Annotated in this window: 172 protein-coding genes, 3 tRNA genes, 1 pseudogene and 1 riboswitch (1 of these 177 cut by a window edge); of the genes and pseudogenes, 100 read left to right on the forward strand and 76 right to left on the reverse strand. The window is 64.8% G+C overall.

Annotation, left to right across the window (positions count from 1 at the left end; translation table 11 throughout):
• Positions 1–734, reverse strand: the beginning of a protein-coding gene (locus AB0P23_RS08590) for an acetyl-CoA acetyltransferase (RefSeq protein WP_363797269.1). 802 nt of this gene lie to the left of the window's left edge; only the first 734 of its 1536 coding nucleotides appear in the window; the start codon lies at positions 732–734; its stop codon lies off the left edge, out of view.
• A gap of 62 nt (positions 735–796) precedes the next feature.
• Here AB0P23_RS08590 and AB0P23_RS08595 point away from each other — a divergent pair, with 62 nt between their 5' ends.
• Positions 797–1396 carry a TetR/AcrR family transcriptional regulator gene (locus tag AB0P23_RS08595; protein ID WP_363797271.1) on the forward strand — a complete coding sequence of 200 codons (600 nt, stop codon included), beginning with the start codon at positions 797–799 and terminating at the stop codon, positions 1394–1396.
• Positions 1397–1456: 60 nt separating this feature from the next.
• On the opposite strand, the gene AB0P23_RS08600 is transcribed toward AB0P23_RS08595, so the two are convergent.
• Entirely contained in the window at positions 1457–2593 is a 1137-nt protein-coding gene (locus AB0P23_RS08600) for a PrpF domain-containing protein (RefSeq protein ID WP_032373649.1), read from the reverse strand.
• Positions 2594–2706: 113 nt separating this feature from the next.
• On the reverse strand, positions 2707–4098 hold the full coding sequence (locus AB0P23_RS08605; protein WP_032373557.1) for an SLC13 family permease: 1392 nt from the start codon (positions 4096–4098) through the stop codon (positions 2707–2709).
• A 137-nt stretch (positions 4099–4235) separates the two neighbouring features.
• On the opposite strand from AB0P23_RS08605, the gene AB0P23_RS08610 reads away from it, so the two are divergent.
• Complete coding sequence (locus tag AB0P23_RS08610; protein WP_032367892.1) at positions 4236–5171, forward strand: LysR family transcriptional regulator; 936 nt, start codon at positions 4236–4238, stop codon at positions 5169–5171.
• Here AB0P23_RS08610 and AB0P23_RS08615 read toward each other — a convergent pair.
• Entirely contained in the window at positions 5155–5826 is a 672-nt protein-coding gene (locus tag AB0P23_RS08615) for a GntR family transcriptional regulator (protein ID WP_027494729.1), read from the reverse strand. The genes AB0P23_RS08610 and AB0P23_RS08615 overlap by 17 nt on opposite strands.
• Before the next feature lie 166 nt (positions 5827–5992).
• On the opposite strand from AB0P23_RS08615, the gene glyA reads away from it, so the two are divergent.
• The 8 genes from glyA (at position 5993) to AB0P23_RS08655 (ending at position 14994) form a co-directional block, all read left to right on the forward strand.
• On the forward strand, positions 5993–7273 hold the full coding sequence (gene glyA, locus AB0P23_RS08620) for a serine hydroxymethyltransferase (RefSeq protein WP_032373558.1): 1281 nt from the start codon (positions 5993–5995) through the stop codon (positions 7271–7273).
• Complete coding sequence (locus tag AB0P23_RS08625) at positions 7270–8508, forward strand: sarcosine oxidase subunit beta family protein (RefSeq protein ID WP_032373559.1); 1239 nt, start codon at positions 7270–7272, stop codon at positions 8506–8508. The genes glyA and AB0P23_RS08625 overlap by 4 nt, the downstream gene beginning before the upstream one ends.
• Before the next feature lie 51 nt (positions 8509–8559).
• Positions 8560–8838 (forward strand): sarcosine oxidase subunit delta, encoded by a 279-nt coding sequence (locus AB0P23_RS08630; protein WP_027494732.1) that lies wholly within the window; start codon positions 8560–8562, stop codon positions 8836–8838.
• Positions 8835–11678, forward strand: coding sequence for a 2Fe-2S iron-sulfur cluster-binding protein (locus AB0P23_RS08635; RefSeq protein WP_283541757.1), 2844 nt, complete (start codon positions 8835–8837; stop codon positions 11676–11678). Before AB0P23_RS08630 ends, AB0P23_RS08635 begins: the two co-directional genes overlap by 4 nt.
• The gene (locus tag AB0P23_RS08640) at positions 11671–12249 is read left to right on the forward strand and encodes a sarcosine oxidase subunit gamma family protein (protein WP_283541756.1); all 579 of its coding nucleotides are present in this window, start codon (positions 11671–11673) and stop codon (positions 12247–12249) included. Before AB0P23_RS08635 ends, AB0P23_RS08640 begins: the two co-directional genes overlap by 8 nt.
• Positions 12250–12341: 92 nt before the next feature.
• Entirely contained in the window at positions 12342–13208 is an 867-nt protein-coding gene (folP, locus tag AB0P23_RS08645; protein WP_346772344.1) for a dihydropteroate synthase, read from the forward strand.
• Positions 13205–13615: a glycine cleavage system protein H gene (locus AB0P23_RS08650; RefSeq protein WP_045841503.1), complete on the forward strand. Its 411-nt coding sequence runs from the start codon at positions 13205–13207 to the stop codon at positions 13613–13615. The genes folP and AB0P23_RS08650 overlap by 4 nt, the downstream gene beginning before the upstream one ends.
• A complete protein-coding gene (locus tag AB0P23_RS08655; RefSeq protein WP_363797274.1) occupies positions 13612–14994 on the forward strand; it encodes an L-serine ammonia-lyase in 1383 nt (460 codons plus the stop codon). Before AB0P23_RS08650 ends, AB0P23_RS08655 begins: the two co-directional genes overlap by 4 nt.
• A 95-nt stretch (positions 14995–15089) precedes the next feature.
• On the opposite strand, the gene purU is transcribed toward AB0P23_RS08655, so the two are convergent.
• The 3 genes from purU to AB0P23_RS08670 all read right to left on the reverse strand — a co-directional run bounded on the left by purU (position 15090) and on the right by AB0P23_RS08670 (position 20120).
• Entirely contained in the window at positions 15090–15938 is an 849-nt protein-coding gene (purU, locus tag AB0P23_RS08660) for a formyltetrahydrofolate deformylase (RefSeq protein ID WP_032373562.1), read from the reverse strand.
• Positions 15939–15963: 25 nt separating this feature from the next.
• A complete protein-coding gene (locus AB0P23_RS08665) occupies positions 15964–18429 on the reverse strand; it encodes an FAD-dependent oxidoreductase (protein ID WP_363797276.1) in 2466 nt (821 codons plus the stop codon).
• 176 nt (positions 18430–18605) lie between these two features.
• A complete protein-coding gene (locus tag AB0P23_RS08670) occupies positions 18606–20120 on the reverse strand; it encodes a BCCT family transporter (RefSeq protein WP_045841673.1) in 1515 nt (504 codons plus the stop codon).
• A gap of 491 nt (positions 20121–20611) precedes the next feature.
• Here AB0P23_RS08670 and AB0P23_RS08675 point away from each other — a divergent pair, with 491 nt between their 5' ends.
• From AB0P23_RS08675 to AB0P23_RS08700, 6 genes are all read left to right on the forward strand, one after another.
• Entirely contained in the window at positions 20612–21697 is a 1086-nt protein-coding gene (locus AB0P23_RS08675) for an S-(hydroxymethyl)mycothiol dehydrogenase (RefSeq protein ID WP_363797278.1), read from the forward strand.
• 370 nt (positions 21698–22067) lie between these two features.
• The gene (locus tag AB0P23_RS08680; protein ID WP_027494739.1) at positions 22068–22430 is read left to right on the forward strand and encodes a bifunctional 3-phenylpropionate/cinnamic acid dioxygenase ferredoxin subunit; all 363 of its coding nucleotides are present in this window, start codon (positions 22068–22070) and stop codon (positions 22428–22430) included.
• Positions 22427–23590, forward strand: coding sequence for an FAD-dependent oxidoreductase (locus tag AB0P23_RS08685; RefSeq protein WP_196249356.1), 1164 nt, complete (start codon positions 22427–22429; stop codon positions 23588–23590). The genes AB0P23_RS08680 and AB0P23_RS08685 overlap by 4 nt, the downstream gene beginning before the upstream one ends.
• A 94-nt stretch (positions 23591–23684) precedes the next feature.
• Positions 23685–24836, forward strand: coding sequence for an aromatic ring-hydroxylating dioxygenase subunit alpha (locus AB0P23_RS08690; RefSeq protein WP_283316527.1), 1152 nt, complete (start codon positions 23685–23687; stop codon positions 24834–24836).
• A 42-nt stretch (positions 24837–24878) separates the two neighbouring features.
• Positions 24879–25571, forward strand: coding sequence for a GntR family transcriptional regulator (locus tag AB0P23_RS08695; protein ID WP_283316526.1), 693 nt, complete (start codon positions 24879–24881; stop codon positions 25569–25571).
• Positions 25572–25640: 69 nt separating this feature from the next.
• Positions 25641–26444, forward strand: coding sequence for an IclR family transcriptional regulator (locus AB0P23_RS08700; protein WP_283316523.1), 804 nt, complete (start codon positions 25641–25643; stop codon positions 26442–26444).
• Here AB0P23_RS08700 and AB0P23_RS08705 read toward each other — a convergent pair.
• Positions 26414–27289 (reverse strand): bifunctional methylenetetrahydrofolate dehydrogenase/methenyltetrahydrofolate cyclohydrolase, encoded by an 876-nt coding sequence (locus tag AB0P23_RS08705; protein ID WP_283316521.1) that lies wholly within the window; start codon positions 27287–27289, stop codon positions 26414–26416. The genes AB0P23_RS08700 and AB0P23_RS08705 overlap by 31 nt on opposite strands.
• Before the next feature lie 112 nt (positions 27290–27401).
• On the opposite strand from AB0P23_RS08705, the gene AB0P23_RS08710 reads away from it, so the two are divergent.
• Together AB0P23_RS08710 and AB0P23_RS08715 are read left to right on the forward strand one after the other, a co-directional pair.
• Positions 27402–27860 (forward strand): hypothetical protein, encoded by a 459-nt coding sequence (locus AB0P23_RS08710; RefSeq protein WP_283316519.1) that lies wholly within the window; start codon positions 27402–27404, stop codon positions 27858–27860.
• Between the two features lie 213 nt (positions 27861–28073).
• Positions 28074–28349, forward strand: a complete 276-nt coding sequence (locus AB0P23_RS08715) for a hypothetical protein (protein ID WP_283316517.1) — start codon at positions 28074–28076, stop codon at positions 28347–28349.
• Between the two features lie 45 nt (positions 28350–28394).
• Here the strand turns inward: AB0P23_RS08715 and AB0P23_RS08720 are convergent, their stop codons facing one another.
• Positions 28395–29885 carry an AMP-binding protein gene (locus AB0P23_RS08720; RefSeq protein ID WP_363797280.1) on the reverse strand — a complete coding sequence of 497 codons (1491 nt, stop codon included), beginning with the start codon at positions 29883–29885 and terminating at the stop codon, positions 28395–28397.
• A 94-nt stretch (positions 29886–29979) separates the two neighbouring features.
• Here AB0P23_RS08720 and AB0P23_RS08725 point away from each other — a divergent pair, with 94 nt between their 5' ends.
• The 4 genes from AB0P23_RS08725 to AB0P23_RS08740 all read left to right on the forward strand — a co-directional run bounded on the left by AB0P23_RS08725 (position 29980) and on the right by AB0P23_RS08740 (position 35585).
• Entirely contained in the window at positions 29980–31263 is a 1284-nt protein-coding gene (locus tag AB0P23_RS08725) for a helix-turn-helix domain-containing protein (protein WP_283316514.1), read from the forward strand.
• 197 nt (positions 31264–31460) lie between these two features.
• Positions 31461–33308, forward strand: a complete 1848-nt coding sequence (locus AB0P23_RS08730) for a DUF3556 domain-containing protein (protein WP_363797282.1) — start codon at positions 31461–31463, stop codon at positions 33306–33308.
• The gene (locus tag AB0P23_RS08735; protein WP_032374238.1) at positions 33305–34723 is read left to right on the forward strand and encodes an NAD(P)/FAD-dependent oxidoreductase; all 1419 of its coding nucleotides are present in this window, start codon (positions 33305–33307) and stop codon (positions 34721–34723) included. The genes AB0P23_RS08730 and AB0P23_RS08735 overlap by 4 nt, the downstream gene beginning before the upstream one ends.
• An 85-nt stretch (positions 34724–34808) precedes the next feature.
• Positions 34809–35585, forward strand: a complete 777-nt coding sequence (locus tag AB0P23_RS08740) for a glucose 1-dehydrogenase (RefSeq protein ID WP_094621255.1) — start codon at positions 34809–34811, stop codon at positions 35583–35585.
• A 63-nt stretch (positions 35586–35648) separates the two neighbouring features.
• On the opposite strand, the gene AB0P23_RS08745 is transcribed toward AB0P23_RS08740, so the two are convergent.
• Both AB0P23_RS08745 and AB0P23_RS08750 read right to left on the reverse strand, forming a co-directional pair.
• Positions 35649–36428, reverse strand: coding sequence for a hypothetical protein (locus tag AB0P23_RS08745; protein ID WP_052062988.1), 780 nt, complete (start codon positions 36426–36428; stop codon positions 35649–35651).
• 52 nt (positions 36429–36480) lie between these two features.
• Positions 36481–36735, reverse strand: a complete 255-nt coding sequence (locus AB0P23_RS08750; protein WP_027494751.1) for a hypothetical protein — start codon at positions 36733–36735, stop codon at positions 36481–36483.
• Between the two features lie 119 nt (positions 36736–36854).
• On the opposite strand from AB0P23_RS08750, the gene AB0P23_RS08755 reads away from it, so the two are divergent.
• The 3 genes from AB0P23_RS08755 to AB0P23_RS08765 all read left to right on the forward strand — a co-directional run bounded on the left by AB0P23_RS08755 (position 36855) and on the right by AB0P23_RS08765 (position 38110).
• A complete protein-coding gene (locus tag AB0P23_RS08755; protein ID WP_167325892.1) occupies positions 36855–36998 on the forward strand; it encodes a hypothetical protein in 144 nt (47 codons plus the stop codon).
• Between the two features lie 36 nt (positions 36999–37034).
• Entirely contained in the window at positions 37035–37328 is a 294-nt protein-coding gene (locus AB0P23_RS08760; protein WP_027494752.1) for a hypothetical protein, read from the forward strand.
• 224 nt (positions 37329–37552) lie between these two features.
• Positions 37553–38110, forward strand: a complete 558-nt coding sequence (locus tag AB0P23_RS08765) for a hypothetical protein (protein ID WP_032374064.1) — start codon at positions 37553–37555, stop codon at positions 38108–38110.
• A gap of 263 nt (positions 38111–38373) precedes the next feature.
• Here the strand turns inward: AB0P23_RS08765 and AB0P23_RS08770 are convergent, their stop codons facing one another.
• From AB0P23_RS08770 to AB0P23_RS08790, 5 genes are all read right to left on the reverse strand, one after another.
• Positions 38374–38679 carry a hypothetical protein gene (locus AB0P23_RS08770; RefSeq protein ID WP_032374066.1) on the reverse strand — a complete coding sequence of 102 codons (306 nt, stop codon included), beginning with the start codon at positions 38677–38679 and terminating at the stop codon, positions 38374–38376.
• A gap of 61 nt (positions 38680–38740) precedes the next feature.
• Positions 38741–39388: a hypothetical protein gene (locus AB0P23_RS08775; RefSeq protein ID WP_155288754.1), complete on the reverse strand. Its 648-nt coding sequence runs from the start codon at positions 39386–39388 to the stop codon at positions 38741–38743.
• Positions 39389–39625: 237 nt separating this feature from the next.
• Positions 39626–39698: transfer RNA gene (locus tag AB0P23_RS08780), tRNA-Arg, on the reverse strand.
• Positions 39699–39753: 55 nt separating this feature from the next.
• Positions 39754–39843 (reverse strand) — tRNA-Ser (locus AB0P23_RS08785).
• 123 nt (positions 39844–39966) lie between these two features.
• Positions 39967–40731 (reverse strand): dienelactone hydrolase family protein, encoded by a 765-nt coding sequence (locus AB0P23_RS08790; protein ID WP_032374149.1) that lies wholly within the window; start codon positions 40729–40731, stop codon positions 39967–39969.
• Positions 40732–40827: 96 nt separating this feature from the next.
• Here AB0P23_RS08790 and hisC point away from each other — a divergent pair, with 96 nt between their 5' ends.
• Positions 40828–41883, forward strand: coding sequence for a histidinol-phosphate transaminase (gene hisC / locus AB0P23_RS08795; RefSeq protein WP_032401170.1), 1056 nt, complete (start codon positions 40828–40830; stop codon positions 41881–41883).
• Here hisC and AB0P23_RS08800 read toward each other — a convergent pair.
• The gene (locus AB0P23_RS08800) at positions 41872–42918 is read right to left on the reverse strand and encodes an alpha/beta hydrolase family protein (protein ID WP_363797334.1); all 1047 of its coding nucleotides are present in this window, start codon (positions 42916–42918) and stop codon (positions 41872–41874) included. The two genes, hisC and AB0P23_RS08800, sit on opposite strands and share 12 nt — an antisense overlap.
• Positions 42919–43210: 292 nt before the next feature.
• The gene (locus AB0P23_RS08805; protein ID WP_027494766.1) at positions 43211–43414 is read right to left on the reverse strand and encodes a DUF3072 domain-containing protein; all 204 of its coding nucleotides are present in this window, start codon (positions 43412–43414) and stop codon (positions 43211–43213) included.
• Between the two features lie 160 nt (positions 43415–43574).
• Between AB0P23_RS08805 and AB0P23_RS08810 the strand changes: the two genes are divergently transcribed.
• Together AB0P23_RS08810 and AB0P23_RS08815 are read left to right on the forward strand one after the other, a co-directional pair.
• Complete coding sequence (locus tag AB0P23_RS08810) at positions 43575–43934, forward strand: excalibur calcium-binding domain-containing protein (protein ID WP_363797286.1); 360 nt, start codon at positions 43575–43577, stop codon at positions 43932–43934.
• 78 nt (positions 43935–44012) lie between these two features.
• Positions 44013–44933: a pseudouridine synthase gene (locus AB0P23_RS08815; RefSeq protein ID WP_363797287.1), complete on the forward strand. Its 921-nt coding sequence runs from the start codon at positions 44013–44015 to the stop codon at positions 44931–44933.
• Here the strand turns inward: AB0P23_RS08815 and AB0P23_RS08820 are convergent, their stop codons facing one another.
• The 4 genes from AB0P23_RS08820 to AB0P23_RS08835 form a co-directional block, all read right to left on the reverse strand.
• On the reverse strand, positions 44934–45326 hold the full coding sequence (locus AB0P23_RS08820) for a DUF4288 domain-containing protein (protein WP_363797289.1): 393 nt from the start codon (positions 45324–45326) through the stop codon (positions 44934–44936).
• A gap of 30 nt (positions 45327–45356) precedes the next feature.
• Complete coding sequence (locus AB0P23_RS08825) at positions 45357–46169, reverse strand: formate/nitrite transporter family protein (RefSeq protein ID WP_283541745.1); 813 nt, start codon at positions 46167–46169, stop codon at positions 45357–45359.
• Positions 46170–46283: 114 nt separating this feature from the next.
• A tRNA-Ser gene (locus tag AB0P23_RS08830) sits at positions 46284–46373 on the reverse strand.
• A gap of 58 nt (positions 46374–46431) precedes the next feature.
• Complete coding sequence (locus AB0P23_RS08835) at positions 46432–46875, reverse strand: MarR family transcriptional regulator (RefSeq protein ID WP_230593545.1); 444 nt, start codon at positions 46873–46875, stop codon at positions 46432–46434.
• A gap of 146 nt (positions 46876–47021) precedes the next feature.
• Between AB0P23_RS08835 and mgrA the strand changes: the two genes are divergently transcribed.
• Together mgrA and AB0P23_RS08845 are read left to right on the forward strand one after the other, a co-directional pair.
• Positions 47022–48056: an L-glyceraldehyde 3-phosphate reductase gene (gene mgrA / locus AB0P23_RS08840; protein ID WP_032366524.1), complete on the forward strand. Its 1035-nt coding sequence runs from the start codon at positions 47022–47024 to the stop codon at positions 48054–48056.
• Positions 48057–48090: 34 nt separating this feature from the next.
• A complete protein-coding gene (locus tag AB0P23_RS08845) occupies positions 48091–49080 on the forward strand; it encodes an NAD(P)H-quinone oxidoreductase (RefSeq protein ID WP_032366525.1) in 990 nt (329 codons plus the stop codon).
• A 73-nt stretch (positions 49081–49153) separates the two neighbouring features.
• Here the strand turns inward: AB0P23_RS08845 and AB0P23_RS08850 are convergent, their stop codons facing one another.
• Positions 49154–50359, reverse strand: coding sequence for a cysteine desulfurase-like protein (locus tag AB0P23_RS08850; protein WP_032366782.1), 1206 nt, complete (start codon positions 50357–50359; stop codon positions 49154–49156).
• 175 nt (positions 50360–50534) lie between these two features.
• On the opposite strand from AB0P23_RS08850, the gene AB0P23_RS08855 reads away from it, so the two are divergent.
• The 5 genes from AB0P23_RS08855 to AB0P23_RS08875 all read left to right on the forward strand — a co-directional run bounded on the left by AB0P23_RS08855 (position 50535) and on the right by AB0P23_RS08875 (position 54681).
• A complete protein-coding gene (locus tag AB0P23_RS08855; protein WP_027494774.1) occupies positions 50535–51113 on the forward strand; it encodes a bacterial proteasome activator family protein in 579 nt (192 codons plus the stop codon).
• A gap of 104 nt (positions 51114–51217) precedes the next feature.
• Positions 51218–52054 carry an ABC transporter permease gene (locus AB0P23_RS08860; RefSeq protein WP_167328462.1) on the forward strand — a complete coding sequence of 279 codons (837 nt, stop codon included), beginning with the start codon at positions 51218–51220 and terminating at the stop codon, positions 52052–52054.
• 16 nt (positions 52055–52070) lie between these two features.
• Positions 52071–52883: an ABC transporter ATP-binding protein gene (locus AB0P23_RS08865; protein WP_176458595.1), complete on the forward strand. Its 813-nt coding sequence runs from the start codon at positions 52071–52073 to the stop codon at positions 52881–52883.
• Entirely contained in the window at positions 52864–53778 is a 915-nt protein-coding gene (locus AB0P23_RS08870; protein ID WP_032401121.1) for a glycosyltransferase family 2 protein, read from the forward strand. The genes AB0P23_RS08865 and AB0P23_RS08870 overlap by 20 nt, the downstream gene beginning before the upstream one ends.
• A 39-nt stretch (positions 53779–53817) precedes the next feature.
• Positions 53818–54681, forward strand: coding sequence for a TylF/MycF/NovP-related O-methyltransferase (locus AB0P23_RS08875; RefSeq protein WP_032401120.1), 864 nt, complete (start codon positions 53818–53820; stop codon positions 54679–54681).
• Here AB0P23_RS08875 and AB0P23_RS08880 read toward each other — a convergent pair whose 3' ends face one another.
• The 4 genes from AB0P23_RS08880 to AB0P23_RS08895 form a co-directional block, all read right to left on the reverse strand.
• Positions 54682–56565 (reverse strand): glycosyltransferase, encoded by a 1884-nt coding sequence (locus AB0P23_RS08880; protein ID WP_052061665.1) that lies wholly within the window; start codon positions 56563–56565, stop codon positions 54682–54684.
• 74 nt (positions 56566–56639) lie between these two features.
• Entirely contained in the window at positions 56640–58907 is a 2268-nt protein-coding gene (locus AB0P23_RS08885) for a hypothetical protein (protein ID WP_052061664.1), read from the reverse strand.
• Complete coding sequence (locus AB0P23_RS08890; RefSeq protein ID WP_230593544.1) at positions 58904–59335, reverse strand: GtrA family protein; 432 nt, start codon at positions 59333–59335, stop codon at positions 58904–58906. The genes AB0P23_RS08885 and AB0P23_RS08890 overlap by 4 nt, the downstream gene beginning before the upstream one ends.
• On the reverse strand, positions 59332–60333 hold the full coding sequence (locus tag AB0P23_RS08895; protein ID WP_052061674.1) for a glycosyltransferase family 2 protein: 1002 nt from the start codon (positions 60331–60333) through the stop codon (positions 59332–59334). Before AB0P23_RS08895 ends, AB0P23_RS08890 begins: the two co-directional genes overlap by 4 nt.
• 196 nt (positions 60334–60529) lie before the next feature.
• On the opposite strand from AB0P23_RS08895, the gene AB0P23_RS08900 reads away from it, so the two are divergent.
• Positions 60530–60889: a hypothetical protein gene (locus tag AB0P23_RS08900; protein WP_363797294.1), complete on the forward strand. Its 360-nt coding sequence runs from the start codon at positions 60530–60532 to the stop codon at positions 60887–60889.
• Positions 60890–60990: 101 nt separating this feature from the next.
• Here AB0P23_RS08900 and rfbB read toward each other — a convergent pair whose 3' ends face one another.
• Entirely contained in the window at positions 60991–61998 is a 1008-nt protein-coding gene (gene rfbB / locus AB0P23_RS08905) for a dTDP-glucose 4,6-dehydratase (RefSeq protein WP_032401118.1), read from the reverse strand.
• Between the two features lie 219 nt (positions 61999–62217).
• On the opposite strand from rfbB, the gene AB0P23_RS08910 reads away from it, so the two are divergent.
• Genes AB0P23_RS08910 through AB0P23_RS08920 form a run of 3 tightly spaced genes read left to right on the forward strand, consistent with a single transcriptional unit; the run spans position 62218 to position 64423 of the window.
• The gene (locus AB0P23_RS08910) at positions 62218–62865 is read left to right on the forward strand and encodes a hypothetical protein (protein ID WP_155288752.1); all 648 of its coding nucleotides are present in this window, start codon (positions 62218–62220) and stop codon (positions 62863–62865) included.
• Positions 62862–64070 (forward strand): hypothetical protein, encoded by a 1209-nt coding sequence (locus AB0P23_RS08915; protein ID WP_363797296.1) that lies wholly within the window; start codon positions 62862–62864, stop codon positions 64068–64070. The genes AB0P23_RS08910 and AB0P23_RS08915 overlap by 4 nt, the downstream gene beginning before the upstream one ends.
• Complete coding sequence (locus AB0P23_RS08920; RefSeq protein WP_032401165.1) at positions 64067–64423, forward strand: hypothetical protein; 357 nt, start codon at positions 64067–64069, stop codon at positions 64421–64423. The genes AB0P23_RS08915 and AB0P23_RS08920 overlap by 4 nt, the downstream gene beginning before the upstream one ends.
• Positions 64424–64438: 15 nt before the next feature.
• Here AB0P23_RS08920 and AB0P23_RS08925 read toward each other — a convergent pair whose 3' ends face one another.
• Complete coding sequence (locus AB0P23_RS08925; RefSeq protein WP_052061661.1) at positions 64439–64957, reverse strand: maleylpyruvate isomerase family mycothiol-dependent enzyme; 519 nt, start codon at positions 64955–64957, stop codon at positions 64439–64441.
• A gap of 147 nt (positions 64958–65104) precedes the next feature.
• Between AB0P23_RS08925 and rfbA the strand changes: the two genes are divergently transcribed.
• Positions 65105–65977: a glucose-1-phosphate thymidylyltransferase RfbA gene (gene rfbA, locus AB0P23_RS08930; protein WP_032401116.1), complete on the forward strand. Its 873-nt coding sequence runs from the start codon at positions 65105–65107 to the stop codon at positions 65975–65977.
• Positions 65974–66555, forward strand: a complete 582-nt coding sequence (gene rfbC, locus AB0P23_RS08935) for a dTDP-4-dehydrorhamnose 3,5-epimerase (RefSeq protein ID WP_032401115.1) — start codon at positions 65974–65976, stop codon at positions 66553–66555. Before rfbA ends, rfbC begins: the two co-directional genes overlap by 4 nt.
• Positions 66556–66617: 62 nt before the next feature.
• Here rfbC and AB0P23_RS08940 read toward each other — a convergent pair whose 3' ends face one another.
• A complete protein-coding gene (locus tag AB0P23_RS08940; protein ID WP_032401114.1) occupies positions 66618–67646 on the reverse strand; it encodes a TerC family protein in 1029 nt (342 codons plus the stop codon).
• Between the two features lie 173 nt (positions 67647–67819).
• Entirely contained in the window at positions 67820–68317 is a 498-nt protein-coding gene (locus AB0P23_RS08945) for a GtrA family protein (RefSeq protein ID WP_230593552.1), read from the reverse strand.
• A gap of 68 nt (positions 68318–68385) precedes the next feature.
• Here AB0P23_RS08945 and AB0P23_RS08950 point away from each other — a divergent pair, with 68 nt between their 5' ends.
• From AB0P23_RS08950 to AB0P23_RS08960, 3 genes are read left to right on the forward strand one after another with little or no spacing between them, the layout of a single operon-like run.
• Entirely contained in the window at positions 68386–69837 is a 1452-nt protein-coding gene (locus AB0P23_RS08950) for an FAD-binding oxidoreductase (protein WP_027494795.1), read from the forward strand.
• Positions 69834–70598 carry a decaprenylphospho-beta-D-erythro-pentofuranosid-2-ulose 2-reductase gene (locus AB0P23_RS08955; RefSeq protein WP_027494796.1) on the forward strand — a complete coding sequence of 255 codons (765 nt, stop codon included), beginning with the start codon at positions 69834–69836 and terminating at the stop codon, positions 70596–70598. The genes AB0P23_RS08950 and AB0P23_RS08955 overlap by 4 nt, the downstream gene beginning before the upstream one ends.
• A 5-nt stretch (positions 70599–70603) precedes the next feature.
• Positions 70604–72562 (forward strand): galactan 5-O-arabinofuranosyltransferase, encoded by a 1959-nt coding sequence (locus tag AB0P23_RS08960; RefSeq protein WP_045841506.1) that lies wholly within the window; start codon positions 70604–70606, stop codon positions 72560–72562.
• Positions 72563–72607: 45 nt separating this feature from the next.
• Here the strand turns inward: AB0P23_RS08960 and AB0P23_RS08965 are convergent, their stop codons facing one another.
• Positions 72608–73060 (reverse strand): helix-turn-helix domain-containing protein, encoded by a 453-nt coding sequence (locus AB0P23_RS08965; RefSeq protein ID WP_032374170.1) that lies wholly within the window; start codon positions 73058–73060, stop codon positions 72608–72610.
• Between the two features lie 79 nt (positions 73061–73139).
• Between AB0P23_RS08965 and AB0P23_RS08970 the strand changes: the two genes are divergently transcribed.
• The 5 genes from AB0P23_RS08970 to AB0P23_RS08990 all read left to right on the forward strand — a co-directional run bounded on the left by AB0P23_RS08970 (position 73140) and on the right by AB0P23_RS08990 (position 83555).
• Positions 73140–73838 (forward strand): nitroreductase, encoded by a 699-nt coding sequence (locus AB0P23_RS08970; protein WP_045841680.1) that lies wholly within the window; start codon positions 73140–73142, stop codon positions 73836–73838.
• Between the two features lie 96 nt (positions 73839–73934).
• On the forward strand, positions 73935–75704 hold the full coding sequence (locus AB0P23_RS08975) for a hypothetical protein (RefSeq protein WP_032374171.1): 1770 nt from the start codon (positions 73935–73937) through the stop codon (positions 75702–75704).
• Positions 75705–75714: 10 nt separating this feature from the next.
• Entirely contained in the window at positions 75715–78885 is a 3171-nt protein-coding gene (locus AB0P23_RS08980; protein ID WP_230593543.1) for an arabinosyltransferase domain-containing protein, read from the forward strand.
• A 180-nt stretch (positions 78886–79065) separates the two neighbouring features.
• Positions 79066–82278, forward strand: coding sequence for an arabinosyltransferase domain-containing protein (locus tag AB0P23_RS08985; RefSeq protein WP_241258296.1), 3213 nt, complete (start codon positions 79066–79068; stop codon positions 82276–82278).
• 305 nt (positions 82279–82583) lie between these two features.
• Entirely contained in the window at positions 82584–83555 is a 972-nt protein-coding gene (locus AB0P23_RS08990; protein ID WP_032371690.1) for a hypothetical protein, read from the forward strand.
• Positions 83556–83718: 163 nt separating this feature from the next.
• On the opposite strand, the gene AB0P23_RS08995 is transcribed toward AB0P23_RS08990, so the two are convergent.
• The 16 genes from AB0P23_RS08995 to cobM all read right to left on the reverse strand — a co-directional run bounded on the left by AB0P23_RS08995 (position 83719) and on the right by cobM (position 107951).
• A complete protein-coding gene (locus tag AB0P23_RS08995; protein ID WP_027494804.1) occupies positions 83719–85263 on the reverse strand; it encodes an acyl-CoA carboxylase subunit beta in 1545 nt (514 codons plus the stop codon).
• 3 nt (positions 85264–85266) lie between these two features.
• Positions 85267–90306: a polyketide synthase Pks13 gene (gene pks13 / locus AB0P23_RS09000; RefSeq protein WP_363797301.1), complete on the reverse strand. Its 5040-nt coding sequence runs from the start codon at positions 90304–90306 to the stop codon at positions 85267–85269.
• 42 nt (positions 90307–90348) lie between these two features.
• Positions 90349–92247: a long-chain-fatty-acid--AMP ligase FadD32 gene (gene fadD32 / locus AB0P23_RS09005; RefSeq protein WP_032382997.1), complete on the reverse strand. Its 1899-nt coding sequence runs from the start codon at positions 92245–92247 to the stop codon at positions 90349–90351.
• Between the two features lie 179 nt (positions 92248–92426).
• Positions 92427–93425, reverse strand: a complete 999-nt coding sequence (locus AB0P23_RS09010) for an LLM class F420-dependent oxidoreductase (RefSeq protein ID WP_027494807.1) — start codon at positions 93423–93425, stop codon at positions 92427–92429.
• A 288-nt stretch (positions 93426–93713) separates the two neighbouring features.
• Complete coding sequence (locus AB0P23_RS09015) at positions 93714–94667, reverse strand: cutinase family protein (RefSeq protein WP_027494808.1); 954 nt, start codon at positions 94665–94667, stop codon at positions 93714–93716.
• A gap of 9 nt (positions 94668–94676) precedes the next feature.
• On the reverse strand, positions 94677–95228 hold the full coding sequence (locus tag AB0P23_RS09020) for a DUF732 domain-containing protein (RefSeq protein ID WP_032366756.1): 552 nt from the start codon (positions 95226–95228) through the stop codon (positions 94677–94679).
• 83 nt (positions 95229–95311) lie between these two features.
• A complete protein-coding gene (locus AB0P23_RS09025) occupies positions 95312–97120 on the reverse strand; it encodes an alpha/beta hydrolase-fold protein (protein ID WP_032401161.1) in 1809 nt (602 codons plus the stop codon).
• Between the two features lie 312 nt (positions 97121–97432).
• Entirely contained in the window at positions 97433–98446 is a 1014-nt protein-coding gene (locus AB0P23_RS09030; protein WP_027494811.1) for an alpha/beta hydrolase family protein, read from the reverse strand.
• A 331-nt stretch (positions 98447–98777) separates the two neighbouring features.
• Positions 98778–99788 carry an alpha/beta hydrolase family protein gene (locus AB0P23_RS09035; RefSeq protein WP_174557192.1) on the reverse strand — a complete coding sequence of 337 codons (1011 nt, stop codon included), beginning with the start codon at positions 99786–99788 and terminating at the stop codon, positions 98778–98780.
• A gap of 213 nt (positions 99789–100001) precedes the next feature.
• Positions 100002–101867: a flagellar motor control protein ZomB gene (gene zomB, locus AB0P23_RS09040; RefSeq protein WP_032374175.1), complete on the reverse strand. Its 1866-nt coding sequence runs from the start codon at positions 101865–101867 to the stop codon at positions 100002–100004.
• Complete coding sequence (locus AB0P23_RS09045; protein WP_027494814.1) at positions 101845–102750, reverse strand: decaprenyl-phosphate phosphoribosyltransferase; 906 nt, start codon at positions 102748–102750, stop codon at positions 101845–101847. The genes zomB and AB0P23_RS09045 overlap by 23 nt, the downstream gene beginning before the upstream one ends.
• Complete coding sequence (locus AB0P23_RS09050; protein WP_174557191.1) at positions 102747–103283, reverse strand: phosphatase PAP2 family protein; 537 nt, start codon at positions 103281–103283, stop codon at positions 102747–102749. Before AB0P23_RS09050 ends, AB0P23_RS09045 begins: the two co-directional genes overlap by 4 nt.
• Positions 103261–105168 carry a glycosyltransferase gene (locus AB0P23_RS09055; RefSeq protein WP_032374176.1) on the reverse strand — a complete coding sequence of 636 codons (1908 nt, stop codon included), beginning with the start codon at positions 105166–105168 and terminating at the stop codon, positions 103261–103263. Before AB0P23_RS09055 ends, AB0P23_RS09050 begins: the two co-directional genes overlap by 23 nt.
• The gene (glf, locus tag AB0P23_RS09060) at positions 105165–106394 is read right to left on the reverse strand and encodes a UDP-galactopyranose mutase (protein WP_032366753.1); all 1230 of its coding nucleotides are present in this window, start codon (positions 106392–106394) and stop codon (positions 105165–105167) included. The genes AB0P23_RS09055 and glf overlap by 4 nt, the downstream gene beginning before the upstream one ends.
• Before the next feature lie 67 nt (positions 106395–106461).
• Positions 106462–107211, reverse strand: a complete 750-nt coding sequence (gene cobF, locus AB0P23_RS09065) for a precorrin-6A synthase (deacetylating) (protein WP_032401110.1) — start codon at positions 107209–107211, stop codon at positions 106462–106464.
• A complete protein-coding gene (cobM, locus tag AB0P23_RS09070) occupies positions 107208–107951 on the reverse strand; it encodes a precorrin-4 C(11)-methyltransferase (RefSeq protein WP_032401109.1) in 744 nt (247 codons plus the stop codon). The genes cobF and cobM overlap by 4 nt, the downstream gene beginning before the upstream one ends.
• A gap of 249 nt (positions 107952–108200) precedes the next feature.
• Between cobM and AB0P23_RS09075 the strand changes: the two genes are divergently transcribed.
• A complete protein-coding gene (locus tag AB0P23_RS09075) occupies positions 108201–110381 on the forward strand; it encodes an N-acetylmuramoyl-L-alanine amidase (RefSeq protein WP_032374179.1) in 2181 nt (726 codons plus the stop codon).
• A gap of 78 nt (positions 110382–110459) precedes the next feature.
• Here the strand turns inward: AB0P23_RS09075 and AB0P23_RS09080 are convergent, their stop codons facing one another.
• Positions 110460–111296 carry a Cof-type HAD-IIB family hydrolase gene (locus AB0P23_RS09080; protein ID WP_027494821.1) on the reverse strand — a complete coding sequence of 279 codons (837 nt, stop codon included), beginning with the start codon at positions 111294–111296 and terminating at the stop codon, positions 110460–110462.
• Positions 111297–111371: 75 nt separating this feature from the next.
• Here AB0P23_RS09080 and AB0P23_RS09085 point away from each other — a divergent pair, with 75 nt between their 5' ends.
• The 7 genes from AB0P23_RS09085 to AB0P23_RS09115 all read left to right on the forward strand — a co-directional run bounded on the left by AB0P23_RS09085 (position 111372) and on the right by AB0P23_RS09115 (position 117526).
• Complete coding sequence (locus AB0P23_RS09085) at positions 111372–112403, forward strand: NADP-dependent oxidoreductase (protein ID WP_032374181.1); 1032 nt, start codon at positions 111372–111374, stop codon at positions 112401–112403.
• 55 nt (positions 112404–112458) lie between these two features.
• Positions 112459–112971 carry a peptide-methionine (S)-S-oxide reductase MsrA gene (gene msrA / locus AB0P23_RS09090; protein WP_032374182.1) on the forward strand — a complete coding sequence of 171 codons (513 nt, stop codon included), beginning with the start codon at positions 112459–112461 and terminating at the stop codon, positions 112969–112971.
• Positions 112972–113145: 174 nt separating this feature from the next.
• Positions 113146–114417, forward strand: a complete 1272-nt coding sequence (locus tag AB0P23_RS09095; RefSeq protein WP_363797336.1) for a DUF3533 domain-containing protein — start codon at positions 113146–113148, stop codon at positions 114415–114417.
• Positions 114418–114436: 19 nt separating this feature from the next.
• Entirely contained in the window at positions 114437–115180 is a 744-nt protein-coding gene (locus tag AB0P23_RS09100; RefSeq protein WP_027494825.1) for a CPBP family intramembrane glutamic endopeptidase, read from the forward strand.
• Between the two features lie 5 nt (positions 115181–115185).
• Positions 115186–115779: a DinB family protein gene (locus AB0P23_RS09105; RefSeq protein ID WP_045841681.1), complete on the forward strand. Its 594-nt coding sequence runs from the start codon at positions 115186–115188 to the stop codon at positions 115777–115779.
• Between the two features lie 393 nt (positions 115780–116172).
• A complete protein-coding gene (locus tag AB0P23_RS09110) occupies positions 116173–116631 on the forward strand; it encodes a nitroreductase family deazaflavin-dependent oxidoreductase (RefSeq protein WP_052061658.1) in 459 nt (152 codons plus the stop codon).
• A 61-nt stretch (positions 116632–116692) separates the two neighbouring features.
• Positions 116693–117526 (forward strand): LLM class F420-dependent oxidoreductase, encoded by an 834-nt coding sequence (locus AB0P23_RS09115; protein WP_032366743.1) that lies wholly within the window; start codon positions 116693–116695, stop codon positions 117524–117526.
• A gap of 83 nt (positions 117527–117609) precedes the next feature.
• Here AB0P23_RS09115 and AB0P23_RS09120 read toward each other — a convergent pair whose 3' ends face one another.
• Complete coding sequence (locus AB0P23_RS09120; RefSeq protein WP_363797303.1) at positions 117610–118212, reverse strand: hypothetical protein; 603 nt, start codon at positions 118210–118212, stop codon at positions 117610–117612.
• A gap of 127 nt (positions 118213–118339) precedes the next feature.
• Between AB0P23_RS09120 and AB0P23_RS09125 the strand changes: the two genes are divergently transcribed.
• Both AB0P23_RS09125 and AB0P23_RS09130 read left to right on the forward strand, forming a co-directional pair.
• Positions 118340–119023: a response regulator transcription factor gene (locus AB0P23_RS09125; RefSeq protein ID WP_080733310.1), complete on the forward strand. Its 684-nt coding sequence runs from the start codon at positions 118340–118342 to the stop codon at positions 119021–119023.
• Positions 119020–120435, forward strand: coding sequence for a HAMP domain-containing sensor histidine kinase (locus AB0P23_RS09130; RefSeq protein WP_155289566.1), 1416 nt, complete (start codon positions 119020–119022; stop codon positions 120433–120435). The genes AB0P23_RS09125 and AB0P23_RS09130 overlap by 4 nt, the downstream gene beginning before the upstream one ends.
• 33 nt (positions 120436–120468) lie before the next feature.
• Here the strand turns inward: AB0P23_RS09130 and AB0P23_RS09135 are convergent, their stop codons facing one another.
• Together AB0P23_RS09135 and AB0P23_RS09140 are read right to left on the reverse strand one after the other, a co-directional pair.
• On the reverse strand, positions 120469–120954 hold the full coding sequence (locus AB0P23_RS09135) for a GNAT family protein (RefSeq protein WP_363797305.1): 486 nt from the start codon (positions 120952–120954) through the stop codon (positions 120469–120471).
• 9 nt (positions 120955–120963) lie between these two features.
• Positions 120964–121704 (reverse strand): lysophospholipid acyltransferase family protein, encoded by a 741-nt coding sequence (locus tag AB0P23_RS09140; protein WP_032374189.1) that lies wholly within the window; start codon positions 121702–121704, stop codon positions 120964–120966.
• Positions 121705–121804: 100 nt separating this feature from the next.
• Here AB0P23_RS09140 and AB0P23_RS09145 point away from each other — a divergent pair, with 100 nt between their 5' ends.
• Entirely contained in the window at positions 121805–122689 is an 885-nt protein-coding gene (locus AB0P23_RS09145) for a hypothetical protein (RefSeq protein WP_032374190.1), read from the forward strand.
• A gap of 7 nt (positions 122690–122696) precedes the next feature.
• Here the strand turns inward: AB0P23_RS09145 and serS are convergent, their stop codons facing one another.
• Complete coding sequence (serS, locus tag AB0P23_RS09150) at positions 122697–123950, reverse strand: serine--tRNA ligase (RefSeq protein ID WP_032374191.1); 1254 nt, start codon at positions 123948–123950, stop codon at positions 122697–122699.
• Between the two features lie 11 nt (positions 123951–123961).
• The gene (locus AB0P23_RS09155) at positions 123962–124354 is read right to left on the reverse strand and encodes an ankyrin repeat domain-containing protein (protein WP_032366735.1); all 393 of its coding nucleotides are present in this window, start codon (positions 124352–124354) and stop codon (positions 123962–123964) included.
• A 34-nt stretch (positions 124355–124388) separates the two neighbouring features.
• Between AB0P23_RS09155 and AB0P23_RS09160 the strand changes: the two genes are divergently transcribed.
• Entirely contained in the window at positions 124389–125471 is a 1083-nt protein-coding gene (locus AB0P23_RS09160) for a septum formation family protein (RefSeq protein ID WP_027494837.1), read from the forward strand.
• A gap of 13 nt (positions 125472–125484) precedes the next feature.
• Entirely contained in the window at positions 125485–125817 is a 333-nt protein-coding gene (locus AB0P23_RS09165) for a metallopeptidase family protein (RefSeq protein ID WP_027494838.1), read from the forward strand.
• 130 nt (positions 125818–125947) lie between these two features.
• Here the strand turns inward: AB0P23_RS09165 and AB0P23_RS09170 are convergent, their stop codons facing one another.
• Both AB0P23_RS09170 and AB0P23_RS09175 read right to left on the reverse strand, forming a co-directional pair.
• Positions 125948–126718: a CbtA family protein gene (locus tag AB0P23_RS09170; RefSeq protein WP_032366733.1), complete on the reverse strand. Its 771-nt coding sequence runs from the start codon at positions 126716–126718 to the stop codon at positions 125948–125950.
• Positions 126709–126903, reverse strand: a complete 195-nt coding sequence (locus tag AB0P23_RS09175) for a CbtB domain-containing protein (protein WP_027494840.1) — start codon at positions 126901–126903, stop codon at positions 126709–126711. The genes AB0P23_RS09170 and AB0P23_RS09175 overlap by 10 nt, the downstream gene beginning before the upstream one ends.
• Before the next feature lie 50 nt (positions 126904–126953).
• Positions 126954–127088: riboswitch (cobalamin riboswitch) on the reverse strand.
• Positions 127089–127152: 64 nt separating this feature from the next.
• On the opposite strand from AB0P23_RS09175, the gene AB0P23_RS09180 reads away from it, so the two are divergent.
• The 4 genes from AB0P23_RS09180 to AB0P23_RS09195 all read left to right on the forward strand — a co-directional run bounded on the left by AB0P23_RS09180 (position 127153) and on the right by AB0P23_RS09195 (position 130221).
• The gene (locus tag AB0P23_RS09180) at positions 127153–127719 is read left to right on the forward strand and encodes a histidine phosphatase family protein (protein ID WP_363797309.1); all 567 of its coding nucleotides are present in this window, start codon (positions 127153–127155) and stop codon (positions 127717–127719) included.
• Positions 127720–127807: 88 nt separating this feature from the next.
• A complete protein-coding gene (locus AB0P23_RS09185; RefSeq protein ID WP_027494842.1) occupies positions 127808–128119 on the forward strand; it encodes a PE family protein in 312 nt (103 codons plus the stop codon).
• A 66-nt stretch (positions 128120–128185) separates the two neighbouring features.
• Positions 128186–129376, forward strand: coding sequence for a PPE domain-containing protein (locus tag AB0P23_RS09190; protein WP_045841513.1), 1191 nt, complete (start codon positions 128186–128188; stop codon positions 129374–129376).
• Positions 129373–130221: an ESX secretion-associated protein EspG gene (locus tag AB0P23_RS09195; RefSeq protein WP_052061654.1), complete on the forward strand. Its 849-nt coding sequence runs from the start codon at positions 129373–129375 to the stop codon at positions 130219–130221. Before AB0P23_RS09190 ends, AB0P23_RS09195 begins: the two co-directional genes overlap by 4 nt.
• On the opposite strand, the gene AB0P23_RS09200 is transcribed toward AB0P23_RS09195, so the two are convergent.
• The 3 genes from AB0P23_RS09200 to AB0P23_RS09210 are packed head-to-tail and all read right to left on the reverse strand — an operon-like array spanning position 130214 to position 132540.
• Positions 130214–130879 (reverse strand): histidine phosphatase family protein, encoded by a 666-nt coding sequence (locus tag AB0P23_RS09200; RefSeq protein WP_032374193.1) that lies wholly within the window; start codon positions 130877–130879, stop codon positions 130214–130216. The genes AB0P23_RS09195 and AB0P23_RS09200 overlap by 8 nt on opposite strands.
• The gene (gene pheA, locus AB0P23_RS09205; protein ID WP_032374194.1) at positions 130876–131808 is read right to left on the reverse strand and encodes a prephenate dehydratase; all 933 of its coding nucleotides are present in this window, start codon (positions 131806–131808) and stop codon (positions 130876–130878) included. The genes AB0P23_RS09200 and pheA overlap by 4 nt, the downstream gene beginning before the upstream one ends.
• A 9-nt stretch (positions 131809–131817) precedes the next feature.
• On the reverse strand, positions 131818–132540 hold the full coding sequence (locus tag AB0P23_RS09210; protein ID WP_032374195.1) for a hypothetical protein: 723 nt from the start codon (positions 132538–132540) through the stop codon (positions 131818–131820).
• A 124-nt stretch (positions 132541–132664) separates the two neighbouring features.
• Here AB0P23_RS09210 and AB0P23_RS09215 point away from each other — a divergent pair, with 124 nt between their 5' ends.
• The 5 genes from AB0P23_RS09215 to AB0P23_RS09235 all read left to right on the forward strand — a co-directional run bounded on the left by AB0P23_RS09215 (position 132665) and on the right by AB0P23_RS09235 (position 137064).
• A complete protein-coding gene (locus AB0P23_RS09215; RefSeq protein ID WP_032374196.1) occupies positions 132665–133435 on the forward strand; it encodes a DUF2470 domain-containing protein in 771 nt (256 codons plus the stop codon).
• 56 nt (positions 133436–133491) lie between these two features.
• Positions 133492–134280 carry a type II CAAX endopeptidase family protein gene (locus AB0P23_RS09220; protein WP_230595310.1) on the forward strand — a complete coding sequence of 263 codons (789 nt, stop codon included), beginning with the start codon at positions 133492–133494 and terminating at the stop codon, positions 134278–134280.
• 334 nt (positions 134281–134614) lie between these two features.
• Positions 134615–135820, forward strand: a complete 1206-nt coding sequence (locus tag AB0P23_RS09225; protein WP_230595293.1) for an LCP family protein — start codon at positions 134615–134617, stop codon at positions 135818–135820.
• A 31-nt stretch (positions 135821–135851) separates the two neighbouring features.
• Positions 135852–136397: a ferritin gene (locus AB0P23_RS09230; RefSeq protein ID WP_032371710.1), complete on the forward strand. Its 546-nt coding sequence runs from the start codon at positions 135852–135854 to the stop codon at positions 136395–136397.
• A gap of 112 nt (positions 136398–136509) precedes the next feature.
• Complete coding sequence (locus AB0P23_RS09235; protein ID WP_027494851.1) at positions 136510–137064, forward strand: ferritin; 555 nt, start codon at positions 136510–136512, stop codon at positions 137062–137064.
• A 157-nt stretch (positions 137065–137221) separates the two neighbouring features.
• Here AB0P23_RS09235 and AB0P23_RS09240 read toward each other — a convergent pair whose 3' ends face one another.
• From AB0P23_RS09240 to AB0P23_RS09255, 4 genes are read right to left on the reverse strand one after another with little or no spacing between them, the layout of a single operon-like run.
• Positions 137222–138133: a DUF5926 family protein gene (locus AB0P23_RS09240; RefSeq protein WP_032374198.1), complete on the reverse strand. Its 912-nt coding sequence runs from the start codon at positions 138131–138133 to the stop codon at positions 137222–137224.
• 10 nt (positions 138134–138143) lie between these two features.
• Positions 138144–138917, reverse strand: a complete 774-nt coding sequence (locus AB0P23_RS09245) for a glycerophosphodiester phosphodiesterase (protein ID WP_027494853.1) — start codon at positions 138915–138917, stop codon at positions 138144–138146.
• Positions 138914–140023 carry a DUF4328 domain-containing protein gene (locus AB0P23_RS09250; RefSeq protein ID WP_363797313.1) on the reverse strand — a complete coding sequence of 370 codons (1110 nt, stop codon included), beginning with the start codon at positions 140021–140023 and terminating at the stop codon, positions 138914–138916. The genes AB0P23_RS09245 and AB0P23_RS09250 overlap by 4 nt, the downstream gene beginning before the upstream one ends.
• Entirely contained in the window at positions 140024–140326 is a 303-nt protein-coding gene (locus AB0P23_RS09255; RefSeq protein WP_230074781.1) for a rhodanese-like domain-containing protein, read from the reverse strand.
• A 326-nt stretch (positions 140327–140652) separates the two neighbouring features.
• On the opposite strand from AB0P23_RS09255, the gene AB0P23_RS09260 reads away from it, so the two are divergent.
• Entirely contained in the window at positions 140653–141597 is a 945-nt protein-coding gene (locus AB0P23_RS09260; RefSeq protein ID WP_032374199.1) for an LLM class F420-dependent oxidoreductase, read from the forward strand.
• 268 nt (positions 141598–141865) lie between these two features.
• Here the strand turns inward: AB0P23_RS09260 and AB0P23_RS09265 are convergent, their stop codons facing one another.
• Positions 141866–142927, reverse strand: coding sequence for an acyltransferase (locus AB0P23_RS09265; protein WP_080736574.1), 1062 nt, complete (start codon positions 142925–142927; stop codon positions 141866–141868).
• 337 nt (positions 142928–143264) lie between these two features.
• Here AB0P23_RS09265 and AB0P23_RS09270 point away from each other — a divergent pair, with 337 nt between their 5' ends.
• On the forward strand, positions 143265–143888 hold the full coding sequence (locus AB0P23_RS09270; protein WP_019667073.1) for a superoxide dismutase: 624 nt from the start codon (positions 143265–143267) through the stop codon (positions 143886–143888).
• A gap of 79 nt (positions 143889–143967) precedes the next feature.
• Here AB0P23_RS09270 and AB0P23_RS09275 read toward each other — a convergent pair whose 3' ends face one another.
• Complete coding sequence (locus AB0P23_RS09275) at positions 143968–144903, reverse strand: sucrase ferredoxin (protein WP_363797315.1); 936 nt, start codon at positions 144901–144903, stop codon at positions 143968–143970.
• A gap of 1 nt (position 144904) precedes the next feature.
• Positions 144905–145852, reverse strand: coding sequence for an ABC transporter substrate-binding protein (locus tag AB0P23_RS09280; protein WP_283541716.1), 948 nt, complete (start codon positions 145850–145852; stop codon positions 144905–144907).
• Between the two features lie 157 nt (positions 145853–146009).
• Between AB0P23_RS09280 and AB0P23_RS09285 the strand changes: the two genes are divergently transcribed.
• From AB0P23_RS09285 to AB0P23_RS09305, 5 genes are all read left to right on the forward strand, one after another.
• Positions 146010–146537 (forward strand): hypothetical protein, encoded by a 528-nt coding sequence (locus AB0P23_RS09285; RefSeq protein ID WP_027494858.1) that lies wholly within the window; start codon positions 146010–146012, stop codon positions 146535–146537.
• A 206-nt stretch (positions 146538–146743) separates the two neighbouring features.
• Complete coding sequence (locus AB0P23_RS09290) at positions 146744–147451, forward strand: TMEM165/GDT1 family protein (protein WP_032388118.1); 708 nt, start codon at positions 146744–146746, stop codon at positions 147449–147451.
• A gap of 30 nt (positions 147452–147481) precedes the next feature.
• On the forward strand, positions 147482–148666 hold the full coding sequence (locus AB0P23_RS09295) for an ATP-binding protein (protein WP_230593540.1): 1185 nt from the start codon (positions 147482–147484) through the stop codon (positions 148664–148666).
• Positions 148663–149679 carry a hypothetical protein gene (locus AB0P23_RS09300; RefSeq protein WP_052061651.1) on the forward strand — a complete coding sequence of 339 codons (1017 nt, stop codon included), beginning with the start codon at positions 148663–148665 and terminating at the stop codon, positions 149677–149679. The genes AB0P23_RS09295 and AB0P23_RS09300 overlap by 4 nt, the downstream gene beginning before the upstream one ends.
• A 623-nt stretch (positions 149680–150302) precedes the next feature.
• Positions 150303–151070 carry an SDR family NAD(P)-dependent oxidoreductase gene (locus AB0P23_RS09305; protein ID WP_027494862.1) on the forward strand — a complete coding sequence of 256 codons (768 nt, stop codon included), beginning with the start codon at positions 150303–150305 and terminating at the stop codon, positions 151068–151070.
• Positions 151071–151110: 40 nt separating this feature from the next.
• Here AB0P23_RS09305 and AB0P23_RS09310 read toward each other — a convergent pair whose 3' ends face one another.
• Complete coding sequence (locus tag AB0P23_RS09310) at positions 151111–152679, reverse strand: TM0106 family RecB-like putative nuclease (protein ID WP_363797338.1); 1569 nt, start codon at positions 152677–152679, stop codon at positions 151111–151113.
• 183 nt (positions 152680–152862) lie between these two features.
• On the opposite strand from AB0P23_RS09310, the gene AB0P23_RS09315 reads away from it, so the two are divergent.
• The 9 genes from AB0P23_RS09315 (at position 152863) to AB0P23_RS09355 (ending at position 160553) form a co-directional block, all read left to right on the forward strand.
• A complete protein-coding gene (locus tag AB0P23_RS09315) occupies positions 152863–153513 on the forward strand; it encodes a DUF6474 family protein (protein WP_027494864.1) in 651 nt (216 codons plus the stop codon).
• A gap of 16 nt (positions 153514–153529) precedes the next feature.
• Positions 153530–154063, forward strand: coding sequence for a hypothetical protein (locus tag AB0P23_RS09320; protein WP_032401098.1), 534 nt, complete (start codon positions 153530–153532; stop codon positions 154061–154063).
• Positions 154064–154113: 50 nt separating this feature from the next.
• Positions 154114–154776 (forward strand): YcnI family protein, encoded by a 663-nt coding sequence (locus tag AB0P23_RS09325; RefSeq protein WP_032401097.1) that lies wholly within the window; start codon positions 154114–154116, stop codon positions 154774–154776.
• A gap of 74 nt (positions 154777–154850) precedes the next feature.
• Positions 154851–155372: a copper resistance CopC family protein gene (locus AB0P23_RS09330; protein WP_080736573.1), complete on the forward strand. Its 522-nt coding sequence runs from the start codon at positions 154851–154853 to the stop codon at positions 155370–155372.
• Positions 155373–155388: 16 nt separating this feature from the next.
• Entirely contained in the window at positions 155389–156333 is a 945-nt protein-coding gene (locus tag AB0P23_RS09335; protein WP_032381960.1) for a CopD family protein, read from the forward strand.
• A 68-nt stretch (positions 156334–156401) separates the two neighbouring features.
• Entirely contained in the window at positions 156402–157592 is a 1191-nt protein-coding gene (locus tag AB0P23_RS09340) for a DNA cytosine methyltransferase (RefSeq protein ID WP_230593539.1), read from the forward strand.
• Positions 157561–158436: a GIY-YIG nuclease family protein gene (locus tag AB0P23_RS09345; RefSeq protein WP_204879137.1), complete on the forward strand. Its 876-nt coding sequence runs from the start codon at positions 157561–157563 to the stop codon at positions 158434–158436. Before AB0P23_RS09340 ends, AB0P23_RS09345 begins: the two co-directional genes overlap by 32 nt.
• Before the next feature lie 24 nt (positions 158437–158460).
• Positions 158461–159369, forward strand: a complete 909-nt coding sequence (locus AB0P23_RS09350; protein ID WP_032401096.1) for a LysR family transcriptional regulator — start codon at positions 158461–158463, stop codon at positions 159367–159369.
• A gap of 68 nt (positions 159370–159437) precedes the next feature.
• Complete coding sequence (locus AB0P23_RS09355) at positions 159438–160553, forward strand: TDT family transporter (protein WP_052061669.1); 1116 nt, start codon at positions 159438–159440, stop codon at positions 160551–160553.
• Positions 160554–160555: 2 nt separating this feature from the next.
• Here the strand turns inward: AB0P23_RS09355 and AB0P23_RS09360 are convergent, their stop codons facing one another.
• The gene (locus tag AB0P23_RS09360) at positions 160556–160906 is read right to left on the reverse strand and encodes a VOC family protein (protein ID WP_032401148.1); all 351 of its coding nucleotides are present in this window, start codon (positions 160904–160906) and stop codon (positions 160556–160558) included.
• Between AB0P23_RS09360 and AB0P23_RS09365 the strand changes: the two genes are divergently transcribed.
• Positions 160869–162266, forward strand: coding sequence for a plasmid pRiA4b ORF-3 family protein (locus tag AB0P23_RS09365; protein ID WP_283348117.1), 1398 nt, complete (start codon positions 160869–160871; stop codon positions 162264–162266). The genes AB0P23_RS09360 and AB0P23_RS09365 overlap by 38 nt on opposite strands.
• Positions 162267–162296: 30 nt before the next feature.
• Here the strand turns inward: AB0P23_RS09365 and AB0P23_RS09370 are convergent, their stop codons facing one another.
• A complete protein-coding gene (locus AB0P23_RS09370; protein ID WP_155288750.1) occupies positions 162297–163193 on the reverse strand; it encodes a hypothetical protein in 897 nt (298 codons plus the stop codon).
• Between the two features lie 266 nt (positions 163194–163459).
• Here AB0P23_RS09370 and AB0P23_RS09375 point away from each other — a divergent pair, with 266 nt between their 5' ends.
• From AB0P23_RS09375 to AB0P23_RS09385, 3 genes are all read left to right on the forward strand, one after another.
• Positions 163460–163873, forward strand: a complete 414-nt coding sequence (locus AB0P23_RS09375) for a hypothetical protein (protein ID WP_027494874.1) — start codon at positions 163460–163462, stop codon at positions 163871–163873.
• Positions 163874–164010: 137 nt separating this feature from the next.
• A complete protein-coding gene (locus tag AB0P23_RS09380; protein ID WP_032366715.1) occupies positions 164011–164496 on the forward strand; it encodes a MarR family transcriptional regulator in 486 nt (161 codons plus the stop codon).
• Positions 164497–164499: 3 nt separating this feature from the next.
• The gene (locus AB0P23_RS09385) at positions 164500–166560 is read left to right on the forward strand and encodes an MDR family MFS transporter (RefSeq protein WP_032401093.1); all 2061 of its coding nucleotides are present in this window, start codon (positions 164500–164502) and stop codon (positions 166558–166560) included.
• Positions 166561–166635: 75 nt separating this feature from the next.
• On the opposite strand, the gene AB0P23_RS09390 is transcribed toward AB0P23_RS09385, so the two are convergent.
• Positions 166636–168189 (reverse strand): succinic semialdehyde dehydrogenase, encoded by a 1554-nt coding sequence (locus AB0P23_RS09390; protein WP_027494877.1) that lies wholly within the window; start codon positions 168187–168189, stop codon positions 166636–166638.
• A 156-nt stretch (positions 168190–168345) separates the two neighbouring features.
• On the opposite strand from AB0P23_RS09390, the gene AB0P23_RS09395 reads away from it, so the two are divergent.
• Together AB0P23_RS09395 and AB0P23_RS09400 are read left to right on the forward strand one after the other, a co-directional pair.
• Positions 168346–169551 carry a lipase family protein gene (locus tag AB0P23_RS09395; RefSeq protein ID WP_032374209.1) on the forward strand — a complete coding sequence of 402 codons (1206 nt, stop codon included), beginning with the start codon at positions 168346–168348 and terminating at the stop codon, positions 169549–169551.
• Positions 169552–169661: 110 nt separating this feature from the next.
• Positions 169662–170414 carry a MerR family transcriptional regulator gene (locus AB0P23_RS09400; RefSeq protein WP_032374299.1) on the forward strand — a complete coding sequence of 251 codons (753 nt, stop codon included), beginning with the start codon at positions 169662–169664 and terminating at the stop codon, positions 170412–170414.
• 192 nt (positions 170415–170606) lie between these two features.
• Here the strand turns inward: AB0P23_RS09400 and AB0P23_RS09405 are convergent, their stop codons facing one another.
• The gene (locus AB0P23_RS09405; protein ID WP_230593538.1) at positions 170607–171638 is read right to left on the reverse strand and encodes an amidohydrolase family protein; all 1032 of its coding nucleotides are present in this window, start codon (positions 171636–171638) and stop codon (positions 170607–170609) included.
• A 115-nt stretch (positions 171639–171753) separates the two neighbouring features.
• On the opposite strand from AB0P23_RS09405, the gene AB0P23_RS09410 reads away from it, so the two are divergent.
• Together AB0P23_RS09410 and rraA are read left to right on the forward strand one after the other, a co-directional pair.
• The gene (locus AB0P23_RS09410) at positions 171754–172137 is read left to right on the forward strand and encodes a DUF5313 family protein (protein ID WP_032366711.1); all 384 of its coding nucleotides are present in this window, start codon (positions 171754–171756) and stop codon (positions 172135–172137) included.
• A 24-nt stretch (positions 172138–172161) separates the two neighbouring features.
• Positions 172162–172641, forward strand: coding sequence for a ribonuclease E activity regulator RraA (gene rraA / locus AB0P23_RS09415; RefSeq protein WP_027494882.1), 480 nt, complete (start codon positions 172162–172164; stop codon positions 172639–172641).
• 63 nt (positions 172642–172704) lie between these two features.
• Here rraA and AB0P23_RS09420 read toward each other — a convergent pair whose 3' ends face one another.
• Positions 172705–173544 (reverse strand): alpha/beta hydrolase, encoded by an 840-nt coding sequence (locus AB0P23_RS09420; RefSeq protein ID WP_032374210.1) that lies wholly within the window; start codon positions 173542–173544, stop codon positions 172705–172707.
• Positions 173545–173647: 103 nt separating this feature from the next.
• Between AB0P23_RS09420 and AB0P23_RS09425 the strand changes: the two genes are divergently transcribed.
• Complete coding sequence (locus tag AB0P23_RS09425; protein ID WP_027494884.1) at positions 173648–174208, forward strand: TetR/AcrR family transcriptional regulator; 561 nt, start codon at positions 173648–173650, stop codon at positions 174206–174208.
• 66 nt (positions 174209–174274) lie between these two features.
• A complete protein-coding gene (locus AB0P23_RS09430) occupies positions 174275–175423 on the forward strand; it encodes a serine hydrolase domain-containing protein (protein ID WP_052061647.1) in 1149 nt (382 codons plus the stop codon).
• Here AB0P23_RS09430 and AB0P23_RS09435 read toward each other — a convergent pair whose 3' ends face one another.
• Positions 175424–176335 (reverse strand): aminotransferase class IV, encoded by a 912-nt coding sequence (locus AB0P23_RS09435; protein ID WP_032374211.1) that lies wholly within the window; start codon positions 176333–176335, stop codon positions 175424–175426.
• A gap of 64 nt (positions 176336–176399) precedes the next feature.
• Here AB0P23_RS09435 and AB0P23_RS09440 point away from each other — a divergent pair, with 64 nt between their 5' ends.
• Together AB0P23_RS09440 and AB0P23_RS09445 are read left to right on the forward strand one after the other, a co-directional pair.
• Complete coding sequence (locus AB0P23_RS09440) at positions 176400–177410, forward strand: aldo/keto reductase (RefSeq protein ID WP_045841688.1); 1011 nt, start codon at positions 176400–176402, stop codon at positions 177408–177410.
• The gene (locus AB0P23_RS09445; protein ID WP_032392420.1) at positions 177397–177849 is read left to right on the forward strand and encodes a GNAT family N-acetyltransferase; all 453 of its coding nucleotides are present in this window, start codon (positions 177397–177399) and stop codon (positions 177847–177849) included. Before AB0P23_RS09440 ends, AB0P23_RS09445 begins: the two co-directional genes overlap by 14 nt.
• On the opposite strand, the gene AB0P23_RS09450 is transcribed toward AB0P23_RS09445, so the two are convergent.
• Positions 177831–178073, reverse strand: coding sequence for a PLDc N-terminal domain-containing protein (locus tag AB0P23_RS09450; RefSeq protein WP_363797323.1), 243 nt, complete (start codon positions 178071–178073; stop codon positions 177831–177833). The genes AB0P23_RS09445 and AB0P23_RS09450 overlap by 19 nt on opposite strands.
• Positions 178074–178135: 62 nt before the next feature.
• On the opposite strand from AB0P23_RS09450, the gene AB0P23_RS09455 reads away from it, so the two are divergent.
• Positions 178136–178333, forward strand: a complete 198-nt coding sequence (locus AB0P23_RS09455; RefSeq protein ID WP_032366706.1) for a PLD nuclease N-terminal domain-containing protein — start codon at positions 178136–178138, stop codon at positions 178331–178333.
• 4 nt (positions 178334–178337) lie between these two features.
• On the opposite strand, the gene AB0P23_RS09460 is transcribed toward AB0P23_RS09455, so the two are convergent.
• Both AB0P23_RS09460 and AB0P23_RS09465 read right to left on the reverse strand, forming a co-directional pair.
• Positions 178338–178694, reverse strand: coding sequence for a hypothetical protein (locus tag AB0P23_RS09460; protein WP_052053584.1), 357 nt, complete (start codon positions 178692–178694; stop codon positions 178338–178340).
• A gap of 118 nt (positions 178695–178812) precedes the next feature.
• Positions 178813–179040 (reverse strand): annotated as a pseudogene (locus AB0P23_RS09465) (HNH endonuclease); the annotation flags it as partial.

The raw sequence follows: 179040 nt of genomic DNA on the forward strand, positions 1-179040 counted from the left end.
GGATACGGCTCGCACACGATGCGGTTCTTCGGCGACGGCGTGCCGATGTCGGCAGCCGTCCGCACTCGCCCGTTCCACGAGTACGGGTTCTTCTGGGCGACAACCGAAAACTCCGCATACAGGTCGCTGCACTCGGCCAGTCGAGACTCCGGATCCAGTCCGGCCTCGAATCTGAAGCGGCTCTCGAACAAGGGATAGATCCGAACCGGAGTGATCAGTCCGGCGTCTTGCATTGCGGCACTTCCGAGTTGATCGAGGTCGAAGGTGGGCGGACCTCCCGGGTCCACGCTCCATCCCCCATCCCGCACGGGCTCTCGCCCGGCCTTGACCAAGGCACCCATCGAGGCCTGCGCTTCACCGCCCGCGATCACCGCTACCGTCGACTCCCCGGACGCAATGCGCGAGGCTGCGCGATCGAGAAGGCGCGCGGGCCACTGACCACCGATCGGCGCGTCGAACACATCTGTGGGGGTGGCACCGAATCTACGGGCCAGCGCAGCGGCGGGACTGGCGTAAGCCCAGCTGGCGATGTGGCAGAACGTGATGCTGTCCGCTCTGCGAATCCACGGCTCCGACGTCGGCGAATCCCGGAGTGACTCGGTGGCAGCGCGCGTGATCAGTTCCATGGGTTCGACGCCCATGGGTTCTCCACGGCCGCTTGTCTCACCGATAGCCACGATCACCGGAACACGTCTCGGATCCACCGTCGACGCCTCGTGGCGTACAGAACTCATGAACGGGAACCTATTACAGACACAGATTGTCCGCAATGCCGGGTAGGTGCCACAATCCCTGGGTGACCGACAAAACCAGGAGCCGACGGGGCAGGCCGCGTGATCCCGATCTGGAGGACCGCGTCTACGACGCAGTGCTCGAGGTCTACTGGGAGAAAGGCTGGTCCGGTTTCACGCTCGACGCCGTCGCCCGCCGCGCGTCCGTCGGCAGGGCGGCGCTCTACCGACGCTGGGAATCGAAGGGGGCCTTGGTCGTCGATGCGCTGGAGGCGCGAAGTCCGCTCGCGACACCGATCGACCTCGGCAGCCTGCGGGCGGATCTCGTCGAATTGGCGGTGCAGCTTTTGCAGGGCTACCGAGGAACGGCCGGTCTCGTCAGCCTGCGCGTCGCCCTCGATGCGCGGGTGCACCCCGACCTACTCGGGCACATGATCGACACACTCAACCGAAGCCGGCTGGTTGCGGCCCGGCTGATCGTGCACCGAGCCCAGAAACGGGGCGAATTACCCGAGTCGGCCGATACCACCAGGATTCTCGAACTGGTAACCGGAGCGGTTCTCAGCCACGTCATCTTCTCGCATCACACCGATGCCGATCGAGGCGAAACCGAGGACCGCGTCTACGCAGAAAGTCTGGTCGATGCTGTGCTCGGTGGTGTGTAGCTCCGGTCGTGCGCGTTTTGCGCGCCTCCAGGTACGCAAAACGCGCACGAGGGAAGCTGCTCAGAACGCGTGGGCACCGACCAGAGCCGGCATCGGCACCACGAAGAGGTCTGCGGTGGCGATGCGTCGCACTGCGCGGTGCAGGGTGACCGACTGCAGTAACCCGTTGGCGTCCACCGTGTAGTCGACCTCGAGCACTCCCGCGGCGGTACCGATTCGGATGGTTCCCGGACGGCCGGACCCTGCGTTGGCAGTGACGACCCCACCGATGACCGTCGCCGCTGCGGCCACGGCCACCGCGGAGGTCAGTCCGATCGCCGGGTGCGGGGCCATCATCGAGAGCATGCGTACCGAGATGTCGTAGTCGGCGGAGGCAACGTGCTCACCCGTCGTCGTCACGTACTCCCGCGGCGGGCCGACGATCCCGACCTTCGGAATGGCATGCGAGACAGGTTCTTCGGGCTTGCTGAGCCCCATCCGCAGAGCGGCCTGTCGCCGTAGCGCGATGAGGGTGGGGACGTGAGCGGCGACGACGTCGTTCGTCTCCGACCCGGTCAGCCCGAAATCGGCGGCGTCGAACAATGCGGCGGGTGCGCCCGCTCGAACGAACGTTCCGCGGAACTCGTTGCCGCCGAATGCGACTCGATCGACCTCTGCGCCGGTGGGAAGCATCGTCACTCGATCCGAGGCCGGATCGGTGAAGGTCAACCCCACCGGGACGCCGAGTGCCGTGGTGCCGGGGACGGACGCGTCACCCTCGGCAGGAATGCGTCCGCCGGGGGTCGCGATCTCCGCCGCCAGAATCGCGCCGGTGTTCTCGTTGCGCATCCGGACCACGGTGACGTGGTCGTCCACGGCGACGAGACCGGTCTGCACGGCGTAGAGGCCGATCGCCGTCGCACAGTTTCCGCAGTTGCTGCCCCACTCCACGGTGCGGTTCTCGATGGCAACCTGAGCGAACAGGTAGTCGACGTCGATACCGGCTGCGCTGGAGCGTCGCACGATGGCGGCCTTGGAGGTGGTGGAGCTGCCGCCCCCGACCCCGTCGAGCTGACGCGGGTCACCCGAACCGAAGGCCGCGGTCAGGATGTTGTCGAGACCGCCGGCGTCGGCGATGTACGGGTCGATGTCGACCGCGTTGAACAGCCAGCACTTGCTGGTGCCTCCACGCATCCACGTTCCACGAAGAGTGAACATCTGGTGTGCCTTCCGATCAGGATCCGATGCTTCCACCCTGCGACAGAGGATGGTCAAGCACAATTACGAAATATGTTCAGTCCGTGCAGCAGCGCTTAACGTGCTCGCCTCGGTCAGAACAGCTCGGGCACGACCACCAGGATCAACCAGCACAGGGCCGGCGCGATGGCGACGACGATTCCTGCATTGAGCAGCAGCTGACGGTAGAAGCGCGGGCGCTCGATGTTCTGAGCGTTGGCCAGCACCAGCGCACCGTTGGTCGAGAAGGGCGAGACGTCGACGACGGTGGCCGAGATGGCCAGAGCAGCGACGACTCCGACGACCGGCAGTGCACCGGTTCCCAGCAGCGGCATGGCCAGCGGGATGACGGCGGCCAGAAGGGCGGTTGAGGACGCGAACGCCGAGGTGATGCCGATGACGTAGCAGAGCACGATGGCCACGATGATCGGAGCGCCGATGGTGATCGCCATTTCGGCCAGGTGATCGATGGTGCCCACTTCTTGCAGGATCGAGATGTAGGTGACCATGCCGGCGACCAACAGAACCGTCGACCAACTGATGTCTGCGATCGCCTCGTTCTGCTTCTTCAAATCCGTGAACGCCAGGACCGCTCCGGCTCCGATGGCGATGAAGCTGATCGGCAAGTGCAGTACGAGAACGAGTACCAGGAGTGCGCCGATGAGGAAGAGCGTGAGCTTCTGGACGAACGTGACCGGGGCCGGGGCGTCGACCAGGGTGGTAGTGGTCGGACGAGTGAGCACCTGGGTGCTGCCGCCTGCCGAGCTGCCGCCGCCGGTACCGCCGCCGGTGGGGACGGACGTCTTGACCGGCGTTCCGCCGACGGGGCCACTGCCGGGAGCGGGGTCGGTGGACCCCGTTGCGGTGTACTCGAAGCCCTTCATGCGGGCCAGGGCCGCGTAGCCGACAACCGTCAGCACCGAGAGCAGCAGGTTGATGCCGTAGCTGGCGAAGAACAGCGTCCACGGGTTCAGGGCGAGGCCGTTGTTCTCGACGATGTCGCGAACCAGGACACCGGAGACGGAGATCGGGGAGAACGCGCCTGCATGGGCACCGTTGATGACCATGATGCCCATGACCAGCGGGCTCATGCCGGTTCGAGCTGCGAATGCCATGGCTGCAGGCACGATGAGCGCCACCGCGGCGGGGCTGAAGGTACCGAGTGCAGTCAGGACCGAGGCGACGAAGAAGAACACCCACGGAACCACCGTCACTCGACCGTGCACCGCTCGGATGCAGCTGTTGACCAGAAGATCGATGGTGCCGTTGCGTTTGGCCATGCCGAAGAAGTAGGTGACTCCGACGATGGTCAACACGATCGAGCTGGGGAACTCGTTCAGAATTTCCTTGTCGTCGAATCCCAGCGCGAAGTATCCGACCACGAAGGCACCGATGAAGCCGAGGATGCCGATGTTGATCGGAAAGAAGGTTGCGATCACGAACATCGCAACCAATGCGATGAGCGGGAGGATCTCGATGGAGGTCATGGGCGTCTTTCAGGTGGCTGGTAGGTGCTCGGTTACATCCGCACTCGAACGTTGTCCCAGTCACATGATTGACGTCCGCCTTTTAGGACAATATCGTTTTGCTACCTGGCCGTTTAGCTCAGCTGAAAGATAGACGTATGAACCACACCTTCGACGTCGTGACGTTGTTTCTTCTTCTCGACATCGCCGAGGCCGGATCGCTGACGGCCGGTGCCGAGCGGGCGAACATGACCCCCTCCGCGGCGTCGCAGCGCATCAGCAAACTCGAACACGGCATCAAACAACCGGTGTTGACCCGCCTGCCACGCGGCGTACAACTCACCGAAGCCGGCGAAATCCTCACCAGCCGCGCCCGCTTGTTCAGACGGGAGATGCGCGCCGCGAGCGGCGACCTCGAAGCGATCCGAGGGCTCGAACGCGGTTCGGTCCGCCTCGGCTCGTTTCCCACGGTCAGCGCGTCGCTGCTCTCCGACGCGTTGAAGGACTACCACTCGCGGTGGCCCGGCGTCGACGTCCGCGTGCGATCGGCGGTCCGCCCACAGTTGCTCGACATGCTGCATTCGAGCGAAATCGACCTGGCGCTGCTGTGGAGCTACGCCTGGACGGAAGAGGCCGAACGATCGCTGTCCCTCGAGCCGCTGATGGAAGACCCGACCGTGCTGCTGCTGCCGATCGACGACGATCGGGTGCAGCACGATGTATCGCTGCACGATCTTCGTGACGCGCGATGGATCATCCGCAGCAACGACCACCCGGCTGCCGAAGTTCTCTATCGCAGTTGTCGCGTAGCAGGATTCGAGCCCGACGTCGTCTACGAGGCACACGACTACCAGGAGATCGAGGCCATGGTGGCTGCCGGTGTCGGAATCGCAATGGTGCCCGGGTTGTCGGTGATTCACCATCGACCCGACGTCACCACCATCGACTTCCCCGACACGGATCGGGTGCCGACGCGCGTCATTTACATCGCGTCACTCGCCAGGCGTCAGTACACCCCGGCGATGTATGCCATCTCGACCGCGCTGCGCGGTGCCGCCGAGCGCATCGCGGCGGCGACTACAACAGTTCCCTGATCGCGTTCTCGAAGCCGGTGACGTGTTCGAGGGTCAGTTCGGCAGCGGTATCGGCGTCGCCGTCGATGATCGCCTGAAGCAACACGACGTGCTCACGGACATGGCCGGCCACGTTCGGCAGTCGGTCGAGAAACAGGCACCAGATGCGCGTGGCGTGCGCGTCGAGGCTGACCAGAATGTCTTCGAGGTGAGGATTGCCCGACGCCCGATAGATCTCTCGATGCACCGCAACATCTTTGCGCAGCACCTCGCGTGAATCGTCGGTGTCGTCGATGCTCGCGATGGAGGCCGCGAGCTCGGCCAGCCGGTCTCGAGCCGCCCGTGTCGCGGTCCGCGCCGCACGAGCCGAGGCCGCCGGCTCGAGCTGCTTGCGGATCTCCGAGATGTTGGCCAGGTCGGTCATGTCGACGGCGGTCGCGAAGGTTCCGCGTCGGGGATACGCGACGACGAGGCGCTCACGTTCGAGTCGTTTCAGACCCTCACGAATCGGTGTGCGCCCCAGCCCCAATTGCTCGGCCAGGCGGTCGTCGTTGATCGGTTCACCGGGACGAATTTCAAGCATGATCAGCTGCTCACGCACTATTTCGTAGGCTCGATCGGCATTGGTTCCGACAAACTGCGTTGCATCCATCACCGGCTGAATTTCGATCGTCATCTTGTCTGCTCACTCCCGGTCGACGCCCCGCCCTTGACGGCTCTGCTTTGTGATCTTACTCTATTGGCATCTTGATATATCAGTTCCAGATCATTGATCTTCCAGAAGGGCGGCCATCTTGACGCAGGACTTCGCACCGACGGCGACGGCACCGCACCCGAGAGGCGTGACGAACCGAGTACTCGCCGATCTCGACCCCGAGGTGCACCGCGCGATCAGTGCCGAGCTCGGCCGCCAGCAGAACACCTTGGAAATGATCGCGAGCGAGAACTTCGCACCATTGGCCGTCATGCAGGCGCAGGGTTCGGTACTGACGAACAAGTACGCCGAGGGCTACCCCGGCCGGCGCTACTACGGCGGATGCGAGAACGTCGACGTCATCGAGCAACTCGCGATCGACCGGCTCAACGCCCTGTTCGGGTCGTCGTTCGCCAACGTGCAGCCGCACTCGGGTGCGCAGGCGAATGCCGCTGCCATGGCGGCACTGCTGCAGCCGGGCGATTCGATTCTCGGTCTCGCACTCGCCCACGGCGGACACCTCACGCACGGCATGAAGCTGAACTTCTCGGGCAAGTTGTACGACGTCTCGGCCTACCACGTCGGCGAGCACGACCACCGCGTCGACATGGAAGAGGTGGAGCGCCTCGCCCACGAGCACCGTCCCAAGCTGATCATGGCCGGTTGGTCCGCCTACCCGCGCCACCTCGACTTCGCCGAATTCCGCCGCATCGCAGACGAAGTCGGTGCCTACCTGATGGTGGACATGGCGCACTTCGCCGGCCTGGTCGCCGCCGGACTGCACCCGTCACCGGTACCGCACGCGCACGTGGTCACCTCGACGACGCACAAGACGCTCGGCGGACCGCGCGGCGGCGTCATCATCACCAACGACGCCGCGCTGGCGAAGAAGTTCAACTCCTCGGTCTTTCCCGGTCAGCAGGGCGGGCCCCTCGAACACGTCATCGCCGGCAAGGCCGTCGCCTTCAAACTTGCTGCCGAAGAGGACTTTCGGGAACGGCAGCAGCGCACCCTCGAAGGCGCGAAGATCCTGGCCGATCGACTGTTGACCGACGACGCAGCAGCCGCAGGCATCGACGTGGTCTCGGGCGGCACCGACGTCCACCTCGTTCTCGTGGACCTGCGCAAGTCCGAACTGGACGGCAAGCAGGCCGAGGACCGACTCCATCACGTCGGAATCACCGTGAACCGCAACGCAGTTCCGTTCGATCCACGGCCGCCCATGGTGAGCTCCGGAGTCCGCATCGGCACCCCGGCCCTCGCGACCCGCGGCCTGGACGCCACGGCGTTCGCCGAGGTCTCCGACGTCATCGCCCACGCGTTGCGTCCCGACACCGACGACCGCGGACTCGATGCACTGCGAATCCGGGTCGAAGCCGTCGCCGCGCAGTTCCCCCTCTACTCCGACCTGACGGAAGGCTACCGATGACCGCCCCCGCAACCCCTCCGGGCGCACATCTGCCCGACCACCCGGACTTCCTGTGGCGCAACCCCGAGCCGAAGAAGTCCTACGACGTCGTGATCATCGGCGGCGGCGGACACGGCCTGGCCACCGCGCACTACCTCGCCAAGAACCACGGCATCACCAATGTTGCTGTGCTGGAGAAGGGGTGGCTCGCCGGCGGAAACATGGCGCGCAACACCACCCTCATCCGGTCCAATTACCTGTGGGACGAGAGCGCGCGCATCTACGAGCACTCGCTGAAGCTGTGGGAAGGGCTCGCCGACGACCTCGACTACCCCATCCTGTTCAGCCAGCGCGGCGTCCTCAACCTCGCGCACAGCCTGCAGGACGTGCGCGACAGCGTGCGACGCGTCGAGGCCAACCGACTCAACGGCATCGACGCTCAGTGGGTCGACCCCGACGAGGTCAAGAAGCTGTGCCCGATCGTCAACATCTCCAGCGACATTCGCTACCCGGTGCTCGGTGCGACGTACCAGCCACGCGCCGGCATCGCCAAGCACGACTACGTCGCCTGGGGATTTGCCCGACGCGCCGACGCGGCCGGTATCGACATCATCCAGAACTGTGAGGTCACCGGCTTCACCACCGACGGCAACCGCGTCACCGGGGTCAAGACCACGCGTGGCGACATCGCCACCGGCCAGGTCGCGCTGTGCGCGGCCGGGCACACCTCGACGCTGACGGACATGCTCGGCATCAAGACTCCGCTGCAGAGCCATCCGCTGCAGGCCCTCGTCTCGGAGTTGCTCGAGCCCGTGCATCCCACGGTCGTCATGTCGAATGCCGTGCACGTGTACGTCTCTCAGGCCCACAAGGGCGAACTGGTGATGGGTGCAGGCGTCGACTCCTACAACGGCTACGGCCAGCGCGGTGCGTTCCACATCATCGAACGGCAGATGGCAGCTGCAGTCGAGTTGTTCCCCGTCCTCGCTCGCGCGCACCTGCTGCGCACCTGGGCCGGCATCGTGGACGTCTGCCCCGACGCCTCCCCCATCGTCGGACGCACCCCGTTCGACAACGTGTTCCTCAATTGTGGCTGGGGTACAGGCGGATTCAAGGCCACCCCCGGTGCCGGTTGGTGCCTGGCCGACACCATCGCCAACGACGAGGTGCACGAGTACATCGCACCGTTCAGTCTGGACCGATTCGTCACCGGCGCGCTGGTGGACGAGCACGGTGCCGCAGGCGTGGCGCACTAGTTTCTCCGCCCCGACACACGCAGCACCCGAACGAGAAATCTTGGAGTGGCAATGCAATTGATCGAATGCCCGTGGTGCGGGAGTCGAGAAGAGACCGAGTTTCACTACGGCGGCCAGGCGCACATCGCCTACCCCGAGGACCCCTCGGCCCTCACCGACGAACAGTGGGCGCATTTCGTGTTCTTCCGTGACAACCCCAAGGGGCTCTTCGCGGAACGGTGGAGCCACAGCGCGGGCTGTCGGCGATGGTTCAACGCCGTGCGGGACACCGCCACCTATCGAATCCACAGTGTCTATCGCCTCGACGACCCGAAGCCGGTGAACCCATGACCGCATTCCGCACCGCATCCGGCGGCCGCATCGACCGCACGAACACCTTCGAATTCACGTTCGGCGGCTCGGCCCTGCAGGGACATCCCGGCGACACGCTGGCGTCTGCGTTGCTCGCCAACGGTATTCATCAGGTCACCACCAGCATCAAGCTCGGTAGGCCGCGAGGATTCACCGCAGCGTGGGCCGAGGACACCGGCGGACTCGTACAGATCGAGGAGCCGTTCCCCGAGCCGATGCTGCTCGCCACGACGATCGAGCTGTACGACGGCCTGGTCGCTCGGGGCATCCCCGGACAGGGGCGTCTCGCCGAGATCTCCGACTCCGCCAAGTACGACGCCATGCACGCCCACGCCGACCTGTTGGTCGTCGGAGCCGGCCCGGCCGGTCTGACGGCCGCTATGGTCGCCGCCCGCAGTGGCGCTCGCGTGGTCGTCGTCGACGATCAGAGCGAGTTCGGCGGCTCCCTGCTCGGCTCCGACGACGTCATCGACGGACGGCCGGCCCTGGACTGGGTTGCCGACGCGGTGGCCGAGTTGTCGACGTTCCCCGACGTGACGTTGCTGCGCCGCACCACCGCGTTCGGTTCCTACGACGACGGCTTCGTGCTCGCCCTCGAGCGCCGCACCGATCACCTGGGCTTGGAAGCTCCTGCAGCGCTGAGCCGTCAGCGAGTCTGGCGTATTCGCTCGCGTCACATCCTGGTGGCCACCGGTGCCCACGAGCGGCCCGTCGTTTTCACCGACAACGACCGACCCGGAATCATGTTGGCGCACAGTGCACGTACGTTCCTGCATCGCTACGGCGTGACGGTAGGAACCGAGGCCGTGGTGTTCACCACCAACGACAGCGCGTACAAGGCAGCCGTCGATCTGCACGACGCTGGGGTCCGCATCGCGCGCATCGTCGATGCCCGCTCCGAGGCACCGGAACACTGGCTCGGCCTGTGCCGCGAGCGCGGTATCGAGGTGCGCACCGGCAGCGTCGTATCCGGCACCCGAGGCGACACCCGCGTCACCCACGCACTGGTCACCGGTGCCGACGGTGCCACCGACACCGTGGCGTGCGACGTGCTGCTCGTCAGCGGTGGCTGGAACCCCGCCGTCCACCTGTTCAGCCAGGCCCGCGGAAAGCTCCGCTACGACGGCGAACTCGGTGCGTTCGTCCCGGCGGACGACGTCGAGGGCATCAGTGTCGCCGGGTCGGCCTCGGGAGTGTTCGATCTGGCCGGATGCCTCCGCGACGGCAACTCGGCCGCGGCAGGTGTGCTGACCCGTCTCGGCTTCGACATCACCGAAACATCGCTGCCAGCAGTCGACTCCGTGCCGAACACCGAGTCACTGGTGCTGTGGCGGGTGCGCGACGACTTCGGAGCCGACAGCCAGTTCGTCGATGTGCAGCGTGACGCGACGGTGGCCGATCTGGTCCGCGCCGTCGGTGCGGGCATGTCGTCGATGGAACACATCAAGCGCTACACCACGATCGGTACCGCACACGATCAGGGCAAGACCTCCGGTGTGGTGTCCTCGGGCATCGTGGCGGAACTGCTCGACAAGCCGGTGGAGAACCTGGGCACCACCACCTTCCGCCCGCCGTACACTCCGGTGGCGTTCGCGGCGTTGGCCGGCCGCAACCGCGGCATGGCCTTCGACCCGGAACGGGTTACTGCAGTTCATGATTGGCACGTCGCACGCGGCGCGGTCTTCGAGGACGTCGGACAGTGGAAGCGGCCCCGCTACTATCCACTGCCCGGTGAGGAGATGCACGACGCCGTGCTCCGCGAGTGCGCGGCCGTGCGTGCGAGCGTCGGCATGCTCGACGGTTCGACACTGGGCAAGATCGACGTGCAGGGCCCCGATGCCGGTCTGGTGCTGGACATGTTCTACACGAACATGATGAGCAACTTGAAGGTCGGCATGGTTCGCTACGGCGTGATGTGCGGTGCGGACGGCATGGTGATCGACGACGGCACCGTGATGCGGTTGGCGGACGACCGATTCCAGGTGTTCACCACCACGGGCGGCGCAGCAGGAATGCTCGACTGGATGGAGGAGTGGCTGCAGACCGAATGGCCGCACCTGGCGGTTCGGCTGACGTCGGTGACCGAGCAGTGGGCCACGTTCCCCGTCGTCGGACCGCGCTCCCGCGACCTCGTCGGCGAGATCTTCCCCGAGCTCGACGTCTCCAACGAGGCGTTCCCGTTCATGGCCTGGCGTGACGCCTCGGTCGACGGTGTGCCGGTACGCGTGGCGCGCATCAGCTTCTCCGGTGAACTGGCCTTCGAAGTGAACATCGATTCTTGGCACGCCCACGCACTGTGGTCGCGGCTGATCGATGCGGGCGAGAAGTACGGCATCACCCCGTACGGCACCGAGACCATGCACGTGCTGCGGGCCGAGAAGGGCTACCCGATCGTCGGCCAGGACACCGACGGGACCGTCACCCCACAGGACCTCGGTATGAGCTGGGCGGTATCGAAGAAGAAGCTCGACTTCATCGGAAAGCGCTCGTTCGACCGTGCCGAGAACCGGAACCCGTTGCGCAAGCAGTTCGTCGGGCTCCTGCCCGTCGATCGGGAGACCGTCCTTCCCGAGGGCTCGCAGATCATCGAGCACTCCGAGAGCGGCGTCCTCCCCGAGCTTCCGGTTCCGATGCTCGGCCACGTCACGTCGAGTTACGCCAGCGCAGAATTGGGCAGGCCGTTCGGGCTGGCCCTGCTCGAGGCCGGGCGTGACCGACTCGGCGACATCCTGCACGTCCCGGTGGGCGACACCCTCGTCGCCGTGGAAGTCACCGGCTCCGTACTCGTCGACCCGGAAGGTAACCGCCGTGATGGCTGACCGACTCGCCGCCAGAAGCCCACTCGCAGAAACAGTTCTGCCGGACTCGTCTGCTGTACGCATCGTGGAGGAGCCGTTCCTGGCCGGGATCGACCTGTGGGTCGACCCGAGCGGGCCGGGCGGTGCCGCTGCCTCGACCGAGCTCGGCACCGAGTTGCCCGGCCCCGGACGCGTCGCCGAGGGCACGAACACCACCGCGATCTGGCTCGGCCCGGAGGAGTGGCTGGTGATCGGGGCGGGCCTCGATCCGGTCGAACTCGAACACCGTCTCGGCTCGGCCGTTCGTGAGCATCGCGGTGCGGCAACCGATGTGTCCGCACAGCGAACCAGTCTGCGCCTGAGCGGTTCCCGGGCCCGCGACGTGCTGGCGAAAGGGTGCTCGATCGATCTGCACCCCCGCGTCTTCCCGGCCGGGTCGACGGTACAGACGATGCTGGCGATGGCAGGCATGATCCTCATTGCCTGTGACGACACCGGAACGGACTATCGAATCCTGGTGCGCTCGTCGTTCGCACGCTATCTCGCAACCTGGCTGACCGACGCGGCCGAGGAATACACCGACGCCGGCTGAGTCGCACCACCGAACCCGACGCGAGAGAAAAGGTGACCGCAGTGCTCACGACCGTCTCCACGGCAACCCGGGCAGCCGATGCCCGCGACCGGTTGCTGACCCGGCTGACGACCTCGCATCCGGTCGTCTGCGGAATCGTCAACGTCACCCCGGATTCGTTCTCCGATGGCGGTCGCTTCCTGGACTCGGATCGTGCTGTGGCACACGCTCTGTCGATGGTCGACGAGGGTGCCGAACTGCTCGACATCGGCGGTGAGTCGACCCGGCCGGGGGCCACCCCACCCACCGTCGACGAGGAGATCGAACGAGTCGTACCGGTGATCGACGCCCTGTCCAGACTTACCTCGACACCGCTGTCGGTCGACACCTCACGGCCAGAGGTGATGCGAGAGGCTGTACGCGCCGGGGCGAGCGTCATCAATGACGTTCGTGCTCTTCGTCTTCCGGGCGCACTCGCCGCAGCTGCCGAACTGGACGTTGCGGTATGCCTGACGCACATGCAGGGCGAGCCGTCGACGATGCAGAATTCCCCTCGCTACGGCGACGTCACCGCAGAGGTGTGCGAGTTCCTCGACGACCGGGCTGCCGAATGCATCCGCGCCGGAATCCCGGCGTACCGCATCCTGGTCGATCCCGGATTCGGATTCGGAAAGACTCTCGAGCACAATCTGACACTGCTGCAGGGCCTTCGGGCGCTCACCGCTTCCGGGCGACCGATCATGGCGGGTCTGTCGCGGAAGGGAATGATCGGTGCCATCACCGGACGAGAGGTCGACGGCCGACTCGCCGGATCACTCGCCGCCGCGATCTTCGCGGCCCAGAACGGGGCGTCACTCCTGCGGGTTCACGACGTCGCCGCCACCATCGACGCACTGGCCGTGATGCGGGCAGTGCGGTCGCTCGACGTACTGCCCTCACACCCAGGTCAATCCACGACGAATGCCGAGGCCACCTCATGACCGCATCCCTCTCCTCCGCCCGTCGGCTCTTCAGCGCCGAGCACGGTTGGATGGCCGTCGACCCGTTCGGCTCACCGGCCCAGACTCCGAGCCGTGTGGGTGTGACGCCGGCAGCGTTGGCCGACGCGGCCGACATCGTCGGCGTCGATCTTCCGTCGGTACGTACCGTGCTCACCGCCGGTGATGCGTGCGGCACCATCCACACGTCCGCCGGCTCGGTCACGGTGTACGCCCCGGCCAGCGGCATGGTCACGATCGTCAACCCCGCTGTGCGCGAGGACCCGTCGCTCGTCGCTGCCGATCCACTCGGTGCCGGCTGGCTGTTCGCGGTCCTGACTCCTGCGGCCTCGTCGTTCGACGACCTGACCATGCGCGAGCCGACCGGCGCAGTTCGGACGACCTCATGACCATCAGTGTGTTCGACCTCTTCTCCGTCGGAGTCGGCCCCTCGAGTTCGCACACCGTCGGACCGATGCGCGCGGCCGCCCGATTCGTCGACGACCTGCGGACGATGTCTGCGTTCGACGACGTTCGAGAGTTGGTTGTCGACCTGTACGGCTCGCTGGCTGCGACCGGAGCCGGCCACGGCACCATGACCGCCGTACTGTTGGGCCTGGAAGGCCATGCGCCCGAGACCATCACGACCGAGGTCATGGAAGAACGGCAGGCATCGATGGCGGCCACCGGCCGAATCGTCTTCGGTGGTCACCGAGAGATCGACCTGGCGGTCGACGACATCGTGCTGCGTCCGTTGACGGTATTGCCGTTCCACCCGAACGGGATGAAACTGACTGCCCGCGCAGCGGATTCGACCGAACTGCACAGCGAGGTGTATTTCTCCGTCGGTGGCGGTTTCGTGGTGACCGAGGCCGAAAGCGTCGAGGCCGTCGCACCCCTCGCCTCCGCGAACGGATTCGCGTCGGCCAAGGAGTTACTCCAGCTCTGCGAGCGGCGACGCTGCAGCATCAGTGACGTCATGACCGAGGTCGAGCTCGAACGCCGCACGCACGATGAGATTCGGGACGCGTTGCTGCACATCCGTGACGTCATGGTCGAGTGCGAGGTTCGCGGCATCTCCCGCGACGGCTACCTTCCCGGCGCGCTGGGAGTGCGGCGTCGAGCACGGGACTGGTTCCTGCGGCTCGATGCCGAGGATCCGAACCGTTCGAGCGAATTCGCCGAGGACTGGGTCAATCTCGTCGCCCTCGCAGTCAACGAGGAGAACGCCTCCGGCGGACGAATCGTCACGGCACCCACCAACGGCGCGGCCGGCATCATCCCGGCCGTGCTGCACTACGCCACTCGCTACACCGCCGCTGGGGTCGCCGATCCCGACGGCAGCACGGTGCGTTTTCTGCTCACCGCCGGCGCGATCGGATCGCTATACAAGGAGATGGCGTCGATCTCCGGTGCCGAAGTGGGCTGCCAGGGCGAGGTGGGTTCGGCGGCGTCGATGGCCGCAGCCGGTCTGGCCGAGGTACTGGGCGGCACACCCGAACAGGTGGAGAACGCCGCCGAGATCGCGATGGAACACAGCCTCGGTCTCACGTGCGACCCCATCGGCGGACTGGTGCAGATTCCGTGCATCGAACGCAACGCGATCTCGGCCGGTAAGGCAATCAACGCCGCTCGGATGGCGTTGCGCGGCAATGGTACTCACCGCGTCAGCCTGGACCAGGTGATCGAGACGATGCGCTCCACCGGGGCCGACATGCACTCGAAGTACAAGGAGACCTCCAGCGGCGGCCTCGCGATCAACGTGCCGGTGAACTTCGTGGAATGTTAGAGCGTGGAGTGCTAGAGGCCGAGAACTTTCTCCACCGCCACACAACGACGAGGGGCCCGTACCGATTCGGTACGGGCCCCTCGTCGTGTGTCGGTTCAGCTGAAGATGACCGTCCGGTGTCCGTGCAGCAGGACGCGATTCTCGCAGTGCCAGCGGACCGCCCGCGAGAGTGCGAGCGCCTCGGCGTCCTGTCCGACGGTGGCCAGACGAGACGGGTCGTGAGTGTGGTCGATACGAATGACCTGCTGCTCGATGATCGGGCCCTCGTCGAGATCGGGAGTGACGTAGTGCGCTGTCGCTCCGACCTGCTTGACGCCCCGGTCGAATGCCTGGTGGTAGGGCTTCGCGCCCTTGAAGCCGGGCAGGAACGAGTGATGGATGTTGATCGCCTTGCCGTGCAGCGCTCGACACGTCTCGTCGGAAAGCACCTGCATGTACCGGGCCAGTACCACCAGGTCCACCTCGTACTCGGCGACGAGGTCGAGCAGGCGTTGCTCGGCCTCTGCCTTGGTACCCGGGGTGACGGGAACGTGGACGAACGGCAGCCCGGCAGCCTCGGCCATCGGCCTCAGCACCTCGTGATTGCTCACCACGGCCACCAGTTCGCCGCCGAGATTCTGTGAGCGCCAACGGAAGATGAGGTCGTTGAGGCAATGCCCCATCTTGGACACCATGACGAGCACGCGCGGCTGGCTGCAGCCATTGAAGGTGTACATCATCGAGAATCGCTCGGCCACCTCGCGGAAGCTCTCGGTCAGCTTCTCGATGTCGGTGGTGCCGCTGGCCACGAACGAGGTGCGAAGAAAGAACGAGCCGTCCGTGGAGTCGTCGAACTGTTGGTGTTCGGCGATGTCGCAGTCGTTGTCGAAGAGGAATGCACTGACGGCCCGGACGATGCCCGGCCGCTGTCCGCAGCTGAGCGTGAGGGTGAAGTTCTCGGTCATCGAATCTCCTGGTACTGGTGGGTCGTCAGCTGCGGATCTTGGCCATCTCGGGGTCGACGAGGGGCTCGGCCACGACGGTGGCGGACACGAGCCGATCGAAGTATCGAATCTGTACTGCTGCACCGGGTTCTGCGCTACCGGCAGGAACCCAGGCGTAGGCGATCGGCGCACCGACGGTGTGACCGAAGGAGGCGCTGGTGACGTAGCCGGCGGGTTCACCGTCCACCAGGACGGGCTCGTGGCCGAGTACCACCGACGTGCCGTCGTCGATCTTCAGGCAGACCAACTTCTTGGAGACGGTGTCGTCGGACATCTCGAGTACGGCGTCGCGGCCGCGGAATTCGCCCTTCTGGGGGCGCACTGCGAAGCCGAGACCTGCCTCGTAGGGATTGTGCTCGGTGGTCATGTCCGAACCCCACGACCGGTAGCCCTTCTCCATGCGCAGGCTGTTGAACGCAGCGCGCCCGCCGGCGATGATCCCGAACTCGGAACCGGCCTGCCACAACATGTCCCACAGCCGCTGGCCGTAATCGGCGGTGGTGTACAGCTCCCACCCGAGCTCGCCCACGTACGACAATCGCATCGCCGTGACGGGCACTCCCCCGATACGAACCTGCTTGCAGCGGAAGTATTTGAAGTTCTCGTTCGAGAAGTCGTCCTGGGTGAGCTTCTCGACGACCTCGCGGGCATGCGGACCCCACAGGCCGATGCAGCACGTGGATCCGGTGATGTCGTCGACGGTGACGCTGCCGTCACTCGGCGCTTCGCGGCGAAGGTAATCGAAGTCGAGGTTGCCGTTGGCTCCGACCTGGAACTCGTCGGCGGACAACCGGGCTACGGTGAGATCGCTTCGGACGCCGCCCTTCTCGTCGAGAGCCAGCGTGTACGTGACAGCTCCGACGGACTTGTCCATCTTGCCGGACGTCAATCCCTCCAACAGTGCCAGCGCACCGGGTCCGCGAACGCGCAGACGCTTGAGCGGGGTCATGTCGTACATGGCGACGGACGTACGGGTCTTCCACGCCTCGGCCGCGGCAATGGGCGAATGGAACATCGACGCCCACTCGTCGCGCTTGGGCGGCTGCCACTCGACGGGAAGCTGGTGCACCAGATCGGCATTGGCCTCGTACCAGTGCGAGCGTTCCCACCCGCCGCCTTCGAGGAACACGGCACCGAGTTGATGCTGCCGCGCGTTGAAGGGGCTGACCCGAACGTCACGCGGGGACAACCGCGGCTGCGAGGGATGCAGCACGTCGTAGATCTCGACGAAGTTCTGCTGCGAGGTTTCGCTGACGTACGAGGGATCGAGCTGGAAATCCTCGAAGCGGTTGACGTCGCATCCGTGCAGCTCGACCTCGGAGCGTCCGTCGACCAGCAACTGTGCGATGGCCCGGCCGACTCCGGCCGAATGCGTCACCCACACGGCCTCGGCGATCCAGAAGCCCTTGACGTCCGGGGATTCACCGAGCAGCGGTCCGCCGTCGGGGGTGAACGAGAAGACTCCGTTGAAGCCGTGGTCGATCTTGGCGGTCTCGAGGCAGGGCAAGAGGAGCTTGGACTGCTCCCACGACGGGGCGAAGTCCTCCTGCGTGAAGTCGAGCATGGACGGCATCGCCTCGTCGGACACACCGTCTCCGCCGGGCAGGGTCTTGGTGTCGACGGGCATCGGGCGGTGCGCGTAGGTTCCGATGCCGAGACGGTCGACGTGCTCGCGGAAGTACAGGTCCTGATCCTGATGACGAAGAATGGGCATGCCGGCCTCGGCCGCTTCGGTGTTGCGTCCCACCAGTTCCGGGATCTGATCGGTCTTGGCGTACTGGTGCGCCAAGGGCAGCAGCGGCACCTTCATGCCGACCAGTTCGCCCACATCGGGGCCCCAGAAGCCGGCGCAGGACACCACGATGTCGGCCTCGATGACGCCGTTGTCGGTTGCCACACCGGTGACGCGGCCACCCGTCTGTTCGATTCCGATGACCTTGGTGGAACCACGGAACACGGCTCCGCGCGATTCTGCGCGACGGGTGAGTGCCACGACGGCACGGGACGCTTTGGCAAGACCGTCGGTCTCGACGTACAGACCGCCGAGGACCTGCGAACGATCGATCAGCGGATGCAGTTTGGCGCATTCGGACGGGTCGATGACCGATCCTTCGATGCCCCAGGACGTGGCCCAGCCCTGCTTACGATGCAGGTCGGCCAGTCGCTCCTCGGTGGTGGCCACTTCGAGGCCGCCGAGCTGATTGAAGCACCACTGCCCGTCCACCTCGAGGCCCATGAACTTCTCGACCGTGTATCGGGCGAGTTCGGTCATGGTCTTGGATGCATTGGTCTGGAACACCAGACCCGGTGCGTGCGAGGTGGATCCACCCGTGAGAGGGAGCGGCCCCTGATCCAGCACGGTGATGCGATCCCAACCGCGTGCGGTGAGCTCGTCGGCCACGTTGGTACCGACTATGCCGGCGCCGATGATGACAACTCTCGGTGAACCCATGGTGGTCCTTCCGTATCGGGGTGGAGAGATGGAGCTCGGCCGAAGCGGTCCACGGCCTGCACGACAACTAACCAGAGATTGATATATCAAGAGTATGGGCAGGGATGGATGTGGTCAACCCCCGAAATACCGATGGTGCGGGACGCATAGTTTCGCGTCCCGCACCATCGCTCACTTCACTTGCCGGCCTTGACTTTCGGCGGGGCCTTGGGGTTCTTGACGATGAACGGATCGTTCGTGACGTCCTTGTACAGCGAGACGCACGTACCGATCATCACCAGTACGAACGGCGCCGCCACGATGATGGTCATCGTCTGCAACCCGTTGAGAGCGTCCGAACCTCCCGTCCACAGCATCAGTATCGCGATGCCGCCGGTGACCACACCCCAGAAGGCGACGACCCCACGGGACGGATCCAGGGTGCCGCGTTGCGACAAGGTGCCCATCACGATCGAGGCAGCGTCGGCACCACTGACGAAGAAGATGCCCACCAAGACCATCACCAACACCGACGAGATGCCGGCCAACGGGAAGTGGTCGAGAACCGCGAACAGCTGCGATTCCGGCTTACCGAGGGCCACCAGATCCTCGGTTCCCTTCTGCTGCTCGCCGATTGCCGCTCCACCGAAGATCGAGAACCAGACCAAGCTCACCGACGTAGGGATGAGAATGACGCCGATAACGAACTGGCGGATGGTACGGCCGCGACTGATGCGAGCGAGGAACATACCGACGAAGGGGGTCCACGAGATCCACCAGGCCCAGTAGAAGATCGTCCAGGACGAGAGCCAGGACTCGGTCTCGGGGCCACCGGATGCCGCCGACCGCGCCGACATGCCGGCGATGTGCGCGGCGTAGTCGCCGAGAGTGGTGGGCAGCAGATTCAGGATCAGGACCGTGGGGCCCGCGACGAACACGAAGATCGCAAGCACGAGAGCCAGCACCATGTTGATGTTCGACAGCCACTGAATTCCCTTGGAAACCCCGGACACTGCCGAGGCCACGAACGCAAGTGTCAGGATGGCGACGACAGCCACGAGCAGAAGCGTCCCCGCTTGGTTGACCCAGCCGAGAACCTCGATACCGGACCCGATCTGGAGTGCGCCGAGGCCGAGGGACGCCGCGGTGCCGAACATCGTGGCGAAGATCGCCAGAATGTCGATGACCTTGCCGATGGGGCCTTCGGCGCGGCGACCGATCAAGGGGATGAACGAGGAGCTGATGAGCTGCTTGCGGCCCATCCGGTAGGTGCCGTAGGCGATGGACAATCCGACCACCGCGTACATCGACCAGGGGTGCAGTCCCCAGTGGAAGATGGCCGTCGAGAGTGCCGTTCCCACAGTGGAATCGGTGATTCCGGGCGGCGGGGTGACGAAGTGAGTGAGGGGCTCGGCCACTCCCCAGAAGATCAAGCCGATTCCCATGCCGGCGCTGAACATCATCGCGATCCAGCTGACGGTGTTGAATTCGGGCTTCTCACCGTCTTTGCCGAGCGGAATCTTCCCGTATCGACTGAGTGCGAGCCACAGCGCGAAGATCACGAATCCGGTGGCCGAGAAGATGAACAGCCAGCCGACGTTGGTCACGACCCAGTCGAGTACCGACGCGTTGACGGACTTCATGTTCTCGGTGCCGAGGATGCCCCACGCCAGAATCGCGATCACGATGGCGGCGGTGATACCGAACACCACCTTGTCGGTGCGCGGCTTGCCCTCCTCTCCGAGGTGGTAGACCTCGAGGGGGCCGTAATGATGAGGGGCATGTTTCTCGGGTGCAGCGACGCGAGTTTTGTCGCCCCGGGGTTTGCTGTTCGTTGTCACATCGTTCTCCCTCCGGCTCTCGCCGAATAGGTGTGTCGCCCGTGCACGCAGCGTGGGTGGTCGGATAGGTGCGCGACTCGTTGCTCTCTGCGCAACTACGATTTGTTTGGACTCGAACAAGACTGAGCCGACCCAGGGGCTATGTCAATAGATGGCTGGTCATTTCGACGCGTTCATCACGGATTTTCGAAACGGACAACGCTTTTGAACAGCATCTATACAGGCACAAAGGCCAAAAGTTGTCCGAATTCGATACTCGCTTTTAACACTGGATACTGCCCGGTAACTGATATATTAAGCCGATTCCACCTCCGTCGGCGGCCTCGAACGCCGCTCCTTCACCTCACTCAGGAGTACCAGTCATGCCGCAGCAGGTCCGCGCCGTCGTCGCTATGAGCAAAGGCGAGCCCGTCTCGATCGAGACGATCACCATTCCCGATCCCGGCCCGAACGATGTCGTGGTCACCATCGCCGCGTGCGGGGTGTGTCATACCGATCTGCATTACCGCGAGGGCGGCATCAACGACGAGTTCCCGTTCCTGCTCGGCCACGAAGCCGCAGGCACCGTCGAAACCATCGGCGATGCCGTGACTCATGTCGAGGTCGGTGATTTCGTGGTGTTGAACTGGCGTGCGGTGTGCGGGGAATGCCGAGCCTGCAAGAAAGGCACCCCCTGGTACTGCTTCGACACCCACAATGCGTCGCAGAAGATGACTCTCGCCGACGGCACCGAACTGTCCCCGGCGTTGGGGATCGGGGCGTTCGCCGACAAGACCCTCGTCCACGAAGGCCAGTGCACCAAGGTCGACCCGGACTCCGATCCGGCGGTGGTGGGGTTGCTCGGGTGCGGGGTGATGGCCGGGTTGGGTGCGGCGATGAACACCGGGAACGTCTCGCGCGGGGATTCGGTGGCGGTGATCGGGTGCGGCGGTGTCGGGGATGCCGCGATCGCCGGGGCCCGCCTGGCGGGGGCGTCGACGATCATCGCCGTCGACCGCGACAAGAAAAAACTCGACTGGGCTCTCGATCTCGGTGCCACCCACACCGTCGATGCCTCGAAGGTCGATGCCGTCGAGGCCATCCAGGAGCTGACCGGTGGGTTCGGGGCGGATGTGGTCATCGATGCCGTCGGGCGTCCGGAGACGTGGAAGCAGGCGTTCTACGCCCGCGATCTCGCCGGGACGGTGGTGTTGGTGGGGGTGCCGACGCCGGAGATGACGGTGGAGATGCCGTTGATCGATTTCTTTTCCCGGGGTGGGTCGTTGAAGTCGTCGTGGTACGGCGATTGCCTGCCGGAGCGGGATTTTCCGATGTTGGTCGATCTGTACGAGCAGGGTCGGTTGCCGCTGGAGAAGTTCGTGACCGAACGGATCGGTCTCGGTGATATCGAGGCGGCGTTCGAGAAGATGCATCAGGGCACGGTGCTGCGTTCGGTGGTGGTCCTGTGAGCGGGCAGTTGCGGGTCGAGAAGGTGGCCGCTTCCGGTGACTCGAGCCCGTGCGCTGCGGCTCGACACCTCTGATATATCAAAGTGGGCCTCTTTACCCGTCGGTAGCGTTTTGTTTCATGGTGCCCTCGACGTATTCCGACGTCGGGGACATCATCGCGTCGGGCGGATGCGACACCGGCCACGCATGTCATTGCACGGGCTAACCACCTGCTCAGCTGGTACAACGCGTGGTTTGTCCGGTTCCGGTTACGTCGTGTTTCGCGTGCATGAAAAGTGCCGTCACCTATTGACACGCTCTTGTGGCGATGTTCACACTGTTGTTGCGGGAAGTAAGACGTGTTCCGCATAGCGATACAGAAAGGATCCGAATGCTCAAGGTGTGTTCCTTGGCCGATCTCCCCGGCGGCGAAGCTCTGCGCGTCGACACCACCCCTCCGGTGGCGGTGTTCCACACCGAGGACGGTGAGCTGTTCGCGATCGATGACACCTGTACGCATCAGGACGCGTCGCTCGCCGACGGCTGGCTCGAAGGGTGCGCGGTCGAATGCCCGCTCCACGCGTCCACCTTCGACCTGCGTACCGGTGCTGTCGACGCTCCGCCCGCCAAGTTGCCTGTCCGCACGCACACTGTCGTCGTCGAGGACGGCGTCGTCTACGTCGAGCTGAGCACCGCGGCCCCCAATCTTCCGCCCGACGTTCGCAGCCGATTGGCCGCCGAGGGACATTCATGAAGAGCGTCACCATCGTCGGAGCCTCCCTGGCAGGCCTGTGCTCCGCGCGTGCACTGCGGGCGGCCGGGTTCGACGGCTCCGTCACCATCGTCGGTGCCGAGAGCCATCGACCCTACGACCGCCCTCCCCTGTCGAAGGAATACCTCGCCGGCGACGTGGACGTGAGCACTCTCGCCCTCGAACCCGACGACGAAAACCTCGACGCCACCTGGATTCTGGGCCGCACGGCCACCGCCCTCGATCCATCGCGTCGCACCGTCACCCTCGACGACGGTGCCGAGCTGACCTCCGACGGCGTCGTCCTCGCCACCGGCTCACGCGCGCGATCGCTTCCCGGTACCGATCACCTCGCCGGTGTGCACGTATTGCGTACGATCGACGACGCCGACCGGCTGCGTGCAGATCTCACGCCCGGCGCACGTCTCGTCGTCATCGGCGCAGGCTTCATCGGAGCCGAAGTAGCTTCCACCGCAAGGAAGTTGGGCCTCGAGGTCACCGTCGTCGAAGCCGCCCCGTCACCGCTCGCCGGGCCACTCGGCGCACGATTGGGTAGCGCGGTGGGCAATCTGCACCGCGACAACGGCACCACGTTGATCTGCGGAATCGCCGTCGACGGCCTGACCGGCACCGACCGAGTGACGGGCGTTCGACTCGCGGACGGCCGACTCCTCGACGCCGACGTCGTAGTTGTCGGCATCGGCGGGATTCCGAACATCGACTGGCTCGGCACCAGCGGACTCGCGCTGGGCAACGGAATCCTGTGCGACGGCGGCGGCGCGACCGCCGTACCCGGAGTGGTCGCGGTCGGCGACTGCGCCGCATGGCTGGATTCGACCGGCGTCCACCGACGCGTCGAGCATTGGGCCGGGGCGTCCGAACGACCCACCGTTGCAGCGGCCACCCTGCTCTCGGGCAGTTACGGCGGCCAACACGTCAAACCTCCGTATTTCTGGTCCGACCAGTACGGGTCACGTATTCAGTTCGCCGGCACCGCCGGACCGGACAGTGAATGCACCATCGAAGAGGGTTCGCCCGAACTCGGGAGTTTCCTCGCCGTGTATCGATCCGACGGACTTCCGGTCGGTGTACTCGGTGTCAATCAAGTTCGATTGTTCACCCGCTGGCGCCGACAGCTCTCGGCTCCCGCTCGCGCGGTCTGAAATCACCCAGGCCGCTGCTCCACCCGTCGTATTCCATTACCCCAGTTGACGTCTCGTCACCGATCCACAAGATCGGCCACGTACGGAGGACCCCTTGACCACCATTCCCGACACCACGCCGCCCGCAACCTCCCTTCCCCTGCCCGAAAGCCTCATCTCCACCCTTCCCGGTCGCTACTACACCGATCCGGCCATCTTCGAGCTCGAGCAGGAGAAGATCTTCGAGGAACTGTGGATCTGCGCGGTCCGTGCCGCCGATCTGGACAAGCCCGGTGCCTTCCGCACCGTGCAGATCGGGCGCGAAAGCGTCATCGTGACGCGCACCCGAACCGGGGCGATCAAGGCCTACCTGAACGTGTGCGCGCACCGCGGTGCTCGAATCTGCATGGAGGACAAGGGCGAGGTCAAGCGATCGTTCCAGTGTCCGTACCACGCGTGGACCTACGACCTCGACGGAAAGCTCATCGCAGCACCGAATCTCACCAAGATGCCCGACATCGACCGGGTTCGTTACGGCCTGTCACCGGTGTCGGTCGAGGAATGGCTCGGGTACGTCTGGGTCAATCTCAGCGACAATCCGGCCTCCTTCGACACCACTGTCGTGCAGGACATCCGCGATCGACTCGGCGACGTGGAGTCGATCGATCGCTACAAGATCGAAGACCTGGGCCTCGGCCGACGCGTGAGCTACGACGTCAAGGCCAACTGGAAGCTCATCATCGAGAACTTCATGGAGTGCTACCACTGCGCCACCATCCACCCCGAGCTGACCGAGGTACTTCCCGAATTCGCCGACGGTTACGCCGCCCAGTACTACGTGGGCCACGGAGCCGAATTCGGGGAATCCGTCAAGGGATTCACGCTCGACGGTTCCGAGGGACACGACTCCATTCCCGGAATCGCACCCGAACAGGACCGACGCTACTACGCCATCACCGTCCGGCCACAGGTGTTCGTCAACCTCGTCCCGGATCACGTGATCATCCACCGAATGTATCCACTTGCCCCCGATCACACTCTGGTGGAATGCGATTGGCTGTACTTGCCCGGTGTCGTCGCCTCGGGTCGGGACCTGCAGCACTCGGTGGAGTTGTTCCACCGCGTCAATCTGCAGGATTTCGAGGCGTGCGAACGCTGCCAGCCCGCCATGAGCTCACGCAAGTACCGCGACGGCGGAGTACTGGTGGGCAGCGAACACCACATCGGCATCTTCCACGACTGGCTGAAGAACCGCATCGAGGCCTGAACGCACGCTGCTCCGCACTCGGTGCCGATAGGATCGGTAACCATGAGTGTCGAGGTCACGTCGCCGGGCACCCCGGGTTCGTCGGGGGTGCCCGGCGAACCAGGAGCGACGATGGCGGACGTCGCCTACTCGGCTATCCGCGACAAACTGATCATGCTGACCATCAAGCCGGGTGAGGCCGTCGTCGAATCGGCCTTGTCCGCCGAGCTGGGCGTCGGACGCACGCCGGTACGGGAAGCTCTCAAACGGCTCGAGTACGAGCGCCTCGTCATCTCGCACGCCCGCCGTGGCACTTTCGCCACGGCCATCGACGTCGCCGATCTGGGCGACATCTCCGAAATCCGCCAGCGGCTCGAGCCACTGGCGGCCGCCAAGGCCGCCACTGCGGCCACCGCAACCCAACGCCAAGTTCTGTTGGGCATGGCCGACCGGACCGAAAAGTTCGAGGCGACGCCGCCGAGCCAACACGACCTGATCAACTGGGACGCCGAAGTGCATCGCACCGTCTACCGGCTGGCGGCGAACCCGGTTCTCGAAGACGCGTTGATCCGCTACAACAATCTCGCGACGCGAATCTTCTGGTTGTTCATGGATCGACTGCCCCCTCTCGCCGACCACGTGGGAACGCACACCGAGCTGCTGCGCGCCATCGCGGCCGGGGACGCCGAGAAGGCCGCGGCCATCGCTCGAGCACACGTGACCGAGTTCGACGACGCAGTCCGCGCCGTAATTTAGATCGCCGGCCGGGGCCACGCCCCGAGGGGCAACACCACGGCCAAGTGCCTGTTACGTATAGTCGCGGGGGTGGCCAGCGACGATTCGACACGTGCCCCCGAGGGTGGCGTCCAGTCCGTCGACCGCGCGTTTCGGGTGCTCGAGGTCGTGGCACGACTCGGAGAGGCGGGCGTGAGCGCCATCGCCACCGAGATCGGTGTGCACAAGTCCACGGTGTCACGCCTGCTGGCGTCGCTGGAAGAACACGACATGGTGATGCAGACGCACAATCGCGGCAAGTACCGGCTCAGCCTCGGAGTCCTCCGGCTCGCTGCGGCCGTGCCCGAGCGTCTGGAGATCACCGAATACGGCCATGCGGTGTGTGAACGCCTCGCCGGCAAGCTCGGCGAAACAGTGAATATCGCTGTGCTGCGGTCCAATACAGCGGTCCATCTGGACCAGGCCCGCGGGCCGAGTTCGGTGGGAACCCACAACTGGATCGGGGAGCAGACGCCGCTGCACGCCACCGCGAGCGGCAAGGTGTTGCTGGCTGCACTCGACTCGGATACGCGTCAGGACGTCGTGGACGGACTCGACCTGCACCGATTCACCGAACACACGCTCACCACCAAAGCCGGTCTCACCGCCGAACTCGACGCTGCGGTATCCCTCGGATACGCCGTCGTCGTCGAAGAGTTCGAGACCGGACTCAACGCCATCGCCGCCCCGATTCTCGACTACACCGGCAAGACGACCGCCGCACTGAGCATCTCGGGACCGGTCTACCGCTTCGACGAAACGAGAATGCGGGCCATCGTCCCCGACGTGCTGGCCGCCGCCGCGGAGATCAGCGAGAAGATGGGCTACCGAGAGTCCTTCATCCCCTCGGCCTGAGCAGCCTCAGCACACTCCACCACGTTCGTCAGCAGCATCGCCCTGGTCATCGGCCCGACGCCGCCTGTCGCTCCACTGAGCCGCCCCGCAATGTGCTCGACGCCGGGGTGCACGTCGCCCAGTATTCCCTCGACGGTGCGGGTGATCCCCACCGACAACACCGTGGCTCCGGCACTGATCCAGTCAGGCTGAACCAGATGCGCAACGCCCGCCGCTGCGATGACCACGTCGGCGGCCCGAGTGTGCGCGGCGGTGTCCACCGTCGCCTCGTGGCACATGGTCACAGTTGCGTGTTCGCTGCGACGCGTCAGCATCAAGCCGAGCGGACGACCCACCGTGATTCCACATCCGATGATGCAGAAGCGAGCACCGGTGATCGGAACATCATGGTGGCGAAGCAGTTCCAATATCCCGCGTGGGGTGCAGGGCAGCGGCCCGTCCATGCCGAGTACGAGCCGCCCCAAATTGGTCGGGTGCAGCCCGTCGGCATCCTTGCGAGGATCGATCAGCTCGATCACCCGATGGGTGTCGATGTGCGAGGGCAGCGGCAACTGAACGATGAACCCGGTGCACTCGGGATCCTCGTTGAGAGCGTGCACGGCATCTTCGATCTCCTGCTGACTCGCGGACGCAGGCAGCCGAACCTGAATCGAATGCAGTCCCACCTCCGCGCAGTCGCGATGCTTCGCCGCGACATACGAACGGCTGCCCGGATCGTCGCCCACCAGAATCGTGCCCAGGCCGGGCCGAATCCCCTGCTGGCCGAGCCGTTCGACGCGGTATCGCAGATCGTCCTTGACGATTCCGCTGACCGCCGTTCCGTCGATCTTGAGCGCTGTGGTCATACTTTCGATTCCTCGGTTCGGCGTGCCGCCAGGTTCTGATATATCAACTGTCGGTCAGGATACGGCGAGTCGCAGCAACCGGTCAAGAGCCGCTGTATGGGAGGGTCGAGACATGGAGCCCCTGCAGCCGATGCGGCCGGTCGACGTGCGGTACGACGAGCGCGAGGCCGCACCTCGATGGAAGGTGTGGGGTGCGCGCATCGTCCTTGCAGCACTCGTTCTGACGGCGATTCTCGTCGAGGACGGACAGTCCTGGATGGTCGTCGCAGGGGTCTGTGCATCCGCCATCGGCGCGGCGCTCATCGTTGCGTCCACGCGACGAACAATGCGGGAGAACACGGGCCGACGGATTCCCTGGCTCGGTCGGCCGCCGGTCGAACCCCGTCGGGTAGACCTACTGGATACCTTTGGACTACCGATGGTCGTTTTCGGAATCGCAGTGGCCGCGAAGAGCGCATCCGTACCGTGGTTCTTTGCGTTGCCGGTCGTCTGTGTCGGCGCTGTCGGGGTGCCCCTGGCGGCGCAGGCATGGCACAACCACCGAGTCCGCAGAAGCACGCCCACCCCCTGACCACTCGGGTCAGGTGCGAGGCTCGACGGCGATTGCCCGACGGCACAGCGCATACAACTGGCCGCGACTCCCACCACGTGCCGGTGAAATCCGACCGACCGTCGCCGATGAAGAGGTGATCGAGTCTCTACTATGGAGGCGTCGTTGCCGGTCACCCGCAGAAGAACAGGTGGGGTGGTGCTGCCGCACTGCATGCGAGAAGGAGTGCCGGTGATGCGAAAGTCCCCTTCTCGATCGATGTTCCGCGACGGTGCCGGAAACCTGGCGTTGATTGCGGGCATCGTCGCAGTCGTCTGTGCGTTCGTGCCGTTCGTCGGAGACTTCGTGACCATCCCGGCCGGAGTGGTAGCGGTTGTCAGTGGCTGGATCGGTCTCGGCCGTGCAGTCGAGGGCGACGCGTCCAACGGTCGCGACGCGATGATCGGTGCGGCGCTCGGTGGCATCGGATTGTTTGTCGTGTTCCTGACCTACTTGGCGTCGTCCATGTGATCGCGGCCGTCCCGACCCGGTAGCGACGAAAAAGGCCGTATAGGACTACGCGCCGAGCTCCTTCTTAACGATCTTTCCGACGGAGTTCTTCGGTAGGGCGTCGTGGACGACTGTCCGAGTCGGTCGCTTGAACTTGGCCAGGCTCTGAGCGCAGTGCGCGTCCAGGTCGTCGACCGAGATCCTGCGACCGGCTCGTGCAACGACGTGCGCGACGGGCACCTCCCCGTAGACCGGATGCGCCTCGCCGACGACGGCCACTTCCAGCACGTCGGGATGGGATTGCAGGACGTGTTCGATTTCGCTCGGCGCGATGTTCTCGCCGCCGCGAATGATCATGTCCTTGAGTCGATCCACCAAGACGAGATAGCCGTCCTCGTCGAGGACTCCGATGTCGCCGGTGTGCAACCACCCCTCTCGAATGGTCTTCGCGGTCACGTCCGGCAGGCCCAGGTATCCCTGCATGATCGTCTCTCCACTGACCAACACTTCACCGGTCCGGCCGGGCACGGTGCTCGGACCATCGGGTGTATCGATCGCAATGTCGATACCGGGGAGCGCGATGCCGACGGTGCCCGGCTTTCGAATCCCGTTCGGCGGGTTGATCGTTGCCGCCACAGTGCATTCCGACAGGCCGTACCCTTCGACGACCGGCACGCCGAAGATCGATTCGAACGACGCGATCAGGCCGGCAGGCATGGGCGCTGCTCCACAGATGACGAATCGAAGCGACGAGATGTCGCGGTCGGTCGAGCCGCGGTCCGCCAACAGTGAGTACATGGTGGGCACTGCAGAGAAGTAGGTGGGCCGGACAGTCTCCACGTTGTCCCAGAACGTGTCCGGCGAAAAACGAGGCGCGACGTGCACACGACCGCCGGCTCGTAGCGGAGCAACTGTGCCGACGACGAGTCCGTTGCAGTGAAAGAGCGGAAGCACCAACAAACTGGTGTCGGCATCGGTCAGTTCGCACGCAGCGACGATCGCGGCACTCATCCGATCGACGTTGCGATGAGTCAGCACACAGCCTTTCGGCCGCCCCGTCGTTCCCGAGGTGTAGACGATCAAGGCCGGTGCCGAGCTGTCGACGGGCCCCGTTCCACGATGCGTGCCGTCGATCTGCGGCAACCGCGGACGACGGGCGCGGGAATCCACGTCTATGAACGAAATACCCTGTGCGCGGCCGAGAGTGCAGGCTCGCTCGCTACCGACGAGCACGCGGGCGGTCGAGTCCTCGAGTTGATAGCGCACCTCGTCGTCGGTGAGCGCGGGATTGACGGGAGTCAACGTTGCTCCCAGCACCCATGCCGCGAACATCGTGGTGATGATGTCGATGCGATTCGGAAGCAAGACTGCAACCACATCACCCGCTCCCACCCCCGCGTCGATGAGTTCGGCGGCAACCGAGTCGACGTCGAGCCCGAACTCGGCATTGCTCAACCGAGTGGAGTCGTCGGACAGACACGCGCCGTCCGGGTCGTTGTCGATGCGGCGGTACATGGCCTGCAGAACCGGCGAGGAGGCGTCGAGAATTGGCAGCATGTGACGTAGGTTACGGTCTGCCTGTTTGAAAGACTTCGGTCCAGCAGCACAAAAGCCGCGGATTATTTGTAGCCCGAAAAGTAAAGGAACACCCGTGCCGACACCTGCCGACATCTCGCCTACCTCCGCCGAGGCGGTGCGCACTCACGTGGCCGCGGTTGCCGCGCACCTCAATGCCCGGCTGGCAGATGTGGTGGCGCAGATGCGCACGACACTCGCGTCGCGCATCACGGAACTGAACAACGAACCGTCGTTGATCGAGCTGCTGGGATCGAGTATCGAGGGCAACGTCGACACGATTCTGCACGCCCTGCAGCACGACATCGGTGGTGCCGGATTCGAGCCGCCGGCGGCGGCCATCGAATACGCGCGCCGCCTGGCTCAGTGGGGCGTCCCGGTCAATGCCCTGGTTCGTGCCTATCGACTCGGCCAGCAATTTCTGCTCGATCGAGCGTTCGAGACCTCGATGTCGCTGCACGCGCCGGACCCGGTCCGGATGGAGGCGCACCGCGTGATCGTCGATTCGGTCTTCGACTACATCGACTGGATCTCGCAACGGGTGGTCGCGGTGTACGAGACCGAACGAGAGTCCTGGCTGGCGGATCGCGAGAATGCTCGACTCGATGCAGTACTCGATCTCCTGAACGGCAAGGGGTCGACGGACGTCGTCGAGCGAGTGACCGGGTACCGACTGCGCGGACGACACCTGGCCGTCGTGGCCTGGGTCGGCGAGTCCGCCGTTCGTGTCGACCGGATGCGCAGGTTCACCACCACCATTCGCGCTCTGGCGACGGACTTGGACAGTCCAGCCCCTCCCCTGGTGGTCGGACGCGACGGCGCAACCGCGTGGGGATGGATACAGATTCCATCGAACGACACAGATCTCGCCGTCGTTCTCGATCGCATCAACACTCGACCGCGGACCGAGGACGCACCCCTGTTGGCGGCCGGGGCCATCGGGCTCGACGCGGCCGGGTTCGTCACATCCCACCGGCAGGCTCAGCGCGCCCATCACGTGGCGGTTCTGGGTGGCCGAGGACGAACGATCGAACGCTACGACGACCCCGGGTTGGCCGTGGTGGACCTGTGCGCTCGCGACCCGTCGGCACTGCAGGCCTGGGTCCTGACCGTCCTGGGACCGCAGTTGGCCGCCGACACCACACATGCCGAACGATTGCGCACCACGTTGCGGGTCTACCTCGCATGCGAGCGGAGCCTCTCCGCCGCGGCTGCGGTGATGACGATGCACAAGAACTCGATTCGCTACCGCGTCGACAACGCCGAGAAGCTGCTCCCCCGGCCACTGTCCGACGACCGGCTCGCCGTCGAGGTTGCCCTCACCGCATGTCAGTGGCTCGGGGCTCGGATCCTCTCCTGAGAGTGCACTTTGTGTCGGCGTCACAAAGACGGAGGTGAGCCTCGGGTCGGCGAACCATTGGGACCGCCGATACCGACCCCGTAGCTTTCTGTGGTGCAGGACACAGTCCGATGGTTGCGTCACCGCGACCCGCGCCTCGCGCGACAGGGCCGACTCCTGCTCCTTCATCCTCAGCGCTCGCTACAGAAAGCTCACTCATGGGATTCAAGAACGGACAGTTTCCTCCTGTCGACCTCGAAACCTTCCTCGACCGGCCTCTGCTGGAACGAGTGAAAGCCCTTGCACTGCACTGGGTCGACTACGGCTTCGGCTCGCCGAAGGTCATCCCCACCACCTATGTCGTCAAGCTCCTGGTGCTCTACATCGGGATCGGTCTGACCCTGGCGACACTGACTTCCGGCGTCGGGATGCCGTGGGACGTCGGCACATGGTGGGACGACATGATCGTCTACCAGAAGTTGGTCTACTGGACGATGCTGCTCGAAACCGTCGGACTCGCGGGGTCATGGGGACCGATCGCCGGCAAGTTCAAGCCGATGACAGGCGGAATCCTGTTCTGGGCGAAACCGGGGACCGTTCGGATGCCTCCGTGGCCGGGTAAGGTGCCGTTCACCTCGGGTGACACCAGGACGCCGCTGGACGTCGTGCTGTATCTCGCGCTCCTGGTGAGTCTGTTCGTACCCGTCATCGTGCCCGGAACACCGCCCGGTGCATTTGCCTCGATCCTGCCCGAGGGCATCGGCAACCTCGTCGATCCACGCTGGGCGATCGCGCCGGTCTTGCTCACCATCGTTGTGGGCCTTCGCGACAAGACGATCTTCATCGCTGCCCGCGCCGAGCAGTACGGTCCTGCGATAGTGCTGTTCGGTCTCGTGGGAATTCTCGGTGACAACGCCATCGTCGACCTCGTGGTCGGACTGAAACTGCTCATTTTCTCGGTGTGGGTCGGGGCCGGCATCTCGAAATTCGGTGCACATTTCGCCAACGTCGTTCCGCCCATGGTCTCGAACAGCCCCTGCATTCCCACGCGCTGGGCCAGGCGCAAGCACTACCGGAATTTCCCGGACGACATTCGCCCCTCGGCAACGGCCAAATTGATCGCGCACGTATTGGGCACCACCGTCGAGATCGCGGTACCGGTCGTGTTGCTGCTCACCACCAACACGACCGTCGCACTCGTCGGAGCACTTCTCATGGTGGCATTCCACCTGTTCATCATCTCGACGTTCCCGCTGGCGGTGCCGCTGGAGTGGAATCTGTTGTTCGCCTACGCAGCAGTCTTTCTCTTCGTCGGACACCCTGCAGGACAGGGATTCTCGATCTTCGACGCCTCCCCGTGGTTCGTGGCGACAGCGCTGGTGTGCTTGTTCTTCTTCCCGGTTCTGGGCAATCTACGACCGGACCTCGTCGCCTTCACGCCCTCGATGCGCCAGTACGCGGGCAACTGGGCCTCCGGTCTGTGGGCGTTCGCACCGGGTGCCGAGGACAAGCTCGATCAGATCGTGCGCCCCACCCGCAATCAGGTACGACAGCTCGAAGCCATGGGTTACCCGCCTTCCGTCGCCGAGATCACGATGCAACAGACCATCGCATGGCGCTCGATGCACAGTCAGGGCCGCGGATTGTTCTCGCTTCTGATCCGCAACGTTCCCGACATCGATCGATGGACGGTGCGTGAAGGCGAATTCGCCTGCAACTCGATTCTCGGCTTCAACTTCGGCGACGGCCACCTGCACGACGCCTCCCTCATCGCAGCGATTCAGCGACGCTGCAACTTCGAGCCGGGAGAGTTCGTGGTGGCATGGGTCGAATCGCAGCCCATCCATCGAAAGACGCAGTCGTACAAACTCATCGATGCCGCCCTCGGCGTGATCGAAACCGGCACGTGGAACGTCGACGACGCGGTGTCCGCCCAGCCGTGGCTACCCGACGGCCCCATCCCCATGTCGGTGACGTGGCGGCGTCGCGCAGACTCGACAACCGCTCGACACTCGGCACCGGAGACGTCGTCGGCGACGGCCGGTGCTGGAGAATCGACATCATGACGCGATCCGCGACGATAGTGGGCAGCGGCCCGAACGGTCTTGCCGCTGCACTTGCTCTGGCACGCGACGGCATACACGTCACCGTGCTGGAGGCGGAGAGCGAGATCGGCGGCGGCACCCGTAGCCACCGGCCTTTCACCACCGTCGATCTGCTCGTCGATCACTGTGCCGGTTTTCATCCGATGGCGGTGGGTTCACCTGCCCTCGCCGGTCTCGAGCAACACGGACTGACGTGGCGGTGGCCCGAGATCGATTGTGCACATCCGCTTCTCGACGACGCGGCAGCGCTGCTCCATCGATCGGTAAACGAGACTGCTGTGGGCCTGGGTGCGGACGGCAAACGATGGAAGGCACTGTTCGGGCAACCGTCGTCGTCGTACGACAGACTGTCCGCAGACCTTCTCGGACCGGTCGTGCACCTGCCCCGACATCCACTGCTGCTGGCGAGATTCGGTGCGCCGACTGCTCTGCCCGCTGCGGTGTTGTCACGGGCGTTCGCCACACCGCAGGCGCGGGCACTGTTCGTCGGAGCAGCGGCACACGCGATGCGGCCGTTGACCGAAGTGTTCTCCTCCGCCATCGGGGTGGGAATCCTGACCGCGGGACACCACAACGGATGGCCGGTGGCGGAGGGCGGAACCGCGGCGATCTCACGGGCGATGCACTCCGCGCTCATCGAACTGGGAGCAACCGTGCAGACCTCGACGCGGGTTGCCTCGCGAGCCGATCTGCCGTCGTCGGACATCACGATCTTCGACACGACGCCGTCCGTGGTGGCCGACGTACTCGGCCAGGAACTCACGACGCGTACACGTCGCTCCTACAACAGGTTTCGGCATGGACCAGCTGCGTTCAAGGTCGACCTCGCGGTGCGCGGTGGAGTCCCGTGGACCGACCCCAGGGTCGCACAGGCCGGCACTGTGCACGTGGGAGGTAGCGCCGAGGACACCGTCGCAGCCGAGGCGGCCGTCGCTGCAGGACGAATGCCCGATCGGCCGTTCGTCCTCGTCGGGCAGCAGTTCGTCGCAGATCCTCAGCGCGCGGACGGAGACGTCGTACCGCTGTACGCATACGCCCATGTTCCCGCCGGCCTCGACCACGATGTCACCGACGTCGTGATCGACCGCATCGAACAGTTCGCACCGGGCCTGCGTTCGCGAATTGTGGAGACAGTCACCACGTCTCCGCAGAGCTTCGCCGGAGGAAACGCGAATTTCGTCGGCGGCGACATTCTGTGCGGTACGTCGTCGCCGACACAATTGCTCCTCGGACCACGGCCCGGCCGAGACCCGTACCGCACGGGTACGCCGGGGTTCTATCTCTGCTCGGCGGCAACTCCCCCCGGACCCGGTGCACACGGCATGGCGGGACTGAATGCAGCGCGACGAGCTCTGGATGACCTGCTGAAGCGCTGAAACAACGACACAGCAATACCTTTCGCCTTCTCTGTCGTCAGCGAGAAGGCACCACCTCTGCTTTCCCACGGAAGGACCGAACACAATGCCAATCGACGAATCTCTCCACGGCAAGGTCGCACTCGTCACCGGTGCCGGGGCAGGCCTCGGCGCCGCCATCGCGCGGCGACTGGCCTCCGACGGTGCACAGGTGGTCGTCTCCGACATCGATCTCGACGCCGCTCGCCAGGTGGCGTCTTCGATCGACGGTGCGATCGCTGTAGCGACAGACGTCACCGACGAGGATCAGGTTCGATCTCTCGTCGAGCAGACGGTCGAACACTTCGGCAACCTGCACATAGCAATTCCCAACGCCGGTGTCGGCGAAGTCAGAGCGATCGCACAGATGTCGTACGCCGATTGGCGGCGTACCACCGCAGTCAACCTGGACGGCGTGTTCCTGACCATCCGCTACGCCGCACCCGCGATCGCAGCATCCGGCGGCGGCTCCATCGTCACCATCAGCTCGATCACCGCGACGGCAGGTTCGGCGCTGCTCGCGCCCTACGCCGCCAGCAAGGCCGCGGTGAGAAATCTGACCGAAACCGCCGCAACGGAGTTCAGAGCGCAGGGTGTTCGAGTCAACGCTGTGCTGCCGGGGTTCATCGACACCGCCCTGGTCACCAAGGCAGCCCCCGAATTCGAGGCAGCTCTGGGGCTACCGGAAGGAGGGTTCGACACCCTCATCGCCGACAAACAAGGGCGCTACGGCACACCGGAGGAAGTAGCAGCAGCTGTCGCGTTCTTCGCATCGCAACAGTCGTCGTGGTGCACGGGGAGCAGCCTCGTTCTGGACGGCGGACTGGTCGGCTCACTGCTCTGAACGCCTGACGGGAGTTCGAGGACGAAACACATCGGCAGAGGCTTGCCGATGTGTTTCGTTCACTCAGGTGGGACGTCCTCTGTCGCCTCTGCGGACGTTGTCGATACCTCGCCCTGCGCGAGAATTGCGATACGCCGACAGTCTCAGGTTGCGGAGCCACTCCGGCTGGGGGCGCACCGACGCAGGACTGTTCAGCACCGGATCGAACGCGTCGATCTCTTCGGACGGTTGCAGAATTGTCGTCGAGTGAACGACGGCCAGTGGCTCGAACGCAGCTGTACCACAAGCATGTTCGAGAACCAGGCTCACACCGTGGTCGTCGATCGCTTGTCGAACGTCCGCGACGCTCATCCCGTTCATCTGCGGGCGGGTCAGCCGTGCACGCAACCACCACATCCTGCCCTGGTACTTCACCGGCATCAGAGACGACAGATGCGCGTCGTTCCACGACGTCGACGGCCACGGCACCATACGTCCTACCACTCCGGTCGCCGAGCCGGCGAGCAACAGATCCCACGGGGTGGCCCCGACCTCGAGCGGTGGGACCCGGATCGCTACCCCGGCGACATCGGGGAGGCCTGCGGGAATACCGATCCCCTTCGAGATTCGCACGGTCACCTCGCAGGAACGCAACGGGATTCCGTATCGGTCCGGCAACAGCCGTTCGAGGGAGCCGCTGAAACTCACCCCGTCCGGATGAAAAGCCCGGGCGTTCCGCACGGCCGAGAGGCCGCGAAAAGGCAGACCCAGCAAGTGCGTCGATACAGTGCGGAGTTCGGAGAATCTGCTGTCGTCAGCGCGCTGCGCATCTCGACTGCGTCGCGCGAGATCGAGGACGGACATGGAATTCACCCCCTGCTGTGTCGGTTCTCGCTACGGGGTGAATGCAGGTAACTCATGCGCCCAACTTTGCAGCGATGTCATCGACGACCGGGGCGAAGTCTTCCAACGCCGCGCGGGAGAAGCCGCCGGCGTCCTGCAGACGCTCCGTCAACGCTGCTCGGGTCACAACAACAACAGCGACGTCGTCCTGCGACTCGTCGCCGGACTTTTCCGGGACATCGAGCACGAGTTCGCCCTCCACCAGAACGAGTCGTGCATCGGGGGTGCTGTCGTACAGAGCTTGCAGTCGATCGGCGGTGTCGTTCACGGTCGGTCCTTTCGGGTGACGAAGTCGGTGGCTTTACCTCGACATCGAGATATCCGGTCCGGATCGAATCAAACGACCGAGTGCCGATTGAGCACGTTCCGCGCGGGTAGAGCTGCAGTATGACCAGTGAAAACAGTCCACAGAATTCGACGGACCCATACGACCCCGGCCAGGATCCGGATGCGGACCCGGCCAACCTCACGCAGAACGCCGGCACGCAACCGGATCAGGCGGAAGGCGAGGAAGAGGACGACGCGCAATGAACGCCGTCGGAGCCGAAGAGCAAGGAGGGCGCATCCGTGGTGAACAGTAACTACGAACGGTGGAGAACCGGCTCCACTCCACAGGCCTACACCGGTTCTCCGGTGGAGGCGGTCCGCGTCGATGGAACCAACGCCGACGACGTCGTGACCTGGCTCGAGACCAAGGGACTCGACGCGGCCAACTGCGGTGGCGCGGTCGGGATCGGGCACGTGATCGCCGACGTGGGTAGCTGGATGGTCGTCACTGCATCGAATCACGTGATGACATTGGACGACGCTACGTTCAGCGAGATGTACGAGCACACCCCGCCGCCTCTGATCGGCGGGTAACTTTTCGCGCCATCGAACCTGAACACGCCTCAGCCCCCCCCCCGGTACGACCGCAATAGGGCTGGAACGACCAGCATTCCAACGCGAATCGGCGCGGGGCCCAGGTGTGGAAACTGCTCACGCGGGTAACCGATGGACAAGGAGCCGTTCACGCGGCCGCCAAAACCTCTGTTATATCGCGCGTTTCGCGATCGGAGCAGCGCACACAACCGAAGGATCCTCAGATGTCCAACAGAAATACCCTCATCCGTTCGCTACACGATCTCGGTGCTGCTGCCTGGTTCGGCGGCTCGCTCATGGGTGCCGTGGGCGTGAACGGTGCTGCCACTGCGGTGCAGGATCCGCGAGACCGCGCACAGGTTGCCGCGGCAGGGTGGGCGAAATGGGCTCCGGTCAACGCCGCGGCCATCGGTGCACATCTCATCGGCGGCGCAGGCATACTCATGGCCAACCGCGGTCGTGCTCGTCATCAGCAGGGTGTTACCGCCAACACCAACTTCAAGATCGCCGTTACCGGGGCCGCCCTCGCCGCCACCGCGTACAGCGGTGTCCTCGGCGCGAAAACGACCAAGGCTCAGGGTCATTCGATCGATTCGGCAACCGAGCCGTCAGCAGCTACCCCACGCGAGGCCGCCGCAGCACAGAAGCAACTGAAGTACCTCCAGTGGGCATTGCCGGTCCTGACCGGAACCCTCGTGGTGCTGGGTGCTCAGCAGGGTGAGCAGCAGAGGCCGACCGAAATCTTGTCGGGAATCGCAGGAAAGCTGGTCGCCCGCGCGTAGATACACGCGCATGTGCCCTACCCCGTCGCAGACACTGCGGCGGGGTCGGACTTGTTGGGGCAGTGCCGACACCGGCGTGCAAGGTACGGCGGTCAAGGGGGCCTAGAAATTCCAGCGAAGACCGGGCGTCATCGCGATGTCGGTCACTTGCTGGACCGTCAACACGGGGTCGGCGGATACATCGACGATGCTGCCGTCGGTCCCGTATACCTCTACGCGACTGCCTCTTTCGGATGATCTCAGATCGACGACTGTGCCGTCACTCAGTGTCCGACGCTCATCGACGTAGCCGGCCAAACATGGACCGGCAGATCGGTGGGGAAGGCTCGCGCCAAAGCGGCCGACTTGGCCGAAGCGTCGAACCCAGCCGGGGCGGAATCCGGTCCGACAATGGCGTAGTTGATTCTCTGCATGTCCTCGGGCTGGACTACCTCCGCACAGCCGGGTATCGACACGGCGTCGGGTTGCGGATCGTGGAGAGGACCGGCGACTACGACGCCTGCTGCCACGGTGCCGACGATCACCGAGACTGTCGTCCACACCGACTTCGGGTCACCTGGGCTGGCCATCCTGCCAGTGTCCACCGCCGGCGACGACCCCCATCGCCCGGGTCACGCTGCGTTGCAGGCTTTACCGCCTGGACCGTTCGGCAAACCCCGACCCCACTGCTCCGACCGCGAACACCGCTGCGGTCAGCACGATGTTCGGCCACAGACCGAAGCGGGGGTCCAGTGCCCACTCCCGCGGCACGAGATTCTCGACGTTGTAGAGGTTGGACACCAGACTCGCAGCGACGGCGACAACACCGATTGCCACCAGCAACCGCGACCGCAGGCCGACACCCCACACCAGGACCGCGATCGATATCGCCAGTAAGGGCAACAATCCTCGAATCGTCATGTTACCCACGTAGAACATCATTCCGTTCTGCACGAAAACTGCTGTTGCACTCGACAATCCGAGACTCGCAACGAGCCACAGCCGAACATGCATGGCGACGCCCGATCGACGTTCGCTCCACACGCAGTAGACCGCGACGGCCCCGATGCACACCGGCAGAGCGCACAGCCAGTACACATCGGCTGCTGGTTCTCCGAGGTGCGCACCACCGAACCACGCCGGACCCGACACCGACTCACCGCCGACGACCGGTTGCCGAACGTAGAACGGCAACGCACCGACGAAGAGCAGCGAGATGAACAACAGCGGGATGAACAACGGCGAAGCCTGAGCATCCGACTCGCTCACAGTCGCGGTTCTGCCTGATCGATCGCTCACGTGCCCTCCTCGGCGAGACAAGCACACCTTACGTCCGGTTTGTTTCTAAAGGGTGTGCTTTGTACCGATCTGCACGCCGTCTACCAGGCCGCCCCTCGCCGGCGTCCCCGTTGTTCATCCCACATGCGGACCCGTCGTCGGAGATCTACACCGGGCAGGTGTCGAGCCGCCAACCACTGGCCTATACGACGAAAAAGCCCTGAACTGCATCGCTGCAGTTCGGGGCTTTTTCTTCTGTGCGCCCGAAGGGATTCGAACCCCTAACCTCTTGATCCGTAGTCAAGTGCTCTATCCGTTGAGCTACGGGCGCATGTTCAGTTGTGTCGGTTCCGAGGAACCGACGTGCCGATCCTTGCGGATCAGCGTGGCGGAGGCGAGAGGATTTGAACCTCCGGACCCGGTGAAGGGTCAAGTCATTAGCAGTGACTCCCATTCGGCCGCTCTGGCACGCCTCCTAGGCTGCCGGCCCTCTCGGACCGCCGAGGAAAGAGATTACACACGGCTGAGGCCAGAAGGCAAAACGGCTGGTCGACGCCCCAGGTTCGCGCGGCGTTCGCGTAAAAGATGCTTGTTGCTCGTCAACGCATGAAGCTGTCGAACCAGTCGAAGATGCGCGTCTGCGCATCGACGAGAGCGGCCTCGGCGGGGTCGGTGTCGTCGCTGCTGCCCGGCTGTTCCCGAGGATGATCGGCGCGATGCTCCACACCGGAGTAGCTGACGACGTTCGTGGCCACTGAGGCGCGCGTGGCGGCATCGCGAAGGGCTTCGATGTGTTCGGGTGGGGTGTGGGGGTCGTTCTCGCCGTAGAGGCCGAGCCACGGCGCCTGCAACTTCGGCACGGCGTCGACCAAAGCGATCGCGTCCGAATTGAGCGGCTCCACGATCCCTGCTGCGGCGACACTGACCGCCGCTCCGACCGGACGGCTGGTGGCCACGATCAACGCGGCCGTTCCGGCATCGTCGAATCCGATGACGCCGATGCAATCGGAGTACACCCCGCGCTGGACGAGCCAGTCGGAGGTGGCGTCGAAATCTGCGAAGAGGTCGTCGCCGAACACTTCCTTGTCGTCGCCGTGCCCCCGATGGAACAGGTCCGGCGCTACCGCCAGCCACCCTTCCAACGCGAGGGCGCGCAGGAGATCTTTCAGCGACTCGGGAATCTCCCTGGCCTCGTGCAACACGACGATCCCGCCGCGCGGTGACCCATCGGGCTCGACGGCCGTCAACGGCACTTTCTCCTGCGAGACGGGTTTCGATGCGGCCGTATCCACCTCGTCGTCCGCGCCGACTGTGGGCGCGGGGGCGGACCGAAGGACTGCGAAGTCGCTGAAAGTTCCCGACATACTGTACGAAGATAGGACGATCGCGGCCGTCCTGCACAGCTTTGACGCGGACAGGCAGAAGTCGCTTACCGACAGGGTCGGCGCATAATGACTGACGTGACCGTGCACATCCGCCCCGACCTCGACGCCATCCCCGCTTACGTACCCGGCCGCAGCTTTCCCGGTGCGATCAAGCTGGCGAGTAACGAAACGACACAGGGCCCTCTGCCGAGTGTCCGCGAGGCGATCGTGGAAGCCGCCGGCGGCGTCAATCGCTACCCCGACATCCGCGCGACAGCGCTCGTCGAGTCGTTGGCGGAGAAGCTCGGAGTGGCCCCGGAGAACGTGGCCGCCGGAAATGGCTCGGTCGCGTTGTGCCAGGAGGTCGTCCAGATTACCTGTGGCCCCGGTGACGAAGTGATCTTCGCGTGGCGCTCGTTCGAGGCCTATCCGATCATCGTCCGGGTGACGGGAGCGACGCCCGTTCAAGTGCCGCTGACCTCGGACCACGTGCACGATCTCGACGCAATGCTCGACGCCATCACCGAGCGCACCCGACTGATCTTCGTCTGCAACCCGAACAACCCGAGCGGAACCGTCGTTCAGCGCGACAAGCTCGTGGCCTTTCTCGACGCGGTGCCGCCCAACGTCCTCGTCGTCCTCGACGAGGCCTACTTCGAGTACACCCGGCCCGACGCGGCAGGCAATCACACCGATGGGGTGGAGATCGCACGCGGTCGGCGCAACGTGATCGTGCTGCGGACGTTCTCGAAGGCGTACGGCCTCGCGGGTCTCCGAGTGGGCTACGCGGTGGCCGATCCCGAGGTGATCACTGCGCTGTCCAAGGTTCGTATTGCGTTCGCAGTCAGCACCATTGCTCAGCAGGCGGCTCTGGCGTCGCTCGAAGCCTCGGCCGAGCTACTGGCTCGTACCGATGCGCTGATCGCCGAACGTGATCGAGTGCGCGACGCCCTGGTCTCGGGTGGCTACGACGTGGGCGTATCCCAGTCCAATTTCATCTGGCTGCCGCTAGGCGAACGTTCGGGTGAATTCGCCTCGGGCGCAGCCGAACAGGGCGTGTTGTTGCGTTCCTACGGAAACGACGGAATGCGGGTCACCATCGGCGACCCGCACGAGAACGACGCGTTTCTGAAGTTCGCTCTACAGTCCTAGCGCGCGCTCGAGCGTCGGCCAGGATTCCCGGAGATCGTCCTGCCAGTACGGCCACTGATGAATGCCGTACGGGCGGTAGGTGAAGGTGGCCGGTATGTCGATCGAGCGCAGGCGTGTGTCGAAGAGCGTGGTGCAGTACAGCGCTGCAGCTTCGAGCGGTCCGCCCATCGCAGCTTCCTGCACACCACCGCCGCCGGGGCCCAGTTCGTACGGGCCGGGTAGGCCGGTGCCGACGGACACGTAGACGTCCTTGCCGCGCAATGCTTCTGCGTTGCGTGACGGATCGTGTTCGATCCACTTCGCGTCGGCGTTCTCGCCCCACATGTTGGTGGCGTTGCCGCCGTTGGTGGCGACCGTGGCGCGCACAGCGTCCTTGAGGTTGTTCTGCGAGTTGTCGTAGCAACCGCTCAAACCGGCTACTCCGGTGTAGAGATCGGGGTGACGCGTGATGAGATCCATCGCGGCCTGGGCACCCATCGACACACCGCCGATGGCATTGGTGCCGTTACCGGAGAACCGCGCGTCGATCAGCGGCGGCAACTCCGCAGTCAGAAATGTCTCCCACTTGTTGATGCCCAGAACGGGGTCGGGCACATTCCAGTCGGTGTAGTAGCTACTCGATCCACCGACCGGCAACACCACATTGACCGGCTTGTCCGCGAAGAAGTCGACGATGTCGGTCTTCTGCGTCCAGGTGCTTTCCTTGTAATCGGATTCCTTGCCGGCACTGACGCCGTCGAGCATGTAGAGCGTCGGACGGGACACGGCCTGCGCGGCTGGAAGAAGAACCTGCACCTGGATCGCCCGACCCATCGCCGGCGAATCGACCCACACGGCCGCACGACGCGGAGTCAACATGTCGACTCGATCGATACGAGCCGCTGCCGTCGGCAACGACTGCGCCTGCATGCCAGGTGCCGCCCCGCCACCATCGGCACTGCCGGTACCCGGAAGCGGCTGCGCTCCGGCGATACCCGACGACAGCAAGGACACAGCCAGCGCAGCCCCCGCTGCTGCCAACACACGACGGTGCATCTGATCTGCCATCCTCCCCAGGCGCACCCTCGCGGGCGCAACACAAACAACATCCGTTCCACAACGTACTCACCGCGACGCAGACACGCCGAGGGCTGTGGGTCCGCTCACAGTAGCCGCGAAATCCCGCGTACAAAAGTCTGCGTAATCCTTTGTTACATGTACCGAAGAAATAACGGTCTACCTGGTCGGATGCCGCCGCCGGGAGGTGCTTCGGAAGGCACTCAACGTGACATTCGGTGGACTTTTCGGGGGTCAATGTCACATCGAGTGGACTTCTGGCGGAGCAGGCTCAACCGCGGCCGGTTTCGCCCTGCAACTTGTCGATCATTTCCGACGCCTGCGCCTTGTTCAGGTCGTCGGGAACTTCCTCCCCTGCTTCCTGCGCGAGGGTGCTCAGGTAGCTCTTCTGCGGACCGGTCATCGGCTCGTCGCCGGTGACCCAGTCGTCGGGATCCTTCTCGGGGTTCTGGTTGACCTGCTCGTTTTCGCTCATACGTTCGTAAATACGCCCTCGTGACGGTTTCCAAACGCGTCGACCCTGCGCATGTCGGTGCCGCCCTGCTCAGCACGGCTGTCGGTCGCGCGAATGACTTCGTTGACAGTTCAAGGATCCGTCGAGGAAGCTCCATCGCACCCCCTCGAATTGGAGCAACATGAAGACGAAGAGCCTGCTGGTCAGAATCGGCATCGGAAGCGCGATCGCTGCGGCAGCCATGGTCACCACCCCCGCCCTCGCTTCGGCGGATCCGATCACCGATTTCCTGTGCGGTGCCGGCTCGGCTCAGTTCTGCATCCTTCCGCCGCCGCCTGCTTTCGCTCCCCCGCCCGCACCTCAGGGTGCGCCCGCCCCACAGCCGCAGGGTGCGCCGGCTCCCGCACCTCGGCCCAACGGTGGGTTCCAGTACCAGAACTGCGACGCCGCCCGCGACGCCGGAGCTGCACCGGTCTATCGCGACGAGTACGGCTACGGCCCCCAACTCGACCGCGACAACGACGGCATCGGCTGCGAGTAGCGAGTTCGCACTTGTGTAGGTGAATCGCTGCCGATCGTCTGCACAAGTGCGATCTCGGCGGGCGGATACGCTCGCTCGATGAGACGACGCCAGCAACCGCCCCTGGCGAAGCGCTACGGCCTCGACCCCGCGCGCGTCCGAATGCCCGAGGACGGGACATGGCCCACCGTCCGCGAGTTCTTGACGGCGACCGAGCAACGGATCTCGCCGGGACGCATCGACGAGATGCTCGCTGCGGGTGAGGTCGTCGACATGGGCGGGCCTGTATCCGCTGATGCGCCGTACGTCCCCGGCGACGCTGTCTGGTTCCACCGCGACCTGCCGACGGAAACCGTTGTGCCCTTCGATATCTCGATCGTGCACCAGGACGACGTCATATTGGTGATCGACAAACCGCACTTTCTGCCGACGATCCCGCGCGGCGGCCACATTCTGCAGACCGCTTTGGTGCGCCTGCGCCTCGAACTCGATCTTCCGCAACTGGTGCCTGCTCATCGACTCGATCGCGTCACCGCCGGCCTGGTGCTGTTCGTCGTCGATCCGACACTTCGCGGGGCGTATCAGACGTTGTTTCAGGATCGGAAGGTACACAAGGAATACGAGGCCATCGCGGCCTACGAACCGTCGCTCACCCTGCCTACCGAGGTACGCAGTCGAATCGTCGCGGACAAGGGCCAGTTCACTGCACGCGAGGTGGACGGAGAACCCAACGCGCACACCGTCGTCGAACTCGTGGACCACCGCGAGAGCATCGGACGGTATCGACTGACACCGTCGACGGGACGAACCCATCAGCTACGTCTGCACATGAACTCGTTGGGCATCCCCATCCTGGGTGACGACCTCTACCCGACGGCTACCGGCCGAGCCGTCGACGATTTCACGGTACCCCTCCAATTACTCTCCAGTGCAATCGAATTCATCGACCCGATCTCGAAAGCTGTACGACGCTTCGAGACTCGGCGCAGCCTGGAGCGTTGGGAGACCGCGGAGGGCTGATCACTCGCGACCGGGGGCGAGAGGATCGCGTCCGCCCAGCTTCATCTCGAACTCTGAATACGTCTCCAGCGAGGCAAAGTGACGCGAATACAGATCGTCGGCGTCACCGGTGAGATCGCGAAGAGTGCGAGCCACATCGACCACACGCACCAATCGGACGTATGACCGGTCCTCGCCGGAGCCCACCTCGTACTCCTGCTCGCGCGCGAGCATTTCGACCTTGCCCTGCGCAGCGACATCGTTATTGGCGTGGATCAGATAGAAATCTTCCCGGTAATACTTGCCTGTGCCATCATTCGAGCCGAGCTCGAAAAGCGCAATTGCGAAGTAGGCCTGTTCGGCGGAATTCATACCGACGAAGGTAGCAACAGATCGGATCGCCGCGCTTTCCACCAGGGGCACAGAAGCTTCTCTCGTGGAGCCCTACTCAGAATTCTGGTCACGCTCGGACTTCACGAGTTCCTTCGTGCGCACCAAGCGCAGCGCCGTGACCAACACGACGCCGCCGATGATGTTGAACAGCACTGTGTAGCCGAACCATTCGATCCACTCGCGGTAGGTCACATCCGCTCCTGCGTGGATGGCCCCGAAGATCAGCAGGGAATCCAGGACCGAGTGGAACAACTGCAATCCGGCCAACAGAAAACCCGCCGCCATGGCGGCGATGATCCGCGCCACATCGGATTCGGTTCCCTGCTGCATGCGGGTCAGCAGTGTCATCGTGCTGCCGCCGAGAACAGCGAGGCAGATCGACTGAAGATCCAAGGGTGCGTAGACGAAATGATGCGCCGACTCGGACAACACTTCGAGCCATTGCGGAAACGCGTGCGCGATCAACCACATCACGAACCAACCGCCGAGCAGATTCGCGAGCAGCGTCCCGACCCACAACTTCGCGAGCTGTGCAGGCGTGCCGTTGCGGGCCACAATCGCGGCGATCGGCATCAGGAAATCCTCGGTGAACAGCTCACCGTGTGCGAGATAGATGGCCACCAGGCCGATTCCGAACGCCAGGCCCGCCAGCAGGTGACTGCCGGTCTCGTCCAGCACCGCTAGGTACGCCATCACCCCCAGAGCGACCTCGAGTCCGCCGAACAGTCCGGTGATCAGCACGGTGCGTACGGTGCGGTGCAATCGCTCCTCGCCTTCGGTGACGACAGCGTCGAAACTCTCCTCGAGCTCTTCTTCCAGAGGCCCCTCGTTGTCGCCGTCGTTGCGCCGCGCTTCTTCGCTCATTGGCAGGTAGTACCCACCTAACCGGTATTGATGCCACGCCGAGAATTCGCTGCTTCGCAAACGAACAAACCCGGTCCACCCTCGCGGGCGGACCGGGCTCGGTCAATCGACATATGGCGGAAGCGGAGGGATTTGAACCCCCGGACGCTTTTACACGTCTCTCGCTTTCAAGGCGAGTGCATTGGGCCGCTCTGCCACGCTTCCGTGTGCGATCTTAACGGCCGGGGCGGCACCGGCCCAATCGCCCCTCGTTGCCGGTCTGTCAGCGTCGGGGTCGGGTTGCCGATGCGTCCATTGCGGCGTCCACTTTCTGGAAGATGTCGCCCAGGACCTCCAGTTCGGCCGGGGTGAGGAGATCGACCAGATGTTGCCGGACGCTGCGGACGTGCGTGGGTGCTGCCTCCGTCAGTCGTCGTCGACCTTCCTCGGTGATGACGGCGAGGACGCCACGGCCGTCGTGCGCGCAGGTACTGCGGCGCACCATGTCCTGGACTTCCATCCGCCTGATCTGGTGGGTGAGGCGACTTCGGGAGGACAGAACCCCGTCGGCCAACTCGCTCATGCGGATGGAGCCGTCGTCCGCCTCGGACAGCATCACCAGGATGCGGTATTCGGCCATCGACAGGTCGTGTCTGTCCTGTAGATCCCTGTTCAATACCTCCATCAATCGTTGACCGCCGTCGACATAGGCACGCCAAGCTCTCATTTCCGCAGTGTCGAGCCACTGCGGGTCCCCCCCGGGACCAATGGCTAATTCGGCCGTCACGCGAGTCATCTTAGGCAGGAAATCTACTCACGAGTAGCTTGCCGTGGTTCGGGGCCCGATTCGCCGATGCGACCTAGGGTCGAGTTATGACAGATCCCTACATCGACCCTCCGTACGTTGCCGCCGCCGATCGCTACGAATCCATGTCGTATCGCCGAGTGGGATCGCGTGGGCCGGTACTGCCGGCTGTGTCGCTGGGCCTGTGGCACAACTTCGGCGACGACGTTCCACTGATGAAGCAGCGCGCGATTCTCCGTCGCGCCTTCGATCTGGGAATCAACCATTTCGACTTGGCGAACAACTACGGTCCGCCGTACGGAAGCGCCGAGAAGAACTTCGGCCGCATCTTCTCCGAGGACTTCGCCGGGTACCGCGACGAACTGATCATCTCCAGCAAAGCGGGATGGGACATGTGGCCCGGCCCATACGGCTTCGGTGGCTCCCGCAAGTACCTGCTGTCCTCACTCGACCAGTCGTTGACGCGTATGCGACTCGACCACGTCGACATCTTCTACAGCCACCGCCCCGACCACGACACCCCCATCGAAGAGACAGCCGGCGCGCTGATCAGCGCTGTCCAGCAGGGGAAGGCCCTGTACGCGGGCATCAGCTCGTACAAGCCCGAGGGCACGCAGAAGATGGCGGATCTGCTCGCCGACGCCGGTGTTCCGCTGCTGATCCATCAGCCCAGCTACTCGATGGTCAACCGGTGGATCGAACCCGAACTACTGGGCACACTCGACGCGATCGGCGCAGGCGTCATTGCATTCTCTCCCCTCGCCCAAGGCATGCTCACCGACAAGTACCTCGACGGCATTCCCGCGGATTCGCGAGCAGCACAAGGCAAGTCACTGAACCCGGACTGGCTCACCGACGACCACATCGGGCACCTTCGCGCACTGAACGACATCGCGTCGGCCCGCGGTCAGTCACTGGCTCAGCTCGCGCTGAGTTGGGCGCTGCGCGACCGGCGAGTGACGTCGGTACTGATCGGCGCATCGAGCGTCGAGCAGCTCGAGAACAACGTCGCGGCGCTGGACAATCTGGATTTCTCCGACGCCGAACTCGAACAGATCGACAGTCACGCCGGCGACTTCGGCATCAACCTCTGGGACCTGTAAAGCGCCTGCGACAGTGGTGGCGCATCATGGATGCATGCGTGCAATCACACTGAAAGAATTCGGCGATCCCGACGTCATGGAGTGGACCGAGGTTCCCGATCCACGACCGGCCCGCGGACAGGTGATCGTCGACGTCTCCGCCACCGCCGTCAACCGTGCCGATCTGATGCAGCGTCAGGGCAACTACCCGCCGCCCCCGGGTGCCAGCGAGATCCTCGGTCTCGAGTGCTCGGGAATCATTTCCGAGCTCGGTGACGGCGTCAGCGGTTGGAACGTCGGCGACAGGGTCTGCGCGCTTCTGGCAGGTGGCGGGTACGCCGAGCAGGTCGCCGTGCCTGCCACCCAGCTGTTCCCGATCCCTGCGGGCCTCGATCTCCATGTGGCAGCAGCACTTCCGGAGGTCGCGTCCACGGTGTGGTCCAACCTGGTGATGGATGCGCACATGCGTTCGGGCCAAGTACTGCTGATCCACGGCGGCGGCAGCGGAATCGGTACGCACGCAATCCAGGTCGCGAAACAGATGGGCGTCACCGTCGCCGTGACCGCCGGATCCAAGTACAAGCTGGACATGTGCGCGGACCTCGGCGCCGACATCCTCATCGACTACAAGAACCAAGACTTCGTCACCGAAATCCGTTCACAGACAAACGATCACGGAGCCGACCTGATCCTGGACAACATGGGCGCTAAATACCTCGACCGAAACCTCGACGCGCTCGCCATGGACGGCACCGTCGTCACCATCGGAATGCAGGGCGGCGTGAAGGGTGAGCTGAACTTCGGCAAGCTCATCGCCAAGCGCGGCTCGGTACACGCGGCCGGATTGCGTGGACGCCCCGAGACCGGACCGTCGAGCAAAGCCGACATCGTCGCCGACATGACCGCACACCTGTGGCCGATGATCTCCGAGGGCCGGGTCACCGCCGTCGTGCATGCCGAAATCCCGATAACCGAAGCAGCACAAGGGCATCGAATGCTCGATGACGCCGAGACGATCGGGAAGGTCATCCTGCGCGTGCAGTGATGTGCGTCCAAGGGTCGTGAGTGGAACTTCGTAGTGGGCTACGAAGTTCCGTGCACGTGCGGCGCAGCCGCTCTCACAGGGCGAGCGCAGCGAGAGCTTTCACGAGCTGATCGATCTCGTACCGGGTGGTGTAGGGAGCGAGTCCGATGGTGACGGCACCACCTTCGTCGTTGACGCCCAGGGCGTCGAGCAGACGACTGCCACCGTGGACCCCGCTGACGCTGCCGATTCGAGCCTGCGCGAGTTGCTCGGACACCTTCACCGCGGGCATACCGTCGACGGTGAAGCTGACGGTCGGGATACGCGTGGGCGCAGTGCCGAGCACCATGACGTGATCGAGGGTGGCGAGCGCAGCCATCAGATGCTCGAAGAGCCGATCCTGATAGTGCTGCAGCGACCCGATCGACAGTTCGAGCCGCTCACGGCGAGTGCCGGTGGCTGCGTCGTCGAGGTTGGCCAGGTAGTCGATGGACGACACGACACCGGCCAGCAGCGCGTACTGATGACCACTGACCTCGAGCCGCTCGGGCCCCTTCGCCGACGGGTTCAGCGACATCGACGGCAACTGGTCGAGCAGTGTCGGATCGCGGAAGATCAGCGCACCCACCGACGGCCCACCCCACGCGGCCGCGTCGATCGCGACGACGTCGGCTCCGAGTTCCTTGATGTCGACGTGTGCGTAGGGGGCTGCTCCAGCGGCATCGACGACGATGAGTCCACCGACCTCGTGGACCAGATCGGCCGCGACGCGAACGTCGGGAGCGCTACCCACGATCGGCGACGCCGCGGTGACCGCCACGAGCCGGGTGGTGGAGGTGATGAGTTCCTCGAACTGCCACGTGGGCAGCTCGCACGTATCGATCTCGACCTCGGCCCAGCGCACGTGTGCGCCGGTTCGGCTGGCGACCCGCAGCCACGGCGCAACGTTGGCTTCCTCGTCCAGACGCGAGAGCACCAAACCGGTTCCCAGCCCGAGCCGGGAGCTCAGAGAATCGGCGAGCCACGACAGCAGCGTCGCCCGATCCGGTCCGATGACCACCCCGGACGGATAGGCACCGACCAGATCTGCGATTGCGACGCGGGCGGATTCGAGCAGAGCAGCACTCCGCTTGGCGGCGATGTTGCCGGCCGAATGATTGGACGCACTGTGCCGGAACGCCGTGGAGACGGCCGTCGACACGCGATCCGGAATCAGCATTCCCAGCTGAGGGTCCAAATGAATCCACCCGTCGCCGAGGGAGGGAATGGACCCTCTGACCCGTGCGACGTCGTACCCCATGCCGGACACTCTAAGCGCCGACCCGCCGAGGGTGTGTTTCACGTCCTGTTTCCCCAGGGAAAGGCAGCCAACAACGCACGCTTCGATCCTCCTGACACCCCGGTTGCGAACGACCGAACCAGGATAATCGCCCCTGTCGATCGCGCAACGGCAGGCGACGCGTAAAGATGGATGCATGACGCAATCCGAGTCGAACAATGCACCCGGCGATCACGTCGTCGTGATCGGCCCCAACGGAGAGCCACTCGCACTGAGCCGCGAAGAAGCCACCGCTGCCGCGGCCCGCGCTTCCGGTTCGGCGGCCAACGAGGAGTCGTCCGACGGATCGGACCTCTCGGAGATGGTGGAACAGCCCGCCAAGGTGATGCGCATCGGCACGATGATCAAGCAACTGCTCGAAGAAGTGCGCGCAGCACCTCTCGACGACGCCAGCCGCAATCGGCTCAAGGAAATCCACAAATCGTCCATCCAGGAGCTCGAGCAGGGCTTGGCCCCGGAGCTGCGCGACGAGCTCGAGCGTCTGGTGCTGCCGTTCGGCGACGACGTCGTGCCCACCGACGCCGAACTGCGGATCGCGCAAGCTCAGCTCGTCGGCTGGCTCGAAGGACTGTTCCACGGCATCCAGACGGCACTGTTCGCTCAGCAGATGGCCGCACGGGCCCAGCTCGAGCAGATGCGTCAGGGCGCATTGCCTCCCGGTGTCATGCCCACACCGGGCGGCGGCCACGGCAGCGGTACCGGCCAGTACCTGTAACACCACACACACGCTCGCAAAATGAGCTGCATGGTCGATTGCAGGTAGTGTCGACCGTCGTGTCGGCACCAGCGAAGGATCCCGAGAGCGAGGCAGGAGAACAGATGCCTGCTCCGGTTTCGGACTCACAGACTTATCGGCGCGCGTTCGGCGATCTGCGGACCGGTTTCAACCAGCGTGAGCTGTGGCTGCATCTCGGCTGGCAGGACATCAAGCAGCGCTATCGACGGTCGGTGATCGGCCCGTTCTGGATCACCATCGCCACCGGCGTCCAGGCCATCGCCATGGGCCTGCTGTATTCGGTGCTCCTGAACATCGATCTGCGCGAGTTCCTGCCGCACGTGACCGTCGGGCTGATCGTGTGGGGCCTGATCAGCGCCGCGATCCTCGAAGGCGGAGACGTCTTCGTCGCCAACGAGGGCCTGATCAAGCAGCTGCCCAGTGCGCTCAGCGTGCACGTCTATCGGTTGGTGTGGCGTCAGCTCCTGCTGCTCGGCCACAACCTGCTGATCTACGTGATCATCATCGCGATTTTCTGGCCGCCCGGCGGACTGCACTGGACCGTGATCTTCGCGATCCCGGCGCTGGTCCTGATTCTGCTCAACGCCGTGTGGGTGTCGATCCTCTTCGGTATCATCGCCACCCGCTACCGCGACATCGCCCCGATCCTCGGCAGCTTCGTCACGCTGATGTTCTTCATGACGCCGATCGTGTGGACCACCTCGGGCCTACAGCAGATGGGCGGCGAGGCCGCGAATCGCGCGAAGCTCGTCGAGATCAACCCGCTGTTCCACTACCTGGACATCATCCGGGCCCCTCTGATCGGCGAGGACCAGCAGGCGTACCACTGGTACATCGTGCTCGGGTTCACCGTCGTCGGGTGGGCGCTGGCCATCGTCGCTCTCAAGAAGTACCGGGCCCGCGTGCCCTACTGGGTTTAGGGGTCAGCAGTTGTCCATCAGCATCAGTACTCATGACGCATGCGTCGACTTCCCGATCTTCGACGCCAAGACGCGGTCCTTGAAGAAGGCGTTCCTCGGCAAAGCCGGCGGTGCCATCGACCGGAACTCCTCCGACGTCGTCGTCGTCGAAGCTCTCAAGAACATCACGATGAACCTGAAGGACGGCGATCGCGTCGGCCTGGTGGGTCACAACGGCGCGGGCAAGTCGACGCTGCTGCGGCTGCTCTCGGGCATCTACGAGCCGACGCGTGGCAGCGCCACCATCCGCGGCCGCGTCGCGCCGGTGTTCGATCTGGGCGTCGGTATGGACCCGGAGATCTCCGGTTACGAGAACATCATCATCCGCGGCCTGTTCCTCGGTCAGACGCGCAAGCAGATGCTCGCGAAGATGGACGAGATAGCCGACTTCACCGAACTCGGCGACTACCTCGACATGCCGCTGCGCACCTACTCCACAGGTATGCGGGTGCGCGTCGCGATGGGCGTCGTCACCAGCATCGACCCGGAGATCCTGCTGCTCGACGAGGGCATCGGGGCTGTCGACGCGGAGTTCATGAAGAAGGCCCGGCACCGGCTGCAGGAGTTGGTGAAGCGCTCGGGAATCCTGGTGTTCGCCAGCCACTCCAACGAATTCCTGGCTCAGTTGTGCGATACCGCGATGTGGATCGATCACGGCCAGATTCGCCAGCAGGGCGGCATCGAGGACGTAGTGCGGGCATACGACGGCGACGACGCCGGAGACCACGTCGCGCAGATCCTGAAAGAGATCGAGCGGGAAGACGGACCTGATGGGCAAACCGGTGCCTGACAAGATTGTCGGGGTCATCGTCACGCACAAGCGGCGGGAGTTGTTGTCTCTGTCGTTGGACGTCATCGGTGCCCAGACGCGTCCGCTCGATCATCTGGTCGTCGTCGACAATGCGAACGAGCCTGCTGTGCGTGAGTTGGTGGAGTCGACGGCCCTACCGACGACGTACCTCGGCTCGCAGCACAACCTGGGCGGCGCAGGCGGATTCGCTCTCGGCATTCTGTACGCCCTCTCGCTCGGCGCGGATTGGGTGTTTCTCGCCGACGACGACGGCCGCCCCGAGGGCCCGAAGGTGCTCGAGACCCTCTACGACTGCGCGCTCGCGCACGGTCTGGACGAGGTCTCGCCGGTCGTCTGTGACATCGAGGATCCGGATCGTTTGGCGTTCCCGTTGCGACGCGGCGTCGAGTGGCGTCGTCTTCGCTCGGAGTTGATCGACCCGGAGAATCCGGACGACGATCTGCTCGAAGGCATCGCGTCGTTGTTCAACGGTGCCTTGTTCAAAGCGTCGACGATCGATGCGGTCGGCGTGCCGGATCTGCGACTGTTCGTGCGCGGCGACGAGGTGGAAGTACACCGCCGATTGCAGCGCTCGGGCCTGAAGTTCGGAACGTGTCTCACCGCCGCGTACGTCCACCCCAACGGGGCCGAGGAGTTCAAGCCGATCCTCGGTGGACGGATGCACACGCAGTACCCGGAGGATGCAACCAAGCGGTACTTCACCTACCGCAACCGCGGTTACCTGATGTCGCAGCCTGGTATGCGAAAGCTGTTGCCGCAGGAGTGGATTCGCTTCACCTGGTTCTTCTTGATCACCACCAGGAATCCTCGCGGTCTGGCGGAGTGGTTCCGGTTGCGCGGACTCGGCCGTCGAGAGCACTTTCGTAAGCCCTGACATGTTTGCGAACGCGCCCTCACCGGCTACCGTGTGCCCATGACGGAACCTCGGAAGCTCGCGGATCGCATCAAGTCGTCGGCTCGAGAAAAACTTCAACGAGCAATCGGTGAGGTTCTGGCGCAGCAGACCGCGCAGCTGGCCGAGCAGACCAGCGATCAGCAAGCGAAATTGCTCGACGTCCTCGAACGTCAACGACGTGAGATCGACGATTTGCACGCCTTCATTCGCGGTCTCGAGATGCGGATGCGTCGCGACATTCCGTACGCCTCCGACGTCGAAGCCGCCGCCCAGAGCGCAGAATTCGCCGAAGAGATGATGCCGGAGGCCCCGACCTTCCTGCGGCCGCACGCCACGCTGCGATTCGCCCTCGGTGAGATCTCCATCCGCGGCATGGCGCTCGAGTTCGGAGTGGCCAGCGGGACGACGCTCGAGATCATCGCCGAGGAATTGGCGTCGCGTAAGGACATCACCGTCGTCGCCGGATTCGACGTGTTCTCCGGCCTACCCGAGACCTGGCGTACGGGCTTTCCGAAGGGACTCTTCGAGCAGGACACGATCCCCGAAGTGCCCGGCGCACAGATCGTCCCGGGGCTGTTCGAGGATTCTCTGCCGGGCTTCCTGAAGGGCCACCACGAGAAGTTGGCTTTCCTGCACCTCGACGCCGACCTGTACTCGTCGACGGTCACCGTGCTGGACCTCGTGGCCGATCGACTCGCAGTGGGCACCGTCATCGTGTTCGACGAGTACTTCAACTTCCCCGGCTGGCGCAACCACGAGTACCGGGCGTGGACGGAATTCGTCGCACGCACCGGCACCGAATTCGACTACCTCGGGTACACCGCCGACAACGAACAGGTCGTCGTACGGATTCGCACGGCACCCAAGTTCCGCACGAACTAGCTACTGCCCGTAGAGACGAGCCCAGTTCTCGCGGCTCGTCAGCTGCGGGACGGCGGCGCGGAATCGAGCCTGGACGTCAGGTCCCTCCGCCCTGAGCCGACGCAGGACCGTCGCCGTGCGGTTGGCAACCTCTCGTGCGGCCAGTTTGTCACTGCGCCGAACCCGCACTCCGGACTGCGAGGCATCGGCCACTACGGCCCTGTCGAAAAGCGATACATGCCACCAATGCGCATCCGCTGCAGAGATGAACGCCAGTTCTCGTCGCAAACGGCCTTGAAACTGATTCTTGATTCGCTTCGCCAGAACCAGATCGATGAGCTTGTTTTTCGGTGCAAAGCCTGCAGGAATCGTCATTAGGTCGGATGACCGTACATCCGGGATCGCAGACGCAGGATGCTTGACCGTTTCCGGATGCCGACTCCGAAGTTCTCGGATCTCACCTAGCACTGTCCGCCCACCGTCCTCCAAGATCGACGGTCCCGACAGAAAGTCCTCGATGCCCTTGAGTGCCGTGTGCGCCAACCCGTACTGCATCGAAACAGCAAATTGCGTGATCTCGCGCCCGAGCATGATGCTGAGCGATTTCACATCGAAATCACTGTGGAGCGCGGCAGTAATCAGCGAGTTTCGTACGCTGAAGTATCGCGACCAGTCATCGCGATCCTTCCAGTGAAAATCGGCGTGCCAGACTCCGGCATTGGGAAGCGTGGCCGTTGCAAATCCGTTGGCCCGGGCGCGTATGCCGAACTCGATATCGTCCCATTGAAAGAACATGGGCAAAGGCAGACCGATCGCCGATATGACTTCGGCAGGTATGAGGCATGACCACCAAGCGTTGTAGCCCGCGTCCACTCGACGATTCTGGCGCTTCTTCGTCAGATCGGCGTCGTGGATCGAATTGGCAGACCAACGACCGGCTTTCAGCTTCGACAGGTCGGCTTCCTCGCCGCTCACGTGCAAGTTTTGCGGGTTCATCAGGTACAACATTTGTGCCCCGACCAAGATCGGTTCGGCCGTCACGTTGGCGAATGCGTTCATCCGCAGAATGCTTTCGGGCTCGCACAGTATGTCGTCGTCCATCAAGATGACGTTGGCGTGCTCGTTTATCGCGGTGACCTCGAACATGCCGCGCGTGAAGCCGCCTGCGCCGCCCAAATTGCTCTGCCGAATGTATACCAGTTTGTCGCCGAGGGCTTCACGCACGTCCGCGAAAAGGCGTCGACTCGACACCGGATCAGTACCCTGGTCCACCACGAAGATGGCGTCTAGCCCAGCAAGAAGTACCTCGTCCCCCGCAAGCGCACTGAGTGTCTCGGCGCAGTCGTCGGCCCGATTGAACGTGCAAATTGCAACTGCTGCCGGTCGAATCACAGCGGGGGCGGCGACAGTCCACTCGACATTCGAGACGGTGAGACTGTCGTCGACTGCTGCGATCTCGATCCACAGGAAACCACCGTCGAGAAAGGTGTCGACGGTCGATGTCAGTGACTGGCGGCCAGACCCGGACACTCGCACAGTCGACACAGTCCGTTCGTTACCACCCGAGTCCGACGCGCGAAGACGGACCTCGCCGCCGCCGTCGTGATCGAATGCCACCTCGACGGTCTCGACGGTCGTCCACCTTTGGAAGTAGCTGGCTGCAAATCGACCGAAGTAGGTGTCCGTGTTTACCGTCGCACCTTGCGCCAGGGTGACGTCGAAGCGCCGACGATGCACATCGCCAGTTTCGATCGACGCGTAAAGATCGTCGGACACGCGCGAAGACGGGCCCGCGAATGTCCCACGCTGAACTACGAAACGAGCTGGCGCAGTGTGCTCGACAAGCCTGTCGCGGATCGCGGCTAGGTCAGGTGCCTCGGTCTTGGCATCGACGAAATCGCTCATTAGTCTCCTACGAGTTCGCGATGTGGCGTCACACCGCGCTTGTCGGGCACGATTGCACGACGCGTGTCACGATATCAACCGAAGTCGACCACTCGGTCTAAGCGCGCTTTGGCGCGGCGACGACCCAGTATGGCGCTGACCATCGAGATCACAAGAATCACGGCAAACGCCCCAGCAGCGGCCGCGCGACCCACAGCCAGTCCCGGCGACGCGTAGCTCACTTCGAGGACTCCACCGCCGGCAGCGACCTCTACACCCAGAAGGCCAGCCGGGCCCTCTGTGACTGCCACAGGCGTCCCGTCGACCGTAGCCGTATATCCAGGCCACGCGAGACGTGCGAAGTAAATGCTGCCGGGCACGGAACCCTCGAAACGAACTCGCTCGACAGCCTCGCTGCTGCTGACTGTTTCGACCTCCATCGCAGGCGACCACCACGTCGCGTGGCCAGAACCTTCCATGAGCGGGTTTTCGCGCACCCATACAACCCGCGCCTCATCCGACGCTGCCATCCCCCAGCCGGCAGGTGGTTGGCCGGCTGTCGCCTCGGGCAACAGGGACCGCTGCAAGACGAGTGTGGAAACACCCATGACGTCGATCAACGGGGCGTCGATCGACGCTGATGCCGGTGCGAAGAGACGGTCGTAGGCATCCGAGCAGACGGCACCTCTGTAGTCCATACAGAGAGCGTCCGCGAAGGCGTCGAATCCCATCCCCGTATAGCTGGCCACCGTCTGAGCACCGGATGCGCGCGGAACATTACCGAACAGAAGCTTGCCGGTTCGGGTGTCCTCCGTAGTGACTGTGCTGCGCTCCGCCAGTTGCAGAACAGTGCCTTGATAGGCCTGCGAGCCCAGGCGAAGTTCAGAAAGCAGGAACGCCGGCGCTCCACCATTCGGCGGCGATGCAGATGCAGGTTCTGCCGACGGCAACGGGCTCGCGGCAGAAGGAAATACCGAAGTCTGAAGGAACAAGATCGACAGGGTTCCGATCAGACCGACGCCTGCCAAAGCCGTCAGTTCCCGACGGCGGCATGCAGTGACCGCCACTGCCATCAGCGCGAGGGTGACGATCACAGCGATCAGGTGCGTCGACGCCAGGTCCGGACGCACCGCCCACGCCAGATAACCACCGAACAGGACGACACCGACCGTCAAGAGGATCCGACGACGGATCTGGTCGCGTGCAATGCCGCGGGACAAGGCGACCGCGAACGCCATGGCCACCGCCAAATAAAGATACTCGACCAGTCGAAATGGCCACCGAAACAGCCACACATTCGAGGGAGCGAGGCAAGCAATCAAATAGAACGAACCCACGACGAACAAACTTGAAGCGCCGACAAATCGTCGTCGCAGCGCCCCCCACCTCAACCACGGCAGGAGCGGTAAAAAGAACCAAGCGAAGTATGTCGATGGAACACTTTCGAGCCGCTCTCCACCCCAGTTGCTCATCGAGGGAAGGTAGGTGGCTGAGCTGCCCGCGACGATGTCACCCAGGTCAGGCACCAGAAAGGTGTCATTGGCTATGGCAGCCAGGGTCTGTCGGTTGGTAACTGAGCTGGACCCCAGCAGCGGCAGGAAGACCATCAGTGCGACCGCACCGACGCACAGTCCCATCACGACGAGTAGCACGAGCCGTTCGTATCGACGCCGGACCAGCAGCTCGATGCCCAGTGCGCCGAGCACGACCACCATTCCCACCGGCGCGTAGGGGTTGCCTGCCGTCATGGCCAGGAAGCCGAATACGAACGGGAGTATCGCCGTAGATCGACCCCGGGCGAATCTGCGTGACGACCACCAGAAATGCGTCACCCACGTGAAAGCCGCGAGTCCAGCCGGCCAACCTGCCGCCTCGTACCACAACGTCAGTCCGGAAACCGGCAGCGCAACCGCCACCAGGAAGGCGGGGGCACGGCTGGCTCCATACGACCGCGCGAGAAGATAGACGCCGGTCCCCAGAATGGCGATCATTTCGGCGGCAACGACAAATGCTGCGAGCGAAAGGTTGTCGAAGAACGAGACGACGACGAAGTTCGCCAAATTGACCGGGTTCCAGATACCCAGTAGCGCTTCAGCCGCGTAGTTGCCGCCCATCCAACCTGCGGGGTCCATCGAAATCCAACTACCACCGCGCAATTGGGTTCCGAAGACGTGCCACAAGGGTGCGAACTGCTCGTACTGATCGCCGACGTAATAGAACAGCGTGCCCCGCCACTGCGGAACTACCGACAACGCGAGAACGGTGACGAACACAGTCGCCACCATCAGCGCGTCTGGAACTCGTCTACCCCTACGAACCGGACCGCTGCTGATCGCTCTCGTGGACAGGTCAGTGGTTGTCATCGGACTTTCACAGTGGCGGTCGGGCGCTCACGCGTGAGAATTTTTTTCGACAACACGAATGTGAAAGGAATTGCAGCAACCGCGGCTACGAGGGGTGCCACACGCTCGTCCATGTTCAACCCGCCCACGAGCAGAACGACTCCGACCGTGGTGATCACATAGTTGGTCAGATTACCGAGCGGGAACAAGATGAACTTTCGCCAGGTGGGAGGCGTCTTGAAGGTCCAGTAGCAGTTGAGAAAGAATGAACCGATCATGGCGATAACTATTGCGATCAAGTGCGCGGCAAGGTAGGGAACGGCCAGCCGGAGCATTAGATAACTGCCGTAATAGACAGAGGTATTCGCGACTCCCACAATCGCGAACCTTATCAAGTGGCGGAGCTGTGAAGACCTGTCGGGTTTTGGCTTGTTCATCGGTTCGGTCACGAAAAATCATCGCCACTCTGAGGGCGGGCTCGATGCTTCTGGTCACGTGTGCGGTTGACTGTGCGCGCTGGACCGCGATCGCTTTCCGTTTCAGCTACGAGGAAGTGGGGACGTTGCTTGGTCTCGTAGTAGATTCGGCCCACGTACTCACCGATCACCCCGAGGAACATCAACTGCAGCCCCCCGAGGCCAATGATCGCGGCAACCAGGGTGACGTAGCCGGGCACGACAACGCCCGCGACAATTGCAGCGATCACAAGGAAAAGTACGTAAGCCAGACCGAGAGTCATCACTGCGGCACCGATGTAAATCGCCAGTCGTACGGGCGCGTTGTTGAACGACATGATCCCGTCGATCCCGTAGTTCACCAATCTACGGAAAGACCACTTGCTGGCACCGCCGCCTTGACGTGAGACATTCTCGTAATCGACCGTCGCGCTCGGAAAGCCGATCCACGAAAACAGCCCCTTCGAGAATCGGTTGTATTCACCCAGCTGAAGCAGCGCGTCAACAGCACGACGACTCAACAAGCGGAAGTCTCCAGCGCCGTCCTGCATGTCCACATCGACCAAACGGTTGACGGCCCGGTAGTACATCTTTGCCGCGAAGGTGCGGCCCACCGAGTCACCTGTCCGAGTGCGTCGAGCTACCACCTGGTCATAGCCGTCCCCGTGCAGGCGCAACATATCCAGGATGAGTTCGGGCGGGTGTTGGAGATCCGCGTCCATGATCACGACTGCATCACCGGTCGCATATACGAGGCCCGCCAGCATCGCAGATTCTTTGCCGAAGTTGCGACTGAACGAGACATAACGGATGCGCTCGTTCTGTTCGCTTAAGCGCCGCATGATCGAGACCGTTGTGTCGCTGCTGCCGTCGTTGACGAGAACGATCTCGAGCTCGGGTCCCTCGTCGCCGAGCACCGTGAACAGCTTCTCGGCCAGATCGGACAGGACGTCTTCCTCGTTGTAACACGGGACCACGACGGACAACAGCACAGTCACTCCAAATCGACGCGGACTTCGGCGACCGCGTGCAGGTATAGGCCGCCGAGCGGCTGAACCCATCCAGTTTCGCACAGCGAGCTCAACCCGCCGCATCGTTCCGGTCGACATCGAAGTTCGAGACAGATCACGCTCTCACCGGCACCGAGTTGAGTGCGGCATCCGACGCCTTGGGTGTTTCGGTGCGGACGTGGCTGCGCAAGCCGGGAACGTCTACCGTTTCCATGTCGAAGAAGCCAACCGAGTCGGGATCGTCGCGACGTCGTGGAAAGAGAGTGTGGGGTTGTTCCGCTACAAGCGCACCCTGGTCGACCCCGGCGAACGCGCATCGGTGATCGACCGCCTCACCGAACCCGCCGCAGCGGACGAGCGCCCTGGCCGCGCTTGTCGAAAAAACTTATGTGACATCGATACTCGACCTCGACGAGGTTCAGGAGAAGCAACTTGCTGCCACGGCGCAGTCAGCATCGGACACCCGGTCGGCAAGTCCCTTGACTCGATGACCGTGGCACTGGTGACGATCGGGTACATCACGACGATCGGCAGCTGAGATGAGTCATGAGTAGGCGGAAACCCTGCTCCTGAGCAACGGCGTGACTTTGGTCCTCACACGAAGCCACATACACCTTCGACCACAGCTGCGTAACAGTTTCACAGGCTGATGATCGATTCTTTTGTTGCATAGACTTTTTCGGTGGCGTCCTTCTGCGGTCGCCACCACTGCTCGTTGTCGCGGTACCAGTCGACGGTCGCTTTCAATCCTGCTCGGAAGTCGACATAGGTTGGTGTCCAACCCAATTCGGTGCGGAGCTTGGTGGAGTCGATGGCGTAGCGCAGATCGTGGCCGGGGCGGTCGGTGACGAAGTCGAATGCGTCGGGTGCGTTGCCGGTTTCTTCGAGGATCGCTTCGAGGACGGTGCGGTTGTTCGCTTCGCCGTCGGCTCCGATGAGGTAGGTCTCGCCGATGCGGCCGCCGTCGATGATGGCCCAGACGGCGCTGTTGTGGTCGTCGACGTGGATCCAGTCGCGCACGTTCTGCCCTGCACCGTAGAGCTTGGGGCGTGAGCCGCTGAGGATGTTGGTGATCTGACGCGGGATGAACTTCTCCACGTGCTGATACGGGCCGTAGTTGTTGGAGCAGTTCGAGATGGTGGAACGGACCCCGAACGAGCGGGTCCACGCGCGGACCAGCAGATCACTCGACGCCTTGGTCGACGAGTACGGGCTCGACGGGTTGTACGGGGTCGATTCGGTGAATCTCGCCGGATCGTCGAGTTCGAGGTCGCCGTAGACCTCGTCGGTGGAGATGTGGTGGTAGCGGACGTCGTGTTCGCGGACCGCGTTGAGCAGGGTGGTGGTTCCGATGACGTTGGTGTGGACGAACGGCCACGGGTCGGTCAACGAGTTGTCGTTGTGGGATTCGGCGGCGAAGTGGACGACGAGATCGGTTTCGCGGACGAGGCGGTCGACGAGATCGGCGTCGGCGATGTCGCCGTGCACGAAGTCGATGCGATCGGCGACGGGGTCCAGAGAGGCCTTGTTGCCGGCGTAGGTGAGCTTGTCGAGCACGGTGACCTGGGAGTCGGGGCGCTGCGCGAGGGTCTGATGTACGAAGTTCGCGCCGATGAACCCGGCCCCACCCGTGACGAGAATTCTCATGAACAGGCACTTTACCGGGGGATGCTCGTGTGGGCCGTTCTTGTCGGGCGCGCGTGCTAGCTTCTGTTCGACTTCGGGGGGAGTACGTCAATGGGTCTGGGAAAAATTCTTGTCCGTCTCGCGGCACTGATAACGCTGCTGTTCGGGTTCATGTGGGCAATTCCGCAGCTGGCTCCGCAAATACCGGAACCGTACGAGGGTGTACGGACTCTACCACCGGTGTCACCCAGACCCACGGGCTCGACGACAGTGCCGCCGCCATTGCCGCCGGGTTTTCCGTCGATGGAACGCCCGCCACCGCAAATCGAGGTGCCCGACGGGCAGCCGCAGCCCATCGCCACCAAATTCGGCTGGACTTACGACATTCCGGCTGACTGGGAGAATTGGAACGACGGATTCTCGGAGTGGGTCGGCGAGGACGGATCGACCGCAACATACGGCGCAATGGGTCTCCACGGACGATTCGATTGCGAAGGCGGTGAGTTCGAGTCTTCGGCAATCAGCGGAATGACCGGTCGTCGTGCCGGTGACTTGACTGTCCTCGCCTATCGAGAGGTGCAGAAAGCGTCGATGATCTTCACCAACGAAGATGGTTCTCTCGAACCCACCGTTCGGATCGGGGACCCCAAGTATCTGCAGATCGACGGAGCTCCGGCTGTCCACTACACAGCCCTGGTGGAAGACATACCGGATTCGCCGTACTGCCCTCCTCCCCGCGCGACATTCGACGTCGTCACGACTACCGGTTTCGCCACCGCAGAGGTCGCGGTCTTCGTCGTGCTTGCCGACCGTGATGTCGAGAACGCACTGACCGACGAAGACGTCGAAGGCCTCATCTCCTCACTACGGAAGAGCTCGACGGAATGACCGAACAGCTCGCGGCAAAAACATCCGAAATCGCCGGCCTCGGTAATCTTCTCGATCGCATCGGTGCCGATACCCTGGCCAGTCACCACTACTTGCTCGACAACGCCGGCCTCGGCGAGAACGTGGTCGGAGAGATTCTGAAGAAGCTGCGTCCGTATATCGCGCGCTTCCAAGAGATGACCCGCACCCGACACGTTCACCTGTCGGCCAACTGCGGCGAGATGGGGGCCGAGCTGAACAAAGCTGCCTGGTTGTATGCCGATCAAGACCGAAAGAATTACGACCTGCTCAACGCCCACACATCTGTGCCACCGCTACCCGGCAGCGACCGCGGGAGTTCGGATCACGCCGCGGCCGGGCATGTAGACGAATTCGACGGTGCCGCTGACTACGGTCATCCTCACGGAATCGATTATCCTCCAACCAATCCCGCCATCGACGACATCCGCGACGTGCTCGCCGATGCCTCCGAGTGGCTCGGCGAGATCGACCGAACGATCTTCGAACTCTCCGGGTGGAGTCCGCTACGCGAAGCGACCATTCCTGTCACCGGCAACTGGAACGAAATCCGTCGAATCGGTCAGGCGTACCAGATTGCGGGCGACGCCATGGAAGCCGCAGCCGAGTCGTTGGCTGCAGGAGTACGCCGCGTCGACGGTCACTGGAACGGTGCAGCCGCACAGGCATTCACCGACTATGCCGACCGACAACTCGCCGCAATGCGATGGGAAGGGCATGCCGGCCGAACGATCGCCGCAATCTGTACAGCCATCGCCGAGCAACTTCGTGGCGCAGCGCTGGCAGTGGTCCGCAAGATCGTCGAATTGCTCGAGTCCGAAGTGGCCCTCGACAACGCCCGCGGTGCGCTGAAGGTCGTGCTCAAGAAAGTGCCGGTGGTCGGCACTGCATGGCAGGTGGAGAGCATCATCGAAATATGCTTGACGGCAATGGATCTGACCAAGGATCTCATTGTGAAGATCGAGCAGGTGGTCGACGACTTCGGCGGGTTCCTCGACGCGCTCGGCGACCCCGAAGGCCAGGTGGGCCAGAAGATCGACGACACACTGCGACCGCTGAACGACCTCCTCGACTACGGCAAGCAAGCCGTCGAAGCGGGCAAGACCGCGGATATCCGACCGGTACTCGACACACCGGACGAGGACTTCTCCGTCGGCACCGGCGACGAACCATGGAGGGACGCATGATCGAGTCCCTGCCTCCGCACGCCCGCGCTGCCTACGACCGACTGATGGCATCCTGCGGAGAGCTCGAAGCCATGCGTACATGCGCCTCGAACGCAGACCTGAAAACCCGGACCGTCACAACGGAACTACTGGCCCGCGTGGCGTCCTCACCGCGAGCGTCGGCCGACCTGATCCACTACGCACGCCGCGTCGCGTCGGGTGAATGCTGTTGGGAACGAATCCAGGTGGACGCGAATCCGCTGCCTCCGGAGGTGGACGAGCTCACAGCCGATCCGCTGATCGTGTGGCCGTCGGAATGGCCGACATCGACGACCGACGCCCTGTCTCAGCCCTATCGAATCCCGTGGGAGTGAGTGCCGCTGGACGTGTCAGGACCGTCGAACAGTGCGCCCGGCAAAAGCCGCGATGCGCTCGTACGCGTTTGCTCCGTCGGGTGCAGGCTGCTCGGGATCGAAGGCACCACCCCTGCGCTCATCGGTCATATTGGCCGACATGAACACCATCCCCTCCTCCGCCACGGTCTGGTCGAAGTCGTCGGTACCGCGCCCGAGCGCGGTCGCAAGGTCCCACGCGTGCACCGAAAGTTCAGCAGCGACCATGCCGGCCGGCAGCGGTGAACCTGCGTAGAGCTCGGTCAGCAGTTCGCGGGTCCGGGCGGTCCACAGCGGAACCGGATCCGAGGAGGGCTCGGGTGCGGCCGACCAGTCGATCTCCCCACCTCGCGCCATCGTCACCAGGTTGGCCGCGGTGTGCACCAGGTGGTCCGTCAGGTCAGCGACTGTCCACTCCGTGCAGGGCGTGGCCGACGCGCGTTCGGCGTCGGTCATTCCGGCCATCAATTCGGTGATCTGAGTGGCACCGGTGGCGATCTGGCTACTCGTCGTCACGTGGCTTGTCCCTTGTTCGGTCGACGGGCGGTTCCGTCGGAACGGGGCAGGGCTGGCCGGAGTCTATGGGCAGTTGCCACCTCGCGCGCCGGAAACGAAGGTGCACGACCGAGCGGGTGATCGGAGGGTCTGGAAGACTTCGGGCTCATGCGGGGAATCATTCTGGCGGGCGGCACGGGCTCACGGCTTCATCCGATCACGATGGGAGTGAGCAAACAGCTGGTCCCGGTCTACGACAAACCGATGATCTACTACCCCCTCTCGACCCTGATCCTCGCCGGCATCCGCGAGATCCTCATCATCACCACACCCCAGGACGCCGACCAATTCGCACGACTGCTCGGCGACGGCTCCCAATTCGGCATCTCCCTGACCTACAAGGTCCAACACGAACCCAACGGCCTCGCCCAAGCCTTCGTCCTGGGAGCCGAACACATCGGCACCGACTCCGCCGCCCTGGTGCTCGGCGACAACATCTTCTACGGCCCCGGCCTGGGCACCCAACTCTCACGCTTCGACACCATCGACGGCGGAGCCGTCTTCGCCTACGAGGTCTCCGACCCCACCGCCTACGGCGTCATCGAATTCGATGCGAACCGCAAAGCCGTGTCGTTGGAAGAAAAACCCACCGCCCCGAAATCGAACTACGCAGTCCCGGGCCTGTACTTCTACGACAACGACGTCATCGCCATCGCCCGCGACCTCGCCCCCTCCGCCCGCGGCGAATACGAGATCACCGACGTCAACCGCCACTACCTCGACGCCGGCCGCCTCCAGGTCGAAGTCCTCCCCCGCGGCACCGCCTGGCTCGACACCGGCACCTTCGACTCCCTCCTCGACGCCTCCAACTACGTGCGCACCATCGAACAACGCCAAGGACTCAAGATCGGGTCCCCCGAAGAAGTCGCCTGGCGACGCGGATTCATCACCGACGACGAACTGCGCGCCCGCGCCGAGAAACTCGTCAAATCCGGCTACGGCCGCTACCTGCTCGACCTGATCGACCGAGGAAACCGATGACCTTCCGTGAACTGAAAATATCCGGCGCCTACGAATACACCCCACGCCAGTTCGGTGACGACCGCGGCGTGTTCTTCGAATGGTTCAAAGCGAGCCTCTTCGCCGAAACGACCGGGCGAGCGTTGGACCTGAAGCAGGCGAACTGCTCGGTCTCCGCCGCCGGAGTGCTGCGCGGAATCCACTTCACCACCAACCCACCCGGGCAAGCGAAATACGTCACCTGCGCCCGCGGAGCGTTCCTCGACGTCATCGTCGACCTGCGCGTCGGCTCCCCGACGTTCGGGCAATGGGACAGCGTGCTGATCGACGACATCGACCGCAGAGCAGTGTTCCTCTCCGAAGGCCTCGGGCACGCCATCTTGTCGTTGGAAGACAACTCCACCGTCATGTACCTGTGCGGCCTCGAATACACCCCGGCACTGGACCGCGACATCAACCCCCTCGACCCCGCCCTGGGCATCGACTGGCCCACCACCGGCCGCGACGGATCGCCTCTCACCTACGAGCTCTCCGCCAAAGACAAAGCCGCCCCCACCCTCACCGAAGCCCTCGAAGCAGGAAACCTGCCCACCTTCTGAGTAAGTCGTTGCTGGGGCGACACCGCGGCCGTGCGGCGTCGCCCCAACATCCGATGCGAAGGCTACAGACGGTCTTTCCGTCGACCGCGCCTGCTCCATAAAGGCTGAGCCGCAACAAGTTCCGTTTCCGTCGCCGTCCGGAACGGAGACGCCGACAGGTCGACCTGCGGGTGCGCATCCTGCCCTCGGGTGGCTCGCAAACTGAGTATCACGGAGATCGCGAGAATCGACGAGATGACACCGAGCGAGACGGCGGTGGGGATGTAGAACACGTCGACCTTGAGTGCCATCTTGATGCCGACCCAGATGAGGACCAACGCCAGTCCCACCTTCAGATACACGAATCGGTGCATCAGGTCCGCGAGCAGAAAGTACATCGCCCGCAGTCCGAGAATGGCGAATGCGTTGGCGGTGAACACCAGGAAGGGGATGTCGGTGACGGCGAAGATCGCCGGGATGGAATCGACAGCGAAGACGATGTCGGTGACTTCGACGAGGACCAGCACCGCCAACAGCGGAGTGGCCAACGCAACGCCCCCGATGCGCACCACGAACTTCTGCCCGTAGAACGCGTCGGTCATGGGAACGTAGCGACGGAACAACCGCAGCGTACGAGACTGTTCGGGATCGAGATGCTCGTTGCGCTGACGCACCATGCGGTATCCGGTGAAGATCAAGAAGGCGGCGAAGAGGTAGAGCACCGCGCTGAAGCTGGCGATGAGGGCAGATCCCCCGGCGATGAAGATGCCACGAAAGACCAGCGCACCGAGTACGCCGAAGAACAGGACGCGGTGTTGCAACTCCCTGGGCACCGCGAAATACGTGAAGATGATGGCCCACACGAACACGTTGTCGACCGCCAGCGACTTCTCGATCAGGTAGCCGGCGAAGTACTGCTGGCCGAACTCGGCACCGGCGGTGGCCCAGATCAGTGCACCGAATCCAACGCCGAAAGCGACCCAGATACCGGACCAGACAGCCGCTTCGCGCACTCCGATGACGTGTGCTCGCCGATGGGCGAACAAATCGACCGCAAGCATAGCGACGATGAAGCCGAGTACTGCCACCCAAGCCCAAAATGGAACGGACATGACAACCTCCAGTTCGGTGAACTGGAGGTCTCTCCCGCCCGACGTGGGCCGCTCGCCGGGCCCGGATTGCCGGGCCGTGGTGACGACGAAGCTGCTGGGGGATACTCCCCTCCTGGGGCACATTGAACCAGGACTTCGGCCCGGGATCAAGGAAACTCAGCGCCCCACAACAGTTACCGAATTTTGAAGATCACGAACCGCTGCACCAGGAAGTTGATGACCGTCGCCGTTCCCTGCGCGACGACGAACGCCACGTTGGCGTACCAGAAGCCGTCGGGCAGAACCTGGTAGAGCCAGGTGTAGATCCCGACCTGGACGGCGAAGGTGACTCCGTACAACGCGACGACGGCGAAGAACCGAGCACGGGACGGTGCCGCGTTGAACGTCCACCGACGGTTGATCAGGTACGCCGTGGTGGTGCCGAGCACGAACCCGATCGCCTTGGCCAGAGTCACCCCGACGCCGAACACGAAATGCAGGATCAGATTGACGCCCTGATCGACGATCGCCGACAACACACCCGTCGCCAAGAACCGCACTACCTGCGTCTTGAGATCGAGGGCCGCGTCGGCGATGTTCTCGGTCAGTGGCAGCTCGACGGGCAGCGGGACGTGATGCTGCAGCTCGTCGTCCTCGGGCGACCAGTCGTCGTTCCCGGAGCCGTCTTCGATGGAGCGATCAGGGGTGGACACGAGGACTGACATTAGCTGCTATCGCAATGCGGGTACCCTCTTGAGCGATGTCCACGACAGCCGACGACGCACTCTTCCCCCTGGAACCACAGGCCGGGAACACTGCGCCGCTACCCACGCAGACCCGCACACTCACTGGTTGGGGCCGCACTGCGCCCTCCACCGGCGAGGTGCTCTCGACCTCCGACCCCGAGCTCATCGCGAACGCGGTCAAGCAGGTCGCCGAGCAGAACGACTCCAAGCCGGCTTACCTCCGACGCGGCGTCATCGCCCGCGGCCTCGGCCGCTCCTACGGCGACAACGCGCAGAACTCCGGCGGACTCGTCATCGACATGAATGCCCTCAACGGCATTCACAGCATCGACGCCTCGACGCGCATCGTCGACGTCGACGGTGGCGTCAACCTCGACCAACTGATGCGTGCTGCACTGCCGTTCGGTCTGTGGGTTCCGGTGCTTCCTGGTACCCGTCAGGTCACCATCGGCGGAGCAATCGGCACGGACATCCACGGCAAGAACCACCACAGCGCGGGCAGCTTCGGCAACCACGTCCGCTCGATGGAACTCCTCACCGCTGACGGTCAGATCCGCCACCTGACGCCGACCGGCAAGAACGCCAAGCTCTTCTGGGCGACGGTCGGCGGCAACGGCCTGACCGGCATCATCCTGCGCGCGACGATCGAGATGACGCCCACGGAAACGGCCTATTTCATCGCCGACGGCGACGTCACCAGCACCCTCGACGAGACCATTGCCCTGCACAGCGACGGCAGTGAGAACAACTACGACTACTCGAGCGCCTGGTTCGACGCCGTCGCTCCGCCCCCCAAGCTCGGCCGCGCAGCTCTCTCACGTGGATCGTTGGCGCGCCTCGACCAGCTTCCCGAGAAGCTGCAGAAAGATCCGCTGCGCTTCAACGCCAAGCCGCTCGTGAAGTTCCCCGATATCTTTCCGAACGGGCTCGCCAACAAGTACACGTTCTCCGCCGTCGGCGAGGCCTGGTACCGCAAGGCCGGCAACTATCGGAACAAGGTTCAGTCCCTGACAGCGTTCTACCACCCACTCGACATGTTCAGTGAGTGGAACCGCGCCTACGGCTCCAAGGGATTTCTGCAGTACCAGTTCGTGGTGCCGCCGGAGGCCGTCGACGAGTTCAAGAAGATCATCGTCGACATCCAGAAGTCCGGGCACTACTCGTTCCTCAACGTGTTCAAGCTGTTCGGGCCGGGAAACAAAGCGCCACTGAGCTTTCCGATTCCAGGCTGGAACATCTGCGTGGACTTCCCGATCAAGCCGGGCCTCAACGAGTTCGTCCGCGAACTCGACAAGCGTGTGCTCGAGTTCGGCGGTCGTCTGTACACCGCGAAGGATTCGCGCACCGACGCCGAGACGTTCCACTCGATGTACCCGCGGATCGACGAATGGATCAAGGTCCGTCGATCCGTTGACCCCACAGGCGTTTTCGCCTCCGATATGGCTAGAAGGCTGGAACTGCTGTGACGATAGACGCCGTAGGTAACCCACAGACGATTCTCGTTCTGGGTGGCACCAGCGAGATCGGTCTCGCGATCACCGAGGAGTACCTCTCGAAGTCTCCGGCACGCGTCGTTCTCGCTGCGCTGCCCAACGATCCGCTGCGTGAGAGTGCCGTTGCACAGCTCACCGCCAAGGGCGCGAAGTCCGTGGACGTCATCGACTTCGACGCACTCGACACCGCGTCGCATCCGAAGGTCATCGACGCGGCCTGGGCCAAGGGTGACGTCGACGTCGCGATCGTTGCCTTCGCCGTCGACTTCGATGCCGAGCAGCTCTGGCAGGACCAGCGCAAGGCCGTCCTGGCCGCGAACATCAACTACACCGCATCCGTGTCGGTCGGCGTTCTGCTGGGCGAGAAGATGAAGGCGCAGGCGTACGGCCGCATCATCGTCATGTCCTCGGTGGCAGGCGAGCGGGTCCGTCGCTCCAACTTCGTCTACGGCTCCACCAAGGCCGGTCTCGACGGTTTCTACCTCGGACTCGGAGAAGCGTTGCGCGAGTTCGGTCCTCGGGTCACGGTCGTTCGTCCGGGCATGGTGCGCACCAAGTTCAGCGCCCACGTCAAGGAAGCGCCGATGACCGTCGACAAGGAGGTCATCGCGAAGCTCGCGGTGAACGCTTCGCGCAAGGGCACCCCGCTCATCTGGACTCCCGCACCGTGGCGTCTGGTGATGATGGTGCTGCGACACGTGCCGCGGCCGATCTTCCGCAAGCTGCCCATCTGATCTCGATGACTGACGGGGTTGCACCGGCTCGCAGAACCGCCTCTGCCGTCGGGGAGATCGTTCTCGGTGCGCTCGTCGCAGTCGTGGTGGCGACGGTCGGGCTGTACGCCTTCTCACTGGTTCAGTGGCCGGCGTTCAACTCGTCCAACGTCACTCGCGCTCTGACAACTCTGGGCCAGGTGGTAGCCGCGGCTCTGTTCGCGTCGTCGATCTACCTGTACCGAATCCGTAAGTGGCCGTGGATCGCTCGAATCACAGCGTGGGTCGGGCTGTCCGGCTTCGTTACCGTGACCCTCGGAATGCCCTTGGCGGCAACCAAGCTGTACCTGTTCGGCATCTCCGTCGACCAGGAGTTTCGGACCGAATACCTGACGCGGCTGACGGATTCGGCGTCGTTGCGCGACATGACGTACGCCGACATCCCACCGTTCTACCCCGCCGGTTGGTTCTGGCTCGGTGGACGGGTCGGCAACCTGCTGGGTATGGACGGCTGGGAAGTGTTCAAGCCGTACGCAATCGGACTGCTTGCTGTCACGTCGGTGGTCGCTTTCGTACTGTGGAAGGCCCTGATCCGCAGTGACTGGGCTGTCGCCGTCAGCGCTGTCACGACTGCATTGGTTGTCGCCTACGCCTCGCCCGAGGCCTACAGCGCCGTCATCGTGCTGCTGTTCGCCCCGGCATTGCTCCTGGCCTGGGGCGCGTTGCATCGCCCCGTCGGGATGAATGCGGCATCCAGTCGGTCAGACGGCAAGAATGGGACATTCATCCCCACTGGGGGACGCGCAGCAGGCGGCTGGGGAGCGGTGATCGGTACCGGCCTGTTCCTCGGTCTGGCCGCGACGTTCTACACCCTGTACCTGGGTCTGGCCGCGTTCACCGTCGTGCTGATGGCCTTGTTCGCCGCCGTTCTCGCCTGTCGCGAGCGCAAGACCTGGCGGGCCCTGATTCCCATTGCACTCAAAGTGGCTGCGATCGCCGTCATCTCGGGCCTCATAGCGGCGACGGTATGGCTGCCGTATCTCGTCGACTTCCTCCGCGGCGCACCGTCCACATCGGGCACCGCACTGCACTACCTGCCCGAGGCCGGTGCAACGCTTCCGTTCCCGATGTTCGAGTTCTCGATGATGGGCATTCTGTGCCTCTTCGGAACGGTATGGGTCGCAGTACGTTTCTCGTCGTCGCGTCGAGCACAGGCACTCGGAGTCGGCGTCGTCGCGGTCTACCTGTGGACGTTGCTGTCCATGGCGGCCACGGCTGCGGGCACCACACTGCTCTCGTTCCGACTCGAAGCGGTTCTCATCGTATTGCTCGGCAGCGCAGGCGTTTTCGGATTCCTCGAAGGCAGCCACGCGATCTACCAGGCCATCAACGAGCCACCGAAGTTCCGCATCGCTGCCGTCGTCGTCGCGACCATCGGCGCAATGGCCTTCGCGCAGAACATCCCCCAGGTACTGCAGAGCGAGATCACCGTCGCGTACTCCGACACCGACGGTGATGGCAACCGTGCCGATATGCGTCCGCCGAGCGCCGTCTCGTACTACCGCGAGGTCGACGACGCCCTGACCGAACAGACCGGTCGACCGCGCGACGAAACCGTCTTGCTCACTGCGGACACCTCGTTCCTGAGCTACTACCCGTACTTCGGATTCCAAGGACTGACGTCGCACTACGCCAATCCACTGGCGCAGTTCGATCAGCGGGCCGACGCCATCGAGCGGTGGACCGAGCTCGAGACCCCCGACCAGATGATCGAGGCGCTCGACACCAGCCAGTGGCGCGCCCCCGACGCCTTCCTGTTCCGCCGCGGTGCCGACGGCTACACCTTGAGACTGGCGGAGGACGTCTACCCGAACGATCCGAACGTGCGGCGCTACACCGTCACCTTCCCCGAGTCACTGTTCGAGGATCCACGCTTCACCGTGACCGATATCGGCCCCTTCGCACTGGCGGTGCGCACTGCATAAACGCCATGCGCGCCGGATCGAGACCGCGGCCGCAGGCCGAGTACGTCACGGCACAAGCGGGTTACCCGCGGCAGGCGCCGGCAGCACCTGACGAGCCGTGATCTCATCGCCACACGAGTCACACTCGAGCCTCACGTGTGCGTTGCCCCCACAGTCGCGGTGCGTGTAGTGCACGGGGACACCGTCGGGTGCCATGTACGCGTCGCCCCAGTCTTTGAAGGCCATCAGAATCGGATAGATGTCGTGGCCCTTGCGGGTCAGCCGGTATTCCGCGTAGGTGGAATCGGTCTGCACCTTGGCGAGAATGTCGTGCTCGACGAGGCGGTCGAGTCGATCCTGCAGCCGACTTCGTGAGATCCCCATGGCGCTCTGGAAGTGGTTGAAACGGCGAACCCCTGCGAACGACCACTTCAGAATCACCAGCGTCCACCGGTCACCCAGAACGGACAGAGACCTCGAAATCGAGCAGGGCACATCGGCCAGCTCCGCATGACGCATACCGTCGACCTTACCCAGCAGTCTCGAAACGAGACTATTGCTGCTACTTTGTAGTCTCGAAATGAGACCAGGGGTGTACATGGACGCTGTGACAGACGATCGAGGGCAGCAATTCTCGGCACTCGCCGGAATTCTCGAAGAACGCTGGACGTGCAGACAGTTCCGGCCGGATGCAGTGCCACGCGGCGATATCGAGCGTGTGCTCGCCCTGAGCCAGCGCACACCGTCGTGGTGCAACACCCAGCCGTGGCAGGTCATCGTGACGGAAGGGGAAGGGACAGACCGCTTCCGCCGGACACTCCAGGACCACGTCCGCGGCGGCGGCCCCGTGCAGAGTGACATCCCCTTCCCCACCCAGTACGCCGGCGACTATCGCGACCGTCGCCGTGCGTGCGGACTGCAGCTCTACGACAGTGTCGGCATCGAGAAGGGGGATCCGCGCGCCCTTGCTCAGATGCTCCGTAACTTCGACTTCTTCGATGCGCCACACGTCGCCGTGATCACCACCGAGGCCGATCTCGGCGAGTACGGAGCGATCGACTGCGGTCTGTACGTCAACACCTTTTTGCTCAGCGCACACAGCCTCGGCATCGCAACCGCCCCACAGGCCGCCCTCGCGTCGTACTCCGATTTTCTGCACGATTACTTCGACATACCGGAGCACCGGCGCATCGTGCTCGGTATCTCGTTCGGATACGCGGACCTGGAGCACCCGATCAACTCGTTCCGAACCGAACGGGCAGACGTGACGAACGTGACCACCTGGATCGGTGACTGATCCGTACATAGGGGTGGGGCGGCGTCGCACTCCAGCCGGTGTGACCCAGCACGTTCGAGTTTTCGCCGACCGTGATCTTTCTGTAACCTCGACGCGATGACCACCCACGACCAGAGAGTTCTCGAGCGGCAGCCGACCACGGCACCGGCTCGACACTCCGGCGTCGGGCGAGGCGACCTCGTGGCGGCCGTCGGATTTCTGATCGCCGCCGTGTACGTCCTACAGGGTCAGTGGCGCAATCTGAACGGCGGCTACCTCTACAACAGCGGCCAGGACCAGACGATGTGGGAGTGGTTCTTTTCCGTCGCCGCCCATGCCGTCGCGCATCTGGACAATCCACTGTCCAGTGACCTGCAGAATTACCCGCTCGGGGTGAATCTGATGGCGAACACGGCGATGTTCGGCATCTCCATCCCGCTCGCTCCGATCACGCTGTTGTTCGGACCCACCGTCACCTGGGCAATCGCCCTCGCCGCCGGCCTCGCAGGCACCTCGTTCGCCTGGTACTGGCTGTTCTCGCGTCAGCTGAACGCGTCCAAGGGTGCCGCCGCAATGGGCGGCGCACTGTGCGGGTTCGCGCCCGGTGCCATCTCCCATGCCAACGGCCACCCCAACTTCGTGGTGCTGTTCCTGCTCCCGGTCATCGCGATGCTGGTCACCCGCATCGCACACGGCGGCGGAACCACCAAGAACACCGTCGGGCTCGGCCTGATCGTCGCGCTGCAGATCCTGCTCGGCGAAGAACCGCTGCTGATCTTCGCGATGTCGTTCGCCATCTTCGCCGTCGTCTACTACCTGTCCCGGCCGCGTTCCCTGTGGCGGGCCGTACGCAATGCCGTACCCCGGCTCGCGGTGTCGGCGACCATCGCGCTGGCCATCGTCGCCTTGCCGCTGTGGTGGCAGTTCTTCGGACCGCAGTCGTACTCCTTCCTCGAACACGGCCCGATGGGCAACGACGCCAAAGCCCTGTTCCAGTTCCCGACGCAATCCATCGGTGGCGTCGCCACCCCAGGTCAGAACGTACGGATCAACGCCACCGAGGAGAACGCCTACTTCGGCTGGCCGCTGCTCGTGCTGTGCCTCGTGGCGGCAGTGTGGATGTGGCGTGTTGCCTGCGCCAGAGCCGCGGCTGCCACGGCCATCGTCATGAGCGTGCTCTCGCTCGGCGCAACGCTGATGATCGGCAAGAACGACACCGGCATCACCCTGCCGTGGACGAAACTCGCCGAATACCCACTCGTCGAATCCGTCCTCGAGACCCGCTTCGCCCTCGGCGCGGTCCCCGCACTCGCTCTGTTGCTCGTCCTGGCCACCGATCGGACGTTCCGCAACGGACTACGGCCGTTGCCTGCATTCTGGATCGCCGGACTCGCCCTCGCCCTCGTTCCGCTGATCCCGACGCCGCTGGTCACCGTCGACAAATCCCCCACACCTCGGTTCTTCGCCGACGGCGATTGGCAGAACTACGTCGACGACGGTTCCGTCGTCACCGTCCCTCTCCCACGGCCCGAGGACGCCCGGCCGCTGCGTTGGCAGATGGACGCGGACATGGGCTTCACGCTTGCCGCCGGATACTTCGTCGGACCGAGCGATCAGGAAGAGAAGGTCGCCAAGTACGGTGCCGTCGATCGCCCGACGGCGCTGCTGCTCGGCTCGGTCTACGACTCCGGCACCGTTCCGGAAATCACCGCCGATCAGCGCAGCCAGGCGGCGCAGGACATGAGCTTCTGGGAAGCCGACGTCGTGGTACTTCCGCCGAGCAAGAACACCGTCGCCCTGCGCAGCACGGTCACCGAGCTGCTCGACGTCCAGCCGCAATACACCGGCGGCGTATGGGTGTGGGATGTGCGCTCGCTCGTCCAATAGCATCGCCGGTGTGCCTGCGACCGCTCCGAACATCACGACTGCCCGGCTGATAGCGATCGTCACCGGCATCATCGGTGCCGTCCTGGCCATCGCCACTCCGCTGCTGCCGGTGCAGCAGGACGTCTCCACGCTGTCGTGGCCGCAGAGCTCGTTCGGTAGTGTCAACGCTCCGCTGGTGAGCTACTCCCCGCTCGATCTGGACGCGACGATCCCGTGCAGTACTGCCACTCGGCTCGACGGCGGCGGCACGGTGATGTCCACCGCTCCGATCGCAGCGGCGAAAACCGAGCAGCGAGCACTGACCGTGCGGGTCGACGACGATCGACTGCAGGTGCTGCTTGGCGATCGCGTTCTCGCCGAGGCTCCCGTATCCGACCTGGCCTCCGATTGCGCGCTGACGATCTCCTCGAACGCCGCTCGCACGGTGGTCGACCTCGGCGGCGCGGCCACCACTGTCGACGGCGACGTCCGACCTCAGGTCGTCGGCATCTTCACCGACCTCACCGCGTCGGTCGACGGTCTGAACGTGCGCGTGGACATCGACTCCCGTTACTCCTCGACCCCGACGACGTTCAAGCTGCTGGCGATGATCGTCGGCGCGCTGGCCGTCGTCGCCTCCCTGTTCGCATTGCATCGCCTCGACAGCGTGGACGGTCGGCGTCACCGCCGCTTCCTGCCGTCACGCTGGAAGTCGGTGACCGGCGTCGACGCCGTCGTCGTCGGGGTGCTGGTGTTGTGGCACTTCATCGGTGCCAACACCTCCGACGACGGCTACCTGCTCAACATGGCACGCGTCTCCGAGCACGCCGGATACATGGCCAACTACTTCCGCTGGTTCGGCGTTCCCGAAGCACCGTTCGGCATGCCGTACTACGACATGCTGGCCGCCCTCGCCAAAGTCAGCACCGCCAGCATCTGGATGCGCCTGCCTGCCACCATCGCCGCACTGCTGTGCTGGCTCGTCATCAGCCGCGAGGTCATCCCCCGCCTCGGGCGCGCGGTACTGACCAACCGCGTCGCGCTGTGGACCGCAGGCCTGGTGTTCCTCGCCTTCTGGCTGCCCTACGACAACGGACTGCGCCCGGAACCCGTCATCGCCCTGGGCGCGCTGCTCACGTGGTGCTCGATCGAGCGTGCGATCGCCACCGGACGACTGTTGCCCGCCGCGGTCGGCACACTGATCGCCGCCTTCTCGCTCGCCGCCGGACCCACCGGACTGATCGCCGTCGCCGCGCTGCTCGCCGGACTCCGCCCGATCGTGATGATCATCGTCAAACGAGCCCGCCAAGTGGGGTTGCTCGCGGTCCTCGCGCCGCTGATCGCGTCGGGACTGGCCGTGGTGATCGCGATCTTCGCCGACCAAACTCTGAGCACCGTGCTCGAAGCGACCCGGGTGCGCTCGGCTCTCGGACCCAACGTGCCCTGGTTCGAGGAACGGGTGCGCTGGGACGCGTTGATGACCATCTCCCCCGACGGCTCGCTCGCCCGACGATTCGGCATGTTCGCGATGCTGCTCTGCATCGTCGTCTGCATCGCGGTGATGCTCCGCAAGAACGGACGCATCCCCGGTACCGCCACCGGGCCATCGCGTCGGATACTCGGAATCGTCTTGGGCGCACTGGCTTTGATGATGTTCACCCCCACCAAGTGGACCCACCACTTCGGTGTGTACGCCGGTCTCGCCGCGTCTCTCGGCGCACTGGCAGCGGTGGCCGTCACGGCGGCTACCGTCCGATCCCCGCGAAACAGAACGCTGTTCACCGCCGCAGTGCTGTTCCTGACGGCCGTGGCGTTCACCAGCTCGAACGGCTGGTGGTACGTCTCGAGCTACGGCATTCCGTGGTTCGACAAGCCGCCGTCCATTGCCGGCAAGGGCTTCTCGACCATCCTGCTCGGCCTGACCGTGCTGACCCTGCTGTATGCCGCGTACCAACATGTCCGATTGCCTTATCGCACAGCAGAAACCACCACGCGTCGACGCTTCGCACCCTCCGCGTTGACCATCGTCGCAGGCGGTGTCGTCGCATTCGAAGTGCTCTCGTTCGCCAAAGGTGCTGTGGCCCAATACCCTGCGTACTCCATCGCGCGATCCAACTTCTCCGCACTCGCCGGCAACTCGTGCGGACTCGCCGGTGACGTGCAGGTGGAGACCGACGTCAACGGGTCCGTCCTGCAGCCGATCGACCCCGCCCCGGACGCGCTGGGAGCAGGTGGCAGCACCGGATTCACCCCGGACGGCGTCGCCGAAGACCTCACGGCCGACTCCGAGGACACCGCCCAGGGCAGTGCCAACTCCATCCGCCCCGAGGACTCCGAAGAGAGCGCGTCGGCCACCTCGTCGAACTCCGCAGGCACCTCGGGCGGAACCAACGAGAACGTCGGAATCAACGGCAGCACAGTCGCTCTGCCGTTCGGACTGAACCCCGAAACGACCCCGGTCCTCGGCAGCTTCGGAGCGACCGAGCCCGCGTCACTGACCTCCGGTTGGTATTCGCTGCCTGGAGAGGGCGACCTGATCGCCATCGCCGCCGCAGGCCGAATTCGCTCGGTGGACAAGGACGGCATCGTCACCCCGGGCCAACGCGTCGAACTGGAATACGGACGCCGCGACGGCGGCGACGTCCAGGCACTCGGCCGTGTCACGCCTCTCGACATCGGCCCCGCACCGTCGTGGCGCAACCTGCGCGTACCGATGAACGACCTACCCGCCGACGCGAACGCCGTTCGCATCGTCGCCGAGGACAACGACCTGGCCGGAGATCAGTGGCTCGCCGTCACTCCCCCACGCGTCCCGAAAACTCAGACGCTGAATTCTCTGGTCGGGTCCACCGACCCCGTTCTGCTCGACTGGGCGGTCGGGCTGGCGTTCCCGTGCCAGCGTCCGTTCGATCATCGCTACGGCGTCGCCGAGGTGCCGCAGTACCGCATCCTGCCCGACCGAACCGGAGCCGAATCCACCAACGCCTGGCAGGATTCTTTCGGTGGCGGCCCGCTGGGGTGGACCGAACTGCTGCTCGGTGCCCAGACTCTGCCGTCGTATCTGGCCGACGACTACGCCCGCGATTGGGGGTCGATCGAGAGATACACGCCACTCGATCCGGCTGCCGCGACCGCCCGGATCACCGTCGAGCAACAGTCTCGGTCGGGACTGTCCAGCGACGGCCCGATGAAGACCGGCTGATTCCCTGTTTCTCCATCGGATCCGGGGACGGCGCCTGTGTGACCTCGAAGTCACGCTCGCATAACATCGACAATCGTGCCCGACGTCGTGACAGATTCATCAGCTGGTCCCCCCGTCCCCGCTCCGCTCGGAGCCTCGGACGAACTTCGTGCTCAGGTACGGATTCCCCGGCTGATCGCGATGGTGGCCGGCATACTCGGCGTGCTGTTCGCACTGATCACTCCGTTCGCACCCGTCACGCAGACCACCGCGAGTATCGAGTGGCCGCAGAACGGCCTCCTACAGGACGTGGACGCCCCGCTGGTGTCCCAGGCACCCCTGCGACTGTCCGCAACCCTCCCGTGCTCTGCTGTGGCCGCACTACCCGCGTCGGGCGGGCTGTTGCTGGCGACCGCACCCCCGCAAGGTGAGGGTGCAGCCCTCAACAGCCTGTTCGTTCGCGTCGGCGAGTCGAACGTCGATGTCCTCGACCGCAACGTCGTCGTCGCGACGGCACCGCGCGCCGACGTCCAGAGCACGCGCTGCGCCGCCATCGAGATCACCTCGAACGACCAGTACACCTCCGCAGCCTTCACCGGGCTGACCGACGAGAGCGGCCAACCCGTCCAGGGTCGGCTCGACGGCGACCTCCGTCCGCAGGTCGTCGGCATCTTCAGTGATCTCAGTGGCGCGGCCCCGGCCGACATGTCGGTCACCGTCGACGTCGACTCCCGCTTCTCGTCGACTCCGACCATCCTGAAGTCGTTGATCATGGTGCTGGCGATCGCCTGCACGTTGCTGGCCATGGGCGCGCTCGCACGGCTCGACGGCACCGATCGCCGCGCGCACCGCCGCTTCTTCCCGTCGCACTGGTGGAAGTTCACCGGCGTCGACGTCACGGTTCTCGGAGTCCTCGTCGGCTGGCACTTCGTCGGCGCCAACACCTCCGACGACGGCTACCTGCTCACCATGGCCCGCGCGGCCGAACATTCCGGCTACATGGCCAACTACTTCCGCTGGTTCGGCGTCCCCGAGGCACCGTTCGGCTGGTACTACGACGTCCTGGCCGTCTTCGCCAAGATCTCGACCGCAAGCCCGTGGATGCGCCTGCCCGCCCTGATCGCCGGAGTCCTGTGCTGGATGGTGATCAGCCGCGAGGTGGTGCCGCGACTCGGACGTGCGGTGCGCAAATCGAACGTGGCGTTGTGGACCGGCGGATTGGTGTTCCTCGCCTTCTGGCTCCCGTACAACAACGGACTGCGTCCCGAGCCGATCGTCGCCCTCGGCGCGTTGCTGACCTGGTGCTCGATCGAACGCTCCATCGCTACCGGCAGACTGCTTCCCGCAGCCGCCGCCTGCCTCATCGGTGCCTTCACCCTGGCCGCCGCACCCACCGGATTGATGTGTGTGGCAGCGCTTCTCGCCGGAGCCCGGCCCATCGCTCGCATCGTGGTCCGACGCCACCGTCAGGTCGGCACCCTCGCCATGCTGGCACCGTTGGTTGCTGCCGGAGTACTCGTCCTCGTCGTCGTGTTCGCCGACCAGACCTTCGCGACGGTCATCGAATCCACCCGAGTGCGCACCATCATCGGCCCCAACGAGGCGTGGTACCAAGACTTCCTGCGGTACTACTACCTCTTCGTCCAGACCGTCGACGGTTCCGTGGCCCGCCGCTTCGCGTTCCTCGCGATGCTCCTGTGCCTGTTCACCACGCTGTTCGTGCTCCTGCGACGCCGGCGCATTCCCGGCATCGCGAACGGGCCTGCCTGGCGACTGCTCGGCGTCGTCCTCGGAACCATCTTCTTCATGATGTTCAACCCCACCAAGTGGACTCACCACTTCGGTTCCTACGCCGGAATCGCCGGTGGGCTCGCCGCACTGACCGCAGTGGCCGTCTCGGCCAGTGCACTGCGCTCACGCCGAAACCGATCCCTGTTCACGGCCGGCCTGATGTTCGTTCTGGCACTGTCGTTCTCGGGCATCAACGGCTACTGGTACGTCTCGAGCTACGGCGTGCCGTGGTTCGACAAGACGGTCTCGCTCGGCGGCAACGAATCCGGCTCGCTGTTCCTCGTCCTCTTCGGACTGGTTCTCGCCGTCGCGGCATTCCAATACCTACGTGAGGGATACGCTCCGCCACAACCGAAACCGACGTCGGCCCGCGGTAGACGCATTCGCACGTTCGCTGCCGCACCACTGACCGTCATCGCCGGAATCATGGTGCTGTTCGAGGTCCTCTCCCTCGTCAAGGGTGCCGTCTCCCAATATCCCGCCTACTCGCTCGCGCGCTCCAATGTGCAATCGGTACTGGGTAATTCGTGCGGACTCGCCAACGACGTGCTCGTCGAAGCCGATCCCAACGCTGATGTGCTGAGCCCCCTGCCGGGTGAATTCGATCCCGTCGCAGGCCCCCTCGGCGGAGCCAGCGACACCCTGCGCAACTTCACCGCCAACGGGATCCCCAGCGACCTCAGCGCCGACGCCGTGGAAGTCAAACCAGGACAGGGCAATACCGACCAACAAGCCGTCGGACCCGCCTTCGAGGAAGGCCAGAGCTCGGGCACAGCAGGAGGCACCGGCGCACTGGGCGTCAACGGCTCCACCGCCGCCCTCCCCTTCGGACTCGACCCCGCCACCACACCCGTCCTCGGCTCCTACCAAGAAGGAATCCAGGAACCGGCCGAGGCCACCTCGAGCTGGTACCAGCTACCCGCCCGCAGCGACGACGCACCACTCGTCGTGTTCTCCGCGGCCGGACGTATCTGGTCCTACGACGACACCGGTGCCCTCACCTACGGCCAGTCGCTGCTGCTCGAATACGGCAAGCGCCAGCCCGACGGAAGCGTCCAGGCGCAGGGCACCTACCTACCTCGGGACATCGGACCCGCACCCTCGTGGCGCAACCTGCGAGTTCCGTTGGCAGACATCGCACCCGACGCCGACGCCGTCCGCATCGTCGCCAACGACCCCAACCTCACCGGCGACCAGTGGCTCGCATTCACCCCGCCGCGAGTACCGGTGATGGAGAATCTGAACACCATGATCGGCAGTGAGCAGCCCGTTCTGCTCGACTGGGCCGTCGGACTCCAGTTCCCGTGCCAACGGCCGTTCGACCACCGCTACGGCGTCGCCGAGGTACCGGGCTACCGCATCCTCCCCGACCGCCCACTGGCCGTCAGCTCCACCGACACCTGGCAATCCGGCGAGAACGGCGGACCGCTCGGATGGTCCGAACTACTCGCCAAGCCAGTTGCCGTCCCCACCTACCTCAAAAACGACTGGGCCAGGGACTGGGGCTCACTCGAGCGCTACGAGCAGTACTACCCCAGCGCCGTGCCCGCCGACCTGCAAACCGGAGAAACCACGCGATCGGGATTCTACGAGGACGGAAAGCTGCGAGTCTTCGAGAAATAGTCCACCCAGCCTCACCCGCCCCTCCGCGTGGTGTCGCCCGCTCCTTTTTGGGATCAATGTCCCTTTGTTGCACTCTGACTGACTGAATCCCGCATTCATGCGGACGGGGGTTGGCGTACGGCCGATGGAGCGGGGTTTGGCGCACGATCGATGGATCGGGGGCTTACCACCGACCCCCGACAGTCTTCGGTGCACAAGACACGCCCTCGAGGCACTTGTGCACAACCTCGTCGACCATCCACAGGGAACCCCTGAACGGCCGTTTTCGACGTCGAAGTGTCAGTGTCGCGTTCGACAGTCGAGGCATGAAACGGGGAGTTTGGGCCACAGACCTATCGATGCTCGAGGACGTCGCCGATCACGGCGTCGTGACAAGGGCACAGCTTCGCTCGGCCGGTGTCGCGGACGGGACGGTAGCCGGCCGATGCGCAGCCGGCGGACCTTGGCAGCACTTGCTCCCAGGGGTGGTGCTGCTGCACAACGGCTTCCCATCTCACCGACAGCGAATGGCTGCTGCCCTGGCGTACGGCGGTCCACACAGCATCCTCACTGGGAACGCGGCATTGAGTGTGCATGGCTTGGGGCCGAATCCACCGTCGAATGAAGTTCACATTCTCGTCCCGAACGAGATGCAGCGAGCATCCGTCAAATTCGTCCGATCCGAACGCACCTGGCGCATGCCCGAAACGGTGTTCGACCACGGTCCGCGCTGCGCTCCGGTATCCCGGAGTGTCGTCGACGCGACCCGCGCACTACGCGGACGATCTCAGTGCACGGCTTTGATTGCGGAGATCATCAGACGGGGTGCGGCATCACTCGAAGAGCTGGCAATCGAATTGGCGGAGGGGCCGAGACGCTACAGCGCATCGACACGGTTGGCGATCAGGGATCTGGAAGGAAACGCTCACTCCGTCGCCGAGGCGGACGCTCAACGGCTCTACCGATCGAGCGGACTCCCACCAATGATTCACAATGCCCGGCTGTTCACCTCGGACGGTACATTCCTCGGTAGCCCCGACGGCTTCCTCGACACAGTCTGCTTCGGGTGGGAGATCGACTCCCTCGCTCATCACCTCTCGCCGATCGATCATGCGAACACGATGGCTCGCCGAGCTCTCCTGCAACGCCACGGCGCGATCGTGGTGTCACATCTGCCGCAGGACATCCGGGACGACCCCCAGCGCGTACTCGCGGATCTTCGGGCCGGCTATCAACAGGCTCTGGCGCGGCCCCGTCCGAACCTCGTTCTTCGACGGAGCGCGACGTCGACCGGATGAATGTCTCTTGCAAGCACTCCAACTGCAACAAAGCCACATTCATTCGCTTCTGGCTCGGGGAGACAGACGAATGAATGTGGCTTTGTTGCAGTCAGAGCGACTGAAACCCACATTGATCCCAAAAGGGAGCGAAGCGACCCCGACGCAGGACCGGCGCGCTTGGCTAGATCGGCAGCAAAGAGTGCTTACGCGGACTCTTGTGTACTTCCTTGTCTTTCAAGATGTGCAAGGCCTTGCGAATTTCGAGGCGCGTCTGCGAGGGCTCGATGACGGCGTCGATGTAGCCACGTTCGGCAGCGATCCACGGCGTTGCGACATGCTCGTTGTAGAAGTTGATGAGCTGCTTCCGCAGCGCCGGAGCGTTCTCGCCTGCCTCGGCGAGTTGCTTGCGACTCATGATGTTGATGGCGCCCTCGGCACCCATGACGGCGATGCGGGCTGTCGGCCAGGCGAGGTTGATGTCGGATCCGAGCTGCTTCGAGCCCATCACCGCGTATCCGCCGCCGTACGACTTACGAATGACGACAGTCAGTTTCGGCACCGTCGCTTCGACGAACGAGAAGATGAAGCGGCCACCGCGATGGATGACGCCGAGGGTTTCCTGGTCGACGCCGGGCAGGAAGCCGGGTGTGTCGACGAGGAAGATGATCGGAATGTTGTAGGCGTCGCTGAGGCGAATGAACCGCGCACATTTGTCCGCTGCCTTGGCGTCGAGTGCCCCGGACAGGTGCATCGGCTGATTGGCGACGATTCCCACCGGCCGACCGTCGACGCGGGCGAAGCCGGTGATGACGTTCTGTGCAGTCTGGGCGGCGATCTCGTGGAACTCGCCGTCGTCGAAGATGCGCAGGATGATGTCGTGCATGTCGTAACCGGCGTTGTCGGCGTCGGGCATGAACGAGTCGAGCGTGCGATCGGATTCGGTGATCTCCGGCTCGAGCCCCGGGTTGATCACCGGCGCCTCTTCCTGGCAGCTCGACGGCAGGTAGCTCAGGTAGTTCCGAATCCAGTCGAATGCGGCCTTCTCGTCGGCAGCGACGTGGTGCACGTTGCCGTTGATGGCCTGGACACGGGCACTACCGAGTTCGTCGAGGCTGACGTCCTCGCCGGTGACGGACTTGATGACGTCCGGTCCGGTGACGAACATGTACGCCTCTTCGGTGGCGACGACGATGTCGGTGTTGATCGGTGCGTACACCGCGCCACCGGCGCATTTACCGAGGATCAGAGAGATCTGCGGGCACAGGCCGGAGAGCGCCTCATGGCGTCGACCCAGTTCGGCGTACCACGCGAGGGAGGTGACGGCGTCCTGCACGCGAGCTCCACCGGAGTCGTTGATGCCGACGACCGGGCAGCCCATCTTGATCGCGAAGTCCATGATGCCGGCGACCTTGCGGCCGAACATCTCGCCGACGGTTCCGCCGAACACGGTCTGATCGTGCGAGAACACTGCGATCGGACGGCCGTCGACGGTTCCGTGCCCGGTGACGACGCCGTCGCTGTAGAGGGCACCCGGATCGTTCGGGGCCTTTACCAGCGCGCCGATCTCGACGAAACTGCCGGGGTCGAGCAGCGAGTTCACGCGATCTCGGGCGCTGGGTATGCCCTTCTTGGCGCGCTTGGCGATGCCGATCTCGCCGGCCGGTTCCTTGGCCAGCTCCAGCCTCGCCCGTAGCTCGGCCAGCTTCTCCGCAGTGGTGCCACTCAAAATCTACGCTCCGGTTCTTGCAGACTCGATGTTCTCGAGCGTCTTCGACAGATGGGCCGCAATTTTTCCAATGTACGGCTCGTCGACGACCGCGAGGTGGTCGCCTCCGACGTAGACGATCTCGAGGTCCTTGACCACCGGTCCCCAACCACCGTGCTCTTCGCGGGTGGCGTATGCGGGCTCGAGGGCGATCGCGTCGTCGTGGTACTTATCGGCGAGGTACAGCGTGACGTGCCCGCCGTACTCCTTGAGCTCGGCTGTCTGGATAGCCCGATTGTCGAGCCACGACGTCCGCTGATGCTCGATGATGCCGCCGGGAATCTTTGCCCCGCTGAGCTTGACCAGATCAGTGATGATCCGAATCTGACCCTCGTCGTCGGAGTCGACCAACTTGTCGTACGGGATCGGGTAGTCGACGTTGTACGTCTTCTTGGCGAACGCCGCGTACCGCTCCCAACGCTTGCGGACTTCGTCCTTGGTGTCGGGAATCTTGGTGCCGGGCATGACGGTATCGAGCAGCCCCACGTAGGCGACCTCGATGCCTTCCTCTTCCATCTGACGCGCCACCTCGTAGGCGAGGATGCCGCCGAGCGACCATCCGACGAACACGTACGGTCCCTCGGGCTGGATCGCCTTGATCAACGGCACGTACTCCGCGGCGCGCTTGGCGATGGGCCCTTCGACGCGCTCGAGGCCGTACATGGGCGTGTCTGCCGGCAACTTCCGCAGCAACGGCTCGTAGGCGACGGTGGAGCTACCGGCCGAGTGGAACGCGAATACCGGTGTGGCCGTAGAGCCCTCGGGACGGGCCCGAAGATTGCGCACGACACCGTCGATCTCGCCGTCCTCGAGATGCGGGCGTACCTTGTCGGCGAGCTGCTCGATGGTCTCCGAGTCCAGTACGTCGTCGAAAGTGATCTCGCCGCCGGCCCGCTCGGTCAGGCGAGCGGCCAACTTCTCGGCCGTCTCGTCGTCGAGGATCGGCAGAGTGTTGAAGATGCCCTTGGCTGATTCCTTCGTCACCACTGCCCACGTTGCGAACGTCATCCGCTCGGCGTTGTCACGTGGGGGCACATCTGATCCGGCGGCCTCGGCGAACGCTTCCTTGCCGCCCAGGTCGGTCTGCGCTGCGACCACCGGTGCGGGTTGGTATTCCGCACTCGGCACCGCGGTCTCCGGTGCGGCGACGGCCGTCTCCAACGCTTCGTCGCGTGCAGTCGCGCCACTCTCGGCAGCCTGCTCGGCAGCCTTTTCGGCGGCCTGCTTGTCTGCCAGCGCCTGCACCTCGTCGCGGTTCTCGATCGCGTAGCGCAGGTACTTCTCCACCTCGCGCAGGTTCGCATCACGCACGGCCTGCAATTGCACTGTGGGGATGTCGAATTCGTACTCGACGCGGTTCTTGATCCGAACGGCGCTGAGCGAATCCAGCCCCAGTTCGATCAGCGGCACCTCGGGAGGCAAGTCCTCGGGTGCGTAGCCCATCGACTCGGCGACGATGATCGCCAACCGATCTTCGAGCTTCTGATTGCCGTTGGGATCCCAGCGGTCACCGAACGTCTCGACGACCTCGGGCAACTCTTCCATCGGAGACGAGGACCGCTCTTCCACCGCCACAACGGGTTCCGGCCGCACATCGCCCGAGGTGACTACAGCCTCGTGCAGCAGGGTGAACGCCGAGCCCTCGTGCGCATGGACCTGGACCGACGCACCACCGAGGTGCGAGGTCAATGTGGTGACGACCGTGCCGGCCGCGGGCACCGATGCGTGCGAGACCGAAGCACCCAGAGCCACATCGGAGAACACCTGCGACGCAGCGGCGGTGACCAACGCATCGAATCCCGAGACGGCCGAGGCCTGAACTTCCCAGACGTGGCGGCCGTCGGGCAGTGCCACCCGGGCACCGGGAACGCGAGAGTTACCGCTGGAGCTGACCTGCGAGTTGAGCCAGAACTCCTTGCGCAAGTACGCAGTTCGCGGGATTGCAGCGTACGGACCCGACTCGAACAGCGTCGCCAGTTCCAGCGCATGACCGTGCACGTACAGCTGCGCCAGCGCGGCGAGGAACGTGTCTGCCTCGTCTTCCTTGCGCTTGAGCGTCGGAATCAACGTGGCGTCGGCCAGGCCGGCAGCCCACGCGGTAGCAGCGACCGACATCAGCGCGACGGGGTTCGGGGCGAGCTCCACGAACGTTGTGTGCCCGTCTCCCACAGCAACATTGACGGCCTGGGTGAACCAGACCGGGTGACGCATTCCCTTGGTCCAGTAGTCGACGCCGTGAATCGCCGCATGTCCGACGCGGTAGTGCGCCTCACGATCGACCGAGGAGTAGACCCCGGCGGTGAGCTTGCTCGGTTCGATTCCGGCGAGCTCGGCGGCGAGCTCACCGAGCAGTACGTCGACGGCTGCGGTGTGTCCTGCTCCCTTGACGTCGAGCAGACGGGCCATTTTGCCTGCGGCCTCGGCCTTTTCGACGAGGGCTTCGACCTCGGCGCGGGGTCCACCGACCGTGGTGTGCGTCGGCGCGGCGTACACGCAGGGCTCCACGTTCGGGAACTGATCGGTGAGGGTCTTGACCTCGTCGGGGGTGTACTCGACGAGTGCCATGGCACCCTGCGAGGCGGCACCGAGGCCGTCCTGGCCCTCGGCCAGCAGCCGCGAGCGGGCGTAGATGATGCGGACGGCGTCTTCGAGGTTCAGGCCTCCGGCAACGTACGCGGCGGCGACCTCACCCATCGAGTGGCCGATGACGGCCGACGGCTCCGCACCGTGTGCGCGAAGCGTTGCGGCCAAGGCGATCTGGATGACGAAGATAGCGACCTGGGAGTTCTCGAACTCGTAGGTCTGCGAGTCGTCGAGGATGATCTCGCGGATGGAGTAGCCGGCTTCGTCGACGAGCAGCTCGTCCACCTTGTCCACCTCGGCGGCGAACACGGCGTTGGTTCGGTACAGCCGCGATGCCATCTTGCGGTGCTGCGAGCCGAATCCGGAGAACACCCACACTGCGCCGTTGGACGCAGGCGAGTCCGCGGAGAACACGCCCGGTCCGGGCTTGCCTGCCGCGATGGCGCGCAATCCGGCGATGGCCTCGGCCGTGGTGGACGCGAGAACCACTGCGCGCGAACGCCCGTGGTTACGCCGAGCCAATGTACGGCCGACATCGACGAGAGGCGTCGTGCTGCCTTCTTCGGTCTCGAGCCAGTCGGCCAGTTCCGACGCCGCGCGCTTACGACGCGACGGCAACGCGGCCGATACCGCGAGAATCACTGTCTCCGGCGCACTGTCGGACTCCGCCAGGATGGTCTCGGCCTCGGCGACCGGGCTGGTCGTCTCGGCGTCGAGCTGCTCCTCGTAGACGCCCTCCACCACCGCGGCTTCGGGATCCACGGCAGCGGGGTCGAATTCGGCCGAGGTCTCACCCGGTACGTACTCGCGTACGACGACGTGGGCGTTGGTGCCGCCGAAGCCGAAACCGGAGATGCCGGCGACGGCCTTGCCGGTGTACCGCGGCCAGTCGGTGGCCTCCGGGATGACCTTCAGGTGTGCTTTGTCGAAGTCGATGTACGGGTTGGGGCCCACGTAGTTCAGTGACGCCGGGAGTTTGTTCTCCTGCATCGCCAGCACGACCTTGATCAAACCTGCTGCGCCTGCGGCAGATTCGAGGTGTCCGAAGTTGGTCTTCGCCGAGCCGAGCAGTGCCGGCTTGTCCGCGTCGCGGCCACGGCCGACCACGCGGCCGAGCGCGTCGGCCTCGATGGGATCGCCCAGGATGGTTCCGGTGCCGTGCGCTTCGATGTAGTCCACGCCCGACGGGTTGATGCCGGCGTCGCGGTACGCGAATCGCAGTGCGTCGGCCTGTGCATCGGGGTTCGGCGCGAGGAGTCCGTTGGAGCGGCCGTCCTGGTTGATGGCGGATCCGGCGATGACAGCGAGCACCTGATCGCCGTCTCGCTCGGCGTCCTCGAGTCGCTTGAGCACGACGAGGCCGCCGCCCTCGGAGCGAATCATGCCGTTGGCGTCGGAGGAGAAGGCCTTGATCCGGCCGTCGGGAGCGAGGACACCGGTCTGACCGAAGCCCACGGTGATCGGCGGGGCGAGCAGCATGTTGACCCCGCCTGCGACGGCGAGATCGGATTCGCCGGTGCGCAGGCTGCGCACTGCCTGGTGGACGGCCACGAGGGACGACGAGCAGGCAGTGTCGACGGCGATCGACGGCCCGCGGAAGTCGTAGAAGTACGACACGCGGTTGGCGACGATGGCGGTGGAGGTGCCGGTGAGTGCGTAGGGGTGCACGGCCGGATCGCTGACGGCGATGAGCTGGTAGTCGTTGGACGAGCTGCCGATGAAGACGCCGACCTGGCGGCCCTTGACCGAGCTGGCCGGGATGTGCGCGTGCTCGAGCGCTTCCCAGGTCAGTTCCAGCGCGAGGCGCTGCTGCGGGTCGACATTGACGACCTCGTTGGGCGACATCGCGAAGAACTCGGCGTCGAAGGTCTTGACGTCGTCGAGGTAGCCACCCTTGGTGACCGTCGCATCGACGGCTGCGGCGATGACGGGATCGGAGGTGAATTCCTTCCACCGGCCCTCGGGCAGGTCGGTGATGCCGTCGCGGCCCTCGATGAGCAGCGACCACATCTCCTCGGGGGTGTGACCGGTGCCGGGGAAGCGCGACGACAGTCCGACGATCGCGATGTCGTGGGCGTCGCCCGACTGCACTCCGCTGGTGTAGAACGCGTCGTCGACGGTACCCACCGGCTCGTCGGGTTCGCCCTCGATGATGATCTTGGCCAGAGACGCGATGGTGGGGTGCTGGTAGACGACGGTCGCGGTCAGCGTGACCCCCACCAGCTCCTCGATCTCACCGCTCAGTGCGACGGCATCGCGAGAGGACAGACCGAATTCCTCCATCGGACGGTCGTCGGAGATGGCCGACGCGGGTTGACCCGTCGCGTCCGCAACCCAGTTGCGTAGCCAATCCCGCAGTTGGGCGACCGTGAGGTCCGTCCCGTCGGCACTCTGAATCTTGTCTGTCTCTTGTTCAGCCATTACTCACCAAGCTATGTATCGAAGGAACGGGAGGCCCAGAGATCAGTCGGGTAGTTCGGCGTCCGGGAATGCCGTCTGCTGGTAACCGCCGCGCAGGGTGCCCTCGATGTAGGCGGCCTTGCACGCGCGTCGGGCGATCTTGCCGCTCGACGTGCGCGGGATGGAACCGGCCGGGACGAGCAGGACGTCGCGGACCGTGACGCCGTGCCGCGCCGAGACTGCGGTGCGCACCTCGTCGGCGATCGGAGCCGGGTCTGCCTTGCCCGAGCCGGGAGCGCGCTCGGCAACGATGACGAGCTGTTCGGAGCTGTCGTCCGAATCCTTGGTCAACGCGGCACCACTGAACTCGAACACGACGTCGGGCAGCTGGTTGAGCGGCACCGCGAACGCCGCCACGAAGCCCGGCCGCAAAGCCTTGCTTGCTTCCTGCGCCGAGAACTCGATGTCCTGGGGGTAGTGATTGCGGCCGTCGACGATGACGAGGTCCTTCACGCGGCCGGTGATGTAGAGCTCGCCGTCGTGATAGACGCCGAAGTCTCCGGTGCGCATCCAGTTGGCACCCTCGGGGGCACCCGTGGCGTGCGACCCGTCGGCGACGCGGTGGACGAGCTTGTTGTGGAAGGTTTCGCTGGTCTCGGTCTCGCGACCCCAGTAGCCCTTGCCGATGTTCTCGCCGTGCAGCCAGATCTCGCCGACGTGTTCGTCGGGCACCTCGGTGGCGGTTTCGGAGTCGACGATCGCGGCCCACTGACTCCGGGCGACGGTTCCGGTCGATACCTGCGGGATGGCTCCGGGAGCGTCGGGTGCGACGACGACGAAATTGCCTGCGTTCAGCTCGACACGGTCGACGTAGACGACCTTGGCCTCGTCGGCGTGCTTGCTCGTCGAGACGAACAGCGTGGCCTCGGCCATGCCGTACGACGGCTTGATCGCGGACTTCGGCAAACCGTACGGGCCGAAGGCCTCGTTGAACTTCTTCATCGACGACGTGGTGACGGGCTCGCTGCCGTTGATCAGGCCGATGACGTTCGACAGGTCGAGACTTTCACCGTTCTTGGGCAGTCCGCGCTGGGCGGCGTGCTCGAACGCGAAGTTCGGTGCCGCGGCGAACGTGCCTGCTCCGTCGGAGACCGCGGCGAGTTCCTTGATCCAGCGCCACGGCCGCTGCACGAACGCGCGCGGGCTCATGATCGTGATGTATTTGCCACCGAGGGCCGGGAGGATGACGGTGAGCAGACCCATGTCGTGGAACATCGGCAGCCAGGTGACGCCGCGCGAGTCGTAGTTGATCTCCATGCTGTCGACCATCTGCAGCGCGTTGACGCCGACCGCGCGGTGCGTGATCTCGACGCCGGCCGGGGTTCGCGTCGAACCGGACGTGTACTGCAGGTAGGCGATGTCGTCCAACCCTGCATTGGGCTCGACCCACGTCTCGCCGACGCTGTCGGGAACGGCGTCGACGGCGATGATGCGGGGCCGCTCGGCAGCGGGGAGCGCGCGGAAGAACGCCCGAACGCCCGCCGCGGAGTTGCTGGCGGTGAGGATCGCGCTGGGCTTGCAGTCGCCGAGGACGGCATGCAGGCGGTCGGTGTGGCCGGGCTCGTCGGGATCGAACAACGGCACCGCGATGGTGCCCGCGTAGATCGCACCGAAGAACGCGATGACGTACTCGAGGCCCTGGGGAGCGAGGATCGCCACGCGGTCACCGGGCTCGGTGACCTGCTGCAGACGGGCGGCGACAGCGCGCAGCCGCTTGCCGAACTGTGACCAGGTCAACTCGTGCGCTTCACCGTCCCGTTCCCGGGAGTAGTCCATGAACCGGTACGCGAGCGTGTCGGCGTTCTCTTCGACATTCGCCTCGACGTGGCGGACGAGTGTCTGCCCTTCACCGATGGTGATGTGGCCGTTCTCATCGATGAAATCATCGAACGTGTGGCTCATTTGCTTCAATCTCCTCCGACACGAATCGCTGCCACACATCGTGCGTGACCTGGCCTTGCATTGACGACGTTCATCGATGCAGACCCCGAACAGCGTTTTATGTTACTAAGTGGTAACTCCAGCGGTGGCGGTTTCGGTCGACCTCGAGGCCGACTCCATGCTACCGACACGCGCCTGCGTCACTCGCCTTTCAGCAAGTCGACAACCGGAGCGAATGCTTCCATTTGTGTGGGGAAAACCCCGACATAGGACATCGTCGTCCGCGCGCGAACGTTACGGATCTGATCGGCGATTTCCTCGTACGTTCCGAAGGCGAGGTACGGCGACGACAGAATGTCCTCGACCGTGAGCTTGACGTCGACGTCCACGTTGGGCGGATAACCGTTGTCCAGCGCGGCCAACGCCATCTCGGCCATCTGCTCGCGATCGTCGGTGACCACGATGGTGGTGATCGCCCAGTTCAGCTCGATGTCGTCGAACCGATCCCCTGCGGCAGCCCGGATGAGCTCGACGCGCTCGAGAGTCTTCTCGATGGTCATGCCCGACAGCAGCAACTTGCCTTCCTTCGAGGTGCTCGGCACCACGGAGATGATGTCGGCGTGCTTGGCCGCCAGCGCGAGCATCTTGGGGCCGCCGCCGCCGATGCAGATCGGCGGACGCGGTCCCTGACGCGGACGAGGGCTGCCCTTGAGACCGGTGATCGTGTAGTGCTTGCCCTCGTAGTTGCATTCCTGACCGCGCAGCAACACGTCGAGAATGTCGAGGGTCTCTGCGAGCTTTTCGATGCGGACGCCGGGACGGTCGTAGGTGATGCCGGCCTTGTCGTATTCCTCGCGCATCCAGCCCGCGCCGAGTCCGAGTTCGAGCCGTCCGCCGGAGAGCACATCGATGGTTGCCGCGTCCTTGGCGAGCACCGCGGGATGGCGGAAGCCGTTGGCGAGCACCGCCGTGCCGAGCCGAATCTTGTCGGTGGCAACGGCGAGAGCTCCGAGCGCCGCGATCGGCCCGACCTGATTACCGAGATGATCGGGAATCATGAAGCTGTCGTAACCCAGTTCCTCGGCCTGCTGAGCCAGCTTGATGAACTTCCGAGCCCCGCCCTCCTCCGCGTTTCCCTCTCCGCCTGCAGCGAAGCGGAATTTGCGCGGCCCGGGGGTCGCGGCCTCGGCGGAACTCATCTATTGCTCTCCTCTGGGGTCTGGAGCGGCCGGCACCTGGGGTCTGAGGTGGTCGGCACCGGGGGTCTGGGCACACCGTGCGGGCAGTCGGCCGGGGCCGATCCGCGCAGGTCCAAGGCGTCACTCTAGCCGCTCGCGGGAGCGGATCCCACCGACTGGGGGTCGCAGACCACAGGTTTGTGCCCTGCACCAGTTGGCGACACGCCGCGTTGTGACCTGTCCGTTATCCATGACACCGGTCACTGCGCTACCCACGACCCCGATCACGCCGTCGTCCACACCACCCGATCACGAGTGCGGAGGCGTCGGCGCATTCTCGATCAGATCGGCCGCCCACGCCGCCGTCCACTGGGTGGCCGTCGTGCCGGAACCGTCGACGACGAAACTGTTGTACGACGCGTGCACCGGATTGCCCGCCGCCCCGATCAGAATTTGGATGCTCTGCGGAATGTTGCGCAGCGACAGTCCATCCGACGGGGACGCACAGATCAGGTCGCCGGGTGCACAGATCTGATTGGTCCGGTCGTCGAGCGCGCCGAATCCGCCGTCCCGACGCCCCGTCATGGTGATGCCGGGGAGGTCGAGTCCCCCCAGGGCGACCTCGGCTCCGACACCGTCGAGCGGTCCCGGCACGTCGGTACCCGACACTCCGTCGCGGCGGCCGTCGGCGATGAGGGTGACGCCGAGGACACGATCGGCGGAGATGGGTCCGTTACCCGCGCCGATGTCGGCCGCGATGTCGCCGGAGATGACTGCTCCCTGAGAGAAGCCGGCCATGACGAAGTTGGTCAGTGGGCATCGCGCTGCGACGTCCGACATCTTCTGCACCGCAACGTTTTTGCCCTCGGTACGGCTGTTGTTGTACGACTGTTGGCCGTCCGGCGGCAGCGCGATGGGGTTCGAGAACTGTGCGACGTAGGGAACCGTGTAGACGTCCGCGCGAGATCCGGGGAACTGCTCCTGCAGCGGCCGGGTGACGTTGAGCATCAGCGACACCGGATTGGCGGTCGGGTTGTACGGGTCGTCGGTCGACGACGACTCCCACGTACCGGGGATGGCAATGACCTGGACGTCCGGGCAGTCCGCCGGTTGCGAGGTCGGCTGCTCGGGCCCCGGCGGCGGTACCGGTCCCGGTCCGGGTCCGAGACGCCCGGCGAGGAGGTACCACAGGGCCACGATGACGAGCCCGATGATCACCGCGAAGGCGATCACCGGCAGAACTCTGCGTTTACGTTTGGCCATCAGCGCGAACTACGGCGTGCAGTACGTCGCCTGCGCGGCGGCGATGTAGGTCTGGGCAGCCTGCTGGGCCTGCGTCTCGTTCATCTGCGTTCCGGCTGCACTCGCCTCGACGCCGACGTTCGCGGTGACGTAGGTCGTGATTTCGTCGGCTGCGACGCCCTGCGCCTGCGCGGCACAGATGTAGTTGGCCGTCGACACCGCGATGTCGCCGTTGCCCGCCGGGGTGACGCCCTTGCTCTTCAGCTCGTCGAGGAAACGCTGGCCACGGTTGTCGATCTGGCTCTCCGTCGGCCCCGGGAAGTCGTCCGGCACGGCCTGGGGTTGCTCCGGCGGTGCCGTCGCCGCCTCGCCCGGGCTGGTGGTCGGAGCGACAGTAGTGGTGGTGCTCTCGGCCGCCGACGTCGACGAACTCGCCTCGGTCGTCGTCGCAGCTGCCGTGGTGGTGCTGGTCGGCGCGCCGGTGGCCGTCGAGTCGTCACTTCCACACGCCGCCAGCATCGAGCTCGCCGCCACGGCGAGCACGCCGAGTGACAGAGTTCTGGCCAGAGAATTACGCGTCATCGATCGAAATCCTTCGGTCGTCGGGTCGCAGGCGAGAGTACAGCCACGCTCTGAGAGAACTCTGAAGCCGTGACTGCCTCCGGTCACGGAGCGATCGTGGCCTTGCCGTCCTTGACGGTGATGATGCCGAACTGGAAGTTCTGTTGCTTACCGCCACCGTCGATGTCGAACTGATCGCTGGTGGGGTAGCCGAGGCGGCCACCTTCGTAGCCCACCGATCCCCAGGCGTCGAAGATCGGGCCGTACGGCAAGGACCAGGCTCCGCTGACCGGGCTCCAGTAGATGTTGCCGGTCTCGAACTGATTGAACCGTCCGCCGTCCCGGATGGGGCCGATCTCGTTGGACTTGGGGAACCCGAGAGGTCCACTCTCCCAACCCAATTCACCGTACTTACCGAGAATCATGCCCTGCACAGAATGCACGCCCGCGTCGGGCGAGGTGTAGATCGCGCCGATCTCGAAGCCCTGCACCGAGCCGGGCTTGTTGGGTGTTGCCACCTCGTCGAGCACCGGGTATCCCAGAGGACCGCCCTCGTACCCCTGGGCTGCCCACTCGTCGAGCACGGCACCCTTGACCACATGGGCTCCGGTCTGCGGCGTGAAGTAGACCATGCCGTTCTGGAAGGCGTTGAAGCGACCGCGGCCGTCGGGAGTGGCGATCTCGCCGGTCTTCGGGAAGCCGAGCGCACCCTCGGGGCCCTTGTTGCCCTGGTAGATACCGCCGATAGCGCCGGCAACCACCTGCGCCCCGGTGTCAGGCGCGAAGAAGACCCGACCGAAGGTGAAGTCCTGAGCTCGTCCGCCTGCGACGTTGTACTCCGCGGTGAGGCAGGGACCCAGCCACGAGTTCGCGCCGCTCGCATTGCCGATCATGCCCGCGACACTGCAGGCGGGCTTGTCGACCTCGACGCCGAGTGCCGTGGCGAGCTGCGGCCACAGCTGGTGCAACTCGAACTGCCAGTACGGCCACGAGTGCGTGCCCGACGGGCGGTAGTTGACCTGCGCGGGGATTCCGAGCTGGTTGAGCTTGGTGGCGAAGGTCTGGGAAGTGAGTCGCGAGAGGATCTCGAGCCCCATACCCGCGTAGTTGGTGCTGACGCCCGGAATCGGCGACGGCTGATCGTACGGGCCGGTCGAGCCGTTGCCACTCGAGATGTAGAGGCTGACGCCCTTCAGCTTGTCGGCCAGCAGGTACGGATCGTGCTGAGCCCACAGCGAGTTGGACGGTGCGCCCCACATGGCCTTGGAGTTGTAGCCGCCGGCGTCGGTCATCGCGTACTGGATGGCCTGCGGCATGCCGAGCGAGGTGGTGGTCAGGATGCCCGACAGCGAACCGGCGAACTTGAAGAAGCCGGGGTTGCGGGCCGCGAGGAACATCGCGGACGTGCCACCCATCGACAACCCGACGACGCCACGGTTGTCGGTGCTGCGCCAGTCCTTGGCCAGGATGGGCGGCAGCTCCTTGGTCAGGAACGTCTCCCACTGGTAGTTCTTGCCGTTGTCCTGATCGACCCAGTCGGAGTAGAAGCTGGACTGTCCGCCGATCGGCAGCACGACGTTGACGTTCTTGTCGGCGAAGTAGGCCTCGGCGTCGGTCTCGGCCGTCCAGCCGTTCTCCTGGTCGGTCGCCCGGAGGCCGTCCAACATGTACACCTGCGGGAACGTGGCCTGCGGGTTGATGTTCCAGTCACGCGCGAGCAGCAGCTGCACCTGGATGGGCGTTCCCATCGAGGGCGACTGGATCCACAGCGCGACGCGGCGATCGGAGAGCCAGTCCACCGAGGTGACGGTTGCTCCACCGGTCTGGGTGTAGGCGGGGCCGGTCTGCGCCATCGGGGCGGCATGAGCAACCGGGGCTGCAGTGGCCAGCGTCGTCGTCGCGAAGGGAATCATCAGCGCGGAGGCGACAGTCACTGCTGCTGCCGCTCGCCGAGCCCGTGTGCCGGCCGATGGGGTACGACCGAACCGAACAAGCTCAGTGCGCATGATGGTGACTCTCTTTCCTGTGACGACCGAAGGTCTCGTCTCGAGACATGCTTCGTATGTCTTTCTACACGTGCCCGATGGCCACGAACAGCAGACTCGCTGTGACTGGTGGTGCGAATGTGAATTGGGGAGGCTCGAAGAGCCTGCGCTTGAACCGACAATGCCGCCCGACGCGAGAGCGTGGGGCGGCATTGTCGGAGAGCACGTTACGGAACCGAATCAGGCGTTCAGCGCGTCCAGGATCTGGGTGCGTGCCTTCCACAGCTCGGCACCCCAGTACGGCCAGGCGTGGATTCCGTTGGCCGGGAAGCTGTAGGTCGCCGGGATACCGAGGGTGCCCATGCGGATCTGGAATGCACGGGTGTTGGCGAGCGAGAGTGCCTCGAGCGCCATGCCGTTGGCGGTGTTGTAGAAATCGATCGGCGCGGCCGGGCGGTCGAACTGGCCGGGCAGGCCACTGGCTGCGGAGATGTACAGCGACAGACCCTGCAACCTGGGTGCGAAGACGAACGGGTCGTTGCGCAGCCACGCCGGGTTCCAGGGCGGTCCCCACATGGAGTCGACGTTGAAGCGACCGGCATCGAGCATCGCGATACGAATCGCCTCACGCATGCCCGGGGCCGAGATGTTCAGGTAACCCGAGAGCGAGCCAGCGAACTTGAACTGGTCGCGGTGGTACGCGGCGAGCGTCAGGGCAGCCGAACCACCCATCGACAGTCCGAGAACACCGTTGTTGTTGCGCGAGACGCCGTAGTTCTCCAGGAACGCCGGGAGCTCCTGCGTCAGGAACGTCTCCCACTTGTAGGTGACTTCCTGGCCGTTGAAGTTCGACGAGGTGTACCAGTCGCTGTAGAAGCTGGACTGTCCACCGACGGGCATGACCAGCGTCACGTCGTCGTTGGCGAACTGATCCTGCGCGTTGGTCTCGAAGGTCCAGGCGTTGCGATCGTCGCGGGCACGCAGGCCGTCGAGCAGGTAGAGAGCAGCGTTTCCGCCGCGCGCCGCCCACTGGACCTGGACCTTGATCGGACCCATCTCGGACGGGACGATCAGGTCCTCGCGGCCACCGGCCGGGGTCTGATGGACGACGGCAGTGGGGGCAGCGACTGCGACTGCGCCGCCGACGACACCGGCTGCGATCGGCAGAACGAGTGCGGCAGCACCCACGCCGAGCAGGCGCTGACGCCAGCGTGATGACGCCTTCGGGTTACTGCTGAGGCCGGCAAATCGCATGAATCGTGCTCTCTCTCATCTACGCGGTCTCCGCTGTCGTAGCGGCCCCCGGCAATCGAACAGGGCTGACTGACGGCCCATGAGGCCGGGGTGAAGCTGTGGTGTGTCGAAAAGTTGAGGTTCTGCTGCATAACAGGCGAACCGCTCGATGGAGGTTATTCCATCGAGCGGTTCCAAGGCAAAACTGTGATCAGCGTCCCAGTTTCGCCTCTGCAAGTTTCTGAAACAGGAGACAATCCTGCGCGGTCCCCGCTGAACAGCCCTGAAAAGTCGTGAAATATCACTACAGGGCCGAAAGCGGGGACTGCGACAGTAAACGCTGCCGGGTGGATCAGTTACCGATGTTGGCGCTCAGGTCCGGTGCCATGACGCGGATCTGCTCGCCCCAGTAGCCCCACTGGTGGGTACCGACGGCCGGGAACGCATACGTGACGTTGTTGGCACCGATGCTCGCCATGCGGATCTGGAAAGCACGGCTGTTCGCCAGGGCGATGGCCTCGAGGCCCATACCGTTCGCGGTGTTGTAGTAATCGATGAAGCTCTGTGGGCGATCGAGACCGCCGGGCAGACCGCTGCCTGCGAAGACCCACACGCGCGTGCCGTTGTCACGCAAGCGAGGCGCGAAGACGAACGGGTCGTTGCGCAGCCATGCCGGATCCCACGGCGGGCCCCACATCGCGTCGATGTTGTAGCGGCCGGAGTCCAGCAGAGCCAGGCGCATCGCCTCGCGCATGCCGGGCGCGGAGATGTTCAGGTAGCCCGACAGCGAACCGGCGTAGCTGAACTGGTCCGGGTGGTACGCAGCCAGCGTGAGGGCTGCGGAGCCGCCCATCGAGATGCCGATGACACCGTTGCGGTTCGGGTTGAAGCCGTAGTTCGCGCGCAGGTTCTCGCGGAGGTTCTGCGTCAGGAAGGTTTCCCACTTGTAGGTGGTCTTCTGACCGTTGAAGTTGGACGGTGCGTACCAGTCGGAGTAGAAGCTCGACTGTCCACCGACCGGCTCGACGACGTTGATGTTCCACGAGGCGAGAACTGCTCCGGCGTCGGTCTCGTGCTCCCAGCCCGAGATGTCGGTCGTGGCGCGGAGGCCGTCGAGCAGGTAGACGACGCGGTTGGTGTTACCGTCCGCTGCCCGCCACACCCGGCTCTTGATCGGGCCCATGCTCGAGTCCGTCCAGACGTCGATGGCGTTGCCGTCGAACGCTGCGTTGGCAGTTGCGCCACCGCCCGCCACGGCCAAGCCCAGTGGTAGCACCACTGCCATCAGCATGGATGTTGCGGCGCGGCGTCCCCAGGAGCCCGCTCGCTTGTCCCCGGACCGGCTCTTCCATCTACCCAGCATGCACTCGACCTCTCAGCAGCTTCGTCACATCGGTTACGCAATCAACGATTGATCTCGCAAGTTCATCATGTACGCGCCCGACCCAGGGTCTGGCGCATACATATCCTCCGCACTTATCGCACGAAGTACGTCGTCCGTTACAGGATCGAGACAGCTCATCTTCGCGTCGAGACCGAATCGGCGCAACCCGGTGATCTTCTCGTGTTCTGTCGGCTAATTATCGGCCTTCAATACAGGTGCCGGAAGATCACATCGCTGTATTTCGTATTTCGGCACCCGATCGAATCGATAACCGGCATAGAACAACGAACGTTTCACATTCCGGACGAACAGATCCTTCGTCAACGGTGCTCGGTAGGACGTCAGCATTTCTTGGGTGTCCGGGCAGGTCAACGCCACCTGAGCTTCGGTCACCCAGTCCTCGTCCATGTACCAGGGCAGGTACGGATGGATGCCGACCAGCCCCAGATCGGCGACGACCCAGTCCGGGTAGAGGTTCTTGTCGTGACCGATGCGGCCGTTCTCGAGGCGTTCGGTGTGCGATGCCAACGGGTACGCCAGCCCCATCTGATCGATGACCCGCACGTCGAGGCCGACGTTCATGCTCGTCATCCCCAGGTTGAGGAAGTAGACGGTGTGACCGAATCCACCCTCGGGGATCGGGAGGGGCGGCGGGACGACATCCCAGTAGGTGAACTGCGCGGACGGCAGCAGCAATCCGCCGTCCGGGGTGTCGTCGATCGCCTGAACCATCGCCCGCATCCGCGGATAGTCGAGATAGTCCGACGCCAGGATCGGATGAGCGTGCCCGGTGTTGAGCGAATAGAACGCTCGTTCGTCGACGATTCCGCTTCGTCCGACGATCGAGCCCTGGGGCATTCCCGTCGTGTTCGCCGCAATCACAGCCCAGACGACGATCCCACCCCAGACGAATACATCTGCGACGAAAACAGCAGTCGCACGATTACCGGACCATCGTTGCGGGAGCGCGACGGGCAATATCGAAATGGGCAACAGCAGCGTGAACAGGGCGGGCAACAATGTTCGCCCGTGCATGAAATCGCCACCGACTCGAATTGCGTAGACCGCGAGCAACAATCCACTGACGAGCACGAATACGACGACAGCGGTCGGCGTGCGCAACGCGGCGAGCAGGCCGCCCACTGATCTGGGAAGCGTCGGGCGCACTCGTGTCACCGACAGGGCGGCACCGAGCAGGAGCAGCACCAGCGGGAGCCACAGTAGGTACGGTCCCATCAGGTTGGTCAGATACGCCCACCCTTGCGACCACTTGGCACCGCCGGCGTCCTTGGACACTGCGGTGTTGGGGTACGGAAGGCCGTAGTAGCCCATACGCCAAATTTGGTACAGCACGGGAACCGCGCCGGCGAATGCGAACACGCGCAGCCTCGACAACCACGTCTGTGGGGCGAGGAAAAGCATCGCCAGTGCCAGAACCGACACGATGGACAACTCGGGGCGCACCAGCGGGCCCAGGCCCGCGAAGAAGGCCAGCAGCAGCAGTTCGACGCCACCGCCGCGGCGTTGCCCCCACCGCACCATCAGCAGCCACAAAACCGCCAGCCAGAAGATGACCAGGCAGGTCTCCAGCCCGGACGTCGCGAAGTCACGGGCCGGCGGTACCGCGATGTACACCAGGACGCCCGCGGGGAGGAAGAGAGTGCGTGACGCAGTGCGACCACGCAGGGCGAATGTGCCGATCATCGCGATGACGACGGCCGCTGTGGACAGCACGAGCGCGATCGTCAGGACCACGTACTCGAGCCGGCCGTCGCTGAGCCAGCTACCCGCGTAGACGAGGTACGTCCAGATGGTGCTCGTGTTGGTCTCGACCCGCTCGCCCGCGTTGAACACCGGGCCGTTGCCGGCCAACAGGTTGCGGACGGTGCGCAGGACGATCAGGCCGTCGTCGGCGATCCAGCGACGTTCCCAGGCACCCCACAGAAACAGGGCACCGGTGACGACGGTCCCGACCCAGAAGACCGCCCTGGTCGAGACCGCCGGTGCCGGGGTGTCTTCTCGCGTGTCTCGCTGGTCAGGCGAGGTAGACAGCGACACCAACCACTCCGATCCACGCTATGGCGAGTAGCTGGAGAACCCTGTCTCCCAACGCGATCTCTTCGGGTTCGCCTGCCTCGCCGCCGTCTACGTCCACTGCGTATCGCAGGATTGCGATAGTAAACGGAATCATCGAGATGGCGAACCAGTTGGAGTCCGTTTCGGCGTCCTGTTGAAAAGCCCACAGGCCGTAGCAGATGACGACGGCCGTCGCGGACAGCGTCCACACGAAGCGCAGATATGTCGTGGTGTAGTTCTCGAGCGACTTACGGATCTTCGCCCCGGTGCGTTCGGCCAGTTGCAGCTCGGCGTAGCGCTTGCCCGCCGCCATGAACAGCGAGCCGAACGCCATGATCAGCAGGAACCACTGCGAGAGCGGGATCGAGGCAGCGACGCCACCGGCGATCGCGCGGAGCAGGAAGCCAGAGGAGACGATGCAGATGTCGAGCACGGCCTGGTGCTTGAGGCCGAAGCAGTACGCCAGCTGGATGACGATGTAGACGCCGATGACCAGCGCGAGCTTCCAGTTCGCGAAGAACGACAGGCCGACCGCGAGTCCGAGCGACACCACGGCCATCGCGTAGGCGATCGTGACGGGCAGGACTCCTGCAGCGATCGGCCGGAACCGCTTGGTGGGGTGCGCGCGGTCGGCCTCGACGTCCATGGCGTCGTTGACCAGGTAGACACCGGAGGCGGCGAAGCAGAACACGATGAACGCGAGCGCGACGGACAGCAGCACGTCGCGATCGGTGACCGAGCCTGCCGCCAACGGCGCGGCCAGGACCAGCACGTTCTTGACCCACTGACGCGGGCGAAGCGCCTTGACGATGCCGTCCGCCAGATTCTTCGGCGGTGCGCCTACGGGTGCGGCATCCTCGCTCATTTGTCTCCTTCGAACTTCACGACGGCAGCAGCCGTCAACGCGCCGAGTGCAGATCCGGCCAGCACGTCGGTGGGGTAATGGACTCCGAGCACCAAGCGCGAGAGCAACATGGGTGGGACGAGGACCGCCGGTAACGGTAGCCCGGTCACGCGGCCGAGGAGAACCGCAGCCGCTGTGGTGGATGTCGCATGTGACGACGGGAAACTCAGCTTGCTCGGCGTCGAGACATTGATCCGGACGGCCGGATCGTGGGGACGTGGCCTGCGCACGATGCGCTTGATGACGATGGACGCGGCATGCGATCCGACGGCACCGACGGCCACCGACGCCCACTGGCGTCGCCGCGGCGCGTCCAGAGCAGCGCCGATACCTGCGATCGCCACCCAGCCGAGGGCATGTTCGCCGAAGTGCGACATCCCGCGCGCAACGGTGATCGCACCGGGGGCGCTACCGACCGTGGCCTGCACCTTCTCGAGGATGCGCACTTCGGTCGGCACCTCGGTCTGGCCTTTACGCCTGGTAACGAAAGACACGTTCCCACGTTTCCTTACTGGTCAGGTGCGGCACGGCATCACGGTAGCGGGCCTTGAGAGCAGGGAATTCGGCTGCCAACTGTTTGCGCAACGACAGCGCTTCCTTCAGCAACGCCGCGGCCTGCGCGCGGTCGCGCTTGCGGTAGACGACGCCTCGGCCGTCGGCGGTGGTGACGGTGACGCCGTCGACCTGGGACAGCAGGAACCAGCGTGCGTCGAGAGTCGGCACGTTGAGCTGAGGACGCTCGTGGTGCTGCTCGTGCGCAGGCTTGACGTTGTGCAGCAAGCCCTTGGCCAGACGACGGACCTTGGAAATCGGGTTGGTCGGCAGGCCGACGGCTCCGACTTCCTCACCCGATGCGAGCGGCAACTCCGTGGAACTGCCGACAACGACGGCGTCGGGGAATTCCTTGCGCAGTGCGTGCACCGTCGGCAATGCCGTGGGCAGGATCTCGAGGATGTGCTCGGGACCGGCCAGGAAGTCACGAATCGCGAGGTTCTGGATGGCGACCGTCGAGTACTCGAGGCACAGCAAGTGCTTGACGGTGGCCTTGATCGTGTCGAGCACCAGGCCCTTGCCGTCGCCCGGCATGTGCAGCGACGCAACAACGAGACGGTTGCGCAGGTGGAAGTACGCCTGCCAGTCGATGGCGTCGTCCTTGTCGCTCCACGCCATGTGCCAGATCGCGGCACCCGGCAGCGTCACCGTCGGGTAGCCGGCTTCGCGTGCACGCAAGCCGTATTCGGCGTCGTCCCACTTGATGAACAGTGGCAACGGCTGCCCGAGTTCCTCGGCGACGACGCGCGGGATCATGCACATCCACCAGCCGTTGTAATCGACGTCGATGCGGCGGTGCAGCAGCTTGCTGGTGCGCAGCGGATCCTCGGAGAAGTCGTGGTCGTATTCGACGTTCTGCGCGCCGGTCCACATGAAGTTCCCGCGGTCGATCACTTCACCCATGACGTGCAGGTGACTACGCGCCTGCAGATTCAGCATCTGGCCGCCGACGAGCGTGGGCACCTTGGCGAATCGCGACATCGCCAACGCCCGCAGAATCGAATCGGGTTCGATCTCGATGTCGTCGTCCATGAACAGAATGTGTTGGCAGGCAGTGTTGTTCAGCGCCTCGTACATGATCCGGCTGTAGCCGCCGGACCCACCGAGGTTTGCCTGATCGTGGATCGCGAGACGGCCACCGAGCGCAGCTGCGGCCTCGTCGAAGCCGGGCTCGTCCTTCGCCTTGCGGGTGCCCTGATCCGGCATGATCACGGCCTGGATCACGTCGAGCACCAACGGGTCCGAGCCAAGGGCGACAAGCGCTTTGACGGCGTCGGTCGGTCGGTTGAACGTGGGGATACCCACGGCGACGGTCGCCTCGCCGGGAGCGTCGATCGGCGCGTACCAACCGGCACTCTCGAGGACCACCTCGGAATCGGAGGTGATGTCGAACCAGATCCACCCGCCGTCCTCGAACGGGCCGAGGTCGATCAGAAACTCTTGCGCCGCATCGCCGTCCACGGCCTCGCGGCCCTCGACGTGGATGCGCGACGCATCGGCCTTGGACCGGTAGACGTCGATTCGGCAGTGGCCGGACACCTCGACGCGCAACACCACGGACTTCAGGATGCTGTAGCGCCGCCAGTAACTCGCCGGGAATGCGTTGAAGTAGGTGCAGAACGACACCTCGGACTCGCCGCCGATGGTGAGCGAGGTACGCGAGAGCGAGTGCGCGCGTTTGGCATTGGTGGTCGCTTCTTCGAGGTACAGCGTGCGCACGTCGAGCGGCTCACCCGACCGGGGCAGCAGTACTCGCTGCAACAGCGATTTTCCGAGGACCGGCGCGACGTCTGCCACCCCGTCCTCGAGCAGGTGCTTGGCGGTCATTTGTCCCCCGCCAGGGCGGTGCCGGTCTCGAAGTGCGGGGCCAGGGTGTTGTCGTACATGTTCAGTGCGCTCGCGATGGCCATGTGCATGTCGAGGTACTGGTACGTGCCGAGTCGACCACCGAACAGCACACCGTTGGAGGCCGTCTCGGCCTTCGCGCGGTTGCGGTACGCCTCGAGCTTCTGCCGATCGTCGGGGGTGTTGATGGGGTAGTACGGCTCGTCGCCGCTCTCGGCGAAACGTGAGAACTCGCGCATGATGACCGTCTTGTCGGTCGGGTACTCACGCTCGGGATGGAAGTGGCGGAACTCGTGGATCCGAATGAACGGCACGTCGCCGTCGTTGTAGTTCATCACCGGCGTTCCCTGGAAATCGCCGACCGGGAGCACCTCGGTCTCGAAATCGATGGTGCGCCAGCCCAATTCGCCCTCGGAGTAGTCGAAGTAGCGGTCCAGCGGCCCGGTGTAGACGATCGGGGCGTTCGGGCTCTCGGCGACCAACTCGTCGCGAACATCGAACCAGTCGGTGTTCAGGCGGACGTCGATCTTCTCGTCGCGTGTCATGTTCTCGAGCCACGCGGTGTAGCCGTCGACCGGCAGCCCCTCGTAGGTGTCGTTGAAGTAGCGGTTGTCGAAGGTGTAGCGCACCGGCAACCGGGTGATGTTGCCCGCGGGCAGTTCCTTCGGATCGGTCTGCCACTGCTTGGCCGTGTAGTCCCGGATGAACGCCTCGTAGAGCGGACGTCCGATCAACGAGATCGCCTTCTCCTCGAAGTTCTGCGCGTCCTTGGAGTCGAACTCACTGGACTGATCCTCGATCAGGGCCCGCGCCTCGGCCGGGGAGAAGAACTTTCCGAAGAACTGCGAGATCAGCCCCAGGCCCATCGGGAACTGGTACGACTGACCGTTGTGCAGCGCGAAGACGCGGTGCTGGTAGCCGGTGAAGTCGGTGAACTGGTTGACGTAGTCCCACACGCGCTTGTTGGACGTGTGGAACAGGTGCGCACCGTACTTGTGAATCTCGATACCCGTCTCGGGCTCGGCTTCCGAGTACGCGTTGCCGCCCAGGTGGTGCCGCCGGTCGAGAACGAGAACACGCTTGCCCAGCTGGGACGCCGCCCGTTCTGCCACGGTCAGACCGAAGAACCCGGATCCGACGACGATGAGGTCGTAGCGGCCGGTCGCGGTGGCGTCGGAAGAGGTGGTCTCGGGGCTTACAGCAGTCACGGGCAACCAGGGTATCCGACGATCGTGACGGCTCCACCCCGCCAGGCATCGCCCGGCCGGTCCGGTGTCAACCCGGCAGGCGTCGGAGCAGGTAGGTATCCATCACCCAGCCGTGTGCCTCTTTGACCTCGGCGCGGGCGCGGCGAATGTCGTCGAGCACGTCGTCGAGCGGCCCGGCCACGAGCTTCTCGTCGGTCGTACCCAGGTTGGCTCCCCAGTGGATGCCCCACCCTGCGCCGGTTAGCGCACTGCAGGCCAGGTTGCCGTCGAGCATGACGACGAGGTTGTCCAGCCCGGCTGCGACGTCGCCGGCCAGGTTCCTGCCGGTGGTGATGACGATCGGGCCCCCGATGCGATTGAGCACGAGTCGATGACTCGCCGCCAGCATGGACACGCTGGAGATGCCGGATGTGACATCGAACTCGATGTCGCCGCGCAGTTCGGCGATCCGCTCGACGACGCGGATGGTGCTGTCGTAGAGCGCCGGGTCGCCCCAGACGAGAAATCCGACGACGGTGCCGTCGGCGAGACCGTCGAGCACGTCGGCGTACGCCCGGGCGCGGGCGTCGTGCCAATCGAGGACCGCGGTCTCGTACTGCCGAGGTGACCGGTCGCGTGGGGGATCGGGCACCTCGATGACCCGGTAGCTGCCACCGTGGTGGCGCTCGAGGATCTCCTGCCTGGCTGCTGCCAGATCCCCGACGGACGCGCCCTTGTCGGCCACGATGAACACGTCCACGGCCCGCAGCTTCTCGACGGCCTGGACGGTCACCTGGTCCGGATGTCCACCGCCGATGCCGATCAGATGGATTTTCACGAGCGGTCCCGGCAGGCGTCGTACAGGTGGGATTCGGCGACGACGCGACGAGCGAGAGCAGGACCGACGAGGATCACTGCGGCCTGACGCAGGCCGGCGGCCTCGACCTGGTCGGCGATGTCGGCCAGAGTGCCGCGCAGAACCATCTCGTCGGGCTTGCTGGCATGGAAGACGACCGCGGCGGGGCAGTCCGAGCCGTAGAACTGCGCCAACTCGTCGGCGATGATGCGGGTGCGAGTGATGGCCAGATGCAAAGCCAACGTCGCGCGAGTGGCCGCGAAATTGGCCAGCGCCTCGGTGTCCGGCATCGCCGTCGAGCGGGCCTGCGCGCGAGTGAGGACCACCGATTGCGTCACCTCGGGAACGGTCAGCTCGACGCCCAACGTGGCCGCAGCGGCCGCGTAGGCGGGCACTCCCGGGGTGACGTCCCACGGCACACCCGCGGCGTCGAGTCGAGCCGACTGTTCTGCGATCGCGGAGTAGAGGGAAGGGTCACCCGAGCACAGGCGTGCGACGTCGTCCCCGCGCTGGTCGGCCGCGACGAGTTCGGCGGTGATGGCATCGAGATCGAGCTTCGCGGTGTCGACCAGGCGAGTACCGGCCGAGCAATGTTCGAGGATCGCGTCGTCGATGTAGGTACCGGCGTAGACACACACCGGACTGGATCGCAGGAACCCGACGGCCCGCAGCGTGAGCAGGTCTGCCGCTCCGGGTCCGGCTCCGATGAAGTGCACAGTCACAGGTGGAAAGCGTAGGGGGCGGGAGTGGAGCCTGCGGAATGACCCATGAAGGCGGGAGTGGAGCCTGCGGAATGACCCAGGAATGCAAGCCCCGACGCGCCGCGCCATTGGAACTTCCCGGCTGTGGCTAACTGTCAAGCTAAGGTTTAGCCTTGTGTCTGATGGGACTCATGTTGCTGATGTGATTCATATTGTTCAGCAGTGGGAGATCCTACGACGCGTACCTACCACCAACCAGGGAGTACCGCCTTGCCGAACCGTCGAACGAAGCCGTCGATCGTTCTCGGTGCTGTCGCACTACTCGCCGTCGCGACCCCGTTTGCGGTCGCTGGGCTGACAGACAGCACGACCACCGGAGTTCGACCGGCCAACGAGACAACCCCGGTCACCGTGCCGACGAAGATCGTCGAGACCGCGCTGAGCGCAGCACCGGACATCGTCATTCCGCTGCAGGAGCTCACCGGCCTGCCGCTGCCCGATCTGCGGCTCTCCGATCTGAAATACCTGCCGCTGCCGGACTCCATCGTGATCCCGCCGATCGAGATTCCCGACATCCCGGGTCTCACGACGCCGGCTCCGGGTGGCGCAACCGCGCAGGCCCCGATCCCCAGGGTGGACGCCTCGGCACCGGTCAATCCTGAAGCTGCCGACCCCACCGGGCCGCCGCTCGGAGCGGCAGTCAAGGAGATCTCGCAGGACACCCCGTTCAGCATGGTGGCGTTGACCTCCGAGCAGCTGAACGGCGCGAGCGCACAGGTTCGACGTCAGCTCGAGGACGGATCCTGGGGCCCGTGGCTGCAGACCGCACCGGTGGATACCACTGCGAGCGACGCCGTTCCCGCTGCGGAAAAGCAGGGCACCGAACCGATCTTCGTGGGGCTCACCAAGGCCGTGCAGGTGCTGTTGACTCCGCTGACGAGCAGCGCTGCTCCCGAAAGCTTTGCAACGCCGCCGGTTCCGGAGGTCCCGGTTGTTCCGCTGCCTTCCGATGCCACTGCACCTGCTCCCGCCGTTGCGGAGCAGCCTTTGGGCTACACACCCGCGTCGTCGAGCAAGCCGCTGCGCCAACAGGATCCGGCACCGACAGAGCCTGCTGCGCCCGAAGCCGCTCCTGAGGTGTCGGCCGAGCAGTTGGCGTCGGCAGTGAGCGACATCAGCGCCGTGCTCATCACCCCCGGCACGTCCCCCGCCGATTCGGCGTTGAGCGACCTCGCTACTCCGGTGGCGGGCGATGCAGGTCCCAACGTCATCACCCGCGCCCAGTGGGGTGCCGACGAGTCGATCCGTTGCGCCAACCCGACAATCGACGATTTCATCGGCGGTGCCACCGTGCACCACACCGCGGGCAGCAACGACTACTCGAAGTCCGAGTCGGCCGAGATCGTCCGCGCCATCTACGCGTACCACGCGCAGACTCTGGGCTGGTGCGACATCGGCTACAACGCACTCGTCGACAAGTACGGCCAGATCTTCGAGGGTCGCGCCGGCGGCTTGGACAAGCCGGTCCAGGGTGCGCACGCCGGTGGATTCAACGAGAACACCGTCGGAGTGGCCATGATGGGCGACTACTCCACTCAGGATCCGTCGCAGGAGACCGTCGATTCGGTCGGCAAGTTCCTCGGCTGGCGACTCGGCAAGGCCGGTCTGGATCCCAAGGGGACCACGACGATGACCTCCGAGGGAACGGATTTCACGTTCATCGGCAAAGGCAAGACCGTCGACCTGCCGGTGATCTTCGGTCACCGCGACGTCGGCAACACCGAATGCCCCGGTGACGCCGGATACGCCAGGCTCGGGGAGATCCGCGACATCGCGGCCGCGAACCTCGGCGGTGGCGGCGATGTCACACCGGCAGCACCCGAGACCGCGCCCGATGCCACCGCACCGGATACCGCGGTGACCGACCCGGCACCGTCACGCCCGGGCACGGACGTCAGTTCGACTCTGGGCGAGAACATCCCGGCCCTGGTCGCAGAATTGCAGCGCCTGGCGTCGACGAGCCCCGTCGCGCAGAAGTGGTTGTCCTCGGGCGGCGAAACCGGCGCTCTCGGCGTACCGGTCAGCGGCCTGGTTCAGGTCAGCGGCGGCCGCGAGAAGGCGCAGTTCCAGAACGGCGAGATCATCACCAACATGGCCGGCCAGGCCGTGGCCGTCATCGGCAAGATCTTCCAGCAGTACCTGCAGCAGGGCGGTGTCGACGGCGTCCTCGGTCTGCCGCTCACCGACGAGTTCAAGGTGCCGGAGGGCTTCCGAACGGACTTCGAGAACGGTTCGCTCATCTTCAACGAGCTCACCGGCATCGTGACCACGGTCATCAAGACGTACAACGACACCTACAACGCAGAAATGCAGAAGCCGGTCGCCGCGCCGGTGGAGCCGGCACCTGTTGCCGAGCCCGCTCCGGCACCGGAGCCCGCACCCGCGGGCTGAGTTCAGACAGTCGACAAGGGCCGAGTCACCGTGGTGACTCGGCCCTTGTCGTGTTCGATGCGCCGCTCTATCAGCGAATCACCACCAGCGTTCGAGTACCTGCGCCACTCCGTCGTCTGCGTTGGTGACGGTCACTTCGTCCGCGGCGGCGACGGCGGCCGGATGCGCGTTGCCCATGGCGACGCCCAGGCCGACCATCGACAGCATCGGGACGTCGTTGGGCATGTCCCCGAAGGCGACGATATCGGCGACGTCCACGGACAGCGTCTCGGCGACCTTCGCCAGGCCCGACGCCTTCGTGACGCCCGGCGCCGACAGTTCGATGAGCCCGTTGTCGGTGGAGAAGGTCAGGTCGGCGCGGCCGGAGATCAGCGGCGAGAGAATGTTTGCCATATGGCCGCTGGTCGATCCCGACAGACGTATCAGCAGCTTCACCGCGGGGACGTCGACGACGTCGTCCTCGGACATCTCGACGTTGTCGGGATTGAGCCACGCGTGCTCGTAGCCGGGCGAGCTGACGAACTGCGGCGTCGCCGCGTCGTGCGCCGATCGACCGACGCGCTCGGCCGCGAGACCGCAGCCGGGTAGCGCGCGGTACGCGACGTCGGCCAGCCACTGCAACGTCTCGACATCGAGGGTCTCCGCACTGAGCACGCGATCGGTGGCCGCGTCGTAGATGACCGCACCGTTGGCGCACACCGACATCGGCGCGTATCCGAGACCGTCGACGACGGGGTGGATCCACCGCGGCGGCCTGCCGGTGGACAGCACGAACGGCACTCCGTCCGCTACGACGGCTGCGACAGCTCGCTTGGTGCGTTCACTGACACGTTCGTGCTGGTCGAGCAGGGTCCCGTCGACATCGCTGGCGACGAGGCGAGGGGCGAGGCGGGTGGTGTTCGGCGCGTTGGTCATCGTGACGTCATTCTGCCCTAGTGTCGAAGGACCCTGTTTTCGACATGCACGTCTTCGATGTGGAAGGAACGGTAGATGACATCCGTGAACCGTCAGATCCGCTTGGCTCAGCGGCCCGTGGGGCGTCCCGACGAGTCGACGTGGGATCTCACCGAGGAACCCATCCCCACCCCGGGCGACGGGGAATTCGTCGTCACCGTCGACTACGTCTCCCTCGATCCCGCCATGCGCGGTTGGCTCAACGATGCGCGCTCGTACGTGCCTCCCGTCGGCATCGGTGAGGTGATGCGTGCTCATGCCGTCGGCCGCGTCCTCGAGTCCCGGCATCCGGATTACGCTGTCGGCGAAGTCGTTTCGGGCTCGTTCGGCGTCACCGAGCATGCGATCTCGGACGGGTCGGGAGTGCAGAAGGTCGACGAATCGATCGCACCGGCACCCACCTGGCTCGGTGCCCTCGGCTTCCCGGGATTGACGGCCTACTTCGGGTTGATGGACGTCGGCAAGCTGGCCGAGGGCGACACCGTCGTCATCTCCGGGGCGGCTGGCGCCGTCGGCAGCATCGCGGGTCAGATCGCGAAAGCCAAGGGAGCCACCGTGATCGGGATTGCCGGCGGACCCGAGAAGTGCGCCTGGCTCACCGAGGAGCTGGGCTTCGACGCGGCGATCGACTACAAGAACGAGTCGGTGTACAAGGCCCTGAAGGCCGCCGCACCGAAGGGCATCGACGTCTATTTCGACAACGTCGGCGGCGAGATTCTCGATGCGGCGCTCTCGCGCCTGCGTAAGGGTGCGCGAGTGGTGTTGTGCGGGGCCATCTCCGGCTACAACGCCACCGAACCGCAGCCCGGACCCGCGCACTACCTGTCCCTGCTGATCAACCGTGCGTCGATGACCGGGTTCATCATCTTCGACTATCTCGACCGCTACCAGGAAGGCGTCGACGCTCTGTCGGAGCTGCTCACCAGCGGCAAGATGACCGCGCGCGAGCAGATCGAGATCGGCGGAATCACGGCGTTCGGATCGACGCTCAACCTGTTGTTCGACGGTGCCAATACCGGCAAACTCGTCCTCGAGGTCGGCGAACGTACCCACGATTCGGAATTATGAGGACGACTCGTTCGTTGAACCCCACGTATCGCTCGATAGAGAACTAGGAGAGCACATGTCTGCAGCCACCGAAACCGCCATTCTCGCCGGAGGATGCTTCTGGGGAGCCGAAGAGCTCGTCCGCAAGCTGCCCGGGGTGGTCTCCACTCGCGTCGGCTACACCGGCGGTGAAATCCCCAACGCGACGTACCGCAACCACGGCAACCATGCCGAAGGCCTCGAAGTGGTCTACGACCCCACCCAGACGTCGTACCGGGATCTGCTGGAGTTCTTCTTCCAGATCCACGATCCCACCACGAAGAATCGTCAGGGCAACGACATCGGAGCCAGCTACCGCTCGGCCATCTTCTACCTGAACGACGAGCAGAAGCGCCTGGCCGAGGACACGATCGCCGATGTCGACGCGTCGGGCCTGTGGCCGGGCAAGGTCGTCACCGAGGTGACCCCGGCAGGAGATTTCTGGGAAGCCGAGCCCGAGCACCAGGACTACCTGCAGAAGTACCCCGAGGGCTACACCTGCCACTGGGTTCGCCCGGACTGGAAGCTGCCGCGTCGCGCAACCGCCTAGGAGCGGCTGCGCCGCATGTGCATGGAACTTCGTAGCCTGCTACGAAGTTCCGTGCACATGGGTAGGCGTAACGCCCATTCCGGACGGCCGACGGTCCACAGGTAGAACTACCGCGCACATGGAAGCCGAACTTGCGACACTGATCCGGTGACACCCGACAGAACCCCACGGTCGATGGCCGACGTCCTTCGTTCGCCGCGCTTCTGGCTCGCTCCGATCCTTGTCGTCTCGACCCTCATGTCGTTTCTCGCGGCCCTGTATCTGGGCGGCGTTCTCGATCCACGGGGCAACTTGCACGATCTGCCCATTGCGATCGTCAACCAGGACGAGGGCGACACCCTTGCGGGTGAGCAACGCAATATCGGCAACGACATCGTCGACGGATTGATTCAGAACGTCGATTCCGAGAAGGTCGCGTTCCGCGAGGTCGGCCCTGCGCAGGCCGAATCGTTGTTGTCCACGGCCGAGGTCTACGGCTCCATCGTCATCCCCAGTGATTTCACCAAGAGAATGGGAATCCTGGCCGAGGGCAGCATCATTCCCGGTGATATCGAGAAGCCGATCATCACCGTCTACACCAATCCGCGGGCGGGTAGCTTCGGGATGTCGCTCGTGACCGGAGTGGCCACTCCTGCCTTCGAATCGGTGAATCAGACCGTGGGCCAACAGATCACCGATCAGGTTCGCCAGCAGCTCGGCGACACTCCACTGGCCGGCGCGAGCGCACTGACGTTGGCGCAGCCGATCAATGTGATTGTTGCCCAGCACGATCCACTGCCCGACGGTACCGGCGGTGGCCTGTCTGCGTTCTACTACGCGCTACTGCTCGTCTTGGCGGGATTCACCGGTGCGACCATCGTCAGCACCCTCGTCGACGGCTTATTGGGGTTCACTCCCACCGAAATCGGCCCGAAGTACATCCACCGCGGACCCACCCGGATCAGCCGGTTCCAGACGCTGTTGGTCAAGTGGCTGGTGATGTTCGTTCTGGCCATGCTCGTATCCGCCCTGTACCTACTGATCAGCCACTTGCTGAGCATGCCCATCACCCATGCGTGGACCCTGTGGATGTACGGCGCGTTCGCGATCACCGCCGTCGGATTCACGGCGCTGGCGGTGATGTCCGCATTCGGCACAGCAGGGTTGCTGGTCAACTTGGCCGTCTTCATCATCCTGGCCCTGCCGTCCTCGGGTGGCACGATTCCTCTCGAGGCGAGCCCGCCGATTTTCACGTGGCTGGCCCAGTTCGAGCCGATGCATCAGATCTTCCTCGGCACCCGATCGATCCTGTACTTCAACGCCTCGCCCGACGCCGGCCTGCTGCATTCGGTGGGTATGACGTCCCTCGGACTGCTCATCGGGCTCGTGTTCGGCCTGGTATTCACCCTTCTCTACGACCGCAAGGGCCTCGACAGAAGCCTCGATTCTCCGGGTGTCATCAGCTGACGCCGGTACACTCGATCCAATGCTTGCTGTCAACCCAGCCGGGAGCGTCGCACCTCGACGGGCCGTCCGCGCTTACCTCGACGTCGCCATCGTCGTTCTCGTGCTCGTGGGCACCAACCTCATCGCACACTTCACCACGGTGTGGGCGAGTATCGCGACGGTTCCGATCGCCGCCGTTCTCCTGGTGATCCTGTCGAACCGTCGCGGACTCGGATGGGCCGAGCTGGGACTGTCGCCCAAGCAATGGAAGACGGGTTCGCTCTACGCACTCGGTGCCGTCGGCATCGTCCTGACCGTCATCGCCATCGGTGCATTGCTGCCGATGACGCGGCCCTTCTTCATGGCCGATCGCTATGCCACCATCTCCGCGGCGCTGGTCGCCTCGATGATCGTCATCCCGCTGCAAACGGTCATCCCGGAAGAACTCGCGTTCCGTGGAGTGCTGCACGGCACGTTGGGCCGCATCTACGGTGCACGCGGAGTCTTCGCGGCAGGGTCCCTGCTCTTCGGTCTGTGGCACATCGCGTCCTCGCTCGGCCTGACCGCAGGGAACGTGGGACTCAGCGGATTTCTCGGCGGCGGGCTGTTCGGGCAAATCGTCGGGATCGCGCTCGCAGTCGTCGCGACCGCAGCAGCCGGGGTCGTCTTCACCTGGCTGCGCAGCCGAAGCGGGAGTCTCATCGCACCCATCGCCCTGCACTGGTCGTTGAACGGACTCGGCGCACTGGCCGCAGCCCTCGTGTGGCACGCATCGACGAGCTGAGCGACATGAAAGACGAGCTGCACCAATACCTTCGGATCGCTCGCCAGAACATGCTGTGGAAGCTCGACGGCCTCACCGAATACCAGAAGCGACGACCGATGACGCCGACGGGAACCAACCTCTTGGGGTTGGTCAAACACCTCGCCATCGTCGAATACGGCTACTTCGGCCTCACGTTCGGTCGTGAGTTTCCAGCTCGTTTCGCGGAATTGGAAGCAGAGGGCATGGCCCGGCTGAATTCCGACATGTGGGCCACCGCCGAAGAATCGTCGGAATCCATTGTCGCCCTGTACCGCGAGGCGTGGACGTATGCCGACAAGACCATCGATTCACTCGACCTGGATGCAGCGGGACGCGTCCTGCACTGGCCTGCGGACAAACAAGAAGTGACGTTGCATCGCGTACTGGTGCATCTGTGCATCGAAACGAATCGACATGCCGGACACGCAGACATACTGCGCGAATTGATCGACAACTCCGTCGGACTGCGCCTCGGCAACGAGAACATGGCCGACGGCGACGCAGCATGGTGGGCACAGTACCGATCCGAGTTGGAAACCGTTGCTCTAGAGGCTGATCAAGCCCGTCCCGCCGACTGAGCTATTTTCGGCTCGACGGCTATTTTCGCGGTGTACCTGTCCAACCGCGATCGATGACCCGATTCAGCGCGACGACAGCCTGCGCGGAAATCCCGGGCAGTGATCACTGTCCGTCTACCGTTCTTTTTCTCGATTCTCACGGCCTTCCCGGAGCGCAGCTTCGATACCGGTGTCGCCCCTGCTATCGAAGCGAAGACCCCAGCCTGCCCGATCGCGCATCGGATGCACGTCCGACACGGATGTACCCCAAAATGTCTTCGGCAATAATCTGCGCCCGCGGCCAACCACGCGTTGCCCACGCATCGATGCCACGATCCCCGGTGTGGAAGGGGGTGGAATTACCAGGAGAGGGGCAAAGTTTCGGTGAGCGAGACGTGTCAGGAATTTCCGGCCATGGCGATTGTCGGCGCCCACGTGCTTAACAACGAGACCGCCACCGAAACCGAGCTGAGCCCCAAGTCCCGGGTCCGCGAGCTGACCGAGCAGATTCTCGAGCAGGGCACCACCGAGGGGGCCGAGTATCAGGGTCTGCCTGTCGTGCTGTTCACGATCACCGGGGCGAAGTCCGGCAAGAAGCGGTACGTGCCCTTGATGCGCGTCGAAGCCGACGGCAAGTACGCCATGGTCGGTTCCAACGGTGCCGGTGCCACGAACCCGTCGTGGTACTACAACATCAAGGCAAACCCCACCGTCACGGTGCAAGACGGGACGAAGGTTCTCACCCTCCAGGCCCGCGAGCTCGACGGGGCCGAGCGCGAGAAATGGTGGACGCTAGCCGTCGAGTCCTTCGCTCAGTACGCCGAATTCCAGTCCCAGACAGACCGGCAACTCCCCGTCTTCATCCTGGAGTAACCCCGGCTGTGATCCCACTTCACGCCCCGTGCACGGGCGACACCCGACGTTAGGAACAGCCTTGAAGATCGGAATCTCCACCTTTGTCACCGACGACGGGATCGACCCGGTGTCGCTGGCTCGCGCCATCGAGGAGCGTGGATTCGACTCGCTGGTTGTTGCCGAGCACACTCACATCCCAGCCAGTAGGGAGACGGCGTTTCCCACCGGCGAAGAGATGCCCGACTTCTACTATCGGACGCTCGACCCCTTCGTCACTCTGGCAGCGGCCGCAGCGGTGACATCGAAGATCGAGCTGGTCACCGGTATCACCTTGCTCATCCAGCGTGATCCCATCACCACTGCAAAAGAATCCGCCAGTATCGACCTGATCTCACGGGGCCGGTTCGTATTCGGCGTGGGAGCGGGTTGGATCCTCGAGGAGATCCGCAACCACGGCACCGACCCGAAGACACGGGGTGCACTGTTGGACGAGCAGATCGAAGCAATCAAAGCCCTGTGGACGAACGAGCCGGCCGAGTATCACGGCAAGCACGTCGATATCGAACCCTCCTACCTCCGTCCCAAGCCGGTGCAGACACCGCACCCCCCGATATTCATCGGCGGTGCCTCCGATGCGACGGTGAAGCGCGTCATCCGGCACGACGCCGGGTGGATAGCCAACCCACAGCCCGTCGATGTCATGTCCGCGCGCATCGATGCGATGCGCGAAGGACTCGGGCACGACGTTCCGTTGCTACAGTTCGGCACCCCCGCGGATCCCGAGTACTGGCAAGCCTGCGAAGAGTTGGGATTCGGGCAGCTTGCGCTCATGCTGCCCACCGCGCCGCACGACGAATCGTTGAAAATCCTCGACGAGTACGCCGCGCTGGCGTCCGCGTACCGCGGGAGATAAGACCCTGGGCGCGTTCGGAAGTCGCGCCTCCACCCACACCGATCCCCGCACCGATCCGGTGCGGGGACCGACCGAGCTTGCGTTCAGGAACCGGACGGCGCTGCCGGCGGTGCGGGAGGCGTCGCACCGTCAGCCGGAGCGGGCGGTGCAGGCGGAGTTGCGCCATCGGCCGGTGCCGGCGGCGCGGGCGGCGTCGCTCCGTCTTCTGGTGCGCACACCGCTCCCGGGCCACCTGCGCCCGGCCCACCCTTACCCGGACCACCATCGGCCGGTCCGCCCTTGCCCGGACCACCCGCGGGCGGGGCAGGCGGAGTTGCGCCGTTATCCGGCACGGCCGGAGTTGTTCCGTCCGCGGGTCCCGGTGGCGTCGGAACCGCGGGGACCGTAGATCCGTCGCCGGAATCCGTCGCCTCGGGGCTTGCCGGAACAGCAGGCACGTCCGACCCGCCGCCGCCATCGGTTCGCTGTCCGAGGGCAGACGACGACACCACGGTCGACACGCCAGGCGAGGCGTCGGGTCCGGTGGCTGCGAACACAGCCGCGGTCACCAGGGCTCCGACGGCGAGACCCGCTGCTGCGGTCGCGGCCAGCGGCACCCGTCCCTTCCACCGCTTCGGCTTGCTCTCCCGAGCGGTGCCGGGCTCGGGGTTCGATGCGGCGGGAATCGGTTGGGTCTGATCGTTCACGTTCACTCCTTGTTCGGACTGCGTCGTTCGTTTCGGTCTGTCACCGACACTGCCGCCGCTAGCTGAAGTCACCCTGAAGCCGAGCGCATCTTCAGGATCACTTCAGCTGGTGGGTGACAATCGAGGCATGACATACAGTTCCGCTCCCCGGGTGATGGTGGTGGAGGATTCGTTACCCATCAGGGAAGCGCTCGTGGCCGCGTTCGAGGACGCGGGTTTCACCGCCGTGTCCCTGCCCGACGGCGACGACTTCGAAACCACGATGGCAGGCTTCCGTCCGGATGTGGTGATCCTCGACGTCATGCTGCCCGGTGCACGGGACGGGTTCTATCTCATCGACGTCGTCCGGCAGAGCAGCGACGCAGGCATCATCATGGTCACCGCGAAAGATCAGCTGGCCGACCGGTTGCGGGGCCTGGGCGACGGCGCTGACGACTACGTGGTCAAGCCCTTCCAGCTCGACGAGGTGGTCGCCCGCGCCAAATCCGTGCTGCGGCGTCGTGGTCGTTCTTCCGACGCGGTCCAGGTCGGTGATCTACTGGTCGACGAGCCCGCCGGAGTGGTCACTCGGGCAGGTCAGGTTCTCGATCTGACGGCGACGGAGCTCCGCTTGGCCACGTTCCTCGTCGCACAACGCGGACGTACCGTCTCCAAAACCTCTATCCTGGAATCGGTCTGGGGCTACGGCGCGTACGACGGTAACCTGGTGGAAGTTCACATCAGTGCGTTGCGTCGCAAGATGGAAGCGCATGGGCCGCGGTTGATCCATACCGTCCGCGGCTTGGGTTATGCATTGCGGGCTCCGCAGTGAAGCGGACGCCGACCCCGTCGCTTCGGATGCGGGTGGTCGCCACCGTCGTCGTGTTGTTCGCGGCACTGCTGGTGATTATCGGATCGTCGGTGGATGTCGTTCTGGGTCAACAGCTTCGGCGTGATCTGGAGGCGCGGTTGTCGGATCGGGCAACTCGGGCTGTCGAGCTCGTGGAGAGCGGCGTCGGGCCCGGGGATCTGGTGCAGGCCCTGCAGGGCGACGCCATCCGAGTTCGGGTCACCGCTGCGGACGGCACGGTGTACGGCGCTCCCGGCAGCGGACCGCCTGGCCCGGACATCCGGCCTGCCACCCCGGCTCCGCCTGCGGGCCAGTCGCGAACTCCCAGTCCCCCTGGTCCGCCCGATCCTCCTGTGCCCCCGTCCGATTCGTTCGAGATCACCGAACCATTGCCCGACGGTTCGACGCTGTCTCTCCTCGGCGATACCACCGCCATAGCCGATGTGCGGCGACAACTGCGCATCCTCATGCTGGTAGCGGGTGCTGTGACGCTGCTACTGGCCGCCGCTGCGCTGACCTTTGCCGTGCGGCGAGCACTGTCCCCGCTGGACTCGATGACATCGGTCGCGCGCCGAATAACCAACGGCGACAGGGGTAGACGGCTGCTTCCCACCAAACCGAACACCGACCTCGGCCGTACTGCCTCGGCCGTGGACGAGATGCTCGACGCCCTCGAGGACGCCGAGCGCCGCGAGGCAGCAGCGGCGCGCACAGCCCGCCTCGCCGAGGAGGACATGCGGCGCTTTCTGGCCGACGCCGCACACGAGCTGCGCACTCCCGTCGCCGGCATCTCGGCGTTGGCGCAGTCGCTGCAGCGCGACGCCGAACATCGCCCCGATCGAGTCGCGCGCTGGAGCGAGCTGCTGGTCGGGGAATCGAGCAGGGCGTCACGATTGGTGGGCGACATGCTCGATTCCGTTCGTGCGGAGAGCACGTCGGATCTCGATGCAACCGATATCGATCTGGTCGACATCACCCGGCGCACAGTGGAGCGAGCAGCGCTACTGATGCCGGACATTCGGTTCGATGTCGATGCGACGCAACCGGTTCCGGTTCGAGTGGACGTCGGACGCATCGAACAGATCCTGTCGAACGTACTCGACAATGCCGGTCGCTTCACCCCGTCCGGCGGCACGATTCGGGTAGCGGTCGGCAGGGACACCCACGCATTCATCACCGTGGACGACGAAGGACCGGGTGTCGCGGAGGCAGACCGTGAGCGCATCTTCGAACGGCTCGTCAGGCTGAACTCCGCCCGTGACCGAGCGTCCGGCGGCGTCGGGCTGGGGCTGTCGATCGCTCGAACACTGGCGCGCGCCCACGGCGGCGAACTCGTCTGCCTCGCAGGGCCTTCGGGCGCGCGATTCCGGCTGACTCTCCCCCTGAACGCGTGAACACCTGAAGCACTGAAACCCCGAACATGTCGGCTATTCGACGATCAAGTCCATCAGCAGGCTGTCGTGCCAGCCGTCCGGTCCCTTCTCGTACTTGCGCATGATCCCGACCGGCTCGAAACCGACTGCGCTGTAACAGGCTATCGCTGCCGCGTTGTCGGCGGCGGGATCGATCACCAGGCGGTGATGACCGAGATCGACTGTCAGGTAGCGCACCAGCGTGCCTACCGCGTCCTTTCCGATGCCGCGGCCGTGTACCGCCGGATCGAGGAAGATGTCGATCGACGCGTGCCGGTACATCGGGTCGGTCTCTTCGCCGTACTGGATCAAACCGACTGTCGCGGAGCTTAATTCGACAACCAGGCGGATCTCTTCAGGGTTGTCGAACGGCCAGTTCTCGTCGGCGTGCTCGTCACCCCACCGCGCATGCACCTCGGGGGTGTGCAGTATTCGGCGTAGCTCCGGCACGTCCTCGGCGGTGATCGGCCGCAACACGACCCGTTCACCGCGGAGGTTCATGCCCGCCGACTACTCGACGCGCTTGGCCGCGCGTGCCGCCAGATCCTGGGCGTCGAGCTTGTCGGCTTCCTCCAGGGTCGGGGCACTGCCACCGAGTCGGGCCGGAACCCAGTACGCGCCGGGCTCGTGGTGGTAGCCCTCCTGAAGCTCGAGCAGCATCTTCTGCATGACCGACCGCAGCTTGTCGGTCAGTTCGTTCGGCGGCCCGACCGGCGCAATCAGTTCACCGACGGCAATGGAGATCGGAGTGTTGGTGCGGCCCAATCGCTTCGGGTAGCCCTTGGTCCACACTCGCTGCGCACCCCAGATGACCGTCGGGATGATGGGGACGCCGGCCTCGATGGCCATACGCGCTGCACCGGACTTGAATTCCTTGATCTCGAAGCTCCGGCTGATGGTGGCTTCGGGATACACGCCGACGAGTTCGCCCTTACGCAGACTGTCGACGGCCGCCTTGTACGACTGCGCACCGGCACCGCGGTCGACGGGGATGTGCTTGAGTGCGCGCATGATGGGGCCGGAGATCTTGTTGTCGAAGACTTCCTTCTTGGCCATGAAGCGGATGTAGCGCTTCACTCGCCGCGGCGGCAACCCGGCGTAGGTGAAGTCCATGTATCCGGTGTGGTTGACGGCGATGACCGCTCCACCGGTAGCAGGGATGTGCTCCTCGCCCTCGACCTCGAACTTCAGGCCCTCGAACGCGAACACTGTGCGAGCGATGCCGATGACTGATCGGTAGACGGGTTCCACAGTCGGTTAGCGTAGTCGGTGGACGGGGTCGGAGAAAGGTCCGGCCAGGAGCGCGGTCGGGTCGTGCGCAGTTCGAGAAGCTACGGGGGAGAGAATTCACGTGAAGAACAGAGCGGCTTCACCGCGGCGCAGCCGGGTCTGCCGAACCGCGCTGCCGCTGATAGCGATGATTGCGCTGGTCGGTGCCTGCGATTCCGCGGTCGGGATCCCATCCGATCAGGCCGCAGCCCCGTCCAGCAGCAGTGCAGGGTCCACCGCCGAGTCCGCGAATGCCGCCGGGTCGAGCACCCCAGAGCCCACCACCACCCCGGCACCGCCGCCCATCCCACCGGGTCCGCCCGTCGGCGAAGCCCCCGGAAATCCTGCGGCCGCCGCGGCACTACGGCCGTTCGTCAACGATCTCACCGGCGGCGGAATAGGTGTCGTCACCGCGAGGTGCTGGACTGTGCCGCCGACCGACATTCCGACGATGTACTTCGACACCGGCGCCATCCTCGCAGCGGTGGCGGCTCCCGCGGTCGACGGTCAGTACGCGGTGACGTGGACCGGACCCGCGGCAACGGTCGCCATCAAACGCAGCGAGATCGCGTCGGGCTACGCCTGCCCTACCGTCTATCCCACCGGCACGACGCCGGTGTTCGACGCGACGGACGCGGTCTACACCGTCGATCGCTATCTGGGACGCATCGCCGGTATCCCCGTCAATCGGGGCGACGTCGAAGAGAGCTACCCGCTGGTGTGCGACAGCCGCGGCACGTGGGATCCGAACGGCACCGGGTCTCCTACTGCCCCACCTCTAGCCGAGAACCCGGCAATTCTGCCGAGCATCACCTCGTTCGATCCCGACAGTGTGTTCGTGACGGCTCAGAACGGCGTCTACACGCAGGTCAATGCAGACATCATCGACGCCTCGGGGGTCTACCAGAACCGCACGTTCCTGCTGGCGATCGGCGGCGAGGGCTACTGCATCGGCGACATCGCCTGATCCTGCATTACTTCAGGACATCGGTCCCGACGAAGGGCACGAGGGCTTCCGGAACCCGGACGGTGCCGTCGGCCTGCTGGTGGTTTTCGAGGATCGCCACAATCCACCGCGTGGTGGCGAGGGTGCCGTTCAGGGTGGCGGCGGTCTGAGGCTTGCCGTTCTCGTCGCGGTATCGCACGCCGAGGCGTCGGGCCTGGAAGGTCGTGCAGTTCGAGGTCGAGGTGAGCTCGCGGTATGCCTTCTGCGTGGGGACCCATGCTTCGCAGTCGAACTTGCGCGCGGCCGAGGACCCGAGGTCTCCGCCTGCGGTATCGATGACGCGGTAGGGCAATTCGACTGCGGCGAGCATTTCCTTCTCGTACTGCAGCAGCTTCCGGTGCTCGGCCGCCGCGTCCTCGGGCTTGATGTACGAGAACATCTCGATCTTGTCGAACTGATGGACGCGGATGATGCCGCGGGTGTCCTTGCCGTAGCTGCCCGCTTCACGACGGAAGCACGACGACCAGCCTGCGTAGCGCTTCGGGCCGTCGGCGAGGTCGATGATCTCGCCCGAGTGGTAGCCGGCGAGAGCAACTTCGGAGGTTCCGACGAGGTAGAGGTCGTCGGCTTCGAGGCGGTAGATCTCGTCTGCGTGTGCGCCGAGGAAGCCGGTTCCCGACATGATCTCCGGCCGCACGAGAACCGGCGGGATCATCATGGTGAACCCGTTCTTGACGGCCTTCTGCGCGGCGAGCTGAAGCAGCCCCTGCTGCAGCAACGCGCCGTAGCCGGTCATGAAGTAGAAGCGCGAGCCCGAGACCTTGGCACCGCGTTCCATGTCGATCAGGTTCAGCGACTCGCCGAGTTCGAGGTGGTCCTTCGGCTCGAAATCGAACTCCGGGATCTGCCCGACGGTCTCGAGAAGGACGAAGTCGTCCTCGCCGCCTGCGGGCGTGCCGTCCTGGACGATGTTGGAAATCGCGCGATGGGCCGCGTCGAGGGCTGCGTCGGCCTCGGCTTCGGCGGCCTGGGCGGCCTTGACCTTCGCGGCGAGTTCCGATGCGCCGGCGAGTAGCGCGGGGCGGTCCTCGGCGGAGGCCTTACCGACCTGCTTTCCCAGCGCCTTCTGCTCGGCACGCAGCTGATCGCCGGCCAGAACCGCGGCCCGGCGGGATGCGTCGGCATCCAGAAGTGCGTCGACGAGAGCGGGGTCCTCGCCTCGGGTGCGCTGCGAGGCGCGCACTGCGTCGGGGTTCTCGCGAAGCAATTTCAGGTCGATCACGAGAGCAAACCTTACTTGCCGAGCAAGCCCAGGTAGTCCTCGCGTCCGAACATCGTGGCTGCGTCGATCGCCGAGGGGTGGCCGCCGTGTGGGTCGGCTCCGCCGTCGACGAGCAGCCGCACCACCTCGTCCTCGCCTTTGAACACAGCGCCCGCGAGTGGGCTCTGACCCTTGTCGTTGGCCTTGTTCACATCGGCACCGCGTTCGACCAGCACCCGTACCGCATCGGCGTGACCGTGATAGGCGGCCAACATGAGCAGGGTGTCCCCCGACTCGTTGTGCAGATTCACCGGAACTCCGGCGTCGACGTAACTCGCCAGACCGACGGCGTCACCGGTACGTGCCATTGCGAACAGTCGACCGGCCAGCTCACTGAGGTCGTCGTCACCCGTTGGGTCGCTCATGTCGACCGAACATACTCGGGCATGATGGAGGGCGATGTCCGCTACAGAACCAGACCCCACGACGAGCGAGAGTCGGAGAACTCTCTCGGCCACCACTGCTCGACGCGGCCTCGCCATGGTGGCCGTCGGTGCAGTCCTGGCCGCGGGGGCAACAGTGTTCCTGTCCGGCGGATTCTCGACTCCCGAGAAGATCACCACGCATTCGACGGCCAGTGGCCCCGCCACCGCAGGTCCGGTGTCCGCGAAGTCCTTCGGTGCCGCCGACCCGGGCGTATGCCTGCAGTGGACGCCCACCGACGATCCCGAAACCGATCGTCAGGACCTCAGCGAAGTGCCGTGCGCCGACGCCCACCGCTTCGAGGTGGCCCGCGACATCGACATGAGCGTCTACCCCGGCATCGAATTCGGCCCTGGCGCGCCGTACCCGGGAGCGCTGCGCTTCGGCGAACTGCGCGACGAGCACTGCACCGCCGCCGTCGACGGCTACGTCGGTGCCAAGTTCGACCCGAACGGCCGCTACGGCGTCGGCCTGATGTTCCCCAGCCAGGCCGGATGGGCCAAGGGCGAGCGCACGCTGCGGTGCGGTGTGCAGATGCCGTCGAACACCGGTGCGCTGCTCGAGATGACCGGCTCGATCCTCGACCAGGACCAGTCCAAGGTGTGGCCGACGGGCACGTGCATCGGAATCAACCAGAACGTGCCTGCCGACCCGGTGGACTGCTCGACTCCCCACGCGTTCGAGGTTGCCTCGGTGATCAACCTCACGCAGCAGTTCCCCGGCGGGCATCCGTCGGAAGGCGACCAGGACGCGTACCTGGAGAAGACCTGCACCGACGCCGTCAACGGATACCTCGGCTCGGAGAACGCGCTGCGGGACAAGACGTTGACGTTGTTCTGGGACACGATCGACGTCTCGAGCTGGCTCGCCGGTAGCCGTCAGGTGACCTGCTCGGTGGGCAAGGAACTCGACTCCGGTGGATTCGCGACCATCGTCGGCAGCGCGAAGGGCGACATCCTCATCAACGGTGCCGCGCCCGTACCGCCGCCCGCAGCCCCCGACGGCCGCGCCCTCCCGACTCCGCTGCCCGGTGCCGCTCCGATCACCACCGGAGGCTGACATCCCCACGCACATGACCCGCGTCGATTTCGAAGAAGCGGTGTCCGACGCTCTCGACACCCTGCCGCGAGAACTCACCGACTTCATGAACAACGTGGTCGTCCTCGTCGAGGAAGAACACCCCACCGAGGACATCCTCGGGTTGTACGAGGGAATCGCGTTGACCGAACGCTACGAATACAGCGGACACTTGCCCGACGTCATCACGATCTACCGCAAACCGATCCTCGACATGGTCGACGACGAACACGAGGCCCGACGCGAAATCGCCATCACCGTCGCGCACGAAATCGGCCATCACTTCGGCATCGACGACGAACGCCTGCATCAACTGGGATTCGGCTGATCGCGCTCGCCCCCGATCGCCACCCCCACCCCCGTAATGCCACCCCCGGTTGGGATCAATGTGGGTTTCAGTCGGTCAGACTGCAACAAAGGCGCATTGATCCCAACCTGGGGGGGCGGGCAAAACAGGGTTAAGCCGAGACAGCCTCTCGACGAACCGGCCGCACCGCGCGGTCGGTCAGGAACGCGAATCCCAGTCCCAGAGCCAGCCACAGGGTTGCCTGCGTGGCCAGTGACGAGAGTCGGAATTCCCACAGCAGGGTCGCCGGGAAGTCCGAACCCACTTCGTTCACACCCGGTAGAAGTGCATAACCCACACCGACGATCACGAGGAACGCCACTGTCGGAGCACCGACGCGAACCGCCACCGACGACTGCGACGCCACCGCCTTCGCCACGTAGATCGCGACTCCCACGGCCAGCAGACCGAGAATCACCGACGCCAACCACAGCCAGGTGCGCTGGGTGATCGTCTCCGGGTCCCCGACGGCCGGTGGGTTGGCCGGATACTTGAAGAACGGCACCGCTTCGATTGCCAGCCATCCGGCCCCGGCTCCGAGGAGCGCGAGGATCGAGCCCGGAAGCGAGCTGAACCGTCGGGCATAGTGCAGTACCGAGGCGAAGATCGCGCCGAGTGCGAGTCCGGCGAGTCCGGTGGCGAGGAACAGTCCGACGCGTTGCCCGTCGCGACTGACGAGGGCGTCCTCGTCTCCGTGCGAGTGCGCAGCAGTCGCATCGGAGTCGGCGTGGTGTGCCTCGCCTGCTGCTTCTTCGATGGAGATGGCCGAATCGACGTGCGGCTCACCGATGACGAAGGCAACTCCGCCGGCGAGCAGTCCCGCGACGAGACCGGCGAGCAGACCTCGCACCAGCAGTTGAACGAACGTCCCGGTCAGTGGCATGGCAGGCCCAGCAGGTGGCGGCCGTCGTGCATCAGTTCGTGCATGTACATGCCACTACGCGAGATCGCGCCCTGGTCGAATCCGACGAGGTAGAGCACAACGAATGCGAGCAGTATCGTCGCGGCGACGATGACGGCGAGGGCCGCCGATTCCGTCGTGTTGCTGGGTGCATGAAGTATTGCCATGGGGGTGTCCTCCTGGGATTGTGCGTCCCGTAGTCCCTTCGGAGATGAAGGGACGGCCATGTGATGTACGAGTTTTCTGGCTCTCGAATTCGGACATCTGCCCGACGTCGATCACAGTGGCGCAACCGTTCCGGATTTTCACCGGATTACCTGCGTACATCGCGTCTTACCTGCGCACTGTGGCACCGCGTTCGACTCTCTGTCAATCACTGTCCTCGAGAGAACACAGTCCGATGCCACAATGACGCGGTGACTGCGCCTACGACCCGCCTGACGTTGGTGAGCCACGCAAGGACCGATGCGATGCGCTCGGGCCGCTTTCCTGCCGACGAGCCACTCGACGAGGCGGGTGTGCGCGCACTCGCCGAGGTGACCGACTTTCCGCGTGCCGACCGAGTGGTGTGCGGCCCGGAGCCGCGGTCCCGATCCACTGCCGACATCTTCGGCAGCGACGTCGCCGTCGAACCCGCGTTGGCCGACGTCGCGTACGGCCGGTGGTCCGGTCTCGAGATGACCGATCTGCCCGACGCCGACGCGATGGCCTGGCTCGGCGACCCGGCATTCACACCGCCGGGCGGTGAATCTCTGGAGGCGTTGTTCGCTCGCGTCCGGACGTGGCTCGACGAGGTCGGTTCGACGCCGGGCCGCACGCTGGCCGTGACCGCACCCGCGGTGATCAGGGCCGCGGTCGTGCTGGTGCTGGCGGCACCGGTCAGCTCGTTCTGGCGGGTCGACGTCGCACCGTTGACGCGCACCTCGATCCATCGCCGAGGCTCGCTGTGGACGACGGATTCGGTGGCACAAAAGTCTCTCTGAATTCTTTCCGGCATCGATGGAACCGATCCGGGCACGGCGGCGTCCTACCTACCGACAGCCCAGTTCGTCGATCGCAGGGAGCGTGCTCATGACCGTCATCAAAGTCGATCCGGTGGCTCTGCAGCTCGCTGCCTCGGAACTCGATGCGGTCGCTGCCCGATTGCAGGCCGCCGTCACTGCGACGGCTCTTCCTGTTCGGCCGCTACCGCCGGGCACCGACGAGGTGTCGCTCTTGACCGATCGCTTCTTCGCCACCGCGGCCGATACCTTCGGCCCTGCTGCAGCACAAGGCATTTCGGAGCTACACCGGGCCGCCGAGGAACTGCGCAAACAGGCCGCGGACTACCTGGCGACCGACGACGACACCGCCGGAGGCCTGCCGGGGCTCGCCGGCATCTGACGCACTCATCGACCGGCAACGGTTTCGAAAACGACACGGGGGCTCGAACATCATGGGGGCTGGACAATGACGCTCGGTGTGACAGGTGTGGTGTGGCTACCACGAACTGCGACAGGGAATTCGACGCGACTGTTGGGGCCCGGACCGGTGCCTCTACATGTCGCCGGCGGGGCCTGGGGTTCGGTGGCCGCGGCCTTCACCGAGGCCTCGGTGAGCATCGCCGCCATCACGACAGCCCTGACCGCGGGCTGGGAGGGTGAGTCGGCCCTCCTCGCGCAGGCCGCCCTCGCCCGGTTCACCACGTGGACCGGAGCCACCGCACTGAAGGCAGCGGCACTGTCGATCGAAGCCCCCGCCGCGGGAACCTCGTACGGCGTCGCACTGGCCACCATGCCGTCGCTCGTCGAGATCGGTGCCGTGCAAGCTGCCAAGGTGACGGCTGCGTCGACCGGCGGCGCACTGAACGGAAGTTACGAGGCAGCCGAGGTCGCAGATCGATTGCTCGACATCCGCGCAGCCATGGTCATGGAGGGATTCGAGCTGGTCTCCTCGCACCTGATCGCGAAGACGACGTTCGATCATGCACCCGCCATCGTGTCCGAATCCGGCAGTGGTCTCGGCAAATTCGCCAACGGTGCGCTGATGACGTCACCTGTTCAGGCTGCGGTCGGCAGTTTGATGGCCGCGACGCAGAACCCCGGCGTCGCAGCCGCAGCCGGGCAGCTCGGCAGTGCCGCCACCTCGATCGCCGGAACGGGCGTGTCCACGGTGGCCACCGCGGCATCCAACCTGGTCTCGACGCCGCCGCCGAGTGGACCCGGTACCGGCATCGGCCACTCCTTCGCAGCCGGCGGTTCGGCATCTCCCGCCGTCGGGCCGGCATCCACCCGTCCAGTGGCGTACGGCGGACTGGGCGGAAGCAGCGGCAGCATCGGCGGCGGACCGGGAATGCCCGGTTCGGCGTCGAGTCCCCTCGGCGCTGGATCGGCACTCACGGGTGCAGTACAGAGCAGTCCTGCTTCCACGGTCGGCGCACCGACCGCAGCCGAGGGTGGTCTCGCTCAGCGCGGAACCGGAACTGGTGCTGCGCCCGCGTCGGGAACACGGGCGCAGGACGACGACGAACACGACACCCCGGAATACCTCAAACAGTTCGAGCACTTCGCCGACGGCCGCACGGTGGCACCGTCGGTCATCGGAGCAGACCCAGCCCTCGACAACCCAGCCCTCGACAACATCAGTGAGAACGGCCGGTGATCGACTTGGGAACCGTGCCGGTGGGCCACACACTGCCGAGTGCCGCACTCGGTATCGACGAGATGGATTTCCTGGTCGACGAACTCTCGATTGCCGAACTACCCGTCGTGCTCGACGTCTTCCCACGCTTCGACGACGCGAAAGCCCGCGACCGTGCTGTCGACCGCGGCCGTCAGGCCCTCGCGGCGGCAGGACTGTGGGACGGCACCGCGGTCCACGAGGACGTTCGCCACTGGCTGCGGGTCCTGGAACAACCCCGCTGGTACGTCTCGGCGCGACAGTTCGAGGGCGACACCGTTCCCGTGACTCGGATCTGCATCGCATCCGACGACACCATCGCGGTGTCGGCGGTACGGCGAGAGAACGTCATCACTCTGCGCGTCATCGCCGGGGATACGGCTCGCGATCTCGTCTCGTCGCTGGGATCGGCACCGCCGTTCGATCCCGGCAGCGTCAACGCGCCCACCGACCTACTGGCCGAGGCACTGGACGCGGCACCGTCCGACGTGGGCGGCACCGCTTCCCGTCTGCGTAGCATCGGAATCGCCGACGACCGGGCCCTCACTCTGGCCTCGGCGATGGCCACGTGCGCGGGCAGGACCGAGATCACGGCCGTGACCCGCAGGCATGGGACTCGGCGCGGGGCCGGGCGTCCGGTGGCCCTGTTCGACACCCGCGCCGGACGGATCGTCGCCACCTCCACTGTCGCCGCGGACGGTCGTTCGTGGAGCTCGTTGACCGGCGCGTCGGATCACCGGGTGACCGCGGCTCTGACAGAGCTGATCTCGTCGGCCAAGGACCCAGCGACCACGAACCCAGCGATCGGCAATCCAGCGATCAGCTGATCGGGTTGTCTGCCTTGTCGCTGCCCTTGCCCTCGAACGGCGGCAGGAACGTGCCCCACTTGGCGCATGCCCAGCCACCGTCGGGTAGCGGCAACAGCTCGATTGTCTGGGTGTTGTCGAGATGGTTGTCGGCGGCGAAGGTGCCGTCGACACCGGTGAGGGCCGCCGCGACCAGTCGAATTGCGGCTCCGTGGCTCACGACGACGACGTCTCCGGCGGTGTCGTCACCCAGGTACTGTCCACGCAGCTCGTCGAGCACCGGGACGTAGCGCGCCAACACTGCGCGCCCGCTCTCGCCACCCGGCGCGGCCGCATCCAGATCTCCGGTATGCCACCGGTAGAAGATTTCGGTGAACAGTCGGTGCGCCTCGGGATCGTCTCGATCTTCCAGCTCTCCGGCGGACGTCTCCTGGATACCGTCGGTCACGACGAGGGGCACTCCGGTGCCGCGCTCGACGTAGCCCGCAGTCTGCTTGGCGCGCAACGCAATCGACGAGACCAACACGGCGGGGGGATTACCCAGCCGCGTCTGCGCGTACGCCTCGGCTTGCCGGTGCCCGAGCTCGGTGAGTTCGGCTCCCGGCGGCGCTGTGTCCAGCTTCTTCGCGACGTTGGAGACGGTCTGCCCGTGCCGAACGAGAATGAGCTTGCCCATCACAGATCACCCCGACCGGAACGAATTTCGGACAACCACTGCACGTGCTCGTCGATCGGTTGCGGCACCGAACCTCCCGATGTCGTTGCTGTGGGCCATGATCCGAGGAACCGTAGCGGCATCTTCCGGTGGAACGCGGTCAGCGCCTCGGCGACGAGGGGATCGTCCACATGCCCGGCGCAATCGACGAAGAACATGTAGGTGCCCAATTGCGAACGGGTAGGGCGTGATTCGATGAACGTCAGATCGATGTTGCGAATTCCGAATTCCGCCAACGCTGCCGGCAGCGTACCCGGGTCGTTCGGCGGCTTCAGCACCACCGAGGTGCGGTCGGCACCGGTGCGGGCGGGCACCGGCTGCGGCGGAGTCACCAGCACGAAGCGGGTGCGCGCACCCTCGACGTCGATGATGCCGTCGGCCAGCGTCGGCAGAGACAATCGCTCCCCGGCCAACCGTGTCGAGACAGCGGCGTCGACCACGCCGGCGGCAACATCTTCTGCTGCACCGGCATTCGAGGTCGCAGACTGCACGACGGCGTCGGGCATCGTGGCCTGCAACCACTGCCGGACCTGGCTGAGGGCGATGGGGTACGCGCTGATCGTGCGGGCCGAGTCGAGCGTGACACCGGGCCCGCCGACGATGGTGAACGCGACCTCGATCTCGGTCTCGGCGACGATCTGCAATCGCCGTCCTTCGGACAATGCGTCGAGCGTCGGCGGCACGGCCCCCTCGATGGAACTTTCGATGGGAACCACTGCGGCGTCGGCGGCACCGGATCGAACGGCCTCGAGCGCCGCGGGCGGGCTCGCGGCCGACACCCTCTGGACGTCCCCAACCAGGCCGACCCCATCGAATGCGCCGAGCGTTTCGAACTGCGCCAGCGCCATCTCCGTGAACGTTCCCGATGGGCCGAAGTAAGCGATGCGAGGCACGTCTCGAGGTTACGTTGTCGACGTCCCCGAAGCGATCAAACCGACATCGACCAGCCGGGCGCGGGCGGCGACGACGTCGGCGATCTCGACCCCCAGCAGTACCTCCCGCACGGCCTCGGCGGCCTCGGGTACGAGCTTGCGCAGAGCGTCGACATTCGGCGCGGCCAGAGCCGACGCGATGTCGTCTCCGCGCAGCGACGCCACCGTCGCCGCGAGGATCGCGATCACCTCGTCTCCGGTGTCGGCGCGGGCGACCAGACCGACATCGGCATGCGAGACGACGGCGAGCACGTCGGCGATACGCCTCGCCGTGTCGCCGACACCGATGCCGGGGGTTCGATGAGCGGTAACGATGGTCACTGCGGTCTCGGCCACGTCGATCGCGTCGAACACCGGGAAGACGACGAGGGGCGAGGGCAGTCGCAACCCGAGCGCGTCGGCGAGATGCTCGGAGACTGCGTCGACCTCGAATCTGACGGCTTCGTAGTTGCCTGCGCTCGAGGCGCGGAGCTTGTCCGGGTCGATGTCGAGTCGCACGACGATGCGCCCGAGGTTCACGGTGGGCGGCAGCGTCAGCAGTGTCGAGGCCAGCACGACGGGCGGGCCGTACTCGGCGGCGCGTGGAGCGGCCTGCACGGCAGGGGCATCGGCGCAGAACGGCTGCAGCAGTCCGGCGACGAGCGCGTTCGGATCTGGTCGGTGCGGCACACCGAGGGTCAACGGAATCGGCACGTCTTCACGGTAGTCCCAGCTTGCCCTTGCGATACCCGCCACATCCGGCTAACTTAGGGGCACATTACTTAGGTATGCCTCACCTACTGGCCATTCAACTGTACCGATCGCATCGGAGGAGCCCATGCTCGGCGCAACCACCACCACCGGACCGACCACCGCCGAACGCGTGCGCAGCGCCTGCATGCGTGCCGAGGGCGCAGCTCTCGTGATCGACGGCAGCGACCCCGTCGTGACGTCCCTGCACCACCTGCGACCCAACGGCGAGATGATTCTTGCCGTCCCCACCGATTCCATCGACGACGCGATCACCTGGCAGTCCTCCCGCGCCGGCGTTCCCGCCGTCGTCGAGCTCACCGATCACGCACCTCTGGCACTGCGCGAACCGGTGCGGTCACTGGTGTGGCTGCGCGGAGAACTGCGTCCGGTGCCGGAATCGCTGATGCGCCCGATGGCCGGCGCGGTGGCCGCCGAGCATCCCCACTCGGCCCTGCTCGACGTCGGCCACACCACCTCCCTGGTACGTCTGATCGTCGGCTCCGCAGTGGTGGCGGACAGCACCGGAGCCGAGCCGGTCGACGTCGACTCGCTGCTGGCAGCCGAGCCCGATCCGTTCTGGGAGATGGAAACGAGCTGGCTCGAGCACCTCGACTCCGATCATCCCGACCTCCTCGCGCAGCTGTCCCGACGCCTCCCACCGTCGCTGCGGCAGGGACGCGTGCGTCCGCTGGGCATCGACCGCTACGGCATTCGTCTGCGTATCGAGGGCGAGTGCGGCGACAACGACGTCCGGTTGGGCTTCGCCGCGCCCGTCGACGACACGATCTCCCTGAGCCGGGCCCTCCGGGTTCTCGCCGGTTGCCCGTTCCTCAACGGCCTGCGCGCCCGGGGCTGACGTCGCCGCCAGGCTCGACAGGGCACACTCGTGCCGTGATCGACTTCAGGAATTGGTTGACGCCACCGCCGCCGGAGAGCACTGCGCCACCGCCCGGTGCGCGCGAACGCACGACCATCAAGGTCGAGATCGCGATCGTGCTGCTGGTGACGTTCGGCCTCAGTGGCATGAGCAGCATTCTCTCGTTGGTCGAGGATGCCCTGCAGACCGCAGCGCTGTCCGACCAGACGGTCGCACTGAACTCCTCGCGATCGAGCTTCAGCGTCATCGACCTGCTGTTCCAGCTGCTGAGCATCCTGCGCCTGTGCGCATGGGGAGCATTGGGGCTGTACCTGCTGTGGCGAGCAGATCTGGCACCGCGTGCGATCGGACTGGCGAAACCGCGCCTGAAGATCGATCTCGGCCACGGCGTCGGGCTGGCTGCACTCATCGGGCTGCCGGGTCTCGCGCTCTACCTGGTCGGCAACGCCCTGGGATTCAATCTGAACGTCGTCCCCAGCGCGCTCGACGACCACTGGTGGCGAGTGCCCGCCCTGATTCTGTATGCGCTGGCCAACTCCGGTGCCGAGGAGATCATCGTCGTCGCCTACCTGATCTCTCGACTCCGCCGACTCGGCCTGAGCGAGAACAAGTCCTTGCTGTGCTCCTCGCTGCTGCGCGGGAGTTATCACTTCTATCAGGGGGTGGGCGGCGGAGTCGGCAACTTCCTGATGGGCCTGGTGTTCGGCCGATACTGGCAGCGCACCGGGAGGCTGTGGCCACTGCTGATCGCGCACGCACTCATCGACATCGTCGCGTTCGTCGGTTACGCCCTGCTGCGCGAACACCTGGCGTGGTTGCCGTGATGGGTACAGTCGATTCGTGAACGACGACGATCGCTACGGACGGCACGGCGCGCCGAATCGGCGTACCCCGCCGCCGAGCCAGCCGCCGCCACCGCGTCGACCACCCGGCCAGCAGCCCCCTCCCCCGCCTCGGCGCGCCGGTGGAGCCCCTGGACAGCCACCGCCGCCACCACGTCAGTACCGACCCGGTCCGCCGCCGGTTCCGAACCCCCGTCGGTACAACCCGGAACCTCCCGCGGAGCGAGGGTCCCCTCGCCGTCCGGGGCCCGCACCCGAGGGCACCGAATTCATCAGGCGCGACGGTCGCCCGGCCGCACCTCGTCACGGTGCCCCGGTGCCACCGCAACAGGCGTGGTCGCAGGCACCCGAACCCGGCCCTGCCGGTTCCGTTCCGCCGAACTCGACGCGCCAGTACTCCCGCGCTGCCGAGGACGAGGCCGGGCGCACCGGGTACGCACCGCGCCAACAGCCGGAACCGTACGTCGACGAGCGCAGGCAGCCACCGGCTTCTCCGCAGCGCGCCTTACGACGACCGGAACCAGCTCGGCCACAACGTGATTCACGTCCCCCCAAGGTTGCGAAGCCGCGCAAGCGTCGGCGCTGGGGCCGTCGCTTCCTGATCGTTCTCCTCGTCCTCGTTCTGGGCATCGGCGGCATCGTCTACTACGTCGACAGTTCGCTCACGCGAGTCGACGCTCTGACCTCGTACCCCGGGAGGATCGGCGACACCCCGGGCACCAATTGGCTTCTCGTCGGATCGGATTCACGAGCAGGTCTGACGCCGGAGCAGGAAGCATCTCTCGCGACCGGCGGCGAGGTGGGCCCCAGCCGGACCGACACCATCATCATGATCCACATCCCCGAGGGCGGCGGGGCGACGACGATGGTCAGCCTGCCCCGCGATTCGTACGTGCCGATTCCCGGCAACGGCGAGGACAAGCTCAACGCGGCGTTCGCATTCGGCGGGCCGTCCCTGCTGGTGCAGACGGTCGAGGGTGCGACGGGAGTACACATCGATCACTACGCCGAGATCGGCTTCGGTGGTTTCGCCGGAATCGTCGACGCCGTCGGTGGAGTCAACGTGTGTGTGCAGAACGCGATCGACGATCCGTTGGCGGGCATCAACATTCCCGCGGGCTGTCAGGATCTCGACGGTTCCGAGGCACTCGGCTTCGTGCGATCCCGCGCGACCGCATTGGCCGACCTCGACCGGATGAACAACCAGCGGGCCTTCATGTCCGCTCTGCTCGACAAGGCAACCAGCGCTTCCACTTTCCTCAATCCTTTGAAACTGTGGCCGTTGGTGTCCGATACCGCGTCGTCGTTGAGTGTCGACGACGGAGACCACATCTGGAACCTGGCCGGGTTGGCCTGGGCGATGCGCGGTGGGCCGGTGACGACGACCGTGCCGGTCGGCGGCTTCCAGGACTCCGATGTCGGCAACGTCCTCGTGTGGGACGACACCAGGGCACCGGCATTCTTCGAAGCCATCGCTCAGGATCGGGAAATTCCGGCAGATCTGCTGACCGGCGGCCCCTGACGGGGGACGTGCGGCCGGTACGTTGTGGATCATGACATTGCCGTCGCATGAGCCCACCACCTCGTTTCACGATCTACTGCGCGCCCAGGTTCGGTACGAGTTCACCGCCTCGCAGCAGTACGTCGCCATCGCGATCTGGTTCGACCGCAACGATCTTCCGCAGTTGGCGCACCGCTTCTACGCCCAGTCGGCCGAAGAGCGTCGGCACGCCATGATGATGATTCGGTTCCTCATCGACAACCGACTCGAGGTGGACGCGTCGGGCATCGACGACGTGGTGACCGCGTTCGATTCGGTCGCCGAACCGGTGGAGTTGGCGTTGGCGCAGGAGGTGGCGGTCACCGATCGGGTCACCGCGCTCGCACAGGCGGCCAGAGCCGAGGGCGATTACATCGGGGAGCAATTCATGCACTGGTTCCTCACCGAACAGGTCGAGGAAGTAGCCGCGATGCAGAGCCTGCTCAACATCGTGCGGCGAGCAGGTTCGGATCTGTTCGACATCGAGCAGTACGTGGCACGCGAGCTCGGCTCGGTGACCCGCGCCACCAATGCACCCAAAGAGGCCGGAAGCGCGTAACTTACGCCCTGCTCAGAGCCGACATTTAGGATTGACTGTATTAGGCTACGTTCGCCTCAATAAGGCTCGACTTGGATGACAATGCCCTCTGACCAGGCATATTGTCCTCACCATGAGCGCAGACATCAAAGAAACGAACCACACCAAGTTCCACGCACTTCTTCGCGACCAGATCCGCAACGAGTTCAACGCCTCGCAGCAGTACATCGCCACCGCCGTCTACTTCGCCAATGTCGACCTGCCGCAGCTGGCCAAGCACTTCTACGCGCAGTCGGTCGAAGAGCGTAACCACGCGATGATGATCGTCCAGTACTTCCTCGATCGCGACATCACCGTCGAACTGACCGGTGTCGACGCGTCGAAGTCCGTGTTCACGGACCCGCGTGAGGCCATCGCCCTCGCACTGGCACAGGAAGAGACGGTCACCGAGCAGATCATCGCTCTGGCGAGCACCGCCCGCGAAGAGGGCGACTACCTCGGCGAGCAGTTCATGCAGTGGTTCCTCAAGGAGCAGGTCGAGGAAGTTGCCAGCATGAAGACCTTGCTCAACATCGCAGACCGCGCCGGCCACAACCTGTTCGACCTCGAGCAGTTCGTTGCCCGCGAGATGAACACCAGCGTCGTCGCCGATGCAGGCGCACCCACCGTCGCCGGCGGATCGCTGTAATTTCGCTCCACGCGACACGCATCGACGAGTAACGCGAGAGATCTCGCGCTCATACGGGTGGTCGTCGGACAAGCAGCCCCTTGTCCGACGGCCACCCGACGTGCGTTTCGGTGCACCAACTTTCGGGCCGCCGCACCTCTCAGTTGGGCTCGACTGCTCAGCGCAGGGTGACCTGACGGCCACGAAGGCCGTCCCGCGAGCGCAGCTGCGCTCCCGTGAGCGGGGCGTCGACGGCAAGAGCCTCGTTCAGCTTCTCCCCGAATTCCTTTGTCGGAGCAGCCCATTCGGTGGGATGCATCTCCGGATCGAGATCGAACACCGGCACCAGCAACCCGTGCGTACGGAACGAGCCTGCATACCGCGAGCCCTCACCGAGATTCAGGTCTCCGGCAGCGTGCAACCGCGCGAGGGCGAGCATGACGTCGTCCTCGCTCTCCGGGCGAACCCACCGGATGTGCGCCTTGTCGCCGGCATCGACCCACCATGCTGCAACGACACCGTCCGCCTCGATCCGCGCCGAGGGCATGATCGCCTGATTCGCGCGCTCCACGGTTGCGGCCACATCGGCTGCGGGAGTGGCACTTTCCGGGATCCACCAATTGAAATCCTGATGCACGGTGATCTCGAGGAGTGCGGACGGGTCGAGGACATCGGTCAATGCGGGGGTGTTCTCGTCCACCGTCGAGGCTTCGAGCGACTCACCTGCTGGGGCGGCGGCGACCCAGCCCAACGCGCTACTGATATCTGCTGCAACGTCTTTCGACTGCGTCTGAACCTGCAGGCCGACGAATCCTTCTACAGTGCCCGCCTCTTCGCGTACCAGAGCGGCGACGGCTCCCGGCAATACCGTTGCCAGAGTGACGGTGCGGCCGCCGGAGGTGATCGGCGCGGTGGCGGTGGCCGACGGCACGAATTCGCGCAGCGCTACCAGGTCGCATTCTGCGGCCAGGCCCTCGAACGGCCGCGTCGTCCCCGACTCGAGGCTGGCGCGCTCGGCCTCACGCTGTGCGAGCTTGGCCGCCCGGTTGCTGTCCTGCTTCGGTCCGCTGTTTCTTTTGCTCTTACCCACGCCAGAAAACCTACACGTTCTTCGATTCCAGCCAGGCGCGCGTTCGTCCGGGATGGTTGGTCGCGATCCACCCGACACCGAGTTCGCGGCACAGGTCCACGTCCTCCTTCTCGTCGACCGTCCACACGTAACTGGCACGGCCCGACGCGGCTGCTCGATCGACGAGCGTCGGGTGCTCACGCAACGCCCGGATCGACGGACCGACCGCGGTGGCACCGACGGTCGTCGCTGCTCCGCCGCCCAGATAATGCGAGCTGTCGCCGAGGAGGACCGTCGGAAGCATCGGTGCCGAGCGGCGCACTCGCCACACGGCCGAGGGCGCGAAAGACATGATGACCGCCCGCGAATGATCCGCCGAGGCAGGCGCGCCGATGCCGAAGTGGTGCAGCTCGGCCAGCACCGAGGCCTCGATCAGCGAGCCGTAGCGCACCGGATGCTTGGTTTCGATGAAGAGCTTGACCGGCTTGCTGGTCCAATCCAGAATCAGCGCGATCAGGTCGTGCAGCGTCAGAAGTTCGGCGGGTTCGTCAGCATCGCCGTAGTTCAACCGGGCGAGCTCGTCGAAGGTCATCTCGCTGACGATTCCGGTGCCGTTCGAGGTTCGGTCGACGCGGCGGTCGTGCACACACACGATGCGGCCGTCCTTCGTGAGCCGGACGTCGCATTCGACGCCGTCCGCTCCCTCCCGCAACGCGAGATCGTAGGCGGCGAGCGTGTGTTCCTTCTTCGCCGCAGATGCTCCTCGGTGCGCGACGACCAAAGGGCCGCGTCGGTCCGGGCTCACGAGACCGTCACCGCCCGGTCGTCCTTCTCGGCCCCGGAGTCCGCATGAGCTGCGTCGGCCGGCTCGGTCTGCTCGGTCTCGGTCTGCTCGGTCTCGGTCTGCTCGGTCTCGGTCTGCTCGGTCTCGGACTCCGTGGTCTTTCGCTCGATGCTGGGTGCGATGACCCAGCGGGTGGGACGAGACAGCGCCGAACCGCGCAGGGTGCGGCCCTCGAGTCGGCGCATGACGGCCAGAGTCAGCACCGCGGAAACTGCGGCCACGAGCGCCACGACGGCGGCGAGCAGAACGCCGTCGGCGCGGGCTTGCAGTGTGTTGCGCAGACTCCACAGCACCTGCACGACGACCAGCGCGTTGCTCGTCACCCAGACGGCCCACCAGATCCGGATCAAGGTGAGCTCGCGGTACACGTCGCCGTCGGCTTCGGCTCGGAGGCGCACGATCTCCGTCAGGTACACCACGGGCATGACGATCCGAACCAGAGGCAGCATCGAGAGCAGCAGCATCCATCGCACCGACCGCGGCTCGGTCGCCCCGACCGATGCGTAGGCCAGCCGGCGTTGCCGAATCAGCCAGCAGGACGTCGTGATCAGCGCGAGCAGACCGACGATGAGCGCGCCGACCTGTGCGAAATAGACCAGCGCATCGGAAATTGCCAGTGTGATCGGCGACAGCAGTCGGGTGCGGTTGTACAGCAGAATTCCGTAGCGAAACAGCTCGGCGAACGCCGCCAGCCCGAGCAGCAGCGCCGTGATCCAGACGAACGTCTGCGCGTTGGCTGCGTACTGCTCGACGCGGCCGGCGGGCGTGTGTGCTGAGGGGTCGCGTGGGGTGTCGCGCAGCCCCCACGTGGGCGTCGAGTCGTACCGCGGAGTGGGGGTCGGTGCCGCGACCCGGGCGGGACCGACGGCTTTGCCCTTCGACGACGCAGGCCGCGCAACCCACCGAAAATTGCGGCGGCCCTGTGCCGGTGCCCGAGCGGACACCGGCGAGAGCAGCACGCCGTGGCAGCGGGGGCACCACGTACCCGGCCGTGCGCCGACCGCCCAGCGAGTGCTGCAGCGGGCGCAGACCTGGAACGCCTGTGCGCGCCCCTGCGGTGCCGACATCTAGATGATTCTCGCTTCGTCCGAATCGTCGTCGCGCTGGATCGGCCTACCGGCGGCGTGCCAGTCGAGCATCCCGCCCTCGACGTTGATGGCCTCGTAGCCCACGCGATTGAGGTATTCGACGACCCGAGCCGAGCGCCCGCCGGCTTTGCAGACGACGTAGATCTCGGATTGGTTGTCGATTTCGCCTGCTCTGGACGGAATGTCGCCCATCGGGATGTGCACGGCACCGGGTGCGTGTCCGGCCTGCCACTCGTCGTCTTCTCGGACGTCGAGCAGCACTGCCGCTTCCGGGAACGGCACCGGAAGGCGGTCTACGGTGACGGCGGGCGACTGCTCGGGGTGAGACACCTCTCGATCTTGTCACGGGTGCGATCGCGACTGCCACTCGTGCCCGCCTGACGATGGACGGCCCCAGCTATGACCTACGTCACTTTTGCTCACGAAAGTTATCCACAGTATCCACAGGTTGATGCACAGAATCGGGGCCCGTGCCGGTTTCTATCCACAGGTCACGGCCTCACAACTGATTGCCGGTGTATCGAGTACCAACGAAGGCTGTGGATCGATCGTGATTTGACACAGCTGTTGTCTGCGGTCGTTTATCCAAGCTGATTACCCTGGCAAACATGACTTCTCACTCCTCGGTCGAGCTACGCGTCTTCACCGAACCGCAACAGGGCGCCACCTACGACGACCTCCTCCGGGTCGCCACAGCCGCGGAGGAATTCGGCTACGGTGCCTTCTTCCGATCCGACCATTACCTCGCAATGAGCGGCGACGGGTTGCCCGGCCCCACCGACGCGTGGATCACCCTGGCCGGCCTGGCTCGTGAGACGTCGACCATCCGGCTCGGCACGCTCGTCACCTCCGCCACATTCCGCTACCCCGGCCCCCTCGCCATCAGCGTCGCGCAGGTCGACGCCATGAGCGGTGGCCGCGTCGACCTGGGGTTGGGTGCCGGCTGGTTCGAGGACGAGCACAAGGCGTACGGCCTGCCGTTCCCGGTGCTCGGTGAGCGCTTCGACCGACTGGAAGAGTCCCTCGCCGTCATCACCGGGTTGTGGGAAACACCGACCGGCGAGACGTTCTCGCACCCGGGAACCCACTACCCTGTCACCGATTCCCCCGCCCTCCCCAAGCCCGTCCAATCGCCGCGTCCACCCATCCTCATCGGCGGCGGAGGCAAGAAGCGCACCCCGGCCCTGGCCGCGAAATACGCGGACGAATTCAACATCCCCTTCGCCTCGCTGGCCGACACCGAAACCCAGTTCGGACGCGTCCGCGCCGCCTGCACTGCCGCCGACCGTGACCCCGATTCCCTCGTCTACTCCAACGCACTCGTCCTGTGCTGTGGTCGCACCGAGGAGGACATCGCCCGACGCGCCGCCGCCATCGGCCGCGACGTCTCCGAACTCCGCGAGAACGGGGCCGCGGGAAGTCCCGCCGAACTGGTCGACAAAATCGGCCGCTTCGGGGCCATCGGCGCGACTCGCGTGTACCTGCAGACCCTCGACCTCACCGATCTCGATCACCTCGAACTGGTCGCCTCCGAGGTCATCCCGCAGCTCTGATCTCCCCCGCCTCCCATCCGCCCTTGTCCACTCAACGTGACATTGACCCCCGAAAAGGCCACCACATGTCACATTGACTACCCAGCAGGGGCGAGTAGCCGGCGAGGCCGACACTCGGGTGATGTCGGTCGACCGGAGAAGTCGGGTCGGCGGGAGATCGAGCGCAGTCGTGCCACCCCAGTCCACTCAACGTGACATTCACCCCCGAAAAGGCCACCAAATGTCACATTGACTACCCAGCGGGGGGTGACTACCCAGCGGGCTGGGGTCAGGGGGCAGATCGGGTGCGAAGTTGTCGGTATCGCGTGCTGATGTGTCGTGCTGCGGGCAGTTCGATCCAGCGGTAGATGATTTCGGCGAGTGCGGCGGTGCCGGTCAGGAAGGCCAGGACGGCGGCGGTGGGTCCGAAGTGCGGTTCCACGGCTGCGTAGATGCGGTAGAGCACGAGTGTGTGGATCAGGTAGATGGCGTAGCTGCGGGTGCCGATCCAGCCGATGATGGGCCAGCGGGTGATGGGTCCGTCGTATCGGGCGAGGATGAGCACGGTGCCGGTGACGACGAGCAGTGACCACAGGTAGGTCTCGCCCATCCAGAAGGTGTGGACGTCGATGGCGAGGCGGATCACTTCGATTTGTGCGACGACGCCGATGACGATCCAGCGCCAGGTGACGAGTTTCGCCCAGCCGAGGTAGAAGATCTGGCCGAGGAACAGGGTGGGCAGTACTCCGGCGACTTTGGTGAGGAACGGGATGGTGTACGGCTGGGGCAGGTAGAGGTTCCAGAGGATCACCAGTGTGCAGAGTGCGGCTCCGATGAGGGGCACGGTGATCGGACTTGCGCGTAGTGCCGAGCGCATTGCGACGCAGTAGAGGTAGAACACGATTTGCACGACGAGTGTCCAGGTGACGCCCAGTACGGCGACCTCGGGTCGGAGGAAGAAGCCGCCGAGGAAGAAGCTGAGTACGGCCTCTCCGTTGCTGATTCCGGGTTGTCCACTGAACATGCCGTTGACGCCGAGTTTGACGAGTACGACGGCCAGGGCGATGGCGAACCAGAGGGCGGGCACGAGTCGGGCGAGCCGCGCGACCATGAAGTCCCGACGCGATTGCCGCATGGCGGATCGGGTGATGAGCAGTCCCGTGAGCAGCATGAACATGCTCACGCCCACGAAGGAGAGGTGGAGGTTGAGGCCTACGTCGTCGATGAGGACGAGGTTGACGATGTCGAGCATCCACCAGTCGCCGCCGACGTCGTCGAGCAGGTAGAACGAGATGTGCGAGTAGAGGACGGCGCAGACGGCGATGACGCGCAGGAGATCGGCACCGTTCATCTGGACGCGGGGCGCGGTCACGGCCGGTGCGGCGGCGGACTCGTCGACCGAATTTCGGTTCGGACGGTCCCCTTTCACACCCTCGAGTTTAGGTTCCGTTCATGGTGTGGACCAATTCGGCGCTGTTACGCAACTATTTCGTGACAATCGCAGGTTTTCGCAGCCCAGGAATTCGACTGTCTTGTTCACGTGGATTTATTCCGAGAAAAGCATCTCGGTTACAACGGTTGCACAAGGGGTAGGAATGAGATTGGGTTGAACCCTACGAAAGATCCGCAGTAGGACGAACGTGCCCGCATCACGCGATGGGCACGGCGTCGTTAGAGAAGGGAACCACGTGTCCGAGTACACCTTGCCCGACCTTGATTTCGATTACTCCGCCCTCGAGCCGCACATCTCGGGCGAGATCAACGAGCTCCACCACTCCAAGCATCACGCCACCTACGTCGCCGGTGCCAACACCGCGCTCGAGAAGCTGGCTGCAGCCCGCGAGGCCGAGGATCACGGCAGCATCTTCCTGCTGGAGAAGAACCTCGCGTTCCACCTCGGTGGCCACGTCAACCACTCCATCTGGTGGAAGAACCTCTCGCCCAACGGTGGCGACAAGCCCGAAGGCGAACTCGGTGCCGCGATCGACGACCAGTTCGGTTCGTTCGACAAGTTCCGCGCACAGTTCACCGCTGCTGCCAACGGCCTGCAGGGCTCCGGCTGGGCAGTGCTCGGCTACGACTCGCTGGGCAAGAAGCTCCTCACCTTCCAGCTCTACGATCAGCAGGCCAACGTGCCGCTGGGCATCATTCCGCTGCTGCAGGTCGACATGTGGGAGCACGCCTTCTACCTGCAGTACAAGAACGTCAAGGCCGATTACGTGAAGGCGTTCTGGAACGTCGTCAACTGGGCCGACGTCCAGGCTCGTTTCGAGGCTGCCACGTCGAAGACCCCGGGCCTGATCTTCCCGTAGGTTTCGAGATTGCCGCACGACGCGCAATCGCAGACAGGGCCACCGCGTTCGACGCGGTGGCCCTGTCGCATTTCGAAGGTCACGCCCTCCCGGCGGCGGGCACCGACCCGATGGTTGCGACGCCGTGGTCCGGTCTCGCGACGTCCTCGGAACGGCAGGTCGTTCGGCGCGGGGGCTCGGGATCGGGTGTCACGTGTACCTGCACGCTTCCCGACGTCGTCACCACCACAACATCCGACGCGACAACATCCGACGCGGCATCGGATGACGTGACATCGGACGGGTGGACGTCGTCGATTCCGGTGAGCCCGTATTCGGTTCGTACTGCGTGTTCGGCGATCTGGGCGACGGTGTCGTCGGTGCAGCGGCCTCGGTAGTGGCGCAGCGTGAGGTGCCCGCGGTCGTGGTCGTCCACGACGGCCTGCGCGTTGGTCGGTTCGAGGTTGCCGTAGTAGCTGCCGTCGGGCAGGGCCACCATGCCCGCTGCGTATCGATCGCCGCCCAGGTGCGTCGATTCCCATACCCGCCCGCTGGGTCCGGCGAGGGCCGCCGCCACCGGCCGACCGAGCACCGCGCAGCACGGATCCTTCTTTCCGTGCGTGCAGACGAGGTAGAGCCGCTGGTCGACGCGAGTCCCGATACCAGGTGGGGTGCCCGCCGCAGCGGCTTCGATCGGTAGTTCGAGAATCTGCTCGACGGTGTCGACCGTGTATCTCTCCAGCCACGGGCCGCGGCGACCCGAGTGCGCAAGAAACACCTGTCGCGTCTCGGTGGGTTCACGCCTGCCGTGCGTTTCTCGCACCAGTTGCGGGCGTACCCCGACGGCCTTGCAGCGACGCGAGAGTTCGGTGCCGATTCCACCCAGCGGACCGTCCGGCCCCCACGGTTCGCGCCCCCACGGGCCTCGGTGCTCGATCAACACCCAGCCGTGTGCCCGTGCAGCTGTCCCGCGCAGCGATTCGTCGTTCTCGCGCGCCACTGCAGCGCAGCCGACCCAGCGTTCGGATGCCGGCACGTCAGCCCCCGATTTCGGTCGCGGTCTCGACCAGGGCCTGGGCGGTCAGCACGTTGCCGAAGAGAAAATCCTTGGACGGCAGCTCGGTCACCCGAGCTCCGAGACCGGTGAAGAGCGGGTTCTGTCGCAGTTGCGCCACGGCGTCCTCCGTCCCGGCATCGGTGAGCAGAAGGATGTCGTCGGCCGCCAGCACGTCGATCAGTTCCGGGCTGACGTCGACCGTCTGCACCGCGTCGGATCCGCGATCCTGCTGTGCGGGCGCGCGGTAGCCCAGATCGGACAGGACGGCGTAAGGAAACGATCCGTCCTGCGTCATGTACCGCAACGAGTCGGTGCGCACTCGCGCGACGGTCAACGTGCTGTTTTCCCGAGGTGAGCGTGACTCGGATTCGTCGACCGCCTGTCGATAGTCCGCCAGCAAACCGTCGGCGATCTCCTGCCGATCGAAGATTCCCGCCAGCTGCTGCAAGGTGTTCTGCCACGAGGCCGGGGTGTATTCCACGACGACGGTCGGCGCGATCGGGGCGACCCGGTCGTACAGCGCTCGGTTGTCCTCACCCGTCGTTCGCATGACGATCAGGTCCGGTGCGGCAGCCGTCAGAGCCTCGATGTCAACGTCGGCGTCGACGGATCCGATGTCGATCGGTTCGGTGGTGAGCCGATCCCGGACGACGGGTGCGTAGTCACCGGTGAGCGGCGGCTTCACCGCCGCGACGGGCTGGATGCCCAACGCGACGACGGCTTCCAACGTGCGGTCGCCGTCGAGCACGGCCACGCGCTGTGGATCGACGGGAACACTCGTCTCACCGAATGCATGCTGCGCGGTGCGGACCTCGCCGCCGGTCTCGCCCGGGGTCGATGCTTCCCGACTGCATGCGGCGACACTCAGCAGTAGCGCCATGGACAGCAACGAGACGACGGTTCGCCGGGCGGATCCTCTGTTTTTCACCGCAGCAGCGTATCGGCTGCCGAGCCGCAGTGGGCCGGCTACGTTTTCGGCTGGCACTCTCCCCATCTTGTGTGCCAGCCGTTTTCGGGTCATTCTTCTCCTTACCCAACGTCGTGTACCCGGCTTCTGCCTCGTACCTGTCTGGGAGGGATGCGCAATGGACGATCGAGATCTCATCGGTGTCTCGCCTTTTCACGCCGCCGGTCTACTGCGCGGGTTCGTGATCTCCGGTCGTTGGCCGGACACCACCAAGGAGTGGGCTCAATTCCTGGCGCTGGCCGTCCGGGTCGCGTCGATGCCGGGTCTGTTGGCGACGTCGACGGTGTTCGGGGTGCGGGAGGAGCTGCCCGAGGATCCGGAGCCGGGGACGGTCGGCCTGGTGTTGGCCGAGGGACCGGTGATCGGCGATTTCGCGTTGGCTCCCGGACGGTTCTCGGACCATCAGCCGGCCGCATTGCTGATGCTGCACCCACCGTCGGAGACGACGCCTTCTCTGCCGGAGTGTGCAGGCGCGGCCTCGGGTTGCGTTCTGCTGCCCGGTCTTCCGCATCTGGGCCTCGATCACCGGGCCGCGTGGGTGGAGGCAGAATCCGACGGCACCGTGACGTCGATGATCAGTCGGGTCGGCCTCGATCCGATCAGCGATCCCGACACCGCAGTTTTGGCGATGCTCCTCGCATCCTGACCGCTCCCCGTACACGATTTTTCGGGTCCCCAAACTTATTGGCGCATTGGACAATTGGAGAAACGGCACTTAAAGTCGTCTGCAGCGAAGGGGAGTAGCCCCCAATCAACGTGTCGACATACTGGTCGTTTTCCACGACCCGGCACCTGAACCGGTACTTCCGGTGGGCGAGACCTTCGGTCCGTTCGACGACCGAGGAGTCTGCTGTGCTGTCCGCTCTACTGTTGAGTTTCGCTGTCATTTTCGTGGCCGAGCTGGGTGACAAATCCCAGCTGATGGCCATGACGTTTGCCTTGCGCTACAAGTGGTACGTCGTCATCGGCGGCATCACGGTGGCCACGACCGTCGTGCATCTGGTCTCGGTCGCCGTCGGCCATTTCCTCGGTGTGTCCATCCCCACCGAAGCCATCTCGATCGTCGGCGGGCTCGCGTTCGTCGTGTTCGGTCTGTGGACCCTGCGCGGAGATTCGCTGTCCGACGACGAGGGTGCCAAGGCGTCGCGAGTCACCAAGTCGGCCTTCCTGGCCATCGCGTCCGCGTTCTTCCTCGCCGAACTGGGCGACAAGACGATGCTGGCCACCGTCACTCTGGCCGCCGACAACGATTGGGTCGGAGTGTGGATCGGCTCGACGGTGGGCATGGTCGCCGCCGACGCCCTCGCTATCGTGCTGGGTGCCGTTCTCGGAAAGCACTTGCCGGAACGGATGATTCAGTACGGTGCGGCCATTCTGTTCTTCGTCTTCGGCGCGGTCCTGTTCTTCGAGGGCCTGATGCCGGGTACGTCGGCTCCGTACGTGGCGGCCGCAGTCGTGGTGGCGATCTCGGCCCTCGTCGTCGCCGCTGCGTTCGTCCGACGCTCCCGCAGCGACGCACCGCAGGAAGTGGAGAAGCGCAGCACCACCGAAGACGTCTGACCTTGGTTTACACTCCTCGCGGAGGGGTGAATGAACGACAACCTGCAGGCGACGGGTAGCGACGCGGCACACCGTTCGACCGATCGGCTCATCAGGATCTTCGGCCGGTTCGTCGGTACCGGCTACGCGGCATATCTACTGCTGCTCGTTCCCGACATCGCACGCAGCAGCGTCACCGTCCCCGGGTGGTGGACCCCGGCCGCCGTGATCGTCGTGTTCGGTACCGGTCTCGCGTTCGGAGCCTTCACCTTTCACCCGAGCATCAGGGTCAGCCAGGTTGCGGGTTCGATCGCAGCGTTGGCATTCCCGGTCATGGCCCTGCTGTGGTGGGTGGCCTGGGACGGGACCACCTTCGATCGGAGCGGAATGTTCCTGTCCGCATTCCCCGGCCTGGCCTCACTCGCGGCCGCGACCGTGTGGCGACCCATCCCGGCATTCGTGCACACGGCCGTCTCGGTGGTGATCGTGCAACTGATCAATCAAGCTGTGCGAGAGCCGTTTCCTCGCAGCAACATCATCGCCGAAATATTCTTCGGGCTGATGTTCTGCACGGTGTTCGTCGCGGCGACTCTGGCCGCACTGCGTACCGGTCGCATTCTCGATGCCACCATCAGCGCCACCCACGGCGATGCCGCACGGGCGGCTGCGGCGAATGCACGCGAAGTCGAACGGGAACGGTTCGACGCCCTCATCCACGACGAGGTCATGTCATCGCTGCTGGCAGTCGCTCGCCAGGGCCGCACTGCCAGCCTGGCCCGTCAAGCACGTTCGGCATTGGCCCATCTGGACGGACTGCACACCGACACTGCGACACACGATTTCACCGTCGACGACACGATCGCTCTGATGCGGGCCTCCGCATCGACAGTCGACGAGTCGATCGATTTCAGGGTCGCCGAGGACCCCGCCGATTCCCCTGCGAACTACCCTGCCGATGCGGTCCGGTCGATCGCGGGCGCACTAGCAGAAGCACTGCGCAACAGCGTCGTTCACGCTCAGGCGTCGACCAGATCGGTGACGGTCGAGCTGGCCCCGTCGGCACTGCGAGTCATCGTGCGAGACAACGGTATCGGCTTCGATCGACGCTCGGTGCCTCCGCACCGACTCGGCGTCGCCGTCAGCATCGAGGGGCGGATGCGTCAGCTCGACGGCGGTTCGGCCGAGATCGACACCTCCCGCCGCGGAACCACTGTGCGATTGAGCTGGGCGCGATGAACGGCGAGGATGTTCGCGACCTGCTGTCGATGAAGTCGGGGGCCGCGTACGCCGTCGCCGGCTTCTACATCCTCGCGTGCGCCGTGTGTGCGTCGGCGACGCTGAAGGGTATGTCCGCGATGTGGCCGCCGTTCGTCTCGGTGCTGGTGTTCTCGGCCGCGGTCATCCTGCTGCTCAGAGCGCCGGGGGATCCGCTGAGCCCACGGTCGACGGCGTTGCTCACCGCGTCGGGGCCGGTGGCCGCGTCGTTCGTCTTCGCCGTGGTGCCGGTGCCGCTGACCGGCAGTCTGCAGTCCTGGCCTCTGGGTATGTCCGTCGTGATCTACACGTTCATGTGTGTCCGTGGCCGCACGCCGGCCGCGTGGTTCGGACTCGCGCTCACCATGTCTGTCGTCGTCGGTTGGGCAGCCTGGACGGGTCAAGGCGCACTGTTCGGGTTGTCGTTCAGTGCCATCAATATTGCTCCGTTGTTGATGGCGACGTTCTTCGCCTTCACCATCCGACCCCTCGGTGCAGCGATCTTCGAGCTCCGTGAACAATCCACCATCCGCATCGCCGCCCAGGCCGCCGCTGCGGCGGTACTCGAAGAACGTGACGCCCGCCTGGCCAGTCTCGATACGCTCGCCCGCCCGCTCCTGCAGCGCATCGCGGACGGCCCCGATCTCACCGACGAGGAAGTCCTGGCGTGCCGACTCCTCGAAGCCGAGCTCCGCGACACCCTGCGGGCTCGCGGGCTCGTACTGCCCGAGTTGGCCAGAGCGGCACGCTCGGCTCGCGCCCGTGGCGTCGAGGTCACGATGCTCGACGACCGAAGCCCCACGGCACTGAGCGAGAAGGTCCGCAACGACATCGCGGCGGGGGCGTCGAGCAGTCTGGACGGTGCCGTGACGGGATCGGTGACGGTTCGCTTGCTGCCTCCGGGCCGACCGGCCGCGGCGACGATCCTGCTCGACGACTTCGGTGACGGTGCCCAGCGAGTCGAGTACGACGACTCCGGCCGCATTCTGCCCTGATCGGCGGGCACAGGAGTGAGGTTCCGTCCTGCCTGGTGTGGGGCCGGAGCCGACCCTCATCGGCCGCCGTCCTACTACTCCTGGCCGGATGCGGTTTCGTCGAGTCCGGCCCGTCGCAGCCGACCGAGGCGATAACGTTGGCTGCATGTGATGGAACGACCACGATTCAGTGTCAACGGGGCACGGGCTCCCGTCGGGATGCAAGGAGTTGGCGATGAATGTTCCGATCGGGACAAGGTGGGTCTTCTTCTGGTCGGCACTGACGCTGCTGTGGGCCGTTGTTTCCGTGAGTCGAACTCAGGACGGTGAGTTTTCGATCTGGTCCTGGGTGGCTACTTGTTTGTTTGCTGCGGCCGCAATCCTGACCGGGCTTCGTACATTTCGCCGCAGAAGTGACGACGAGCGCAGAAGTGACAACGAGCATGGACTCACGAATTCTTAGGGAGTATCACCGTCACTCGAAGGGCGGTAGGCCGACCGACCCCTCGGTGCGGGAGAGTCGGGTGCGGGAGAGCGGGGTGCCTGGGAGTGGGGTGAGGTCCCCCGCCGGTTATGGTGCAGAACACAGCGTGGTCGCTGCCTGTGCCGCGACCCGACACCGCTAACGAAGGGGATCGTACGACGTGGAGATTTCAGGAACAGCAGCACTCGTCACCGGTGGCGCGTCGGGCCTCGGAGCAGCAACCGCAGCACGTCTGGCAGGCGCCGGCGTCACGGTGTTCGGTCTCGATCTGCCGCAGTCCATCGAGCGCGCCGGAGACAGTGTCCCGGACGGCGTGACCCTCATTCCCGCCGACGTCACCAGTGAGGCCGAGGTCGAGGCCGCACTGGACACCATCGTCGAGTCCGGTGTGCCGCTGCGCATCGTCGTCAACTGTGCAGGCGTGGGCTGGGCGGGTCGCATCCTGTCCAAGAAGGGACCGCACGATCTCGAGCTGTTCCGCACGGTCATCACCATCAACCTGCTCGGCACGTTCAACGTGATGCGGCTGGCCGCCAACCGCATTCAGTCGCAGTCCACCGTCGACGACGCCGGCCAGCGCGGCGTTGTCATCAACACCGCATCGGTCGCCGCATTCGAGGGTCAGATCGGCCAGATCGCCTACACCGCCTCCAAGGGCGGCGTGCACGCGATGACCATCACCGCGGCCCGTGACCTGGCCCAGGTCGGCATCCGCGTGAACACCATCGCCCCCGGCATCGTCGACACCCCGATGCTCGCCGGTGTCACCGAGGAATACCGTCAGGGCCTCGAGGCGTCCGTGCCCTTCCCGTCGCGTCTCGCGCAGCCCAGCGAGTACGCCCAGCTGGTGCAGATGATCGCCGAGCACGACTACCTGAACGGCGAGACGATCCGCATGGACGGCGCGATCCGGATGGCACCGCGCTAGAAGTCCTTTCGCGTGTGGCCCCGACTTCTCGGGCGCGGGGTCACACGCGAGCGCGCAGGTCCGCCACGGTCGGGATCTCGTGCTCGGCGCGGTCGGACATCCACTCGCGCAACACTTTGGTGGCGAGCACATCGTCCTCGTTGTAGACGAGTAGCCGTTCTCGCTGGGTGTGATCGGGATCGGCGTCGTATCCGACGGCCTCGCGGTACCAGCCCATCGACGCCTCGCCGCCGGCTTCCTCGTCGCGCCAAGAGAATCCAGCCACCGGGGCAATCTTCTTCAGCCCCTTGCCGTTCGGGCAGATGAACTGGTCACTGACGGCCTGATAGATATCCACCCACTGCTCGCTGTCGATGAATTCGCGTATCTGCGCCTCGGTGGGCACTCCGGGGACGTCGGCGAAGCGTCGGGCCGAGTCGAGTAGCCATTTGTCCTCGGCTTGTCTCGAATAGCAATACGCTGCAAACGTTTTGCCGCGAGCCGCGGCATCGGCCCGCGTGTCCATCAACCAGTTCCAGAACACCGCGAACGAGCGTCCCTCGTCGACGGTGGGCAGCGGATCCCACGTGACGAAGCCGCGATACTCCGACGGCGGTCCGCCTGCCTCGGTGAGGAGCGTGCCCCACAGGTACGCGCCGTGCTCCTGATAGCTCTCCATGTCGACGTCCACCTCCACGTCGGCGCGGTGGACCGTCACGGTCTCCGATCGACGCAGCAGCGGCACGTCGGCACGCCAAGCCAGCGCCGCGGACACCGCGTCGTCGAAGTTGCCGAAGGGCCACTCCTCGGGAGCCGGACCGGTCCATTGCGCCAGCTCGTCGATCGTCCGCACTCCAGCGCTGCGCAGCACGTCCGCTCGGGATCCCGATGCGACGAGAGAGACGTCGCGGGCCGCCACCAACTGTGGCTTGCAGTCGAACCACCAAGCACACGAACGACATTCGCTGATCTGCGAGGGAACGGTCACCGCGTCACCGCTCGCGACAGCAAGCCGGTCCGCGAAGCGAATGTCGTATTCGTCGAGCGCGGCAGTCAGGTCGTGTACCAACACGCACTCTCCGCGATAACCCACTGCGCCCCCGACCGGGGTAGCCGTGGCCAAGCCCTCGTGGGCGAGCATGCGGTACAGGTGCGCGAGGCGGAGCTGATCGCGCAGCTGGCTGCGCACCTTGCGGGTCTCGTCGACGGCCGGAGCCCAGTGCGTGAGCGGTGTGGTGCGCGCACCGCGCCCGGGGTCGGTCACCTTGTGATTGACGACGATCACCGGAATGTAGCCGCCCGACGCGTCACGCACGAGAAGCTCGCTGCGTCCGCGGCGGCCGGTATCGCGTTCGAGTGGCAGAACTGCATTCCAGATACGTTCGACGCCTGCGCGGCAGGCCGCGATGGTCGCATCGGCCGCGGCACGGGCCGTGGGCTCGTCGATCTCGGTCCACTGCATGGGGTCGGCCGCTGCCAACTGCGCGCGAATGTTCTCGCGATGCGCCTGGGCCGCCTCTCGGCGTTGCCGCACCCCGGGATTTTCGGGTTCACCGCGCAGTAGCGCCCCGTAGGCGGTGTCGAGATAGAGCCGGTGCCGACATCGCGTCAACGATCCGGCGTCGAGCAGCACAGGTGCGTGCGACGCTGCCGCATCTCGTTGACCGTTCACACCGCTAGACATTAGGTGAGCCCTCCGACAGCCGAAGAAGAACAGCTGCCTATCAGGCGGGAGTGGAGCCTGCGGAATGACCCATTAGGCTGTGTGGAACGCACCGTTACCGCCTAGCAGCACATGTCAGGAGCCTTGTCGATGGGTCTGTTCCGTAAGCGCAAAGGTCGTGCCACTCGCAAGGCGGAGGCGAAGGCCCTCAAGCACAAGGCCACTCTCGAGGCGAAGCTCGGCGCGAAGAACGAGCGCAAGCAGCTGAAGTCGATCGCCAAGGCGCAGCGCAAGCTCAGCGCGGTGGAGGCGAAGTCGCAGAAAAATGTCGAGAAGGCGCAGGTCTCGGCGTTGCGGGCGCAGCAGAAGGCGGCTGCGGCCGGCACGCTGAACGTGGCTCAGATTCGTAAGTATCTCGGTATTGCTCGGCTTCTGCTGCCGGTGCTGGCTCCGATCGCCTACCGCGCTGCCACCGTCGTTCGCGGGCAGCTCGACAACCGCAAGGCGCAGCAGCTGGGTGTCGCACCCGATCAGCTGAGCGAGTACTCGGGCCACGGCGGCAAGCTCAGCGCCCGGATCGCCGGCGCCGAGAAGTCGCTGAGCACCATCGGCTCGCGTCATTCGGATCCGGAGACCAAGAGTTTCGGTGCCGCGATCAGCGAGCGTCTCGACGATCTGACCACCGCTGTGCGCGCCGCCGAGCAGATGCCGCCGGCACGCCGCAAGACTGCCCACGCCGCCATTTCCGCTGAGCTCGACGGCATCGAAGCGGACGTGCTCGCTCGCCTCGGCGTGCGCTGATCTCACCGACCATCCGATGACCGACGGCTCTGCTGCACCGCTTCGCGGCGGAGCTGTCGGTACGGTCACCGCCGCGCTGGCGGTGGCTGCGCACGGAATGGCGGGCGGCGGCTATCTCAGCGGATCGGGATTGGCTCTGCTGATCGTGGTCAGCCTCGGCGTGGGTGCCATGACTGCCGTTCCGCGTCGCTCGACCGTTCTGTTGCCCGCCCTGATGGGTGGCCAACTCCTCGCTCATACCGCACTGAGCCTGAGCGACATGGCCGGCATGTCGGGCTCGTCACACAGCCATTCGCTGCTGCCCAGCGTCGCGATGATCGGCTTTCACGCGGCCGCGTCGCTGGTCGCCGCGCTGTTGATCGCCGCAGCCGAACGTCTCTACGGCCCGATCACATCGATCGTTCGTGCCGTTCTCGCGCTCCTCACTCCCCTGCCCGACGGTTCTGCTGTCGGTCGCGTCCGGTTCTCCGTCGCGATGCCGTCGGCGCACGGTATTGCCCTGGACTGGGCCATTTCTCGTCGTGGGCCCCCGATGTCGGTCAGCTCGTAACTCTGATCCGACATCCCCTTTCACCTTCGTACAGAAATGACCCAACAATCATGAAGAGTTCCATTTCGCGTGCCTTGTTCGTATCCGGTGCCACCGTCGGCGCACTGCTGATCGGCGCAGGCGCAGCCTCCGCCCATGTGGTCGTCTCCGCGCCCGACGCCGCGCAGGGCGGCTACTCGGTCCTGACGTTCCGCGTCCCCACCGAGTCCGATACCGCATCGACCAACTCGGTCAAGGTCACCTTGCCCGGCCTCAATTCTGCTCGCACCCAGCCCATTCCGGGGTGGACGTCCACCGTCGAGAAGGACTCTGCCGATCTCGCCGTGTCGGTGACGTGGACGGCGAATCCCGGTGCCGAGGTCGGTCCGGGCCAGTTCCAGCAGTTCCTGCTCTCGGCGGGGCCACTGCCCGAGCAGGAGACCGTGTCGTTCCCGGCCACCCAGACCTACACCGACGGTGAGGTCGTGCAGTGGAACGAGCCGATGACCGAGGACGGCAGCGAGCCCGAATTGCCCGCTCCCACACTGACCCTCGCAGCATCGAGCGGTGACGCGCACGGCGGAGCCCACGCCGAGACGACGGACGCAGCCGAGCAGACGTCCACGTCCTCCTCGGACACCACCGCCCGTTGGATTGCCGGTGCCGGGCTCGTTCTCGGTGCCGTCGGTGCCGGCCTCGGAATCGGTGCAACCGTACGGAGCCGACGCTCGTGAGGGCGCTGACCGTGTCCGCCAAAGCGGTGGTCGTATCGGCGGTGGCCTTGCTGGCACTGCTGGTCGCGGCTCCGATGGCCTCGGCACATTCGCAGGTCACCGGGTACAGCCCGGCCGACGGCTCCTCGCTCGACGCATCTCCGGCGACGGCATCGGTGACTTTCAACGAGGTGCCGCAGTCGCAGTTCGCCACGCTCAACGTCGTCGGCCCCGACGGCAACATCTGGTCGAAGGGCGATGCTCGCATCGAGGGCCAGAGCGTGGTCGTCGATGTCGGTGATCTGGGCCCTGCCGGCGAGTACACCCTCGCCTACCGGATCACCTCGGCCGACGGTCATCCGGTGAGCGGCACGGCCACGTTCACGCTGACGCAGGAAGGGTCCGGAACACCCGGGGCACCGGCCGATGCGTCGGGTACCTCGGAAGAGTCCGAGGACGGGTTCCTCGGCGGCTACGGTCCCATCGTGCTGGTCGTGGTTGCGGTCCTCGCCTTCGGCGGAGCATTGGCATTCGCACTGCGTAAGCCAAAAGACCAGCGCAAGCCGAAAGACCAGCGCAAGCCAGAAGACCAGCGTAAGCCGAAGAGCGAGAAGTAGATCCGACGTGGCTGCGGTGAGCGAGAGGAGCGTTCGGCTCGTGCTCGCCGCCGCAGCCTCGGCGGTGGTGGGGGTCGCGGCAGCGTTCGCGCTGGCGTACCCCACCTTTCCCAGCGGGTCGTCGTGGCTCCGCGTCATCGCTGTCGCGTCGGGTTCGGTGGTGTTGGGGTTCGGAATTCTCGCTGTCCTGGACGGTAATTCCGCATCTCGACGCCCCGCCCTCGACTCGCTGGTGATGTGGCGGTCGATCGGGTTCCTGTCGGGTCTGTGGGCGGTGGCCGAGTTCGTCCTGTTGGCAGCGGCCGCAGCCGAGGCCGAGGGCCGAGCAGTGACGGCGCTGTCGCCGAGTGCATTTGCGGCCTTCGTCGCGTCGATCTCCGTCGGTCGACTCGGCGCGACGACGGTGCTCCTCGCGCTCGTTCTGTGCGCCATGGGCGTACTCGGATATCGACGAGACGCATCCTGGTCCCCGGTTCCCGTGGTCACGCTGGCGGCGCTGGCCCTGGTCGCGCGACCGATCACCGGACACATGTCGCAATTCGCATTCGGGTCCATTGCCGTTGCCGTGCATGTGGTGTGCGCCTCGGTGTGGCTCGGTGTGCTCGGCGCGATGGCGCTGAGTCTGCGGACCAAGACAGCCTGGGCGACGCTTTTACCGGCCTACTCCCGGATCGCGCTGTGGTGCGTCGTCGGGGTGACCCTGACGGGCGTATTCGACGCGGTACTGAAGTTGGAGAGCCCGGCGGCTGCGATCGAGACTGGTTACGGCCGAATCGTTCTCGCCAAAGTCGTGATGACCGTGATCCTGGTGGCCCTGGCATCTCGGATCCGCCGCACGTGGTTGCCGACCGCCACTGCGCACCGCTCCACGGCGGACTACTCGGTGGGACGAGCTGCCGCCCATGTCTGTCTGCTGACGGTGGCGTTCGGACTGGCGGCGGCGTTGGCGACCACGGCCTGAGGCCGGAGTGCAGCCAGCGGAATGACCAGACAAGCGAGTCTGTCGGGGCTCTGTACTAGCCTGAGTGCATGCCGAAGTTGACTGTGGTGCCGGGTGGTTCCTCGGTGTCCGCGCGCGATCGGATTCCCACGGTCGCCGAGTTCTTCGCAGGTATTGGTTTGGTGCGAATGGGCTTGGAGCAGGCCGGTTTCGAGGTGTGCTGGGCCAACGACATCGAGCGCGACAAGCACCACATGTATCGCCAACACTTCGGTGACGACGCGGCCCATTTTCAGCTCGGGGATGTTGCCGGCACGCGCGGCGACGATCTGCCGGACGGTCTGTCGTTGGCATGGGCGTCGTTTCCGTGCACGGATTTGTCTCTGGCCGGGGGCCGGGCCGGTCTCGCCGGTAAGAACTCCTCGACATTTCGGCACTTCACTCGGGTGCTGGACGAAATGGGTGACGGCCGTCCCGAGGTAGTAGCGCTGGAGAACGTCGTCGGTCTGGCCACCAGTCATGGGGGCGACGATCTGGCGGCTGCGGTCCGTGAGCTCAACGAACTCGGTTATTCGGTGGACGTCCTCACCATCGATGCTCGACGGTTCGTCCCGCAGTCCCGTCCTCGTCTGTTCCTGATCGGTGCGCAACATCCGCCGGAGGATGCCCGCGATCCCAACAGTGAACTGCGTCCGGATTGGTTGCAGGCGGTCTACGGCGATTCGACGCTGTCGACGCATCGGGCTCCGCTGCCCAGCCCGCCGATCCCGTTGACCAGTGGTCTCGGCGATCAGGTCGAGCGGATGGATTATCGCGACGAGCGCTGGTGGGATGCAGACCGCACCGAGGCGTTCGTACGCTCGTTGTCTCCGATTCAGTTGCAGCGCATCGAGATCCTGAAGAAGGCACGCAAGGTCAGTTACCGCACCGCCTACCGTCGTACCCGCAACGGCGTCGCGGTGTGGGAGGCCCGCCCCGACGACATCTCCGGCTGCCTGCGTACTGCACGCGGTGGGTCGTCGAAGCAGGCGGTGGTCAAGATCGGCCACGGCCGGTTGCAGGTGCGCTGGATGACGCCTCTCGAGTACGCCCGCTTGATGGGAGCCGGCGACTACACGCTCGGCGGTCTGCGGAACAACCAGGCGCTCTTCGGTTTCGGTGATGCGGTGTGCGTTCCGGTGGTCGCGTGGCTGGCGGAGCACTACCTGATGCCCCTGGTGAACGGGACACTCGGTTCCATCGCGCCGAATGCGACTGCTGCGCATGTCCAGTCACGGTAAGTCCTCGCTGCGGGCGTCGGCGGTCGCGCCGCGCAAGAGCAGTCTGCCTGCGGACGATGTGCAGTCATTTCGAGCTGCACTGCGAGAAGTGCTGAGCGAGAAAGACGATCGAGGGCGCGTCTGGTCGGCGGCCAAGTGGGGCGTGTATGCGTTCTACGACTACGACGGCGAGCCGATCTACGTGGGGCAGACCAAGGAGAAGCTCAGCGTTCGGGTACAGCGGCATCTGACCAATCAGCGGACCGACGCCGTCGCGATGCGAGTGCTGGACGTGTTCGAGGTCGCGGAGATCGAGATCTGGCCGCTCTGGCAGTACGAGGACCTCAAGAAGTCCGACGGCGCAGAACAATTCCGCGCAGCCGAACGAGATTTGAACGCCCACGAGTACACGGCGTACCTCGAGGCCATCGACAGGTCGCGCCACAAGGCGATCCTGAACGAGAAGATCCCGCCGGTCTCCGAGCCCGTCACTCTGCCTGCGTCACTGCGGCGCTCGCTGATCTCCGAACAGACCCGAATCGAGCGCGGGCACCCCGACATTCGGATCGCGCGACGCGCGGAGACCATCTCCCGATTGGCTGCGGTCACTCGCGAGCGCGGTGAGGTGTCCGAGGGTCTGCGACGCGTCCTGGTGGTGCAGGCGGTGCGTCTGGCGTATTTGTCTGCGGAGCGACTCGCCTTTGTCGAGGGTCACCCCATTCCCGATCCCGCGGCCATCGACGTCACCGCCCTGGTGGGTTCGGTGCTGCACGAACGTAGCGATCCCGAGGATCCAGACGACCCCGGAGACCCAGAGGACCTACCCGAGCCCGACGCCGAGCTGGACCTGTTCAGCGACTACTGACTCCCGTCGCCGTAGGCTCGACCTGTGCCGCTTCCCCCTCACGTTGCCGATCTCACCAGCATCGATCTGTTGCTGTCGGTGGCAGAGCTCGGCAGCATCGGCCGTGCCGGACACGCCCACGGCATGTCGCAGCCCGCGGCAAGTTCTCGCATTCGCGCGCTGGAGCGCCGCGTCGGAGCGCCGTTGTTGAAGCGGGGCGCACGCGGAACGGTGCTGACCGAGTTCGGCGAGCTCGTCGCGAGTTGGGCAGCGCCGGTCGTCCGGTCGGCCGAGGACTTGGCGACGGCGATCGCCACGCTGCACGCCGAGCGCATCGGCCACCTGCAGATCGCGGCCAGTCAGACTGTCGCCGAGTACCTTCTACCGCGATGGCTCGTCACGCTGCATACAAAACTGCCCCAGATCGTGCCCACGCTGAGCTCGGGCAATTCGGCGGTGGTCGCCGCGACGGTGCTCGCCGGAGACGCAGACCTGGGGTTCATCGAAAACCCCAGTGTCCAGGCCGAACTCACGTACCGCACCGTCGCAACCGACGAACTGGTTCTCGTCGTGGCACCCGGGCATCCGTGGGCGCACTCTGCACCGTCGACCGAGGAGGTGGTCGAGACGGCGTTGGTCACCCGCGAGGCCGGGTCGGGAACCAGGTCCGTGTACGAGAGTGCCGTTGCTGCAGCCGGTCTCGGCCCGCCGACAACTCCTCTGCTGGAAGTGTCGTCGACGACGGCCATCAAGTCCGCTGTCGCGGCTGGGATCGGCGGTGCCGTCCTCAGTTCACTGGCCGTCGCGACGGAGCTGGCGGCGGGCAGTCTGATCGGAGTGCCGCTCCCCGATCTGTCCCTGCACAGAGACTTGCGCGCCATCTGGCGATCGGGCCGTGAGCCCAGCGGCCCGGCCGCAGAACTTCTGACGGTCGCGACGTCCATCCAGCCATAAGCTTCGGTTATGGCTGGCTAGCGAATTGCTGTCTACCGGACGTGGGCCGCGTCGCGCACAGTGAGGTCATGACCGTCCTCGAGTCCGTCTCGTATGCACCCCGGCTGTCGCGCAGGCGGACCGTCGAGCACATCACCCCCAACTGGTTCGCCGCCGTCATGGGAACCGGCATCGTCGCCACCGCGGCCGCCACACTGCCCGTCGACCTTCCTGCGTTGCACGTCTTCGCCGTCGTCGTATGGGTACTCGCTGCCGCAGCACTCGTAGTGATCGGCGCAGCCTTCGTGCGGCACTGGACCGGTTACCGCGCACGCGCAGTCGACTACGCGCAGCACCCGGTGATGATGCAGTTCTACGGCGCACCGCCCATGGCCTTGCTCACCGTCGGTGCCGGGGCCGGCCTGCTCGGCGGAGACCTCATCGGTCCCACGGCGGCGACCGCACTGTTCGCAGTCCTGTGGGTCGCCGGCACGGTCACCGGCCTGCTCACCAGCGTCGCCGTCCCCTTCCGAATGATCACATCCGCTCACCGGGAGCAGGTCACGGCACTGCCCGCGTGGCTGATGCCCGTCGTCCCGCCGATGGTGTCCGCGTCGACCGGCGCGTTGCTGCTCCCTCACCTGCCCGACGGCCAGTGGCGGTTGGCGCTGCTGTGCGCGTGCTACGCGATGTTCGGGCTGTCGCTGATCGTCGGAATGCTCACGTTGACTCTGATCTACGGACGCCTGCTGCACGGCGGTCTGCCGTCCGTCGACGCGGCTCCGACGGTCTGGATCACGCTCGGGTTTGTCGGCCAGTCGGTCACGGCGGCCAATCTGCTGGGCAACGATGCAGCGACGGTGTTCACCGGTGCGCAGTCGTCGATCGCCGTCGGGCTGCACGTCGTCGGGATCGGCTACGGACTGATCATGGGCGGATTCGGCGCGCTGATGTTCGCACTGGCCACTGCGCTGACCGTCCATGCGGCGCGGAGGAAGATGAGCTTCTCACTGACGTGGTGGTCGTTCACTTTCCCCATCGGCACCTGCGTCACCGGAGCGACCGCACTGGGCAATGCCCTCGATTTCGGCGCGGCCCGTGCCCTTGCCGTACTGCTGTACGTCGTACTCGTGACGGCCTGGATCACTGTCGCTGCTCGAACCCTCCGAGGCGTGTGGCGAGGAAACCTGCTGCAGCCCAGCTGATCTCACATGTGCGCGAGTACGTTCACCACGTTGCCGCCTGCGTCTCGGAAGAAGAATCGGCGCACGCCCCACTCCTCGTTGGTGATCTCGTACGCGATTTCGAGATTCGCATCCACCGCGGCGCGGTAGGCCGCGTCGACGTCGTCCACTTCGAGAGACGCCGACGGATTCACCGGGCCGGTGGGGTCGACGGTGATCAGACTCAGTTGCGCGGTGCTGTCCCCCGGTGACGCAAGTGTGGCGATCCAACCGTGGTTCATCACCACCTCCATGCCGGTGACCTGGACATACGCGTCCAGAGCAGCATCGAGATCGGTGACCGTGAGCAGGGGCATCGCGCGCACAACGTCCATCGTCGGACTGTATCGCGCCGAAAGCGTCCCCGCGGGGACGTTCTCGACAGGCATCTCGCACATGGGGGACGATGTTTCGATGCTGACGATCAAGGTGACTCTGGCCGACATCGAACCAGCGGTGTGGCGGCGGTTCACCATCAATTCCGACGCCACACTGCCCGAGCTACACGACGTCATCCAAGATGTCATGGGCTGGGAAGACCGACACCTGCACATGTTCTTCGTCGGCGACGATCCCTATCGAACCAGTCGACGCTACGAGATGAAGTCCGCGCTCGAAGAGTGGGACGACGGCGCCGGGACGCTCGAGGACGGCGTTCGAGTGGACGAAGTCCTCGGTGCCGTCGGGGATCGTCTCGGGTACGAGTACGACTTCGGTGACGGATGGACACACCACCTGGTCGTCGAAGAAATATCGCCCGTTGCCGGTACTGCAGCCTGCCTCGACGGCGCCCGCGCCTGCCCACCCGAGGACTGCGGTGGCACGTCGGGCTACGACGAACTGTTGAAGGTTCTGGCTGATACCGATCATCCTGAGCACAACCATATGAAGCAGTGGGCGGGCAGCTTCGAGGAACGCTTCGCGGTGGCCGACGCGAACAACAGAATCGCGTTGCGGCGCGCGGTGACGGAGTTGGCCGGACGCGTGCGGGAGCGCCTACCCAAACTCGGCTCGCTTCTCGAACGCGGGCCCCTCGAGTATCACCCCGATCTGCCCGATGTCCTCGCACGCGTCGATTTCGATGTGGCACAGCTGGACCCCGTAGCGGCGGCATCGGCAATGGAAAAGCTGACATGGATGCTGGCGCGGGTGGGCGCAGACGGAATCACGCTGACTGCTGCGGGCTATCTCCCACCCAAAGACGTCGCTGCGATGCGTGCAGAGCTCGAGTGGGGTGCCGAATGGTTCGGAAGCTCCAACCGCGAGGTGGACCATCAGCAGGTGCACTGGCTTCGGGCTGCAGTGACGCAACTCGGGCTGGTTCGCGTGCTGAAGGGACGGCTACTTCGCACCCGGTTGGGCAACACCCTGGCCACCGACCCGCTCCGACTGTGGTCGCACGCCGCGGCTCGGATGCCCTTCGGCCGCGAGCAGTACGAGAAGGATGCAGGCCTGCTGCTGCTGGTTTCGGTTGCAGGGGGTTGCTTTGCGACCGAACGCAATTCGCTGATCCTACGAAGCCTCGAGACCATCGGGTGGCGAATCCCCGAAAGCGAAAGACGCTACGCCCAGTACCTCGCTCGACCGACCTTCGACTTCCTCACTCTGATCGGCGCTGTGCCGTCGACTTTGGGTCGCGACGGGGCCGTACCGGATTGGGGACGCACTTTTGCCGTACATGCACTCGGCTCGTGAACCAGAAGGTGCTACCGGCCGCTCGTCAGGTCATGCTGCGCGCCCTGCGCGCCGCAGACGATCTCGATCGAGCGCCTCGAGCAGCAGGGGCGCCAGAAGGTCAGGTACGCAGAACTTGTCGTTCACCTTGACGAGCAATCCGAGGTCGAACATCGACATGAACCGGAGTGTCGCGACGGTCTGAATCACCTTGCTGTCGGACATCTTTCCCAGGACGACACCGTCGGATTCCCCTACCGGATCACCGACGAGGCTGCGCACGAGCACGGTGGTCGCCAACGTCGAGCCTGCCACGAGCTCGGACTGCACGGAATCATCGCCGGAGTCGTACACAGGCGTCAAGCAGGATGCGTACGCCTCGACCACGGCGGCGCGAGTTCGGTCCGCACTTGGAGACACCACCCAAGCTCCGGCTTCGGGTCCGCGGGTGTAAGTCTGGCCCGCGTGCTCGAGAACCCCGACCCTACGGGCGGTATCCAACACCGATCGATAGTTCACCATTGCCATGAAGTCAGGTTGTTCAGGGATGCTGTCGAAACCCGGAATCCCGAGCGCGGCAACGATCTCGGCCGAGTCGTCCCAGTAGTCGATTCGGGCCGATGGCGCGCGGCGCTCGGTCGCAGCCCACGATGCCAACCGTTGCAGGAGTGAGACCATTATCGGTGTACTCAGTGGGCTCGAGCGCCCCGGCGATATCGGAGAACTGGGCACCGACGCGAATGCAGACGGGAACCCGATCTCTCTCGAGATCTCTTCGTTCTGAGATGGCGACAACCGTTCGGCGACGACGAACGTGCCGAACAGATCGATGGCGCGACGTATCTCGTCGCGCTCCCATGGCGACCGCTCATAGTCATCGAGGTCCAAGTACTCGTGATCATCGAGACAGAACATGTCGATCGGAAAATCTGCGCCGTACACGCTCACGTTCCGCTCGCGGACCGACCGATCGACTGTCATTGCTGTCGCAAAAGCCGTCAACTGATCTGCGACCCAAGCATTCTCGATCAGCCAATCGGAGAAGTGAAGAAGCGCGCTCGGCCAAAATAGAGGTTCCCTTTCACGCTGAACCTGACTGTGGGCCTCGCGACTGGTCTTTCTGCTACGCGATCTGCGGTTGCTCATGATGTCCCCCCGGATGTGTGTGGTCGAGAGAGTAGACGAGGGGTACGACAAGCGAGCGAAGGCGGCTGATGACCCGCAATGCCGAGGATCTTCGAGGCATCGAGCAGATCGGCTCACCCGAGGACGTGGTGCGCGCTCCGACATCGGCGTTCGTCGCGCGTTTCCTGTCCGACGCCACCCTCGTCGACGGCGTTGTCGCAGACGGCACCTTCACTTCGGGCTCCCTCACACTCGAGGCGGAGGGCTCCGGACCCGGGACGCTCGCAATCCTGCCGACCGACATCGACATCGTGCCCGGATCTGCGGACGACACTGGTGAGGTCAGTGGCACCGTCACGTCGTCATTGTTCGGCCGCGATGCGAGCGACGTCCTGGTGCACTGCGACGACGTCGACTTCCGCTGCTCGACGCGCGGGCCGCGGCCCGAGGTGGGCGAGACGGTCGGCCTGTCCGTGCGGCGATCCTTCTTCTATCCGCACTAGCGTCACCGGCCCGAAGGATCTGGCCATCCCCACATCGACGCTGTGACCCACCAGACAGGAATATTGTTTGCTTAGCGCATATATGTATATATATGGTTGCAGACAGCAAGTAAATCGAACTCAGCGTTGGAGTACTCATGGCAGTTCAATCCACGACAGCGGAATCGCTCGTCGAAGAGGTTTTCCTCTTCGGGCGCACGCTGAAGCGGGCCGTGACCACCGGAGTCGAGGATTCACCGTTGCCGCAGGCGCTGACCGGAGTTCTGGCCATCCTCGCGACAGAGGGTGAATGCAGACAGACCGACCTCGCCAGCAGGCTCTGCGTCAGCCAGTCCGCCCTCAGCCGGCAGATCGCGGACCTCGTCGAACTCGGCTACATCGATCGGCACCCCGATCCGGACGACAGAAGAGCGTCCCGGGTCTGCGTGTCGGACGAAGGCCAAGCTCGACTGAAACAGATTTGGGACAGGCGAGCTCGTCGCCTGGCAGAGATGTTGAGCGAGTGGAGCGAAACCGAGGCTCTCGATGCCCTCGATTCCATCCGCAAGCTCAACGACACGTTCACCGAAGACGCCCACGCCCAGCACCAGGACGTGGCCCGCATTGAATTGATTGCGAGATAACCAATGACAACATCCGCGGAGAATCCGCCGAATCAGGCAGTCGCCGATCCCGATGCGATGACGCATCGCCAGATCCTCGAAGCCCTCACCGGTCTGCTGGCCGCGCTGTTCACCGCGCTGCTGAGCACCACCATCGTCTCGACCGCATTGCCGACCATCATCGGTGACCTGAAGGGTTCGCAGACCGCGTACGCCTGGGTCATCACCACCGCCCTGTTGGCCAACGCCGCGTCGACGCCCATCTGGGGCAAGCTCGCCGACCTGTTCAACAAGAAGGTCCTGGTCCAGAGCTCGATTCTGATCTTCGTCGCGGGCTCGCTCATCGCCGGCTTCGCGCACAACGTTCCGGTGCTGCTCGCCGCACGTGTGGTGCAGGGCATCGGCATGGGTGGCCTGACGGCACTCGTCATCGCCATCATCGGAACCATCGTCTCCCCGCGTGATCGTGGCCGCTATTCCGGTTACACCGGTGCCGTCATGGCCGTATCGATGTCCGGTGGCCCCATCCTCGGCGGCGTCATCGTCGACAGCCCCCTCGGGTGGCGCTGGTGCTTCTTCGTCTGCGTCCCGTTGGCTGTCATCGCCCTCGGCCTGCTGCAGAAGACGCTGCACATCAAGACCGTCCGCAAGGACAACGTCTCCATCGACTGGCTCGGCGCACTTCTGCTGACCGCAGGCGTGTCCGTTCTCCTCGTGTGGGTTTCGTTCGCAGGCAAGGCCGACTACTACGCCTGGATCTCTCGTGAGACCGCGTACCTCGTCGGCGGCGGAGTTGCGCTGCTCGTCCTGACGATCATCGTCGAGGCTCGACACAAGTCGCCGATCATCCCGCTCAAGATCGTCACCGAGCGCACCACCGGCCTGGCCATCATCGCGTCCATCGCGGTCGGCGTCGGCCTCTTCGGAGCCACCACGTTCCTCGGCCAGTACTTCCAGACTGCTCGCGGCTACACCCCCACCGAAGCTGGATTGCTCTCCATCCCACTGGTGTTCGGCATGCTCGTCGCCTCCGTGGGCTCCGGTCAGCTGATCACCAAGTTCGGTCAGTGGAAGCCGTTCATCGTCACCGGCTCCATCTTGCTGGTCATCGGATTCCTGCTGCTGGGCACCATCGACCACGCCACCAGCCTGGTGACGGTCGGCATCTTCATCACCATCGTCGGTCTCGGTACCGGCATGCTGATGCAGAATCTCGTTCTCGCAGTGCAGAACACGGTCAGTGTGCAGAACGTCGGTGCAGCATCGTCGACGGTTGCCTTCTTCCGTACCTTCGGCGGAGCGATCGGCGTCTCGGTTCTCGGTTCGCTGCTGGCAACCCGTGTCGCCGAGAAGTCGGCAGCCGGTCTGGCGCAGCTCGGTGTGGACGGTTCGGCCGGAGGCGGCGGATCGCTCGACCTCACGGCACTGCCTGCTCCGATCGTCAGCGTCATCCGCACCGCATACGGCGACGCGACCGGACGCATCTTCATGATCGCCGGCTTCGTTGCGATCGTCACGCTCATCGCAGTGGTCTTCATTCCGAATCGCCCGCTGCGCAAGACGATCGACATCGCGTCGGCACCGGCGCAGGGACCCGTTGCCGATCTGGACAAGACCGATCTGGACCGGAACGATCTCGACGCTGACGCTCAGGCACAGCCCGAACGTCGCGAACAGCTCGCCGAGATCCCGTCCTTCGGGGCGACTCAGGATTACGTCGGAGCGCAGTACGGCAACGAACGTCGCTTCGAGCGTCGCAACGAAGGTCGCCACGAGGCTCAGCCGGGTCAGCGTCCCTTCGATGGACTGAGCACCGATGCCCGTGATCGACTGCTCACGCTGCTGCTGCCCCAGCCCGAGGACACGTTGACCGCTCTCGACGAGGCCGAGGCCATTCGCGCCGAGGTGATCGAGCTGCAACAGGAGCTCGACGCCAAGATGCTCGACTTCGATGCAGTGTGCGAGCGACTTCGTCGACTCGGACTCAGCGAGCAGCAGGTGGCTCGGGTGTTGGGAGACAACCACATTCCCGACAGCCACAATCACTACGCGAACGCCGGACTGAACGGCCACAGCGTCAACTGATCCGACACAGAACAGCGAAAGGCCCCGCACACCCGAAAGGGAGTGCGGGGCCTTTTCTCGTCCGTCTACCGACTACTACCGGCCGGGTATGTACTTCAGCGCTTTGACGAAGGGAGGCATGATCTTTGCCCACAGCTTCGGCGGAAGTCCGCGCGGTCCACCGAGATTGAGCAGGCGGGTCGTCGCGATGGTCTGCGGCTCGGTGTACTTGAGCAGTCCCTCGTTTCCGTGCCTACGGCCCATGCCGGAGACGCCCATTCCGCCCATCGGCGCACCGGTGGTGCCCCACGTCGGCGCGTAACCCTCGTCGACGTTCACCGTGCCCGCATGCAGACGTGCCGCAATGGCCTCGCCCTGCGCCTTCGTCTTGGCCCAGACGCTCGCGTTCAATCCGTAGTCGGTGTCGTTGGCCTTCGCAATGGCCTCGTCGACGTCGGCGACGGGGTAGATCGACACCAGCGGCCCGAAGGTCTCGGTCGCCGCGCACTCCATGTCCTCGGTGACGTTCGTCAGCAACGTCGGCTCGTAGAACAGCGGGCCGATGTCGGGACGCGCCTTGCCGCCCGCGACGACGGTCGCGCCCTTGACCTTGGCGTCGTCGACGTGCGCCGAGACCGTCTTGATCTGGTCCTCGGAGATGAGGCTGCCCATTTCGATGCCGAACTCGTAATCGGCACCCACGGTCATGTTGCGTACCCGCTGGCCGAACTTCTCGGTGAACTCGGCGGCGATCGACTTCTCGACGTAGATGCGCTCGATGGAGATGCAGAGCTGACCGGAGTTGGAGAAGCAGGCGCGCACTGCCGCGTCGGATACTTCCCGCAGGTTCGCGCCCTTCGCGACGATCATGGCGTTCTTGCCGCCGAGCTCGGCGGAGAAACCGATGAGTCGACGCCCCGCCTGCTCGGCCAGGAGCTGACCGGTGGCCGTGGAGCCGGTGAACATGACGTATTCGGTGTTCTCGACGATTGCGGTGCCCACCACCGAGCCGGGGCCGGGGACCACGGCGAACAGGTCGCGGGGCAGACCGGCCTTGTAGAGCAGCTCGACGCAGGCCAACGCGCAGTACGGCGTCTGGCTGTCGGGCTTGAGCACGACGCCGTTACCGGCCAGCAGCGCCGGAATGGCGTCGGACACCGCGAGGGTCATCGGGTAGTTCCACGGCGAGATGATTCCGACGACGCCCTTGGGCTGGTACCGAACGCGAGTCTTGGTCAGCACGGGAAGCATGCCGGTGACCTTCTTCGGGGCCAGCAGTTTGGCGGCCGTGCGTGCGTAGTGCCGCGAGGTCATCGAGATGTCGAGGACTTCCTCGAGGGCGGCGGCGCGGGACTTGCCAGTCTCGGCCTGCGCCATGTCCATGAGCTCGTCGCGGTGCGCGAGCACCAGGTCGCGGTAGCGGTGGAAGATCTCTGCGCGCTCGGAGACCGGACGCTTGGCCCAGGCCGCCTGAGCGGTACGGACGCGCGCGATCGCAGCCAGGGCATCTGCAGCCGTACCGACCGGAATGGTCGCCAGCTCCTTACCGGTGAACACCTCGGTGATCGTCTTGGTGGGACGCGAGTCCGCGTCGGGAATGGCGATGAGATCAGCGAGCCGGGAAAAGGTCGCAGTGGACGGAGCAGGCATTTTTGCATCCCTACTGATGAGTAGTGTTCGGAGTAACAGACAACCTACCTGGTCTTCGGCTCAGTTCACAGGGCCGATGTTCCCTGGCCCTGTGGCACGATGGGCGGTGGTCTACTCCGACGTCGGGGCGTTCGGAAGCAACAGGGTGGGGAATCCATGCGCAAGGCACTAGTTCTGGCCGGAGCAGCAGCACTGATGGTGGCATTCGCGGGGTCTGCGCAGGCAGATCCGGTCCAAGATTTCATTGCTCCGCCGAGCGATCCGGCTGCGTATCTCCCCTCGTCGCTCGGCGATCCGTGGTTCGATCCGCCGGCGGGATACGAGAATCTCGTGCCCGGCACTGTCCTCGCTCGACGCGATGTCGCGGTGACGCCCGAGGCCTCGTCCGTCCAATTACTCTTCCGCTCCACCGATTCGAAGAATCGTCCCATCGCAGCGGCGACGACGGTGCTGACTCCCACCGCGCCGTGGACCGGTGGTGGAGATCGCCCCGTCATCGCATACAACGAGGCGACGGATTCACTCGGCAACACGTGCGCGCCGTCGTACACCCTCCCGCGGGGCAACAACAAAGAGATCGATCAGGTCCGGATCCTGCTCGGCCGCGGTTACACCGTGGTGATGACCGATTATCAGGGGCCGCGTCAGGCGTATTCGGCCGGTCTCGTGTCGGGGCACACCGTGCTCGACGGTCTGCGCGCCTCCCGGACTGCAGGCGTGAGCGCGGATGCACCCATCGGCATCACCGGATATTCCGGCGGTGCGATCGCCTCGGGCTGGGCGGCGCAGTTGGCACCCGAGTACGCACCCGAGCTGAACATCGCCGGAGTCGCGTTCGGCGGTCCGCCCACCGATTACAAGATTCTGCAGACGTCGTTGAACGGTCAGATCGGGTCGGGCTTGTTCACTGCGGCGACGATCGGACTGTCCCGGGAGTACCCGGAGATGCGGCAGCTCGCCAACGACAACGGCAAGCGACTGGCGCTGGCACAGAAGGATCAATGCGTGGATGTGTTGTCCTACAGCGGACTACTGCTGTTGGACCAGCGAAATCTCTCCAACGTCCCGGACGTCTTCGCGCATACGATCACCACGGCCGTCGTCGAGGAAAACCGCATGGGCCAGACGAAGCCGGACGCGCCGGTGTACATCTACCAGGGCCTGCAGGACTTCCTCATTCCCAAAGAAGGTGCCGAGGCCGTGCAGGATCAGTGGTGTGCAGCAGGAGCGTCGGTACATCTGGAAGAGGTGCCCGGCGACCATTCACTGGCCCAGACCAACGGCCGTCCCGGTGCCTACGATTGGTTGGCGCAACGCCTGGCCGGTGTGCCGACCTCGGGTTGCGAACGTGTGATTCGCTAGAGGTCCATAACGAATCGTTTTTTCGTCTTGACCCTCACGCCACGGGAGGCAGCACAGTGTCCTTCGTGAGTGATTCGTCCGCGAACAGTTCGGTTGACGTCCAGGTCGGCATGCAGGTCGGCGCGGTCTCGAAGTTGGTGGGTGTCAGCGTCAGAACGCTGCATCACTACGACGAGATCGCGTTGGTGGTGCCGTCGGGGAGAACTCCCAAGGGCTATCGGACGTATTCATCGGCCGATGTCGAACGGCTGCATCAGGTATTGACCTACCGCGAGCTCGGGTTCCCGCTCGAGGTCATTGCAGCGTTGCTCGACGACCCGGCCGTCGACGCGATGGCGCATCTGCGGCGGCAGCGCGACCTGCTCGGCGAGCGGATCGATCACTTGCACGCAATGGCTGCGGCCGTGGACAAGATGATGGAGGCGAAGAAGATGGGTATGCAATTGACTCCCGAGGAGCAGCGAGAGATCTTCGGCGACAACTGGCCCGGCGAGGAATACGCCGAGGAGGCCGAGCAGCGCTGGGGCGAAACCGACGAGTGGAAGCAGTCTCAGCAGCGGACGGCGTCGTTCACCAAGGACGATTGGAAGGCCGTCAAGGAAGAGACGGACCTCCTGGAAGCCGATCTCGCTGCCGCGATGCAGCGGGGTGTGTCGCCGGATTCCGACGAAGCCGGGGAATTGGCCGAACGTCATCGCGCGTCGATCGAGCGGTACTACGACTGCGGTTACGAGATGCAGGTGAACCTGGCGGAAATGTACATCGCCGACGAGCGATTTGCCAAGCACTACAACGCTATCGCCGACGGTTTGGCGCAGTATCTCCGTGACGTCATCGTCGCGAACGCCGCTCGTCAGAGCTGACTCGTCTCGATCCGCACCCCTTTTCGGAATCCGCGCCTCCTGCAGGGGGTGCGGATTCCGAACCGGGGCGTAGATGTCCGGGCGAACGCTGCTCGTCAGGGTTGACGCGAGCGGCAGGCGGCATTCATCTGCCAATCCCAGTGCTCTGAGAATGGTTGTAGTGCTTGCGCTTCCATCGAACTCCCGTACGCATCAAACACTCAACAAACTGCGGGCATTGCCGGATGTGACGGCGCGCCAGTTCTCCAGTCCACCGTCCGCGGCTCCCGCGTCGAGCGAGCGCAGCTGCTCCTGCACCGCGCCGATCGGGGTGAAGCAGTAGTCGCTGCCGTAGACCAGACGATCGGGTCCGACCGTCGAGAGCAACGCCGGCAGCTGCCGCGGAACCGGCGTACCGGCGAGGTCGAACCACAAGCGCTGCAGTACATTCGGCGTCGACGGGGTACCGAGACCGACCTGCGTCCGGAAGAAGTCGACCCGATCTGCCAACAGCGGCAGTACTCCACCGCCGTGAGTGAACACCCAGCGGATGTGAGGGAACCGATCGACCACGCCCAGCAGAATCAAGTCGATGACGGTTCGCGCTGTGTCGAAGAGGAATTCGACCATCGGAGCGGGCCTACCGAGCGCTACCGCAGCTGCGTTCGGCGGCGAGGTGGGATGCACGAAGACCACCGCCGAACGCGCATCGAGCGCGGTGAGCAGTGGCGTCAGCACCGCGTTGCCCAGATACATGCCGCCGGCGTTCGACATCACGGTGACCCCGTCGGCACCGAGCTGATCGAGAGCCCGAATGGCCTCGACCGTCGAGTCGACGACGTTCGGAAGGGGCAGCGACGCAAAGAATCCGAGGCGTGGCTGGCCCTGGACAACTCCGACTCCGAAGTCATTGACCCGTCGGGCCAGATCGGAAGCCTGGCCGTCGTTGCCGAAGTGCACCCCAGGGCTCGACACGGACAGGATCGCCCTGTCGATCCCACACCGGTCCATCATCTGCAGATGCTCGGTCACCGACCAGGACGGCCACTTCGGCATGCCGTCGGGAAAGACGATGCCGGACGCGAGCGCTTCCCGCAGGTAGAAGTCGGGGACCATGTGCGAGTGCACGTCCACTACTCCCCCGGCGGCAGGCGTCGGTGACGCCGACGCGGTCGCTGCGGACAGGGCGACGCCCGAGAGCGTGGCTGCACCGAGCGCGCCGAGCAAGGTTCTGCGGTCGATCACGATCTACGTCCTTGTCGTCGACACCACCCGGTCCGAACTGACGCTATCGTCACATATGAGATTATCTGCAGTCAACGGTGACTTGTACCAACTGATGTAGGACTAACATGGCGCGATGACGACCGAACGTACGAAGCCCAGTCCTGCGCAATTTTTGGGGTACTCGTTCGGTCGGGTCCTGCCCCCGTCGATGCAGGATTGGGTCCGAAACGACCTCGTCGGCAACGGGGCCCAGGTGCGCTACCTGGCTCGATTCACGGTTCCCGTCATCCCGTTGCTGCTGCTGTTCCTGCTGATTCCCGGCCCACTGTGGATGTCGCTGGCGATGATGGCGTTGCTGTTCATTCCGCTGGTGTACTTCGCGATAGCGCTGATGAACGTCTATCGGCGGCACCGATTACTCATTCACGGCCTCGATCCCCAGTTGATCAACGCCAAGGCGCAGAGCCGTGTCGACCGCACCCGGGACGACTACGAGCGACGTCACGGCCGCGGCTGACGATCGGACGTTAGTCTTCTGCGCATGACTTCACCTGTGGAATTCAAAGCAACCGCTGATCTGGCCGACGAGATCGGTCCCGACATCCGCAGCTGCGACACCCAGTTCATCCAGTTCGGCAAGCACACCGAGTTCGCCGGACCCATCACCACCATCCGCTGCTTCCAGGACAACTTGCTGGTCAAGCAGACGTTGAGCGAGCCCGGCAACGGCGGCGTTCTCGTGGTCGACGGCGACGCCAGCATCCACACCGCGCTCGTCGGCGACATCATCGCCGGGCGGGGTGTCGACAACGGCTGGGCAGGCGTCATCGTCAACGGCGCTGTGCGGGACTCGGCGATTCTGCGCACCCTCGACATCGGCGTCAAGGCATTGGGGACGAACCCACGCAAGAGCACGCAGACGGGATCAGGCGAGAAGAACGTGCCGGTGACCTTCGGCGGCGTCACCTTCACCCCCGGCGAGATCGTCTACAGCGATCACGATGGAGTGGTCGCGGTCTGATCCGACGCGAAAGGGACGGCCGCGGTGCCGTCCCTTTCTGTTGCGTCTTGTACGACGTCGGTGCTACTTCACGAATGCGAGAAGCGCGTCGTTCACTTCCTGGAAGTGTGTCCACAGCAGCCCGTGGGGTGCGCCGTCGACCTCGACGTACGTTGCCTCCGGGAACGCCTCGTGGAACGGGCGGCCGGTGGAGTCGATCGGCAGGATGTTGTCGGCCGTGCCGTGCAGGATCAGCGTCGGCTTGCCCGATGCGCGGACCTTCTCGACGTCTCCGCGAAAGTCTTCGAGCCAGGTGGGCACGACGGCATAGGCCGCGACGGGCGCGCTGGTGGTGGCGGTGTTCCAGCTGGCGCGCACGGTGGCCTCGCTGATGCGGCTGCCGAGGTTCTCGTCGAGGTTGTAGAAGTCCTTGTAGAAGTTCTCGAACCAGGTGAAACGATCCTCGCGCGCTGCGGTCTCGATGCCGTCGAACACCGACTGCGGAACGCCGGTGGGGTTGTCGTCGGTCTGTAGCAGGAACGGCTCGAGCGAGGCGAGAAACGCGAACTTGGCGACGCGATCGGTGCCGTACTTCGCGGCATACCGAGCCAGTTCTCCTGTGCCCATGGAGAATCCGACGAGGATGACGTTGTTCAGGTCGAGCTCGGTGAGTACCTTGTCCAAGTCTGCAGCGAAGGTGTCGTAGTTGTAGCCGACGGTGGGCTTGCTCGACTGCCCGAATCCACGGCGGTCGTAGGTGATGACGCGGTAGCCGGCATCGAGCAGCGCACGCGACTGGCGCTCCCAGGAGTTGCCGTCGAGCGGGTAGCCGTGGATGAGCACAACCGGCTGGCCGGAGCCGTGATCCTCGTAGTAGACCTCGACGGGGGTGGAGTTCTCGGTTCCGACGTTGATGTACGCCATGATCCTGCCTTCCTGTGTCCTGAACATCGAGCGGGAGAACGGTCGTTCTCTCCGTGTGTAGACTACTGTAGAGAACGTTGGTTCTCTCGGCAAGGGGTAAGCGATGACCATTACGGAAATCGGACGGGCACAGGTGGTGAACGCCGCGGACGAATTGTTTTATGCGCGCGGCATCCAGGCCGTCGGCATGGATGAGCTGCGCACCGCAGCGGGAATCTCTCTCAAACGCATGTACACACTGTTTCCGTCCAAGACGGCCATCGTGGCCGAGGTCCTCCGTGGCCGCACTGCCCAGTGGAACGACGGGATCCGCGCCGAGGCGGACCGACACGACACGCCGCGCGGAAAGCTGTTGTCCATCTTCGACTTCCTGGATCGATGGTTTCGAGAGGACGACTTTCGCGGGTGCGCGTTCATCAACTCCTTCGGCGAACTGGGCGCAACCATGCCCGAGGTCGCCGACGCCGCGCATCAGCACAAGAAACGTTTCATCGAGTACGTCACCGCCTTGGCCGTCGAAGATGGATGCGAGCCGACCGTCGGTCTGCAAATCGCACTTCTCGCCGAGGGTGCTCAAACCACCGCCGCCATCACCGAACTGGCCGAATCCGCCTCTGCAGCAAAGACTGCGGCCGAGGTTCTGTTGAATTCGAGCGCGAAGTGACCGGCATCGCGGATCACTGACATTTGACACTGAAATTGTCCGTTTCGGGACGTTAGTGTCGAATCCATGAGCAAGCTCCGAGTCCTCGCCGCCCTCACCGTCTCGACGTTCCTGCTGGTCAGTGGATGCACGTCGTCCGACGAGCCCTCAGCCGTGCAGGCGACCACTACGACGACGTCGAGTGGGAACATCAGGACCGACGACGTCCAGGCGGCTCTGGACGCGCTGGTAGCGGCCGGGTCCGTCGCCGCTGTCGCGCAGGTGCGCGACGGCGAGGATTCCTGGTCGGGAGCGGCAGGACTCGTCGAGCGTGATGGCACCGAGCCGGCGGGTGCCGATGATCCGGTGCGCATTGCAAGCGTCACCAAGTCGATGGTCGCGGCGGTGGTGCTGCAGCTCGTCGACGAGGGAAAGCTGCAGCTCGATCAGCGGGTCGACGAACTCCTTCCGGGCCTGCTGTCCAAGTCCGTCACCGTCCGACAACTGCTCGACCACACGAGCGGAATACCCGACTACCTCACCGGACTCGATACGGCGCAGCAGATCGCTTCTCGCGCCGATGATTCCGTCTCCGACGATGAGCTGATCTCGAAGGCATCGGCCATGCCGTGGACAAGTGAACCGGGCCAGGAGTTCAGCTACTCGAACACCAACTACGTTCTACTCGGGCGGATCGTGGCCGATCTCGATGGGAAGCCCGTCGGACAGTCGTTGCAGGACAGGATCTTCGAACCTCTGCAGATGACCGACACCACCTACCCCACCGACACTGATATCGCCGGCGATGCACTGCACGGCTACGTGCTGGAGAACGGGATCTACACCGACGTCACCGAATACGACGCGAGTATCTGGTCTTCCGCTGCTGCAGTGGTCTCCACCGTAGAGGACATGAACACGTTCTTTCGTGCTTTGTTCGACGGCACACTGCTACCTCGCAACATGGTCGACGACATGCAGGTGGTCAGCCCCTCCGGCTACGGCCTCGGATTGCTGCTGGGAATCGACGCCTGCGATCCAGAGTCCGGTGAGCTGCTGTTCGGCCAGCGCGGCAACGGCTTCGGATATCGCACTTTTCAGTTCTCGAGTCCCGACGGCACCCGTCAGGTGTCACTGGCCTGGACCACAGCCGCGCCGACCCCGGGCACCGATCCGCTGCTAGAACCCGCATCCGAAGCCCTGATCGCCGGGCTGGCATCGACCTGCCCGGCGTAGCTAGAGGGTCGTCACCCAGCCGTGCACTTCGTCGCTCGTGAGTGCAGCCTGGTGACGCTTCCGCAGAGTGAGCGTCGCCGGTCCGGTTTCCTTGGTTCCTATTGCGCGGCCGTCGATTTCGTATACCGGGGCAACCCCGGCCGACGTGCCACACACGAAGACCTCGTCGGCGATGTACAGCTCGGTGAGGTCGACGGTTCGCTCCTGAACCGTCATTCCTTCTTCGCGCGCCAACGTCAGAAGCGTTCGACGGTTGATGCCATCGAGAATGTCGCTGGTGACGTCGGGTGTGACGAGCACTCCGTTTCGGACGAGGAAGATGTTGGCGGCACTGAGCTCGCAGACGTGTCCGTTGATGTCGAGGAAAATGCAATCGTCGAACCCACTGTCGATGGCATCCTGTTTCGCCAGAACGGAATTGACGTATGCCCCGTTGACCTTCGCGCGCGACGGAATCGCATAGTCGGGGATGCGACGCCACACACTGGTCTTCAACCTCATACCGTCCTGCGGCACAATGGGATTGGCGTCGTAGAGGAAGATCGACACTGTCGTGTGCAGGCCACGGACCCGTGTTCCGGGAATGGACTCGTCGACGTGGACGGTTGCCCGCACGTACACCTCGTCGGTCGGGGCGTTGGCCGCGACGACCTGCTGCGTCACCTGCACGAACCGTTCGAAACTCCACTGCGTCGCGAAGGTGTCGATGCCGATGATCTTGCAGGACTCGACGAGTCGCTGGTAGTGATCGAGCAACCGGAAAGCGGTGCGCCGATCTCCGTTCATCTGCACCGGAAACACGGTGTAAACACTCAGGCCGTAGAGGACGGCCGAGGTCGCGACCCCGAGTGTCGCGTCCTGCGCGTCCACCAAGCGATCGCCGAAATACACCTTCGAGTGCGGGAGTGCCATGCGGCGATGCTAGTCGCCCGGTGAGTCCAAGCGACAACGCTTTTACTTCTCTATGGTCGAGTACATGAGCGAACGCGCAGTATCCTGGCCACCCCTTGGTCGTTCCGCAGGCTCCACTCCCGCCCGCACACTCTGGAACGACGGCCCCGAGGTGGGTGCCGTCGGCTTGGGCTGCATGGGAATGACCTGGGCATACAAGGCAGACGACCAAACGGAGTCCCCCGATCGCGTCATCGGGCACGCATTGGACCTGGGTGTGAACTTCATCGACACCGCCGATGTGTACGGACCGTTCACCAACGAGGAAGTCGTCGGCGCAGCCATCGGCAGTCGACGCGACGAGGTGGTGCTCGCGACCAAGGGTGGATTGACCTCCCACATCGGCGACGCCGGCGAGCCGGTCATTTCCGGCCCCAATGGCAAGCCCGAGCATCTGCGGTCTGCCATCGACGACTCGCTCCGACGGTTGGGCGTCGACCACATCGATCTGTATTACCTGCACCGTCCCGATCCCGAGGTCGACGTCGAAGACAGCATCGGCGCGATGGCCGAGGCCGTGCGGGCCGGAAAGGTTCGCGCACTGGGTGTTTCGGAGTTCACCGTCGAGCAGCTCGATCGGGCTCAGCGGGTGCATCCGATATCTGCTGTGCAGTCGGAGTTGTCGTTGTGGACACGCGACCACCTGGCAACCTCGTTGACATGGACGAAGGACAACGGTGCCGCCTTTGTGCCGTTCTCACCGCTGGGCCGAGGGTTTCTGACGGGCAACTTCCGCGGAACCGCACCCGCTGCAGATGATTTCCGCTCTCGACTGCCGCGTTTCAGTCACGACAACCTCGATGCGAACCTCGTCATCGTCGACGCCATCGCGGCCATCGCCGACGAGCTCGGTGCGACGCCTGCGCAGGTGGCCCTGGCATGGGTGCTGGCGCAGGGAGAGCACGTGGTGCCGATTCCCGGCACTCGCCGCACTTCACGTCTGGACGAGAACGCCGGTGCCGCCTCGCTCACGTTGAGCTCCGAGCACCTCGCCGCACTCGACACGTTGCCCGAGCCCGCTGGTGGCCGGTATTGAGATAGCGCAGGTCGATCCGTCGACGGATCGGTTGTCGGCCGAGAAAATCCTGGCCGTACAGAGGAGTGCGTACGCTGTCGAGGCCGAGCTCATCGGCGACGACCGCATCCCACTACTGCACGAGTCGGTGGATGATCTGTGTGCAGCACAGGTCCACTGGCTCGTCGCGCGCGATCTGGACGAAATCCTCGGTGCCGCAGCGTGGTCCGGATCCGAGATCGACCGTCTGGTGGTGGCTCCACACGCACATCGGCAGGGCATCGGACGAGCGTTGGTCGAGGTGATGCTGAATTCGATTGCAGGACAGCAACTGCGAGTCGCAACGGGACGCGACAATGGACCGGCCCGCCGCCTGTACGAGTCCCTCGGCTTCGCGCACACCGAGAATCAAGAGGTGTTGCCGGGACTGTGGCTGGCCCGCTACGAACTCAACCGTTGATCTGTATCGGGCTTACGCGGGCGAGCGACGAACCATATCAGTGCGCCTGAGATGGGCATCAGCAACACGAGCAGACACCACCAGAACGCGGATCCCCGACGAGCCTGATTGCTCCGAAGTATCGACACCCATGCGACACCGACGACTAGCAGCCACAACACGATCCCAGCCATCCACGCGAGATCGAACCATAACGGCAGAGCCGGGTTACCGTCAGCATCCATGGTCTTCCGACTCCTTTCACCTCAGGGCAAGACTAGCCACGACGCAGGCATAAGGTGCGACCATGACTTCTGCCGGCGGCGCGATTGCATTGGCTCTCTTCGGCATTGCTCTCGTGTCGATCGTCCGCGACACAGGCTCCAACTGGCTAATCAAGCTGGCATGGGTAGTGGTGACACTGATCCTGCCCATCGTCGGCCCGATCCTGTGGTTCGCAGTCGGGAAGCGCTATCCGTATGGGGTGAACGGCGGCAACAGCTGAGAGTTCAGTGTCCAGTCGCATTGCGTAGGTCGATGTTGATCAGATGGCTTACCTGGTCGCGGAGCCATTCAACCGTCTGCGGGTTGGGGGCGGGTGCGTGGGCCAACAGCGTCCAGCGCAGTCGGGTTGCTGCGGTCAGATCGAACTGCACCAGGACGTCGGGAAGACTCGGCCACGGCGAGCTCCACACCACGCGGTCGAACTCACTACTCTCGACGATGCGCGGCAGAGCGGCACCCTCGAACATCACCGGCCAGGCGAACCCTTGATTCTTCGGATGCAAGTCTGGGCGCATCAGTGCCTTCCAGACGAAGAAGACCGGCGGCGACAACTCCGCAGTCCTGCTCGCGAGAACCATCATCGGGTTACCGTACGCGGGCGCCGACTCGGGAGCCCTCCTATTTTTCGCGCACGCCGGTGCGGGCGGTCGCGATGTACTGACAACAGACAGAGCTGTGCCCTGACGCTTGTGTGGGTCGTCAGGCGGGTTGTCGTGGTTCTTCGTCACCGGTGTCGCGGGTGTTGTCGCAGTGGTGGTCGGGTGGGTAGAGCACCTCCTCGGGGTGGTGTGCGTGATTGATCAGCCCACGGCGAGTGGGGTCCATTCCGGTCGGTGGATGCCACAGGGTTCGGCCCGGATAGCGATGTCCTGCTGTGGTTTTGGTGGTTGCCCACTTTCCGGGGCCGGTGCCGACGAGTGCGTGGTG

This window comes from Rhodococcus sp. NPDC077669 (genome assembly GCF_040686915.1).
Classification (GTDB): domain Bacteria; phylum Actinomycetota; class Actinomycetes; order Mycobacteriales; family Mycobacteriaceae; genus Rhodococcoides; species Rhodococcoides fascians.

Bases quoted from the DNA above. Each gene is read 5' to 3' on its own strand.
- AB0P23_RS09105 (WP_045841681.1), top strand. From the start codon at position 115,186: ATGAAAGACGAGCTGCACCAATACCTTCGGATCGCTCGCCAGAACATG.
- rraA (WP_027494882.1), top strand. From the start codon at position 172,162: ATGACTTCACCTGTGGAATTCAAAGCAACCGCTGATCTGGCCGACGAG.
- AB0P23_RS09045 (WP_027494814.1), bottom strand. From the start codon at position 102,750: ATGAGCGAGGATGCCGCACCCGTAGGCGCACCGCCGAAGAATCTGGCG.
- AB0P23_RS08695 (WP_283316526.1), top strand. From the start codon at position 24,879: ATGAGTGTCGAGGTCACGTCGCCGGGCACCCCGGGTTCGTCGGGGGTG.
- pks13 (WP_363797301.1), bottom strand. From the start codon at position 90,306: ATGGCTGAACAAGAGACAGACAAGATTCAGAGTGCCGACGGGACGGAC.
- AB0P23_RS09055 (WP_032374176.1), bottom strand. From the start codon at position 105,168: ATGACCGCCAAGCACCTGCTCGAGGACGGGGTGGCAGACGTCGCGCCG.
- AB0P23_RS08885 (WP_052061664.1), bottom strand. From the start codon at position 58,907: ATGACAACCACTGACCTGTCCACGAGAGCGATCAGCAGCGGTCCGGTT.
- AB0P23_RS09100 (WP_027494825.1), top strand. From the start codon at position 114,437: ATGCTTGCTGTCAACCCAGCCGGGAGCGTCGCACCTCGACGGGCCGTC.
- AB0P23_RS08940 (WP_032401114.1), bottom strand. From the start codon at position 67,646: ATGTCCGTTCCATTTTGGGCTTGGGTGGCAGTACTCGGCTTCATCGTC.
- AB0P23_RS09175 (WP_027494840.1), bottom strand. From the start codon at position 126,903: ATGGCAATACTTCATGCACCCAGCAACACGACGGAATCGGCGGCCCTC.
- AB0P23_RS08710 (WP_283316519.1), top strand. From the start codon at position 27,402: ATGGAGCCCCTGCAGCCGATGCGGCCGGTCGACGTGCGGTACGACGAG.
- AB0P23_RS09155 (WP_032366735.1), bottom strand. From the start codon at position 124,354: ATGAGCGACCCAACGGGTGACGACGACCTCAGTGAGCTGGCCGGTCGA.
- AB0P23_RS09315 (WP_027494864.1), top strand. From the start codon at position 152,863: ATGGGTCTGTTCCGTAAGCGCAAAGGTCGTGCCACTCGCAAGGCGGAG.
- AB0P23_RS08970 (WP_045841680.1), top strand. From the start codon at position 73,140: ATGGACGCTGTGACAGACGATCGAGGGCAGCAATTCTCGGCACTCGCC.
- AB0P23_RS09410 (WP_032366711.1), top strand. From the start codon at position 171,754: ATGACGACCGAACGTACGAAGCCCAGTCCTGCGCAATTTTTGGGGTAC.
- msrA (WP_032374182.1), top strand. From the start codon at position 112,459: ATGTCTGCAGCCACCGAAACCGCCATTCTCGCCGGAGGATGCTTCTGG.
- AB0P23_RS08720 (WP_363797280.1), bottom strand. From the start codon at position 29,885: ATGCTGCCAATTCTCGACGCCTCCTCGCCGGTTCTGCAGGCCATGTAC.
- AB0P23_RS08705 (WP_283316521.1), bottom strand. From the start codon at position 27,289: ATGACCACAGCGCTCAAGATCGACGGAACGGCGGTCAGCGGAATCGTC.
- AB0P23_RS08790 (WP_032374149.1), bottom strand. From the start codon at position 40,731: ATGTCGGGAACTTTCAGCGACTTCGCAGTCCTTCGGTCCGCCCCCGCG.
- AB0P23_RS09230 (WP_032371710.1), top strand. From the start codon at position 135,852: ATGACATTGCCGTCGCATGAGCCCACCACCTCGTTTCACGATCTACTG.
- AB0P23_RS08915 (WP_363797296.1), top strand. From the start codon at position 62,862: ATGACCGAACAGCTCGCGGCAAAAACATCCGAAATCGCCGGCCTCGGT.
- AB0P23_RS08810 (WP_363797286.1), top strand. From the start codon at position 43,575: ATGAAGACGAAGAGCCTGCTGGTCAGAATCGGCATCGGAAGCGCGATC.
- AB0P23_RS08655 (WP_363797274.1), top strand. From the start codon at position 13,612: ATGACCATCAGTGTGTTCGACCTCTTCTCCGTCGGAGTCGGCCCCTCG.
- AB0P23_RS08950 (WP_027494795.1), top strand. From the start codon at position 68,386: ATGTCCACGACAGCCGACGACGCACTCTTCCCCCTGGAACCACAGGCC.
- AB0P23_RS08730 (WP_363797282.1), top strand. From the start codon at position 31,461: ATGGGATTCAAGAACGGACAGTTTCCTCCTGTCGACCTCGAAACCTTC.
- AB0P23_RS09460 (WP_052053584.1), bottom strand. From the start codon at position 178,694: ATGATGGTTCTCGCGAGCAGGACTGCGGAGTTGTCGCCGCCGGTCTTC.
- AB0P23_RS08610 (WP_032367892.1), top strand. From the start codon at position 4,236: ATGAACCACACCTTCGACGTCGTGACGTTGTTTCTTCTTCTCGACATC.
- AB0P23_RS09095 (WP_363797336.1), top strand. From the start codon at position 113,146: ATGGCCGACGTCCTTCGTTCGCCGCGCTTCTGGCTCGCTCCGATCCTT.
- AB0P23_RS08640 (WP_283541756.1), top strand. From the start codon at position 11,671: ATGGCTGACCGACTCGCCGCCAGAAGCCCACTCGCAGAAACAGTTCTG.
- AB0P23_RS09385 (WP_032401093.1), top strand. From the start codon at position 164,500: ATGACAACATCCGCGGAGAATCCGCCGAATCAGGCAGTCGCCGATCCC.
- AB0P23_RS09360 (WP_032401148.1), bottom strand. From the start codon at position 160,906: ATGGACGTTGTGCGCGCGATGCCCCTGCTCACGGTCACCGATCTCGAT.
- AB0P23_RS08765 (WP_032374064.1), top strand. From the start codon at position 37,553: ATGTCCAACAGAAATACCCTCATCCGTTCGCTACACGATCTCGGTGCT.
- AB0P23_RS08805 (WP_027494766.1), bottom strand. From the start codon at position 43,414: ATGAGCGAAAACGAGCAGGTCAACCAGAACCCCGAGAAGGATCCCGAC.
- AB0P23_RS08870 (WP_032401121.1), top strand. From the start codon at position 52,864: ATGGGCAAACCGGTGCCTGACAAGATTGTCGGGGTCATCGTCACGCAC.
- AB0P23_RS08650 (WP_045841503.1), top strand. From the start codon at position 13,205: ATGACCGCATCCCTCTCCTCCGCCCGTCGGCTCTTCAGCGCCGAGCAC.
- AB0P23_RS08630 (WP_027494732.1), top strand. From the start codon at position 8,560: ATGCAATTGATCGAATGCCCGTGGTGCGGGAGTCGAGAAGAGACCGAG.
- AB0P23_RS09125 (WP_080733310.1), top strand. From the start codon at position 118,340: ATGACATACAGTTCCGCTCCCCGGGTGATGGTGGTGGAGGATTCGTTA.
- AB0P23_RS08875 (WP_032401120.1), top strand. From the start codon at position 53,818: ATGACGGAACCTCGGAAGCTCGCGGATCGCATCAAGTCGTCGGCTCGA.
- AB0P23_RS08965 (WP_032374170.1), bottom strand. From the start codon at position 73,060: ATGCGTCATGCGGAGCTGGCCGATGTGCCCTGCTCGATTTCGAGGTCT.
- AB0P23_RS09285 (WP_027494858.1), top strand. From the start codon at position 146,010: ATGGACGATCGAGATCTCATCGGTGTCTCGCCTTTTCACGCCGCCGGT.
- AB0P23_RS09185 (WP_027494842.1), top strand. From the start codon at position 127,808: ATGACCGTCATCAAAGTCGATCCGGTGGCTCTGCAGCTCGCTGCCTCG.
- AB0P23_RS08740 (WP_094621255.1), top strand. From the start codon at position 34,809: ATGCCAATCGACGAATCTCTCCACGGCAAGGTCGCACTCGTCACCGGT.
- AB0P23_RS09190 (WP_045841513.1), top strand. From the start codon at position 128,186: ATGACGCTCGGTGTGACAGGTGTGGTGTGGCTACCACGAACTGCGACA.
- AB0P23_RS08745 (WP_052062988.1), bottom strand. From the start codon at position 36,428: ATGTCCGTCCTCGATCTCGCGCGACGCAGTCGAGATGCGCAGCGCGCT.
- AB0P23_RS09430 (WP_052061647.1), top strand. From the start codon at position 174,275: ATGAGCAAGCTCCGAGTCCTCGCCGCCCTCACCGTCTCGACGTTCCTG.
- AB0P23_RS09260 (WP_032374199.1), top strand. From the start codon at position 140,653: ATGACTTCTCACTCCTCGGTCGAGCTACGCGTCTTCACCGAACCGCAA.
- AB0P23_RS08835 (WP_230593545.1), bottom strand. From the start codon at position 46,875: ATGAGAGCTTGGCGTGCCTATGTCGACGGCGGTCAACGATTGATGGAG.
- AB0P23_RS08675 (WP_363797278.1), top strand. From the start codon at position 20,612: ATGCCGCAGCAGGTCCGCGCCGTCGTCGCTATGAGCAAAGGCGAGCCC.
- AB0P23_RS09400 (WP_032374299.1), top strand. From the start codon at position 169,662: ATGCAGGTCGGCGCGGTCTCGAAGTTGGTGGGTGTCAGCGTCAGAACG.
- AB0P23_RS09390 (WP_027494877.1), bottom strand. From the start codon at position 168,189: ATGCCTGCTCCGTCCACTGCGACCTTTTCCCGGCTCGCTGATCTCATC.
- AB0P23_RS09025 (WP_032401161.1), bottom strand. From the start codon at position 97,120: ATGATTCCCTTCGCGACGACGACGCTGGCCACTGCAGCCCCGGTTGCT.
- rfbC (WP_032401115.1), top strand. From the start codon at position 65,974: ATGACCTTCCGTGAACTGAAAATATCCGGCGCCTACGAATACACCCCA.
- AB0P23_RS09300 (WP_052061651.1), top strand. From the start codon at position 148,663: ATGAACGGCGAGGATGTTCGCGACCTGCTGTCGATGAAGTCGGGGGCC.
- AB0P23_RS09165 (WP_027494838.1), top strand. From the start codon at position 125,485: ATGACCCGCGTCGATTTCGAAGAAGCGGTGTCCGACGCTCTCGACACC.
- AB0P23_RS09030 (WP_027494811.1), bottom strand. From the start codon at position 98,446: ATGCGATTTGCCGGCCTCAGCAGTAACCCGAAGGCGTCATCACGCTGG.
- AB0P23_RS08735 (WP_032374238.1), top strand. From the start codon at position 33,305: ATGACGCGATCCGCGACGATAGTGGGCAGCGGCCCGAACGGTCTTGCC.
- AB0P23_RS09435 (WP_032374211.1), bottom strand. From the start codon at position 176,335: ATGGCACTCCCGCACTCGAAGGTGTATTTCGGCGATCGCTTGGTGGAC.
- AB0P23_RS08625 (WP_032373559.1), top strand. From the start codon at position 7,270: ATGACCGCCCCCGCAACCCCTCCGGGCGCACATCTGCCCGACCACCCG.
- AB0P23_RS09395 (WP_032374209.1), top strand. From the start codon at position 168,346: ATGCGCAAGGCACTAGTTCTGGCCGGAGCAGCAGCACTGATGGTGGCA.
- AB0P23_RS09325 (WP_032401097.1), top strand. From the start codon at position 154,114: ATGAAGAGTTCCATTTCGCGTGCCTTGTTCGTATCCGGTGCCACCGTC.
- AB0P23_RS08960 (WP_045841506.1), top strand. From the start codon at position 70,604: ATGACTGACGGGGTTGCACCGGCTCGCAGAACCGCCTCTGCCGTCGGG.
- AB0P23_RS08635 (WP_283541757.1), top strand. From the start codon at position 8,835: ATGACCGCATTCCGCACCGCATCCGGCGGCCGCATCGACCGCACGAAC.
- AB0P23_RS09035 (WP_174557192.1), bottom strand. From the start codon at position 99,788: ATGCTGGGTAGATGGAAGAGCCGGTCCGGGGACAAGCGAGCGGGCTCC.
- AB0P23_RS09135 (WP_363797305.1), bottom strand. From the start codon at position 120,954: ATGAACCTCCGCGGTGAACGGGTCGTGTTGCGGCCGATCACCGCCGAG.
- AB0P23_RS08685 (WP_196249356.1), top strand. From the start codon at position 22,427: ATGAAGAGCGTCACCATCGTCGGAGCCTCCCTGGCAGGCCTGTGCTCC.
- AB0P23_RS08600 (WP_032373649.1), bottom strand. From the start codon at position 2,593: ATGTTCACTCTTCGTGGAACGTGGATGCGTGGAGGCACCAGCAAGTGC.
- AB0P23_RS09265 (WP_080736574.1), bottom strand. From the start codon at position 142,927: ATGAACGGTGCCGATCTCCTGCGCGTCATCGCCGTCTGCGCCGTCCTC.
- purU (WP_032373562.1), bottom strand. From the start codon at position 15,938: ATGACCGAGAACTTCACCCTCACGCTCAGCTGCGGACAGCGGCCGGGC.
- AB0P23_RS08860 (WP_167328462.1), top strand. From the start codon at position 51,218: ATGCCTGCTCCGGTTTCGGACTCACAGACTTATCGGCGCGCGTTCGGC.
- AB0P23_RS09295 (WP_230593540.1), top strand. From the start codon at position 147,482: ATGAACGACAACCTGCAGGCGACGGGTAGCGACGCGGCACACCGTTCG.
- AB0P23_RS08680 (WP_027494739.1), top strand. From the start codon at position 22,068: ATGCTCAAGGTGTGTTCCTTGGCCGATCTCCCCGGCGGCGAAGCTCTG.
- AB0P23_RS09320 (WP_032401098.1), top strand. From the start codon at position 153,530: ATGACCGACGGCTCTGCTGCACCGCTTCGCGGCGGAGCTGTCGGTACG.
- AB0P23_RS09215 (WP_032374196.1), top strand. From the start codon at position 132,665: ATGCTCGGCGCAACCACCACCACCGGACCGACCACCGCCGAACGCGTG.
- AB0P23_RS08975 (WP_032374171.1), top strand. From the start codon at position 73,935: ATGACCACCCACGACCAGAGAGTTCTCGAGCGGCAGCCGACCACGGCA.
- AB0P23_RS08715 (WP_283316517.1), top strand. From the start codon at position 28,074: ATGCGAAAGTCCCCTTCTCGATCGATGTTCCGCGACGGTGCCGGAAAC.
- AB0P23_RS08605 (WP_032373557.1), bottom strand. From the start codon at position 4,098: ATGACCTCCATCGAGATCCTCCCGCTCATCGCATTGGTTGCGATGTTC.
- AB0P23_RS09355 (WP_052061669.1), top strand. From the start codon at position 159,438: ATGACCGTCCTCGAGTCCGTCTCGTATGCACCCCGGCTGTCGCGCAGG.
- AB0P23_RS09340 (WP_230593539.1), top strand. From the start codon at position 156,402: ATGCCGAAGTTGACTGTGGTGCCGGGTGGTTCCTCGGTGTCCGCGCGC.
- AB0P23_RS09455 (WP_032366706.1), top strand. From the start codon at position 178,136: ATGACTTCTGCCGGCGGCGCGATTGCATTGGCTCTCTTCGGCATTGCT.
- AB0P23_RS09425 (WP_027494884.1), top strand. From the start codon at position 173,648: ATGACCATTACGGAAATCGGACGGGCACAGGTGGTGAACGCCGCGGAC.
- AB0P23_RS09345 (WP_204879137.1), top strand. From the start codon at position 157,561: ATGCGACTGCTGCGCATGTCCAGTCACGGTAAGTCCTCGCTGCGGGCG.
- mgrA (WP_032366524.1), top strand. From the start codon at position 47,022: ATGACAGATCCCTACATCGACCCTCCGTACGTTGCCGCCGCCGATCGC.
- AB0P23_RS08665 (WP_363797276.1), bottom strand. From the start codon at position 18,429: ATGGGTTCACCGAGAGTTGTCATCATCGGCGCCGGCATAGTCGGTACC.
- AB0P23_RS09235 (WP_027494851.1), top strand. From the start codon at position 136,510: ATGAGCGCAGACATCAAAGAAACGAACCACACCAAGTTCCACGCACTT.
- AB0P23_RS09085 (WP_032374181.1), top strand. From the start codon at position 111,372: ATGACATCCGTGAACCGTCAGATCCGCTTGGCTCAGCGGCCCGTGGGG.
- AB0P23_RS09010 (WP_027494807.1), bottom strand. From the start codon at position 93,425: ATGAGTTCCGCCGAGGCCGCGACCCCCGGGCCGCGCAAATTCCGCTTC.
- AB0P23_RS08770 (WP_032374066.1), bottom strand. From the start codon at position 38,679: ATGGCCAGCCCAGGTGACCCGAAGTCGGTGTGGACGACAGTCTCGGTG.
- AB0P23_RS09160 (WP_027494837.1), top strand. From the start codon at position 124,389: ATGTCCGCTACAGAACCAGACCCCACGACGAGCGAGAGTCGGAGAACT.
- AB0P23_RS09110 (WP_052061658.1), top strand. From the start codon at position 116,173: ATGGCGATTGTCGGCGCCCACGTGCTTAACAACGAGACCGCCACCGAA.
- AB0P23_RS08855 (WP_027494774.1), top strand. From the start codon at position 50,535: ATGACGCAATCCGAGTCGAACAATGCACCCGGCGATCACGTCGTCGTG.
- AB0P23_RS08920 (WP_032401165.1), top strand. From the start codon at position 64,067: ATGATCGAGTCCCTGCCTCCGCACGCCCGCGCTGCCTACGACCGACTG.
- AB0P23_RS09170 (WP_032366733.1), bottom strand. From the start codon at position 126,718: ATGCCACTGACCGGGACGTTCGTTCAACTGCTGGTGCGAGGTCTGCTC.
- AB0P23_RS09080 (WP_027494821.1), bottom strand. From the start codon at position 111,296: ATGACCAACGCGCCGAACACCACCCGCCTCGCCCCTCGCCTCGTCGCC.
- AB0P23_RS09440 (WP_045841688.1), top strand. From the start codon at position 176,400: ATGAGCGAACGCGCAGTATCCTGGCCACCCCTTGGTCGTTCCGCAGGC.
- AB0P23_RS08880 (WP_052061665.1), bottom strand. From the start codon at position 56,565: ATGAGCGATTTCGTCGATGCCAAGACCGAGGCACCTGACCTAGCCGCG.
- fadD32 (WP_032382997.1), bottom strand. From the start codon at position 92,247: ATGAGCCACACGTTCGATGATTTCATCGATGAGAACGGCCACATCACC.
- AB0P23_RS09420 (WP_032374210.1), bottom strand. From the start codon at position 173,544: ATGGCGTACATCAACGTCGGAACCGAGAACTCCACCCCCGTCGAGGTC.
- AB0P23_RS08845 (WP_032366525.1), top strand. From the start codon at position 48,091: ATGCGTGCAATCACACTGAAAGAATTCGGCGATCCCGACGTCATGGAG.
- AB0P23_RS08815 (WP_363797287.1), top strand. From the start codon at position 44,013: ATGAGACGACGCCAGCAACCGCCCCTGGCGAAGCGCTACGGCCTCGAC.
- rfbB (WP_032401118.1), bottom strand. From the start codon at position 61,998: ATGAGAATTCTCGTCACGGGTGGGGCCGGGTTCATCGGCGCGAACTTC.
- AB0P23_RS09015 (WP_027494808.1), bottom strand. From the start codon at position 94,667: ATGGCCAAACGTAAACGCAGAGTTCTGCCGGTGATCGCCTTCGCGGTG.
- AB0P23_RS09020 (WP_032366756.1), bottom strand. From the start codon at position 95,228: ATGACGCGTAATTCTCTGGCCAGAACTCTGTCACTCGGCGTGCTCGCC.
- AB0P23_RS08755 (WP_167325892.1), top strand. From the start codon at position 36,855: ATGACCAGTGAAAACAGTCCACAGAATTCGACGGACCCATACGACCCC.
- AB0P23_RS08990 (WP_032371690.1), top strand. From the start codon at position 82,584: ATGAAACGGGGAGTTTGGGCCACAGACCTATCGATGCTCGAGGACGTC.
- AB0P23_RS08800 (WP_363797334.1), bottom strand. From the start codon at position 42,918: ATGCACCGTCGTGTGTTGGCAGCAGCGGGGGCTGCGCTGGCTGTGTCC.
- AB0P23_RS08985 (WP_241258296.1), top strand. From the start codon at position 79,066: ATGGTGGCCGGCATACTCGGCGTGCTGTTCGCACTGATCACTCCGTTC.
- AB0P23_RS08850 (WP_032366782.1), bottom strand. From the start codon at position 50,359: ATGGGGTACGACGTCGCACGGGTCAGAGGGTCCATTCCCTCCCTCGGC.
- AB0P23_RS09375 (WP_027494874.1), top strand. From the start codon at position 163,460: ATGACCCGCAATGCCGAGGATCTTCGAGGCATCGAGCAGATCGGCTCA.
- rfbA (WP_032401116.1), top strand. From the start codon at position 65,105: ATGCGGGGAATCATTCTGGCGGGCGGCACGGGCTCACGGCTTCATCCG.
- AB0P23_RS09330 (WP_080736573.1), top strand. From the start codon at position 154,851: ATGGCCTCGGCACATTCGCAGGTCACCGGGTACAGCCCGGCCGACGGC.
- AB0P23_RS08615 (WP_027494729.1), bottom strand. From the start codon at position 5,826: ATGACGATCGAAATTCAGCCGGTGATGGATGCAACGCAGTTTGTCGGA.
- AB0P23_RS08825 (WP_283541745.1), bottom strand. From the start codon at position 46,169: ATGAGCGAAGAAGCGCGGCGCAACGACGGCGACAACGAGGGGCCTCTG.
- AB0P23_RS09250 (WP_363797313.1), bottom strand. From the start codon at position 140,023: ATGTCGGCACCGCAGGGGCGCGCACAGGCGTTCCAGGTCTGCGCCCGC.
- AB0P23_RS09450 (WP_363797323.1), bottom strand. From the start codon at position 178,073: ATGGATGCTGACGGTAACCCGGCTCTGCCGTTATGGTTCGATCTCGCG.
- AB0P23_RS09380 (WP_032366715.1), top strand. From the start codon at position 164,011: ATGGCAGTTCAATCCACGACAGCGGAATCGCTCGTCGAAGAGGTTTTC.